Raw genomic sequence first — 230,686 nt, forward strand, 5'->3', positions numbered from 1 at the left:
ATATAAAAACTGCTGTGGTATCGTTCAGTAATATAGGACGGTAGCTTTGGCTGTTTTGCAAACTTTTATATCAAAAATGTATAATTAAGAAGGATTAAACTCTCTCCGTAATAAGTGGAGAGAGTTTCCCTTGTTTTCATACGAAAGTAACAGCAATTACATAGAGGTGAAGGAAATGGAATTAGTAGAAATTAGACAGGAATTAGAGAAAATGGCTAAGCGATTAGCGGCTTTTAGGGGGTCTCTTTGACCTCCCTACTAAGGAGAAACAAATTGCAGAATTAGAAGAAAAAATGATGGGCGCAGGATTTTGGGATGACCAACAAGGCGCACAAGCTGTAATTAATGAAGCGAATGCGTTAAAAGATATGGTTGGAAAGTTCCGTCAGTTAGATGAGACGTTTGAAAATTTAGAAATCACGCATGAGCTTTTAAAAGAAGAGTATGATGAAGATTTACATGAGGAATTAGAATCAGAAGTAAAAGGCTTAATTCAAGAAATGAATGAGTATGAGCTTCAGTTACTATTAAGTGATCCTTATGATAAAAATAATGCGATTTTAGAATTACATCCAGGTGCAGGTGGAACTGAGTCACAAGACTGGGGTTCTATGTTATTACGTATGTACACACGCTGGGCTGAAAAACGCGGATTCAAAGTAGAAACGGTTGATTATTTACCAGGTGATGAAGCTGGTATTAAGAGTGTAACTTTATTAATTAAAGGTCATAACGCTTACGGTTACTTAAAAGCAGAGAAAGGTGTACATCGTCTTGTACGTATTTCACCATTCGATTCTTCAGGGCGCCGTCATACATCGTTCGTATCTTGTGAAGTTGTACCAGAGTTCAATGATGAAGTTGAAATCGAAGTACGTACAGAAGATTTAAAAATTGATACGTACCGAGCAAGTGGAGCTGGTGGGCAGCACGTAAATACGACAGATTCAGCAGTTCGTATTACACATACACCGACAAATACGGTTGTAACATGTCAGTCGGAGCGTTCTCAAATTAAAAACCGTGAGCATGCGATGAAAATGTTAAAAGCGAAATTATATCAAAAGAAACTAGAAGAGCAACAAGCAGAATTAGATGAAATTCGCGGAGAGCAAAAAGAAATCGGATGGGGTAGCCAAATCCGTTCTTATGTATTCCACCCGTATTCTCTTGTAAAAGACCATCGTACAAATACGGAGGTTGGTAACGTACAAGCTGTTATGGATGGAGAGATTGATCCATTTATTGATGCTTACTTACGTTCTCGCATCTAATAAGCGAAAAAAAGCCAACGAAATTGTTGGCGCATGCTGAGGACAATAGAGGATATAAAGAATTTGATTTTATTTTTATAGATGAAGTAAAGAGGAAGAGAAGTTGGAAACGACAACTTCTCTTTTTGATGGGATTATATGTAGATTACAATGCTGTATATTGTTTTGTAAAAAGTAGAGAATAGTAAAATAGAGCGGTAATAGGGTAAAGATTTATATAGAACTTTTCTAATTTTCCTTTTAAAAAGGATACTTTATAGAAGTTTTATAAGTTGTTCACAGAATTGAAACAACTTATAAAAGCTTTATTTTATCAAGGTTCTCACTGTATTTTTGAGGAATATGAAATACACCTTAGTTTTTCTATATAAAGATAATGCTTATAATGAAAATGAGTGTGTTAGGAATAAAAAGAATATCAACAATAGGGAGCGATAGAAGTGAAAAAGAAATTGTTGGCTATTGCGCTAGGGACATCAGTTGTTTTTGCTTTAGGAGCATGCGGAAATAAAGAAGAGAGTAAGTCTTCGAAACAGTCTGCAAGCACAGACAGCGCAGAACAAATTTTCCAAAGAAGTTGTGCGGGATGTCACGCAACAGATTTATCAGGGGCAACTGGACCTGATTTAAGAAAAGTAGGCGGTAAGTACGACGCTGCAGATATCGAAGAGATTATTAAAAAAGGCCGCGGTTCAATGTCACCAGGACTTATTCAAGGTGAAGATGCGAAAAAAGTATCTGAATGGTTAGCTGAACATAAATAAAAAAGGTGAAATGGACGAGTTGATAATATAGTCAACTCGTTTTCCTTTTTTCTGGTATGTAACATAACTGTAACAAAAATGTATCCAAATTGGAAACCGTTTGATGTTACAATGGGGTTTGTAGAATTTTGCTGAAATATATTACATAGAGTGGTATTGCTTATGAGAAAGCATAAGTAAACTACCTTCAACAAGGATGAATAAATGAAAATGAAGGATGTCTTTTATTTTCAGATGTACAGAAAAGTATTTCGAAAAAAATCATTAAGTATTGGGTGATAAATAATGATAAAAATGACGAATGTTTATAAGGAGTACCCGAATGGTATGAAAGCCATTGCTGGTCTTACAGTTAACATTAAACAAGGTGAATTCGTATACGTAGTTGGACCGAGTGGAGCCGGGAAATCTACATTTATTAAAATGATGTATCGTGAAGAGAAACCATCTACAGGATCTATTAATGTAAATGGACTTACTATCGAAACATTGGCAGAAAGAGACGTTCCGTATTTTCGTCGTCAATTAGGCGTAATTTTCCAAGATTTTAAATTGCTACCTAAATTAACGGTATATGAGAATGTTTCGTTTGCTTTAGAAGTAATTGAAGAAGAACCGGATGCAATTCGTGAGCGTGTAACAGAAGTGCTAGGTCTTGTAGGCCTTGAAGATCGTGCAGACGCACTTCCAAGTGAGCTTTCAGGTGGGGAGCAACAACGTGTGGCTATTGCAAGAGCAATTGTAAATAGACCAAAGGTTGTAATTGCCGATGAGCCAACAGGTAACTTAGATATTGAAACAGCTCTTGATATTATGAATATTTTTACTCGCATTAATGAGCGCGGCACAACGATCGTTATGGCGACGCATAATGCAGATATCGTAAATACAATCCGTCATCGTGTAATCGCGATTGAAGGCGGAAAAATTGTTCGAGATGAGATTGAGGGAGGATACGGATATGAAGGCTAAGACCCTTAGTCGACATTTGCGAGAAGGTGTAAAGAATCTATCACGTAACGGATGGATGACATTTGCTTCTGTTAGTGCAGTAACAGTTACATTATTACTTGTAGGTGTCTTTTTAACAGCGATTATGAATATGAACCATTTTGCGACGAAAGTAGAGCAAGATGTAGAGATTCGTGTACACATTGATCCAGCTGCAAAAGAAGCGGATCAAAAGAAATTAGAAGAAGATATGAGTAAGATTGCAAAAGTAGATTCTATTAAATATTCTTCTAAAGAAGAAGAGTTAAAACGTTTAATTAAAAGCTTAGGTGATAGTGGAAAAACGTTTGAGTTATTTGAACAAGATAATCCACTTAAAAACGTATTCGTTGTAAAAGCAAAAGAGCCAACCGATACAGCGACAATCGCGAAGAAGGTTGAAAAAATGCAGTTTGTTAGTAATGTTCAGTACGGAAAAGGGCAAGTTGAACGATTATTTGATACTGTAAAAACTGGTCGTAACATTGGGATTGCGTTAATTGCTGGTCTTTTATTCACAGCGATGTTCTTAATCTCTAATACAATTAAAATTACAATTTATGCTCGTAGTACAGAAATTGAAATTATGAAACTTGTTGGTGCAACAAACTGGTTTATTCGTTGGCCATTCTTGCTAGAGGGATTATTCTTAGGAGTATTAGGATCAATTATTCCAATTGGCCTAATTCTAATTACGTATAATTCGTTGCAAGGTGTGTTTAATGAAAAACTTGGCGGAACAATTTTCGAGCTTCTACCATACAGTCCGTTCGTATTCCAATTAGCTGGTTTACTAGTGTTAATCGGTGCTTTAATCGGTATGTGGGGAAGTGTAATGTCAATTCGTCGCTTCTTAAAAGTATAAAAAGTTGCAAACATAATTCGTACAAGCTTATCATATAGTAGAAATAGGTAAAGGCATCACACACTGTGTGATGCCTTTTGCTACACCACCTGTGTGTTTTGGAAAGGGGAATTCCGCATTGAAACGTAGAGTTGCAATTATTGGAATGGTTGTTGCATTTTTAATTGGTGCTGGCGGAATGTTTGCAGGCATGTCTGTATTTGGGGTTAACCCATCAGAAGTAACGCAAACAATTTCGAGTGGGAATGCTAGCACTGCGCAAGGGAATTTGGCAAAAATTAATGAGGCGTATGCACTAATTGATTCACGTTATGTGGAAGACGTGAAAGATGAAAAGTTAGTTGAAGGTGCAATACAAGGTATGTTGTCTACGCTGAAGGACCCTTATTCCACGTATATGGATAAAGAAACAGCCAAACAGTTTAGTGAATCGCTTGATCCCGAATTAGAGGGGATTGGGGCTGAGGTGAACAAGACGGACGGTAAGCTTATTATCGTATCGCCAATTAAAGGTTCACCAGCAGAAAAGATAGGAATTAAACCGAATGACCAAATTTTATCTGTAGATGGAAACAGTGTGAAAGACTTATCACGTGAAGAAGCAGTATTAAAAATTCGTGGTAAAAAGGGAACGACTGTCGCAATTGAAATTAAACGTGCGGGAGTAACTGATCCGATCGTATTTAAAATTAAGCGTGAAAAGATTCCAATCTTTACAGTATTTAGTTCTGTGAAGCAAGAGAGTGGAAAAGATATCGGTTATATGCAAATCACTTCTTTTGCTGAAAATACAGCGAAAGAATTTAAGGATCAGTTAAAAGAGTTAGAGAAGAAAAATATAAAAGGCTTAGTTATTGACGTACGTGGTAATCCTGGTGGCTATTTAAATAGTGTAGAAGATATACTAGGGGAAATTATGACGAATAAAAAGCCGATGCTACAAGTAGAGCAGCGAAATGGTGAGAAGAAGAAATTCTCTACGGAACTGAAAGAGAGAAAACCATATCCAATTTCAGTATTAATTGATAATGGAAGTGCTTCTGCTTCAGAGATTTTAGCGGGTGCGCTAAAAGAAGGAGAAGGATACGATTTAATTGGTGAAAAGACATTTGGTAAAGGTACTGTCCAGCAAGCTGTTCCATTTAAAGACGGCAGCAACATTAAATTAACGATGTTTAAATGGTTAACACCGGATGGGAACTGGATTCATAAAAAAGGAATCGCGCCAACAGTAGAAGTGAAGCAACCAAATTATTATCATGCGACACCAATTCAAATTGAAAAAACACTTTCATACAATTCAAATGATGTACAAGTAAAACATGCTCAAGAAATGCTTAAGAGCTTAGGGTACGTACCAGGTCGTGAAGATGGATACTTTAGTAAAGAGACAGAATCGGCTCTGAAAGCATTCCAAAATGCAAATGAGATGGAAGCGACAGGACAGCTTGATAAAAAGACAGCTGAAGCGATTCAAACTAAAATTATCGAAAAAATTCGTTCTGGAGAAAATGATCTACAATTACAGTCAGCATTAAAATTAATGGCAAAATAAGAAGAAATACAGGCAGTTTGCTGCCTGTATTTTTTTGTGTTAAACAAACGTTTGTTTAGTTATGATAATATAAAAAGAAAGAATGATATAAATGGTGGTGAATGAGTTCATGGAGGCGTGGATTTTTGAAATAATGCGGGCAGTTGGACGTTTTTTCTTACACCCTGCTGTCTATATATTTGTAATAAGTAGTATCTTCGTTGGATACTTACGTATGTTAAGAGAACGAAAAGATTTTTCTTTTAAAGTTTATGATATTTGGTTTGAACTGCGAACCTCTCTATTTGCAGGGATTGGATACGGATTAGTAGTATCTATTGTTACGATTGGGCTTGGACTTGTTGTTTCTAAAGCGAGCTTATGGGCCATTTTAATTTGGACGTTACTATTTGGATTAACGGCTATGTATCGATATTTATCGGCGGCTTATACATTTAGCATTGCGATTGTATGTGTTCTATTATCTTCTAAGCTACCAGTTTCCTTTTTACAGCTTCGAGAAGGTGAAGAGAGTACCATTGTATCCCTTGTTATTTTACTAGGCGTTATGCTTATTGTAGAAGGTTTATTGATTTCTAAAAACGCAGTAGGATATTCGACGCCGAGGATTAGGAAGGGGAAGCGTGGATTAAAGATTGGTTTACACGAATCAAAGCGTTTATGGATCGTTCCTATTTTTATTCTTGTACCGGGTGATGCGGTAACGCAGTTTATTTCATGGTGGCCTGTCGTTTCAATCGGTTCAAATACATATTCTCTATTCCTCGTTCCATTTTTAATTGGATTTATGAGAAAGATTAAAAGTTATGAGCCGACGGAAGCTTTATTATTTACAGGAAGACGTGTTTATGGATTAGCAGGACTTGTGCTCGTTTTAGGAATCGCAAGTTATTGGTGGCACGTACTTGCAATTATCGCGATGGGAGTCGCAATGCTTGGGCGTTTCACAATCTCGATGCAAGAGAAAATTGCCGATGAAACAAGACCAGCATATTTTGCTGCACGCAATGATGGGCTCGTTGTACTAGATACAATTCCAAATACAATTGGAGCAGAGCTAAAATTACTGCCTGGAGAAATTATTACGAAAGTAAATGGAGTCATTCCAAAAAGCGCTGAGGAATTTTATGATGCCCTTCAAACGAAGACGACAGGAGCATTTTGTAAATTAGAAGTATTAGATACAAAGGGTGAGCTTCGTCTTGCACAAACTGCATTATATGCTGGTGGGCATCACGAATTAGGTATTGTATTCGTTGAGCAGGAGCACGAGTGGGATTCGGAAGCGATGTAATAGAAGGAAAGGTATCACCTTGTGGTGGTACCTTTTTTGTTTTTGGGGGAGGGGAGAGTAGTTAGTAAATGAAATTTATATCGGCGATTATCCGAATATATCAGCGCAACTTGAAATATATCGGCGATTTTGCAAATATATCAGCGCAACTCGAAATATATCGGCGATTATTCGAATATATCGACTTTCCAGCAAAAAACGACAACTATCGCAAAGCTTATTTTCAGTTTCATAGACGGATAACTTGAATAATTGTTTGATAATGGTTATCATTTAGGGAGTCTTTTTAATTTTGGAAAATGGAGGTAAGATATGCTGCGTAAATTTTTCTCGTACTATAAACCGTATAAAGGTTTATTTATACTCGACTTTTCTTGTGCGGTTGTCGCAGGATTATTAGAACTCGGCTTCCCGCTTATCGTAAATCAATTTATTGATAAGTTATTGCCAGGGCAAAACTGGGCGCTTATTTTATGGGCTTGTTTCGGTTTACTCGCAGTTTATATGTTAAATGCAGGCTTACAATATGTCGTTACATATTGGGGACATATGCTTGGTGTTAACATTGAAACAGATATGAGGCAGAAATTATTTGATCATATTCAAAAGCTATCATTCAGATTTTTTGATAATAATAAAACTGGTCATTTAATTTCACGCCTTACAAACGATTTAATGGAAATTGGGGAAATTGCTCACCATGGACCAGAAGATTTATTTATCGCCGTAATGACTTTAGTTGGGGCATTCTCATTTATGATGATGATCAACTGGAAGTTAGCGTTATTAACGTTCTTCGTCATTCCATTCCTATTATGGTTAGCACTTTACTTCAATAAAAAAATGACAGGTACATTTAGGCGTTTATTCTCAGACGTTGCTGATTTTAATGCATGCATTGAGAACAATGTTGGGGGAATTCGTGTTGTACAAGCATTCGGAAATGAAAAGTTTGAGAAAGAGCAATTTGCTGTTAACAACGCTCGTTTCCGTACAACAAAATTAATGGCGTATAAAATTATGGCGTTAAATTCGTCGATTAGTTATATGCTCATGCGTCTCGTAACGCTCTTCGTCTTAATATGCGGTACATGGTTTGTTCTGCAAGGAGAATTAACGTACGGTGGATTTATCGGATTCGTTCTATTAACGAATATTTTCTTCCGCCCAATTGAAAAAATTAACGCGGTAATCGAAAGCTATCCGAAAGGAATCGCCGGTTTTAAAAGATATGTAGAGCTTCTTGAAACAGAGCCTGACATTGTAGACTCTAAAGATGCAATGGAAGTTAAACATGTACATGGTGATATTCAATATAACAACATTACGTTCGGATATGAAAATAAAGAACCGATTTTAAATGAAATTAGTTTGAAAATACATGCAGGTGAAACAGTTGCGTTCGTTGGACCATCAGGAGCTGGGAAAACGACTTTATGTAGCCTATTACCACGTTTTTATGAGCAATCATCTGGATCAATTCAAATTGATGGAATTGATACGAAAGATATGACATTATCTTCACTTCGTAAGCAAATCGGAATCGTGCAGCAAGACGTGTTCTTATTTTCAGGAACAATTCGTGAAAATATCGCTTACGGAAATTTAAAGGCATCAGAGCCTGAAATTTGGCAGGCAGTAAAACGTGCGCAGTTAGAAGATTTAATTTACTCACAGCCGGACGGTTTAGATACTGTTATCGGTGAGCGCGGCGTGAAACTTTCAGGTGGACAAAAGCAGCGTCTAGCTATTGCTCGTATGTTCTTAAAAAACCCACCAATTTTAATATTGGATGAAGCAACTTCTGCACTAGATACAGAGACGGAACTTGCGATTCAACAATCGCTTGCTGAACTATCTGTTGGTCGTACAACATTAGTTATCGCTCACAGACTTGCAACGATTAAAAATGCAGATCGCATCGTCGTTGTAAATAAAGATGGCATTGCAGAACAAGGTTCGCATAATGAATTAATTGAGCAAGGCGGAGGATACAGTAGGTTATACGAAGCTCAGTTTAGTTCGTAAATATAATTTGTACTGAATTAGTGCACCATAAGTAGGTGAAAATCTCATATGGGAGGCTATAAAGTATGATTGTAACAACAACGTCTACAATTCAAGGAAAAGAAATTATTGAGTATATTGATATTGTCAATGGAGAAGCGATTATGGGCGCGAATATCGTTCGTGACCTTTTCGCTTCTGTTCGTGACGTTGTCGGCGGTCGTGCTGGCGCTTATGAAAGTAAATTAAAAGAAGCGCGCGACATCGCAATGGAAGAGATGAAAACTTTCGCAAGACAAAAAAATGCAAATGCAATTGTTGGTATCGACGTGGATTACGAAGTAGTTCGCGAAGGTATGTTAATGGTTGCGGTGAGCGGGACTGCTGTCCGCATATAAAGTAAAAAGCCGTGCTGATGCACGGCTTTTTACTTTGTATGTCGAAGTTTCAATATTTCTTGGGAAATGTGGAAGGCCCCGTCGATATATAGGGAAGACATTAGAGCGCTTCTTTATATTTTTGAATTTGAGTTAATAATTTTGCGTATTCTTGTTCGAGAGATGTGATGTCATCGTGATGATTTGGAATGGAAATCCGGCCGATGACTTCTGTTAATTTTGTTTGTAATCGTAACAATTCTTGCTCAGTAACGTTTACAGAAGCTCCGGTGGTTCTTTTTGTGTATTGCTCGTAATTACCGTGGAAGATTCTTGGTTCACTCTCATCTACTTGTAGAATATGGTCTGCAACAGAGCGAATAAAGGCACGGTCATGGCTAATAAAAAGTATTGTGCCAGGATATTCTTGTAACATGGTTTCTAATTCTTCTTGCGTTGCTAAGTCTAAATAGTTTGTCGGTTCATCTAGCAGAAGCATATTATAGTTTCCTAAAAATACTTTTGCGAGTGCAACCTTCATTCGTTCACCCCCGCTTAGAACGTGCACAGGTTTATGAACATCCTCACGGCGGAATAGAAGTCGTGCAAGTATTGTGCGAACGAATGCTTCTGTATAGTTTGTTTCTTCTAGAACATTTTCTAAAATGGTTTTATCTGTTTTTAAAATAGATAATGTTTGTTCGAAGTATCCAATTTTACAACTTTTCGATAGCTGCATGCCACGCTCGTTTGTGAGAAGCATGTTGAACAAAGTGGTTTTGCCGCTTCCATTTGCCCCTAAAACCGCAAGCTTTGCACCAGGGGCAATAGTTCCATTCATATTTTTAAATAGTGTGCGGTCGCCTATTTTCTTTGTTGCTTTATTGAATTGTACTGCCACCTTACTATGAATGGGAGTATGGTATTGCACGTCAAATTGAGCTTGAGAAAGATTCTTTGGCTTTTCCTTCTTTTCTAGTTTTTCGAGACGTGTCTCTAATGCCTTCGCTGCTTTGCTAACCTGTTCTTGGCCATGAGCCCCACTTAACCTATAAAGTCTAGATTCAGATGAACTGAACCGCGTTGGGATTTTTGTCATGTTAGAAGCACGTTGCTTTCTTTGTAGAATGGACTGTTCTAAACGATTTTTTTCTTGTACATATTGCTCATATTCTGCTTGTTTTTGTATTCGTTCACGTTCTTTTTGTTTTCGATAGTTTGAATAATTCCCTTTGTACTCTTGAATAGTACCGTCTTCAATTTCAATAATTTTGGTACATATATTATCTAGAAATTCACGATCATGCGATATTAAAACAAGTGCTCCTTTATAAGATGAAAGTGCCTTTTCTAATTGCTCTGTACCGACCATATCTAAGTGGCTTGTTGGTTCATCAGCGAATAAAATGCCTGCATTTTGTTCGAGAGCATGGGCGATCTTTAGCCGCATTCGTTCACCGCCGCTCATTGCGTCGGTAACGTTTGAAATACTCCATTTTCCTTTTGCAAGAGAAGAAGCAGTTTCCGGTAGTTCTTCGCTAAGCTGAGGAATGATGCTGATAGAACTATGATGAGTTACTATGCCTCTGTCAGCTTCTATTTCTTTACTTAATATTTGTAATAACGTAGATTTACCAGCTCCGTTGACTCCGACAATTCCTATGCGATCCTGTGCTTGAATTTCCAGTGATGGTAATGTAAATAGTGTGCGATCACCAAAGCTCTTTTCAATATTACTTGCGAATAAAATAGTCATAAAAAAACCTCCCTAGTTTCACTAGAGAGGATAAACGTCGCCCTTGTATGTAAAAAATCGTACATAAATAAACGATTTTTTACATGATCGTTTCGAAAGAAAGTATCGACAAATGGACAGACTAATCCCCTGCTAGTTTTCATCATTTTTGTTCACTATTTGTGATGGATGAAATAAATAAGAGAATTAGAACTTCATTGGTCAAAGTACCTTCCTTTCATAATATTACTTTTATTGTATGCGCATACAAAAGGGTTTGTCAAACTTATTTCTGTTCGCTATTTTTGAATGTATCATTATACAATTGTGCTTTTGCCAGCGCCTCAGCATCGTTTTTAATTTCATCCAGTCCATTCGCATTCCCAATAACATAACCTTCAAATGAAGAGCCAACAAAATCAAAGATATATTGGAATTGAGCAATAAGCGGTAATGCTTTTACCTTTGGGTTGTCCCCGCCAACGATGACAACATACATTTTTTTGCCTTTCATTTTTTCTTTGAAATGAAGGGATGTATCGCGCAAGCTTTGTGACCAGCGATCAACAAAATTTTTCATATGTCCACTCATTCCGTACCAATATAATGGTGTAGCAAAGATAATCGTGTCGTGTTCTAGCATGCGTTTCGTTAACTGCTCATAGTCATCATTTACGGATTGGAATCCTTCTGCATCATGACGTTGGTCTGTAATAGGATAGACGGTATGATCACGCAAATAAATTTGTTCTGTTTCAATGTCCTCTATCATCATATGTGTTAAAGCTTCTGTATTTCCGTTTTGTCTTGAACTGCCATGTATAACAAACATGTAATCATCCCTTTTCTTTTGCATGTTTTAGGAGTGAAACGTGTTTTTGCAAATTCGTTTGGATGTTGGAAAGCAATGAGATTTGCTTTGTTACTTCATTGAGTTTATCTTCGTAAAGCGTAAGGATACTGCTGCACGGATTGTCGTACAGGTGCGGTTCAATTTCAAGGCAGCGCAGCATCCTTGCCGTCTCTTCTAAATTTAAGCCAATTTGTAAGTACATTTGAATAAGCTCCACTTTTTCGATGGCACTTTCATCAAAATCACGGTAACCATTTGCAAGGCGCTTAGAAGGGAGTAAGCCCTTTTCTTCGTAATGTCTTAGTGATCTTTCACTAACGCCAGTTTCTTTTGATAATTCTCCAATTCGCAATGTATTTCACTCCTTTTACATGTATTGTAAACCTTCACACTAATGTGAAGGTCAACTCTGTTTTTTCGCAAAAGAATCTACATGATTTAAGAACACTTGAATGGCTTTAGATGGAATGAAATATTTACCGCGCACGATGGAGAACGGACGGATTAGTTGTTCATTTGGAACTTCGACGTGGAATAGTTCTTTTGCTAATAGCTCTTTCCGTACAGTCCAATCAGAAAGGATAGCGATGCCAAGCCCGGCACTAACAGCTTCCTTTACGCTTTGGATACTACTGAATGTAAAGAATCGTTTCATTTTTAAATGGTGTTGATGAATAAAGCGGTCACTATAAGCGCGTGTACCAGAACCACTTTCTCTTAATACCCATACTTGATCTTGGAGTGTACTTTCATTTATTTCATTTGTGCGGAGTAATGGATGATTTGGCGGGACGACGAGCTTCATTTCATCTTGCATAAATGTTTCAACATCTACGTCGGCGTATACGACTTGTCCTTCCACTAGGCCGATATCAATTTGATTAGAGCGAAGGCTTTGCAAAACGTCTTCTGTATTTGAGATGAAAGTATGAACTTCGACGTGTGGATTTTCATTCGCATAGTTAGCCAGTATTTTTGGAAGTAAGTATTCGCCAATTGTAAAACTAGCACCAATGCGAAGTGTTCCTGTTACAACGTTATGTAGTTCATTAATTTCTTGTTTAGCATCTTCGTAAAGAGAGAGCATTTGCTTTGCATGTATATATAATATGTTTCCAGCTTCAGTAACTTGGACGTGCTTCGGGGAGCGTTGAATAAGTGTAGTGCCAAATTCGTTTTCTAAGTTGCGTATATGCATACTTACTCCAGGCTGTGAAAGGTTTAATAATTCTGCTGCACGGGAGAAGTGTTTCTGTTCAACGACAGTAACAAAAATTTTTAAAATGTCTACGTTCATATAATGGGCTCCTTTCTTTTTCTATTATCTTATCATAAGTATTTCTAATGATAGAGATTTGGTATTGGTATTAAACTTATTATAGAAACTCTCTTATAATGTAAGTAGAAAGAACATGCATGTTCCAATACGATTATTGGAGTGGTTCAAAATGGAACAAACACTTGTTATACAAAAGAAGAAGCGTTTTGGATTTTCGCAAGGAATTGGGATTACATTATTAATCGCAATTGCCGCGAAATATTTAGCAGAGCTTCCATTTTTAAATATTATGGGACAATTAGTAATTGCTATTCTAATTGGGATGGTTTGGCGTGCGGCAATTGGAGTCCCTCAAGATGCGATTGCAGGGACGAACTTTGCGAGTAAGAAGTTGCTGCGCTTTGGAATCATCTTACTTGGAATGCGATTAAATCTTGTTGATATTGCGAAGGCAGGGCCGAAAGTATTGGTCATCGCAGCGGTTGTTATTACATTTACGATTTTCGTTGTATATGGACTAACGAAAGTATTTAAGGTAGAAAAGAAACTTGGGATTTTAACCGCATGTGGTACAGCAATTTGCGGGGCGGCAGCGGTCGTGGCAATTGCGCCGCAAGTGAAAGCAAAAGATGATGAAACGGCAGTTGGGGCTGCAATTATTGCTATTTTAGGTACGATATTTACGCTTATTTATACGTTATTATATCCAGTGCTTGGCCTATCTCCATATGGTTACGGTGTATTCTCAGGGCCACGCTGCATGAAATTGCTCATGTTATCGCAGCCGCGGCGCCAGGAGGAAGTACGGCTATAGACATCGCAGTTATCGTGAAGCTAACGCGCGTTGCAATGCTCGTACCAGTAGCAATTTTAATTGGATTATGGTTTGGAAAGAGTGAAGGAAGCAAGGAAAAAAGATCGTGGCGCGACCTTCCAATTCCATGGTTCATTTTCGGATTTTTAGCGATGAGTGCCGTGCATTCGCTTGGGATTATTCCAGAAGTTGTTGCGGGATACATTGTTGTCATTGCTTATATGCTAATCGCAATGGCGATGGCAGGACTTGGTTTAAATGTAGAGTTTAAAACGTTCCGTAAGTTAGGAAGCAAAGCGTTCGTGGCGGGGCTGATTGGCTCGGTTTGCTTATCGGTTCTTGGATACGTTCTTGTATATGCGCTAGGATTTATGTAGTAGAGGAGAAAGCTGTTCCCGAAGGTATTTGGGGACAGCTTTTTCTTATGATTATAGTAGCGCTACGGATGTCGATATTTGTCGGTAAGTCGATATATTTGAAAAATCGCCGATATAAATGGAGTTGCGCTGATATATTTGGGAAATCGCCGATATAATTTAAGTTGCGCTGATATAAATTGAATTACTCTTGTACTTTATTAGAGTAGGTGTTCAATGAAACGTTTTTCTAAAATTTGTAAAGATATCTTTACTTATAACTGGAAAATATTTATAATTTAAGTAAAGATATCTTTACTTTTGAAGGTGGAGCCTATGGGTGTAAAAAATAAAATAAAAGAGTTAAGAAAGCAAAATCATATAACGCAAGTTGAAATGGCAAAGGCGATGCAGGTGACGCGGCAGACGATAGTGGCGATTGAAAACCATCATTACAATCCGAGTCTAGAGTTATCTTTAAAAATCGCCAAGTATTTTGGAGTGAAGGTGGAGGAAATATTTACGCTGGAGTAAGGAGAAAGAAAATAAATGATAAGCTTGAGAGATTTCAATTAGAGTAAACGTTTAAATATATAAGGATTGGTTTTGATTTATTAATTAGTATCGCATCAACGAGCGTGTTAGCAACAAGGAATAATAGATAGAAAAAGGGGAACTGGGATGGGATTACCGGTGTTATGTGTCGCTACAGCTATATTTTCGCTTCTTTGGGGAATGCAAAACTTTTCTCGTAATCCAGTGCCGAGCATTTGTATTATGATTGGTACTGTAGGTTTATCGTATTATTTATTATTATTAGCCCATTATCATAAAACGGCAACGAGTGTTGTCGTTGGAGCACTTATTTTATTTTGTGGGCGCGCCATACAAAAGGGGTTATTTCCATAAAAGCTGTTTATACACTTTGTATAAACAGCTTTTTGTATTTTTTTTACAAAACGCTTGAAAGTTACGTAACGTCATCTTTTATAATGAGAGGGAAGAGGTGATGGTAGTGATTTCAATACAAGAATTGACGAAAGAAACAGGGGTTACAGTACGTACACTACGTTATTATGATCAAATAGATTTATTAAAGCCGAGCGGAAAAACAGAGGGTGGACATCGGTTATATAGTGAAAATGACGTTATTCGTTTGCAACAAATTTTATTTTTGAAAGAAATGGGATTTTCATTAAAAGAAGCTGCGAATATGTTAGTAAAAGGTGAGCTGGATTTAAAAAATTCGCTTGAAAAACAACTTCGGTTTGTACAGGAAGAACAAAAGAAATTTAATCGAATGGAGCGTGTTTTACAAGCAGTTGTTTATTCGGTAGATGTAGAGGGAGAACTTGATTGGAAAGTTATGTTTGAACTTATTCAGCTTTCAAAACAGTCTCCTCGTATACGTGAAATATTTCAAAATGAAGTATTTTCAAAGGAAGAACAAAAATTGCTTCAGAATTTGCCAAATATGAGTGAGGAAGATCCGAATGTTTTAGAATGGGTAGATTTATTAAAGCAATTACGTACTTTTATGAAAGACGGTAAAGAAGTCGCAAGTGATGAAGTACAAGAGGCAACGAAGAAATTAATGCAGAAATGTTTAGAAATGGCTAATGGTGACGAAGCGTTTTTAGATAAGTTATGGGAAGTTAGAAAATCGAAGGAAGATTCACAGAAAATGAGCATGTATCCAATTGAAGAAGAACTTTTAGCATATATGGATGAGGCTTTTCGTATTTATGATGAAAGGGAGAAGGATAAATGAGTATACTCGCAGAATATCGTTGGTATTTTTTAATTGGGGCAGAAATTGTATTTTGGTTATCAGCTATCGGTTTCTTTTTACTTCGCTACGGATTCCGTTTGAAAAGAGCGAGTTTTATTATGGGGATTGTACTCCTCGTAAATGAAGTATTTATTTTAACTTTAGGGGTAGTGGACTATTATCAAACAGGAAAGTTCTCTAACTTTCAGATTATTACTGTAATCATTTTATTATATGCAGTTTTCTACGGGAAAAAGGATTTAAAGAAGCTTGATATATTTGTACAAAAATCAGTTGCGAAATGGCGTAATGAATCGGCGCCTATTATTGAAGAACAGGTAGAATTAACAGGTATGGCCTATGCAAAGCAGGAAATAAAAAATTGGGTATTACATCTTGTTTTATTCGTTGGTGTGCACATATTCTTTTTCTTCGCGTATGGATTTATTCCATTTGAACAATGGGGTAATTGGTTAGAATCGGGAATCGTTTTAAATAAAGCTGCAAGTCGCGTGAGTCAAGTGTGGGCGATTATATTTTTAGTTGATACAGCGATTTCATTTTCATATGTGATTTTTCCGAAGAAGGAGAAAGGAAAAGAAAAGCTACTTTCATAATTGAAAGTAGCTTTTCTGGTATACAAATAATTTTTATAGGAGAGGATGACAATAGGAAAAAGAACCAGTTTTATAAGTCTATTTCTCTTTAGTTTAGTAGCATGTTCACCATCTAGCACTACAATTGATAAGAAGAATGATGTCATTGTAAAGGGAGCAGGAATTCTCAATCTAGATAAATTTGAAAAGTTCGTTTTGAATGTCGAGCAAAGGGAAGTTGATAAAATAAGAATTGTACAGTATACCCTTGAAGGGGACCCGATTTTTCAAACGTTAGAGTATAGTGGGAACGATATATTTTATGTGTCAGATAATAGAAAAGACAAATTTGCTGGGAAGGATAAAGGGTTACATAAAGATAGTTGTAAAGGTATTGTTAAAGAGCAGCGCGAATCAGAAAGTACTTATCGGTTAATAGATTGTATGAATGAAGCTGGGCGCAATGGATATGACTTAGTATATGTACCTAAAAAAAAGAATTAGTAGAGGAAGGAGGTATTTACTCCTTCCTTTTTCTATGTGTATATTGTCGAAAACTTTACCGAATATCTGTTCGTTTTTTTAGTTTTTTTATAGGTATTCGTGGTAAAATAATAATACAGATTTTTATGAGGAGGTCGGATTTTCTTGGAACGTCAATTTGAAATTGTCTCAGCGTATTCCCCGCAAGGTGATCAGCCGGTAGCTATAGAGAAGCTTGTAGAGGGAATTAATAGTGGAAAGAAAAAGCAAGTGTTGCTTGGAGCGACAGGAACGGGTAAGACATTTACGATTTCAAATGTCATTAAAGAAGTGCAAAAGCCAACACTTGTTATGGCTCATAATAAAACGTTAGCAGGGCAGTTATATAGTGAGTTGAAAGACTTTTTCCCGAATAATGCAGTTGAATATTTTGTTAGTTACTACGATTATTATCAGCCAGAAGCGTATGTACCACAAACAGATACGTTTATTGAAAAAGATGCGCAGATTAATGATGAAATTGATAAATTGCGTCACTCGGCAACGTCTGCATTATTTGAACGGGACGATGTAATTATCGTTGCGAGTGTTTCGTGTATATATGGCTTAGGTTCTCCAGAAGAATACCGCGAGCTAGTTGTTTCGCTTCGAGTTGGTATGGAAAAAGACCGCAATCAATTGCTTCGTGAACTTGTTGATGTACAGTATGGACGTAATGATATTGATTTCAAGCGTGGTACATTCCGTGTACGCGGAGATGTAGTTGAAATCTTCCCGGCATCACTTGATGAGCATTGTATTCGAATTGAATTTTTCGGTGATGAAATCGATCGTATTCGTGAAGTAAATGCGTTAACAGGTGAAGTATTAGCAGAACGTGATCATGTAGCAATCTTCCCAGCATCTCACTTCGTTACACGTGAAGAGAAAATGAAGGTCGCTATTGAAAATATCGAAAAAGAATTAGAAGAGCGTTTAAAGGAGTTAAATGATAACGGTAAGTTGTTAGAAGCGCAGCGTATAGAGCAACGTACACGTTATGATTTAGAAATGATGCGCGAGATGGGCTTTTGTTCAGGTATTGAAAACTACTCCCGTCATTTAACACTTCGTCCAGCGGGGGCAACGCCGTATACGTTATTAGACTATTTCCCGAAAGATTTCTTAATCGTTATGGATGAGTCGCACGTATCAGTACCGCAAGTAAGAGCGATGTATAACGGTGACCAAGCACGTAAACAAGTGCTTGTGGATCATGGATTCCGTCTGCCATCAGCTTTAGATAATAGACCGCTCATGTTTGATGAGTTTGAGGAGAAAACGAATCAAGTTATTTACGTTTCAGCAACGCCAGGACCGTACGAGTTAGAGCAGTCACCAGAAGTAATAGAACAAATTATTCGTCCAACAGGGCTTTTAGATCCACCAATTGATATACGACCAATTGAAGGGCAAATTGACGATTTATTAGGAGAGATTCAAGATCGTATTGCAAAAAATGAACGTGTATTAATTACGACTTTAACGAAGAAAATGTCAGAGGATTTAACGGATTACTTAAAAGATGTAGGAATTAAAGTTAACTATCTTCACTCTGAAATTAAAACGTTAGAACGTATTGAAATTATCCGTGATCTTCGCCTCGGTAAATTTGATGTACTTGTCGGCATTAACTTATTGCGAGAAGGATTAGATATTCCGGAAGTATCACTTGTCGCTATTTTAGATGCTGATAAGGAAGGATTTTTGCGTTCAGAACGTTCATTAATTCAAACAATTGGTCGTGCCGCGCGTAATGAAAACGGCCGCGTTATTATGTATGCAGATCGTATAACGAAATCTATGGGAATTGCGATTGAAGAAACGAAGCGTCGTCGTAGTATACAAGAAGCTTACAATGAAGAGCATGGTATTACGCCGAAAACGATTCAAAAAGGCGTTCGTGATGTTATCCGTGCAACGACAGCTGCTGAAGAGACAGAAACATACGAAGCAACTCCTTCTAAGAAAATGACGAAAAAAGAGCGCGAAAAGACAATTGCGAAGATGGAAGCAGAGATGAAAGAAGCAGCAAAAGCGTTAGACTTCGAGCGTGCAGCTGAACTAAGAGATTTACTATTAGAATTAAAAGCGGAAGGGTGAAAAAAGTGAGTAAGAGCAAGGATTTTATCGTTGTAAAAGGTGCTAGAGCACATAACTTAAAAAATATTGATGTAACCATTCCGAGAAATCAGCTTGTCGTTGTAACGGGATTGTCTGGTTCGGGGAAATCATCATTAGCATTTGATACGATTTATGCAGAAGGGCAGCGCAGATACGTAGAATCATTATCTGCGTATGCGCGCCAGTTTTTAGGACAAATGGATAAGCCGGATGTGGACACGATTGAAGGATTGTCACCAGCGATTTCAATCGATCAAAAAACGACGAGTCGTAATCCACGTTCAACTGTCGGAACGGTAACGGAGATTTATGATTATTTACGTTTATTATTTGCGCGAATTGGTACGCCAATTTGTCCAAATCATGGGATTGAAATTACATCACAAACAGTAGAGCAGATGGTAGACCGTGTTCTTGAATATCCTGAACGTACGAAATTACAAGTGTTAGCTCCTATCGTGTCTGGGCGTAAAGGTGCACATGTGAAAGTACTTGAAGATATTAAGAAGCAAGGATATGTTCGTGTACGTGTTGATGGTGAAATGCTTGATGTATCTGAAGATATTACGTTAGATAAAAATAAGAAGCATTCCATTGAAGTTGTAATTGACCGTATTGTTGTAAAAGAAGGAATCGCAAGCCGTCTTGCTGATTCACTTGAAAGTGCATTAAAGCTTGGCGGAGGCCGAGTGTTAATTGATGTAATGGGAGAAGAGGAACTTCTATTTAGTGAACATCATGCTTGTCCGCATTGTGGTTTTTCAATCGGAGAATTAGAGCCGCGTATGTTCTCATTCAACAGTCCGTTCGGAGCATGTCCTTCTTGTGATGGACTTGGTTCAAAGCTAGAGGTAGATTTAGAGCTTGTTATCCCGAACTGGGATTTATCATTAAATGAACATGCAATTGCACCTTGGGAACCGACAAGTTCACAATATTACCCGCAACTTTTACAATCTGTATGTAATCACTACGGCGTTGATATGGATGTGCCTGTGAAAAATATACCGAAAGATTTATTTGATAAAGTGTTGTACGGAAGCGGGGAAGAGAAGGTTTATTTCCGCTATGTAAATGAATTTGGTCAAGTAAAGGAAAATGAGATTTTATTTGAAGGTGTTATTCCAAACATTGAACGTCGTTATCGTGAAACGAGCTCCGATTACATTCGTGAGCAAATGGAAAAGTATATGGCAGAACAAGCTTGTCCGAAGTGTAAAGGTGGACGCTTAAAGCCTGAGAGCTTAGCTGTATTTGTTGGCAATAAAACGATTGCTGACGTAACGAAGTATTCAGTTCAAGAAGTACAAGAATTCTTCTCGAATGTAGAGCTAACGGAGAAGCAACAAAAAATAGCTCATTTAATTTTAAGAGAAATTCAGGAGCGCGTTGGGTTCTTAGTGAACGTTGGTTTAGATTATTTAACGTTAAGTCGTGCCGCAGGAACTTTATCAGGTGGTGAGGCGCAGCGTATTCGTTTAGCGACGCAAATTGGTTCTCGTCTAACTGGCGTACTTTATATTCTTGATGAACCTTCAATTGGTTTACACCAGCGTGATAACGATCGTCTTATTCGTACATTGCAAGAAATGCGCGATTTAGGTAATACGTTAATTGTTGTTGAACATGATGAAGATACGATGATGGCTGCTGACTATTTACTTGATATAGGGCCTGGTGCAGGTATTCACGGTGGACAGGTCGTTTCAGCAGGGACGCCGGCTGAAGTGATGCAAGATGATAATTCATTAACAGGGAAGTATTTAAGCGGTAAAGAGTTTATTCCAGTTCCACTTGAAAGACGTAAAGGTGATGGACGTAAAGTAGAGATTGTCGGCGCAAAAGAGAATAACTTAAAGAATGCGAAAATGTCATTCCCGCTTGGTACGTTTGTAGCGGTAACAGGGGTATCTGGTTCTGGTAAAAGTACGATGATTAATGAAGTACTATATAAATCGCTAGCTCAAAAGTTATATAAAGCGAAAGCGAAGCCAGGTACTCATAAAGAGATTAAAGGTCTTGAACATTTAGATAAGGTAATTGATATTGATCAATCACCAATCGGTCGTACACCACGTTCTAATCCAGCGACGTATACAGGTGTATTCGATGATATTCGTGATGTGTTTGCACAAACGAATGAAGCGAAAGTGCGCGGATATCAAAAAGGACGTTTCAGCTTTAATGTAAAAGGTGGACGTTGTGAAGCGTGCCGTGGTGATGGAATTATTAAAATCGAAATGCACTTCTTACCAGACGTATACGTTCCGTGTGAAGTTTGTCATGGTAAACGTTACAACCGTGAAACGTTAGAAGTGAAATATAAAGATAAGAATATTTCTGAAGTGTTAGGGATGACAATTGAAGATGGAGTAGAGTTCTTCGCTAATATCCCAAAAATTAAGCGTAAACTTCAAACGCTTGTAGACGTTGGGCTTGGTTATATGAAATTAGGTCAACCAGCAACAACATTATCTGGTGGGGAAGCACAGCGTGTGAAATTAGCTTCTGAATTACACCGTCGCTCTACAGGACGTACGTTATACATTTTAGATGAACCAACGACTGGTTTGCATGCGCATGATATTGCACGTCTTCTAGAAGTGTTGCAACGTCTTGTTGAGAGCGGTGAGACGGTACTTGTAATTGAACATAATTTAGATGTAATTAAAACGGCTGATTATATCGTTGACCTTGGACCAGAGGGTGGAGATAAAGGTGGACAAATCGTTGCTTCCGGAACGCCAGAGCAAGTAGTGAAAGAAGAGCGTTCATATACAGGTAAATATTTAAAAGAGATTTTAAATCGTGATAAAGCAAGAATGAAAGAGAAGATAAAAGAAGTAGAGTTATCTCAATAAGTGTATTACGAAAAACCGAGTGGAAATGGCACTCGGTTTTTCGTTTATAGGGGGAGAAAATGGAATTTGTAGATGTTTTAAGAAAGAAAAATATGAAGGTAAGAGAGTTTCAAAATTGGGGTGTATATTTTCGGAAGCGCTGGGAGGATAACTTTGCAAATCATTTAAGTGATGAAGAAAAAGAAGACATTTTTCTTTATGGAGATAAGTATGGATGTGGTTATCTATGGCACATATTTAGTTATGAGAAAAAGAAGTGTTTAGAGGGGAAAGAAGCAAAGAACGCGTTTCATAATGAAGTGAAAAAGGAGTGCTACATTTTCTATCAACACTGTGATGAGGTACTGTTAATAAAGGATGCGAGTTTGTTACATATGGATGATATATTGTGTGAGAGGGACGATGCGTATAAAGGTGATATCTATATTGTAGATAAAGAGTTCACTTGGACTTTTGTAAAAACTCATGAACATAGATGGTGCGGCCCTTATTTTACTAAGAAATGTTAGTAGGTATACAAGCATGAAAGATAGAATAAGTTGATATAAGTGTTCGTATCATACTTGCGTTTATTATCTATTAGCGTATGATGAAATATATATGTTTAAAAGGATGTGTAACGAAATGAGATGGATTGTATCACTTCTTGTAAATAGCGTTGTGTTAATCGCTGTATCGGGACTTTTAAAAGGGATTGCACCAGATGCATTTTACGTAGCAAATATACAAACTGCAATTATTGCGAGTATTATATTGGCGGTTTTAAATGTGTTCGTAAAGCCATTTTTAATTTTAATTACGCTACCAATTACTGTTGTAACTTTCGGCTTCTTCTTAATTGTTATTAATGCGATTACGTTAAAAATAGCAGATTCATTATTAGGAGATGCTTTTAATATATCAGGATTTGGTGTAGCGATTGTTGCGGCAATTTGTATTTCAATTTTTAATATGATAATTGAAAAGGCAATTGTTGAGCCTCTATATGAAAAAAAGAGAAAGTGACAAAAAGAAAAACATTTCATTATTCGTATGAAATGTTTTTTTCTATTTATTAGAAACCGTATTTCTTGTTTTCAGAAAAAAATGGTACAATATCCGATAGAATGGAATTTTACATCAAACGAGACTGAACCCGCAGCGGAGTGGAGGTTTATACATATGCCGAAAGTAAGAACAAAAGATTTAATTGAACAATTTCAATTGGAGTTAATCAGTGGTGAAGAAGGCATTCATCGTCCGATTGATACAAGTGATTTATCACGACCTGGAATTGAAATGGCAGGATTTTTTACATACTATCCAGCAGATCGTGTGCAGCTTCTTGGTAAAACGGAGCTTACTTTCTTTGACACGTTAACGTCAGAGCAAAAACAAGAGAGAATGAAAGCGCTTTGTACTGAGGAGACGCCATGTATTATTGTAACTCGTAATCAAGATGTACCAGATGAGTTATTACAAGCATCACGTGAATCAGGTATGCCTTTATTACGTTCTTCTCAAACGACAACGAGATTATCAAGTCGTTTAACAAACTATTTAGAAGGTAAGTTAGCACCAACAACAGCTGTGCATGGTGTGTTAGTAGATATTTACGGCGTTGGTGTTTTAATTACAGGTCAAAGTGGTGTTGGTAAAAGTGAGACAGCTCTTGAGCTTGTAAAGCGTGGTCACCGTCTTGTTGCGGATGATAGTGTGGAAATTCGTCAAGAAGATGAAGACATGTTAGTCGGAAGTTCACCAGATTTAATCGAGCATTTATTAGAAATTCGTGGTCTAGGTATTATTAACGTTATGACGTTATTCGGTGCAGGGGCAGTACGAAATTATAAGCGCATTACACTTGTTATTAATCTTGAAATTTGGGATCAAAAGAAAAATTACGATCGCTTAGGTCTTGATGAAGAGAAGATGAAAATTATTGATACAGAACTTACGAAGATTACACTTCCAGTTCGTCCTGGTCGAAACTTGGCTGTTATTATTGAAGTAGCAGCGATGAACTTCCGTTTGAAACGTATGGGAGTCAATGCAGCACAGCAGTTCTCTGAACGATTAATGAGTGCAATTGAGTTAGGAAATCAGGAGTAAACTTTGGAGAGGGAGGTCATATACATATGCTGTTAGCTTCTGTACCACAGCTTGACCGTGTAGCTATCCAACTTGGGCCGTTTCCTGTGTATTGGTACGGGATTATTATCGGTACAGGTGTACTATTAGGTCTTTGGCTGGCAACTCGCGAGGGAGAAAGGCTAGGTATTCCAAAAGATACATTTGTTGACCTTGTATTAATTGCAGTACCGATCGCTATTCTTTTTGCGAGAATGTACTATGTTATTTTTGAATGGGAATATTACGCACAAAATCCGAGTCAAATTATTAATATTCGTCAAGGTGGTTTGGCGATTCATGGTGGTTTAATCGGGGCTGTTATTACAGGTGTTCTTTTTGCGAAACGACGCGGGGTTTCCTTCTGGAAGTTGGCAGATATTGCTGCACCAAGTATTTTACTAGGACAAGCAATTGGCCGATGGGGAAACTTTATGAACCAAGAGGCGCATGGTGATGAAGTAACGAGACAGTTTTTAGAAGGTCTTCATTTACCAGATTTCATTATTAATCAAATGTATATTGAGGGTGTGTACTATCATCCGACGTTTTTATATGAATCATTATGGAATTTTGCAGGCGTAATTTTACTACTTGCATTAAGAAAAGTGAATTTACGTCGCGGGGAGTTATTCTTCACATATTTAATTTGGTATTCAGTAGGACGCTTCTTCGTAGAAGGCTTACGTACAGATAGTTTAATGCTAGGACCACTTCGTATTGCACAAGTAATGTCAATTGGACTTGTTGTTATTTCTATTATTTTCATTATTGTGAGACGAAAAATGGGGCAAGCTGATAAAAGATATTTAGAAAATTAGAGACAAGTAGCATCTTATTATAAGATGCTGCTTCTTTCATATTCAGGAAGGCGAAAGGACTAAGGCGATGAGAATAAATACCGTGTTATTTGATTTAGATGGAACTTTAATTAATACAAATGAACTTATTATTTCTTCGTTTTTACATACTTTAAATACATATTATCCAAATCAATATAAGCGTGAAGATGTGTTGCCATTTATCGGTCCATCTTTGCAGGATACTTTCAGCAAGATTGATGAAAGTAAGGTTGAAGAGATGATTACTAGCTATCGGAAATTTAACCATGATCATCATGATGAATTAGTAGAAGAATATGAAACTGTATATGAAACAGTTCGAGAGTTGAAGAAGCAAGGTTATAAAGTTGGTATTGTTACAACGAAAGCGAGACAAACCGTTGAGATGGGATTACAGTTGTCAAAGCTTGATGAATTTTTTGATGTTGTCGTGACAATTGATGATGTAGAGCATGTGAAACCACATCCGGAGCCACTTCAAAAAGCGCTTGAATTATTAGATGCAAAACCAGAAGAGGCATTGATGGTTGGGGATAATCATCATGATATTGTCGGTGGTCAAAATGCGGGGACGAAAACAGCTGCGGTTTCATGGACGTTGAAAGGTAGAGCGTATTTAGAGGCTTACAAGCCGGACTTTATGCTAGATAAAATGAGTGATTTGCTACCGATTTTGTCTAATATGAACCGTTCATAAAGGTCCAAGTAAGTTAGTAGAGGAGCGAGCTAAGTGCGACGGACAACGCGCTATCCTGTTTCAGGAGAAAATTCGTTATGGAATGTGTATAAAACAGTGTTTTTTTGGAAGGTAATGAAAAACTTTATTATTATCCAAATTGCGCGTTACACGCCATTTTTATCCGTGAAAAATTGGTTGTACCGCACTTTTTTACGGATGAAAGTAGGAAAGAAAACATCATTTGCGCTTATGGTAATGCCGGATATTATGTTCCCAGAAAAGATAACTGTGGGAGAGAATTCGATTATTGGCTATAACACAACGCTTTTAGCACATGAATATTTAATTCGTGAATATCGACTTGGCGAAATCGTCATTGGAAATGAAGTAATGATTGGAGCGAATGTAACAATATTACCAGGTGTGAACATTGGAGACGGTGCGACTGTCTCAGCTGGCACACTTGTTCATAGAGATGTACCGAGCGGTGCTTTCGTAGGTGGAAATCCAATGCGTATTATTTATACGAAAGAGCAAATGACCGCAAGAGAAGGTTCATGGTGAAAATGTAACATTTCTCCTCTTTTTTTATGAATAAAAAGGAAATAATTGAGTATAATATACTGTTTTGTTTTTTACGGAATCGTTTATACTTATAGATAGAAGAATGTGTGAACGAAGAAAACAAAAAACTGGAGGATATATGGGGAAAAATCAAAGGATATATAAGGAGAACGGACAAGTTATCTCTTTTAATCAATTAGCGGACTTCTTTTATAAAAAAGGGATGAGAGCTTACAAAGGACAAAAATTGCAAGATTCAATTAAATATTTTCGAAGAGCGGCACAAAGTGAGAAGGAGCCGTTTATTTTATGTCAATTAGCATCAGTATTATCTGAGGCTGGTGAATATCAAGAATCGAATCAAATCTTCTTAAAGTTAGTTAGATCTAATCCAGAACTTGAACAGTGCTATTATTTTATTGCAAATAATTATGCATATATGGGGTTATTTCAACAGGCGAAGAAATATGCAGATCGCTATTTAGAAGTTGCAAAAGAGAAGGAATTCGTAGAAGATACATTAGAACTTCTTGAGATTATGGAAGAAGAAGCAATGGGTGCGGAAGAGATTGAAGATGAAGATGATTTAATTGTTATGCAGGAAGAAGCGAATCGCTATATTCGTAATGGACAATTGGAAGAAGCAATTGCTACATTAGAAATTGTTACGAAAGATTATCCGGAATTTTGGTCAGGTCATAATAATTTAGCCATTGCACATTTTCAATCTGGTAATGTAGACAAAGCACTGAAGTTAACAGAAATGATTTTAGAGAAAAATCCTGGCAATATACATGCGCTTTGTAATACGCTTATTTTTCTATATTCAATTGGAGAGCATAAACAAGTAGAGGCATTAGCGGGACAGCTAGTTTCGGTATATCCGATTTCATTTGAACATCGTTTGAAACTGGGAACTACACTCGCAACAATTGGTTATTTCGAGCATGCATATAAGTGGTTCAAACTATTAAAGCGTCAAGGATATGAGGGAGACGTTAGTTTTTATTATTGGTTTGCATATTCTGCGTATATGGTGAAAGACCAGCAACTAGCTGAAAAAATGTGGCAATATGTCGTGGAATTACATCCTGATAAAAAGGGAAAAGAACCGTGGAATGCGCTGAATTTAGCAGATGAAGGGCAAAATGTGTTATTTGAAGAATTACGAAAATCATTTCAGCAAAGTGCGACGCTAGAAGAACAAATGCTAGCTTTATATTTAATGAATGAATTGTCAACGCCGGAGAAGGTTGGATTCTTCTTTGATATAACGCAAGCGAAGAACGGTGTTCCCATCGTATCGCAACTTGCAAAGTACTTCTTTTTACTTAATAGTCATAAGAGTATTCCAGCTGATTTACAGCAATTTGAGCAGTGCGCGAGAATTGCGGATGCATTATACAATTATACGAAAAAAGATGATGAATTAATCGAAGAGTGTTTACACTTTTGGTTTTGTACGTTCATACGTTTATATACATCTGGAGACATATTTACAAATGTGTACGGCTGGTCAGCTGCGATTGAATACATTGTACGCGGCGAACAAGGAAATAAAATGACACAGTCGGAGCTTGGAGATGTATATAATGTATCTGTAGCGACTGTCCGAAAGTATGTGCAAGCTGTTAAGCGTACGCACACATAAGATAAGCAAATCATTGGGAAAAAAATGATGCTAACAGTATAATGAGGGTAACTTAATTGTGTAGGAATGGATAGGAGTGAATAGTGTGTCAGAAGAAAAAATTTATGATGTCGTTATTATTGGTGCAGGACCAGCTGGTATGACAGCTGCAGTATATACATCTCGTGCAAATTTAAGCACATTAATGCTTGAGCGAGGTATTCCAGGTGGCCAAATGGCAAACACGGAAGATGTAGAAAACTACCCAGGTTATGAGTCTATTTTAGGACCAGATTTATCAAATAAAATGTTTGAGCATGCGAAGAAATTTGGTGCTGAATATGCATACGGTGATGTGAAAAAAGTCATCGATGGTAAAGAATACAAAACAATTATTGCTGGTAAAAAAGAATATAAAGCACGTGCAATTATCGTTGCAAGCGGTGCAGAGTATAAAAAAATTGGTGTACCGGGTGAAACAGAACTTGGCGGCCGCGGTGTATCATATTGTGCAGTATGTGACGGAGCATTCTTTAAAGGAAAAGAGCTTATCGTAATTGGTGGCGGAGATTCTGCTGTTGAAGAGGGTGTGTTCTTAACACGCTTCGCATCAAAAGTAACGATCGTTCACCGTCGTGACACGCTTCGTGCACAGAAAATTTTACAAGACCGTGCTTTCCAAAACGAAAAAGTAGATTTCATTTGGAATCACACTATAAAAGAAATCAACGAAGCAAGTGGTAAAGTAGGAAGTGTAACACTTGTGGACGTAAATAGTGGAGAAGAGAAAGAAGTCAAAACTGACGGCGTATTTGTATACATCGGTATGTTACCTTTATCAAAACCATTTGTTGAACTAGGTATTACAAATGAAAATGGTTACCTTGAAACGAACGAGCGTATGGAAACGAAAATCCCTGGTATTTTCGCAGCTGGTGATGTTCGTGAAAAAATGCTTCGTCAAATTGTAACTGCAACAGGTGACGGTAGTATTGCAGCGCAAAGTGCACAACATTACGTAGAAGAATTATTAGAGGAATTAAAAACTGTATCAGAAAAATAAGGGATAATATACCTTGTGAGAAGAAAGCTACCGACAGGAGCTTTCTTCTTTTTTTGTGTGAAAATGTCAAAGTTTTGTCAAAAAATATAAGGATTATAAGCTTTCTTATTGATATACTGGACTTTACGGAAAAAATCACTATAAGAAATGAGGAATTTATTCAGTATGGAATGGCGTAATATATATCGTGGATTTTGTATGGGCGTTAGTGATTTAATTCCTGGTGTGAGCGGCGGTACAATCGCTGTTGTGTTAGGGATTTATGAACAATTGCTTGCGGCAATTAGTGGATTCTTTAGTCGTGAATGGAAAAAACATTTAGGATTTTTAATTCCCCTTGCAGCTGGTGTGGCAGCGGCATTTTTAACGTTAAGTCACGTTATTAAATATTTACTTGCAAATCATTATGAACCGACTCAATTTTTCTTCCTCGGTTTAATTATTAGTATATTACCGATGTTAATGAGGGAAGCTGATGCAAAGTCGTCGTTTAAAGGTAAGCACATCGTTTTATTAATAGTTGCAGCAATTCTTGTTGCGATTACAGCTTTCTTTAAACCAGATAAGGCAGCAGATCCAATTACGACTTTAACAATTTTAAATGCAATTGGTTTATTTTTCGCAGGATGGATGGCTAGTATGGCAATGCTGCTTCCTGGGATTAGTGGATCGTTTATTTTATTAATTATTGGTGTGTATCCAACAGCAATTAACGCTTTAACTACACTTAACTTACCTTTAATCGTGGTTATCGGTGCTGGTGTTATGGTTGGATTTGTTGTAAGTAGTAAAGGCATTAGTTTTTTATTAGATCGTTATAAAAGTATGACATTTGCGGCAATTATTGGACTTGTAATCGGTTCGATTGTAATTGTATTCCCTGGGATTCCGACTGGTGGATTTTCAATTATAAGTTCAATCATTACCTTTATTTTAGGATTTGCGATTGTTACTTATTTCGGTAAGAAATAAGTACTTTAATCCCCTTGGCGATAAAAAGCGTTAAGGGGATTTTTCATGCTATTCATTAAAAGTCTAAGCATTTACATTGCTTGTTATAGAAAGCTTTTTTAAAATTGCTGAGTAGCATATGCTTAGCGAAAGAGGACTGGCTCCTTCGTTGTAGCAAACTGTTTTTGATAGTATAATGAAAGAAGTATGCAGTGAGGAATTTTACTGCAAGTAGCTGAGGTGAAGAAACATGCAAAGAGTGACAAACTGTGTGTTAATTAGAGATAATGAAGTACTCTTACTCCAAAAACCTCGCCGGAATTGGTGGGTTGCACCAGGCGGGAAAATGGAGCGTGGTGAGACTGTAAGAGATTCCGTTGTTCGCGAATATCGCGAAGAAACAGGTATTTATTTGAAAAACCCAGCGTTAAAGGGGGTCTTCACCTTTGTCATCCAAGAAGGTGATAAAGTTGTTTCTGAATGGATGATGTTCTCCTTTTTAGCGACAGATTTTGCAGGAGAAAACAAACTAGAGAGCGAAGAAGGCATCATTGGTTGGCATACATTTGATAAAATTGATGATTTAGCAATGGCGCCAGGAGATTATCACATTATTGATTATTTAATTAAAGGAAATGGCATAATCTACGGTACATTTGTATATACCCCAGATTTTGAGTTGCTTTCATATCGATTAGATCCGAGTTAAACCGTCAAGGAGAGGATACGATGACAGAGAATAATGATATAAAAATGGTAATTATTACAGGGATGTCTGGAGCTGGAAAAACAGTAGCTTTACAAAGTTTTGAAGATTTAGGATATTTTTGTGTAGATAATTTACCACCGATGTTATTGCCAAAGTTTATTGAGCTTATGGCGGATTCAAAAGGGAAAATGAATAAAGTGGCACTTGGTATTGATTTACGTGGCCGAGAGTTTTTTGAACATTTATGGGGAGCACTTGATGATTTATCAGAACGTACATGGATTATTCCTCATATTTTATTTTTAGATGCGAAAGATAGTACGCTTGTAACTCGTTATAAAGAAACGAGACGTTCGCATCCACTTGCACCAACTGGTTTGCCGTTAAAGGGAATCGAAGCAGAGCGCAATTTATTAACAGATATGAAGGCACGAGCGAATATTGTGCTTGATACATCGGATTTAAAACCGAAAGAATTACGTGAAAAAATTGTTCACTTGTTCTCAACAGAAACTGAGCAAGCATTTCGTGTAAATGTTATGTCATTTGGATTTAAGTACGGTATTCCAATTGATGCAGATTTAGTATTTGATGTTCGTTTTTTACCAAATCCATATTACATTCCACACATGAAGCCATTAACAGGACTAGATGAAGAAGTTTCTTCGTATGTACTGAAATTTAATGAGACACATAAGTTTTTAGAGAAGTTGACGGATCTGATTACTTTCATGCTGCCTCATTATAAAAGAGAAGGCAAAAGTCAACTTGTAATTGCAATTGGATGTACAGGTGGACAGCATCGTTCTGTTACGCTTACAGAATACCTTGGGAAACATTTGAAACCAGAGTATAGTGTTCATGTATCTCATCGTGATGTGGAGAAGAGAAAGGGCCATTAAGGGATGAAAAAAGAGAGAAAACCTAAAATTGTCATCATGGGAGGCGGAACTGGACTCTCAGTTTTATTAAGAGGATTAAAGCAATATCCTGTTGATATTACAGCAGTTGTTACAATCGCTGATGATGGTGGCAGTTCGGGTCGATTACGTGATGAGCTAGAAATTCCACCTCCAGGTGACATCCGTAACGTACTTGTTGCGTTATCGGATGTAGAGCCACTGGTGGAAGCTTTATTTCAGCACCGTTTCACAACAGGAGACGGACTGAAAGGTCATGCGTTAGGAAATCTATTATTGGCAGGTATGACCTCGATTACAGGAGACTTTTTCCATGCAATTACAGAAACAAGTAAAGTATTAAATGTCAGAGGACGTGTATTACCAGCAGCGAATCAAAGTGCGGTACTTCATGCGGAACTTGAAGATGGGGAAATTGTAACAGGTGAATCAAAGATTCCTTATTACGGAAAGAAGATTAATCGTGTCTTTTTAACTCCAGAAGATGTAGAGCCATTGCATGAAACGTTGGCTGAGATTAAACGAGCTGATTTACTTGTTTTCGGTCCTGGCAGTTTGTATACGAGTATATTGCCCAATTTAGTTGTTAACAAAATTGGAGACGCTGTTCTTGCTGCAAAGGCGAAGAAGGTATATGTATGTAACGTTATGACACAAGCGGGTGAAACGATGGGATATACTGCTTTTGATCATGTGCAGGCGTTACACGATCATTTAGGGCAACCATTTATCAATACTGCAATTGTAAATAACCGTGAGATTCCTTGTGAATTACGTAAGTTATATGATGAAGAAATGTCTACACCAGTTGTAGTGGATGAAGAACGTTTTGTTGAAAATAATATTGATGTTATTCAAGAGGGATTAGCGAAGTATGATGATCATGTTGTAAGGCATGATACGTTAAAGTTAGCTTCGATTTTATATTCATTGTTATAAATATGCGTTGCCTCGTTTGAGGTAGCGCTCCTCATTCATATAGGACAAGAATTTTGTTCCGCAATAATCGTATAAGGAGGTGTTGACTGTGTCATTTGCATCAGAAACAAAGAAAGAGTTGACGAATCTTGAGATGAAGGAATGCTGTGAGAAAGCAGAATTATCAGCGCTACTTCGAATGAACGGGTCGCTTTCTTTTTCAAACCGTCGTCTATCTATCGATATTCAAACGGAAAATGCGGCAATTGCAAGAAGGATTTATACGCTTTTGAAAAAAGGATATGACGTGACGGTAGAATTACTTGTTCGTAAAAAAATGCGATTGAAGAAAAATAATGTATATATTGTGCGGCTTGTTGAGAAGTCTCGCGAAATATTAGCTGATCTTCATATTGTTCGAGATGACTTTTCATTTATTCGAAATATATCACAAGAATTGATTGAGAAGAAGTGTTGTAAACGATCGTATTTACGCGGAGCATTTTTAGCAGGTGGTTCAGTAAATAACCCAGAAACATCATCTTATCATTTAGAAATCTTTTCGTTATATAAGGAACATAATGATGCTATATGTGAACTGATGAACGGATTTGATTTAAATAGTAAGACGCTGGAGAGAAGAAAAGGGTACATTACGTATTTGAAAGAAGCAGAAAAAATCACAGAGTTTTTAAATATTATAGGTGCTCATAATGCACTTTTAAGATTTGAAGATATTCGAATCGTACGTGATATGCGTAATTCTGTAAATCGTTTAGTGAACTGCGAAACAGCTAATTTAAATAAAACAATTGGTGCAGCACTAAGGCAGATTGAAAATATTCGTTACATTGATGAGACAGTTGGTCTTGATATATTGCCGGATAAACTACAAGAGATTGCACAATTACGAAGAGATTATCAAGATGTAACATTGAAAGAGTTAGGTGAGATGGTATCCGGGGGGAAGATTAGTAAGTCGGGTATTAATCATCGTTTGCGTAAAATCGATGAAATTGCAGAGAAATTACGCGCGGGGGAAACGGTAGCAAAAAAATAAGAGGTTAAAGGGGAAATGGAGCTGTGGTTCAAAAAAGAGTTCAGGTTTCATTAAAAAACGGTTTACAAGCACGTCCGGCTGCGTTGTTTGTACAAGAGGCAAATCGCTTTCATGCAGATATCTTCATCGAGAAAGATGGAAAGACAGTAAATGCAAAGAGCATAATGGGGATTATGAGCTTAGCAATTGGAACTGGAAGCATGATAACAATTACAACAGAAGGTTCAGATGCAGAAGAGGCTTTAGAAGCATTAGCTGCATATGTACAATAAAAAGCTATCGCGTATATGCGATAGCTTTTTTGTTGTCTGTGCGAATTAGCGAGGAGGGGTATTTAAGGGGTACGTGCTTGTCGAGAATTGTCGGTAAGTCGATAAGTTATGTCGAAACGTCGATATATTAAAATAATCGCCGATATAATCGGAGTTGCGGTCGATATATTTGAAAAATCGCTGATATATTTAGAGAGATACTGGATGGGGTATGTGAGCGGGGAACAATATATAAAAGAAGCGCCCAATTATAGGGCGCTTCCACTTTTAGTTGTATCCAGCTCCAGCGACCTGCGATTCTAAACGAGCCGCTTTCGCTTTTAGTTATTAACGATTTGTAAAGATTTTATCGATTAAACCGTATTCTAAAGCTTTTTCTGCTGTCATGAAGTTGTCGCGGTCTGTGTCGCGTTGTAGTACTTCAAGTGGTTGACCAGTGCGGTCAGCAAGAATTTGGTTTAGTTTTTCACGTAAGAATAGGATACGTTTTGCAGCGATTTCGATTTCAGTTGCTTGACCTTGTGCTCCGCCAAGTGGTTGGTGAATCATTACTTCACTGTTTGGAAGTGCATAACGTTTTCCTTTTTCACCTGCTGCAAGTAAGAATGCACCCATAGATGCTGCCATACCGATACAGATTGTTGATACTTGTGGTTTAATAAACTGCATTGTATCATAGATTGCCATACCTGCTGTGATAGAACCACCAGGGCTGTTGATGTAGATGTGAATATCTTTTTCTGGATCTTGAGATTCCAAGAATAAAAGCTGGGAAACGATTGAGTTAGCTACGTTGTCATCAATTGCACTACCAAGCATAATGATGCGGTCTTTTAATAGTCGAGAGTAAATATCGTAAGCGCGTTCTCCACGATTTGTTTGTTCAATTACTGTAGGAATTAAATTCATCTGTTATTTCCTCCTTATAAAGCTTTCTTAGTCTTATAATACAATTATGGTCAATAAAGGTCAAACGAAACCACTTTAAATCAAAAAAATATGTAGTTGTACCATGAAATATTCGCTATGTTTTCGAAATTCCCTGCTTATGTATCTTCAACATCATAACCGAATTACATAAATTTAAACGTTATGAAAACTGGAGAAAAAAGAAAAGAACGCCTTTTAACTGAAGCGTTCTTTCGATAATTAGTCTTTTAAAAGATAGGTTACTTTATTTAAAATCTTTTCGATTTGTTTCGCGTTTTTACTATACATTTCGCTTGCTGATTTCGACTTTGTTTCTAAGGAAAATAGTTCAAGATCAGCATGACATTTTTTTAAAGATGCTAATAATAAAGGTTTGTTTTGAGGAGAAGGCATTTGGAGTTTGTCATTGTAAATGTCGATAGTAAGTTGTCCGTATGAATCCACTTGACCGAGGAAGACATTTTCAATAACAACACCGAGTTTTTCTAATTCTGAATGTAGCCAAGCGCGGTTATGTCCGCTTGCTGAAAGAGGTTCATCTAGTACATTTCCATCCATAATAACAGTTTGTGGTTCTTTCTCGTTTGGTACTTTTAAACCGATGTCTTTTGCTGTAAGTGGCTGGGAATCTTTCTTTAATAATACATTTAATTCTCCGCTCGGTTCTAAGACAGCAAATTCGACTTCAGCTACGCTGAACGCACTTTTTCCACGGAGAAGTTCCAGTAATTCGTCACTGGTATATTTTTCTTTCTTTAAGTTATCTTCGAGTATCTTTCCGTCTTTTATTAATACGGTAGATTTCCCTTCAAAGAAGTCCCGAGCTGTTTTGTTCTTTAAAGAGAGGATTCCTGTTAAAAAAGGTACCACAGCGAAAATGAGTATCGCAAAGACGCCGTGAAAAAATTTTGAATCGAGCCCTGTAGATACTTGGGCAGCGATGTCACCAATCGTCATTCCGGCTATGTATTCAAAAAAGGAAAGCTGAGAGATTTGTCTTTTCCCTAACCATTTCGTAATAGCGAATAAAATAATTAATATGAATACAGAGCGAAGAATGACAAGTGTCCATTCCGGCAGGTGAGACATAGTCGTTTCCTCCAGTCTACTTAAAACCCTTTATATTGAGGTTCTTCACGTTCTAATACTGAAATTCTATCCTTTAAATCAGCGATGACGCTGTCTATTTCTAACATACATTCATGAAATACGCGTTTTGATTCTTCGTCTTGTGAATTTAATGAAAGGGAGCTTAAACTTGCTTGAGCGCCCCTTACACTAGCAAGGCAAGTTTTTACGCTAGCGATAACAGTCATATAAACACCTCTTATCCTTTCGGTTTGAATAACAATGCTCCAATGAAGCCGAAAATAATAGCCGCTGATACACCGGCGCTCGTTACTTTAAACATGCCGGTAATAACGCCAACGATGCCATGTTTTGCAGCTTCTTCCATTGCGCCATGAACGAGGGCATTACCAAAGCTTGTAATAGGTACAGTTGCCCCGGCTCCAGCGAAATCAATTAATGGCTCATACAAATTAAATCCATCTAATATAGCTCCAGCAACAACGAGTGTTGCCATTGTATGAGCAGGTGTTAGTTTGCCGACATCAAACATAAGTTGGCCGATTACACATATGAGTCCGCCAATGACGAAAGCCCAGAAAAAAATCATTGCGTTGCACCTCCAAATTCAATCGAAACGGCGTGAGCGATACACGGAATCGTTTCTTCTTGTTGGAATGTAAGTGGAGATAGTAAAGCGCCTGTCGCAACGACAAGTATTTTTTTGAACTCTCCTCTTTTCATTCGGTTTAATAAATGACCGTATACGACAGTTGCGGAACATCCAGGCCCACTAGCACCAGCTATGACAGGTTGCCCTTCTCTATAAATGATAATTCCGCAATCTTGAAATTGTTCGCTCGTTACTTTCGTTCCGTGTTTATGTAGTAAGTCATAAGCAATTTCGCGTCCTACATGTCCAAGATCGCCTGTTACGATTAAATCGTAGTAAGAGGCATCAATTTGGCGTTCACGTAAATGGGCTTCAATTGTATCAACTGCAGCTGGAGCCATTGCGCCTCCCATATTAAACGGATCCGTTAATCCCATATCAACCACTCGGCCGATTGTTGCAGAGGTTACTCTTGGACCGTGTCCAGTATCGCTTAAAATAGCGGCTCCTGCTCCGGTTACTGTCCACTGTGCAGTAGGCGGCTTTTGTCCACCGTATTCGGTAGGGTAGCGGAACTGTTTTTCTACAGCTGTATTATGGCTTGAAGCTCCAGTTAATAAATATTTTGCACCTTTTGCATTTACGATACTTGCCCCAAGTGCTAAACCTTCCATAGAAGTAGAGCAAGCCCCGAATAATCCGAGATAAGGAGTCCCAAGTGTGCGGCAAGCAAAGCTTGTTGGAGTAATTTGATTAATTAAATCTCCTGCGAGTACGAATTGAATATCATCTTTACGAAGCTCTGCTTTTTCAGTAGCGCGACTACAAGCTTCTTCGAATAAAATCTTATGTGCTTTTTCATAGGAATCTTGTCCGAGCCATAAATCTTCATGAAGGATATCGAAGTCTTCTGGGATGTTCCCCTTTGCTTCAAATGGTCCACCGACAACCCCTGTTGAAATAATGACTGGTTTGTTTTCAAATACCCACGTTCGGTGTCCTTGTAACATTTATAGCCCTCCCCATTGAACGAGAATAGTTTTAATAAGTGCGATGACGAAAGCGGAAAATACACCAAATAAAATAACAGAACCAGCTAGTTTAAACATATTGCCGCCGACACCGAGTACAAAACCTTCCGTTCGGTGTTCAATACACGCGGAGATAACAGAGTTACCAAATCCAGTGACAGGTACAGCTGTTCCAGCGCCTGCAAACTGACCGAGACGATCGTATACACCGAATCCGGTTAGCAACATTGAGATAAAAATGAGAGTTGCGACTGTTGGATTTCCTGCTGAACGTTCGGTAAAATCGAAATACGTAATATAAAAAGTTGATATCAGTTGCCCGATTAGGCAGATAAAACCACCAACGAAAAAGGCCTTTAAACAATTTTTTAGAACAGGGCGTTTCGGTTCGCGTTCTTGCTCAAATTTTTTGTATTCCTGTTGTACAGGGGTTAAGTTTTTATCTTTACTTGACATTGCAATCCTTCCTTTTCTATTCGAAAGCGTTAAGTGTTAGATTCCATTTCTGATCCGATTAGCTTTAACTGTTTTTTGATCTCATCTTTAGATACTTCTTTTTTCTTAATTTTGTTTGCAAGCTTTTCGAGTAACATAAAGATTTTTTTATCTGTACTAACACGAACATCGAAAGTAGGATATTCATCACTTAGTTGCTTTTGAAGTTTCTTGCGCAAAGGTTTTAATCCAAACCTTTCATGATGCTCAGGTATAACCGCTATGTAGAGATCTAAATTTGAATTCACTGCTGCGCTTTTTATAATTTCATCCATAGCGAGGGCCTTTTTCTTAGCTCCTTGCGATATAGATTGATTAAAGGATTCTGTACTCATCTTTGTTAATTTTGGACCCTTTTCTTTTTCTGTTCGTTTTGTTTCTTCTTTCTTTACCTTTTTATCTAATGGGCTATGATCACAACCGGTAAAAGAACTAAATAGAAGTATAAATAACGCGGTTATAAGTCCAATCTTTCGCATAATCATCATTCCATTTCTATTGCAATATGTAATGTGATAGAAAAAGGATGACTGCATATCATCCTTTTTCTATTTCACAGCAAGACTGATTCGTTATTGCTGTGAGTATTGTGGTTCTTCTTGTTGGACTTCTTCAACACGTGGGTTTAAAGAATCGATAATCGTTTGTGTTTGCTGCGCAGCTGTTTGGAAAAGTTGCTTAGCTTGTTGGTTATCCGTATCAAGAGCGAATCCCTCTAAGCTAGCTTGTGCACTTTTTAATCCAGAAACAGTCTGCTTTAATTTTGTAATTACAGTCATTGAATGAAGCCCCCTTTGGAATATCAATTCAAAGATTATAATTTGTGAGTTGGGGAGAATTTATGATTGGAAAATTTAGGGGTGGAATGGATTTTATATGCTTTTAGCTAAGATGCATAAGGTATTACGGGGATATTTTTATTGATTTAGATGGATTTTATTGCTATTATTATGAGAAGAAAATGAAGTGTTTTCTATAATCATGCGCCCATAGCTCAGTCGGATAGAGCGGTGGTTTCCGGTACCACGTCTGCCGGGGGTTCGAATCCCTCTGGGCGCGTCAAAAAGTCCTAACTTACGTTTTGTAGGTTAGGACTTTTTTTATTTACCTCTTGTTATATCTAGTAATAAGATTTACTATTAGTACTTGATAATAATTTTTAATTTTATTATTTTCTTTCAATATTATTCAAATTTCGGTTGTAAGTTGTAAATCTCATTAATACATATAAATTAATAATATTTTGGAATGGGTGTCTGCGTGAGGATTCTCCTTTTACCAAACTTATTGTACAATAGAAACAAGGGGGAGATTAGTTTGAAGGCAAGTCTTTTACAAGAACAAAGCTTACGTTTGGCAATGACACAAGAGTTAAGGCAAGCGATTACAATGCTCCAGTATAATGTACAAGAATTATCGGAGTTTTTGTATGAGCAATCGTTAGAGAATCCCCTTATTGAGTTAGGTGGTTTTGAGAGGGAGAAGAAAAAGAGCTCTAACAACAGTAAAAGTACCAGCAAACAAGTCGAGAATCAGATGGAGATCTACAGTGTGGATTCTACAACGATTCAGCAACATTTATTAAATCAAATACAGTATTATAAAATAGATGAAGAAGAGCGAAAAGTAGCTTCTTTCATTATTATGAACATGGATGGAAATGGATATTTACAAGAAACGAATGAAGAGTTAGCAGAGCTCCTTTCTGCACATATTCATGTAGTCGACCGTTCTGTAGAGCTTGTCCAATCACTGGAGCCAGCAGGGGTAGGGGCGCGTAATATTCAGGAATGTTTAACCTTACAATTGAAGCGCTTACAAAGACGTAATGGATTAGCAGAAGAGGTTGTAGAAGATCATTTCGCTTATTTTGTGAAGAAAGATTGGCGAAAGCTCGTTCAAGTGTTGAAATGTAGTAATGAGGAATTGCAGAGTGCGGTAAATTGTATAACGTCATTACAACCAAAACCAGGTCTTGCGTTTTCTTCAGATAAACCACTTTACATTGTACCTGATATGGCGGTGAAAAAAGATGGCGATCGCCTCGTTTTACAAATGAATGAGAGAAATATGCCGAGAATTGAAATTCATTCTGAATATAGTGCGCTTCTTAATAATAGTGAAAGTGAAGTAGCATCTTACGTATCAGAAAAGTATCAGCATGTGCAGTGGATTATGCGCAGTTTGAAGCAGAGAAAACAGACATTGCTGCAAGTAATGACTATTATTATGGAAAAACAACGTGATTTCTTCTGGAAAGGTCCAGAGTATTTAAGACCTCTCGCTTTAAAAGAGGTAGCGGAAGAGTTAAGTGTGCATGAATCGACAATTAGTCGTGCGACGCGAAATAAATATGTGCAAACACCACACGGTTTATTTGAGATGAAATCGTTCTTTAGCAATGCCGTTTCGACGACTGAAGATGAAGCAGTTTCTACAAAACGTGTAAAACAATTTATTCAAATGCTAATTGGGGCAGAGGATAAGAAAAAGCCACTTTCAGATCAAAAGATTTCAAAATTATTAGAAGAAGAGCATGAAATTGTTATTTCTCGAAGAACAGTGGCGAAGTATAGAGAACAAATGCATATCCCAGCTTCGTCATTACGAAAAACGATCGGATAGGTGAAGAAGATGAAAGTTGTACTGTATACTAAAAAAGATTGTGGCCTTTGCGTGAAGGCAAAACAAGTTTTACAGGAAGTACAATGTGAATATTCTTTTCAAATCGAGGAAATAGATATATATGAAGATAATGACCTTTTAGAAAAATATCACTTAATGATTCCGGTTGTAGAAATGGACGGAAAACAAGTAGAATATGGTAACATTCACAAAGGTGTCATAATAAACTATATAAAGAATGCAGTTAAGAGTTGAATAAGTTTCTATCTCCTGTTACAATAATACACGTAGCAGGGATTATTTTTTTAACCTATGTGGGACACAAAATGTCACTACGGGACGTAAAGTGACCACGAGGGAAAATGAACCGATGTAGTGAGGAGAAAAGATATGCGCTCATGGATTCAGAACACAAAAAAATTATTACCTGATCTGCTACCTGTTATGCAAACGAGAATGCAAATTCTTCAATACATTAGGCTCATGCAGCCGATTGGAAGAAGAAACTTATCAGCAAGTCTCGGTATGACAGAACGAGTATTGCGAAGTGAAGTTCAAGTTTTGAAAGAACAAAACTTAGTTCACGTCGCTTCTTCTGGAATGACTTTGACAGAAGAAGGAACAGCTTTAGTTCTTGCTTTGGAAGACTTTATGAAAGAAATTTCCGGGTTAAAGGTTTTAGAAAAGCAACTTAAGGAAACATTAGACTTGGATGAAGTTTTCGTTGTCCCTGGTGATAGTGATGAATCACCTTGGGTCAAACTGGAGATGGGCCGTGCTTGTGTGACTTGTATAAAAGACCGTCTGACAGCGAATAATATCGTTGCTGTGGCTGGAGGAACTACGCTAGCTGCTGCTGCGGACATGATGCAACTTGATTGCAAAGATTTACATATGCTGTTTGTCCCAGCACGTGGTGGAATTGGAGAAGGTGTTGAATTAGAAGCCAATACCATTTGTGCCAAGATGGCGCAAAATACGATGAGTAATTATCGCTTATTGTATGTTCCAGACCATGTTAGTAGCGAAGCATATGCGTCTATTGTGACAGAGCCTTCCGTGAAAGAAGTTCTTGAGTTGATTCGATCTTCCAATATCGTCATTCATGGAATAGGTGATGCGTTAACAATGGCACGTCGCAGAAGTACTTCAGAAGCAGATTGGTTAAAGATTCAGGCAAGCGAAGCAGTTGGCGAAGCTTTCGGTTACTACTTTAATGAAGAAGGAAATGTTGTTCATAAAGTAAGAACAGTTGGTATGCAACTAGAGGACTTACAAAATGTATCTCATGTTGTTGCAGTCGCTGGAGGTTCTTCAAAGGCAAAAGCAATACAGGCTGTAATTAAACAAGGGCACACTTCAATTCTAATTACAGATGAAGGTGCAGCAAAACAGTTAACAAAGGGTTTTACCCTTTAATATAATCCCCCAAGGAGGAAATTCAAATGACTAAAATTGGTATTAATGGATTTGGACGTATCGGACGTAACGTATTCCGCGCAGCTCTTAACAACTCTGAGGTAGAAGTAGTAGCAATCAACGACTTAACAGATGCTAAAACATTAGCTCACCTTTTAAAATATGACACAGTTCACGGAACTTTAAATGCAGAAGTATCTGCTAACGAAAACAGCATCGTTGTTAACGGTAAAGAAATTAAAGTTATCGCTGAGCGTGACCCAGCTCAATTACCATGGAGCGACTACGGAGTAGAAGTAGTAGTAGAATCTACTGGCCGTTTCACTAAAAAATCAGATGCTGAGAAACACTTAGGTGGATCAGTTAAGAAAGTTATCATCTCAGCTCCAGCTTCTGACGAAGATATCACTGTAGTTATGGGTGTTAACCACGAACAATACGATGCAGCTAACCACAACGTAGTATCTAACGCTTCTTGTACTACAAACTGTCTAGCTCCATTCGCTAAAGTATTAAACGAAAAATTCGGCGTAAAACGCGGAATGATGACAACAATTCACTCTTACACTAACGACCAACAAATCTTAGACTTACCACACAAAGATTTACGTCGTGCTCGTGCAGCAGCTGAAAACATGATCCCAACATCTACTGGTGCAGCTAAAGCTGTAGCATTAGTATTACCAGAACTTAAAGGTAAATTAAACGGTGGCGCTGTACGTGTTCCAACTGCTAACGTTTCTCTAGTTGACTTAGTTGTTGAACTTGACAAAGAAGTAACAGTTGAAGAAGTAAATGCAGCATTCAAAGCAGCAGCTGAAGGCGAATTAAAAGGTATCCTTGGATACAGCGAAGAGCCATTAGTATCTATCGACTATAACGGATGTACAGCTTCTTCTACAATCGATGCATTATCTACAATGGTAATGGAAGGTAACATGGTTAAAGTACTTTCTTGGTACGATAACGAAACTGGTTACTCTAACCGCGTAGTAGACCTAGCAGCTTACATGACTTCAAAAGGTCTTTAATTCTTAATTATATAAGTTATCAATGACAAAACGAGGGAGAGGGTTTGTTCCCTCTCTCTCTTCTTTCGTTTTAAAAGCAAATGTGTTAAGCTTTTGAGTGGGTTTTGTCAATCCTAACTAGTAGTCGGAGGGAAATCCAATGAACAAAAAATCAATTCGTGACGTAGATTTAAAAGGTAAGCGTGTATTTTGCCGCGTTGATTTCAACGTACCTATGAAAGAAGGCAAAATTACAGATGAAACTCGTATCCGTGCAGCTCTTCCTACAATTCAATATTTAGTAGAGCAAGGTGCGAAAGTTATTTTAGCAAGTCACTTAGGCCGTCCAAAAGGTCAAGTAGTAGAAGAAATGCGTTTAACTCCAGTAGCAGCACGTTTAGGCGAGCTTCTTGGTAAAGACGTTAAAAAAGCGGACGAAGCATTCGGACCAGTTGCACAAGAAATGGTTGCAGCAATGAACGAAGGCGACGTATTAGTTCTTGAAAACGTACGTTTCTATGCGGGCGAAGAAAAGAACGATGCAGAACTTGCGAAAGAATTTGCAGCACTTGCTGACATCTTCGTAAACGATGCATTCGGTGCAGCTCACCGTGCTCACGCTTCTACAGCAGGTATCGCAGACTACCTACCAGCAGTATCTGGTCTATTAATGGAAAAAGAGTTAGATGTACTTGGTAAAGCACTTTCTAACCCAGAACGTCCATTTACAGCTATCATCGGTGGTGCGAAAGTAAAAGATAAAATCGGTGTAATTCGTCATCTATTAGACAAAGTAGATAACTTAATCATCGGTGGTGGACTTGCTTACACATTCGTTAAAGCTTTAGGTCATGAAATTGGTCTATCTCTATGTGAAGACGACAAGATCGAACTAGCTAAAGAATTTATGCAACTTGCAAAAGAAAAAGGCGTAAACTTCTACATGCCAGTTGATGTTGTAATCACTGAGGAATTCTCTGAAACTGCAACAACTAAAATCGTTGGTATCGACTCTATCCCTTCTAACTGGGAAGGCGTGGACATCGGTCCTAAAACACGTGAAATTTATGCAGATGTAATTAAAAATTCTAAGCTTGTTGTATGGAATGGACCAATGGGTGTATTCGAAATGACTCCATTCGCAGAAGGTACAAAAGCAGTAGGACAAGCATTAGCAGATGCAGAAGATACATACTCTGTTATCGGCGGTGGTGACTCTGCAGCAGCTGTTGAAAAATTCGGTATGGCTGATAAAATGAGCCACATTTCTACTGGCGGCGGTGCGTCATTAGAATTCATGGAAGGTAAAGAGCTTCCAGGTGTAGTTTGTCTTAACGACAAATAAGTAGCAGCCAAAGAAAAAGGACGGTGCAAAGCATGCGTAAACCAATTATCGCAGGTAACTGGAAAATGAATAAAACTCTATCTGAAGCAGTTAGCTTCGTAGAGGAAGTTAAAGGTCAAATCCCAGCAGCTTCAGCTGTTGATGCAGTAGTTTGCTCTCCAGCTCTATTCTTAGAGCGCCTTGTAGCAGCAACTGAAGGAACTGACTTACAAGTAGGTGCACAAAACATGCACTTCGAAAAAAATGGTGCATTCACTGGCGAAATTAGCCCAGTAGCACTTAGCGACTTAAAAGTTGGCTATGTAGTACTTGGCCACTCTGAGCGTCGTGAAATGTTTGCTGAAACAGATGAGTCAGTAAACAAAAAGACTATCGCAGCATTTGAACATGGTTTAACACCAATCGTATGTTGTGGTGAGACTTTAGAAGAGCGCGAAAGCGGAAAAACATTTGATCTAGTAGCAGGTCAAGTGACAAAAGCACTTGCAGGTTTAACAGAAGAGCAAGTTAAAGCAACTGTTATCGCTTATGAGCCAATCTGGGCTATCGGTACAGGTAAATCTTCTTCTTCTGCAGATGCAAACGAAGTATGTGCGCACATCCGTAAAGTTGTTGCAGAAGCTGTTTCTCCAGAAGCTGCAGAAGCTGTTCGTATCCAATACGGCGGTAGCGTAAAACCAGAAAACATTAAAGAGTATATGGCACAATCTGACATCGACGGCGCTTTAGTTGGCGGTGCTAGCTTAGAGCCTGCTTCGTTCTTAGGTCTTCTGGGGGCGGTAAAATGAGAAAGCCAACAGCTTTAATCATTCTTGACGGTTTCGGACTTCGTGAAGAAACTTACGGGAATGCTGTAGCACAAGCTAAGAAACCTAATTTTGATGGTTACTGGAACAAATTCCCTCACACAACGCTTACAGCTTGTGGCGAGGCAGTAGGTCTTCCAGAAGGTCAAATGGGTAACTCTGAGGTTGGTCACTTAAATATCGGTGCTGGCCGCGTAGTATATCAAAGCTTAACACGCGTTAACGTTGCAATTCGTGAAGGTGAGTTCGATAAGAACGAAACTTTCCAAAATGCAATTAAAAGTGTAAAAGAAAAAGGTACTGCACTTCATTTATTCGGTTTACTTTCTGACGGTGGTGTGCACAGTCACATGAACCATATGTTTGCTCTTCTTCGCCTAGCAGCAAAAGAAGGCGTGGAGAAAGTTTATATCCATGCATTCTTAGACGGCCGCGATGTTGGACCACAAACAGCAAAAGGTTATATCGATGCAACGAATGAAGTAATTAAAGAAACAGGAGTAGGACAATTCGCGACTATCTCTGGTCGTTATTACTCTATGGACCGTGACAAGCGTTGGGATCGCGTAGAAAAATGTTACAGTGCTATGGTGAATGGTGAAGGCCCTACTTATAAATCAGCAGAAGAGTGTGTAGAAGACTCTTATGCGAACGGTATCTATGATGAATTCGTATTGCCGTCTGTAATTGTTAACGAAGATAACACGCCAGTTGCAACAATCAATGATGATGATGCAGTTATCTTCTATAACTTCCGTCCAGACCGTGCAATTCAAATTGCTCGTGTATTTACAAACGAAGACTTCCGTGAGTTCGATCGTGGTGAAAAAGTACCTCACATTCCAGAATTCGTATGTATGACACACTTCAGTGAAACTGTAGATGGTTACGTGGCATTCAAGCCAATGAACCTTGATAACACTTTAGGTGAAGTTGTTGCGCAAGCGGGATTAAAGCAACTTCGCATCGCGGAAACTGAAAAGTATCCGCACGTTACATTCTTCTTTAGCGGTGGTCGTGAGGCTGAATTCCCAGGAGAAGAGCGTATCTTAATTAACTCACCGAAGGTTGCAACGTATGACTTGAAACCTGAAATGAGCATTTACGAAGTAACGGACGCTTTAGTAAATGAAATCGAAAATGATAAACATGATGTTATCATTCTTAACTTTGCGAACTGTGATATGGTTGGCCATTCTGGGATGATGGAACCAACAATTAAAGCAGTAGAAGCAACTGACGAATGTTTAGGAAAAGTTGTAGAAGCGATTCTTGCAAAAGATGGTGTAGCACTTATTACTGCTGACCATGGTAATGCTGATCAGGAGTTAACTGCTGATGGCGGTCCTATGACAGCTCATACAACTAACCCGGTTCCTTTCATCGTTACAAAAAATGATGTAGAGCTTCGTGAAGGTGGTATTTTAGGAGATATCGCTCCAACAATGCTTACACTTTTAAATGTGGAACAACCGAAAGAAATGACAGGTAAAACAATTATTAAATAATTTGCTTATATAAAAAGGAGAGAATTTATTATGTCAACAATTATTGATGTTTATGCTCGCGAAGTCCTTGACTCTCGTGGTAACCCAACTGTAGAAGTAGAAGTTTACACAGAAAGCGGCGCTTTCGGACGCGCTATCGTACCAAGTGGTGCATCTACTGGTGAGCACGAAGCAGTAGAATTACGTGACGGTGACAAATCTCGTTACCTTGGTAAAGGTGTTGTTAACGCAGTAAACAACGTTAACGAAATTATCGCTCCAGAAATCGCTGGTTTCGATGTAACTGACCAAGCTGGTATCGACCGTGCTATGATCGAATTAGATGGCACTCCAAACAAAGGTAAACTAGGCGCTAACGCTATCCTTGGTGTATCTATGGCAGTAGCTCACGCAGCAGCTGACTTCGTAGGTCTTCCATTATACCGTTACCTTGGTGGATTCAATGCAAAACAATTACCAACTCCAATGATGAACATCATCAACGGTGGTTCTCACGCTGATAACAACGTTGACTTCCAAGAGTTCATGATCTTACCAGTTGGTGCTCCAACATTCAAAGAATCAATCCGTATGGGTGCTGAAGTATTCCATGCACTTAAAGCTGTATTACATGACAAAGGTCTTAACACTGCAGTAGGTGACGAAGGTGGATTCGCTCCAAACCTTGGTTCTAACCGTGAAGCTTTAGAAGTAATCATCGAAGCTATCGAAAAAGCTGGTTACAAAGCTGGCGAGAACGTATTCTTAGGAATGGACGTTGCTTCTTCTGAGTTCTACAACAAAGAAACTGGTAAATATGACCTTGCAGGCGAAGGCCGTACTGGCTTAACTTCTGCAGAAATGGTTGATTTCTATGAAGAGCTTTGCAAAGACTTCCCAATCATCTCTATCGAAGATGGTTTAGACGAAAACGACTGGGATGGTCACAAATTATTAACTGAGCGTATCGGTGATAAAGTACAATTAGTTGGTGACGATTTATTCGTAACTAACACTCAAAAACTTGCTGAAGGTATCGAAAAAGGTATCTCTAACTCAATCTTAATTAAAGTTAACCAAATCGGTACTTTAACTGAGACTTTCGAAGCTATCGAAATGGCTAAACGTGCTGGTTACACAGCAGTTGTATCTCACCGTTCTGGTGAAACTGAAGATGCTACAATCGCTGACATCGCAGTTGCAACTAACGCTGGCCAAATCAAAACTGGTTCTATGAGCCGTACTGACCGTATTGCTAAGTACAACCAATTATTACGCATCGAAGACGAACTAGGCGAAATCGCTGTTTACGATGGTATCAAATCTTTCTATAACATCAAACGATAATTGTAGAAAATAAACGACAGACCGTGAGAAATCACGGTCTGTTTTTTTATGCTAAAATTGTTCACCCGTCATAAGTGACATGAAATGTTTGAAGAAGCGGTTATAGTCAAAATCAATTGCGATTTGATGAACCGGCCAATCAATAAATGGCTTCTGGTTCACTAAAGAGCGAAATTCCCCTATGCTTGCTCCTTGTGCAGAGGATTCTGTCATGACAACAATAGGTGATTTATGATACGTGAACATAGAGTTATCAAATAAAGCGAGTATTGGCATTGTGTCATGGAAAGGGCTGCCTTTTAAATGTGGTAGGGCGTCTTTATAATATCCGTAGTAATAATGATCGAATAAAGGTTTGAGAAGTGGGGCTTTTCCTTTTGCTTCAATATACTCTGCCATTTCTGGTGTAATGACGGAATATTGGGTAACGTTTAATGGGTATATGTACATGTTAGCTGTAGATTGAAGGACTATATTAGCAGCAGTAGGATCGCCATAAAAGTTTGCTTCGGAAATAGGGGTAACATTACCAGGATGTAAAAAGGCACCGCCCATTACGTAGTAAGATTTAATTTGTTTCATTAACTGTTTGCACATGATAAACAAAATTGCTAGGGAGGTAAGTCTTCCTAAACTCACAATGATTAATTCATCTTTATACTGTTCAATAAGAGGAATGACTTCAAAAAAATTCTCCATTTCTCCGTTAGTCACATTCACCTTTGGAATAATTGGACCGAGCCCCTGTTTCCCATGTACATCCGTAAAAAACGCAGGTGGGGCACCAGTAAGGGGACGTTCTGAACCACCGAATATCTTGATATTTCTATTCTTTGTTTCGTTATTAAAAAAATGAGCATTTTCTACGGCCATTTTTTTTGGAACATTGCCGTAATCAGCAACGATACCGACGATTTCTATTTCATCGATAAAGAATGCTAAGAGGAGAGCCATCGTATCATCAATCCCAGGATCACAAAAAATGAGAACTTTTTTGGGCATATGTTCACCACCTATCTTGTTTATCCCGTACAAACCAGCTTGGTGAGGACTAATAATCAATAAGGATGAGGGGAATCTCATTGATTAAAGTTTCACTTTATATATATGTAAGTTTAAGAATAAAAAGATTATTTTATTGAAATAATAGTCTTTTAAATTCAGAAAATAAAAACTTTTTATATTAGGTCAAGGTTTTTGACGTAATTTCCGTTTAGAAATGCAGTCATATCAAGGTTGTAAGCGTATAACATAAGCTGTTTTTGCTATCAAGTTGATAAATTGCAGCTTTTTACAATTTATACTATGATAAAGATATTAACAGAAGATCGTATAAACATGAGGGATGATGAACATGAAATTTACAAAGATTCTTGTCCAAATTGCTGCTCTTTACGTGTTTTATATGGTTGGAACTTGGGTGCAAGAAATGTTAAATATTCCGATTCCAGGAAGTTTGATTGGAATGTTCCTCTTACTTGTTTTACTTAGCCTAAAAGTTCTTCCAGTGAAATGGTTCGATTTAGGAGCAGAAACACTCGTTGCTATTATGCCGTTTTTATTAATTCCGCCAACGCTTGGCCTAATGAATTACGGTGCTTTTTTTATGAGTAAAGGAATTTCTCTTTTCATTACAGTTGTAGCGAGTACATTTTTAATTATTATTGTCGCAGGACATACAGGACAATATCTTGCGAATAGGAAGGAAAGAGATTCGCGATGAGCCAAATATTAATCGGAGTCGGTTGGGTTCTTTTTACGGTGCTATTATATCAATTATCTAAAAAAATCTATAAATTATTTCCAACACCATTCACCATTCCAATGCTTGTAGCAACTGGATTAATGGCTTTCCTATTTATCGTGCTTGATATACCATATCAACATTATATGGAAAGTGGTGGTGGCTGGATTGCAAAGCTACTTGGACCCGGTGTTGTAGCATTTGCAATTCCTCTTTATAAACAACGTCATGTTCTGCAAAAATATGTTGTACCGATTGCTGGCGGGGTATTAGTAGGTACAACAGTTGCAATCGCTAGTGATTTTGCGATTGCTTCACTTATGGGAACGGATAAAAGCTTAATCTTATCGTCATTACCAAAATCGGTGACAATGCCAGTTGCGATGAGTGTTTCTGAGCAAGTCGGTGGTGTACCTTCCTTAACAGCAGCTTTCGTTGTTATCGCAGGTATTACTGGAACGATTACAGGACCTCTTTTATTAAAATGGAGCCGTGTTACAAACTCAGTTGGTAAAGGTATCGGATTTGGATGTGCTTCTCATATTATGGGTGTTATGAGAGCGATGAAAAATAACGAACATGAAGGTGTTATTGGATCGGTAACAATGACATTAACAGCAATTTTGACATGTTTACTTGGACCGTTATTTGCGATGATGTTTATGTAATAGAAGAAAAGCGAGAGCGCCTCTATAGCTCTCGCTTTTCTATAGAATTTATGCTACAGTTACAATAACTGAATCTTTGTAGGAGGTACGCCAAGTGCATACGTTATTATCAGTTTTACTTATTATTGTATCGATTTTAATGATTGTTATGGTACTTATGCAATCTAGTAATAGCTCAGGCCTTTCAGGTGCAATTTCAGGCGGTGCGGAGCAATTATTTGGTAAGCAAAAGGCACGTGGAATTGAAGCGGTATTAAACCGTATTACAATTGTTTTAGCTGTATTGTTCTTTGTATTAACAATTGGTGTTACGTACTTCAATTTATAGAATTGAAAGAAGAAGCGTTAGTGAATGGTACTAATGGTTCTTCTTTTTTTGTTTTGCTATTTGAAAGATGTTTCTAATTAGATTATAGAAATACAAATATGGTACACTAGATATAGAAAGAATACGACTAGATTACAGAAGAGAAAGAGGAGAAATACATGATGAAATTAGCATCTCCGAAACCATTTACATTTGAGGGTGGAGACCGCGCTGTTTTATTACTACATGGATTCACAGGGAACTCAGCTGATGTACGTATGTTAGGGCGTTTCTTAGAAAAGAAAGGCTATACTTGTCATGCGCCAATTTATAAAGGGCACGGTGTACCACCAGAAGAGCTTGTTCATACAGGGCCTGAAGATTGGTGGCAAGATGTAACGGAGGCATATCAGCTTTTAAAAGATAAAGGTTTTGAGAAAATTGCTGTTGTTGGATTGTCACTTGGCGGCGTATTTTCTTTAAAATTAGGTTATACAGTACCGGTTTTAGGTGTAGTACCAATGTGTGCACCGATGTATATTAAGAGCGAAGAAACGATGTACCAAGGTATATTGGCATATGCCCGCGAATATAAAAAACGTGAGCAAAAATCACCTGAACAAATTGAACAAGAAATGTTGGAATTCCAAAAGACACCGATGAATACATTAAAAGCATTACAACAATTAATTGCTGACGTACGTAACAATGTGGATATGATTTATGCGCCAACATTTGTTGTACAAGCACGTCATGACGAAATGATTAATACAGATAGTGCTAACATTATTTATAACGGTGTAGAATCTACGTTAAAAGACATTAAATGGTATGAAGACTCTACGCATGTCATTACACTTGATAAACAACGTGACGAGCTACATGAGGATGTATATAACTTCTTGGAGCAACTAGATTGGTAAGATCTAGTTGCCTCTTTTTTTCATAAGGAATTTTTTGTGAAAACTGTAAAAATCATAAGGGGAGTATTGAAGTTTCACTTTATACATCCCCTATCTTTCGGATACACTAAATAATATAAGGTTTTAAAGGAGGTATTTTTGCTTGGAAGAAATCATACAAGAACATATTGATAAGTTGTTATTATTTATGAGAGAAGAAGCGTATAAACCGCTAACGATACAAGAGTTAGAAGAGGCATTTGGGATTGAAGGTTCTGAGGGCTTTAAAGATTTCGTAAAGGCACTTGTAACGATGGAAGAAAAGGGACTTGTTATTCGTACTCGTAGCAACCGTTACGGTCTTCCTGAAAAGATGAATTTAGTAAGAGGTAAGTTAATTGGACATGCACGTGGTTTTGCATTCGTTGTACCAGACGAGAAGAAAACGGGAGACGATGATCTTTTCATCCCGCCTACAGAATTAAACGGTGCACTTCATGGCGATACAGTATTAGCACGCCTTAGTTCTCAATCGAGCGGTTCGCGTCAAGAAGGTTCAATTGTACGCATTTTAGAGCGTGGAACGAAAGAACTAGTTGGTACATATACAGAATCGAAAAACTTTGGATTCGTTATACCTGACAATAAGCGCTGGACGAGTGATATCTTTATCTTGAAAAGCGCATCGATGGGTGCTGTAGAAGGTCATAAAGTAGTTGTGAAAATTACGAGCTATCCAGAGAATCGTTTAAGTGCAGAAGGTGAAGTTATTCAAATTCTAGGTCATAAAAATGATCCAGGAGTAGATATTTTATCTGTCATTCATAAACATCATTTACCTTTAGCATTCCCTGAGGAAGTGATGGAGCATGCAAACAGTGTACCAGAAACGATTTCAGAAGAAGATTTAAAAGATCGCCGCGACCTACGTGACCAAATGATCGTAACGATTGATGGTGCAGATGCGAAAGACTTAGATGATGCTGTTACAGTAACGAAGCTTGAGAACGGTAACTACAAGCTAGGCGTTCACATTGCGGATGTAAGTCATTACGTTCAAGAAGGCTCTCCAATTGATGTTGAAGCAGCGGAAAGAGCGACGAGTGTATATCTTGTTGACCGTGTAATCCCGATGATTCCGCATCGTCTATCTAACGGTATTTGTTCATTAAATCCGAAAGTAGACCGTCTGACGTTATCTTGTGAAATGGAAATCAACAACTTAGGTGATGTTGTTAAACACGAGATTTTCCAAAGTGTGATTAAAACGACAGAGCGTATGACGTATGCTGACGTAAGAAGCATTTTAGAAGATGAGGACGAAGAGTTAATTAAGCGTTATGAGCCGCTCGTACCGATGTTTAAAGAGATGGGTCAATTGGCACAAATTTTACGTGAAAAACGTATGCGCCGTGGTGCAATTGACTTTGACTTTAAAGAAGCGAAAGTATTAGTAGATGAAGAAGGAAAACCGACAGACGTTGTCATGCGCGATCGTTCTGTATCAGAGAAGTTAATTGAAGAATTTATGCTTGTTGCGAATGAAACAGTAGCAGAGCACTTCCACTGGATGAACGTACCGTTTATGTACCGTGTCCATGAAGATCCGAAAGAAGATAAGCTTGAGCGTTTCTTCGAGTTTGTAACGAACTTCGGATATGCGGTAAAAGGACGTGCGAATGAAGTGCACCCTCGTGCGCTGCAACAAATTCTTGAAATGGTTCAAGGACAGCCAGAAGAAGTAGTTATTTCAACAGTTATGCTTCGTTCTATGAAGCAAGCTCGTTACGATGCGGATAGTTTAGGACATTTCGGTTTATCAACTGAGTTCTACACACATTTCACATCACCAATTCGTCGTTACCCAGATACAATCGTTCATAGATTAATTCGTGAATACATTATTAATGGTAAAGTCGACAACGAAACGCAAGCAAAATGGCGTGAAAAATTACCTGAGATTGCAGAGCACTCTTCTAATATGGAACGCCGTGCTGTTGAAGCAGAGCGTGAAACAGATGAGATGAAAAAAGCAGAGTATATGGTTGATAAGATCGGTGAAGAGTATGACGGTATGATTAGTTCTGTAACAAACTTCGGTTTATTCGTAGAGCTTCCAAATACAATTGAAGGTCTTGTACACGTTAGCTACTTAACGGATGATTACTACCGTTATGACGAGCAACATTTCGCTATGATCGGAGAACGTACAGGAAACGTATTCCGCATCGGTGATGAAATTACAATTCGCGTTATTAACGTAAACAAAGACGAGCGTGCAATCGACTTTGAAATCGTTGGCATGAAAGGCACACCTCGCCGTAAGTTCAAAGATCGTCCAGTCGTTATCGAGCAGCCAAGAACAGGCAGAAAGAAACGCGGTGGACGTAGCGAGCGCAGTAGCGAGCGCAGTAATGAGCGCGGCGGTGAACGTGGCACAGGTAGAAAATTTGACCGTGGTGGCAAAGGAAAAGGAAGAGGATCTGCATCTGCATCCGCTTCTGCTAGCCAGCCAGGAAAAAAAGATGGTAACGGTAAGAAGAAAAAAGCATTCTTCGAAAACGTACCAGGATTCAAGAAGAAAAAGAAAAAGCGTAAGTAAGAAAAGAGTGGCTTCGCTTTGATGAAAAGCGGGGCCGTTTTCTTTTTTCTTCGTGGCTTGAGAGCGAGCCACTTTCGCTTTTTGTTGGAATCCAGCTACAGTGGCTAGAATGTTCGGCGGCTTCACTTCTTCCCGAGAGGCAAAGAGCGCCTCAAGGTCAGAAGCTCCATCCACCTCACATTCTGAGCGAGCCACTTTCGCTTTTTGTTGGAATCCAGCTACAGTGGCTAGAATGTTCGGCGGCTTCACTTCTTCCCGAGAGGCAAAGAGCGCCTCAAGGTCAGAAGCTCCATCCACCTCACATTCTGAGCGAGCCACTTTCGCTTTTTATTAACATTTGTTACAATAGTAAAAATAGAGGAGGGACGTTATATGCCAAAGGGTACAGGTAAGGTTATTGCACAGAATAAAAAAGCATTTCATGATTATTTCATCGAAGAAACATACGAAGCAGGGCTTGTCCTTCAAGGAACGGAAATTAAGTCGATTCGCGCTGGACGCGTAAACTTGAAAGATGCGTTTGCACGTGTACATAATGGTGAAGTATGGGTTCATAATATGCACATTAATACGTACGAACAAGGGAATCGTTTCAACCATGATCCACTTCGTACGAGAAAATTACTTCTGCATAAAAAAGAAATTGATAAGCTAGCGGGCGCTGCGAAAGAAACAGGTTACGCATTAGTTCCACTTAGAATTTATTTAAAAAATGGATTTGCAAAGATGGCACTTGGTTTAGCAAAAGGTAAGAAGCAATACGATAAACGTCACGATTTAAAAGAGAAAGAAGCTAAACGTGAAATTGCACGCGCGTTCCGTGATCGCCAAAAGATGTAATACAGATATTTACATTTGTAAAATGGAGCGCGTATGTTATAATAACTTATGTAAGATTGTTGCACATTGAAAAACAGCTCTTAGTAGCTATCACGATATTTTCTTCGTATGCTCCATTTTTATCATGGGGACGTTACGGATTCGACAGGGATAGTTCGAGCTTAGGTTGCGAGTCGAGGGGATCGGCCTCGTTAAAACGTCAAAGCCTATAATTGGCAAACAAAACAATCTTTCTTTAGCTGCTTAATTGCACTAAAGGTTCCTCCCTCCATCGTCCATGTGGTAGGGTAAGGGACTCAAACTAAGTGGACTACGCCGGAGTTCGCCGTCTGAGGACAAAGGAAGAGAACAACCAGACTAGCAACTTGGAAGCCTGTCGATAGGCCGAAGAGTTCGCGAAATGCTAATATATCGACTACACTCGTAGAAGCTTAAGTGCCGATATTTTTGGACGTGGGTTCGACTCCCACCGTCTCCACCAATACATATTTGGTGGTTTTTTTATTTTTTATAACAGGAAGCATAAGATGGCCGTTTTGGTCAACTTATGCTTCTTTTAGTTTACGGCCAACTTATGCTTCCAGGATTTGAAGAATATTTTTAATGTCGCCTTTAAATAAAGTCGCGACTTTTAGGGATAGCATCACATCATCATCAATCTAAGAATAGCAAATACCCCAAAACGAAAAAAATGTACATTTTTTTCGTTTTGGGGCGTTATAAAATCCTTAAGTTGATGGGCATATGGCGACTCATTTCTAGAATTGTTTTCATGTGTCAATGATAGAAATATATTTTTAATTATGGCTACTTTTCAACTAGTACGATATCATCAAGATAGGCATCACCGATGTTAACATATCCATTAATTTGTAAGATGACCTTATATGGATTATTAGTATTTAGAGTAGTAAATTCAACCGATTTTTGTTCATACTGTGTGGAAGTAAACTTCATATAAAGTGTGTCTTTTCCCCCAGGAGACTGTGCTCCTACAAATAAGGTTTTTTCAGGACCCGATACTTTTCCAGATGCGGACAGTATGTATGTAGTATTAGGCTTCAAAGTTACGTCTCCCTTAAGATGACCGATTCCTGAACTAAAATGAAGTCCTTTAGAATTATTTACTCCTGCATGCTCTTCAATATTGTAATTTAAAGAACCATATGATGGTTTAAAAGGTTCTAAACTTGAATTGTGGTCAAAATCAATATTAAAAATATAAGATTTCTCCTTTTCCTTTAATTGTACATTATCAAACTTAGCCCTCCCATTTGCTGTAGAAGCAAGTTTGACAGCAAAGTTTGACACATCTTCCCCTGTTTTAAACTTCATCTCATGATGTTCTGGCTTAAATCCTGGATACTGCTTCTTTGTTAATGGAACGATTTCTTGATTGGCATTCAGATTGCCTACTGTTACTTCTGATGGGGAAACTATACTGCCCGCTATATCAAATGTTAATGTATATTCTGTATTCGGCTTTACAGTAACAAGCTGATAGGCTGTGTCGGCATGTATTAATTTCAGATAATGATTGCCTGGTTCAGAAGTGCTGATATTCTCGGTAGAAGAATTAGGATTAGATAAAATCCAGTTATTTAGCCCATCCTCAAAGTCTCCATTCCTAATTTGTTCATTTGCAGATGGACTATCTGCTGATACAATACCTGAAAAACCTATACTGGCACTTAATACAATTGCTGTAGAAAAGACTCCTATACCGACTTTTTTTAACAATTTCTTCATCTCCTTTGGTCAGATTAAAATTTACTTTTTCATATTTCTATATATGTTTGGATAAACCTGACAAAGAACAATTTTAACAATAAATAAATTATGTATCCGAGATTTAGGTTATTTTCATTTGAAGGGGTAGAGGGAGCAACCGTGCTGTGAAGTGCAAAGTAGCTCCATCTATCCCTAAATGGTCCTCTTCCACCCAAAAACAAGGAGAACTTTTTTATTGCTCAAGTATTAGGGGTCACCATATCAAAAAAAGAAAATTGTACGTTTAGACAAATTTTAGAAACAAATTAACCGGTACCTTGTACGTTAAGGAACTAGCTAATTACGTTACTCCTTTTTTATATAATTTTTCTCTCGTAATGATCTTAGATTATTAAAATTTGTTTTTTCATTTAAGTTCCAAACATAATCACCTTTCAACGTAATATGTTCCCATCCAAGTGGAGGGAAATGTTGTAAATATTCTTCTGGTATGTCCACGATTTTTACACGTAAAGATCTACTGCACGTGATATGTATACCGTATTCCATAATACAATTGCTGAAATAAGAAGTCGCAAACTACTCGTTCTATGTAAAAAAATAACAGAATATTACATTTATTATTTATAAATTTTCCATATATTTCATATTTCGTTGTTCGGATGTATATTTAAGGTGTACCAAATCATAATAAGGGGGATTTATTTATGAAAAAAAAGAAGATTAAGAGATTTCCGTTACCAAAAAAAGTTATAACAGGGTTATTTGCCGGAGCAATGGCTTTATCTATCTGGGCTCCGGAAAGTCAAGCGGCAACTCCAGAGAACAATAAATATTATAATATTAATTTGAAAGCTAATACATGGTTAAAGTGGAATGTAGAGGGAGCATCTACTAATAATGGTCCCACAATTCGTTTATGGGGTGGAAGCAATAATGAAAATGAAAAATTCACATTTTTTCCACTTGATGGAGGATTATATGCAATTGTAAATAAAAATAGTGGAAAACCTGTAACAGTTCAAAGTGGATCCAATATATTGACTCAATATAGTTGGACTGGTTCTTCTAATGAACAATGGTATTTACGAAACCAGGGAAATAATTATTATGAAATTGTGCACCAAGCAACTGGGAAAGTTGCATCTTATGCACGAAATGGGAATGCAGAGTATGTAGATTTGGATGATTCAAATCCTTATGATCCAGATAGGGTATTCCAAATTTCCGATGCTGGTGCTAGTGTTCAACTACCAACCTTACCAACTATAGGATCTAGACCAAATGCTCCAGAGTATAATCCAACTGGGCCTATTGATCAACAGTTACCTCAAACTTCAGGTTCTGTTGTTGTTGGTGCAACTTCAATACCATGTATTATGGTAAATGATAATCAAGCAAGTGACTATACCAAAATACACAATTCACCATATTATGTTTTGGTAAAAGAAGAATATTGGGAGAAAGTACGTTCAGAAATTATTCCTGCTGGTGGCTCTAGTAAGTATACTGTTACAACAGGTGTAAGTACTGAAGATCAACAAAGGATGACTGATACGCTTTCTATGAACTTTGGAGCAGATTTAGGATTTAAATTTAAGGCCGTATCTGCGTCGCTTCAATATGGTATTTCAAAAACATTGCAAACAGAAATTAGTACAACTTCTACGGAATCAACGGAATCAACAGAGGAAAAGACTATTACAAGTATATCTGGTAAAGATACAGGATATACAGCATATCAACTGGTGACAAAATATACGTTAAAGAGAACAGACGGTTCAGCTGTTTCAAGTTCTTGGACTGTAAGAGACCCGAATCAAACACTAGTAAGAACAATAACTAATTAGAAAACTTTATCATTAAATTATTTGTAAATAAGAGGAGCAAACATATATCGTTTAGCTCCTTTTATTGTTATAAACTCTTTTAGTAAAACTTATATTTTTTCATGAGTGTACATCACCTATATAGATATAAATAGAATTTATTAATCATCTTTCTAATAACCATTTCTTTTTAATGTGCGATAAATAGTGGTTCTATCAACATTTAAAAAATCAGCAGTGTCCAAATTGTGTCATAACGTACAATTTTCTTTTTTTTGATAAGGTGACCCCTATTAGTGGTCAAAATTTTAAAAAAACGAGGAGGCTGTCTAGACAGCCCCCTCGTTTTTTTCGATATTCTAATAAATTGCATATACACTTACATTGAATGGGTCTGCAGCGTTTCTAGGATTAGCGATATAAAGTGATCTCGCTGATTCTACAGTTGTTCTATTACCATTCAATACAGCGGAAAAAATGATAGGATCCGTACCACTAGATACATCCTTCATAACATTAAAACTAATAATATCTGGGTTTCCTCCATCAGTTATTACCCATTTTAAATATTGTGTTCCAACTGGAAGAGATTCCGTACTAAAATTTCCACTTGAACGATTGTTTTGTCCTTCTAAAGGAGACGTTTGTGATAAAACAGTTGCAATTAATTGTTCCGGCATATTAATTCCTCTTTTCTTAATAAATTTATATTAATTTTTTATAACAATGATTCAACTCAAATATATGAAGGATTAAATAAAATAAGTATTGAGAAATATTTTGTATTAGGGAATCGTTTTAAAAATGGGCTTAACGTTGTAAATCCGCATTTTCCTAACGCTCCCCCTAGGGGAAGCGTTAGGAACCGTGCCGTGAAGTGTAAAGTAATTTACAGAAAATATAATACGTGATGCATCGACAGTTGCAAAAATTAACATTTATGCAACACTCCACTTGGGCTTGATTTTTATGGCGCCATAACGTTGCATATATTGTGTTGCAAATTAATTTTCGATAATACGGTGATATTTGTAGCGAAATAGAAAATAGATATTTGCAGCACTATGAATACCTTAACGTGCTGCAAAATGATTACAAAAAACCTTTTTAAAAAGTGCACCGTACACTTTTTATCCTTTTACTGGAATCTACTTTGCACTTCCCAGCACAGGTGCCCCTTCTAGCCCTTGAAAGATCTTCAATATATACAAGGACACCTCGCTCAAATTGAACGGGTAAAGAAAGCATATCAAGAGAGCAAAGTGACCTATTAACTAACGAAAGCGTCACTTCCATTTGCTCGTTTATTAAGGTTATTAGTATCAATTTGGCCAAACATTATTCCAAAGCTACATTAATAAAACACACGGCAAGCTTATGGGTTAATAATTAACACACGGTCAATTTATGCTTCCGATTCGGTTGAATAATTAGATGATTATCTACAAAAATAAGTGTTTTCTGGCCAACTTATGCTTCCAACTGCGGCCAACTTATAGGTAAAATGACATTGTATGATATGAACCATAACTTTGCCAGGTTGGCGAGGTTATGGTTCTTTTTTGTTTCTGGAAAGGTTATAGTTCTAAAAATAGAATGTATCTAATTCTTTGGTTCTTTCACTTACATCCTCAATGTATCTTGTGTGTTATCCCTTAATGATCACAATTTTATCCCGTCAAAGCCCGATTGGTGAGGACTGATAATTAGTGGGGATGAACATCTCTGTTTGATTAATTAATACTTCATTTTATTTGAATCTCCATATGTTTTGTGTTTTTATCCATACATATTGTAAGATTATATAGAGTTCTCCTAATAAACTGTTTTAATGGATTATTTAGGGGTTTTAAATTTATAAATCTTAAATTATTTTTTCGGGATAATTTTTTTATCTAAATAATTTATATTGAAGTAGAGGTGAACCATCGGTGAAGCAGGTGTTGGTGATTAAAAATGAACGGTCTTCAGCAAAGAAAATCGTAAGCGGTTTAACGCAAGAGGGCCATTTCATTTTAAAACTTCACAATGAAAACCAAGGTTTAAATATAGCATATGAGCAAGATTGGGATATTATCATATTGGATTGGGATTCATTAAGTATATCGGGACCAGAAATTTGTAGACAAATACGACTTGTTAAAACGACACCAATCATTATTGTGACCAACAATATTTCTAGCGAGGATTGCATAGCAGGGTTACAAGCAGGAGCAGATGATTATATTAGAAAACCATTTGTGAAGGAAGAATTAGTAGCGAGAGTTCAAGCTATTTTAAGAAGAAGTGACTATAACCAGCAAAATGAGACAAACTTTTTTCAGTTTAAAGATCTCTTTGTTGATGCATCTAGCAATATTGTGAAAAAAGGTGGCAAAAATCTCTCGCTTACGAAGCGCGAGTATGATTTACTTGTATTTTTAATTAAGAATAAAAATACGATATTAAGCCGTGAAATGCTTTTGAATCAAGTTTGGGGATATGACGTAGTAGTAAATCCGAATGTAGTAGACTTATATATTGGGTATGTAAGAAAAAAGCTAAAGTGCGAGAAGAAAGATAGATATATTCAAACGATACATGGCAGAGGCTATTCAATGGTTGAATGATAAAAATAAGATAATAAAGTAGTTTCTGTGAAATATTAGCTATTACTGCGCGTATTTTGTAAGGGAAGGTCTCTGTCCCGTATTCGTTGAGAAAGTATTTAATGAAGGTTAATCAACAGTCCTGACCGCACATATTACTTTTTATGCTTGATTTTATGAATTCATACGATTCACAAGATTTTCACAGAATTAATGACTATACTAATTAACAGGATGTTCAAATGAAAATGATTATCAATAGCGATTCAATTGAATAAAAGTTACTTTCTAATTCAATCTATGGATGTCATCATTTTCGAAATAAATCACACTATAAGGAGTATACATATGAAAAAATCTATGCTTTTAAAATTAGTGAGTATTCTAGCAATTTTTACTTTAATGTTAGTGGCTTGCTCAGATTCAAGTAAAGAAACTTCGAAGGCTAATAATAAAGATAATGGTAGTGATAAGCCAAAAACGGTTGAAATCACTGATGCTCATGGAACTGTTAAAGTACCTGTAAACCCAAAGAATGTAGTTGCTTTGGATAACAGAACTTTTGAAACTTTATCTGATTGGGGAATTAAATTAGCGGCTGCTCCAAAGGATATCATGCCTGCTGATTCAGCATATAAAAAGGATGAAAAAGTTCAAAATATTGGGAATCACCGTGAACCAAATCTAGAAATTATTGCAGCGGCAAACCCTGATCTTGTAATCGTTGGTCAAAGATTTGCTGATCATTATGAAGAAATCAAAAAATTAGTGCCAAATGCAGCTGTTATTGATCTTAATTTTGATGTTTCTGAGAAGGCTACTAAGCCTGGAGAAAACTTAGTAAAAGGACTTAAAGATTCTACAACTACTTTAGGTAAAATCTTTGCTAAAGATAAAGAAGCTAAACAATTAGTAGCTGATTTCGATAAATCTATTGAAAAGGCAAAATCTGCTTATAACGGAAAAGATAAAGTTATGAGTGTTATCGTTACTGGTGGAAATATTGGCTTTGCTGCGCCGCACTCTGGTCGCGTTTGGGGACCTATGTATGAAATTTTCGGTTGGACTCCAGCATTAGAAGTTTCGAATTCTACTGCAGGTCATAAAGGTGATGATGTTTCTGTTGAAGCTATCGCACAAACAAATCCTGATTGGCTTTTCGTATTAGATCGTGATGCTGCAACATCTGATGCAGCTAAGTCAACACCTGCTAAGGATGTTATTTCTAAATCACCAGCTCTTCAAAACACAACTGCTGTTTCTAAACAACAAGTTGTTTATGCACCAGAAGATACTTACACAAATGAATCAATTCAAACTTATATAGAGTTATTTGGAAATCTTGCAAAAACTTTAGCTAAGTAGTGTAAAGGGGTACGAAACAGTGTCAAAAAATATGATTTCTAGGGTTGAGAATATTTCTCAACCCCAGTTTTATAATCACAATAAAATATGGACAAAACCTTTTATAATAGCGGTTATAGTTGTTATAATTTTAGGGATTATATCACTGTTTACTGGAGTTTATGATATACGTGGACAAGAGGACGGAATGGAGATGTTTTTTATCACTCGTGTTCCGAGAACAGTTGCATTAATGCTTACTGGAGCTGCAATGGCGATGGCAGGACTCGTAATGCAATTAATTACACAGAATCGTTTTGTTGAACCTACTACAACGGGGACGATTGAATGGTCAGGCTTAGGCCTGCTTTTTGTGTATTTATTATTTCCTGCCCCGACTTTAGTTCAAAGAATGACTGGTGCAATCATTTTTTCTTTTATAGGAACTATGATTTTCTTTCTATTTTTAAGAAGAGTTAAGCTTCGTTCGTCTTTAATTGTTCCGATTATCGGATTGATGCTTGGAGCAGTAATTTCTGCAGTGTCTACTTTTTTAGGACTCCTTTTTCAAAAGACGCAAAGTATTGAAACTTGGTTTGTAGGTTCATTTGCTAACATTCAGGTGGGAAGATATGAATATTTATGGCTGATTGTTATCATTACTTTTCTTATTTTTATGTATGCTAATAGATTGACTTTAGCTGGACTAGGAGAAGATGTCGCAACAAGTCTTGGAGTTAATTACAATAGAATTGTTCTTTTTGGGACTGCTCTTATCTCTGTTGCAGTTGGAATTGTTGCAGCTGTTATTGGACACTTACCTTTCTTAGGATTAATTGTGCCAAATATCGTTTCAATGTTTAGAGGTGATGATCTTAGGAGTAATTTACCTTGGGTTTGTGTGATCGGAATGGGATCAATAACTGCCTGTGACATCATTTCTCGAACAATTATACAGCCTTTTGAATTACCTGTTTCTTTAATACTTGCAACAGTGGGAGCAGTCGTGTTTATTACTATTTTATTGAGACAAAGAAAACCAAGGAGGCTACGATGATCACATTAGAATATAGAAAAAAAGAAAATGTCGAAATCGATTCTAGCCTTCATAATGAAAGTAGATCAGCTAGCGCTTTTCGGTCTAAGAAGGAAGCAAGACGTTATTGGATTTTACTGATAACATTGATTGCTTTAGGTCTTCTTTCTTCATATGGACTTTTAGTTTATAACAATCCAGTTCCGATAGATTCACCTTCTTTTATCCCAGTCGTTAAGAGAAGGATAGTAGCTATTGTTGCAATGATTATTGCTGCGGTTTGCCATAGCTTGTCGACAGTTGCTTTCCAATCTATTACGAATAATAAAATTATTACTCCTTCACTTTTAGGTTTCGAATCACTTTATTCAGCAATTCAAACGAGTACAGTATTCTTCTTTGGTGCTAGTGCGTTAATAAATTTTAATGGAATTGGATCATTTTTATTCCAAGTTGTTGTTATGGTCTTCATGAGTTTGATACTTTATGGATGGTTACTTTCCGGTAAATACGGGAATTTACAACTTATGCTTTTAGTTGGAATTATTATTGGTACCGGGCTAAATTCTGTGTCAACTTTCATGAGAAAACTACTTGCGCCTTCAGAATTTGATATTTTACAAGCAAGATTATTTGGTTCTGTTAATCATGCAGATCCTGCATATTTTCCTATTGTAATTCCTATGATCATAATTGTAGCGGTATTAATTTTTGCTCATTCTAAGAATTTGAATGTTTTGTCACTAGGAAAAGATGTTGCTACTTCTTTTGGAGTTAAATACCAACCTAGTGTAATTTATACGCTTGTATTAGTAGCTATTTTAATGTCCATTTCAACAGCTCTAATTGGGCCACTTACTTTCTACGGCTTTTTAGTAGCAACTTTGAGTTATCAGGCAGCGGCAACTTATGATCATAGATATATTTTTCCGATGGCTTTTGCTATAGGATTTTTAATAATGACGAGCGCATACTTTTTAATGTATCATGTATTCCATGCTCAAGGTGTAGTTTCAGTTATTATTGAATTATTTGGTGGAATTATATTCTTAACTATAGTTTTAAGGAAGAGGGCTTTATGATAAAAATTGATAATGTTAAAAAGTTCTATACTGATAAGGTAAAAATAGGACCTTTGGATATTGAAATACCAAAAGCAGGCTTTACTTCTTTAATTGGACCAAATGGCGCTGGAAAGTCCACGACACTTTTGATGATTGGCAGACTTTTAGATATGGATGAAGGCCAAATTCAGGTAGCAAATATGGATGTTTCTGAATCCAAATCAAAAGACTTAGCAAAAGTTTTGACTATATTGCGACAAGAAAATCATTTTGTAACTAGGCTTACAGTTAGACAATTAGTTGGATTTGGGCGCTTTCCTTATTCAAAGGGAAGATTGACTAAAGAAGATGAGGTTATCATTTCTAAATATATCGATTTCTTAGATTTAACTAGTTTAGAGAATAGATATTTAGATGAGCTTTCTGGTGGTCAAAGACAAAGGGCATATGTAGCGATGGTATTGTGCCAAGAGACGGAATATGTACTTTTGGACGAACCTCTGAACAACCTTGATGTTGCTCGTTCTGTTCAAATGATGGAGCATTTGAGACGTGCAGCTAATGAATTTGGACGAACAATTTTGACTGTCATGCATGACATAAATTTTGCAGCTAAATACTCGGATAAAATTTGTGCTATGAAAGATGGACAAATTGCTGCTTTTGGAACAGTAGAAGAAGTTATGGACCCAACACTTTTGACAGATATTTTTGAAACAAAAATAGAGATTATTAATGGTCCTTATGGGCCGATCGCAGTTTATTAGTTATAAAATGTCTTGCGTAGATTATGCAAGACACTCTAGTTGAAGTTGCTGTCTATATTTTATAGGCAGCAGCTTTTTTTATGTGATTACTTATAAAATGCAAAAGAATGCTTCACCTTTTCAAGTATGTACCAAACGAAAAAATATCTCTGTATAATTTTTCAAAAGAATTCAGCTTGTTTTTTGTATATGTAATATTGCATATCAGAGTGTATTGATAAAAGTGTAAGGGGTCACTATAATGAGGGCATAAAGATAAATCATATTTTCGTAGCAATAAAAAGGAGGAAATAATATGGAAATCGCAATGGCAGTTTTAAAATTTGTAGGTGGCGTAATCCCGTTAATTCAAGAACTTTTAAAAGCATTTATGTAAATTTATTAGTTAGCTATCATTTATCAATCATTATCATATTTTACTAAAAAAAGAACGGGGTGATTTTTCTGAATATTAAGAAAAACACTAAAAGAAGAAAGTTCCTTACATGTTTATTAGTTAGTCTATGCACTATTAATTATTCATCTATTTCCTTCGCAGAAACACAAGCAAGTAATGTAACTGATGTAACCAAAAATGCTAGTGGCATTGATACTGGTATAGCAAATCTTAAATATAATAATCAAGAGGTTTTAGCTGTAAATGGTGATAAAGTAGAGAGTTTTGTTCCGAAAGAAAGTATCAATTCAAATGGTAAATTTGTAGTAGTGGAACGCGAAAAAAAATCACTTACAACGTCACCAGTCGATATTTCAATTATTGATTCTGTAGTGAATCGCACGTATCCAGGAGCTGTACAACTTGCAAATAAAGCTTTTGCAGACAATCAACCAAGTTTATTAGTGGCTAAGAGAAAGCCTTTGAATATTAGTATAGACTTACCGGGCATGAGAAAAGAAAATACAATCACTGTCCAAAATCCGACATATGGTAATGTAGCTGGAGCAGTAGACGATTTAGTATCTACTTGGAATGAAAAGTATTCTACAACACATACGTTACCTGCAAGAATGCAGTATACGGAATCTATGGTTTATAGTAAATCACAAATAGCAAGTGCTCTTAATGTTAACGCTAAATATCTTGATAACAGTCTAAACATTGATTTTAATGCGGTTGCAAATGGAGAGAAAAAAGTGATGGTAGCGGCGTATAAGCAAATATTTTATACGGTAAGTGCTGAACTACCTAACAATCCATCCGACCTTTTTGATAATAGCGTTACTTTTGACGAGTTAACTCGAAAAGGCGTAAGTAATTCGGCTCCACCTGTTATGGTTTCAAATGTAGCTTATGGTAGAACGATTTATGTAAAATTAGAAACAACATCTAAGAGCAAAGATGTACAAGCTGCTTTTAAAGCCTTACTTAAGAATAACAGCGTTGAAACAAGTGGACAGTATAAAGATATTTTTGAAGAAAGTACCTTTACTGCTGTAGTATTAGGCGGAGATGCGAAAGAGCATAACAAGGTTGTTACTAAAGATTTCAATGAAATCCGAAATATCATTAAAGATAATGCTGAATTAAGTCTTAAAAATCCAGCATACCCAATTTCATATACAAGCACTTTCTTAAAAGATAATGCAACTGCTGCTGTTCATAACAATACAGATTATATTGAGACGACAACTACAGAATATTCAAGTGCTAAAATGACACTTGATCATTACGGTGCTTACGTTGCTCAATTTGATGTATCTTGGGATGAATTCACATTTGACCAAAAGGGTAACGAAGTACTAACACATAAAACGTGGGATGGTAGCGGAAAAGACAAAACGGCTCATTACTCTACAGTTATCCCACTCCCACCAAATTCAAAAAATATAAAAATTGTAGCAAGAGAATGTACAGGTCTTGCATGGGAATGGTGGAGAACAATTATTAATGAACAAAATGTTCCATTAACAAATGAAATAAAAGTTTCAATTGGAGGAACAACATTATACCCAACAGCTAGTATTAGTCATTAAGTATAAAACAAGCGCCCTATAAGTAGGGCGCTTTTTACTTGGTCACAAATTTTATTTTGTATCGGTATGTTTTTAAGTTTTGTAAATCATCAACTATAAGGTGGGAATATTGTGCAGACGAAAAGCTACATGTTTTTCGTCTTTTTGTTCTCTTGCTTAATAAGAAAGATCCTGTAACTCAGTACAGGATCTTTAATCAAACGTTTTTAAAAGCTAAATTGTGGTTTCATATCACCTTTATAAGGTTCATGTTCAACGAATATAGTTATATCCTTACCAGCTTGGTCTTTACCAGTTCTCTTATACGTAAATTTATTCTTATTTAGTTCAGTAAGTTCAAGAGCAGCACCGTATTTGTTATTTCCAATTGAAACATGGGCTCTTATTTTATTTTCGTGTACAACATCGAAGTAGCCATAATCACCGCGGCTTTGACCTGTTTCGCTATTGAAGAACTCATATTTATTAGATTTGTCATCAAATTTTGCTAGACTTATAAAATTCGAATTAAACTGTGTTACATCGTTACCAGTTTCGTCTAATACCTTTGTTCCGTGCCAAAGGGTACCGCCTAAAATTTTATCTCCATCAACGTTTTTAACAATATCTCCTGTAGTCGTGTTCAGCTGCTTGTCCGGATCAGTGAAAGAAAGTTCTTTTTCTTTATATGGAACATGTTCAACGAAAACTTCTACATCTTTACCGTTAGCGTCTTTCCCTATTCGTTTATAAGTAAATACATTTTTATTTAGTTTTGTCATGTCAACGACAGCTTGATACTTCATTGATTCTGAAATTAATATTCTCTTTTTCCCATCATTTGTGATAAAGAAAGTTCCTTTATCGCCACGACTTGCACCTGTTTTAGCATCAAAAAATTCATATCTGCCGGACTTCGCATCATATTTTGCAAGACCAATGAAGTTTGCATTCTCTTTTGTTAAGTCATTCTTATCTTTGTCATACACTTGTGTACCTTGCCAATTTGTCTCGCTAAGAATATTAGCCATTTTTTGCCCTTTAGTTAATTTATTTTCCTTTTTTGTTTCTTTAGCAACTTGTTCTTGCTTTTGTTTCCCATGATTTTCTTCAGCTTTAGTACCAGCACACCCTGTTAATGCTAATGTGAATCCGAGCAGTACGGATGATAGTGCTTTTGTTTTTTTGTTCATGTTTTATCGTCTCCTTATTTTATGATTTCAAGTAGTACGGTTAGCGATTATAGTAGCAGTGCGTCATATATAAACTTAATTGCTACGTTTCTTATGTTAATCCCCGACTATAAACTGCCTCTAAATAAAACATTAAAAAAAGATAAACTAATTCCTAAATTTTTTTCATACTTATAAAAAGGTCTTTTACATGGGGGGAATGTAAATTTCTTATTTTGAAAATGGCGTAATCACATTGGGGTATACACATTATGCTTACATTGCGATTTTAGATGTGATGTTATACTGTGTATAAGATTTTATGTGTGTATGTTGTGTCGGTTTTTGTCGGTAAGTTGATATATTTCGAAAATCGCTGATATATTTGGAGTTGCGCCGATATATTTCGAAAATCGCCGATATATTTGGAGTTGTGCTGATATATTTGAAAAATCGCTGATATATTTTGGAGGGGGATAAAAATGATTGTGAAAGAGCGGAAAATGCCCGTATATTTGCTGCAATTAGAAGCTTTACTTAGAAGATTGCCTGCTCATCATCCAAAAAGGAATGTGGTGGTTGAAAGTCTAGCGAAATTTATGGCCGGCTATAAAGGAGAGCAGGCGATTGAGTATCCGCTGAGTTTTCTATCCGAAGCAGAATACCATATTTTACATGATATTAGGTTATTTGATCAAAAACATTATTTCCAAATTGATACCCTCATAGTTTCATCTTATTTTCTTCTTTTTTTTGAAATAAAAAATATTATTGGTACATTAATTTTTGATACAAAGTTCAATCAACTTATTCGAATAGTAGATGGTAATACGGAAGAAGGATTCCCAGATCCGCTTTTACAACTGAAACGGCAAGAGATGCAACTGAGAAAATGGCTGAATCTACATGATTTACATAATATTCCGATTGAAGCCCTCGTTGTAATTAGTTCCCCTCGTACAATTATTAAAACTTCAGATGAAATACTGTCTAGTAAAATTATCCACAGTGCAAATTTACCTAATAGAATAAAACAGATTAAAAATCAATATAAAGAAAAAGTGATTGATAATATAAATGGACTTATAGGCCAGATTATGAATGAGCACATTCCGCAACGTCAAAATGTTCTTGCGCAATATAAAATTAAAAAAGAGGAATTGCTAAAGGGTGTACAGTGTGAGGAATGTTTTACAATGGCAATGTTAAAAGAAAGACAGGGATGGCGTTGTTCAAATTGCAATAGTATGTCTAAACATGCTCATTTACGTGCTGTACAAGATTACACACTTCTGTTTAGTGTGATAACTACTAATAGCGAATTGAGGGAATTTCTTAATATGGAATCTAGTTCTGCGGTTAAAAGACTCCTCCAAACAATGAACATCACCTTCACTGGCAATAACAAAGGACGAATATATGATTTAACTTCTTTCCAATCGTAATTTTGCTATAATAAATAAGTACTTATACGAAGGGGAGTCTAAAGAGAGTATGAAGTCATTTAATATCGATCATGTTATAGCTAGTGTTTTGCAATGGATATTAAATATAGCCTTAATTATATTATCCATTGTGTTATCAATTTTCTTAGTGAATGAGACAATTACGTTCGTGCAGTATATTTTTTCGGCAAAAGAGTATACGTCTTATAAATTGGTTGAAAGTATCATCGTCTATTTCTTATACTTCGAGTTCATTGCATTAATTATTAAGTATTTTAAATCGAACTATCATTTCCCGTTACGTTATTTTATTTATATCGGAATTACGGCCTTAATTCGATTAATTATTGTGTCTCATGAGGAACCGATGGAGACGTTATTATACGCAGGAGCAATTCTTGTTTTAGTTATTGCTTTATACATATCAAATATGAGAGATTTGAGAAAAGAGTAGTAGTGCAGACGTAAGTTTGCACTACTTTTTTACATCTTGACCTTCAAGTTGCTTGAAAGTTTACAATGAAATTAGGGCGTTTGAAATCGAAAAAAATTGAGAAATTAAGTGAAGAGGCTTCTTTTACTTGGAGGTTATAGGAATGAATCAGGAATTGAAGTTACGTCCATTAGAACGAGAAGATTTAAAGTTTGTACACGAACTGAATAATAATGCGCATATTATGTCGTATTGGTTTGAAGAGCCGTATGAGGCATTTGTGGAGCTGCAAGACTTATATGATAAACATATACATGATCAAAGCGAACGCCGATTTATTGTTGAGAAAGACAATGAAATGGTTGGATTAGTTGAGTTAGTAGAAATCGATTATATTCACCGTAGAACAGAATTCCAAATTATTATTGATCCGAATTATCAAGGATATGGTTATGCAGTGGATGCGACGCGTTTAGCAATGGATTACGCTTTTTCCGTACTAAATATGCATAAGATTTATTTAGTTGTGGATAAGGAAAATGAAAAGGCAGTACATGTTTATAAAAAAGTTGGGTTTATGGTAGAAGGTGAGCTTATCGATGAGTTTTTCGTTGATGGTAACTATCATAATGCAATAAGAATGTGTATGTTTCAGAAGCAATATTTTGAAAACAAGTAGTTGAAAGATTCGGAAGTAATGTTGACGCTTCGTAAAACCGTATGCTAAAATCCTTTTTAAGTATTAAGGAAGGTGCATAATATGCTTTATATAAAATTTGTAAAACTCATTAGAAAACTTTGCTCCGCACAAATGTATACGGTGAAGCGTTGTACGGAGCTTAATCAAGGGGTATAAATCCCCTATATTCATCGGCTGAATAACTTTTCTAAAAAAGTATAGTGTATCTATGCTTATTTCGTTATGGTTTTTCAGCTGGTGTATAAAATAGATTAAGGGGCCATAGACAATGCTTTGTCTATGGCCCTTTGTGTATATTATTCCGATGAGTCTTTACTATAAATTGGAGTAGTATAGGAAAAACCACGAAGCAGAGGGCTAGTGTCGAATGACGCTATCTCTCTGCTTTTTTTAATTTCAGGAAAAGAGGAATAAAAATGAGTTTACTTAAAGTGGAAAGTTTATCACATAGTTTTATAGATAAAGTATTATACGAAAATGCTTCTTTTGATTTGCATAAAGGGGAGCATATGGGAATTGTTGGACAGAATGGTGCAGGAAAAAGCACATTAATGAAAATATTGGTGGGGGAAATTATTCCTGATAAGGGAGACATAACGTGGCAACCTAATATTCAAATTGGACATCTTGATCAATACGCAGAAATTGATGAGGGTTATACCATTTCACAATATTTAAAGAGAGCCTTTTATGATTTGTATGAAATGGAAAAGAGAATGAACAAGTTATATGAAGAAAGTGCGATGACTGGAGATGAAAATCAACTATTGAAAGCGGCAGAAATTCAAGGACTGCTCGAGGCTCGTGATTTTTATTCAGTAGATAGTATTACGAATAAGGTGGCAGTCGGTTTAGGTATTGATGTGATTGGGATGAATCGTGTGATTGGTGAATTAAGCGGAGGGCAGCGTGCAAAGGTAATTTTAGCGAAGCTCTTATTAGAAGAGCCTAATATTTTATTGCTAGATGAACCGACGAATTTTCTCGATAAGGAGCATGTGGAGTGGCTTGCTAATTATTTAATGAATTTTGAAGGAGCGTTTATTGTCGTATCACATGATTTTGATTTTCTGGAAAAGGTAACTTCTTGCATATGTGATGTAGAGTTCGGAACAGTTAAGAAGTATTACGGCAAATACTCAGATTTTGTAAGACAAAAGGAGCATTTGCGAAAAGATTATATTCGCCAATATTATGCACAGCAAAAGAAAATTGAAAAAACGGAAGAGTATATTCGTAGAAATATTGCTGGGGTGAATTCAAAAATAGCGCAAGGTCGTAGAAAACAATTACAGCGTATGGAAAGAATTGCGCCACCAAGTTTTACTCATAAACCGTCTATTCATTTTCAGGAACTTCCCATTTCAGTTCAGACAGTTCTTGAAGTAAATAATCTTGAAGTTGGTTACGACTTCGCTCTCTTACCAAAGTTGAATTTTTCAGTAATGGGTGGGCAAAAACTTGTCATTACAGGTTTCAATGGAGTAGGGAAATCTACTTTATTAAAAACAATCGTTGGAAATATTGCTAGTATTTCTGGAGAGTTTCACTTTTCAGAGCAAATAAAGATTGGATATTATGAGCAAGATTTAAATTGGAGCAATGATTCTTTAACGCCGCTTCAAATTATTTCAGAACAGTTTCCTAAACTGAATATGAAGGAAATACGCCATCATTTAGCTGCGTGTGGAGTGAAGGATACGCACGTTTCGCAAGAAATTCGTACGTTAAGTGGTGGTGAACAATCGAAGGTGAAACTGTGTGGATTATTACTATCACCTTGTAACTTCTTAATTTTAGATGAGCCGACAAATCATTTGGATGCAGAAGCGAAGGAAGCTTTGCAAAAGGCGTTAATTAAGTTTAAGGGCAGCATTATACTCGTATCTCACGAAGCAAGTTTTTATCTTGATTGGGCAGATAGCATCTTTCATATAGAGACGGGATTAGTTAAGGGGGTGTGAAACATATGAGTGAAAACAATTGGAAAACGAAAATTATATTATTTTTGACCGCTCAAACTATTTCGTTGTTCGGTTCCTCTCTCGTGCAATACGCGATTATATGGTATATCACCCTTACAACATCATCAGGAGTGATGTTGACTATTTCAACTGTTTGCGGTTTTCTACCACAAATTGCGATATCTTTGTTTGCAGGTGTTTGGATTGATCGTTATGACCGTAAAAAGATGATTATGTTATCAGATGGAATTATAGCGATTGCGACGTTAGTCTTAGCAATTTTATTTTTAACAGGATATAAAAGTATTTGGTTACTTTTTATTGTGTTACTCATTCGTTCAGCTGGAACAGGAGTACAAACGCCAGCTGTGAATGCATTAATTCCGCAAATCGTTCCGAAAGAGTATCTTATGAAAGTAAATGGAATAAATAGCAGTATTACATCTTTAATTTTTTAATTGGTATAACAATGCCGTGCTTCAATACACCAGTTACTGTGTTATTGCAGGAGAAAGTAGAACCATCAATGCACGGACGGATGTTTAGCCTTGTACAAATTGCGAATTCATGCGCGCTTCCTTTAGGAATGATAATATTTGGTCCGTTGTCGGATATGTTTAGTGTAGAGATTTTGTTAATTTATGCTGGGATATTCGTGCTATTTTGCGCAATGTATATTGTATTAAGCAAGAGGTTTGAAGTGTAAATATTTATAATTTAGAAGGTTTGCGAAGTGATTTAAGATGCTTTGCAAACCTTTTTGTTGTTTGTTTAGTCAATAATTATTTATTGTTTAACAATAAATAATTATTGACTGTTAATTCTTTTTTAGATAATATGATGGTAAGAATCTAAGGGGAATTACATAAGTAGAGGAGAATGTGAAATGAAAAATAAATACGTAGTAGCTATTTCTTTCATGATTTTAGCGATTATTTCTTTAACGATACATGCTTCAAACAGTAAAGTAGGAGCGGATGGATTTCTTGAAGAACCTTTCTTTTTCCTAGTACCGATAAGTTATATATTGTTCCTTAGTGGTATTGGTATATTGCTATTTGGATTTATTACTTCAAAGCTGAAAAAGGGCAATAGATAGGGACAAAACACTCACTATGAAATAGAAACATACCATATGGAAGAAAAAGAATAAGTGAGATGAATCATGATGAATCATTATTTTTATAATGGTAGACAAGTAGGAGCTGCTATTACGCTGGCTGGGGCACAAGGGACAATTCATGCTGTGAATCAAGCTATTCAAATGCAGCAACAAGCATATTTTGCACAAATGATGCAAAGTCAGTATATGCCGTATTCACAACTTCCGATGCAAATTATACATTACGATGTACATCCAGCTGGTTTATTTTCCATTCCATATGGCGGGACATATTTCTTATGAAAAAAAGCGACTCAATAGAGTCGCTTTTTTATATTCCGCCTAACTTCATTCCAAGGAAGGCAAAGGCGATACCAATTATGTAAGTAGCACTTAAATATAAAAGGAAGATGTATAGTTTTTTACGATTGAGAAGCTGAACAGATTCTAATTTAAACGTAGAAAATGTAGTGAATGCGCCCATAAATCCAGTACCTAATAATAGTTGCCAGCCTGTAGTGACTCCGTTGCCAATTATATACCCAAGTAAAAATGCCCCTGTTATATTAATAAGGAATGTAGCAATTGGAAATTGTGTTTTATTTCTTTTCTTAAACCAATTGCTAATTGCAAATCGTGTAATCGCACCGAAAAATCCTCCTGTTGCGACTAATAAAGCTTCTATCATGAGTAATCACCTTCTGTAAGAGATTTCTTAATTAAGAAATCTCCAAGTGTATAGCCAAGGCCAGACATAATGAGGCCACCAAGTATGCTGCATGATACATATAAGAAGGCTATGCTCCACTCAGAATGATTGATCAATTGCACAGTTTCTACACTAAATGTTGAAAAAGTCGTAAAGGAACCGATGAATCCAGTTCCGATGCCTGTGATAACCTCTGAAGGTAAGATGTTTAGCCGAGCGATATAAGTAGTTAGCCACGCTAAGAAAAAGCAACCGATTAAGTTAATGAGTAATGTTGCCAATGGAAATGAATGATGCCAAAATGTGTTGATATTAAGACCTAAATAATAACGAGAAAGAGCTCCTAATATACCAGCAATGCCAACGATAATATAAATCAATTTTCTCACCTCTTTAAATAGCTTGCTCAAAAAAATAGACTCCTACCAGTATCCATACTGGTAGGAGTCATTAGCTAAGCAGCGTTTATGGCGAACTCCATCGCCTATGATTATTACATATAGTGTACTAAATATACCGTTTAATTTCCAGTGAGGAGGAGGGTGTAACTTTTCTTTTTTTGATGTCTGAAGGCTTTTTAAGTAATTAAAATGGGATCGATTACTTATCAACTAAATATAGTGATATACGGTTTTAATTATGATAAAATGTTTCTTATGTGTGTCGTTTTGTTTTATTTGACTGAAAATAAAGAAAAATAAATTTGCGTGAAAAGGAGTCATTTATTTGAAGAAATTTTTAAAAATCGTATTTACATGTGTTTTAGTAGTAGCGGGCATTGTAGGAGGATTTCTAGCTTATATGACACTTACTAAAGAACAGCCTGCTGATGTTATAAGCTTGAAGGTAGAGAATAATAAGGAGCGCGTATTAGCGACTGGAAATGAGTTTAAAGTTACAACATTTAATATTGGATATGCTGGGTTAGATAAGGATCAAGATTTCTTTATGGATGGTGGAAAGGGATCTGGTTCAAGTAGTAAAGAGCAAACGGAAACTAATTTAAAGAATATGCTTTCGTTTTTACAAAATGAGAATAGTGATTTTGCACTATTACAAGAAGTTGATATAAAGTCACTTCGTTCATTTGATGTAAATGAACATGAATTTTTGAAAAAAGGATTACCTGATTATGTTTCGTCATTTGGCAAGAACTACGATACGAAATGGGTTCCAGTGCCAATAACAAATCCAATGGGATATGCGGAGGCTGGATTAAGTACGTTTTCTAAATACACTGTTCAAGAAGCGAAGAGGTTCCAGCTGCCTGGAATGGAGCCTTGGCCAAAGCGTTTGTTTGATTTAGATCGAGCAATTGTGGAATATAAAATTCCTGTTAATAATGGAAAACATGTTAGACTCGTAAATTTACATTTGTCTGCTTATGATGAAGGCGGGAAAATTAGAAAACAGCAAGTAGAGTATTTAAAAGAATATATGAACAAGCATTATGAAAATGGTGATTACGTAATAATGGGTGGAGATTGGAATCAATTGGTTTCGAACGCTCAATTAAGTGATCCGAAGTTCGTGAAAGAGCGTCCTGAGTGGTTAGTAGAGTTACCGAAGGACTTTACAGACGGTGGCTTTAAATGGGCTGTAGATCCGTCTGTTATGACTGTAAGAGATGATGTAAAGAAATATGTAGAAGGTGAAAATTTCGTCACTATTATTGATGGCTTTATCGTTTCACCGAATGTAGAGATTGTAAATGTACAAGGGAAAGATTTAAAGTTTGAAAATAGCGATCATAACCCAGTAAGTGCGGTATTTAAACTGAAGTAATTGATATGTATAAGTAGAAGGTGGGGCTTCATATGGAGTGGTTAAAGAGGACTTGTTTTTCTAACCTTGAGAAAGAATCACAGAAAAATCATTTATTACTGTTTATAACGATTTGTAGTTTCTTCCTTGGGATAATCGCAATTGGGTATTATGGATATATTTTTACAGAGAGAGCCATAGCATTTTGGATTTGTGGTATTTCTGTCGTTGCATTTGGAACGCTTTTTACTTTTATAAAAAGTATGGAATCAGCGTATAAATATATCATGACATTTATGTTGCTTACAATGTCTTACATTATGGTACAAGCTTTTAATGAAAGCCCGGCTGTATTTCAAATGGTCTATTTTACATTAGCTGTTTCACTTATTTATTTAAGCGAGCGCCTCATTTTAATTATTGGCGGGGTAGCTGTTGTGATCACATTTATCCTTTGTAGCTATTGGCCGGAGCAATTTTTTGCTTATACAGCCTCATCTGAAGCTGCTAATTTCGCAAGTTTGTTAGCGATTGTAACAATCGCTATGTGGGGCGTCACGAAAATCGGTTCTAATCTGCTCCTTCGTTTAAGTGATGAGAAGCAAGAAGTAATGAGAAAAGCTCAGGAGTTAGAAGAGACGCAAAGACTTATTGAAGAAACAGTTGTGAAACTAGATAGTAATTTCAATCATTTAAGACAAAATATGAACACGTCGATGGAATCGATGAGTGAAATTAATTTTGCCTTTGAAGAGGTGGCAGTTGGTACGCAATCACAATCAGAGATGATGTATCGTTCGGTAGAAGTATTGAATGATATGGAGGGAAATATTGAGCAAATCATCTCTCAAGTAAGAACTGCATCGGCTCATGTGGATGAAAGCTTAGAAATTTCAAAAGGTAGTGTACATACTCTAAGAAATTTTGAAACTAACATGAGAAGTTTAAATGATGTTGTTTCACAGTCTGGAATTATATTTAGAGATTTAATGATGCAATCGAAACAAATTAATGAAATTGTAGATGTAATAACGAATATTTCAAGTCAGACGAGTTTGCTAGCTTTAAATGCAAATATTGAAGCTGCGAGGGCAGGCGAGCATGGAAAAGGTTTTGCTATTGTAGCGAGTGAAGTGTTAAAGCTTGCTGAAGAATCAAATCGTTCTGCGGGAAGAATTCAAGGGATTTTGAAGGAGTTTAGTAATCAAGCAAGTAAGGTAGAAGTGCAAGTAGAGAAGTCAGAAAGAGTACAAGAAGAATGTAACGAGATGTTAGCAAGTGTTTTAACAAATGTAACTGATTTAGGGAAGTTTATTGATGCGATTAATAAAGTAATGCGAGAGGTTGTTGTTCATCAAGAAAGTTTCCAAGTTAAAACGACGAATATTGTAAAGGATGTTACGCATGCTTCTAACGTAATTCAGCAAACTTCTACAGCTACAGAAGAAGTGCTAGCGAGTGTGGAAGAAGAAAAACATCGAAATGATACGTCAGTGAAGACGTTACAAACTGTTAGCGAGCAAGTGAAGTTGTTAGAAGATATTTTAGAAAAGTAATATTGCTTAGAAAGAGCACGAGTGATGTGCTCTTTTTTCATTGAAACGAATACTTGATAGGAATTTAATTGCTTTTCTGCGCGTTTTCTGCCAAGCTTAAGGAGATAAAGTGAGACTAGTACATACTGATTATTAGCCCTCACCAATCAAGCTATCCGCAAATAGCGGAATAAAATACTTCAAAGAAAGAATTATATAGGTGACGCATATGATCGAAGTTAAGACTTCTGAACTTAGTGATGGAGAATTTAATAGAGGTGTATTTGCAACTCGTGATATTAAAAAGGGTGAGTTGATACACGCAGCACCAGTTATCTCTTATCCGAATGAACAGCATGAACATATTGAGAAAACGTTACTTGCTGATTACGCATTTGAGTATGGAATCAATCATACGGCAATCCTTTTAGGATATGGTATGTTATTTAATCATTCATATACACCGAATGCAACGTATGACATCGTTTTTGAGAATCATACATTTAACTTCTATGCTTATAAAGATATAAAAGCAGGAGAAGAAATTTTAATCAATTATAATGGTGAAGTTGATAACGATGAGCTGTTATGGTTTGATAAAGAAAAAGAAGAGAACGAAAAGTAATATAAAGAGTATAGAAAGAGCACATTCTGTGGGATGTGCTCTTTTTTATTGATGTAAATAAAGTAAAAAGTACAAAAAAATACCACTTTCTTTTTGTGTGGTATAGTAAGATACTGAGGGATAGTGTTTTGAAAAAGTCATATATTTTACAAATTGTTGTCTTTCTGATGACATGTCAAGTTTAGTAGTCCATTTGGGTTGCTTTATTATGCAATATATATTTTAATATGAGTGGCACCTCTTATAAATTAAGAGGTTTATAGGTGTCTCGAATTGATTTTGGGTACACTGTATCCACCACTTTAGGTTTTTTCATGTACGTGGGGATATTATGGGCCCGTATAACGGGATAAAATGAATATAGAAATAGAGGAATCGTAAAATGAATATGCAAGAGGTTTATAAATATTTAAGTACGGTATTGCCTGAAGGACATGTTAAACAAGATGAAATGTTAAAGAATCATACGCATATTAAAGTTGGCGGAAAAGCAGATGTTTTTGTTGCGCCTACAAATTATGATGAAATTCAAGAAGTTATTAAATATGCGAACGAATATAATATTCCAGTTACGTTTTTAGGAAATGGATCGAATGTCATTATTAAAGATGGTGGAATTCGCGGGATTACAGTAAGTTTAATTCATATTACAGGTGTTACTGTAACAGGAACGACGATTGTAGCACAGTGTGGTGCAGCAATTATTGACGTATCACGTATTGCCTTAGACCATAACTTAACGGGTCTTGAGTTTGCTTGTGGTATTCCAGGTTCAGTTGGCGGAGCATTATATATGAATGCTGGTGCATACGGCGGTGAAATTTCGTTTGTATTAACAGAAGCTGTCGTAATGACAGGTGATGGAGAGCTACGTACTTTGACGAAAGAAGCATTTGAATTTGGATATCGTAAGAGTGTATTTGCGAACAACCATTACATTATTCTTGAAGCGAGATTTGAACTTGAAGAAGGTGTACATGAAGAAATTAAAGCCAAAATGGATGATTTAACGTTTAAACGTGAGTCAAAACAGCCTCTAGAATATCCTTCATGTGGTAGCGTATTTAAGCGCCCACCAAATAACTTTGCTGGTAAGTTAATTCAAGACTCAGGACTACAAGGTAAGCGAATTGGTGGAGTAGAAGTTTCTTTAAAACACGCTGGATTTATGGTGAATGTTGATAACGGAACAGCACAAGATTACATCGATTTAATTCACTTCGTACAAAAGACAGTTGAAGAGAAATTTGGCGTGAAGTTGGAGCGAGAAGTAAGGATTATTGGAGAAGATAAAGAATAACGAAATACGTATGAAGATATGAATTATTTTAAAATAACATTTGGGTATTGTTGACAATTTGTTTTCAATTCAATATAATGGCTAATAATTTAACAAGTAACATACGTTGAAAGAGCCCAGTAGCAGTTTGTCACTGTTAACGAGAGAGCTAGGGGTTGCTGGAACCTAGCACAAACAAACTTGCGAATTACACTCTGGAGTATCTTAGGTAATGCTAAGCGGACTAGCAATCGATATTATTGCTAAGAGTGGTATGAGTAGCTATGCTATTTATGCAAACTGGGTGGTAACACGGTGAATAATCGTCCCTATGTCTATCGTAGACATAGGGGCTTTTTTGTTTTTAAAAAATAAAGGGGATGACAAAAGATGAATATTATTGATGAATTAGAATGGCGCGGCGCCGTTAATCAGCAGACTGACGAAGAAGGCTTACGTAAGCTAGTAGAAGAGAAAAAGATTTCACTATACTGCGGAGTTGATCCAACTGGTGATAGTATGCATATCGGACATTTGATTCCGTTTATGATGATGAAGAGATTCCAATTAGCTGGCCATCATCCTGTTATTTTAATTGGCGGGGCAACAGGAACAATTGGTGATCCGAGTGGACGACAATCAGAGCGTCAGCTTCAAACGTTAGAAGTGGTTCAGCATAATGTAGATGCGTTAACAGCACAAATGAAAAAGCTATTTGATTTTGGTGGAAATAGCGAAGTGAAGATGGTAAATAACTATGATTGGACACATGAAATAAATATTATTGAGTTTTTACGTGATTACGGGAAAAACTTTAGCATCAATAGCATGTTAGCGAAGGATATTGTAGCAAGCCGTTTAGATACAGGTATTTCTTTCACAGAATTCACGTACCAAATTTTGCAAGCGATGGACTTCCACCATTTATACACGAAAGAGGATGTTCAACTTCAAATTGGTGGCAGTGACCAATGGGGAAATATTACGAGTGGTTTAGATTTAATTCGTAAGTTAGAAGGTCATGAGGCGAAAGTATTCGGATTAACGATTCCGTTATTATTAAAATCGGACGGTACGAAGTTTGGTAAATCAGCGGGTGGTGCGGTTTGGCTTGATCCTGAAAAAACGACACCGTTTGAATTTTACCAGTTCTGGGTAAATACAGATGACCGTGACGTAATTAAATACTTGAAATACTTTACGTTCTTAACGAAAGAGCGTATTGATGAATTAGCAACGAAGGTAGAAACAGAGCCTCATAAACGTGAAGCGCAAAAAGTGTTAGCGGAAGAAATGACGAAATTTGTTCATGGAGAAGAGGCGTTCCTGCAAGCTGAGAAAATTACAGCAGCGTTATTTAGCGGAGATATTAAATCGTTAACAGCTGATGAAATTGAACAAGGCTTTAAAGAAATGCCAACATTCCAGTCTTCAAAAGAGACGAAAAACATCGTAGAGTGGCTAGTCGATTTAGGGATTGAACCATCTAGACGACAAGCACGCGAGGACATTAATAATGGTGCGATTTCTATGAATGGTGAGAAAGTAACAGATGTGGGTACAGATGTTACTGTAGAAAATTCATTTGATGGAAGATTTATTATTATTCGTAAAGGGAAGAAGAACTACAGTCTTGTGAAATTAGGATAATAAGTAAGGCTGGAAAATATATCGGCGATTTTTCGAATATATCGACCGTAACTCAAATTATATCGGCGATTTTCGAAATATATCAGCGCAAATCCGAATATATCAGCGATTTTCCCAATATATCGATTTACCGACAAAAAGCGACAATAAGAACTGTTCCGAACGGGACAGCTTTCATTATAAAAAGTCAGTATATTTAGATAAATTTAAAGGGTATATAATTTTTTTGACGAATAAATAAGTTAGAGAAAATTACGGATAAAAAATAGCCCGAACCATGCAGGGCATGATTCGGGCTTATATTCAGATTAGTAAGCTAAGCTGAATAGACCTTTAATGTGTGATAAGTAACGAACGTTACTTGCTTCTTTCATTAATGATGCTGGTAAGCCTTTAAGTGGAGTATTACTTGCTCCAATTGTAGCAACCGCATCTTTACGTCCTAGACTAGCAAGTGTTCCAGAGTTTACAGGTGCGAACTCTTCCAATGCTTTGCCTTCTAGTGCTGCGTATAAGTTGTATCCAATTAACTCACCCATTTGCCAAGCGATTTGTGCAGTTGGTGGGTATGGACGTCCGTCTGGAGCGAAGACAACAGCGCTGTCTCCAGCAACGAATACGTCTTTGTGAGAAGTAGATTGTAGGTATGCATCAACTGTTGCACGTCCACGGTTAACTTCAAGACCTGATTCACCGATTAATGGGTTACCTTGTACGCCGCCTGTCCAAACGAATGTGTTAGCAACAAGTTTTTGACCGTCTTTTAAGTCGATTTCATTGCCAGCAACGTTTGTTACAGGAAGACCAGTTAAGAATGTAACACCGCGTGCTTCTAGGCTAGTAGTTGCACGTTCGATTAAGTGGTCTGGTAATACTGGAAGGATTTTTGGACCTGCTTCAACAAGAAGAAGTTTCACTTCTTTTGGATTTACGCCGTGGCTTTTTGCAAGTTTAGGCATAATGTCAGCAAGCTCACCAACTAGCTCAACGCCAGTTAATCCGCCACCACCGATTACGATTGTAGCATCAGCTTCGTTTTTCGTTTTCGCGTATTCACGAATACGGTCTTCAACGTGTTTGTAGATTTTGTTTGCATCAGCAGCCGATTTTAATACCATGCTGTTTTCTTCTAGTCCTGGAATACCGAAGTAAGCAGTTTTACTTCCTAAAGCAACTACAAGTGCATCGTAAGATAAAGTAGTGCCACCAGCTAGTTTGATTTCTTTGCTATCAACTGAGAATGACTCAACTGTTGCGATTTTAAGATCGATGTCTTTCCCTTTGAAAAGCTTTGTAAGTGGCATTGCAACTGCTTGCTCAGACACGTTACCAGCTGCAAGGCGGTGTAGTTCAGTGATGATTTGGTGTGTTGGGTATTGGTTAATCACTGTAACTTGTGCTTCTGATTTGCTGTAATATTTACGTACGTTTAAAGCGGCAAGAAGACCGCCATAACCAGCGCCTAAGATGACAATTTGTTTTGACATAGTATGATATCCCCCGTCTTTACTAATTGTTGTTATAAGTTAAATTATTTATTGTTACGTTCTGCACTAATTTGAAGATATGCGTTCACAAAGCGGAACATTTTTTGTGCTTGTGGATCTTTTAGTAATTTTAACAGGCCGAATAGGCCGATAACTTCGTTGCTTTCTTCAGCACGATCTTTCGCTTCGATTGCAGTTGCAGCCATGCTTTTCACTGTATCTTTTACAGGTTCTACAAGCTCTGTAATTGCACCAACAGTGTCGCTTTTTAATACTTCATCAGTAGCAACAGTTTGAGCGAAGTCATAAGACTTAGTTAAAATGTTAACAAGCTCAGTTAATTTTGGAAGCTGTTCTACTAGTGTTGTTAATGATTCTTGTACCTCAGGTTTTAACAACTGATCAAGTACATCAAGTTGTCCTTGGCTAGCAGAAATTTGTACAGTTTCTTGTTCTGGCTTTGTTTGAGTCATAGTTTCTGGCATCTCCAATTCTCCTTTACGATAGCAATACTCTTATTTTTTATAAGTAAGATAGTAAACGTTTACGAAACTTTATACAAAGTTTCACAAAACACAATAAAATGCCTTTAAATTTATGACAGCAAGTAAGCTGCAAACATAAATCTAAAACCATAACGTCTTACTTATTATTTATGAACTGTCCGATACATGGCTTGTCCGCATAATGGAAAAGCTCCGTTACCGGAAAGTGTATATAATATATATCCTATATTATATACTATATACACCTATGTTAACATAAAAATGATTCCTAATTATTTGATATTGAGTGTATAACGTAGTGCTGACAAGGTATGAAAGCGTATAAAATATTTTGTTCCAGTTAGAAATGTATATACATATAAAGAAAAAAAGGAAAAAATGAACAAATTCATGTTCGTTTTTTCCTTTTTCCTATTATTCACCTTCTACAATTAGCATCGATGTGTTACCGCTTTTTTCAAGATGGCATTCGCCCCAAGTACAAAGAGAATCAAGAATGGACTCTAAAGACCAACCGTATTCTGTAAGTGAATATTCTACTTTTGGTGGTACTTGATTGTATACCTTTCTTTGAATAACCCCATCGTCTTCTAATTCACGTAATTGCTGAGTTAACATTTTTTGTGTAATCCCAGGCATTAAACGTTTTAGTTCACTCGTTCTTTTTGTGCCTTTCGTTAGATGACAAAGGATAACAACCTTCCATTTTCCACCGATAACCTCTAAAGTCGCTTCAACGGGAATATTATATTTCTTCATATAAAAATCTCCTTTGATGAATGTAGATTTAAGTTCTCCAACAAAAGAAGCTAAATAATTAAATGTTACTAAAAAGTGCCTATAGCACTTTAAAGTACGTACTTTTTATCATGTTGAATATGTTCCATAATAGCATACGTAAGAGGGAAATGAGTAGTACGGTACTAAAAAGTGCCTATGTTACTTTTAGGTACCTATCGTACTTTTAAGTGCGTTCTTCAAAAAAAGAGTAAAGCCATTCATAATAGCGTATATCAACAGTAAAGTTATTTTTGTAGAAGATAAAAAGGCCTTTTTATCATACTATTATGATTGGATTTCTCGCATTAAGGAGGAGTTCAATTGAATTCATATACAGTATCTTCTTCGGTTATGCAGACGAATCGGAGAAGTATGTTTGCTTTATTAGCACTAGCAATTAGTGCGTTTGGAATTGGTACAACTGAATTTATTAGTGTCGGCTTATTACCATCTATCTCAGAGGATTTACATGTTTCTGTTACAACAGCGGGGTTAACTGTTTCTTTATATGCATTAGGAGTAGCGTTTGGTGCTCCAGTATTAACGTCATTAACAGCTAGTATGTCGCGAAAGACGTTATTAATGTGGATTATGATTATTTTCATTATTGGTAATGGAATTGCGGCGGTAGCAACAAGTTTTACTGTGTTACTTATTGCGAGGGTTGTATCTGCATTTGCGCATGGTATTTTTATGTCAATTGGATCTACAATTGCGGCTGCGCTTGTACCTGAGAATAAACGTGCAAGTGCAATAGCATTTATGTTTACTGGTTTAACTGTTGCGACTATTACAGGTGTACCAATTGGAACATTTATCGGTCAACAATTTGGCTGGAGGGCCTCGTTTATTGTTATTGTGGCCATTGGAATCGTTGCTTTAATCGCCAATAGTATGCTAATTCCTTCTAATTTAAAAAAAGGTACGTCTGTATCATTTCGCGATCAATTTAAGCTGATTACGAATGGAAGACTGTTACTTGTATTTATTATTACTGCATTAGGATACGGGGGAACGTTCGTAACATTTACGTATTTATCTCCGTTATTACAAGAAGTAACAGGATTTAAAGCAAGTACCGTTACAATTATTTTGTTAGTATACGGAATTGCAATTGCGATTGGGAATATGGTCGGGGGAAAATTATCAAATCATAATCCGATTCGAGCGTTATTTTACATGTTCTTTATTCAAGCGATTATATTATTTGTTTTAACATTTACAGCGCCATTTAAAGTCGCTGGATTCATCACAATTATTTTCATGGGACTATTCGCATTTATGAATGTTCCAGGGCTACAAGTGTATGTTGTTATATTAGCTGAGAGGTTTGTACCTAGCGCTGTTGATGTAGCATCGGCGATTAACATTGCAGCATTTAACGCAGGAATTGCTCTTGGTGCTTACTTGGGCGGTATTGTAACGAACTCGTTAGGATTAATTCATACGGCTTGGGTAGGTGGAATTATGGTAGTAGGTGCTGTTGTTTTAACTGCGTGGAGTATGACATTAGAAAAAAGAGATCAAGTAAAATAAAAGGAGAGAAAATAAAATGAAAAACTTACAAAGTAAAACAGTATTAAATAATGGTGTAGAAATGCCTTGGTTCGGTTTAGGTGTATTTAAAGTAGAGGATGGACCAGAACTTGTAGAAGCAGTGAAATCGGCGATTAAAGCAGGATACCGCAGCATTGATACAGCTGCAATTTACGGAAATGAAAAAGCTGTAGGTGAAGGAATTCGCGCGGGTATAAAAGAAGCAGGCATTTCTCGTGAAGATTTATTCATTACTTCAAAAGTGTGGAATTCGGATCAAGGATATGAAACGACACTTGCTGCATATGAAGAAAGCTTAAAAAAATTAGAGCTGGATTATTTAGATTTATACCTTGTTCATTGGCCTGTAGAAGGGAAATATAAAGATACGTGGAGAGCGTTAGAAACACTTTATAACGAAAAACGCGTACGTGCAATTGGGGTAAGTAATTTCCAAATTCATCACTTACAAGATGTAATGAAAGATGCAGAAATTAAACCAATGATTAACCAAGTAGAATACCACCCTCGTTTAACACAAAAAGAATTACAAGCTTTCTGTAAAGAACAAGGTATTCAAATGGAAGCATGGTCACCACTTATGCAAGGTCAATTATTAGATAACGAAAAATTACAAGAAATTGCTGAGAAACACGGTAAAACAACAGCGCAAGTTATTTTACGTTGGGATCTTCAAAATGGAGTAATCACTATTCCAAAATCAACGAAAGAACACCGCATTATTGCAAATGCCGATATATTTAATTTCGAATTAACGAAAGAAGATATGGAAAAAATCGATGCGTTAAATCAAAATCACCGCGTTGGTCCAGATCCTGATAACTTCGATTTCTAAGATTAAAGTAAGAAAGAAGAGTGCGTAAAAGCACTCTTTTTTTGTGCATAAAAATAGTTTCTAAATAAATACTACTTAGTATTAAGTTTGTGATAAGGGGCTGTAAACATGAATATAAAGCAATCGTTCAAGATTTTAGCTATGTTTTTAAGTGTTTTATTTGTGTTATTCCCGCTTCAAAAAGCATTTGCAGAAGTTATGGACCATACAAAGTATGAAATGAATTGGAGTTATAGTAAGTCAAAGAAGAAACCAATTCGAACAGAGCTTATTAAAACCGCAGATGGCAAAATTGCTTTTTGCTTAAATGTAGATTTGAAATCTCCAAGCGGTCAAGATTTACCGGAAATGGGGAAAGTGGATATTAACGTATACCGTGTACTATTGAATGGATATCCACAAAAGAGTCCACAAGAATTAGGCGTTTCTGATTGGAGAGAAGCACATTACGCAACGCAGCTTGCAGTGTGGAATGCGTTAAAACAAATCGATATTAATGATTTAGATTTCCGCAATAAAAATGTAGAGAAAGTAACGAAAGACATCGTTGCAAAAGCAAGCGCTAGTGAAGAGTTACAAGAAATTACGATGAGTGTAACTCCTACAGAAGAACAAGAAGCAGTATTAAAAAATGATTTCTTTGAAACAGGTTTATATACAGTAGAAACAAATGCAAAAAGCGGAACGTATAAAGTACAAGCAACAGGTGCACCAGCGGGCGTGAAATTTGCAAATGAAAAAGGCGAAACAAAAACAGAATTTAATGTAGGAGAAAAGTTCCGCATTTTAATTCCAAAACAAACACCAGCTGGTGGATTTAGCTTTAAAGTATCAGGAAATTTAACGAAATTACAAGGGATTGCGCATAAAGGTACATCGACTATTCAAAATGCAGTAGTATTACTTGAGCGTAGTGAAGAAAAAACAAGTCCAGAGTTAGCGGTAAGTTGGAAAAAGGCTGAGGCTCCAAATAAACCAAATAAGCCATATACTCCAAATGAACCGCATAAACCGAATCAAAAGAGATAATGAAAAAGCATTGGCGTATGCCAATGCTTTTTTATATGAATTCTTTAAAGGTATATCAAGATAATAATTGATCGAGTGAAACACTATTTTAACGTTTTAAAAAGTATTTAAAAATAATAAAATGTGACAAAATCTAAACGTTGCAATAAATAGATTTTATTCACGAAATTGTAACATTATTCTAATTAGAGAGGCTATCAAACAAAGTGTAAAGCGTGTAAAATTCATTTGGAAAAACTACCTATAGATGGTCATATATGAAGAAAATGTAAGTTTTTATTGTTATTTTTATTTTTAGATGTATAGATGACAATACTGAAAAATATCTTTTACTATTCTCTTTTTTATGTAGCAAGAGAACTCATCACAAATAGAGAGAAGTGAGGAGGGCATATTACATATAAATTTTACAATGTAAGAAAGCGAATGCATGGAGAGAAATGCGGTAGTAATATATACAGGTGCGCGAGGTGTTAGTCCATTCATCAAATGTTTTTATAGGAATAATAGGATTACTTATTAGATGAATATATAGGGTAGTTTATCTAAATAAAGGAACAGGGGACACAGATTATGTCGAAGAAAAAGACGAGTAGGGTATTAGTAGCTGGAATATGTATATCTACATTATTATCGCCAGTAGCTTTCGAAGCATCGAAAGGATATGCAGCACCTTTGGAAGAAAATAAAGGTGGGAAATTAGAAGAGGTAAAAGAGAATAAGTTTGAGCAGAGAGTATTTCAGTTGCCGGGGAAAGGTAGCGTAGAAGAAAATAATCGTTTAAGAGTTACTTGGAAACTTTCCGCTAATGAACCGACTGGAATTTATGCAGAGCCAAATGAAGAGATTACAATTGACATAAAAGGAACGCAGTCTATCCAAGCTTTTATTGGAACGAGATCTTATGATGAAAAGGACCCAGAGGAGTTTAATTTAAAACCAGGGAAAAATGTTATTTCATCTTCAAGAGGCGGTATTTTATATTTTTATAATATGAATAACGAAGGAGAAGTAACAGCTTCCGTTACAAATGGTGGTAGTCACTTTCCTTTATTTATTTTAGGTAAGCATACAAAAAAAGATTGGGATGAAATGTTAAAAAAATATAAGGATCCTTATGCAGTTGAATTAAAAGGTGAGAGAAGCTTAATTACTACTACTTACGATTCTGTGCAGAAATATATGAAGAATACGGATCCAACAGATTTAATGAAATTGCATGATAAGATTATCCGTTTAGAAAACGCAGTGGCAGGATTATCTGAGGACAGTGTTGGGTTTGCAAAATCTCCAACTCATTATGTTCAGTTTGTTGAAAAACGGAAGCCTGCTAAAGGGGACTTTATGTTTGCAAAACATTATCATACAGGATATATTCCAACTGCAATGAATAGAGTTTTAGATATAGAGGTACTTGAGAAGGATGGATGGGGACCGTGGCATGAAGTTGGTCATTTACATCAGCAAGAACCGTGGAAGTGGTCTAAAGTAAGGGAAGTAACAGTAAATATTTACTCATTAGCTGTTCAAAAGGCGTTAGGGAATCAATTAGAAATGGATGAGCACTATAAAAACTCATTTGAGTATTTAGAGAAGCCTAAAGCAGAAAGATTCATTGATGACATTAATCCTCTTACAATGTTTTGGCAATTAAATGTAGTGTATGGAGAACATTTTTATCCTAGGTTACATCAAGCTTATCGTTTGTTACCTCAGAGTGAAATGCCTCATTCTGATGAAGAGAAAAAGCAGCTATTTATTTATATGACATCGCAAGTGGCAGGGCAAAATTTAATTCCTTTCTTTGAGGAATGGGGATTAACACCAAATGATGATATTAGAGAGAAAATAGAAAAATCAAAGTTACCTAAATTAGAAAAGGAAATCTGGAAAGCTACAGATAGTAATGATATTCGTGAGAAGCAAGTTGAACCGTATAAGGTTCCATATGGTGAACCTGCTAATGAAGTACAAAATCTTTTAGTTGGTACAGATTCTGACGAGAATGAAGCAAGTAAACTTGTTCGAAATTTAGGTGAGAATGTAAAAGTAACAGGAAAGATTGTATGGCCTAAACTAGAGAATGGTAAACAGGAAGTGTTAGTAGAAATTGGGGATGAGAAAGGAAATAAAAATTCAATTCCTGTCCAAGTTAACGGATTTTATGATGACAGTATAGTTTTTCAAGGACTTTCAGATGATGTAATGTCGACAGTGACACTTCACCACAATAAGAAGAAATTAAATGTAAACTTTACTAATAATGAAATACATTACCGTTTTGAAAAAGAAGAATATATGGGCTTAACGCTATATGATCGAAATGGGATTGAAAAGAAACGTGTATCTGCAGAAGGACAAGAAACGGGAAAAAGATTTGCGATGGAACTAAATGAATTGGATTTTGAATATGGTGATGTAGTAAAAGTATTCCATGCAGAACCGGATCGTCTGAAGTTGTACCAAAATAATACACTTGTAGATCAAGGGAAGGCTAAAAATAAAAAAGAGAAATTATTCCAAATCACTGAGCAAGGGTTCGAATTAAAAGATAGTTTACAAGAAGTGACGGCGAAACCGCAAAAAGTAGTAGTCGGAATGGATGTAGACAAACTAGATCCGAAAGAATTTGTACAAGTAAAAGATGGAGAAGTGGTTGGTTTTGCAGAAAAACCAAATACATCAAAAATCGGAGAACAAAAAGTAAAAGTAGAAACGAAAGATCGATTTGGAAATAAGAAAGTGACAGAAGTTCCTCTAACAGTAACATATGGAGATAGCCTACTTGTATATGGGCTAAGCTATAGAGATGGTGACTTAAAATCAATTGTAACTTTGCATCATGATACGAAAAAACTGAGTGCGACAGATACAAAGAACCTAATTCATGATTACTTTAAAGATGAAAAGTATTTTGAATTCACATTGTACGATAAAGAAGGAAGAGTGAAGAAAAATATAGCAGTAAAAGGTTTAGAGAATACGCAAGAATTTGCTAAGGAAGTAAATGGAATTGCATTTGAGTATGGAGATGTAGTGAAAGTATATCATGCGGAATCTTCTCGTTTACATTGGTATCAAAAAGATGTATATGTGGGCGAAGGAAAAAGTAAAGAGATAAAGGAATTAGTCTTCAAAATAACTGAAAATGGATTTGAAAGATTAGACGGTGAGCAAACAGTAAAAGCAAATCCGCAGCAAGTAGTAATCGGAACAAATAGCGAAACGCTAGACGCGAAGAACTTTGTTGAAGTACAGGGTGGAGAAGTAGTAGGTTTTGTAGGGGAAATAGATACGACAAAAATTGGTCAGCAAAAAGTGAAAGTAGAAACGAAAGATCGATTTGGAAATAAGAAAGTGACGGAAGTTCCTGTAGAAGTGACATATGGGGATAGTCTAGTCTATCAAGGTGTGTCCGATGTTACACGTTCAATTATTACGTTAAACCACGCTGAAAAGAAATTACATGCAACATTTACAAATGATGAGATTCATTATCGCTTTGTAAATGAACAGTATATAGGCCTTACGATTTATGATCAAAATGGAACTGAGAAAAAGCATGTAACCGCAGAAGGACAAGAAACTTCGCGGAATTTTGCAGAACAAGTAAATGGTATGGCGTTCGAGTATGGTGACGTATTGAAAGTGTATCATGCCGAGTCAGATCGTTTAAGTTGGTATAAAAAGAGTGAGTTAGTTGGAAAAGGAGATAAGAAAAAGTTTAAAGAAATTTCCTTTAAGATTACTCCAAATGGTTTAGAGCAAGTGCAATAATAAGAAAAAGCTCGTAAAACATTATGTTTTACGAGCTTTTTTTATTATTCAGCTTCAGAAACTACTGTGAAGCGTTCGTTTACATGTTTTGGGTTTTCAATCTCATCAAGTGCTGCAACTGCGAAGTCTTCGTAACTTACGTAGCTATCACCTTTTGAGTTAACAAGAAGATTGTCTTTGCCAGCTTTGTAAGAACCAGTGCGTTTTCCTAATGCGAATAGTGCAGAAGGGCTGATGAATGTCCAAGTGATATCATTTGTTTGTTGTAAAATTTCTAAGTTTTTACCTTGGTTTTGAGCTGTTGCAAGATATTCTTTCGGGAAACCTGGTGTCTCAAATACACGTGTTGTTTTCTCTTCGTCTACAAATAAGCTTCCAGCGCCTCCAACTACAAGTAATTTTGTATTTGGTGCACCTTTCATAGCTTCAATAAGTACGTTTCCTGCATCTACGTGAAGGTGTTCTTCGCCTGCTGGAGCACCGAATGCATTTACAACTACGTCAAATGCCTGCAGGTCGTTAGATGTAAGAGAGAATACATCTTTCTCTAAAACTTTTACGTTTTCTTCTGTAATTTTTGCAGCGTTTCTTACGATTGCAGTTACTTCATGTCCGCGATCCAATGCTTCTTTTAAAATACGACTTCCTGCTTTACCAGTTGCTCCAATAATTCCGATTTTCATAATAAATCCCTCCAAAGTGTTTTGTTAAAGTGTATATCTGAAAGTAAATGAATTTGTTGTAATTAGGTTTGTTACAACCTGTTGTAATCATTATAGTTACAGGTTGGTATTTTTGTCAATAGGGTTGTTTGTGAATTTATTTTTTGTTTTAGTATGCACAGTTAGAGGGAGGGTAGTCAGTCATAAAGATATTGTTACTGTGAACCTGGCTAATATTTGGAAATTGCAAATTGTCGAAAAATGTTGATTTTTGAATGTTTTTTAAATATAATTCGTTTTATGGAGAAAAGGAGGGGTTAATTGTATGAATATTTTAGAGCAATTTATTTCATCAACAAATACAATTCTTTGGTCATATATTCTTATTGCAATGTTAATTGGTTTAGGTCTTTATTTTTCTATTAAATTGAAATTCGTACAAATTACTCATTTAGGGGAAATGGTTCGTTTAATGAGTGATGGACTAACTGGAAAGACACGTAAAAAGGGCAGCGTATCATCGTTCCAAGCATTTTGTATGAGTTCTGCAGCTCGTATTGGTATCGGGAACTTAGCTGGTGTAGCGTTAGCTATTTCTATGGGAGGACCTGGAGCTGTATTTTGGATGTGGGTTATTGCGATTATCGGGGCTTCTTCAAGTTTCGTAGAAAGTACGCTTGCACAAATTTATAAAATAAAAGATGGCAGTGGCTTCCGTGGTGGTCCTGCTTATTATATGGAAAAAGGTTTAAATAAACGTTGGATGGGGATTTGGTTCTCTATTCTGATTACAATTAGTTACGGTTTAATTTTCAACTCAGTACAAGCAAACACAGTTACATTAGCGTTTAAAAATGCATTTGGTATTGAGCGTTACGTTGTTGGGATTGTATTAGCAGTATTAGTTGCGGTTATTATTTTTGGTGGTGTAAAAAGTATTGCACGTATGTCGGAAATGATTGTTCCGCCAATGGCAATTCTTTATATTGCGGTAGCGATTTTCGTTGTTATTAAAAACTTCTATTTACTACCAGATGTGTTTACAGAAATCTTTAAAGGTGCATTTGGTTTAGATTCAGCTGTAGGCGGTGGTATTGGTGCTGCGATGAAATATGGTATTCAGCGCGGATTATTTGCGAACGAAGCAGGTATGGGTAGTGCGCCGAACGCGGCAGCAACAGCTGATGTAACGCATCCAGCCAAACAAGGTTTTATTCAAACAATCGGGGTTTTAGTAGATACATTCTTAGTATGTACATCAACAGCATTTATCGTACTATGTTCTGGTGCATATAAAGCAACGAATTTAGAAGGTATTGAACTAACACAAAATGCATTAAGTTCACAAATTGGCCCGTGGGCGAGCAGTTTCTTAGCGATTATTATTTTCTTATTCGCTTTCAGTTCACTTCTAGGAAACTACTACTATGGTGAAACAAATATTGAATTTATTAAGCAAAGTAAAACGTGGTTAACAATTTACCGTATTGCGGTAGTTGGAATGGTATTATTCGGTTCTGTTGCGACGCTTCAAGTTGTATGGAATATGGCAGACTTATTTATGGGTCTAATGGTAATAACGAACTTAATTGCGATTACACTTCTTGGCCGATTTGCGTACGCGGCATTAACAGACTATGTAAGGCAAAAGAAACAAGGGAAAGATCCAGTCTTCAGTGCAGATTCTATTCCTGGTTTAACGAATACAGAGTGCTGGGATAAGCCAGTGGTAACAGATAAAGAAAAAGCAGTGTAATTGAAAAGGCGAGCATCGAGGTAAATTTGATGCTCGCCTTTTTTGTTGTAGTAAATGATGAAAAGGGTGAGGGGTAATTATTAATATAACTTTTTTGTTTGTTCCTCTCGTTATTTGTGGGGAACGTACTGTTTTAAAAGTATGGCTGGGCGAAGAGGATAAGAGATTGAGTATTGGATAAATGCATGTAATAGCTATATTTTTATGAAAAAAACAAGTATGTTAATATAGTTAACGTATTCATGTCATGAAACCTAACATAAAGTTCTTGATTACTAAAAGTTTTTAGAATATAATTTTCTTATTGTTAGGAAGAGGGGGCAATGCAAATATGGATTTTTTAGCTAGGGTAATTGGGGATGTAAATAATATCCTTTGGTCATATGTCATTATTGCGATGTTAATTGGGTTAGGGCTCTATTTTTCATTTCGTGTGAAATTTGTCCAAGTTCGTTACTTCGGTGAAATGATTCGATTACTTGGGGATGGAGCAAGCTCGAAAACGAGAAAAGCGCAAAAAGAGAAGAGTGGCGTATCATCATTCCAAGCATTTTGTATGAGTACAGCTTCTCGTGTAGGTACTGGTAACTTAGCTGGTGTAGCTATCGCAATTTCAGCGGGTGGTCCAGGAGCAGTATTTTGGATGTGGTTAATCGCGGTAATTGGGGGTGCTTCTGCATTTGTAGAGAGCACATTAGCGCAAATTTATAAAGTGAAAGATGGGAATGCATTCCGTGGGGGCCCAGCGTATTATATGGAAAAGGGTTTAAATAAACGCTGGTTAGGTGTTGTGTTCTCTGTTCTAATAACAGTAAGTTTCGGATTGATTTTTAATGCTGTACAGTCTAATACTGTAGCGGCAGCTTTTGATGGGGCATTCAAAACAGATAGTAGATTAGTCGGTCTTGTTATGGCTGGTTTACTTGCAGTTATTATTTTCGGTGGAGTAAAACGAATTGCACGCGCGGTTGAAATGATTGTTCCAGTAATGGCAATTATTTATGTAGCAGTGGCATTATTCGTTGTCGTAACAAACATTACGGCAATTCCGTATGTATTTAAAGAGATTTTCTTACATGCTTTCGGAATTAAAGAAGTAGTAGGTGGGGGACTAGGAGCCGCGATTTTACTAGGGGTAAAACGCGGATTATTCTCAAATGAAGCAGGTATGGGGAGTGCGCCGAACGCAGCAGCGACTGCGAACGTAACGCACCCAGTTAAACAAGGTTTTATTCAAACTTTAGGGGTATTTACAGATACATTATTAATTTGTAGTTGTACAGCATTTATTATTCTTTTATCAGATGTGCATAATGCAGCTGATTTAAATGGAATTCAATTAACGCAGCAGGCGTTAAGTCAACATATCGGTCCATGGGCTTCTATATTTGTAGCAGTTGCAATCTTCTTGTTTGCATTCAGTTCATTAGTAGGTAACTACTACTATGGTGAAACAAATATTGAATTCTTAAATGGAAGTAAAGTGCTATTAACAGCGTACCGCATTGCTGTACTTGGTATGGTTATGTTAGGATCTGTAGCGACAATTCAAATCGTTTGGGATGTAGCAGATTTATTCATGGGTATTATGGCTGTTATTAACTTAGTGGCGATTGTATTCCTCTCTAAGTATGCTTTTGCGGCATTATCAGATTACGTAAAGCAAAAGAAACAAGGGAAAGATCCGGTATTCTATGCGGATTCTATTCCAGGTTTGAAAAATACAGAGTGCTGGGATAAGTCAGCAGTAGCTGATAAAGAAAAAGCAGTATAATGAGGTGAGCATCAAGTGAAACTTGATGCTCATTTTTTGTTTTATCCAGTTGTTTATAGATGGTAAAAGACGAACATTTATGAGCATTTCATAATTAAATGTAATTTTTTAAAGAAAAGTGCGGATATGAGTTGTGATTTATGTTAGAATGGAAAATGCCTTTGAAACAAGAGTTTTTATGACATTTCCTATCCAATCGAAGGTTACGGAGGAGAAATGGAAAGTTCGGATTATTTCTTGTTTTGAATGGTCAGACGTTCAACGTTAATGAAGAGTTAAATGGAGGATTTTATTAATGAAGTTTGTTATGTTCCTTGTAGGATTACTCGTTGTATTTGTACTCGGTTTTCTTATAAGTGCCGATCGAAAGAAGATTAAGTATAAACCAATCGCAATTATGCTTATTATTCAGCTAGCATTATCTTATTTCTTATTAAATACGCAAGTTGGTTATATTTTAGTAAAAGGAATTTCAGATGGATTTGGCGCACTTCTTGGATATGCGGAAGCTGGAATCGTTTTCGTATTTGGTGGTCTTGTTAATAAAGGAGAGGTTTCATTCTTCTTAACAGCGCTATTACCAATCGTATTCTTTGCGGTTTTAATCGGAATTCTGCAACACTTTAAAATTTTACCGATATTTATTCGTGCTATTGGTACGTTGTTAAGTAAAGTAAATGGTCTAGGAAAACTAGAATCATATAATGCAGTAGCAGCTGCCATTGTTGGACAAGCAGAAGTATTTATTACAGTAAAAGATCAATTAAGTAAAATCCCAAAACATCGTTTATATACATTATGTGCATCTTCTATGTCGACAGTGTCGATGTCAATCGTTGGTTCTTATATGAAAATGATCGAACCGAAATATGTAGTAACAGCACTTGTATTAAATTTATTTAGTGGTTTCATTATCATTCATATTATTAACCCGTACGATATTACAGAAGAAGAAGATACACTGAAATTAGAAAATAAGAAAAAACAATCATTCTTTGAAATGCTAAGCGAGTACATTATGCTTGGTTTCACGATTGCGATTACAGTAGCAGCTATGTTACTTGGTTTCGTAGCATTAATTACAGCAATTAATAGCTTGTTTGATTCAATGTTCGGTATTACATTCCAAGCTATTTTAGGATATATTTTCTCACCATTAGCATTCGTAATGGGTATCCCGCAAGCTGAGATGTTAACAGCGGGACAAATTATGGCAACAAAATTAGTATCAAACGAGTTTGTTGCAATGCTTGATCTTGGAAAAGTAGCTGGTGATTTATCGGCTCGTACAGTTGGTATCCTTTCTGTATTCCTTGTATCATTTGCGAACTTCTCATCTATCGGAATTATCGCAGGTGCAACGAAAGGTATCGATGAAAATCAATCAAATGTTGTATCATCATTTGGTCTACGCCTTGTGTACGGTGCGACATTAGTAAGTATTCTATCAGCGATTATCGTTGGTGTTATGTTATAAAAAAAGATGGTCCTAGCTCATAGCTAGGGCTATTTTTATGGTAAATTTGCATGAAAAAACCAATTAATTAGGAATATATTAACATATAAAAATCTTTTAAAATTTATATTGCATTTCGTCTAGATAACGCTTACAATTTGATTTGTAGGTGGTATCAATTTCAGACTTTCAATTATGGTAGGAGAGAAGAAGCTACCTTTTATAAATTGCAATTTATGTAAACGCTTACTGATTTTAGATGACAGTTGAATAGTTTTAGGGGTTTTAAATTTTTTTAACAACAATGGTCAGACGTCATTCGTTATACGTTATACGACCAATAACTCGTGGGAGAAGTGGAGGATTCACATATGAAGTTCGTAATGTTTCTAGTCGGTTTACTTGTAGTGTTTGTACTAGGTTTCCTTATCAGTTCAGATCGTAAGAAAATTAAATATAAACCAATTGCACTTATGCTTGTCATTCAATTGGTACTTGCGTATTTCTTACTAAATACAAAGGTCGGATTCGTATTAGTAAAAGGAATCGCAGATGGATTTGGCGCTATTTTAAAATTTGCGGAAGCTGGGGTTAATTTCGTATTTGGTGGTCTAGCAAATGATGGACAAGCACCATTCTTCTTAACAGTATTATTACCGATTATTTTCTTAGCAGTATTAATCGGGATTCTGCAACATATTAAAGTTTTACCGATTATCATTCGTGCAGTCGGTTTCCTATTAAGTAAAGTTAATGGTTTAGGAAAACTAGAATCATATAATGCGGTAGCAGCTGCAATCGTTGGTCAAGGGGAAGTATTCATTACAGTAAAAGATCAACTAAGCAAATTACCGAAAAATCGTTTATACACACTTTGTGCATCTTCAATGTCTACAGTATCGATGTCAATCGTCGGTTCTTATATGAAAATGATTGATCCAAAATATGTAGTAACAGCACTAGTATTAAACTTATTCAGTGGATTCATTATCGTTCATATCATTAATCCATATGAAGTAAAAGAAGAAGACGATATTTTAGAATTACAAGAAGACAAGAAACAAACATTCTTTGAAATGTTAGGCGAATATATTATGCTTGGTTTCTCAATCGCTGTAACAGTAGCGGCGATGTTAATCGGTTTCGTAGCATTAATTACAGCAATTAACGGTGTATTCGATTCAATTTTCGGAATCACATTCCAAAGCATTTTAGGATACATCTTCTCACCATTAGCATTCGTAATGGGTATTCCAACATCAGAGATGCTACAAGCAGGACAAATTATGGCAACAAAATTAGTAACGAACGAATTCGTTGCAATGCTTGACCTTGGAAAAGTAGCTGGTGATTTATCAGCTCGTACAGTAGGTATTTTATCTATCTTCCTTGTATCATTTGCGAACTTCTCATCTATCGGAATTATCGCAGGTGCAACGAAGAGTATCGATGGCAAACAAGCAAACGTTGTATCATCATTCGGTTTAAAACTTGTATACGGTGCAACATTAGTAAGTATATTATCAGCGATTATCGTTGGGGTTATGCTTTAATAAATTAAGAAAAGCAATGAGCGTAGGCTCATTGCTTTTTTTGTTTAACTTGCTTTATCCAAGTCTCTTTTAAAACGTGGTTTCTCTAAATAAGTTCCCAGTCTCCACACATATTCCACTGGCCCCATTCGGTATTTCTGGAGCCAATAGGTGCTAACGAATAATTGAATCGTATAAATTCCGATGGTTAAAAGAATACCGAAGAAATAGCCGATTTTCCCGTATAAGCCAAATCCATATGCGTAAAAAATAGTTGTTGCGATAATAGATTGCGCTAAGTAATTACTAACGGACATTTTCCCCATGTTCGCCATGTATGTTAGTAGACGGGTTGCTTTTTTGTAATGGAATAATAAAATGATTGTGCTTCCGTAAAAGAAGGTCATAGTTACTGGTGTAAGGCCATCTTGTAACATAATTAAAAGCGGATGCTTTACGAACATAGCTAAGATTTTAATTGTAAAAGAAAAGAGACCGGTGGCAAACCATATTTTTTTGACAGCAGGTATATGTTTATTGACCTCAAATAGCCAGCCTTTTTTCCCTACATACATTCCGAGTAGAAACAGTGGAGACATAAAAATTATTGCGAAAACTGATATGAAAAATAATCCGAATGCACCGTCAATTCCCATGTAATCAAAAGGATTTTCAGTCAATCTAAAGTTGACATGATCCATATAGCTTCCAGTTTGATGGACTTTATGTTCTTTTTCAGTATAAGGTGCAAAATCATTTATATTTGTAGATGGATCAGTTTGATAAGACATAAGTGTAATAAGTGCGAGTAGAATAATCGCCCAAATGAGCAAAGTTTTCGGTTTTCGATTGATGAACATCATTAAGAAAATCCCAATTATTCCGTATGCAAATAAAATATCTCCCTCCCAAACAAAAGTGCCGTGAATGTAGCCGAGTAGTAAAAGAATGATAATACGTCTTATGTATGTGGGGAAGAATTTTTTTCCTTTTGCGATAATACTTTTTTGTAACAAAATAATGCTAAGTCCAAATAGAAAAGAAAATAGGGATATAAAGTTATGTGTGCCGAAGAATTGAATAAACCAATTAGCGCCTTTATCAAGATCGCCGAATAGATAAGTTGGTTTTTCACTGGTGAAGAAACCGAATTGAATTAATGTCATATTGACTAGTAAAATGCCAAACAAAGCGAAACCACGAATTGCATCAACAGCTTCTACACGTTGATTCATTTTTCCTCTCCTCGTATATTCGTTTTTATATTGAAAATAATACCATTTTATAGCTGGCACTATGTCAAATATGAGGAAATTTAAGGTGATTTTAAGATAGAGAGCAAACAAAAAAATCACCTTAATTCATGTATTAAGGTGATTGAAATATTATTCAGCTGGAGGCGTAAATGTACGTTTCTCTAATTCAGCATCTAGCATAAACAGTGCGTTTGAATCGCTTGTAATACGTTTTAATTTTTGAATGATGCTATCGAATGAAGCTTCTTCTTCAACTTGTTCGTCAACGAACCATTTTAAGAATGTAATTGTTGCATGTTCACGCTCGTCCCAAGCGATATCAGATAAGTTGTAAATACGTTTCGTTACTTCACGCTCGTGCTCAAGTGCGACTTCAAAAGCGTTTAATACAGATTCGTATTCGTTATTCGGATTATCAAATCCAGTAATAATAGCGCGCTCTCCGCGGTCATTAATATAGTTGTAAAGCTTCATTGCGTGGAAACGTTCTTCTTCAGCTTGTACAAGGAAAAAGTTAGCGAATCCATCATAGCTCTCAGCTGTACAGTAAGCAGCCATTGCCATATAAGCATGGGCAGAGTAAAATTCAAAGTTCATTTGTTCATTTAATGCGTCGTGCAATTTTTTTGATAACATAAAATCCCCCTTAGTATTGTGACAAGAATATTATAACATAATTGATAATACTCTCATTTAGATGCTTCGAACCTTTTCGAAAGCTTTGTGACGTGTGCATCCATAATGTCTTGTAAGTCTAAATCATATTTTTGCGAAAGAATAATAAGGTTAGATAGTACATCGCCAAGTTCTTCTTTTAGTTCTTGTTTTAGCTCTTCTTCTGTTTTCGCATCTTCATCAGGGCGATCGCGGCCAATTTCAATAGCACGAACGACTCGTGAAACTTCCCCAACTTCCTCGGTTAAGAAATTTAAGCGAATAAAGGCATTATACTGTGACCAGCTTCGTTTTTCGTAAAATTCCTCAACCCATCTTTGAAATGCAACGATATCCATTTCTTCCTCATCTCCTCAATATGTTGTACAATGTTCATTGTATCATAACAATATATAGTTTCGGGGTGTAGGGATGAGAAAGATTTGTGTGTTTGCAGGTTCTAATTTAGGGGAGAGACCAGAATTTAAAGAGCAGGCAATTCAGTTAGGTAAAATGTTTGTTGAGAACGACTATGAGCTCGTATACGGTGGTTCATGTGTCGGATTAATGGGAGAAGTAGCAAACGAAGTTCTTCGTTTAGGTGGACGTGTAACAGGTGTTATGCCGCGCGGTCTATTCCGAGGAGAAATTGTGCATACAGGATTAACAGAATTAATTGAAGTAGAGACGATGCACGAACGTAAAGCTAAAATGGCAGAGCTTGCAGATGCTTTTATTGCGCTTCCAGGTGGATACGGAACGTTTGAAGAACTATTTGAAGTTGTATGTTGGTCACAAATTGGTATACATAATAAGCCGGTTGGTTTATTAAACATAAAAGGTTTTTATGGACCAATTTTGCAAATGGTTGAACGTGCAGCAGAAGAAGGATTTATGAATCCATCAAATAAAGAATTGATCGTTTCAGCAGAGACAGCAGATAAACTAATTCATGCAATCCAAAATTATGAGCGTCCTGTTTTGGGAACGAAGTGGAAGCAACTATCATAGCAAATACGGAAACACATGTCGTTTTAATTTAAGATGGCATGTGTTTTTAATTTGGTTAAATATGTTAATGTTTAGATGTAATGTTTTTGGGAAAGGAGAAATAGATGGAGGAGTTCGTATATTTACGTCCGGTTTTTAAAAGTATTTTAGCAGCGTCTATTCTTGTTATGCTAATTGTTTTGAGACAGAAGAAAGAGTTGATTAATGAATTTTCGCTTTGGTTTATTTCGGTATTATGTATCGGTGTTTCCGCGATAACGTTGTTTATGTCTGGGTTTATTGTTGATGAGTATAATCTAGGTGGAGATCCACAATCGTTTTGTATGTTTATTGCGATTGGTTGTATTAGTGGTCTGAATTTCATTATTTATTACAGAAGGCAATAAAAAGAGGCATTCCGTATTACTTTGGAATGCCTTTATTATTTTGATTGCTTTGTTTTTTATACAGGTACCAGCCACCCCAGCCGCCACCAATTGCTACGACAACGAGGAAAGCATAGTCCTTAACCTCGACACGTATATTGAAAATATTAGCTATAAGTAAGAGAATCCCAACTGTTATTAACGCAAAAAATGCTCTAATTAAGTAGTCTTTCAACTGAACCACTCCCGTCATTTAAGTAGTAAATGATGAATTTGGAAAAGCTTTTTGGGTCTATGATACTAAAGGGTGTTTCCTATATTTTAACATAGATGAGATTGTAATATATTGATAAAAGTAGGGGAGAGGGGCGTGTTAATATTGTCGTGATTTGTCGATAAGTCGATATAATTAAAAAATCGCTGATATATTGGAGGGAATCGCCGATATAATTGGAAAATCGCTGATATGTTGGGGGGAATCGCCGATATATTGGAAAAATCGCTGATATAAATTTCATGTACCAGCATGCGCGACCAATCTATAGAAAAAAGCGACTCTGAGCAAGCCGCTTCCGCTTTAAAGTAATATCCAGCTCCGGTAGCTAGAATGTTCGGTGGCTTCGCTTTTTCCTGCGAGGCAAAGAGCGCCTCTACGTCAAAAGCTCCATCCCCCTCACATTCTGAGCAAGCTACCTCCGCTTTTAAATCTATTATTGATTCAAGAACGCACGTAGCATCCAAGCGTGTTTTTCTAGTTCTGTGTAGATGCCTAGTAGTAGGTCAGATGTCATTTCATCGTCAGAGTCTTGAGCGATTTCCATGCCTTTTTTCAGTTCGACTAGCATCATTTCGTAGTCTTTCATGATTGCTTCGACCATCCCTTCTGCAGTTTCTCCGTATGCTGCTTCTTGAATAGAAGATAGTTCTAAGTATTCTTTCATTGTTGCTACTGGTTTGCCGCCAATTGCTAAAATACGTTCTGCAATTTCATCGATGTGAGTAGCTGATTCTGTGTAAAGTTCTTCGAATTTCTCGTGTAATGTGAAGAATTGAGGTCCTTTTACGTACCAATGGAAGTTGTGAAGTTTTGTGAATAAAACGCTCCAGTCTGCTACTTGTTTGTTTAATACTTCGATTACTTGTTTGTTCATTATGATCAATCTCCTTTTGAGTTGTTATGTGATATCAATTACTAATTTATAATAATTATAATCTAGTAATCTCTATAAATCAACCCTTTTGCTGGAATTAATTTGAACAAATTATGAACTGTTGTAAATAAAAGGCCCTATTACGGTGAAGTAATAGGGCCTTTGTTTGAGATATGGCTCTTGTTCTGAACGAGCCGCTTGTGCTTTTAATGATATCCAGCTCCGGTGACTAGACCAGTCGGTCATTTCGCGCCTTCCTGTGAGGCAAAGAACGCCTCTTCGTCAGGAGCTCCAATGCCCTCCTGTTCTGAGCAAGTCACCTCCGCTTTTAATTGATATCCAGCTCCGGTGACTAGACCAGTCGGTCATTTCGCGCCTTCCTGTGAGGCAAAGAACGCCTCTTCGTCAGGAGCTCCAATGCCCTCCTGTTCTGAGCAAGTCACCTCCGCTTTTAATTGATATCCAGCTCCGGTGACTAGACCAGTCGGTCATTTCGCGCCTTCCTGTGAGGCAAAGAACGCCTCTTCGTCAGGAGCTCCAATGCCCTCCTGTTCTGAGCAAGTCACCTCCGCTTTTAATTGATATCCAGCTCCGGTGACTAGACCAGTCGGTCATTTCGCGCCTTCCTGTGAGGCAAAGAACGCCTCTTCGTCAGGAGCTCCAATGCCCTCCTGTTCTGAGCAAGTCACCTCCGCTTTTAATTGATATCCAGCTCCGGTGACTAGACCAGTCGGTCATTTCGCGCCTTCCTGTGAGGCAAAGAACGCCTCTTCGTCAGGAGCTCCAATGCCCTCCTGTTCTGAGCAAGTCACCTCCGCTTTTAATTGATATCCAGCTCCGGTGACTAGACCAGTCGGTCATTTCGCGCCTTCCTGTGAGGCAAAGAACGCCTCTTCGTCAGGAGCTCCAATGCCCTCCTGTTCTGAGCAAGTCACCTCCGCTTTTAATTGATATCCAGCTCCGGTGACTAGACCAGTCGGTCATTTCGCGCCTTCCTGTGAGGCAAAGAACGCCTCTTCGTCAGGAGCTCCAATGCCCTCCTGTTCTGAGCAAGTCACCTCCGCTTTTAATTGATATCCAGCTCCGGTGACTAGACCAGTCGGTCATTTCGCGCCTTCCTGTGAGGCAAAGAACGCCTCTTCGTCAGGAGCTCCAATGCCCTCCTGTTCTGAGCAAGTCACCTCCGCTTTTAATTGATATCCAGCTCCGGTGACTAGACCAGTCGGTCATTTCGCGCCTTCCTGTGAGGCAAAGAACGCCTCTTCGTCAGGAGCTCCAATGCCCTCCTGTTCTGAGCAAGTCACCTCCGCTTTTAATTGATATCCAGCTCCGGTGACTAGACCAGTCGGTCATTTCGCGCCTTCCTGTGAGGCAAAGAACGCCTCTTCGTCAGGAGCTCCAATGCCCTCCTGTTCTGAGCAAGTCACCTCCGCTTTTAATTGATATCCAGCTCCGGTGACTAGACCAGTCGGTCATTTCGCGCCTTCCTGTGAGGCAAAGAACGCCTCTTCGTCAGGAGCTCCAATGCCCTCCTGTTCTGAGCAAGTCACCTCCGCTTTTAATTGATATCCAGCTCCGGTGACTAGACCAGTCGGTCATTTCGCGCCTTCCTGTGAGGCAAAGAACGCCTCTTCGTCAGGAGCTCCAATGCCCTCCTGTTCTGAGCAAGTCACCTCCGCTTTTAATTGATATCCAGCTCCGGTGACTAGACCAGTCGGTCATTTCGCGCCTTCCTGTGAGGCAAAGAACGCCTCTTCGTCAGGAGCTCCAATGCCCTCCTGTTCTGAGCAAGTCACCTCCGCTTTTAATTGATATCCAGCTCCGGTGACTAGACCAGTCGGTCATTTCGCGCCTTCCTGTGAGGCAAAGAACGCCTCTTCGTCAGGAGCTCCAATGCCCTCCTGTTCTGAGCAAGTCACCTCCGCTTTTAATTGATATCCAGCTCCAGCGGCTAGAATCTCCGGTCATTTCGCTCTCTCGCTCGAAGCAAAAAGCGCTTCAAGGTCGAGAGCTTGAAGTGTCCTGCGATTCTGAACGAGCCGCTTCCGCTTTTATTTGTTAAACAGCCTTTTGTTTTTCTTCTACATCTTGCCCATCCCAGCACTCTGTATTCTTTAAGCCAGGGATAGAGTTTGCAACGAAGACAGGATCTTTTCCTTGTTTCTTTTGCTTCAAATAGTCTACTAATGCAGCGTAAGCAAATTTGCTAAGGAATGAGATGGCAATTAAGTTTGTGAATACCATTAGTCCCATGAATAAATCAGCTAAACTCCAAACTGTTTTAAGAGCAGCGATTGATCCGAAGAATACCATTCCGACAACTGCAACACGATAAATCATTAACCATGTTTTACTTTCTTTAATGAATGCGATATTTGTTTCACCATAATAGTAGTTTCCTAGAAGTGAACTGAAAGCGAATAGGAAAATAATAATCGCTAAGAAAGTGCTTGCCCACGGTCCAATTTGTGAACTTAATGCGTTTTGTGTTAATTCGATACCTTCTAAATTTGATCCTTTGTAAAGTCCAGAACATAATACGATAAATGCTGTTGATGTACATACTAAGAATGTATCTACGAAAACGCCTAACGCTTGAACAAGCCCTTGTTTTACAGGGTGAGATACATCAGATGTTGCGGCTGCATTAGGAGAACTACCCATTCCTGCTTCTGTAGCGAATAAACCGCGCTGAATTCCGAACTTGATTGCTGCTCCAATACCACCAGCGATGGCTTGGTCTAAACCGAATGCACCGTTAAAGATTTCCATGAAAATGCTTGGTAACATACTGAAGTTGTTAATAACGACAAAAATAGCCACGCCGATATAAACGATTGCCATTGGCGGAACAATCATTTCTGTAATACGTGAAATGCTCTTAATGCCACCAAAAATAATAACTGCAACTAATAAGGCTAATAGAGCTCCTACGATTGTTCGCTCTAGTCCAAAAGCATTTTCAAACGCTATTGTTACTGTATTTGCTTGCACTGAATTGAAAATTAATCCGTACGCAACTGTAATAAGAAGTGAAAACCAGACGCCCATCCAGCGTTTGTTTAACCCTTTTTCCATGTAATATGCTGGTCCACCACGGAACCTACTTCCATCTTTTACTTTATAAATTTGCGCAAGTGTACATTCTACAAAACTAGTAGCTGCTCCGATAATTGCGATAAACCACATCCAAAATATTGCGCCAGGTCCACCCATTGAAATTGCTAATGCTACACCAGCTAAGTTTCCAATACCGATACGTGCGGCTGCACTTAAGCAAAATGCTTGGAATGGTGAGATGCTATCTTTCTTTTTTTCTTTTCGATTAAACCCTTTACTAATTAAGCTGACCATCTCACTGAAATGAGTAATTTGGACAAATTTTAATTTAAAAGAGAAGTAAAGACCGAAGCCGATTAGCATTGCAATAAGAATATATGACCATAAAATATTATTCGTTACCTCAAGGAATCTGCTAAAGATATCAACCATATAATACACTTCCTTTTTTTCGTAATAAGAAAATTATATGCAAAAAATATACGAGAATCAATTTTTCTAAAAAATTATGTTACTTAAAACATTTTTGTGTTATGATTATGTTACATCGTAATATTTTTAGAATTATTTACATTTTAAAAAACTAAATTTAAAGCGAGAAAGTGGGGATAATTTGAAAGAAGATTCTTTATGGAAAGTAAGCCTTGAGAGTTTGAAAATGAGAAGTAATATATTTTTTATCATTACATCTTTAAGTATCTTTTTAGGGTCCACTTATTATTACAATAAAAGATTTCCAAATCACAAATATCCTGAGTGGTTAGAATTTCTAAAGTTGATTGGATGAATAAAAGACAGAAAAACAGAAAATTAAAATAAACAAGTTATGGAGGAGCTAAAAATGAATATTAGAGAAAGTGAACTTCCGGGTATTGGTTATAAGTTTCAAATCGTTACGAAAGGTAATGAAAAGATGGTAATTGTCATTCATGATGATGGTCGTAGAGAAATGTATCATTTTGATTCAGACCATGAAGAAAGCATCTCAAGTATTTCACTACGTGACTCAGAGGCAAGACAAATCGCTGCAATATTAGGTGGAATGGTATATAAGCCTAGGGCGTTAGAAAATGTTGAGATGGTTTTTGAAGGTTTAGCGATTGAGTGGTTCAAAGTGGAGAATACAGCTCCAGCAATCGGAAAAACAATTGGCGATCTTGAAATAAGAAAAACATATAGCGTAACAATAATCGCGGTTATGAAGAAGAACATGAAGAAGCTATTTAATCCAGGACCAGAAACAGTAATTGAAGAAGGAGATATGCTTGTAGTTTCAGGTGAGAGAGAAGAAATTAAAAAAATCATTAATGAATTACTTTCAAATAGGGGGGACTGATTAGATGGATACGTTAATTTTTGAAGTTGGTACAGCTTTAGTTTTAGTGGCAATTGCAGCAGTAATTGCTGGAAAATTTAAATTCTCAGTAATTCCTTTTCTAATCGTTCTTGGAATGTTAGTAGGACCGCATGCACCGACAATAGGTGTTATCGATCTCAAATTTATTGAAAGTGCAAGTGTAATTTCCTTCCTTGGACGAATTGGGGTTCTATTCCTTCTATTCTATCTAGGATTAGAATTTTCAATGAAAAAACTAATTAAATCTGGACGCTCTATTGCGATTGGCGGAACGATTTATATTTTAATTAACTTTTCACTTGGTTTGTTATACGGATTTATAATGGGATTCCCATTACTAGAAATCTTAATTATTGCGGGTATTATTACGATTTCTTCTAGCGCTATCGTTGCTAAAGTGTTAGTGGACTTAAGAAGAACTGGTAATAATGAAACCGAATTAATTTTAGGAATTATTATGTTTGAAGATATATTCCTTGCTGTATATTTATCAGTTGTTTCTGGTTTAGTACTTGGAGATCACGCTTCCTTCTTAGGTGCCCTTACTTCAATTGGAATTGCTTTAGGATATATGCTTCTATTCTTTATAGTAGCTAGAAAGGCTACGCCGTTATTAAATAAATTGCTCAATATTAGCTCAGATGAAATCTTTATTATTGTAGTATTTGCTTCGTTATTCTTCATTGCTGGTTTTTCAGAAACAATTCACGTTGCAGAAGCAATTGGAGCACTTCTTCTAGGATTAGTTTTCTCTGAGACAGAGCATAGTGACCGAATTGAACATCTTGTTGTTCCATTTAGAGACTTTTTCGGAGCTATTTTCTTCTTCAGCTTCGGGTTAAGTATTGATCCGTTCTCATTAGGCGGAGCGATATGGTTAACGTTAGGTGCTGTCCTTCTTACGATAATCGGTAACTTTGTAGCAGGAATGATTGCAGGAAGACAAGCTGGATTATCTCATAAAGCATCAACAAATATCGGATTAACAATCGTTTCCAGAGGAGAGTTCTCCATCATTATGGCTAATATCGGTATCGCCGGTGGTTTAATGTCAGTACTGAAACCATTCTCAGCACTATACGTGCTTATACTATCCATTTTAGGCCCACTTCTGACAAAAGAGTCGAAGAATGTATATAAATTCTTAAATAAAATCTTTAAGTGGGATACGAAGACTAACTAAATTAAAAAAATAAAAGTACAAGATATTTCCTGCTTGTACTTTTATTTTGGTGATGAAAACAGTAAAGAGAGGTACATGATGTTAGGAGAGTTGATTCATTCGGTTTTAGTTTTTTTAGAAGGACTTGGTTATTGGGGAATTATGCTTGGATTAATGCTAGAGGTTATTCCAAGTGAAATCGTATTGTCTTATGCAGGCTATTTAGTATCAACAGGAAGCATTACATTTTGGGGCGCTGTCGCGTTCGGTACAATTGGTGGTGTAATTGCACAACTATTCATTTATTGGATTGGTCGATATGGAGGAAGACCTGTTCTTGAGCGATATGGAAAATATATTTTAATTCAGAAGAAACATATTGATTATGCTGAAGATTGGTTTAATCGTTATGGAACTGGCGTTATCTTTACCGCACGTTTTATTCCGGTTGTGCGTCATGCTATTTCGATACCAGCGGGTATTGCGAAAATGTCACATGCTAAGTTTATTACGCTAACTACATTAGCTGTTATTCCGTGGTCAATTGTGTTTGTATATTTAGGTTTTAAATTAGGAACAGAGTGGGAAAGTATTAATAAAGTTGCGGGGCCATATGTGAAATACTTTGCACTTGTTGCTATTGTTAGTGCAATTGGTTATTTTGTATTAAAAAAAATGATGAAAAAAAAGTGATTACAGAAAAGGAATCTATGTCGACGTAGATTCCTTTTTTATTGGCATTTTTTCAAGGATGAAAGAATACGTTTAATATTTACTATATTGTGGCATACATATAGAAAAAGGGTGCTTGGAAAGGGGAATAAAGAGAAATGGAACTCCAGTTTCAAAATGTATATCAACAGGTAGAGAATTGGTATGTGTTGGATTCGGAGCTTCCTTGGGATGTCAAAAAGCTGAGAGAGGATTTGTGTTCTCTTATTGAAGTATGTAAAACGCCCGTTATTTTTTGTGATACGTGTGATGCAAATGATGTACTTCTATCATTAGGGGAAGAGGAAGAAGAGTTCCTATTCCCAGTAGGTGGTTTTTATCATAAAGAAAAGAAATTAATTTTCGTTTGTATGTGGGAAGAGTATGAGCAAGTTCTCAAAACGCTACTGCATGAATTCCGCCATGCGATGCAACATAAGAGAGATATATTGTATGTGGGAAGTGAACGGTACGAAGAGCGGTGGATTGAAAAAGATGCGAGGAAGTTCGCGGAGAGGAAATTGGATGAATATAAGAGTAGAAAGTTAAAGTAAAGCATAGTGGAGAAATAGCGCTGTGCTTTTTCACTTATTAAAAATAAGTATTTGACTTTTATAAAGTTTAGTTCTAAACTAATGATATGAAACGAGCGAGGTGATGAAATGAAAACAGAAGATAGACTAGGGCTACTATTATGGTTTCGTTTATCACGCTTTTATAATAAGAGTATTCGTGAGACGAATCAGCATTTGAAAAAATGGAATGTATCTGCCGCCCAGTTTGATGTGTTAGCTCAAGTTGGAGGACATGATCGTTTAACACAGCAAGAACTTGGAAATAAGCTATTTGTTACGAAAGGAAATGTAACGCAGCTTTTAAATAAAATGGAGCAGCTTGAGTGGATTTTGCGTGAACAAGAGGGTACTACGAAACATATTTCTTTAACAGAAAAGGGAAGAGCTTTATATGAGGAAATCGTCCCACCTCAAGAAACGTTCCAAGCAGAGAAGTTTCATAATTTAAATATAGAGGAACAAAAGCAATTATTAACACTACTAAAAAAGTTACAGTAAGAAAAAATTTCAAAATAAATCTCGAATTCGAGATAGTATGAGGTGAAGGATATGTTTAGAAAAGTTGATCATAAAAATATGGGCAGAGCAAATCATGGTTGGTTAAATACACATTTTCATTTTTCTTTTGCCAATTACTATAATCCAAATAACATGAACTTCGGAGCGTTACGTGTTATTAATGATGATCTAGTAGCGGCGCAAACTGGTTTTGATATGCATCCACATCGTGATATGGAGATTATTTCTTACGTTGTAGATGGTGCTTTAACACATGAAGACAGCATGGGAAATCGCGGAACGATTGAGCGTGGACATGTTCAATATATGAGTGCTGGCACGGGTGTATTTCATAGCGAGCATAATTTAGGCGATGAAACGCTGCGTTTATTACAAATTTGGATTTTACCAGACCGCGCAGATCATAAACCAAACTATGGTGAGTTTAAATTTGATTGGAGCAAGCGTGAAGATGAATGGTTCCATATGGTATCTTCAGTAGAAGGAAATGCACCAATTCAAATTCACCAAGATGCGAATTTATATTCTTTATCATTAGAGGCTGGAAAAGAAATTCATTTTCCAGTGAAAGAAGGCCGTCAATTGTACCTTGTACAAATTGAAGGAAGCAGTGTAATAAATGGTGAAACGTTTGTTATGCGTGATGCAGCAGAAGCGGTAGAAGAAGATATTCATATTGAAGCAAAAGAGCAATCTCATTATTTAGCAATTGAATTGAAAAAACAATAAAAGGTTTATAGAAAAGAGGACATCCGATAGATGTCCTCTTTTTTTGATTAGAATTGTCTGAAAAATGTTTCTCAAATTTTCGGTAGAGGTATCGGCTGGGAAAATAAGAATTGTATAAAAGTGTCAAAAATCTTTATGGGAATGGGGAATGTTATAGTGAAAAAGCAAGTTATTTCATCAGCATTAGCGTTAACTGTTATCGTCGGGGGATTTGGAGCGTTTGGGGCAACGACAACGAAAGCGGAAGAACAAAAAATTCAATATCATCAAGAATTTAAAACACCTGCATACATAGGTGAAGAATGGAAAGCACCGGAAGGACTAGATAAAAAAGAGACAGTCTTTCAATACTTAGAGAGTAAGAAAGATATGTTTAAATTAGCAGGAAATATTGAAAAGCATTTTAATATCGTTGGAGAAGAAAAAGACGCTGAATCTGATACGACACATGTGAAGCTAGTTGAGAAACATAATAACATTCCTGTGTACGGTTCTGATCAAACTGTTACACTTGATAAAGAGAATAATGTAAAAGCATTCTTCGGACAAGTTATTCCGAATTTAGATGATAAAAATATTCCTGCAGCTGCAAGCATTACTGCGGAACAAGCAGAAACGATTGCAAAGGCAGATATTGAGAAAGAAATTGGTAAAGTAAAGAGTTATGACGGTGTGAAAAAAGATTTGTTTGTATATGAAAAGGACGGTAATTATTACCTTGCATACTTAGTTAAGGCATCGATTTCAAAACCAGCTCCAGGATATTGGCATTATTTTGTTGATGCAACGAATGGAAATGTTATTGAGAAATATAACGCTGTAGATAACATTACTGGATTTGGTTACGGAGTATTAGGTGCTAGACAATCATTTGAAATTGCTCAAGATACGAAAACAGGACAATTCAACTTGTTTGATGGTAAACGAGGACAAGGCATTCATACATTTGATGCAGAAAATATGGACGAGAACTGGTTTAATTTATTCTCACAATGGCTTGGATATACAGGAGAAGAAGTTGAAAGTAAATCTAAGTTCTTCGAAGATAAAGCTGCAGTTGATGCGCATGTAAATGCAGGGAAAGTATATGATTACTACAAAAAGACATTTAATCGTAACTCTTTCGATGATAAAGGTGCGAAGCTTATTTCAACTGTTCACGTAGGTACAGCTTGGAATAACGCAGCTTGGAATGGTGTGCAAATGATGTATGGTGATGGAGATGGAAAAACTTTCATTCCATTATCTGCTGGACTTGATGTTATCGGTCACGAATTAACGCATGCTGTAACTGAACATACAGCAAACCTTGTTTACAAAAATGAGTCAGGGGCGTTAAATGAATCGTTATCTGATATTATGGGTGTTATGGTTGAGAAGAAGAGCTGGGATTTAGGTGCTGATATTTATACACCTGATAAACCTGGTGATGCGCTTCGCTCTCTTAAAGACCCAGCGTCTATTCCAAACCCATTAAAACCAAGTGAAGGTTACCCAGATCACTATAGTAAACGTTACACTGGAACAGCTGATAATGGCGGCGTTCATATTAACAGCAGTATTAACAATAAAGCTGCATACTTAGTATCTGAAGGCGGGGATCATTACGGCGTGAAAGTAACTGGAGTGGGCCGTGAAGCGACAGAAAAAATTTACTACCGTGCTCTTACGAAATATTTAACTGCAAACTCTGACTTCAAAATGATGCGTCAAGCGGCACTTCAGTCAGCTGAAGATTTATACGGTAAAAACTCTAAAGCTGTACAAGCTGTAACGAAAGCTTATGATGCAGTAGGTGTAAAATAATAAGAGAAAAGACCTGACATCCTAGTCAGGTCTTTTCTTTATCCCGCTATCCGCAAATGATGAAATTTCCACTTTATTTAGTCGCGAATACCTAATGCGATTTTGGCCATACGTGACATACGTTCTTTCGACCACGGTGGATTCCAAACGACATTTACTTCTATTTCATTAACTTCAGGTACGTTTGTTGATAATACTTTTTTAACGTCTGATACGATTTGCCCAGCCATTGGACAACCGATAGAAGTCATAGTCATCGTAATGACAGCATTATTATTTTCATCTGCTGTAACATCATAAACTAATCCAAGATTAACGATATCAACACCTAGTTCAGGGTCAATAACAGCTTCTAAATTGGCAAGTAATTTATTTTCAAATGCTTCTTGTGACATAAGCAGCCCCTCCTACACTTTAATGATATCGATTCTCATTATAACGGAAATGAGCATAATGTGCAGGAAATGAGCTCAAAAAAATATCCCTCTTCGCAAGAGGGATATTTTTTTGAACATCTATTCTGTTTTAAAATGAGATACGAGCTGATCTAACTCTTCAACTGTTTGTTTCATTTTTCTAGCAGTTACTGTCATTTCATTCATAACAATAACTTTCTGTTCAGCAGATTGTGCCGTTGCGGCAGTTTCGCTGGATACTTCAGTAGAGATAGAAGCGATGTTATTAAGTGAAGCATTCATTTCTTCAGCACTTGCAGCCATTTCTTCAGCAGTTGCTGATATATCTTGCATTTGAGTAGATACTTTATTTACTTGTTCCACAATTGTTGTGAAAGAAGTACCAGCTTCACGAATAACATTGATACCTTCAAATGCTTCAGAACGGCCTTGAGACATCATAGAGCTAGCAGTTTCTGTATCATTTTGAATTTGATGTAGTAATTGATTAATGTCTGTTGCAGCTGTTTTAGATTGTTCAGCAAGTTTTCGAACTTCGTCAGCTACGACAGCAAATCCTTTTCCTTGCTCGCCAGCACGAGCAGCCTCAATAGAAGCATTTAAAGCAAGTAAGTTTGTTTGCTCAGCAATATTAGAAATAGATTGTACAGCAGTATCAATATATTTCGTATGAGTGATTAGACGTTCAACCACTTCTGACGTAGCATTTACAGCTTCGTGTATTGTTGTCATTTGTGAAACAGATTTTTGGATAACGGTACTTCCATCGCTAGCATGTTCAGATGTGGCAACAGCAAGTTCCGCTACAGATGAAGCAGATTCAGCAATACGCTGAACACTTACTGCCATATCGTCCATTGCAGTTGAACTTTCTTCCATACTAGAAGTTTGTGATTGAATACTTGCATTTAAGTTGGACATCGAGCTTTGGACTCTTAATGTCGCCTCACGTGATGTATTCGTTTTTTCTAGCATATTTTCAGAAGCGGTTTGTACTTCCACTGATGTTTTTTGAACGCGATTAATGATATGTTGTAGGTTTTCTAACATTTTATTAAATGATGTTGCGATAGCACCTATTTCATCATTGCTATTTACTTGTAGACGTGCCGTTAAGTCACCTTCTTGAGAGGCTAATTCTTTTAGTTTTGTATCAATTTGTTGAATTGGTTTCACAAGTTTACCAGAGAACCACCATGCAAGAATAATTGCAACGACAATACAAATAACAAGTGATAGAAAGACTGCATATTCAATTCCTAGTGAAGATTGATCAATTTGTTCAATAGATTGTTCACGTAATTTAGCTTGTTCATTACTGTAATTTGTGAAGTCACCAATTACTTTATAGACCGTTCCGTTTTCTGAAGAAGCTACTTGTAAAGCTTCTTCCCATTTTTGTTCTTTTGCAAGAGTGAATACTTTTTCTTCAACGAACTTTCTCCAAGTAGACCCTAATTCCATTGTACTTTTTACGGACGAAGAAAGATTTGGATTAGAAAGAAGTTTATCTTTTGAATCCTCAAGACGTTTACTCATCTCATTAAACTTGTCTAATTCGACTTGATCATGTTGTAGTAAATAACCTCTTAAAGCAGATAGCTGTACTTGATAAGCGTCTCCACGCTCTTTCAATTCTGTTGCCAGTGGAGAAATTTCTTTTTGTAATGTTTCAGCTTTACGAGATTGGTCAATAGCAAAAAATAAAATAAAAGCTAAGGCGATGCCAAATAAAGCGCAAATCGTTCCCATCATGAACATAAGTTTTTTTCTGATACTTACAAAATTCATATGATTAAAAGCCTCCTTTGTGAAATCTTAGTATTAGAATTAATAAATGTAAAAAATTGAAAGAAAGCTTTACTCCAGTTGGAATAAAGCTTTCTTATTTCCTTTAGGAATTATAGCAGACGGAATGAGAGATAGAAAGAGATATTTTAAATTGAAAAAAGAGAGACTGTAAAATTTTCTTTCCTATACCTTTGGGCTTGTGTCATTACAAGCGAAAGGTTCACTTTAAGCGTTTGTTTTGAAATGAGAGACGAGAACTTCAAGTTCTTGTACGATTGTTTTCATTTCAGATGATTTGTTAGCCACGATACTCATTTTGTTTACTTGATCACCAGCTGAATGTGCTGTTTGTAATGTTTCTGCAGCAACTTCATTTGAAATAGAGGCGATATTATTTAAAGCTGCGTTCATTTCTTCAGAGCTTGCAGCCATCTCTTCAGCAGTTGCAGACATTTCTTGCATTTGCGTAGAGACTTTGTTAATGTGGTTAACAATTTCTGAGAATGAAGATCCGGCAGTACGAATAACAGTAATTCCTTCAGAAGCTTCTGCTTGACCTTGTGTCATCATGTCATTTGCTATTTTAGTATCGGCTTGAATTTGATGCAGTAAATGGTTAATGTCAGTTGCGGCTAGTTGAGATTGTTCAGCAAGTTTTCGAACTTCATCAGCAACAACAGCGAATCCTTTGCCATGTTCACCAGCACGAGCTGCTTCAATAGAAGCATTTAAAGCGAGTAAATTTGTTTGCTCGGCGATATTCGAAATAGATTGAAGTGCAGTATCGATATGATTTGTATGTGTAATGAGTCGCTCAACTACTTGTGATGTAGCGTTAACAGCTTCGTTAATTGTGTGCATTTGTGTAATAGATTTCTCAATGACTTTATTCCCATCATCTGCTTTTTCTGAAGTTGTAACAGCTAAACTAGTAACAGAAGAGGCGGACTCAGCGATACGCTGAACACTCGTTGCCATGTCATCCATTGCAGTTGAACTTTCTTCAATGCTAGAAACTTGTGAACGAATATTGTGTTCAAGAGCATTCATAGTTTCTTGGGTCCTTGCGGTATTTTCCATAGAAGCAGTCGTTTCGATAAATACATTTTCGGAAGCTTCTTTTACACTTGTTGATGTTTGTTGAACTTGTTTTATTATAAGCTGTAAGTTAGTGAGCATTTGATTAAAGGAATTTGCAATGTCACCTATTTCATCTTTACTTGTTACGTGTAATCTAGCCGTTAAATCTCCATCTTGAGAAGCTAATTCTTTTAACTTCTCATCAATTTGTCGAATTGGTTTAACGAGTTTACCAGAGAACCACCATGCTAATAAAATAGACGTTAATGTACATGTAATGAGTGAGAAGAAAATAATATATTGAATAAGTGATGAAGAAGACTCGACGTCAGCAATTAATGCGTCACGTTTCTCATTCTCTTCATTTGTATATTTATTAAAACGACCTAAAAGATCATTTACATAATCTGTTTGTGCTAAAGCAATTTTGGATGCTTCGTCCCATTTTCCTTCACGAGCAAGAGGTAGTACCTCATTATCTATGACGCTACGCCATTTTCCCCCCATTAAAATAGCTTCTTTCATTCCTTCTGGGAGCTTCTTGTCACTTGTTACTTTCTCTCTAGTATCAGCTAATTTTTTCCCTTCTCGGTTGAACTTATCTAATCCTTTTTGATCATGTGATAGTAAATATTCTTGTAAACCAGCAACTTGTGCTTGGAACCAATCGCCACGTTCTTTTAAAATCGTCGCTCTTTTTGATACATCATTTTTTAACGTTTCGATTTCACTTGCTTGATTCATGGCGAATGAAAGAATAACAATAAGAGCAATGCTAAATAAAGAAGAAATGCTTAAGAGTGTGAACAGTAGTTTTTTTCGAATACTAACATATTTCATCGTTACCCCTACCCTCGTTTAAACTGTTTATTATGATTTATAGATATTTAAAACGAAATTAATAAAAACATTATTATGAAGTTATTAATCTGTTCAATGAAAATTATAGCAGATAATGGAAGGAGTCAGATTGATATTAGAAAAAGTTCTTAAAATGTATACATTTGCATATCATAAAATTCATAAATAAATATTAGAAATGCTATTGAAATTTGAAATGACATCATGTATACTTCTAATTAGTTGATAACGATTATCAGTATCAACTAAAACATTACTCTTCGTTATGTTGGTCATACCCCTTTTTGACGACGTAAGTCAGAGACGAAATGTTGAAATATCTTGTGTCCTATTCTACAGAATTATGGTAATCTCCAACCTCAACTTATATGCGTGAGCATGCAAAAAGGATCCTATCCGTGAAGGGATCCTTTTTTGCATGCTGTCGCAATTATTGTATATAGACCAGGGATACGTTCTTCGATTCTTTCCGGTGCAGTAGAAGGGAAGAGCCATCTTTGATGAGGTCCGTGTTCTTCAACTAGTTTTTCAATTTTAAAATGTTCTTCCGCGAGTGTTGTAATGATTTCTCCTAACGTCCAGCGACGGATGGTTGTTTTAGGTAGCGATTCTTTCTGTGCTTCTGTAAGAAGGATGCTATAAGCAACATCATCTTCAATTAATTCTTCATCGAAATAATTTCCACTTGCTCGAAATGATGGATGGTCTACTCCTAATAGCTTTGTGTATATTGGATGGTAATCGCGAAGGATAAGTATTCCACCGGGCTTTAGTAGTTGAGAGATTGTTGTGAAAAGTGGTTTTAAATCTAGAAAGTAATGAAGTACACCAAGTTCCAGTAATACGATATCAAATGATTTGGAGAGATTTACATCTAGTACATCAGAAACGATGTAATGAATAGAGACGCCTGCGGCATCAGCAAGTTCATTTGCATATTTTGCATTACTTGCTGAAATATCAACAACTGTTACGTCAGAGCCTAAAAGGGCGAGTGCGACAGCTTTATTTCCTTTTGAGCCGAGTAAATTAATAATACATTTTCCTTTTGGGGATTTTATGTAAGGTAAATAATGTGCTACTTCGCGCGTGGGATCTTTCATGATTTTTTTCGCATAATCAGCTGGTGCCCCGTGGCGATTCGTCCAAGCTTCATAAGCAGCTGCATTCCAGCTTTTTTCATTTATAGTGCTTAGTTGTTTTTGATTCAATGTTATCACTCCTTTTGTGAACGTATAGTTATTCGGCAGGGGGATGGGATTTCCTTTTCTTTCTGGATAAAAGTTTGATTTTTCCGTGATTAAGTCGTACAATACTTTTTATACGTAAAAGCGTTGAAAAGGAAAAGTAGGATGAACACATTCTTTCCAGAGAGCTTCGGTAGCTGAGAAGAAGCAAGAATATTCATTTGAACAATGGCCTTTGAGCTTCGTCCTGAACTTATCAAATGATAATAGTAGGCGGCGACGAGAGTTGGTACTCGTTATCAAAACCACAGTATAAGAGCATATTGCTCCGTACTTGTTAAGGCTAATTATGTGAGTAATTAGCGAAATAAGGTGGTACCGCGACTGTTTATACAGCCCCGCCCTTATCTTTTTTAAGATAAGGGCGGGGCTTTTTATATTTAAAAGGAGGAATGTAAGATGAGTATTTTTATTGGAGGCGCTTGGCCGTATGCAAATGGTTCGTTACACCTTGGCCATATTGCGAGTTTGTTACCTGGAGATATTTTAGCGCGTTATTACAGGGCAAAAGGTGAGAATGTGCTGTATGTTTCAGGGAGTGATTGTAATGGAACACCGATTGCAATTAGAGCAAAACAAGAAGGTGTGACAGCGAAAGAAATTGCTGATAAGTATCATGAAGAGTTCCAGCGATGTTTTCGTAGCCTTGGTTTTACTTATGATTGTTATACACGTACAGATAGTGAGCACCATCATGAAACGGTTCAAAATGTTTTTTTACGTTTATTAGAAGAAGGACATATTTATAAAAAAACAGTGGAACAAGCGTATTGTGAAACGTGTACACAGTTTTTACCGGATCGTTATGTAGAAGGAATATGTCCACATTGCCATGAAGCAGCAAGAGGAGATCAATGCGATGCTTGTTCTGCTATTTTAGATCCTCTCGATTTGTTAGAAAAGAAATGTAAGTTATGTGGTAGTACGCCATCTGTAGAGGAAACAGAGCATTTCTATTTTGCATTGCATACATTTCAGCAGCAAATTAAAAGAGCTGTAGAAATTGCCAAACAAACAGGGACATGGCGCGACAATGCGATTCAACTAACAGAGAGATATGTAAAGGAAGGATTAATAGATAGGGCCGTATCACGTGATTTACCAATTGGGGTACCAATTCCAGTAGAAGGGTATGAAGATAAGAAAATTTACGTATGGATTGAAGCAGTGACAGGCTATTATTCAGCGAGTAAACATTGGGCTGAAGAAACAGGGAAAGATGATCAAGAGTTTTGGGATAGCGAAGCGAAAACATATTATGTGCACGGAAAGGATAATATTCCGTTTCATTCCGTCATTTGGCCAGCGGTATTACTTGGAATAGGGGAGGAAGCAATCCCGCGTCATATCGTTTCGAATGAATATTTAACAGTTGAAAAAAGAAAATTATCTACAAGTAAAAACTGGGCAGTATGGGTGCCTGACATATTAGAATGCTATGATCCAGATTCTATTCGTTACTTTTTAACCGTCAACGCACCAGAAAATCGCGATACTGATTTTTCATGGCGGGAATTTATTTACAGTCATAATAGTGAATTATTAGGTGCATACGGGAACTTTGTGAACCGGACATTAAAGTTTATCGAAAAATATTATGGTGGTATCGTGACGAAGGGAAGTATTGAGGTAGAGCTGAAAGATAAAGTAGAAGGATTATATAAGCGTGTAGGAGAGGCGATTGAGCAAACTAAATTTAAGGTGGCGCTAGAAACAATATTTGATACAGTACGTTTTGCAAATAAATATTTTGATGAAAAGCAGCCTTGGAAACAAAGAGAAGATGATCCAGTTTCATGTGAAGAAACGATTTATAACTGTGTGTATCTTATCGCTAATTTTGCCCATCTCCTTGAACCATTTTTACCATTTTCAAGTGAAAGAGTTCGAAACACATTGTCGATTGTGAACCGAAATTGGGAACCGCAAAATACGTTGCCAAGTAGAATTGATAGCGTACAGCCATTATTTGAGCGAATCGATGTAAAACAAATTGAGCATGAGATAGAGAAGCTGTATGGAGCGGTAAAATGAGATAGAGAAAAAGACCTTTCAAGTAAATGAAAGGTCTTTTGTTATGCAGTATGATTCTCTTTCTTATCTTTCAAAAAGAAAAGTACAGCAAGGATTACAAGAATAATAGCTGCAATATCATACGTTATTTTAAATGTAGTATTAAAGTTTAAGTACTCTACGAAAGGAGTTTTCACTGCTCCTGCATATATACAAACGGGAACGAGAAGTAAATCGTAAAATTTCTTTTCTTTCATATATCTTATTAGGAAGAAGATACACATAATAGCAAAAAATACGATGCTTAAAATAGTCATTTATACCTCCAGATAAATTTACTTATTTTAATTGCAGTTATATCTTTTATATAAATTCTGTATTTTTTCAAGCGCTGTGCACGCGATTGTGTTTCCTTTCTTTCCTAGCCGTAAGCAGCTGAGGAGTGAAGATCCCAACCAATATGAAAATAATTCCAATCCACTGCATGAACGTTACGACTTCATGTACAAGTGTAATTGAAGCAATAATAGCAGTTGGTAATTCAGCTGCACCTAATATCGTACTAAGCCCTGTTCCAACCTTTGGTACACCGATTGAAAAACAAATGACAGGTACGACAACACCGAACAAGCCGAGGAAGAAAGCATATTTCCATAGGCCCGCTTGCAAAGCACCGTCTGTTAAAAAGGTTGGCGGAAAGAATAGGCATACGATAAGAGTAGCACTTGTTGTCATAAGAAAGCTTTTCGTATAAGGCGGAACATCCGTAGCGACGCGCCCGCTTGCAAAAACATAGAATGAAAAAGAGACCGCAGCTAATAGCCCAAAGATAATCCCTTTCGTAGAAAAACTTTGTCCGAGGCCTTCAAATACACCACCTGCAAACAATGTACCAGCAAATAAAATAAGGATAGATATGATCTTATCGTGGCTTGGAAATGTTCGATTTGCAATGGCTTCGATAATGACACCAATCCAAGTGAACTGAAAGAGTAGGACGACAGCGATAGATGCGGGTAGTTCTTCTACAGAAATAGCGTAAAAAATCCCAGTCATACTCATTGTTGTTCCGACGGTTAGTAATGAAAAAAATTGTTTTTTTGTTACTTTATGATGTGAAAAGAAAAGAACGAGTAGAAATAGTCCAATCCATCCGAAGACATATTGTCCCCCTAGGAGTTGATGTGCTGAAAATCCATTTATGAATCCGAGTTTGAAAATAGTTGAAAGTATGCCGTAGCTGCAAGCACCGAATAAAACGAGCAATGAATATTTAAACTTTTCCATAAAAAATCCTCCTTTTAAGTAATAAAAAACGCCCGCTATCCAAATAAGGATAACGGGCGAACGAAACAGAGTAAGACACTCTACAAAATTCCGCCACCCACACATGAAGTATGAGTTTGGGGTATGTAATTATAGTGAATGTTACATTGCTTTTGGGAATACAATGGAGCATTTTACACCTTGAGCTGTGTTTTGTATCCCGTAAGGAAACTGATGTTTATCTAATATTTGTTTCACGATATATAATCCAAGACCACTACCTTGTACTAACCCGTGTTTATCAGGATTTGCGCGATAGAAAGGCTCAAATAAATGAGCAAGTTTATCTTCATCAATTTGTGAACCTGTATTTAATACTTCTAATGCGTAACCATTTGGTTTTTCATAAAGCTTTATATATACGTGCTGATGGTCAATTGTATAATGAATTGCATTTGAAATAATGTTAAAAATAGCAGTTTGAATAAATTTAGGATCAGCTAAAATTTGTACGTCGTGTTTAATATTAGATTGTACATTTAATTGTTTTACAGATACAAAGTAATCTACTTTCTTCATAACATCCTCAATAATATTAGATAAAGAAATGACTTCTAAATTCGGTTTAAATTGAGGGTTTTGTATTTTGGATAATTCCGACATTTTTTCCGTTAATATGTTAATGTCTTGCATCATCTCGTAGGAACGTTTCAAATACTTATCTCTATCTTTATAAGCTCCAATTCCGTGAATCATGCCATCTAGTTGTCCCATGACGGCTGCGATTGGTGTTTTTAATTCATGGGACACCATAGACATAAATTCTTTACGAGATTGTTCTAATTGTTGTTCCTTCTTGAGCTCGTTTCTTAAATCTTGATTGCTTGCATGTAAATTCTTTACAATATTTGGTACTTGCGAAGCGGCTACTTGCAAATTAAAATCTGTTTGATCTGCATTTTTGTTAAGTAGCTTTTTATCGGAGAAATCAAGATTCATAATATCTTTTAAAGCATCACTCATATATTGAAAAGGTTTGGCAATTAGTTTTGTATAAATTAATGATCCGAGTAGTGATAATGCAAGCATTGTCGCGCCAATATGTGGAGCTAATTGCTGCAACGCATCTGCTAACTTTGGATTATCATTTGTATCATTTGTTTTACTTGCTGCATTTTGTGTATGTAAGGCATCATTATTAGCGGCTTTCTTTTCTGCTTCTGTAGGCGGATTAGAAGTGCTATTTTTCCCCGAAAGATTTTGTGTATGTTCTTTTGCCTTTGCAGTTTGGCTAGGCTGCAAAAGGTGATTGATAGCTGTAGAAAGAGATTTATAATCTATAATAGAAGATTGGAAATTAGAAATACTCCCCTTTGACACAGCTTTATTTTGCTTCGTTTTACTTCCGTCGTTTTGCTTATCTGAATCGGCCTGTTCTGTAGTCGGCGTTCCATTTTCTTTCGCAAAACGTTCTTTATCGTAGTTTGAAGCTAGAAAGTAAATAATTTGATAAAGACAAAGTGATAAAAGAATACAAAATAATAAGGTTTTGATGAAAATATTTTTGGTGATGTTGTCTTTGCTACGATTCGATTTTGTAGCCAATGCCTTTCACCGTTTTAATATAAGGAATTCCTAATTTTTTTCTTAAGTTTTTAATATGTGTATCTATAACTCTTACATCACCATAATGTTCATAGCCCCATACCTTATTCAACAAATCACTTCTTGATAATACTTTTCCTCGATTTTGCAGTAAAGTATAAATAATTTCAAATTCTTTTGTTGTCAATTCAATTTGATTACCATGAACATAAGCTGCATATGCTGTAGAGTTTAACATCAATTCATGGAATTGTAGTATAGTTGCAGCTTCTGCTTCTTTCGTTGCTGCCCTTCTTAATACAGCCTCTACACGCTTAATAAATACAGTGTAATGGAACGGTTTCGTAATATAGTCATCAATACCTAACTCAAATCCTTTAATTTCACTTTCTTCATTATGTAAGCCTGTTAACATAATGATTGGTACATCAGATTGTCCTCGCATAATTTTACAAATACTATAGCCATCTATATCTGGTAACATTACATCGAGGAGGACAAGATCGTATGAATTTTTTTGGAAAAGAAGAATACCTTCTGTTCCGGCACCAACTACATCAACGGTAAAGTTTTGTGCCATTAGAAATTCACGAATCAGTTCTTGTATATCTGGGTTGTCTTCAATCACCAGTATATGCGTCATAGTAACACCTCCTAAATAACGCTTTTTACTGCAATATTCGAATTCATCATTTTTCGAGTGACTCAGATTGTTTATACATATAATAAGCCCCCGCTATAAAATAATCATGAAGGTAGCAAGGGGAATAGTTTAGTGTTACTGAATAGTTCAGAATTACAGTAGTTCTATTATAGTATGTATTATAAAATTTATAAAACATTATAACTGTATAATTTTAATATCTACGTTTATCAATGTTTAGATATTAGCTAATCAAATCTATTCCTATTATATATGTAAATACAGTTGTTTTGCTACTGTAAATGAATAAATAAAATAAGCCAAGACATAAAATTCTTGGCTACACATAAATCTTGTTTTTAGGCTATTTTACAGTGACAGTAGCTTGCTGCTGAACGCGCTCAAATAACCAGTGTATATCATTGTTATACATACGAATACAACCAAGTGTTGTCCATTTGCCGATTGCTTGATTATTGTTAGTTCCGTGAATCGCATAAGTTGTTCCGTAAGTTCCTGCCATATTTAATCCGAGCCAACGGTCACCAAGTGGATTACGTGGATCGCCGCCTTTAATTTTTCCTGTATAATAAGGGCGGTTTTTAATTTTATTTACGATTTGAAAAGTGCCTTTAGGTGTAGGTGTTGCAGCTTTTCCAGTAGCGACAGTAAAACTTTTTATAAATTTTCCATCCTGATAATAATCCATTTTATTTAACTGAGTGTCTACGATTAATTGATCTTTCGTTGTAGCTGCCTCTGCACTAGCGAATGGAAGAGTTAAAAATCCTAATGATAATAGTGCGCTTAATAATAATTTTTTCATTGTTATTCTCCTTTTACTATCGTAATAGTCTTACATACAATGAAGTTGTAATCCTCGTAATGCTTTATTTACATTTTCATCTAATGTTTCAAAGAATGTAGTGATTTTGCTGTTGTGTTTGTTGTTATCAATAAGTAATCTTTCATTTAATAAAAGCTCACCACGTAGTCCAAAACTTTGAACTTGAATATTTAGCTCATCTTCATTTTCAGAAATGATTGGTAAGAAATAGTGAAAAGCTTTTGTTGGAATGATGTAGCTTTTGCCAATCATGCTTTCTTGATTTGAATTAATCCATTTTTTCGTGACAATTTTAATATTCTTTTTTGAAACGATAAAAGATAGTGTTGTAGATTTTGTTAAACTTACGTCAAATTCACTTGTTTCACATATTTGTAAATTAAAAACGGTTTCATTTTGATGAGATTCAACATTTGTATTAATAAAATCTTGCATTTTATATGCTTCCATTTCGTATTCACCCTTTTTTCAATTTCGAAAAACGACTTATATTTATTCAAATTAATGCTTAGTCATATATTGGTTAAATTTTTCAACAAATTCCGATATAATCTTACAATACGTATATGAAGCTAATATGAAGTTAGCATGAGTTTGTGATGGTTTTTTATTGAGAACAAAATAAGAGAGGTTTTTTAGTGCTAAAAAATGGATAAAATCTGCATGTTATTAATGCGCCTTTTCGCTATTTCGACTTGGAAAATGATTTTTACTATTTAATAAAGAACGAAAATCATTAGTGTGACCCTTACAAAAATGTAATAAAAATGTAAGCTATTGTGATAGTTATTTCGACAATTTTTTTATACAATAATAGTAAGAAGTTGTACGTGATTGAAAGGAGAGATGACATGGAATGGATTCATGAATTATTTCAGCAATACGGGTATTATGTTGTACTTGTCGGTTTGCTGTTAGAATATATTGCACTTCCGTTTCCGGGAGAGCCAACATTAGCATATGCGGGATTTTTAGCACATAAGGGTGATTTAAGTTTACCGATTTTAATTATTCTATCCTTTATTGGGACAAGTGTAGGAATGACGATTCAATACTTTTTAGGAAATAAATTAGGTATGCCTTTCATTCAAAAGTATGGGAAATACGTATTTTTAACACAAAGAAAAATTGACTTAACGAGAATGTGGTTTGATAAGTATGGGTACTTCCTAATTTTTATTGGTTTCTTTATTCCTGGTGTACGTCATTTCACAGGATACTTTGCAGGAATTATTAATTTACCATTCCGTCGTTTTGCCATTACAATTTATTCAGGCGCTCTATTTTGGGTATCATTCTTCTTAATCGGTGGTTACTGGTTAGGTGGAAACTTACATGATATCTTTGGAGTGCTAGAAGGTCATATCGGTAAAATTATTTTTGGAGTTATTGTGATTGTAGCGGTTACGTTAGGTATTCGTTTCCGTAAGCAGTTAAAACGAGTATTACTACAAAACGCAAGTTAATATGAAATCCATTCTATGTCAGAATTTAGGGAGGCAGTGCAAAAGCACTGCCTTTTTTATTTTATTTTTAAGACTATGTTTAATGCACATTTTACATTCTTTATAGGAATTTGATACAGGATAAGAAATAAGTATTTTGTCAATTATTATAGTCGTAATGACAATTATAATTGACAAATATAAGGATATTATTTACAATTTCAATTAAATAAATGAAAAAGAGGGAAGACATGAAGCTTCAAAATCGAGTGAGGGAATTGCGAGCAAAGCATCGTTTATCACAAGGGGATTTAGGGAAAGCGATTGGATCATCACGGCAAACGATTAGTTTAATTGAGCGTGGGGATTATGCACCATCTATCGTATTGTCGTTAAAAATTGCACAAATTTTCAATGTACCGGTGGAGGAAATATTTACGTTAGTAGAGGGGGAAGAGGACGATGAAGAGTAAGCGAAAAAAACAATTTGATTCTGTGGGGAAAATAGCATTAAGTATGATAGGAGGATTTTTAACGTCTTATATAGCTTTAAATTTACTCTCGGATGAACCGAGAAAATTATCATCCAATACATTTATAGGTATATGTACTATTTTTGGAATTTTAATGATGTACTATACTTGGAAGAATACACGTATGTTAGCAGAGGCACGCGATGAAGAAGAGAGCGTACAAGGCAGAAAATTAGGCATTATAAGTATATATTTACGTGTAGGTGATATAGTGACGCAGGCATGGTTTGTATATGCAGTTATTACATGTAGACGTGCACTGTTGCAGGATACAAATGTTTCATTTGCGGTGTGGAATTTAGTAGCTTCTATTGTTTGTTTAACTACTGTAGTAATTATCGGACTCATAACAAAAAATCGTTATAATAAGCTATATCCTGAACAAGGTGTAACGTATATGGAATCTATGAAAATGTGGACGAAAAACGCAGATGAAGGATTAAAGCACATTGTGCATGAGGCTGGATATAAAGCGTATGAATTTACGAATACAATATTGGCATATGTATGGTGGGCTGCCGTTATATATACAGCTGCTAGTAATATCGATTTTGTATTAATTGGCTTAATCTCATTTATTTGGATATTGCATCTTGGGAAGTTCATGTACGAAATGCAAAGGAAAATGATTTATTAAGGGGAGAAAAAGGTGGATATTTTAAGAAGGCCAGCTGGCTCAATGACAGTGGCGTTAATTCTGTCCATTTTATACGGAGTAATCCGAACTGGGAAATTAGAAGTAATTTTGAACCTATGGGCAATAGTTGGAATTTCATTATTAGTGTTAGCCATTCATGAGCTAGGACATGTAGTATTTGGTGTAATAGGTGGTTTAACATTTAAATTTATGACAGTAGGACCCATTACTATTCAAAAAGAAAAGGGAAAATTACGCATTCGAGAAAATAAATTATGGGCTTACTTTGGAGGCGTTGCAACACTAGTACCACCTTCTATAGAGACACCGAATCTTTCGAAAAAATGGGCGTGGCTCACTTTAGGTGGACCAATTACGAGTTTACTGTTTGGTATTACTTCCGGTTACATATACATGGTGAGTTATTATCAATATCTTTTATATTTTTCCTTTTTCCATTTTGCAATCTTTGCGGTTACAATTGTGCCGATAAAAGGAACGCTTATGAGTGATGGGATGCAATTTCTTATTTTAATTAAAGATGATGAAAGAGCTAGAAATCATTTATATGAGATTCAAATATCGAGTGAGTTATTTAGTTATAAAAGACCGAAAGATTGGGATGAAAGATTAGTAGAATTGAGTGAGGAGAAAATAAAAGAGAATAAAGGGATAAGAGAGATAATGAGTAGACTTATGCTTGTCTTTTTTGCTCGTGCAGATCAAGAGGGAATGGAAAGAGCGATACCGTATATAGAAAGAATTGTTCAACTACCTGTAACGAAAGAAAATAAGTTTTTCGTTAGTAGTTTTCATAGTTGGTATCTTTTATATAAAGCCCTTTATGAGATGGATAGTCTTTCTTTGCAAGAAGCAAAGGAACATGCAAAGGCTATTACAAAAATGGACTTAAACGGATATTATCGTACACAAGGAATTATCAAATATTTAGAGAATGATCTAGAAGCTTCCCATACTTATATGAAGAAAGCTGATAAAGAATTAAAGAGCGCCGAGAAGAGTGAGATGGGATATTTACAATTAGAAAGAGAATGGTTTGAGCAGTTGAAGGTGAGGGTATCTTACGATGGGTGAGGTATCCTCTTTTTTCTATGTCATCTTATGCCGTTCCATAAATAGCCCGGGGCGAGTAAAATGAGATAAGAAGAGCAAAGCTTGGAGGAAGTAAATATGGAAATTTTATCAATTATTTTGATAGTCTTGCTCATTTATGTTGTTTTTAAAGTGGCATATGTAGCATTAAAGATACTCGCGATCCTATTAATTATCTTTTTAATCGTAGAGTTCGGCAGTAAGTTGCTTGGGGGATAGGGTATATTGTGCGTTTCGAGTGTCGAAGGTTGTCGTTAAATCGATATCTTGTGTTGAACCGTTGATATAATGAAAAAATCGTTGATATAAGTGGAGAAATGATCGATATATTTGAAAAATCGTTGATATATTTTAGTGAATACGAAGTGGGGTATGTGGAAAAGAAGTTGCCGTTGGGTAACTTCTTTTTATTGTAGTGGCAGGGTATAGAGCATAAATAGGTTGCCGAAAATTGCCGGTAAGTCGATATCCTGTGTCGAACGGTCGATATAATGAAAAAATCGCTGATATAAGTGGAGAAATCGCCGATATATATGGAGAATCGCTGATATAATCCGGTTGGTACTGGATGGGGTATGTGAGAAAGAAGTTGCCGTGAGGGCAACTTCTTTTTATCGTGATGCGGGGTATGCAAACCAACATGAAAAAGCTGGAAGAGTATCTTCCAGCTTAAGAGTTACTTTCAATTTGACGACCGCTATCTTCTTCAGTGTCTTGTAATAGGTTGAATACGTCTGCTAGGCAGAATGCAATGAACCAAGTCCATAGACCGTGGAAGAAAGCTGAGCTTAATTGAAGTGGTAATGTATAGTTTGTCATTGAGTAGGAAATACATCCACCAACGATTCCGATCATTGTTAATAACATTGTTTTTTGAGCATTTTCTTCTGGATTGAAGAGGAAGTAAATGTATCCGCCTAAAATTGAAGCGCTTACAAGCGTTTCGATTCCATTAAAGATGATATTCTCTCCAAGCTGAGTGTTTGTCCAGAAGCAGATTGTTCCGCCGATAATAGCAAACAGGACAGCTATTGTATATCGTATATATTGATTCATATGTTCATCTCCCTATGTAATAAGATGATTTGGAAGTCAAAAAGGTAGGTATAGTATATTGAAGTGAGTTTTAATTGTACGTATCTTTTTATAAAAAGATCATTGAAGAGTAACTAAGATGATCGGTTGTTTAAACCGTTACGTGTATGGTGTCTGAAATATACCCGACTGCTCGTTTCTTTTTGCTTGTAAAATAAGAGAAACTTCCAAGTCTATATACTCTTTTTTTTGTGAGTCTGCTTTCATTATAACACATTTAGGGACATAATAATAGAATTATCTGATTTTGTAATAAGTGTAAAAAATAAAAAGCGTAAGGAAATACCATTAACGGTGCAGTTTAGTGGAAGAAGGATTTTAATTTATTATGATGAAATATGTAATCAAGGTGAGATCTAAGAATGAGGCTTAAATACTATAAAAATGTTTTATAGCATGAATGTAAGGGAGGAGAGCTAACTTGGAGTTCACAACAGAAAGATTAATAATTAGACCTTTTAAGAGTACTGATTTACAGGATGTATTTGCTATTTATAATAGTGATGATACATGTAAGTTCCTATTACATAATAAGTGGACTCATGAAGACATGCAGAAAAGATTTAATAAGAAGCTAGCAAATAATGTACTTACTAAAGAAACAATATTAAGTTTGGCAGTTATATACAAAACTAAAGTAGTTGGTGATTTATCAGTATGGTACACAAATATGAAAGACACTGTTGAGATTGGTTATAGTTTTTCAAATGAAGTAGCTGGGAGAGGTTTGGCAACAGAAGCAGTAAGTAGTTTGGTATTGAAATTATTTAATGAATGTAATGTACATCGTATACAGGCTAATCTTGATGCACGTAATACAGCTTCACAAAAATTGTGTGAACGAATAGGCATGAGAAAGGAAGCCCATTTCATACAAGATTTTTGGAATAAAGATGAATGGACAGATAGTATTGTATATGGAATGCTATCCTCCGATTTGTAGTAATAAACTTAGTGATTTTATTATGCTAAAAGGTACGTTAGTTGAATAACAAAGGGCATAACATATTATATATGACTAATATGTTATGCCCTTTAATTTATTAACCTATTTTATATGCGTTTGAAACGGCCGACAATTTCAACTGTTTCAGTAATGTTCATAAATGCTTTGTTATCCACTTGACGGATAATACGTTTCATTTCGCCTAACTCATAGCGAGTCACGACAGTGTAAATCATTTTTTTCTTATGGTTTGTATAGCCGCCGACAGCGTCTACCATTGTCACCCCGCGTATGCCGTGATGTAGTAGTGCGCTTTTTATTTCCTCGCCTTTTTCTGTAATAGTCATTATCGTTAATTTAATATGTTTCGTATGCACAGCGTCGATAACTTTGCTGACTACAAATCGACTAATTAACGTATAAAGTGTAATATCCCATCCGAAAATAAAACCTGCTGCTACAAGTAAGATTAAGTTGAATACAAATATGATTGCTCCAATTGAAACATCTCGATATTTCGCTACAATCAATCCGACAACATCAAAACCACCTGTTGAAGAAGCAAATCGGAATATAATTCCTGAAGCTGCTCCGCAGATAACACCACCGAATACAGAAGAAAGTAAAATATCGTCTGAAACTTGGTGTACCGGGATAATGTTCATCGCTAACGATGATACAGCTACAAAGTACGCTGTTAAAAAGGTTGTCTTCTTTCCTAAGTAAAAGTGACTTAAAATAAGAAGAGGAATGTTTAGTAAAAAGATAAGTGCACCGATATTGTAGTGCATTAAATAACCGATAATCATCCCTACACCAGCGAATCCACCGCTAATCATATTATGCGGGATAAAAAACATATTCATAGAAATTGCATACAAAATAGAAGCTATAAAAATAACAACCAACTGTATCATAAATTCTAAGTGAAATGTTTTAGCTGCTGGGAAGGATAAAAAGGCGGTGTCGGGAACGTAATCGGCGTCTCCTAGTTGACCCATAGTATGTTTCATCTCCATATTCATTTTTGATTACAAGAAGAGAATAAAGGTTTTTTCAAAAACTGGCAATAGTTTTATTATAATGCAAAAATTTTATAAATTTCTAATAAATCAAGCCTATTCATTGATGTGTGTGAATATGCTAAAGAAAGCGAATACAACGTTTCTTAATTATTGTTTTCTTGAGAAAATATGCAAAATACTTTTTTTGAAAATAAAAGGAAATAGAGAATATTTGCCCGATGTGCTAAAATGACCTTATTAAGGATGTGAAGCGATGGAATTTTTATTGCAGGATGCAATTCTATATATATCGTTTGTAACGACAGCACTTTGCTTATTAGAAGTTTTCTTCCTTGCTAATGTTTCTCGCTTTGTGCGTCAACAAGCATCAAGCGGTAGACAAAGAGCTTTTGCGTTAGTTGATACATGTGAAGATAGTGCGGGAAATGTACCGCTATTTTCAATTTTTTATAAATATGGAATGATTCGTTCCGTACGCAGACAAGAATCAAGTGAAGAGAATGATGAGGTTGGTCCGTATACACCAATGTTTCGCTAAATAATTACGAAACATTGGAGGAATGAACATGTTAAAATCATACCGAGCTGCGCTCATTAGTTTATCAGTAGTACTTGTTTTTGTTTTATCCGGCTGCAGTAATGCAGGCACAATTGATTCACATAGTACGGGAATATGGAACCATTATTTCGTATATCCAATCTCGTATATGATTCAATTTGTTGCTCATCATATACCGGGAGCTAGCTTCGGGGTTGCTATCATTATTATGACGCTCGTTATTCGTTCAGCCATGATTCCATTAGCTGTTTCGCAATATCGCAGCCAAGCGAAAATGAAGAAAATGCAACCTGAATTGCAGAAGCTAAAGAAAAAATACGGTGATGTAAGCAAAGACCTTGAAAAACAAAAGCAGTATCAAAAAGAAATGTCAGAACTAATGAAATCAGGCGGTTGGAATCCACTTGCTGGTTGCTGGCCAATTTTTATACAAATGCCGATTTTCTCTGCTTTGTATTATGCGATTAGCAGAACGGAAGAGATTCGCACATCTTCGTTTTTATGGGTGAACCTAGGACATGCAGATCCATATCATATATTACCGATTATTGCAGCGTTAACGACATTTATTCAGATGAAAGTTTTCCAATCGAATATTACACCTGGAGAACAAGTACAGATGCTAAAGATGCAGCAAATTATGATGCCAGCAATGATTCTATTTATGGGGTTTGCGGCGCCATCAGGACTTGTGTTGTACTGGATAACAGGTAACTTATTTACAATGACACAAACAATTGTATTAAGAAAAATAATGGAACGTGAAGAGTTACAATTACAAAAAGCATAGAGAAACACCGCTCATTACGAGCGGTGTTTTTTATTTGAATCGTTAAGGAAATTTTAAGAAACCAATATTACTATTGGCGTTGTATACGAAAGTGTACATGCTTTAGAAATATGAAGGAGGAAATTTCCTATGAAGAAGAAAACAGTTGGTTATTTAGCGATTGCAGGTGCTTTATCATTCGGAATCATTGGAGGAGTCGGTGTTCCGGCATTCGCGGCAACAAATACTCCAACAGCTGAGCAAGCGACAAAAACAGTGAAAAAAGATTTAGATGACGCTACAAAACAAAAAGTAAAAACGATTATGGACGATACAAAGAAACAGTTACAGGAACTAGGTGTAAAGCTTCCGGAGAAAGAGAAGCGTAAAGACATGTTTGCAGGATTAGATGAACAGGCGAAAGAAAAAGCGAAGTCAATTTTAGAGCAAGAGAAATCCGGAAAACTAACACGTGAACAAGCAAAAGAGGAATTAACAAAGTTAGGCGTAAAAATGCCGGAGAAAGGTAAGCGTGGAGACATGTTTGCTAACTTAGATGAGCAGGCGAAAGAGAAAGCGAAGTCGATTTTAGAGCAAAAGAAATCTGGAAAATTAACGCATGAGCAAGCAAAAGAGGAATTAACAAAGCTAGGCGTGAAAATGCCGGAGAAAGGTAAACATGGAGACATGTTTGCTAACTTAGATGAACAGGCAAAAGAAAAAGCAAAGTCAATTTTAGAGCAAAAGAAATCTGGAAAATTAACGCATGAGCAAGCAAAAGAAGAATTAACAAAATTAGGTGTGAAACTTCCAGAGAAAGAGAAGCATGAAGACATCTTTGCAGGATTAGATGAAGCAACAAAAACAAAAGCAAAAGCGATTTTAGACAATGAAAAGAAACAATTAGAGGCATTGAATGTTGATTTACCGCACCATAAGTTTTTTATGAAAAAAGATGAGAAATAATTGAATGAAGTCGTATCTTTCGTGTGGGCAACCGAAAGGTACAGGCGTGAGGGGGGCTTTCTTTTGAAAGACCTCCTTTTACTGTTGGCGTTTTTTGTTGGTAAATCGATATATTTTGAAAATCGCCGATATAATTTGAGTTGTGGTCAATATATTTGAAAAATCGCTGATATAATTTTTACAGCTACACTGCTCCAAAGATAAGGGGGAATTAGAGAAATATTACAGCTTCTGTTATAATATAAGAAGATAAATATTTCCTATGTTATATAAAAAATATATTGATTTTTTCTAACAATTCAATATAATGAACAATAACTACAAAATTCGACATCAAGAAGTGATGATGAGGACACGATCAATTTTTTACGATTCTCAGAGAGGGAAGCCTTTGGCTGTGAGCTTCCTAATACGGAAAAATAGATTACCACCTCTGAACTGCAGCAGTGAACGAGCATCTAGTAATTGCTTGCCGGCAAAAACCGTTATTTAGACTTGAGAAATTGGTGAAGTGTATTACTTTACGAATTGAAACAAGGGTGGAACCACGAATACAACACTCGTCCCTTTTTTAGGGAGGAGTGTTTTTTTATTTCATTTTTGCATCACACTAGGATTGGAAGGAGGATACGCAGCATGCATCATGATGAGAAGAACAAAATTGGTTTAACAGTAGCACTTTCTATCGTAGTAGGAACGATTATTGGATCTGGTGTGTTTATGAAACCAGGGAGCGTATTAGATTACTCGGGGAGTTCTAATATGGCCATTCTTGCTTGGGTAATTGGTGGTCTGTTGACGCTAGCAAGTGGTTTAACAGTAGCTGAAATTGGAGCGCAAATCCCGAAAAATGGTGGGTTGTATACGTATTTAGAGGAGATTTACGGAAGTTTTTGGGGATATTTATCAGGTTGGATGCAAACAATTGTTTATGGACCTGCTATTATCGGAACATTAGGTTTATACTTTAGTTCTTTAATGATTAATTTTTTCTATTTAGATAAAGTGTGGAATTTACCAATCGCAATTGGAACGGTTGTGTTCCTTGGCGTTGTAAATAGCATGGGAACAAAATACGGAGGTATCGTTCAAACAATCACGACAATTGGGAAGATGATTCCGATTGTGTTAATTGTTGTGCTAGGTTTCTGGAAAGGGAATAGCGATATTTTTAACGTAGTTGTGCCGATATCGGAAAATCAAAGTATCGGTATGGCAATTTTAGCAACGTTATTTGCTTATGACGGCTGGATTTTACTTGCTTCGATTGGTGGAGAAATGAAGAATCCAACAAAGTTATTACCGAAAGCAATGACAGTAGGGATTTTAATCGTAACGGCTGCTTACGTATTAATTAACTTGGCGTTATTAAATGTATTACCAGCAGCGAAAATTGTAGACCTTGGAGAAAATGCAACAGCGACAGCTGCAGGCATGTTACTTGGAGAATATGGCGGAAAAATTATTAGTATTGGTATTATCGTTTCTATTTTCGGCTGTTTAAATGGAAAGATTTTAACGTTTCCACGTATCCCAATGTCTATGGCAGAGCGTGGACAACTTCCATTTTCTAAGTTTATTGCAAAGGAAAGTTCGAGATTTAAAACACCAGCAAATGCGATTACTGTTGAAATCATTTTAGGAATTATTTTAATGATTATTAGTGATCCAAATAAGCTATCTGAGATTTCCGTATTCATTATTTATATTTTCTATGTAATGACGTTTATTGGTGTCTTCATTTTAAGAAAACGTAATAAGAATAAAGAGCGTGCATACAGTGTACCGTTATTCCCAATTGTACCAATTGTTGCGATTTTAGGTTCGTTCTTTGTAATTGGTAGTGCAATTATCAATGATCCGATAAGTTGTTTCTTATCAATTGGAATTGTCTTTACTGGACTTCCGGTGTATTGGTATTTAAATAAGAAGAATAAAACTAGTGTTTAATAATTAGAAGGCAGGCGTATCATACGCCTGTTTTTTTATTGTAAAAAAATTGTACTTGCGTCCATTTTTCGTTTAGGTTACTATAGCGGTAGTAACCTAAAAAGAAAGTGTGGGGAAAGTCTTGGATTTTCGTGTGTATATTTTAGCTATCGCGGCTTTCGTAGTCGGAACGGTTGAGCTAATTATAGGAGGAACGCTTGATTTAGTTGCCAATGATTTAGGAGTATCGATTAGCGCAGCTGGTCAGCTTATAACCGTATATTCGGTAGTATTTGCTTTGTCAGGTCCAGTTTTATTAGCTTTAACAGGGAAGTTTGAAAGAAAAAAATTATATATTGGGGCATTATCGATTTTTTTAATCGGAAATATCATTTCAGCATGTAGTGTGAATTACGGAATGTTAATGCTCTCAAGGGTCATTTGTGCAGCGGGTGGTTCATTAATTATTGCGTTATCTGTAACACTTGCTTCTAGCGTTGTAGAACCGCATTTTCGTGCGCGTGCAATTGGAATCATTTTCATGGGGATTAGTGGATCACTTGTACTTGGAGTACCGCTTGGCCTTGTACTCGGAAATGCATATGGATGGCGTGCACCATTTGTACTCATTTCAATCTTAACAGTTATGGCAATCGCTTGTATTTCATTATTCTTAACGAAAGTACCACCGACATCGGTATTATCAATAAGAGAACAACTTGCTACGTTAAAAGATAAAAAAATCGTAAGTGCACAGTTAACATCATTCTTATTTTTAACGGGTCATTTAACACTATATGCATATTTAACACCATTTTTAAAAGATGTTATGCATGTGGAAGCGAATTGGATTAGTGTATTTTATTTCATCTTCGGAATCGCAGCAGTAATTGGGGGCGGATTCGGAGGCTGGCTTGCGGATAAATGGGGATCGAAGAAAAGTATTATCTCAATTATTATCGTATTTGCGTGTGCGATCTTCCTATTGCCGATGATGACATTCTCATTCCCACTGTTCATTATTATGATGGGAATTTGGAGTATGCTGAGCTGGGCGATTTCACCAGCGCAACAAAACTATTTAATTGAAATTGCACCAGAATCAGCTGGTATTCAGCAAAGTTTAAATAACTCTGCCCTTCACTTAGGAATTGCACTTGGTTCAACAGTAGGCGGAGTTGTTATTGAAAAATCATCTGTTATATATAACGCTTGGGTAGGCGGTGGCTTTATTATATTAGCTCTGCTTTGTGCGATTTTCTCGATTACAAGAGGACGTTCTACTCAGTTCGTGAAAGAAGAATCTATCGTTTGATAGGTTCTTTTTTTATTTGTAAAAAATTACAGGTTTTAGTAGATGTATGGAGAACGTTGTATATAGCGAGGTGATGGATATGTATACGAATTTTTCAATTATTGGTCTTCTAATTTCAATGCTCCCTTTGTTTCTTATTATTTTTGCACTTAGATGGGTTCGTTTCATCTATCAAAATTCAGAGAAACAAGTGGAGCAAAATGAGAAAATCATTGAGCTGTTGATGGAGATAAAGGAACAAAACGAAAAGGAGTCTAAGTGAAAAACTAGACTCCTTTTTATTATTTAATTAGTATCTTAATTTCATTAACAAACTCTTAATTTCCTCATCTTCCATAAAGAGGTCATGGTGTTTCTGGGTAATCTTTGCAAGTGCAACGTCATGATAGAAAAATTCTGTAAAGAACTTTACGAATGGTTGTGACATTGTTTTCATTGCTTGCCATGACTCTTGTTCTACGCCAGCAAATAAAATTTCACGATCGTCAACGATGAGTAGCAAGTAGCGCTCTAATGCATTAGGTTCTTCAGCCGGGATTAGAAAATGCATGTTTTCTAAGTCTGTTTCTACTTCTCCAACAATAAGGGATTCAATTTGAACACCTTGTTTTGCTTTTTGTTCTAGTAAAGGAAGATATTCTAAAAGAGTATCATTCCAAGCTGAAATACGGATTGATTCTTTTGCACTTTCGATGAGTTCCTTACTTTGAACTCGAATAGAAGATTGCATTTTTAAGCTCCACACACGGTCATCTGTAAATGATTTTTTGGATATATTTGTTTCCAGTTCTTTAATATTTGATTGGAATTCTGTCGTTAATTTTTCAATTGCTAGCTTTAGTGGTAATGCTGTATACAGTTTTTTCTTTTCTGAAACAGAATCCATTACCATTCCTTTATCGATTAGGCGTGCTAGCACTTCATATATTTTTGCTTTTGGAACACCTGAATGCTTCACAATCGTTGTAGCATCTAATGGTTCATTGCTTGATACGACAACTTCATAAGCTTGGCTTTCATATTGTGAGAAACCGAATTTTTGTAACATAGTTCCCTCCGAACGAATGAGATTATATTTTAAGGATAATGAACTATTTGTTTTTGCACAAGTGGTAGTCCGTTTTCTAATTGTATTAAGGTGAGAATTAATTTCAATTTTTTAATTTTATCTATTATACTTAATATAATGATTAATAAGATTTTAATTTAATGCGAAGGGGATGCTGGGGGGAAGATGTTAAGAAGTTTACGTTTAAAAATTGCGGTAGTGTTTTCAGTTCTTATTTCTATGATGTTCGTAATATTGGGTACAGCTGTGTATCAATTACAGAAAGAAAAGGAAGTGCGTTCCTTAGACGAGTATTCTCAAAATGCGATGGATCTTGTAACAGAGCAACTTACGACATTTGTTCAAAGAACGGATGAAGATATGGGGTATTACGCGAACAGTGAGATGATTCGTAATATACTTCAAGGTGGGGTTACTCCAGAAGAGGAAGCGTTTTTAACGAAAGAGTTTGCGGAGTATAAAAAGAATCATCCTGGTATTTTAGATTTATATATTGGTACGAAAGATAAAAAAACATTAAGTGCCAATCTTGCTGAAGGTGGGCAAGTGCCAGAAGGATACGATCCAACGACAAGACCATGGTATAAAGATTCAGAGGCTGATGTAAAAAAGGTCCATTGGGGACAACCTTCTTATGAAATTGCAACAGGAAAGTTAAGTGTAGGTGTTTCTAAAGCAATTACAGCTCAAGATGGATCTGTATTAGGCGTTGTTGCGATGGATGTATCGCTTGGGACGATTCAGAAGTTGCTTCACAATATTCAATACAATAATGACGGAGAAATGTTTATTATAAATGATAAAAATATGGCTCTTGTTTATCCAGAAAAGATAGGAAAAGATGTTTCTAAAGAGCCACTTATAAAGAGCTTAAATAAAGAGGTAACAAAATATGCGGTCAGTACAATAAAAGGTGAAGATGTAGTTGTTTACAGTCAATCATTTGATACGATGAAATGGACGATAGGAATCTTTTATCCGAAAGAAACGATCGATGGGCTATTAAATAGTACGAGAAATACAGTTATTATAATGGCATGTATTAGTTTATTAGTTGGAATCGTAGCTTCCTACTTGTTCTCAAGAAGATTAGCAAGACCACTGCAACTATTAAAGAATCACGTGCAAAAAGTAGCAGAAGGCGATTTAACGTTGCGAATGAAAGTGACAAGTAAAGATGAAGTTGGAGAGTTGACTAAGCACTTTAATGATATGGTTGAACAAATGAATGAAATGGTAAGTAAAATTAAAAACAGCGTATCAACGGTGCAACAATCAACGAATAGTTTACATTACTTAACGAATGAAACAGTAGCGGCTAGTAGAGAAGTTTCAGGAGCAATGGATGATGTGAGTGGAGGAGCCTCTACTCTTGCGAATGGTGTGGATGAAGTTTCAGCTCAGCTCGAGAATATGGCGGAGTCAGTGGAACAAATGAATAGCTCCGTTGGTGAAATAAAAGGAGTGGCTGGCAAAGCGGAAGAGGCATCTAAGCAAGGATTAAATACAATGAGGAATTTAATCCGTACGAGGGGACAATCATCTTCGATTGTTGTTCATACAGAAGAAGCATCGGATAAGTTAGAACAAAGAGTTGGATCGATTCAAAATGTTGTTGAGCTTATAAAAGGCATTTCGGATCAAACAAATTTACTTGCTTTAAATGCATCGATTGAAGCTGCCCGTGCAGGTGAGCAAGGTAAGGGATTTGCGGTTGTTGCTGAAGAGGTTCGGAAATTAGCGGAACAATCAAAAGAGGCAACCGGAGAAATCACAACGATGATTGGTGATGTACAATTAGAAGTAAAAAGGGTTGTAGAAGTTGTAAGTAAATTGAAAGACATTGCAGATGTACAAAATAAAGTGACGACAGAGGCGGAAATGGAGTTCCGCACAATTATGTCAGTTGTAAATACGATTAGTACTTCAGTTGAAAAAATTGTAGAAGAGGTACATAACATAGGTTACGAGCAAGGGGAAATTACAGCGGTAATGCATACAATTGCTGGTACGAGTCAAGAAAGTGCAGCTGTTTCTGAAGAGGTACATGCTGCAACTGAATCACAGGTGAATCATTTAGAAAAGGTAGCTCACACGATGGAAAGTTTGACAGAACATATGAGAGATTTAGAAAGATTAGTCGAGCAGTTTAAAGTGGAAGAGTAACATATTAGTAAAATGATGAGGATTTCGGTAAAATAGACAATGGATATATAAGAAACGATTATAGGAGGAAGACTACTATGGCAATTGTTGATGTATCGATTATTCCAGTAGGAACAGGTAATCCAAGTGTTAGTGAATATGTAGCAGAAGTACAAAAGGTGCTAGAGAAAAATGCGGATCGCGTGAAGTATCAATTAACACCGATGAATACAATTATTGAAGGAGATCTTCCTGTCATTCTAGAAGTAATTCAACAAATGCATGAAGTTCCATATACGAAAGGTGCACAGCGTGTTGCAACAACTATTCGTATTGATGATCGTCGTGATAAAGTAAGCACAATGGAGAAAAAATTAAACTCTGTTCGATCAAAATTATAAGAAAAAGCAGCGACCTTCGCTGCTTTTTTCATATAGGAGGTAAATAAAATGAGTGAAAAGTTTAACGAGCAGTTTGATGGTTTACTGGAGAAATACACTGAGCTGTTACTTGGAGAGAGCAATGAAGAGAGAAAAGAACAGGTACAGAAGTGGGCACTGTATTCTTACATAGCGAAGACGATGCCAGCTTTAGTAAAGCATTGGAATGAAACTTATCCAGATGCGAAAGAAGAGATGGTACAGTTAATTACAGATATTAAAAGGCTGAATGAAGAGAAGCGAAATGAGCAATAAAAAAACTTGAGGGAAATATAATCGTAAGTTTCCTGTATTAATATCCTTATATAATTTACATGGAATATTAAGGGTTTTATAGGCATGTCGAATATTTTCGACATGCCTATTTTATGCCTATTAAACTCCATTTTTCTAAATGTCGAAAAATATTTCAGGTATATTTATAAGCAGAAATATAGGTTTTTAAATGTTTTTATAGTATTTTATAAATTATCTAAATAATTATTTGTATCCAATAATTTTAAACAATGATATAATTTTGAAGAGGGGTAAAAAACAGATAAATTACAGTCATAGGGGTGAATTACATGGAACAATTAATGCGAAATTCGTTTCTTTTCTTGTCAAAAAATAAAGCGCTAACAAAACTGGCTAAAAAGTACGGTTTACGCTTTGGTGCAGGTCGCTTTGTCGCAGGGGAGACAATTGAATTAGCGACAGCAGCTATTAAACAATTGAACAAGCAAGGACTTTGTGTAACAATCGATTATTTAGGGGAATTCGTTGATAATGAAGCGGAAGCAAATGAAATGGCTAACCAATCGATTGAAGCAATCCGTGCAATTGGAAGAGAAGGTCTTGATTCGCAGCTTTCTTTAAAGATGACTTCTATGGGATTAGATATCTCTGATGAAATCGTAATGAACAATATGCGCCGTATTTTAGAAGCGGCGAAAGAAAATGGTGTGTTCGTTACCATTGATATGGAAGACTATACACGCTGTGGTAAAACAATTGATATCTTTAAACAATTAAAATCTGAATACGATAATATTGGTACTGTTATTCAAGCTTACCTATATCGTACAGAAAAAGATATTGAAGATTTAAATGCTTATAATCCTAATTTACGTCTTGTAAAAGGTGCTTATAAAGAACCTGAAGAAGTGGCATTCCCAGACAAGAAAGATGTAGATGACAATTATAAAAAAATTATTAAAATGCACTTATTAAATGGAAATTATACTGCAATTGCTTCACATGACGAAGCGATTATTGAATATACAAAAAAACTTGCTGAAGAACACAACATTCCAAGGGATCAATTTGAATTCCAAATGTTATATGGTATTCGTAATGAGCGTCAACTTGAGCTAGTAAAAGAAGGCTACAAAATGCGTGTTTACGTACCTTATGGAAACGACTGGTATGGATATTTCATGCGTCGTCTAGCAGAGCGTCCAGCAAACGTTGCGTTCGTATTAAAAGGTATGGTTAAAAAATAACCAAGGAGAAAATACTCCTTGGTTATTTTAATTGCTGAAATGCATAATGTGCCATTTTCTTCGTATCAGGATACAGTTGCTTGCGGGTAGAAGATAATACAACATTAATGACACGTTTACCGTCTTTTTCATCCACTGTTACGACTGTATATTTGCCAAGTGCTGATAGACCGCTTTTACTTCCAATCGCATATGGATCGTCATATAGTTCTTCTCGTCCGTAGTTTGCGATGTTTGGAGAGCGTTCTGAAGTATGTAGAGTTGTACGGGTTGAATTCATATATTCTAAAACAACTGGATACTTTAATGCTTCTTTCGTAATAATAGCAATGTCATATGGTGATACTTTATTCCCAATTGCATCAGCACCACTTGCGTTTTTGAAAGTCGCATGCTTTGTACCAAGTTCCTTCGCTCTAGCATTCATCATTTTCACAAATTCATTTTTTGATCCTGCAATATGTTCTGCAATTGATTCAGCTATTGGATCTGCACTAATGATAAGCATAAGTTTTAATGCCTCATCACGCTTTAATTTTTCTCCAGCACGAAGTTTAATTTTCTTACTTTGACTTTCTGTTTTAATTGCGTTTTCTGTAACCGTAATTTCTTCATCTTCTTTTACATTCTCTAGTAAAAGAAGGGTTGTCATCATTTTGGCTATACTAGCCGGATAAGAGCGTTCGTCTTCGCGTTTCCCATACAAAATTTCACCTGTGTTTGCATCGATTGTAACCCCATATTGCCCAGTAATGTTGGGTTGATCAGCTCTTACAGCTTGTTGTCTTTGTGCATAAGAGAAGAAAATCATCCCTGTAAATAGTGTGGCAATCATTACAATCATAACTATTGTTCGTTTCATTATAATTCCCTCATTTGTTACAAATAAATTGGGCAGAAAAAGCAGCCATTAATCATTATGCCACGTTCTCTGCCCAAAAATATAGCGTTATTTTTCGCCCATATTATGCTTTTTATATTGTTGGTTATTACCTTGACGTCCTTTTTCCACGCCGTGGTTATGCGGACCTGCGTTTCCAGTTACACTAGCTGCACTAATTCCAGCCTTTGAAGGGTTCTTCTTAAGTTTTGCCATATATATTCCTCCAGTTTCGTCAGATTATAAAAAGGGAAAGTGTATTTTAGTGAAGAAAATACATATATAGCATGGCCAAATGAAAGAAAAATATTTATTTCAGAAAATTTTATCAATAAATATATTGCGAAAATTTAAACAGTATCATATATTTATTAGTAGAGGCTCACTCATTGATTGCGACTTATGTCGAAAAATTGAATGAGCATTCATTCAAGAATAGGGGGAGAATTGGATGTTCCAAATTAAAAAGGCTGCTGTTCTAGGTTCAGGCGTAATGGGTTCGGGAATTGCGGCACACTTAGCTAATATTGGTATTCCGACATTATTGCTTGATATTGTACCACCTGCGCTTACGAAAGAAGAAGAAGCGAAGGGACTTACATTAGAACATAAAAGTGTGAGAAATCGTTTTAGTAATACGGCTGTGCAAAAACTATTAAAGCAAAAACCAGCTCCTCTGACAGTGAAAGGAAATCTAGCACTGATTGAAGCAGGTAACTTAGAAGATGATCTTGAGCGTCTAGCTGATGTAGATTGGATTATTGAAGTAGTAGTTGAAAACTTAGATATTAAAAAGAAATTATTTGAAAAAGTAGACGCTGTTCGTAAACCGGGCTCAATTGTAAGCTCGAATACGTCAGGCATTTCAGTTGAAAAAATGGCAGAAGGTCGTTCAGACGACTTCCAGAAACACTTCTTAGGCACACACTTTTTTAACCCACCACGATATTTAAAACTTCTAGAGGTAATACCGACGAAAGAAACAGATCCACAAGTATTAAGCTTCATGAAACTATTTGGCGAAGACGTTCTTGGAAAAGGCGTTGTTATCGCAAAAGATACACCAAACTTTATTGGAAACCGCATCGGTACGTACGGTTTACTTGTTACTCTTCAAGAGATGGTAAAACGCGGCTATAGCATTGGGGAAGTTGATTCTGTAACAGGCCCACTTATTGGTCGTCCGAAGAGCGCAACGTTCCGCACATTAGATGTTGTCGGTTTAGATACATTCGTACACGTTGCAAATAACGTATATGAAAATGTGCAAGAAGAAGAGCGTGATGTATTTAAAGTACCAGCTTTCATGCATGACATGCTTGAGAAAAAATGGCTTGGAAGCAAAACAGGTCAAGGCTTCTTCTTAAAACAAGGAAAAGAAATTTTAGAACTAAATCCTGAAACGATGGAATATGAAGCGCGTAAAAAATTAAAAGCTGCATCCGTAGAGTTAAGTAAACAAGAAAAAGGATTAGCGAATAAATTGAAAGCGCTTGTATACGCAAAAGACCGCGCAGGAGAGTTATTATGGAACATCATTACACCAACTCTTTTATACTCTGCAAAACTGCATAAAGAAATTGCTGACGATATCGTTGCAATTGACCAAGCGATGAAGTGGGGCTTCGGCTGGGAGCAAGGACCGTTTGAAGTTTGGGATGCAATCGGCGTTGAAAAATCCGTTCAAAAGATGGAAGAAAACGGCGTAGTCGTTCCTACTTGGGTGAAAGAAATGTTAGAGAAAGGTTTCACTACTTTCTATAAACATGATAACGGCGATAGCTACTATTACGATAATGGCGAATATAAGCTAATCGAACGTAATAAAAAAGCAATTTCTCTTAAGCAATTAAAAGCGAAAAATGGTGTATTAAAGAAAAATAGCGGAGCGAGCTTAATTGATTTAGGCGACGGCATCCTTTGCTTAGAGTTCCATTCGAAGAGTAATGCAATCGGTATGGATATTACGCAAATGATTAACTACGCTGTTGATGAAGTAGAAAAGAATTATAAAGGTCTTGTTATCGGTAACCAATCGAAGAACTTCTGCGTTGGTGCGAACCTAGCAATGATCTTAATGGAAGCACAAGACGACAACTACTTTGAAATTGAGTGGGTTGTGAAAAACTTCCAAGATGCAATGACGAAAATTAAGTACTCTTCTAAGCCAGTTGTAGCAGCACCATATGGTATGACGCTTGGCGGAGGTACAGAAGTTTGCTTACCAGCAGCGAGCATTCAAGCTTCTAGTGAAACGTATATGGGCTTAGTAGAAGTTGGTGTTGGCTTAATCCCTGGCGGAGGCGGTAATAAAGAGCTATACATTAAACACTTAAACAAAATGGCAAACGGTGTAGAGTTTGATCTGCAAAAAGTTGCAAATAAAGTGTTCGAAACAGTCGCAATGGCGAAAGTTTCAACTTCAGGACAAGAAGCAGTTTCTCATAACTTCTTAGGTGATAAAGATGGTATTAGTGTGAATGGTGATCACTTACTATACGATGCGAAACAGAAAGCACTTGCTTTATATGAAGCTGGTTATAAAGCGCCGATCCGTAAAAAGATACCAGTTGTTGGGGAAACAGGATATGCAACTCTTGCACTTGGTGCGGAAGCAATGCATTTATCTGGTTACATTTCAGAGTACGATCTTCACATTGCTAAGAAACTTGCATATGTCATTGCGGGCGGAAAAGTGCCGTACGGAACAGAGGTTGATGAGCAATATTTATTAGATGTAGAACGTGAAGCATTTATTAGCTTAGTAAGTGAGATGAAATCACAAGCAAGAATGCAGCACATGCTTGTAAAAGGAAAGCCATTACGTAACTAATAACGAGGGGAGATATCGTTCATGAGAGAAGCTGTCATTGTTGCGGGAGCAAGAACACCAATTGGAAAAGCAAAGAGGGGTTCATTAAAAACAGTTCGTCCTGACGATCTAGGGGCGTTAGTAGTAAAGGAAACGTTAAAGCGTGCGAATTATGAAGGACCAATCGATGATTTAATTTTCGGTTGTGCGATGCCAGAAGCAGAGCAAGGTTTAAATATGGCTCGTAATATCGGCGGATTAGCAGGACTTTCTTACGATGTTCCAGCTATTACGATTAACCGTTACTGTTCTTCAGGTTTACAAAGTATCGCTTACGGAGCTGAGCGTATTATGCTTGGTCACTCTGAAGCTGTATTATCAGGCGGAGCAGAATCAATGAGTTTAGTTCCAATGATGGGACACGTTGTTCGTCCGAATAGTCGCCTTGTAGAAGCGGCTCCAGAATATTATATGGGTATGGGACATACAGCAGAGCAAGTTGCTGTGAAATATGGAATTTCTCGTGAAGAGCAAGATGCATTTGCAGTAAGAAGTCATCAACGTGCTGCGAAAGCATTAGCTGCAGGAAACTTTGCTGATGAAACAGTACCTGTAGATGTGACGTTACGCTCGGTTGGATCAAACAATAAACTTCAAGAAGAAACAATCACTTTCGCACAAGACGAAGGTGTAAGAGCAGAGACGACACTAGACATTTTAGGAAAATTACGTCCAGCATTTAACGTTCGCGGTTCTGTAACGGCTGGTAACTCTTCACAAATGAGTGATGGTGCAGCATCTGTATTATTAATGGATCGCGAAAAAGCAGTGAGCGATGGCATGAAGCCACTTGCGAAATTCCGTTCATTTGCAGTAGCTGGCGTACCACCAGAAGTAATGGGAATCGGCCCAATCGCTGCAATTCCAAAAGCGTTAAAACTAGCTGGCTTAGAGTTATCTGATATTGGCTTATTCGAACTAAATGAAGCATTTGCTTCTCAATCCATTCAAGTTATTCGTGAACTTGGTTTAGATGAAGAAAAAGTAAATGTAAACGGTGGTGCAATCGCACTTGGACATCCACTTGGCTGTACAGGAGCAAAACTAACACTATCTCTTATTCACGAAATGAAACGCCGCAACGAACAATTTGGTATCGTAACAATGTGTATCGGCGGCGGAATGGGAGCAGCGGGAGTATTTGAATTACTTTAAAAAGTGCAGGTGGCTCGTTTAGAACAGGAGGGCGTTGGAAGCCTTGACGAAGAGGCGCTCTTTGCCTCGTAGGAAGAAGCGAAGCCACCGAACATTCTAGCCGCTGGAACTGGATTATGAAAAAAATGGAAGCAAAAAAGGTTTATAAAAACAAAAGGGAGAGCCAGCTTCTTTCAAAAAGAGAGAAGCGGCTCATGAAAATATGAAGGAGGAAATTTTCATGGAAAAAACAGTAGGAAATGCGGTTAAAGGCGGTAGCTTTTTAGTAGATGAGATTACGATTGATCAAGTGTTTACGCCAGAAGATTTTTCATCTGAGCATAAAATGATTGCTAAAACGACAGAGGACTTTATCGTAAATGAAGTTCTTCCAGAGCTTGAATATTTAGAGCAACATGAGTTTGATCGTTCAGTTCGTCTTTTAAAAGAAGCTGGAGAACTTGGTTTATTAGGCGCTGACGTACCAGAAGAGTACGGCGGAATTGGTCTTGATAAAGTAAGCTCAGCGTTAATCGCAGAGAAATTCTCTCGCGCTGGTGGTTTTGCAATTACTCACGGTGCTCACGTAGGTATCGGATCTTTACCAATCGTATTATTCGGTAACGAAGAGCAAAAGAAAAAGTATTTACCATTACTTGCAACTGGTGAAAAATTAGCTGCATACGCATTAACAGAGCCAGGTTCAGGATCTGACGCATTAGGCGCAAAAACAACTGCACGTTTAAATGCAGAAGGTACACATTATGTATTAAACGGTGAAAAACAGTGGATTACAAACTCTGCATTCGCTGACGTATTCGTTGTATATGCAAAAATAGATGGCGAGCACTTCTCAGCATTTATCGTAGAGAAAGACTACGCTGGCGTATCTACAAGCCCAGAAGAAAAGAAAATGGGTATTAAATGTTCTTCAACTCGTACGTTAATTTTAGAAGATGCGTTAGTACCGAAAGAAAACTTACTTGGCGAAATCGGTAAAGGTCATATTATCGCATTCAACATTTTAAATATCGGTCGTTATAAATTAGGTGTTGGTACAGTTGGATCTGCGAAACGTGCAGTAGAAATTTCAGCACAATATGCAAACCAACGTCAACAGTTCAAACAACCAATCGCTCGCTTCCCATTAATTCAAGAGAAACTTGCGAATATGGCAGCAAAAACATATGCAGCTGAAAGCTCTGTATATCGTACAGTAGGTTTATTTGAAAGCCGCATGAGCACATTATCTGAAGAAGAAGTAAAAGATGGTAAAGCAGTAGCAGCTTCTATCGCTGAATATGCAATCGAGTGCTCTTTAAACAAAGTATTTGGTTCTGAAGTATTAGACTATACAGTAGATGAAGGTGTTCAAATTCACGGTGGTTACGGATTTATGGCAGAATACGAGATTGAAAGAATGTACCGTGATTCTCGTATTAACCGTATTTTCGAAGGAACGAACGAAATTAACCGCCTAATTGTACCAGGTACGTTCTTACGTAAAGCGATGAAAGGTGAATTACCACTTCTTCAAAAAGCACAAAAATTACAAGAAGAGTTAATGATGATGATGCCAGAAGAAGTAGGCGATGAGCCATTAGCACTTCAAAAGTATTTAGTAACTAATGCGAAGAAAATCGGCTTAATGGTAGCTGGATTAGCGGCTCAAAAATACGGTAAAGCATTAGATAAAGAGCAAGAAATTCTTGTGAATATCGCTGACATCGTAAGCAACCTATACGCAATGGAGTCAGCTGTTCTTCGTACAGAAAAAGCAATTAAAACAACTGGTCTTGAAAAGAATAAACAAAAAGTGTTATACACTGAAGTATTCTGCCAAGAAGCATTCAACGAAATCGAAGCAGATGCGAAAGAAACACTTATCGCAGTTGAAAATGGCGACATGCTGCGCATGATGTTATCATCATTACGTAAATTAACTCGCCACACACCACTTAACGTAATTCCGAAGAAACGTGAAATCGCTGCGAAAATTTTAGAAGATGAGCGTTATACAGTTTAATATCTTTAAAGAACAGTAGTCGTTTATACGGCTACTGTTCTTTTTTTTTGAAAAAAAGAAATTTTTTAGTGGCATAAAACTAATGCCATTAGTATAATGAAACTAATGGCATTAGTTTTCGTAAAAAGGGAGATGGGACTATGAGGATGATACATGAAAAAACGTTATATCAATTGTCATTTTTGCCAAGAGCGTTTCCTGTAAATTGTTACTTTGTAGAGGAAGAAGATGGTTTAACTTTAATTGATGCGGCTTTGCCATATAGCGCAAAAGGTATTTTACAGGCGGCTGAGAAAATAGGAAAACCAATTACTAAAATTGTATTAACACATGCGCATGATGATCACATCGGTGCATTAGACGCATTAAAGGAAGTACTTCCTCATGTTCCAGTATATATTTCTAAGCGGGACGCAAAGCTGTTAGAAGGAGATACGACGTTACAAAAGGATGAACCGAATATACCGATAAAAGGCGGTGTACCTAAAAAAGTAAAAACGGTACCTGATGTTTTATTAGAAGATGGGGACCGAGTTGGATCGCTTCTTGCAATTATGACACCGGGACATACACCAGGATCCATGTCGTTTCTTGATGTACGGAATAAAGCTCTTATTGTTGGGGATGCATTCCAAACAAGAGGAGGTATGGCTGTTTCGGGACAAATGAAATTTTGGTTTCCGTTTCCTGCGATGGCAACGTGGAGCAAAGAAATATCATTACAAAGTGCAGAGAAGTTAAGCGAATATGAGCCTTCCTTACTTGCGGCAGGGCATGGGGAAATGATAAAGAATCCAGGGACTGTCATAGAGCTTGCTATTAAGGAAGCGAAACGGAATATAGAAAGTAAGAAAGAGGGTTAATTTATGTCACCGAGAATCGGACTTACATTACAGAAAATTTTAGAAACAGCTGCAGAAATTGCAGATACAAATGGAATACAAGAAGTAACGTTAGCTTCATTAGCGCAAAGGTTAGGGATACGTTCGCCCTCACTATATAATCATGTAAAAGGGTTACAAGATGTACGGAAAAATCTTGGTATTTACGGAATCAAACAGCTGCATAACAGACTAGAAGAAGCTACTGAGGGTAAATATACGGACGAAGCAATTCATGCATTAGGAGAAGCGTATGTAGCATTTGTCCGAAAACATCCTGGACTATATGAAGCAACTTTTTTACGAGATGAAGAAGTAAGAAAAGCAGGTGACGGAATTGTAAAGCTTTGTCTTCAAGTATTACAACAGTATGGCTTAGAAGGAGAGAATGCACTTCATGCGACACGCGGATTCAGAAGTATTTGTCATGGATTTGCGTCGATTGAACAGCAAGGGGGATTTGGTTTGCCGCTAGATTTAGATACGAGTTTACATGTATTGTTGGAAACGTTTATTAAAGGATTACGTGAATAAGAAGCAAAGCAAACAAAAACCTTAGAAGTGATTCTAAGGTTTTTTTGTGCATATGATTCGAAAAGAATGGTAGGCTTTTTCTTATGAAATGATATTATTTTGCAGGTTTGAAAAATGTATATATCGCTAAGAAAAAGCAAACGAAACTGAATACGATGGGGTCTTGATAGGGACTAGGCTCAGAGCCCTTCTGGATTTCTGTAAGGAATTCATGTGTTTTCATGTTCATTGCTCCTTTAACTAATAAGTTTTATATGATGCGAGGATTATGGTGGATAGGAAGTGTTTTTTGAAATTTCATATAATAATTATTGCATAGCCATCCTATCCCTAAAACTATAAAATATAAAGTTTTCATAATATGTAAAATTGCATATTATTCTTTTTGTAAATTTTGTTATATTATCCCTATATTCAAATTCAAGGATTTTAATAAGGTAAATGAGAATAACTGGAGGGATACTGTGAGTAAAACAGTGTTAGAAGCGTATAGTGTGGAAAGAAAAATCGAGAATATAACATATAAAAATCTATTTGTAATGATAGCAATGATTATAGGGATTTCACTCCTAGGAGGATTATTTCTTGGTTTAGCCTTTGAGATTTATGGAGAAGAAGCATTAAGTACTAAATTAGAAGGATATTATTTACTCTTATTCGATGCAATTGTTGTTGCTATCGTTTTATTAGCCTATAAACCGGTTTTTCATTTTATTAAATCTATTTGGGATGTATCCGTTTTGAAGAGTGGGAAGACATATTTATATCTATTAATTGGTTTTATTATCATTGCAGTATCACAATATTTAATGTTACATGTGTTTAGTTTTGAAAGTGCAGCGGAACAAAAGGAACAATTAGGGAGTTTAAGGCTTCAAAATAGCATACAAAGTATTATATATGTGTTAAGTGTTGCTATCATTACACCGGTTAAAGAAGAAATTCTATTTCGAGGTATTTTATATCGATTTTTAGAAAAGAGATATAATTTTTTAGTTAGTATCATTATTTCTTCCTTCATTTTTGGAATTCTTCATGGAGGTCTTCTAATTACAGCAACGATTATGGGAATGGTATTTGCAATGTTATACAAAAAGACGCAATCTATTATACCTAGTATTATTTTACACATTGTATGGAACTTACTTGTGAGTATAAGTATGATTGTATCTCTATAAAAATAAATACATAACCAGTATAAAAGATGAATGGCTTAGCTATTCATCTTTTATTTTGTATGCACGTGAAAAAGTTAATTTATGTATACAATCAAAAAATAGCTAAATACTAACAGTGAACGAATAAAGAAAGGTAGGAGTATTCCATGCAAAATTTAACAGAGCTTGAAGTAGAAAACTTACGTCATTTAATTGGTGGACACGCAACAATTATTAATAAGTTGGAGCAGTATGCAGAAACGTGTACAGATCCACAATTGAAACAAATGTTACAAAAGGATGCGCAAGATGCACGAAATACGAAACAGCAATTAATGACTTTCCTAGGATAGGAGGAAGCGGAACATGAATGAAAAAGATATGGTAAATGATTATTTAGCAGGATTAAATGCAAGTTTAACAAGTTATGCAAATTATATTGCTCAGTCTGATAATGAACAGTTACACCAAACGTTAATTCAAATTCGTAATCAAGATGAAATGCGCCAACGTAATATGTATGAGTACGCAAAGCAAAAAAGTTATTACAAACCGGCAGCACCTGCGAATCCGATGATTGTGCAGCAATTAAAAAGTCAATTAAGTGCGGAATAACAGGAAAAAGAAGACGAGCGAATTTATTCGCTCGTCTTCTTTTTTTATATGTCAATAAATACATAATAAATATTTTTCCAGCTGTAACAAATATGACGAAAATGGAATATAACAATTCACAAAAAGGACAAACGATTTGCTCAATATTTCACAAAGTATCCATGGTTTCTATCGTGAGAACCTTTATAATTAGGAGTGTAAAGAGCAAAAGAAATAGATTATATGATCAATTAGGAGAGATTGCTATGAAAAGACATACAAGAAAAATTGCAATTATCGGTACTGGATTAGTTGGATCAAGTTGTGCGTATTCCATTGTAAATCAAGGGATTTGTGAAGAGCTATTATTAATTGATATAAATCATGAACGTGCAGTTGGGGAAGCAATGGATTTATCACATTGCATTAACTTTACAAATACAAGAACAAAAGTATATGCAGGAAGCTATGAAGACTGCAAAGATATGGACATTGTTATTATTACAGCAGGGCCAGCACCAAAACCAGGGCAAAGTCGCTTAGATACTTTAGGAGCGAGTGCGAAGATTATGGAAAGTGTTGTTGGCGGCGTAATGGAAAGTGGATTTGATGGTATTTTCTTACTTGCATCGAACCCAGTTGATATTATTACATATGAAGTGTGGAAATTATCTGGATTACCTAGAAATCGCGTAATCGGTACTGGTACATCACTAGATTCTTCTCGCTTAAGAACAATTTTATCTGAAATGCTACATGTAGACCCTCGTAGTATTCATGGGTATTCATTAGGAGAACATGGTGATTCTCAAATGGTTGCTTGGTCTCATGTAACTGTTGGTGGAAAGCCAATTCTGCAAATTTTAGAAGAACAAAAAGAACGATTTGGTGAAATAGATTTAGATGAAATTGTTGAGAAGACTGCAAAAGCTGGTTGGGAAATTTATAAACGTAAAGGAACTACTTATTACGGAATTGGAAATTCTCTAGCATATATTGCGAGTTCAATCTTTAATGATGATCACCGTGTCATTGCTGTATCAGCCATTTTAGATGGTGAGTATGGTGAATATGATATTTGTACAGGAGTACCAGCTATTATTACTAGAGACGGTATAAGAGAAGTTGTAGAACTCAATTTAACAGAGGATGAAGAATCTCGATTTGCAAAATCAAACGATATTTTACGTGATTATATGAAAACAATTGGTTACTAACTTATAGAAGAAGGTGAAACAAATGAAGGAATATATAATGTCTCGTGTATTTAAAGCATCTGCTGGAATCGCACAAGGTATTTTCGTATCCCTCGGAATTGGTTTACTGATCGAAAATATAGGAAGAATTGTTGATATACCATTACTTATTACAATCGGAGTTGTTGCAAAATCACTAATGGCACCGGCAATTGGTGCCGGAATTGCTTTTATGCTCGGTGCAAACGGTCTTGTAATCTTCTCAGCGATGGTAGCCGGAGCAATTGGTGCCGGATCCATTTCAATTACTGAAGCTGGTCTAATTATTAAAACAGGTGAGCCAATCGGTGCATTATTAACAGCAACTTTAGCTGTATATATTGGTAAACGTTTAAGTGGAAAAACTGCGTTAGATATGATGCTCGTTCCATTTGCGGCCATATTAGGTTCTGGTTTAGTTGGTATTTGGTTATCTCATAATATTACTCCTGTTTTAAATACAGTTGGAGCGTTTATTAAAGATAGCTCAGCTGGTAGCCCATTCATCGCTTCTATCGTCATTGCAGTCGTTTGGGGACTATTACTTATCTCTCCAGCTTCATCAGCTGCGTTAGCAATTGCACTTAGCTTAGACGGTGTTGCAGGTGGTGCTGCTCTTGCCGGATGCGTCGCTCAGTTTATCGGATTCTCTGTCATCTCAGCGAAAGAAAATAATTTAGGTGGCATATTAGCTCAAGCACTTTGTACTCCGAAAGTACAGTTACCAAATATCACTAAAAATCCAATGATTCTCGTCCCAACTGTCGTTGCCAGTGCTATAGTCGGTCCAGTATCCGCATTAATTTTCCAACTGGAAGCAGGAAAGGAAATTGCAGGTCTTGGATTAAGTTCTCTTATCGCACCAATTAATTTAATTTCCAGCCAAGGATGGGAAGTTCTCCCGGCGATGGTAATTACTTATATCGTCATTCCAGTAGCTGTTTCTTATATACTTTACATTGCTCTTAAAAAAGCAGGTCGTATTCACTCTGGTGATATGACTGTACCGCAATCTTAAGTTGAAAATCTCCTTAATAATATATAAAAGCAGACTGAGAAGCCACAGTCTGCTTTTTTGTCATGCTACATTCTATGATTTTGTTTTACTGGAACTCTTATCGGTTCTTTGGCCAATAAGAGCTGAACGCCGAAGTAAAGTATGCTTGCAAGCGTCATTCCAGAAACGGCATCTACAAAGGCATGCTGCTTCGTAAATAGCGTTGATAAAATAATAAGTGTACCGAAGAAAGTAAGGATGTAATATTCAAAAGCATGCTGTTCTCTACGCTTAAAGGCAGCTAACATAATTACAAATGTAGTAAGAACGTGAATGCTAGGGAAACAGTTTACAGGTTGATCGATACTATAAATATAGCGAACTAGTTCAGAAAATACATCTGTTCCAACGACAGTCGGACGCGGTACAGTTGTTTGCCAAAAATAATAAATAGAAAAACAAGCAAGCTTTCCAAAAATAACACTACTTAAAGTGACATAATATTGCTTTCGGTCAGCAAAGCAGTAATAAATAAGTGCGCCGTATAAGTATGGAAACCAAAGTAAATAAGGAATAATAAATGCTTTTACAAATGGAATCCAATCATCTACTACAGTTGTAACGTCTACTGCGTGAACAGTCGATTTATTTAATACGTCGTAAAGGGGACTTACGAGCACGAGTAGAAGTATATAACTTAACGGAAGAAAAGATGAAAGTTTAAATTTCTTCATGTTGATCTCCTATGTTTAGTAATGTAAGTAAATTCAATTGATTATAATATAGAAACGTGAATTGGGCTATCGATTTTACTTACATTTTCTTGAATTAACCTTACGTTTTTGTCACTTGACTAAAAAGAAGGAGAGGGTGCTAAATGAAGCGTTTATCGTATTTCTTATTTTTTATATTGATATGCCTAGTAGGTGCTGGGTGTGCAAAGGATAAAGCAGGAGAGAAATTAGAATATAACGGAAGAGCACTCGTAATTGGAGTTGTTGGAGAAAAGCCGAAAGATACGTTTAGGAATGTAAAGTTTGAAGAAATGAAGTTAGAGGAACTGGAAAAGAAATCTAAGGAAGTGGATGGTTTTCTAATAATGAAAGATCACTTTCAAGAAGCCTCAACAGAGCAGTATAAAAATGTATTTTCATCGCTAAAGAAACCAGTGTTTTTTATCGGTTTACAAGATAAATCATATTCAATTTTTATTACAAAAGGAATAGAGTATAACAGTGCACGAAAAGATGTAAATGCTATGTATACGCAAGGCTTTGCAAATATCGGAAGTGGTGAAGGGCAACAATGGGCAATTGGTTTATCTAATGGTGGAAATACAGAAGAAAGTATTCATAATATGTATATCGTCGTATTTCAAACCATCGCAGATTATTTGAATAGATGATGAGGGAGCCTGTAAACGAGGCTTCTTATTTTTTTAATCAAACGTTTGTTTAAGCTGTATGTTCGGTAGGAAGAAACTGATGTAACTCAATGGTTAACAAAGAGAAATGGAGAATTAATCAAACGTTTGTTTAAGCTGTATGTTCGGTAGGAAGAAACTCCTGTAGTTCAAAGGTTAAGAAAGAAAAATGGAGAATTAATCAAACGCTTGTTTAAGATATATGTTTGGTGCAGAATCTAAAAAATTTATATATTTATTTTTTTCTTAACAAATGGCGGAAAAATAAGAAAAATTCGCAGGATTATTAAAAATTATCACGAAATAAGTAAAAGTTTAGCGAATAATGGTTTGAAATAATAAAACGTTTTCTATATGATAAAGGTAAAGGTTAGTAAAAAAGTAGGTGAATTTATGACAGTAACATTTTATTCATATCCAAAGTGTGGCACATGTCAAAAGGCAAAGAAATGGTTTGAGGCAAACGATGTAGCATATGAGATGATTCATATTGTTGAAAATCCACCATCAAAAGAAGATTTACGTAATTTACATGAAAAAAGTGAATTACCATTAAAAAAATTCTTTAATACAAGTGGAATGCGTTACCGTGAACTTGGTCTAAAAGATAAGTTGAAAGATGCAAGCGAAGACGAAATGTATGAGCTTTTAGCATCTGATGGCATGTTGATTAAACGTCCAATTGTAACAGATGGAACGAATGTAACACTTGGTTTTAACGAAGAGCAGTTTGAAAGTGTGTGGAAAAAGTACCAATAAGGTATTTTTACATAATTAATACATTCACTGGAGGTACAGTCATGAGCATTCCAAATAATTTACGTTACTCTGAAGAACACGAATGGGTAAAAACTGAAGGTAATGAAGTTGTTATCGGTATCACTCACTTTGCACAAGGTGAGCTAGGCGATATCGTATTCGTTGAACTTCCTGAAGTAGGTGCAACAATCGAAGCTGACGAGCCATTCGGAAGCGTAGAATCTGTTAAAACAGTTTCTGAGTTATACGCACCTGTAAGCGGTAAAGTTGTAGCAGTAAACGAAGAATTAAGTGACAAACCAGAACTTGTTAACGAATCTCCATACGAGGGTGCATGGATGGTTAAAGTTGAACTTTCTGATGCAAGCCAAGTTGAGAAGTTATTAACTGCAGAAAAATATGCAGAAATGACAAACCAAGACTAATTATAGTCGACTAAAGGACAGCCTTTGTGCTGTCCTTTTTTATTTTGTGTGAAATAATGAAATTCAAGTTATATGTAAATAAATAAGCTATTATGAGAAAAACTGTTTTGTGGTAAGGTTTCATAAGTCTTCACAATCTAAACGAGCCGCTTGCGCTTTTCATTGTCCAGCTCTAGCGGCTAGATTGTTCGGTGGCTTCGCTTCTTCCTGCAAGGCCAAAAGCGCCTTTACGTCAGAAGCTCCATCCCCCTCACAATCTGAAAGAGCCGCTTGCGCTTTTCATTGTCCAGCTCCACCTCCTAGCCCTTCATGTCTAAGAACCTTCCGTACGAGAAGACAAAAAGCGTCTTCTGTACGAAAGAACCTTAGCCAACAGGGCTAAACAGTCGGTTCCGCTTTTCTTTTGCAAAAATAAACAGGAAACAACATGAAAATAACGAATATACTATATACTAAGTTCAAGGTTATATAGTATATGGTGATCGGGTGATGACATATGATTTATGTAGAAAAAGTCATTATTGTAGAAGGTACATCAGATAGAAGAAAGATTGAATCTATTATTCGTGAACCGGTGGAAATTGTTTGTACAAATGGTACAATTGGTTTGTCGAAAATGGATGAGCTCGTTGATCAGTTTTTTGATAAGGAAGTGTATGTGCTAGTGGATGCTGATGATGCTGGAGAAAAGTTAAGGAAACAATTTCGAAAAGAATTTCCGCAAGCCGAGCATATCTATATTGATCGCTCGTACCGAGAAGTGGCAACTGCGCCATCTACACACTTAGCAAATGTATTATGGGGAGCCGACATTGACGTTTATACAGAATATTTACGGTAAGGAATGATAGAAGTGATTGATTGGACAGGAGCCGAAGCTACAGCCCTAATAGAGAACGAAGAAAAAACAGTATTATATGTATATACTCCAATGTGTGGAACATGCCAATTAGCAAAAAAGATGTTAACAGTTGTTGAGATGACAATTGAAGGCCTCAAAATTGGGATGTTAGATTTAAATTATGCTCCGTATTTAGCGAAAGAGTATGGGATTGAAAGTGTACCTTGTTTACTTGTTTTTGAAAATGGGACACTGATGAAGAAGATATACGCATTTCATTCGGTTGAATATTTATATACGGAATTAAAGTAGGCGGCAAAAATTTTTGCCGCCTCGACATATTTCTTGGGAAATATGTCGAGATGCAGGGTGGATACAGTATTTGTCGAGCGAAAATAACAGGATTGCTCTTTAGTGAGAGGGAATGGTATGTAATAGAAAGTGATATGAAGGATGTGATTTAGGGTGAGATTATATTCTTTGCTTCAATCATTTGTAAATTACGCTAATGGTCAATATCATTTAGAACCGCTTTTAAGACAAGAAGAAAAAACTGTTAATTTTCGCTTTGGAGATGAAAGTTGTTCGTTACAAATTTCAAGAGATTATATAGAGCTGGTACATGAGGAAAGAGGAACGGAACAAATCATTTGCTTAGATGAAAAGGATATAGAACAATTGGTGAATGGAAATGTACGATTGCAAATGTTAATGAACGATGGACGTGTACAATATTCAGGAACGTACCGAACGATGTTATTAGTGGAATCGATGTTTCATATATGTAAACCGATGTCAGTAGGGTGCTTAAAATTCTGAAGTTTCATTTTTTGCGAAAATTTCTGTTGACATGGTGAGTGTATATTGATACAATTCAAGTCATAAAATATAGACAATTTCATAAATTTCAAATCAGACGAAAATTGAATCTGATTTCTCTTATCAAGAGAGGTGGAGGGACTGTGCCCTGTGAAGCCCGGCAACCGTCAACTTATGTTGAAATGGTGCCAATTCCTGCAAAGCGAATGCTTTGAGAGATGAGAGAGAGGGATAATGTTGTTATATACGCATATAAACCTTTCTGCTTCTCTAAAGCAGAAAGGTTTTTTTATTGTTTGAATGTGGAGGACATTCAAATAATAAAAGTAATGATAACAGTGGACTACACGCATTAAAAATAAAAAATTGCGGAGTCGATCCAAACAAAAAAGGGGTGAACATCATGATTCTATTAGAGAACGTAAAGAAAATATATAAGGCGAAAAGCGGTGATGTCACTGCTGTAGATAACGCCAATTTAAAAATAGAAAAAGGCGAAATATTTGGTGTTATTGGATATAGCGGCGCTGGAAAAAGTTCGTTAATCAGATTGTTTAATCAGTTAGAGAAACCGACTTCTGGCCAAATTACAATTGCGAATCGTGTTATATCAGCAATTACAGGAAGTGAACTTCGTAAGGCAAGACAAGAAATCGGAATGATTTTTCAACACTTCAACTTACTTTGGTCACGAACTGTACGTGAAAATATTGAGTTTCCACTTGAAATTGCAGGTGTTGATAAAGCGAAGAGAAGAAAACGTGTTGATGAATTAATTCATCTTGTTGGATTAGAAGGAAGAGGAGACGCGTACCCATCTCAGCTGAGTGGAGGACAAAAGCAACGCGTCGGGATTGCAAGAGCATTAGCTAACAATCCACAAGTGCTTTTATGTGATGAAGCAACGTCAGCTCTTGATCCGGAAACGACAGATCAAATTTTAGATTTACTATTAGACATTAATAAGCGTCTTGGTTTAACAATTGTACTCATTACACATGAAATGCACGTGATTCGAAAGATTTGTAACCGAGTGGCGGTAATGGAGAGAGGAAAGATTGTAGAAACAGGTCCAGTACTTGATGTATTCCGTAATCCGAAGCAAGATATTACGAAACGATTTGTACAGCAGTTAACAGATTCTGAAGATACAAATGAAACAATTGAAAATTTAATTGAAAAATATCCAGATGGAAAAGTAATTCGTTTGCAGTTTATCGGTGAGGCTGTAGAAAGACCAGTGCTTCAACGATTAATGCAACGCAGTGATATAGAAGTTAGCATTTTGCAAGGAAATATTGCACAAACGAATAACGGTTCTTACGGTAGTTTAGTTGTTCATTTAAATGGTGAGGAAACAGCGATTCAGCAAGCAATAGAAGGAATTCATCAAGATCAAGTAGAGCTGGAGGTGATTGCACATGGATAAGTTACTCGCAAATGTTGATTGGAATCAAATGTTAGAAGCAACTGGTGAAACGTTATATATGACGGCAATCGCAGCCCTTGCGACATTTGTTTTAGGACTAATTTTAGGATTGTTACTCTTCATGACAGCAAAAGATAATTTATGGGAAAACAAATCAATTAATACGGTGATTGGAGCATTCGTAAATATATTCCGCTCTATACCGTTCATCATTTTAATTATTTTATTAATCCCATTTACAAAGATTCTTCTTGGAACAATTCTTGGAGCAAGTGCAGCTCTGCCGGCTTTAATTATTGGAGCCGCACCATTCTACGCGAGAATGGTTGAAATTGCACTTCGCGAAATTGATAAAGGTGTAATTGAAGCTTCAAAAGCAATGGGAGCAAAAACAAGCACAATTATTTTGAAAGTGTTAATTCCAGAATCATTACCAGCATTAGTATCTGGTATTACGGTTACGACAATTGCTTTAGTAGGCTATACAGCAATGGCGGGAGTTGTTGGTGCTGGTGGCCTTGGAACACTTGCTTACTTAGAAGGATTCCAGAGAGGGAATAACGATGTAACAATCGTTGCGACAATTTGTGTATTACTAGTTGTATTTTTAATCCAGTGGATTGGTGATAGTTTAACGACTCGAATAGATAAACGATAATAAAAACGGGAGGATACTTTAAATGAAAAGATTATTACTTACGGCACTTATTTCAACTTCAATTTTTGGGTTAGCTGCTTGTGGCGGGAAAGATAAAGATGAAAAGAAACTTGTTGTTGGTGCTTCTAACGTACCGCATGCTGAAATTTTAGAAAAAGCAAAACCGTTACTTGAGAAAAAAGGAATTGAATTAGAAGTGAAAAAATTCCAAGATTACGTGTTGCCAAATAAATCGTTAGCGGATAAGGAATTAGATGCAAACTATTTCCAGCACATTCCTTATTTAGAAAAAGAAATTAAAGATAAAAAATATGATTTTGAAATAGCAGGGAAAATTCATATTGAACCAATTGGTGTATATTCTCAAAAATATAAGAGTTTAAAAGAACTTCCAGACGGGGCGACAATTATTATGAGTAATTCCGTTACTGACCATGGACGTGGTTTAGCAATTTTACAAAAAGAAGGCATTTTAAAAATTAAAGACGGAGTAGATCCAGTTAGTGCAACTCCAAAAGATATTGCAGATAATCCGAAACACTTAAAATTCAAAACGGATATTGAGCCTGGTTTGTTGCCACAAGTGTATAACAATAAAGAAGGCGACGCTGTTTTAATTAACTCGAACTATGCAATTGATGCGAAATTAAACCCAGAAAAAGATGCAATTGCAATTGAAGGCGATGATTCTCCATACGCAAACGTACTAGTGGTTCGTAAAGGTGATAAAGATAAAAAAGCGATTAAAGAGCTTGTAGAAGTATTACATTCTAAAGAAATTGAAGACTTTATTACTAAAGAATATAAAGGTGCAGTTGTTCCTGTAAAAGAATAATTGCTGAAAAAGGGCTGGTGTATGCCGGTCCTTTTTTACTACATAACTATAGGGAGAAGGGGACGTCATATGAAAAAGATTCTATTGTCAGTTGTTACAGCATTATCTGTATTTACATTAGCTGCTTGCGGAGGGAAGGAAGAGAATAAGCTTGTTGTGGGAGCTTCTAACGTGCCGCACGCTGTTATTTTAGAAAAGGCACAGCCGATATTAGAGAAAAAAGGCATTAAGTTAGAGATTAAAAAGTTCCAGGATTATGTACTGCCAAATAAAGCGTTAGCGGATAAAGAAATTGATGCGAACTACTTCCAGCATATTCCGTACTTAGATAAAGAAATTCAAGAAAAGGGATATAAAATTGTAAACGCAGGAAAAATCCATTTAGAGCCGATGGGTATTTATTCTAAGAAGTATAAAAGCTTAAAAGACTTACCAGATGGCGGGACAGTGATTATGAGTAATAACGTAGCGGAGCGTGGCCGTATGCTAGCACTGTTACAAAAAGGCGGCGTTATTAAATTAAAAGACGGAGTAGATGTTGTTAAGGCAACAGTAAAAGATGTAGTCGAAAATCCGAAAAACTTAAAGTTTAAAACAGATGTAGAGCCTGGATTGTCACCAAAGCTGTATGAAAATAATGAAGGTGATGCTTTATTTATTAATTCAAACTATGCAATTGATGCAAAATTAAATCCAACAAAGGATGCAATTGCGATTGAAGGATCAGACTCTCTGTATGCAAATATTATTGCAGTTCGTAAAGGTGACGAGAAGAAAAAAGAAATGAAAGAGCTAGTAGAAGTACTGCATTCAAAAGAAATTCAAGATTTTATTAATAAAGAATATAAAGGTGCTGTACTGCCAGTAAGTGAATAAATATGAAGGAAAGGACTGGTAATTTACCAGTCCTTTTTTCTTTATATAAATAAGAAGAAAGGTGTATCATAGAAAGGTGAAAAGGAATACTTGTATACATTTGTGAAAAAATTGTTACTTTTTTTCGTCGTTTGCGATATCATTTTATTTGATATAAAATTAGAATGAGAATAAAATGAGAATATGAACGTTTTAGGAATTTTTAAAATGTATATATAGGATTAATGGAGGTATTGAGATGGCTGGTTCTACATTAACGGTTAAAGACTTACACGTATCAATTGATGGCAAAGAAATTTTAAAAGGTGTAAACCTTGAAGTAAAAGGTGGAGAAATCCACGCAATTATGGGACCTAACGGAACAGGTAAATCAACTTTATCTTCTGCAATTATGGGTCACCCAAAATATGAAGTAACAGAAGGTAGCATCATCATCGACGGTGAAGATGTATTAGAAATGGAAGTAGACGAGCGCGCACAAGCAGGTCTATTCCTAGCAATGCAATATCCAAGTGAAATTAGCGGAGTAACAAACGCTGACTTCTTGCGTTCTGCAATTAACGCACGTCGTGAAGAAGGCGATGAAATTTCTCTTATGAAATTTATCCGTACATTAGATAAAAACATGGAATTCCTAGAAATGGATCCAGAAATGGCACAACGTTACTTAAACGAAGGTTTCTCTGGTGGAGAGAAAAAACGTAACGAAATTCTTCAATTAATGATGATTGAGCCAAAAATCGCAATCTTAGATGAAATCGACTCAGGTCTTGATATCGATGCATTAAAAGTTGTATCTAAAGGTATTAACGAAATGCGCGGCGAAGAGTTCGGTTGCCTAATGATTACGCATTACCAACGTTTATTAAACTACATCACTCCAGACTTCGTTCACGTTATGATGAACGGTCGTATCGTTAAATCTGGTGGCCCTGAGCTTGCACAACGTCTAGAAGCTGAAGGTTACGACTGGATTAAAAAAGAATTAGGTATTGAAGACGAAACAACAGAGCAAGAAGCGTAAGAGAGGAGCATAAACATGACAATCGGTACATTACCTTTCGATCAAGAAACAATCCGTCAACGCGCAAGCGAAGTAAACGAAGCTGCTTGGTTGACTGAGTTCCGCTTACAAGCTCTTGCACAAGCAACTGAACTTCCAATGCCAACGCCTGATAAAACGAAAATTGACAAATGGGACTTTATCGGAAAAGGCGACGCTGCTAAGCAAGAGCCTGTAAGTTCTTTAACAGAGCTTCCAGAAGCAGTGAAAAACTTAATCGATGAAAATAACAGCGTATTAGTGCAACGTACTGGTACAACTGCATTCGTTTCTTTAGCAGACGAAGCAAAAGAAAAAGGTGTTATTTTTACAGATATCGTAACAGCTGCAACTGAGCATGCTGAGCTAGTACAAAAGTACTTAATGAAAGACGGCGTGAAGGTAGACGAGCATCGTTTAACTGCACTTCATGCTGCATTAATCAACGGCGGTGCATTCGTATATGTTCCGAAAAACGTTGTTCTTGAAACTCCACTTCAAGCTGTATTCTTAGTAGACGGCGAAGAAGCTAACGTATATAACCACGTATTATTCGTAGCTGATGCGAACAGTACTGCAACTTATGTAGAAAACTACGTTGCAAATGAAAATGCTAAAGGTATTGCAAATATCGTAGCAGAAGTAATCGTGGAACAAGGCGCACAAGTGAAATTCGGTGCGGTTGATCTGTTAGCAAAAGACGTAACAACTTACGTTAACCGCCGCGGTACAGTAGGACGCGACGGCCGTATTGATTGGGCTCTAGGCCTTATGAATGACGGAAACACAATTTCAGAGAACGTTACAAACTTAATGGGCGACGGTTCATATGCTGATACGAAAACAGTAACAATTGGCCGTGGTAACCAAACACAAAACTTTACAACTAAAGTTGTTCACTTCGGTAAACACTCTGAAGGTTGGATTTTAAAACACGGTGTACAAAAAGATAGCGCAACATCTATCTTTAACGGAATTGGTAAGATTGAACACGGTGCATCTAAATCAAATGCACAACAATCTTCTCGCGTTCTTATGTTAGATGAAAAAGCTCGTGGGGATGCAAACCCAATTCTTTTAATCGACGAAGATGATGTAATGGCAGGTCACGCAGCTTCAGTAGGTCGCGTAGACCCAGTCCAACTATACTACTTGATGAGCCGTGGTATTCCAAAACGCGAAGCAGAACGTTTAGTCATCCATGGATTCTTAGCACCTGTAGTTAATGAGCTTCCAATTGAAGGAGTAAAAGCACAGCTTGTTGAGGTAATTGAAAGGAAAGTTCGCTAATGAATATTCATGAAATACGCAAACAGTTTCCAATTCTTGATCAAAAAGTGAACGGCAAACAACTTGTTTATTTCGATAGTGCAGCAACTTCTCAAAAACCAATTCAAGTCATTGAAACGTTAGAACGTTACTATAAAGAATATAACTCTAACGTGCATCGCGGTGTTCATACGCTCGGTACGAAAGCTACCGACGCGTATGAAGGTGCACGCGAGAAAGTTCGCAAGTTTATTAACGCGAAATCAATGGAAGAGATTATTTTCACGCGCGGAACGACAACTGCATTAAATACAGTAGCGGCTAGCTATGGTCTTGAAAATGTAAAAGAAGGCGATGAAATCGTTATTTCTTACATGGAGCACCATAGTAACATCATTCCGTGGCAGCAAGTTGCGAAGAAAACTGGCGCAACTTTAAAATATCTTCCGCTTCAACCAGATGGGACAATTTCAATAGAAGATGCTCGTCAAACAATTACACCGAATACAAAAATCGTTTCTATCATGTATGTTTCTAACGTACTTGGAACGATTAACCCTGTAAAAGAAATCGGAGCAATTGCACACGAAAATGGCGCAATTATGGTCGTTGACGGTGCACAAAGTACACCTCACATGAAAGTAGATGTACAAGATTTAAACTGTGATTTCTACGCATTATCTGCTCATAAGATGTGTGGCCCTACAGGTATCGGCATATTATATGGTAAAAAAGAATTGCTAAACAATATGGAGCCAATTGAATTTGGTGGTGAAATGATTGATTTCGTAGATTTACAAGAATCTACTTGGAAAGAGCTTCCGTGGAAGTTTGAAGCAGGTACACCGATTATCGGTAATGCAATCGGACTTGGTGCGGCAATTGATTTCCTAGAAGAAATCGGTCTTGATAATATTGAAAAGCATGAGCATGAATTAGCGCAATACGCTTTAGAAAGACTATCAGAAGTAGATGGCGTTACAATTTATGGTCCAAAGCATCGCGCTGGTCTTGTTACATTTAATATTGAAGACGTACATCCTCACGATGTAGCGACTGTATTAGATGTAGAAGGCATTGCAGTTCGCGCAGGACATCACTGTGCACAACCGCTTATGAAGTGGCTAAAAGCTTCTTCAACAGCACGTGCGAGCTTCTATTTATATAATACAAAAGAAGAAATTGATACATTTGTTGACTCGCTAATCAAGACAAAGGAGTATTTCACAAATGTCATTTAATAATTTAGATACGTTATATCGTCAAGTTATTATGGATCATTATAAAAATCCTCGTAACCATGGCGTATTAGAAGATAGTGTTACCGTTAACTTGAACAATCCAACTTGCGGCGATCGTATTCAACTTACGATGAAAGTAGAAGAAGGTATTGTGCAAGAGGCGAAGTTTGAAGGCGAAGGATGTTCAATCTCAATGTCTTCAGCTTCAATGATGACACAAGCAGTAAAAGGTAAGAAAATTGAAGAAGCACTTCAGCTTTCGAAAATTTTCTCTGACATGATGCTAGGAAAAGAGTACGATGACAGCATCGATTTAGGAGATATTGAAGCATTACAAGGCGTATGCAAGTTCCCTGCACGTATTAAATGTGCAACATTAGCGTGGAAAGCGTTAGAAAAGGGCTTAAACGAAGATAAGTAATGTTAAAGGTTCCTAAAAACGAGGTTATCTAAGGAGGGACACACCAACATGGCGAAGCAACTGCCAGATATCGGCGATTATAAATATGGTTTCAAAGACAAAGACGTTTCGATTTTCCGTGCTGGACGCGGTTTAACAAAAGAAATCGTTGAAGAAATTTCACGTATGAAAGAAGAACCACAGTGGATGTTAGACTTCCGTTTAAAATCACTGGATAAGTTCTACGAAATGCCAATGCCACAATGGGGCGGCGACTTAAACGACTTAGATTTCGATGAAATTACGTACTACGTAAAACCATCTGAGAAATCTGAGAAGTCTTGGGATGAAGTACCTGATGAAATTAAAGCAACATTTGATAAATTAGGTATTCCAGAAGCTGAGCAAAAATATTTAGCTGGTGTATCTGCACAGTACGAATCTGAAGTTGTATACCACAACATGAAAGAAGACCTAGAAGCTCTAGGAATCGTCTTCAAAGATACAGATAGCGCATTAAAAGAGAACGAAGATATTTTCCGTGAACATTTCGGAAAAGTAATCCCACCAACAGACAACAAATTCTCTGCATTAAACTCTGCAGTTTGGTCTGGTGGATCATTCATCTACGTTCCAAAAGGTGTTAAAGTTGATACACCACTTCAAGCGTATTTCCGTATTAACTCTGAAAATATGGGACAATTCGAACGTACGCTTATCATTGTAGACGAAGGCGCACACGTACACTACGTAGAAGGTTGTACAGCACCTGTTTACACTACTAACTCACTTCACAGTGCGGTAGTAGAAATCATCATTAAAAAAGATGCTTATTGCCGTTATACAACAATCCAAAACTGGGCGAACAACGTATACAACCTAGTTACAAAACGTGCGGTTTGTGAAGAAAACGCAACGATGGAATGGATTGACGGTAACATCGGATCTAAATTAACGATGAAATACCCAGCAGTTATCTTAAAAGGCGAAGGCGCTCGTGGTTTAACATTATCTATCGCGATTGCTGGTAAAGGCCAACACCAAGATGCTGGTGCGAAAATGATTCACTTAGCACCAAACACGTCTTCAACAATCGTTTCTAAATCGATTGCGAAGCATGGTGGTAAAGTAACTTACCGTGGTATCGTACACTTCGGACCAAAAGCGAAAAACTCTCGCTCTAACATCGAGTGTGACACGTTAATCATGGATAACCAATCTACATCTGATACAATTCCTTACAACGAAATCAAAAACGATTACGTTTCACTTGAGCACGAAGCGAAAGTATCTAAAGTATCAGAAGAACAATTATTCTACCTAATGAGCCGTGGTATTTCTGAGCAAGAAGCTACAGAAATGATCGTAATGGGCTTCATTGAACCATTCACTCGCGAACTTCCAATGGAATACGCAGTTGAAATGAACCGCCTAATCAAGTTTGAGATGGAAGGTTCTATTGGTTAAATAGAAATGCGGAGCCGACTGTTCAGACCCGTTGGCTAAGGTTCTTTCGCACAGAAGATGCTTTTTATCTTCTCGTGCGGAAGGTTCTTAGACATGAGGGTCTAGGAGGCAAAGCTGGATAATATATGTATGAAGAAAGCGCCCTGCTGTGCAGGGCGCTTTTTTGTTTTGCGGATTTGTCTTGGCTTGGGAGAGGATACCCGGGTGGGTGTTCAGCTAAATATATCAACGATTTTTCAAATATATCGTCCATAACTCGAAATATATCAGCGATTATTTCAATATATCGACGATTCGACAAGGGATATCGACTTATCAACAAATTACGACATAGCAAGAGGAACGAATACCCCGTACCCTTCAAAAAGGAAAGGAGCATTTATACATAAAGAGGGCAACTGAAAGTAATTTAGATTAAAATACTGACAAATGCAGCAAAGAACTTATGGGAAAATCCCCACGGCTAACTTTCTGACAAATCCCCGCTCTACCAACAAATCCCCACACTGGCAAAAATAAAGTTTCTCATATAAAAAGGACAATCTTTTGCTTTTTCTCACAATGCGAGTACAATGTAAAATAGCAAGAAAAGACGAAAAGTATTTACAGGATTATTGTGTGCGCATAGCGTAAATGGCAGTAAGGAACTGAGAGGAGGTTTTTTCTCTGAATACAAATAAAGAAACAATCATCCACCTTTATCATACAAACGATATACATAGTCATTTTGAAAATTGGCCGCAAATTTCTCGGTTTGTTCTAGGGGAGAAAAAGCGAAGACAGGAAGCGGGAGAGACTGTTTTGACGGTTGATATCGGCGATCATGTGGATCGTTTTCATAGTATTTCGGAAGCGACGAATGGACTTGGGAATACGAAGCTTTTGAATGAGGCGTTATATGATTATGTAACGATCGGAAATAATGAAGGAATTACGTTAGCGAAGGAGCATTTGAATCGGCTCTATGATGATGCTGGATTTGAAATACTTGTCGCAAATTTATTTGAAAAAGAAGGGGTACGTCCGTCATGGGCAAGGCCTTATAAATTGCATACAACGACGGATGGGATTACCATTGCTTTTATCGGATTAACGGTAGCTTATCCAGAGTTTTATCAGATGCTCGATTGGCATATTGAAGATCCCATTATTCATTTAGAGTCTATTTTAGAAGAAGTGAAAGATGAGGCTCATATTACGGTTGTCCTTTCTCACCTTGGAAAAAGTATGGATGAGTATATGGCAGAGCATTATGATATAGATGTTATTTTAGGAGCACATACGCATCATTTATTTGAGCGTGGTATTCTACTGAATAATACTTTACTTTGTTGTTGTGAAAAGTGGGGGCGTTACGTTGGTCACGTGCAGCTTACTGTGGATATAGAGATGAAGAAATTGCTGAAAAAAGACGGTAGAGCGATTAAGACGGAACGTTTAGGTGCTTATAACGAGCCGTTATCCACAATTGAAATACTGCAGGAAGAAAGTGAGCATATAATGGCAGAGTCTGTCGTTCATTTAAAAGAGTCATTACCGGTTGATTGGTTTCATGAGACGCCGTTTTCTCACATGTTAGCAAGTGCGCTGAAAACATGGTGCAATGCAGAGATTGGCATGGTGAACGCTGGTGTACTTCTTGAAGGGTTAGAAGAGGGTGTTATAACGCGCGGAGATATTCACAGAATTTGTCCACATCCAATTAATCCGTGTGCTTTGAAAGTTCCAGGAAAGATATTAAGAGAAGTTATTTTGAAAGCACGTAAGCCGAATATGGAGAATCTTGAGGTGAAAGGATTCGGATTTCGGGGAAAAGTGATGGGGAAAATGATTTACGCTGGTGTAGAAGTCATTCCAGATACGATTCCCGGGAATAAAATTTTACTCGAAGATGTATTAATTAACGGGGAATCGCTGGAATTAGATCGTATATATACAGTAGGAACGATTGATATGTTTACATTTGGCTACTTATACCCAGAGCTATCCACACTTTCTGACAAACAATATTATATGCCAGAACTACTTAGAGATGTGTTAACAGATATGTTAATAACTTATACATCTTCCGTTAAACTATAGGCTAGTTAACTTGTAACACTCATTTTTCTCTTGTCATACAGATAAGAAAGAGAGGAGTGTGAACTATGGTTAATGTGGAGCCAATTATAATTGATAATTATACGTTTATTGCAGTTAGCGTGAAACTTCCAAAGACGAATTTGCTAGCTGTAATGAGCGATAAAGGATATATTATGTGTGGTGCATTAGATGTAGGTCTTTTAAATGAGAAATTAGGTGATCGAGGAATTATTGCTGGCCGTGCGGTTGGTGTAAGAACGATTGAACAACTTCTTGAAGCACCGCTAGAATCAGTAACGATTGAAGCCGAAGCTTTAGGTATTACGACTGGCACAATCGGAAAAGAAGCATTATTAAAAATGAGATAAGCATATATCGTCCCTCCTTCTTGCATAGAAATGATATAAGAAGGAGGTTTTTTTATGAGTATATTTCGCTCGAAAAACTCGCGGTTTCGAAGGGGACCTATTGCCTTTCGGTATATACTGCTTATGTCGTTTATTCTTTTTGTTATATTACTTACGCAAGGGTTGTGGATTGTGAATAATAATATTCAGCCGACCTTAATTAAATATGGGGAAGTAGAGACACATAAAATGGCGACGGCAATTATGACGAAGGCAGTAAAGGATCGAATTAAAGAAGGATTCGATGTAGATTCATTAATGAAAGTACAGAATGATAAAAACGGAAAAGTATCCACAATTAATTTAAATACAAAGCAAGTAAATGAAATCGTAACATCAACGACCACGTACATAGAAAAATATTTACAGCAAGTAGAACAAGGGAAGTTGAAGGAGCTAGGTATTTCTGAAAAAAACGGCGCGACTATGGCAGTTCCTTTTGGGCGTGTAACTGATAATGCACTTCTTGGTAATATAGGACCAGATATTCCGATTCATTTCACGCCAGTTGGACATGTGAATACAGATATTAAACAAAAAATTGAGCCGCATGGGATTAATACTACAGCGATTCAAATTGTTATGGAAATGGAAGTAACATTGCAAGTGATTATTCCATTTCATACGAAAGAGATAAAGGTGAAACAAAATGTTCCGATTGCGACGCGTATCGTTCAAGGGGAAGTGCCTACGTATTATGGAAGCGGAAGTGTTGCTGTACCTGATAAAAAGAAAACAGATAGTTAGTTGTAAATAAAGTGAAACCCGGCTCAGTCAGACTTTTACTGGATAAAAAATAACCGTAGCAATGCAGCTACGGTTATCGTTTTGTATTTGCTCGTTCTTTGCGCTCCCAAAGGCTTAAATGCATGTATGGATCGAAGGCCCATTCTGTATAGCCATTGTCTTTATACATGCCAAAATGTAAGTGGGGCGGAAATTTTCCGGCTGTACCAGGAGGTCCATAACCAGTGCTACCAACAAATCCGATTACTTTCCCTGGCTCAACAATTTGTCCAAGCTGTATTTCTTTTGAAAACCCGCCTAAATGAGCGTAATAATGGTAATTGTTATGAAGGTCGCGAATACCAATGCGCCATCCACCAAGGCGGTTCCAACCTTTCGTTTCAATAATGCCATAGCAAGTCGATCTTACTGGCACGCCATATCCGGCAAAAATATCGGTTCCTTCATGAATCCTTCTGCCGCCAAAACTTCTTCCAGCGCCGAAAGTACTACGGTAGCTATGGTCACTACGGATCGGAAGAGGAAAAGCATTTCCTTCTAAATTAATACGTCCATAATGTTTATAAATTTGGGCGTATTCGCTAATTAAATCAACTGTTTTGGCACGTCTATAATATTCCCAGAGCATAATTTTAATACGGTCTTCTGATGTTCCTTGTTTCCTTAAAATAGTCGCTGCGGTATGCAGAAGATCACGGTCGCTATTTGCATTTGCAAATCCATCTTTGTCACCATCTAAACCTATTCCGCCAAATAGAGAAATTGTATGGGGAAGAGTATCGTTATTATTAATAGGTCCAGCCCATATTTCTGGTTTGAAATAAAGGGAAATGATGGCATCTGGTTTTTTCGGAATATCTTTTCTTACGCTCCGTATATTTCTTTCATATTGATCCATTGCAGCTAAGTAATACCATGGAATGCCTGAAGACTGCTCGGTTTCTTTATATAGTGCCATGCGCTTTTCGTATATGCTTTGCTGATTATCTTCACCGTAAGCGATGTTTTGGTGGAGAAGAAAACAAATAGAAAGCAAAAGAGAAATTTTTCGAAGCATGAAATAGACTCCTTTCACAACATCACTCTTTTTAGTGTGGGATATACGGAGTATTTCATTATAGGGAACGATTGGAAAAAATCTTAGAATCTTCATTTGAGCAAATCGCTTTCATACGTTAGAATAGATATGTTACATTGAAAGAAGCGAACACGGTAAACTATTTCATATTGTGCGGAGTTGATAACCATGACAAAACAAACAGAATATAAGCGCAAGCCCGAATGGTTGAAAATTAAGTTAAACACGAATGAAAACTATACAGGCTTAAAGAAAATGATGCGTTCTAAAAATCTTCATACAGTTTGTGAGGAAGCAAAATGTCCGAATATTCATGAATGCTGGGCTGTAAGAAAAACAGCAACATTTATGATTTTAGGTGCGGTTTGTACACGTGCTTGTCGTTTTTGTGCGGTTAAAACAGGCTTACCAACTGAGCTTGATTTACAAGAACCAGAACGCGTGGCAGATTCAGTAGTACAAATGGGCTTAAAGCACGTTGTTATAACAGCGGTTGCACGTGATGATTTAAAGGACGGGGGAGCAGCTGTTTTTGCTGAAACAGTACGAGCAGTACGTCGTAAAAACCCATTCACGTCTATCGAAGTATTACCATCTGATATGGGTGGAGTAGAAGAAAACTTAAAAATGTTAATGGATGCAAAACCAGATATTTTAAACCATAACATTGAAACAGTACGTCGATTATCTGACCGAGTTCGCGCTAGAGCAAAATATGAACGTTCATTAGAGTTTTTACGTCGAGCGAAAGAAATGCAGCCTGATATTCCAACTAAATCGAGCATTATGGTGGGCTTAGGTGAAACGAGAGAAGATTTAATTGAAGCAATGGATGACTTACGTGCAAACAATGTGGATATTTTAACTCTTGGGCAATACCTACAACCATCTAAGAAGCACTTACCAGTTCTTAAATATTACCCACCAGCAGAATTTGCAGAGCTTAAAGAAATTGCACTTAGCAAAGGATTTAGCCACTGTGAAGCTGGCCCACTTGTGCGTTCTTCTTACCATGCGGACGAGCAAGTACGTTCTGCAAAAGAAAAAACAGCAGAAGCTAAATAATGAAAAAAGAGAGCTAACGATTAGCTCTCTTTTTGTTTATACTCTAAAACGGTATTTGGACATGTTAATAAAATCTTTTTTAATTCTTCTGTGGATAATTCAATTGTAAATTCAGGTACACCAGGTGTAATTAAAATTTTATCGTACGTATAAATAGCGTTATCCACAATAATTGTTACATCGTGTGAATATCCGAAAGGAGCCACACATCCCGGCGTACAACCAGTTTTGTCTCGCAGTTCATCAGGAGAACAGAGAGATAAGCGTTCTCCTGTTAGTTCTTTCATCTCTCCCCGGTTGAGCCTTGTGCCCTCTAACGTAAAAAATACGTAATAATCTCCAGACTTTGATTTTAAAAATAAGCTTTTACTTGGAGTGCCTTGTAAGCCGAGTCTCTCACGTACAATCCGATCTGTCTCATAATCGAGTACTGGTTCGTGTTCAAATTTTTCATAAGAAACATTTGTTTTATGTAGTAGAGCAAGTACATCTTCGTACATATGGAGTGATACCCCTTTCTATTATTAGTACAGTTTCTTCTCGTGGCGTCAACTGAATGTTTTGGAAAGGGATATTACTTAGACGATGCTTCCCATAAGCGTTTTATGATACATTGTTCGTCGATTGTAATTTCGTAAATATCAGGATTCGTTAAAGTTCTCCATTCATTAAAGCCAATCGTATGATTAAAATGCTTTAAAATGAGCGTAAGTAAATTGCCATGTGTAACAAGTAGTGTTGTTGTATGGTTTAATTGTAAAACGTCTTGAATAAGCGATATGGCACGGTCTGTTGCTTGTTTTGTTGACTCTCCGCCTGAAAAGGCAATATCTATATTTGTAAAAGTAGATTCTAGTTTTTGCATCCAATCATCCATTGGAACGTTGCTCAATATGCGTTCAGTTAATCGTTCATCTTCTTGGATAGATAAGTTAGCTTGGAGCGCATAGGGCCGAATGGAATCGATAGCTCGGACAAATGGGCTTGAAATAATATGATCGATTTGTAGATGATTTTCTAAGAGAAATGTAGCAAGGGTATTTGCTTGGTCTTTTCCATCGGTCGTTAATTCAGCATCACGTTTTTGCCCAGTTGCTGAACAATGTCGTATTACAATAATTTTCTTCATAATTCATCCCCATCTTTCAAGTTGACGCTATATACTTCGACAAATGTGGAAATAATTCCTTTTTCTTGTAAAACGGCATATGGATTTAAATATGTGGAAAAGTAATGTGGATAATGAACATTTGAGGTGCAATCATGAATAAAATGATATGTATTGTAGTTAGTCTTTGTTTTTTTATACACTTGTCCACAACTTATGCAGAGTCGAATCAAAAAGTAAATTATCCAAGCAATCGAAATAAGTCATTTGTGAGTGAGGATATTTTTTATAAACAGTTAGATAAGAAAATCTATAAAGAATACAATAATGCAGCATATAGTGTTCGAAAAAAAATCTTATTTAAAGAAGTGCCCGATGAAGAATTTTCTTTCCTACAAAAAACAGCCGTGGGTTGTCGGAGTAGTGTGATGCTTCAAGATTTTTTTGTTCATCCTGATCGCCAAGTTTATTTTTTTGCTTCCTTTTCTCAAAATGAAGTAGAAGAGTTTCATAAATATATCGTTATAGATGCAGAAACAAAGAGGGAGCTGCAAGAAGGAAAAAGCTATCATCATTGCGACAATCTATAAAAAATAAACCACCAATGGGTGGTTTATTTTTTACTCCGGTACACTCATTAATTTCGCTTTCATTTTGCGAATAAGAACGACAGCGCCAATTGTACAAAGAAGTGTAATTCCTTCTGCAACGAAGATATTGATTGTTTTTGTTTGGTAAAGTGCCGCGAAAAAGTCTACAAATGCGTGGAATAGTATAGCGTATACTAGGAAGATATATTTCTTCTGTTTTACTGCGTATAAAACAAGCATTGTAAAGGCAATTTGAAGCACGAGTGCCATAATTCTTTCTAAGCTACCAAGGAAGTATAAGTAGGCAGGTTGCTGAATTAACATGTCCTGTAAAATGCTCAGCTCGGGTTTTTGTTCAATCAGTCGAGCGAAGCTACCATCGTTAATAGAATTAGCAAAGATTAATGCTTGTAATGCAGAAAAACCGCCAATTAAAATAGATTCAATTCCGCCGTGACCAATTCCATAAGCGAAGCCATCTTTATATTCTAGATATTTTTTTAGTAAGAAGAAGAAGGCAACGAAGCGTCCTAATTCTTCAAAAATACCAGCAGTCAATCCGCCATAAATTGCGAAGACAAACGGATTTTCTAAAAATGGAGCGATTGTTGGATTACCGCGCATAAATAGGTGGAATGGTGTTTCAAGAATTTGGGTAAATCCGATAAAGATAAGAACACCAATGCCGACCACTTTCCAATTCATATTATATTTTTTACGGAAATAAACGAGTACAATAATTGGGACCAGAATCGAGACAATGAGTTGAAAGATGATGCTGGCAATTACAGTATTTGAAACCATACTTTCACCGCTTTCTAATATATGTACATAACTATTATGCATCAAATATAGGAGAGATGAAACTTTTTAAGATAAAATGAATTTACTTATTGACTCTAACGTTGCGTCATACTTTATCGTATGTACTAAGGGGGAGATACAAATGACAATGAGAGTAAAAGAAGTAGCTGATTTAGTTGGAATTAGTGTGCGCACACTGCATCATTACGATGAAATTGGGTTGTTAACCCCAGACGAGACGACAGAGTCTGGATATCGTCTGTATTCCAATGAAAATTTAGAGACATTGCAGCAAATTTTGTTTTTTAAAGAGCTTGGCTTCCCTTTGAAAAAAATTAAAGAGATTATCATGAGTCCATCATTTGATCGCGAAGAGGCACTAGAGCTTCATAAGAAAATGCTTCTTGAAAAGCGTGCTAGATTAGATAAGGTGATTGCGACGATTGATAAAACAATTCAGCATACAAAAGGAGAGATTGAAATGACGAATAAAGAGAAATTTGAAGGATTCGATTTCAGCCATAACCCATATGAAGAAGAAGCACGTGAAAAATGGGGAGACGCAGCTGTAGATAAAGCAAATGAATATGCAAAAGGTATGTCAAAAGAGAACCAAGAGGAGTTTAATGCTATTTATAGAAATTTAGCAGCGCTTAGACACGGAGCACCAGATTCTAAAGAGGCGCAAGAAGCAATTGGAGTGTGGTACGATTACTTGCAAAACTTCGGTGCATATTCATTAGATGCTTTTAAAGGACTCGGTCAAATGTACGTCGCTGATGAGCGCTTCACGAAAAATATCGATAAGTTTGGTGAGGGGTTAGCGCAATTTATGTGTGATGCGATGGAGGTTTATGCGAATCGTAATAAAAAATAAAAAATAAAAAGTAAAACAGGTGGAGATTTTCTCCACCTGTTTTACTTTTTAATCATATCATTCAAAGTCTGATCTCCCGTATTGTTCAAATGAGGATTTTTACTCATTTCACGTTTTAGCATATCGAGGCTTTGCGTATATTCTGTATCATTTAATGCGCCAGATTGAAGACCTTGAATTTGGGAAATCAACTTTTGGTCTGTTGATACATATGCTTTATAATAGCGAGGGACGATGGACAAAGCAGCTCTATATACTTGATCTGCTACGAGTTTTGGATCCGTTGTGTTTGCACGGTATACAACAAATACTTCATCATCGGTAACGAGCGTAGCGGCGTTTGTAACGTCAGGAAGTTTGACTGTCATACTTGTAATCATTTCAGCAACTTTCTCACGGTTAATGGCTCCTACTTGTTTGTTAGATACTTCATGCTTTTGTTTAGATGAATAGCCGACCCTTGTGAGCCGTGTATTTGTATTTTCCGTATGATACATGTCATTTTTATTGGAAACAAGAACACGGCTTCCTTCTTCACGTTCCATTTCAGCTTTGTTCGCTGATTGGCAGCCTGCAAATAAGGAAATAGTGAGAAGGGAAAGTAAAATTTGTTTTTTCACGATGTATCACCTCCTTCTCCATAGCATGTACTAATTTGCAATTTTTTGTATTTGAAATTGTTGGTTGTTATGCTTTGTGATACGATAAAAAGAAGAATGCTTAGAGAGGAAGTTAATGATGGAGCAAAAGCAAGAGATTCATGCTACGGTGAGCATTAATAATGTGCAGTACGAAGTAATTAAAAACTTTCGTGACGGTTTTAGTGAAGAAGCATTTAAAGAGCGCTATGCAGAAATTTTAAATAAATATGATTATATCGTTGGAGACTGGGGATATGAGCAACTTAGACTGCGCGGATTCTTTGATGATAGTAACCAGCGTGCGACATATGATACGAAAATTAGTACGTTAACGGAGTATTTATACGAGTACTGTAACTTCGGTTGCGCACATTTCGTATTGCGAAAAGTGAAGAAGTAAAAAAACTCTTACGATTGTAAGAGTTTTTTTTCGTAGCAGTTATACCAATTGTGAGGAGGCTGTTTACTTGAAAAATAAACAGCACCTCGACAAATATAATGATTCTTTTCATACAAGCGCAATGAAACGGGATTGCCAGTGAAAGCATCTAATCGTATGCCCGTATAGTCTTTTCGTTTTGCTTCATTTTCCCAAAAGGATAAAAGTACTTTGCTATATCCTTTTCCTTGGGCGAAAGGATGGATGACGAAAGAATGGACGATAAGAAAGCGACCGTGTGTTTCTGACCAATCAATTAGCTCATATTCTGGAGATTGCCACTCATTCAACACAACAGCACCAACGAGCGAATCATGCTCAAATAGGCAGTAGAGTTCACCTTGTTCTAAGTGATAGGCAATATGTTCTCGAGTCGGATATGAATCATCCCATTGATAAATTTTCTTTTGTAAGAGCGCTTTTTTACATTCTGTATACATTGCATCTAATTCGTCTAATAAATTCATCGTACCTTTTCTCACATTTAGCATGAGACTCCCCCTTATAAACAAATTGAAATAGAATCTCCTTCAGATAGTATTGTATTTGGCTTCATTTGTTGTCCGTTCAATTGAATATCCCCATTTTTAATTTTATCCACAATGAGTGTACGGCTCCAGTCGGAAATATATGTGGATAAGGCTTTATCGATGCGGTGGGAACCGAAAAGGATATCTAATACAATTGTAATTTCAGCTACGCCACTTTCTTTATGCTGTGTAATGGAAATGGTAGTAGTTGTTTCCGTTTGATCTTGCTGAGGCATATCGACTGTTTCCACATGATCAGTAAATGATTTATAAATACGAAGTTTTTGATTCCACGTATGATCTTTCGGACATTTATAAATGGCAAAGCGATATATGTTTTTTCCGTTGGCGTTATGCCTACGAATATTTGTGTCGGTAAATAGGGTAGTGCGTCTGCAATTTTTACAATACTTTTCGATTGTGCTTTGTTCATTTTCATATAAACTCCAAGAAAGTTGTACTTTCTGCATTTTTCTTCACCTCTTATAGTAGTGGCAAAGAAACGTAATACAGCTATTTGGATGTCTTGTAGTATGAAGACATGAGAAAAAGACAAAAATAAAAGGAGGTTCCCTTAGGAACCTCCGTAAACATCATACTACAGATGCGTTACGTTCCTTTGTAATGGGAATGGGCAGACTACTCCCTTGAAAAAGCGTGGTGCTTTTTTGAGAGTAATGCTATCCAATTGCTGGTCCATTACAAAGTAAATGTTGGCATACGTAGATAACGTCCTTTCTATCCAAATAGATTTATTCTTAATTATAACATATTAGTTTGAAAATTAAAAATACTTACAATAAAAAAACACCAGCTAAAATAGCTGGTGCATACGATAAATTATATAAGTTCAAATAAAAATGAGCGTAATTCTTCTGCAATTTCTTCAGTCATAGAAAATGCGTGCTCTAAGTAGCCTGGTTCGTTTAAATCGTCAGCACCGATGATTGCAAATTTATTGCGTTGCATATCAAGGACAATTGTTTTACCGTAATGACGATCGGAGTATAATAGCGCTAAATCGTGACGCTCATTTTCTCCCATAAAGCTAACGAAACGAGTTTTTGTAGCGACAGTATCGTCGTACAGAAAGAAACGTTCTTCCATACACATGGCTCCTTTATTAAATATCTAAGTTTAAGTGTGGTTTATGATCTAAATGGTGATGCGTTTTAATGAATCGTACTGTTCTTGTTTTGTAACGCATTACGATAGAGTATGTTTCAGCTAAATCTCCACCAAGGAATTTAACACCGTCTAATAACTCACCAGCAGATACACCAGTTGCTGAGAAGATTGCATCATCCCCAGATACTAAGTCATCTAACATAAGAAGTTGACGAGGATCTTCTAATCCCATTTCACGACAACGAGCTTCTTCTTCTTCGTTCATTGGAACTAAACGAGCTTGCATTTCACCTTCAAGGCATTTTAATGCTGCTGCAGAAATAACACCTTCTGGAGCTCCGCCAATACCTACGAATAAGTCGATACCCGTTCCAGGTAGTGCTGTTGCGATTGACGCACCAACATCACCGTCACCAAATAATTTTACGCGTGCACCTTTTGCACGAACACGGTCAATAATATCTTGATGACGTTCACGTTCTTGAACGATAACTGTTAGATCGCGAATCTTTTTATTGTTAGCTTCTGCTACAATTTCAATTGTTTTTTCAATTGGATCATCTAAGCTAATTTTACCAGCTGCTTTTGGACCAACCGCGATTTTTTCCATGTACATATCAGGAGCATGAAGAAGGTTCCCTTTGTCTGCGATTGCAATAACTGCCATTGCATTTGCAAGACCTTTTGCAACGATGTTTGTACCTTCTAATGGATCAACGGCGATGTCTACTTCTGGACCGTTACCTGTTCCTAGTTCTTCACCAATATACAACATCGGTGCTTCATCAAGTTCTCCTTCACCAATTACAACTGTACCTGCCATGTTTACTGAATCGAACATATCACGCATTGCTGTAGTTGCTGCATCATCTGCTTCATTTTTCTTTCCGCGGCCCATCCACTGTGCGGATGCTAAGGCTGCTGCTTCTGTTACACGGACAATTTCTAGTGCGAGTTCACGTTCCAAGATTCCATTCCTCCAATTTCAAAAATCATACAAATATAACTATAACAAATAACGGAGAAAAGGTGAATTCGAAAAATTGTCGATTTTTTCAGAAGAAAGCGTTACAATTAAAATGTAAATGCTTTAATTTCCAGGTAGGTGACATTCATGTATTTTGTAGACAGAAAGAAAATAGAACAAATGCTAGTATGTTTAGAACGAGCAACAAGTACATTTCAAGAGAAAAAGATATATGAAACCGAGTTTGAATTTTACGCATTAGAGCGCATAGCCCATCTTATTATTGATACTGTATTAGATGCCGGGAATGCGATGATTGATGGATTTATTATGCGCGATCCAGGAAGCTATGAAGATATTATTGATATTTTAATGGACGAGCGAGTGATAAGTGAAGAAGATGGACAAGGGATGAAAGAAATTATCCTTCTTCGAAAAATGCTTACGCAAGACTATATTCAAATGAATCATGATGAATTATATAAGACGATTCAAAAACATATTGCAGTGGTAGAGAAATACCCAGCAAATATTCGCAGTTATTTAGAAAAGGAATTAGGACCTGTATCTGCATTTGTACCAGAATAATTATGCTTATAAGATCCCCAGAGAATGCCTTTTGGGGATCTTATATTGTATGTGAGAAAGAAAAGGGAGAAGGGTGAAGTATGGGGGAAGCACGTACGACGAAAGACGAAATTGTACAATTGTTGAAAGTAAAGGGAGAGCACACGGTAGCTGAACTAGCTGACGTTTTAGAGATTACAGAAATGGCGATTCGAAGACATTTAAGTAATCTTGAGAAAGACGGACTCATTTATTCTAAGATGGTAAGGCAACATGTCGGAAGACCAACTTATTTGTATGGATTAAGTGAAAAGGGAGAAGATACATTCCCGAAAGAGTATAAGCAATTTGCGATTGATATGCTAGAAGATTTAGCTCGAATGGGTGATGAAAAAATACTTCGTTACGTTTTAAAAGAGAGAACGAAGCGAATGGAAGAACAGTTACAAAAGAGAGTGAGTAATCAAAAGAATTTAGCATATAAAGTGCAAGAGATAGCAGCTATGCAAGAGAAAAACGGTTATATGGTTCAAATAAAGAGAGATGGAGAGAATTCTTTCGTAATTGAAAAACAAAACTGTCCGTTAAAGGAAATTGCAGAGAGATTCCCGCAAGTATGTGAAGATGAAAAAGAGATGTATAAGCGTTTATTTGCAGGAGCAGATGTAAAGACGTTAGCAAATATGTGTGAGGGCGATTGTAGTTGTTCTTACCAAGTAAAAGAGAAAAAATGAACGTTATGGGGCGCTTTTAGGTAAAGCGTTTTTTTCTTTGGAAAAAGCGGGTAATATAAGAGTGGTATGATAAGGTGAGAACGTTAGCATAGAAGGAGAGACATAATCGATGTATAAAGGTTACTTAATTGACTTAGACGGTACGATGTATCGCGGGGAAGAACAAATTGAAGAGGCAAGCGACTTCGTAAAAGCATTAGGAGAGCGCGGCATTCCTTATTTATTCGTTACGAATAACTCAACGCGTAAACCAGAACAAGTGGCAGAAAAACTTGTTCGTTTCGATATTCCAGCGAAAGCAGAGCAAGTATTCACAACGAGTATGGCGACTGCGAACTTCATTTATGAACGTAAACAAGACGCAACTGTATATATGATTGGTGAAGAAGGCTTACACGATGCACTTGTGGAAAAAGGATTTGAACTTGTGGATGAAAATCCTGATTTCGTTGTTGTTGGTTTAGATCGTGACATCACATATGAAAAGTTAGCAAAAGCGTGTCTTGCTGTGCGTAATGGCGCGACGTTTATTTCTACAAATGGGGATATTGCCATCCCAACTGAGCGAGGATTATTACCAGGTAATGGTTCATTAACATCAGTTGTAGCAGTATCAACAGGTGTGGATCCAATCTTTATCGGAAAACCAGAATCAATCATTATGGAACAAGCTTTAAAAGTACTTGGCATAGAAAAAAATGAAGCATTAATGGTTGGGGATAACTACGATACAGACATTTTAGCAGGAATAAATGCTGGCATGCATACCCTTCTTGTCCACACTGGAGTCACAACTGTGGAGAAGTTAACAGAATACGAAGTACAACCAACGCAAGTTGTGCATAACTTGACGGAGTGGATTGAGAAGATGTAATGAAGAAAGCTGTTCCAAAATTTGGAACAGCTTTTTTTCTAATATTTGCGGGCAGCCCGATTGGTGTGGGCTAACATTCAGTTGTGACTAGTGTCGATTTTTGTCGGTAAGTCGATATATTTGAAAAATCGCCGATATAATATGAGTTGCGCCGATATATTTAGAAAATCGCTGATATAATATGAGTTGCGCTGATATATTTAGAAAATCGCTGATATAATATGAGTTGCGCTGATATATTTAGAAAATCACTGATATAATTTTATTAGAACGCACGATTCACAACGTCTTTAACCTCTTCAAGATATTGCTTACGCACACTGTTATCCACAGAAGGAACACTTGTATAGAATGTATGCTCAATTGTTTCAATGCCTGTAAATTCAAAAATACCAACATCCGCTGTTTTCTTCATTGCATCAAACATGCCGCCTGCTGTGTATGCCTCTTTCGTATTACCCATTGTAGATAATAACAATCCTTTTTTACCGCTTAATAACTTTTCAATACCGTTTTCACCGTAAGCATAAGCAAATCCATGGCTAAACACACGGTCAACGTATCCTTTTAAAATAGCAGGAAGTCCCGCCCACCAAACTGGATAAATAAATGTAATGCTATCAGCCCAAGAGATATGCTCTTGTTCTTCTTTAATATCTTCTGGTGTATTTCCTTTAGAAAATGAGATGAAATCGGAAGCGCCTAATACTGGATTAAAGTTTAATTCGTATAGATCGCGAACGCGTACTTCGTGACCTTTTCCTTCTAATTCACTTTTTACCGTTTCTAAAATCGCATGGTTGAAGCTTTCTGTATTCGGGTGTGCATAAACGATTACATGTTTCATTTTTCTTCCTCCTATTTGTGGATATGTGAATAGTTATTTGTATATCTGTAACTATTATGGTTACTGTTTTTGTAGAAGTCAAGTAATACATATGTATGTATAAAAAGACGCCCGAAAATCGCCTTTTTATACCCCGCTCATACAAAGTACAAAGAAGACAAATAAAATAATGACAAGCCCGATGCCGAAATTAAATACGAGAGTGCTATCCATATATGTAGCCTCCTTGTTTGAAAGTAAAAAGCACTCTAGTTAAGAGTGCTTTTTTATTTTGAATCTACTTTATAACTTTTAGAAAGTGATTCATGCGTGTAATGATTTACATTATTTTATGTATTTATACTTTGAAATGAGTAAGTCCTTGTTGGATATAGAAAAAAAGACACTCGTTGGAGTGTCTTTTAAGATGACAAAATGTGCCAATTGCTTGAGGTTGATAAGACGCTAATTTCCGTGTTAACGCCTTTTCTTTAATCAAGAAGTGTAGCAACAGCGATTCAAATAAATTGTACCACTTGTTTAATTGTGGTGCGTATGCAATTGTGCATATTATGATCATGGGGTAGGTAATGAACTGTGAATAATTTGAAGTGATTTATTTACGATTTCTTCTGCAGCATATATGCCAATTGCGTCTGTTTTTAAAATATGGGGTTGTAAGTTATCATGCATTGCCCCTAACTCACCATGAAGTGGTGCGAAGGCATGGTTCGCCTTTTCAAGCATGCATAAATCAAGTAAAGAATCCCCAGCTGTAATAATCGTATCTATTTGCAAAATTTCTTTTATATATTGCACAGCGTCCCATTTGTTAATTGGTTTTGGTACAAAGTATAGCTTTCTACCTTGAAGTGAATGATTCCAGCCTTGTTTGTCTAACCAGGAAGTGAAAGATGATAATTCATCATAAGGAATGTTCTCCCGTTTAATAATGCAATAATGGAATAGATCATCGGCTGTTTTTTGTGATATAACCCAATCTTTATGAGCTATTTGTCCAAATTCCTTTAGTATGTCGTTTCTCTCTATACATTCAACCGATAGTCTTTCTTTTACTGTCCTGTTCCAAGTACCATCTTGTTTCCCGTTATGAAGGATATTACCGCCATTACTTGTAATGGCGTATTCGGGAATGATTTCGTCTTGGAATAAAGCAATCCGCTGAAACTGCTCAATAGTTCTTGTTGTAACTGGGATGAAATGTGAGTGCAGTTGTAATTTTTTTAGTAGTGAAATGGTTTTATGTGATATAAAAGAAATTTCTTTCCCATCTAAAGTTTCAATGAGTTGAATTGATTCATCTTCTATAGGGGCACGAAACGATTTCCGGGAATAAATAAGCGTCTGATCAAGATCACTGGCGAAAATCATATCGTTTTCCTCCTAAGGGGCTTAATGAGCCCGCAACATGAATAAGCCATATTTTCATAGATTTCAATAGGGACATTCTTTTCTTTAGCGAGAAGTAAAATATGCTTTAAATCGGGATTGCTTTGCTTCCTTATTAAAATTTTCCATGGTATTCTCCGGAGTAATACGCGAGTTGTTTCACCGACTCCTGGTTTGATTAAGTTAATATCGTCAATTTCAAAGTGACTTTGGATAGACTGTATATCTTTTAATCCTTGCCAAGAGGGAGCAGTGTAAGTTGAAGTAATATAAAGTAATTGATTATCTATATGAGAATGAACAGAAGGGAATAAATCTGTTACCTCATCAATGAATAAATTTGATAAGTCTTCTTGTTCTAGCTCTTTATAATATTTAACACCATGAAAATCATTTGGACCGATATAGGTGTCATTTAGTACAGTGCGGCTAATGAGTCCAGAGACTGTTGCATTTAAGCAAGCGCTAGGAATAAGAAAATCTTCACGTGTACCGTAAATTGAAGTACAGTAACCGGGATCAGCAAGCACAGCCATACAATGAGAAATGTGTGTATTATTTCGTTCGTTAAATGTGTGTACTGCATATTCTAATTCTTTTTTTATTGCACCTTTTCCAGTCCACCCATCAATGAATTGAATTGTTTCTTTAGGGTGATGTTCCAAAATATAATGGAGTGCATTTTCATCAATACCGCGTCCGCGAACAATAGAAATACAATAGTGAGGTACATCAAGGTTGTATTGATAGCGTATGTAGCGTTTGATAAGAATGCCAATAGGTGTACCAGCACGAGCTAATGAAACGAGGACAAGGTTAGTTCCTTTAGTTTGTATAATCTGTTCGGCGACAACTCCAACAGCGATGGCTAGTTTGTGTTTGTATTGTTGCAGGGAAGAAAAGAATAAATCCATATACGCTTTAGAGGGTTTATATTCCATTGGTAACATTTCGGAATAATGTGTGCCAGCTTGAATTGCTTGTTCTCTAGTTTCCGTGGAACTTTCTTTCATTAAATCACTAATATCTTTTAATAGAAAAATAGCATCATTTGGATTGTAACTACTAATATGAGAATTTACTTTTACCATAATTATCAACCTTCCTTTTCTATGCTATTTGAAAATGAGACGATATGAATAAAAGGAATAACTGTTTGTAACTGCTGTAGAAGAGGAGATAGGGCTTCTTCCCCTAAATCACGCTCAATGAAAACAAATACTTCATCGTAATCATGAGGTGAAATATTATAAAAGTAATTTGTTATAGTAGGATCTTCAGGACTTGGATATGAGAAATGATTATGAATGGCGTAGTTCACATCATTTGAAACAGGATGGATAGGGCTTCTTGTTGTAGATTGATATAAAATATTTTCACCCATTTCAGCAGCAATTTTCATTGGTATATACATAAATTCACCCGTTCCGAGACAGAGTGTTCGTTTTCCCATTCTTTCTCTTTTTAAAGTTTTTCCTGCTTCTTGGGCGAAAGAATGAATGTGCTTTTGTTCATATGCTGAAATGCCAAATCGCCCAGTATATTTTATATAATTTGATGTATAGGGTGATTTTGGGCAGGTAAGGGTATGTTTTTTGAAATCAGGTTTTGTTTCTTCAATTTGAATCTCTGTTTTTGTAATATTTAATGGTTGGCCAGTTGTATGAATACTGCCTTCTAATAAAGAAATAACATGAACCTTAATTTGAAGTTCTTCTTCTAATTGTTTAAATTGTTTTCTATTAGTATGAGAACGCCAGTCTAACAAAGAAGCAATTATATATTCTTCTCGTGGGAATTTATTTTGAATAGATCTAATAATATTTAATGCTGTTTTTCCTGTTGTCATCTCATCATCTACGAGAACAATTGGATTGTTGTTTTGAAAAAAGCTTTCATCTACATAACAACGGTGTGATGTTGCATGAGAATGTTCTTCCTCAAATGTAATGACAGATTCTAGGTGGGGTATCGATTCCCTAGTTGTATGTACATACTTTGCATTTTGAAAGCATTGAAACATAGAATGACCAAGTGATGTCGCTGTTTCAGCGAATCCGATGAACAAAACTTCTTCTTGCAGAGGATATTGATAACGAAATACTTCCTCTGGGATTTCATCAATTTCTAATGAAATGAGATTTAAAATTTCTTTTTGAAATGGATGAGAAATATTATGTAGTATTTCCATATATCTTGCAGCGAGAGCAACTCCACTTGATAGAGAGACTGTAGGTTTAATAGGAAGATGCTTTCCAAGGATTGTACTCACAAATAAAAAACTACGTTTCTTATTTATTCTCGCAGCCATTTGAAAAAGATTGTCTAGCGCTAAATTATATGGATTATCACGTACTTCTACATGAACTTGTATATTATTTAAAACGTTATACGTGTTGCTTTGCTTTTGCAATAAGGAGATCGGTGAATTGTTTGTTTTCATGTAGCACCCCGTAAATATTAGATTTTAAAATGGTTTTGCGAGCCCAGCCATAATGAGGTTTTACTTCATTCATTTTGTTAGAAAAACTGCTTTTTAGCACTCCATTATACGTATCTGCATTTTGTAAAATTAATCTCGCATCTAAATAATCTTCCATTGTGACGATATGCATTGCCTGTACAACTTTAATATGAGATGGGTGAATAACTGTCTTTCCGATTAAGCCATTTGCATGGTCAAGTGATACCTCTTGAATAAGTCCTTCTTCATGATCATTAGAAAAATATTCCCATACACATCCTGAAATAATATATTCATTTGTTGCCCTTGAGAAAACGTTAATAATGTCTGAAATACAATCACGGACAACAGTAATATGATAGATAGGTGTGTATTTATTGCGCCGAATACTAAATATACTTGAAAAATCAGTAGCACCAATACGTACATTTAAGATGTAATCGTGATAAGAATCTAGTAAATCCTTTATTTGTAATAATGATTCTGCCCGTGTTTCCTTATACATAATTTCGGGTGATTCTAAAATCGGCATGCCATATAGCGATAATGAGTATAACTCGTTTATATATGCAAGCTGATCGATATAAGTCTTTCCGTTAATCGGTGTGAATTTTGGAAAGACAAAACCACATAAACAATGAACGGCACTACCTAATTCAGTAACAATTTTCTTCATTTGACTTGGCTGTCGAACTCTAATAAAAAGGAGTGGGATGTCTGCTTGATTTAGTATGTTGGCACTGACTAAGTTAGCGATTTGCTGTATTTGAACGACGATGTTTTGCTCTGCAAGTTTTACTTCCTCATCGCTGATAGCGTCCTCTAGACAAAGAATAATTGAGATAGCATCCACATGTTTCCTTCTAATTATATCTTCCGCAATCGTTTCTTTCGTGCCAGGAGTATATAGTGTAGCGCCTAGTGCGTAAGCTAGTTGTTCTTTTCCTATATTTTTTGAAAAACTAAGAGGTTCTTTATAGAAAAAATTTTGCCGTTCTTCTGAGGAGAGATAAGAAAAGTAATTCAAATTGTCACCACCTTATTTATAATGATTCTGTTTAATCGTAACATAATAAGAAAAATCTTCCATAAAAATGAAGCAAGAAATTAAAAAAATATATTGAGAAAGATGAATTATAAGATGAATATCGAATATTGTTAATAGAAATATAATAGGGGGAAAGAGAAAGTGGATATACATAAATTAACAGAGGTAGAAGCAAATGAGATAAATACTTGGACGTACGAGGAACCATATAATTTATATAGTTTTTCAGGCGAGAAAGAAGTAATGGAAGAGCTATTAGATGGAACGTATTATGGCTGTTGTGATGATCAAGGAGACCTCATCGGTTATTTTTGTTTTGGAGCAAATGCACAAGTACCAGGTGGAAGAGATGCTCATTTATATGGTGGAGAAGATGTGATTGATATTGGACTTGGCATGAAGCCGGCGTTAACTGGGAAAGGAATGGGGAAAGAATTCTTCCAAGCTGGAATAGCGTTTGCCACGAAAGAGTTTAATGCAAAAATGTTTCGATTAAGCGTAGCGACATTTAATACAAGAGCGATTACGTTATATAAAAATATCGGATTTAAGCAAGGGCCTATTTTTTTGAGTCGCGGAAGAGAATTTATGCTGATGGAATATGAAAGACCGTCAGCATGAACCTGACGGCCTAGAAAACACTATTATTCTGAGTGCTCAGCTCGGTGTGCTAAACGGCTTGAAGCAGCGGCAGCGATTCCGCCAACGATATCATCAAGGAACGTGTGCACCTTTCCAGTTGATTTATCATTTAAGTATTCTAAAATACCAGGTTTTAATTTATCAATATATCCAAAGTTCGTGAAACCGATAGAGCCGTACACATTCACGATAGAAAGTGCGATAACTTCATCAATTCCGTATAAGCCTTCGTCACGTTTTACAATATCTTGTAACGGTTCACTTAGCATTCCCTTTTCAGCAAGGACATCAAGCTCGATACCAGTAATCAGTGCGTTTTGTACTTCACGTTTTGATAGTACACGTTCTACATTGTAACGGCATTCTGACATCTCTAAATTTGGATGATATTTTTTTTGAAGAAAATGAACAAGTTCAGCAATATCGTCAATTGTTACACCGCGTTCTTGTAATAGTTTTAATGCTCTTTCTTGTAGTTGATTTGATTCTTTCATGTTTATCACCTTTTTTTCTTTTTAGTATTTGTATACGTTTCGTTGCTTTATCATGTGCATAGGAATGAAAGGCGAGCACAAGCTCATATATATAAAGAAAAACCATAGGTGGCGACTGCGATGATTCAGCATATTTATGAGCATTATCACATGCATGTTAAAGAATTAATCCCCCTTGGCCCCTATAAAAGCTTTTGGATTCGCAACAAAATTTATGTACTTGTTCCAATTGGAGAAATGGAGGAAGAAGTACTTGTAGAGATGAAAAAGCTCAGTGATTATATGAACCAGCAAGGGGATATAACTGTAGCGACTTTCGTTCCGACTATACACGGCTACTATGTAAGTGAGATAGAAGAACAAAATTATTGCTTATTAAAAGGTATGCGCACGTTAGAACGACATGCTATGTCATTAGGAAGTGAGCTTTCTATATTCCATAAACGAGGTGCATTCTTTCCAGAAGAAATTGAGCAATTAAGCCGAATTGGTGAATGGAAAGCGTTATGGGAAAAAAGGCTCGATCAATTAGAAAAGTTTTGGCAATCACAAGTGATGAACCACCCTTCAGATGTATTCGATCAATTGTTTATTGAATCCTTCCCGTATTACTTAGGAGTTGCAGAAAATGCCATTCAATATGTTGTCGATACAGAAATGGATGATACGCCGCAACTAACGGATGCAGCAACAATTTGCCAAGAACGATTCACACCTTTATTATGGCATCAAACGAAGCGTCTCAAACTTCCTTTTGATTGGGTGTATGATCACCCGAGTCGAGATATTGCAGAATGGATCCGCCATATGACGATAGAAAAAAAGAAAGACTGGGAGCAAACAATCGTTCAATTTGTTACAGATTATGAACGGAATTATTCGCTATCCTCATTTGGCTGGCGCTTATTATTTGCAAGGCTCCTGTTCCCGCTTCACTATTTTGAAACGGTCGAACGATATTACCAAACTGGAAACGAAGAACAAAAAAGCATATATAGAGATCGCTTAGAAGCCATTTTACACGATGTGAACCGCTCAGAGCAATTTATGAAGCATTTTTATGGTTCGCTTCGTTTACCAGTAGATAAGCTTGGGATTAGAAAATTAGATTGGTTATCTTAAAAATATAAAAAAGAGACCGAGTGAGGTCTCTTTTTTATATACCACAATTTTATGTAATACATTATGCCCCTACCTGCTGATCTGTACATATATTTAAAACGAATTGATGCTTTTCGAGCTTTTCATTTACTTTACCCAATAATTCTTGCTGGATTTCTTTAAATAAAAATTGATAGCTTGTATTCCACGTTGGTATAGCGGATGAAAGGCCTAATAAATACTCTTTTTTCTTTTCTAGTTCTTGAATTGTTAAAAAAGTGTTCCCCATTTTTGGCATGTGTCGTCCCCCTATGTTTTTTACTTTATATGTGTGAACGATTCACTATATAGTATTAATTATCGCATTTTTTGAGAGGGATTTCCAATTTTGTTTTATGATGTTAACGGATAAATGTGATTTGAATAAAAAAAGGAGACCAAATTTGGTCTCCTTTTAGCAAGTGACTTTGAACGAGCCGCTTCCGCTTTTAATTAAAATACTTGTTCTACTTCGATAACGCCTGGTACTTCTTCAAGTAACGCGCGCTCGATACCAGCTTTTAGTGTGATTGTAGAACTTGGGCAGCTTCCGCATGCACCCATAAGGCGTAGTTTTACGATACCTTCTTCAATGTCTACTAATTCAACGTCTCCGCCATCGCGAAGTAAGAATGGACGTAATTTATCTAATACTTCTAATACTTGTTCTTGCATATGTGGGTTTTCCATTTTTATCGACTCCTTTCATCAGTTTTATTATAATCAAGATAGAGGGGAAAATCTATTTTTTCTCTTCTTGTTTTATTGTCGAAATTTTGTATCGTGTTTTTTCAGTATAGGGGTATGGAATAAGTTTGTAAAATGATGTGCTTATGTAATAAGACATCTGAATATACTGTTGGGACAAGAAGTGGGGGAGAAGAAATGGTTAATGTTCAAGTGTATGGGACGAAAGTAATTTGTGCGAGCTGCGTTGGAATGCCATCTTCAACAGAAACGTTTGAGTGGTTACAAGCGGCAATTGGTCGTAAATATGAAGGACAAGAAAATAAATTTAATTTCGAGTATATTGATTTCCAAGAAGAACAAGAAGATGCGGATAAAAAAGCATTCGCAGAGCGCGTAGTGGAAGAAGATTTATTTTATCCGGTCGTTCTTGTAAATGGAGAAATTGTTGGAGAAGGAAATCCTCGTTTGAAGGATGTTTACGAAGAAATCGAGAAATATTTATAAAACAAGAAGTCTTTGCGAATTTGCAAAGGCTTTTTTTATTGGAGGGATAGATATGAAAAATGGAGTGAAGCATGCGTTACCAACGGAAGTAGAGCAGTTAATGGAGTGGTACACAGTAGAATTAAAAGAAATTTTTTTGGATGAAAAAATAGTCGGGGTATATATTTACGGATCCATCGCACTAGGTGCATTTCATAAGGAAACGAGCGATGTTGATTTTGTTACAGTGATAAATGATTCCGTGAATGAAGCTGAAAAACAGCAGCTTGTGGAACTACATAAGAAACTTAGTGATAATATGCTAGGTAAAAAAATGGACGGTATGTATATTCCGCTTGCTGACTTAGGGAAATACAATGATGAAATGAACGAGTATGTGTATTGTGCAGATGGTAAAGCTAATGTTGGTCATTGGGACATTAATGCGGTCACATGGTGGACGTTGAAAAATCAAGGCATTACAGTTACCGGAAAAGAAGCAGAAGATCTTCCGCTACAAATACAATGGAATGATGTAGTAAATACGATGAAATATAACGTAGAACAGTACTGGAGTGAAAAGGCGAAGAAGCCATATTTATTTTTTATAGAAGAGTGGGTAGAATCAGCTGTCGTTACGATGGGACGTATTTTATATACACTAGATCATAAAACAATCGTTTCAAAAGATAGAGGCTTGCAATACTTGTCAGAACGTTCAGCGGAAGAATGGGAGCTTTTATTAAAAGAAGTAGCTAGAATACGGCAGAACCCAAAAGAAAAGCGAATGATCTCAAGGTGGAGAAGGGCAGATATGACGAAGAGGTACTTACTGCATTTAATTGAGATGTGTAGAGAGAAATGGTAGGGAAGAAAATGGACAATAAAGTGGGGGGTATTGTCTTTTTTATTTTGTAGTAGATAGAAAAGTATTTACAAGTATTGTGTAGAGGAAAAATAATAGAAAAAAATATGTGCATGGGGGAAGATGATGAGTAAATATAAATTACATATAGATAGAGAACAATTATGGAAAGGATGCGTTTTAAATTCGATTGCCCATGCAATTAATGTAGCGCATTGTCCAGATTTCTCACATGAAAGTTCATGGGATGGATTTAACTATAGTATGCAAGATAGCCAAGGCGGACAAGGGGCAATTACGTTTCATCCGAATTACACGATTGTATGTCTTCAAGATGTGAATAGTGAGAGAATGGATGAGTGGATTGATGCGAAAAGTTATTTTGAAGGGGCACCTTCGGAAGTAATAGATATTGCGAAAGAAGAAGCACTTCAATACGTATTAGAAGAAGTAGAAGGCGAAACAGTTCCTTTTATTACAACTGCATTTTGGATTGAGGATAGTGGTGTGTATTCAATTGATTCATTTGAAGAGATGGAAGAGCACGGTGGATTCTTATTAGAAATTCCATTACTTGATACAGAATCAGCAATGGAAAGACTGGAAGAAGAGTATGAACTGACAGAGGAACAAATAGAGCTTTTACAACTCGTGTATGAGAAAAAAATCCAAAGGCCAAATGAGGAAATTAAGTTGTCTAAAGAAGAAGTAGCAATGATTGGAACGGAAGATAGCGAAGGATTGGAAGCTAGTAAGGAGTCATTTGCAGAAATGAATATTACTTGGGAGTTGTAGGATAGGATATAAAATTGTGATAAAGGACTATTAGAAAGAACAATGTGAAATTACATTGCGCTTTCTAATAGTTTTTTCATATACATATCAACTTCGTGAAAGAATATGGGCTCTTTTTCCTTAGTATTCAGATGCACGGTGCAATGTAAATATTGCTGTAAGTAGCGATTAGCTTGTTCGTACTGTTTTAATTTGTAGAAAGAAAAACAAGTAAGAAGTAGAAACGCTTTTTTTTCTAATATTGGAACGACAGCTAGTACCGGAGTAATGGAATGTATATTTATTTCCACTAAATTTTCATAAGATGTCCACGTTTGAAACCAGTCGAAAATAGTAGAAAGGTAACCCGGAATGTTGATAGTTTCATGTGAAACATTATGCAGAGGAAGTTAATAATGAACTATTCATGAGTTGTGTAAGTGGAAATATGTTTGAAATAGTAGAAGGCTAATTTGTGAGCTCTTTTAAGTCGAGATGTTTGTTTTAAAATAGTAGTATATATTCACTAAAAAAGATGTATAAAAATGATTTTGATGCATCCTTTTTAGTGAATATATAAAATAATTAACTTAGTGTATTAAATATATGATACATGATTATTTTAATATATTTAAAAGTAAAATGAAATAAGAAACGGATAATTGTCGGAATATATTCGATTTCCGTTCATTTTTATGAAATATGTGTACTTTTTGTTAGATTCCTTCATTTTGTGCATATACAATAAATGTATATAGAAATAAGAAAAGGATGATGTACGTGAAGGACACTGTTTTAAAAGAAACGATTTCTCCACAAGAATTACATAAAGTTGTTCAAAAGAATACAGCTTATTATGACTTTAAGTGGGGGAAAGTAGAAAATCCAGCGCAAGGGAATACATGGAATTGGGTAGCCTTTTTCTTCCCAACTTTTTGGTTAGCTTATCGAAAAATGTATAAGTTATTTATTATATTTGCGTTATTGGCTATACCTAGTATAGTTATACCCCCTTTTATAGATATTCCAGATGGTATTTATGTAACATTTAGTTTAGCTCTTCAATTAGGAATGATGATATTTACTGGATGGCAAGGAAACCGTTTATATTATAAGCATGCTGTTCGTGTTTTTCGTAAGGGAGAAGATGCGTCTGATCATGAGAAGGCGTATTTCTTACAATCAAAGGGTGGCGTGAGTATTGCTGGTATGATTGGTTTACAGATTATAGTCGGGATTGTGTTTGGGTTAGCTGCGTTCGGGCTGTCCTTTTTACCAACTGAACCGAATATTAAAAACGTTGTTCGTTCAAGTGGTGAAGGGGTTACGTTAGAGATTATGACTGATAATCCAACTTGGAAGTTTGTGAAGAAAGAAAAAGATTATGACGTAGTAGAGTTTACTGGTTATGATTATACAGAGAAGAAAAACGTGAAAATTAAATTTGCTGTTTATTTCGATGAAGATTATTTCGAGTGGCAAGAGGTATATGAAAATAATAAGAAGTTAAGTGAAGAAGAAGTGGAAGAATATCAAATTTACATTGAAGAAAATAATTTGGGTTTCTAGAGAGAACTCGTTCATTTTGAAAAGAAGAATCTTGTGAAGGTTCTTCTTTTGTTTATTAGGGGGAGAGAAATGATTTCAGCATGAATAGAAGCTCTAATAGGATCTATTAGTTTAAGTACGGGTTTACACACGAAAAAGATTGATGTTAACATACGTTACTTGCAGCAGTATGAATGGTTTCGAATGATATATGAAGACGAGAAGTATCGAAAGTTATTTATTACGAACTACAAAGTTCGCTCATATTTACAAAGTAAGCTAAGAGTTCGATTGCTCGTAAAAAATAAAAATGCACAACGAAGATTTTTAAAATTAGTAGAAGAGCAAATAGAAAAACGGCATACAAATTGAAATTTTGTAAAATACAATAAAAAATGAGAATTTGAGGTAGGGTTGTCAATAACGTGAGACTATGGCACTATAAAGAAATGCTATACAAATTTTATTTATCGAGATGTAAACATCAATTTTGATTTTTACGTATAAATAATGAACGGAGGAAATGAATTTATGGCTACTTTACCAAATTGTCCAAAATGTAATTCAGAATATACGTATGAGGATGGCGTTCTTTTCGTATGTCCAGAATGTGCTCATGAGTGGGGCCAAGAAGCAGAAGCTGAAAATAATGATGGTGCAAAAGTTGTAAAAGATGCGAACGGAAACGTTCTTCAAGATGGCGATGCTGTTACTGTTATTAAAGATTTAAAAGTAAAAGGAACTTCTTCAGTTGTGAAGATCGGTACGAAAGTAAAGAGTATCCGTCTAGTTGATGGCGATCACGATATCGATTGCAAAATCGACGGTTTCGGAGCTATGAAGTTAAAATCACAGTTCGTTAAGAAGGCGTAAGTAAATAGAAGAGGAGGCGAATAGCCTCCTCTTTTTATTATGTCACTTTTTGTCGGTAAATCGATATTTCGTACAAAATCGTTGATATATTCTGAGTTAGGATAGATATATTTGAAAAATCGTTGATATATTGCAAGTTATGATAGATATATTGAAAAAATCGTTAATATAATTTCACTCACCGAGAACGATGCATCATTTACCTCGCATCATAGTCAACCTCTTTCAATTGACATCGCTTATTAAAGAACGTTTTATATCCAAGCTGTAAAAAGATAATGACAGCAAAGGCAGTACTTCCAGAAATACCGAGTATGATGGCGATTTGATATTGAATGGCTGTGAATGGTGATACACCGGATAATATTTGACCAGTCATCATGCCTGGTAAGCTTATAATTCCCATTCCGACCATAGAATTAATTGTTGGTAAAATAGCAGAGTCAAAAGCGTCTCGAATGAGCGGAGCAGCAGCTTCTTTCGGTGTTGCGCCGAGCATAAGTGCACCTTCAATTTGACCTCTTTGCGATTTCATATTATTTAAGAACGTATTTGCACCAAGAGAAACACCAGTCATGGCATTCCCAACTAACATTCCTGTAATAGGGACGATATATTGCGGAGCATACCAAGGGTCATGACCGATAATAACAAAGATAAATAGTAGAAGTGGCCCAATTGATCCGGCGACCATGGAAAGGGCGGCTACTCGTTTTAATTCTTTAGACATTGGGATGTTAACTCGTTTATAAATATTAAAAATTGCAAAGGTAGTAATAGAAGTGATGAGAGCGATTGTATAAAATGGATTACTGTTTTCAAATACGTATGTAAGGACATATGCAACAAGTACGAGCTGAATGGTCATACGGAATGTTGCGAGCGCGATTTGTTTTTCGCGAGGTATTCCTTTTAATTTTACAAGTCCAATTAAAATAAGAATGAAAATATAGGCAGCTGCAAGTTGCCAAATTTGGAGTTCAATAACGCCCTTCAACTGAGAGCACTTCCTTTCTAGTTGCACCCTTTGTTTTGCTAATTTCAATAATATCATCTGCAATTTCTTCTGGAAGTTGTTGCGAGTGTGTGATGAAGATAACTGTTTTTTTCTTTTTTCGTGCTAGTTCAGTAAATTGTTTCATAACGCGGCGTTCTGTATCACTATCTAATGCTGAAGTGGGTTCATCTAATAAATAGACAGGCGGATCCATAAGTACGATACGTGCAAAGGCAAGTCTTTGTTTTTCACCGCCGGATAATGAGGAGGTGCTATCTTCTAATTGCTTGTCTAAGCTAACGGTTTGTAATGCACTCCGCAGGGCATCATCATTTGGAAATGGTTTTTCAGAAAGACGAAGTCCCATTAATAGGTTGTCTTTAACGGTTCCATCAAAAATAGGTGGAGTTTGCCCAAGCATAACTACGTCACGACGTAATTGAATAGGGGAATAATCAGAAATTAACTTTCCGTTATATTCAATTGTACCGGATGTTGGGGATTGTAAATCGTTTAACATGCGAAGTAATGTGCTTTTTCCGCTTCCGCTTTCACCGATAATACAAGTAATCTTTTCTTTTTGAATCTGTAAATAAGGAATGTGTAGTATATCTTTATATATAACGTCTTTTAATATAAACATAAATCGCTCCTTTCTGATTCTAGTTATATCGTATCAAAAAAAGAGGGGAAAATGGTTATAACGAACAACGTTTTTTCTTCGTCTTGAGTTTTATTAATAAGTTAAGTAAACGATCTAATTCTTGGCTGAAAGAAATCACTTTATCATGAGTGAATCCGTATCGTTCAACGAGATAGATTAACTCTTTCTTTTTCGCTTCTATTCGATTGTTTAGTCTCGATAAGTTCATAAGTGGAATGTAATGCCTCCTACAAAAGTATTTATCACATAAAAAATAAGACCGAATGAATTCGGTCTTAAAGGAAAGAATAAAACAACTTACAAATAGCATACAATGTTTATCAATATTTTTTAATATAAAAATGAAAAATAAATCATTATAAATATTGAGAAAGATGTGTCTGATAATTTTTAAAAACTGATGCAAAGAGGCTGCCTACATAGTAGACAGCCTGTAAAGTATTAACCTTTATGATATTTGTACATCCAAAGAAGACCAGATTTTAATAATCTCGGTACACGTCCCATTAATGGTTGGTTTGCTAGTAAACCAAAGCCGTGCTTCTTACCAAGAGATCCTAGAACACCTTTTAATTTAATAACAGGTAGTTCATCCGGGAGTGGTTCATTATTCCAACGTTTTAATAATATTTGGACAATTTGTTCTCCTTGACCTTCAGCCAGTTGGGCAGATGGTGCATGTGGAAGTGCTGCGCAATCTCCTACAACGTAAACATGATCGTTATTTGGAATATTATGATATTTAGTTAAGACAACCCGTCCGCTACCATCTTGTTCAACTGGAAGGTTTCGAACAACTTCATTTGCTTGAATACCAGCTGTCCAGACGATTGCATCACATTCAAGTGGTTCATCGTGGTTGTACACAATATTTGGTTCTACTTTTGTAATGTTAGAGTTTCGTATAATGTTAACTTTATGCTTTACAAACCATTCTTCTACGTATCTACTTAATTTCTCTGGATATGGGAATAAAATTCTATCTTTTCGATCAAATAAATAGATTTTTAAATCAGAACGGCTTTCACGAAGTTCACTTGCTACTTCAACGCCACTTAAGCCAGCACCAACGACAGCTACTGTTGCATTTGGTTCTAGACTATTTAATTGTTCATATGTCTTACGTGTTTGTTCAATTGATTGTAGACTATGTGTATATTCTCTAGCTCCAGGAACGTTATGATATTTATCTTCACAGCCAAGTCCGATAATTAAATCATCATATTGGATCGCTTCGCCGCCATCAAGATGAACAGCTTTTTCTTCGAGGTCAATATTTGTTACTGTGCCGTATTGAATATTGAGGCGTGGGTGTTCAGGAAACGGTATACGAATATGCGTTTCTGAAATAGTACCCGCAACTAATGCATAATATTCAGTTTTGAAGCAATGATATGGTACTTTGTCGATTAATGTCACTTGTACATCATCTGGAAGTTGGTTGCTTGGAAGTAGCCTTTGCAGAATTCTCATTCCACCGTAGCCCCCACCTAGTATTACGAGGTGTTTCATGATGGATTACCCCTTTTCTGTTGAAATATCCCCTAATCATAAAATTTTATATTAATAAAATATTTTGACTTTACTCAATCAAATTATATCGAATTTGTGAACAAATAACAATGCATGAATGAATACTCTGTTGTACAATAAGAAGAAAAGTAAACTGTTTTTCTTTTTAAGTTACTCTTTCATTGTAAGTAGCATGTTATATAGAAGAAATCATCTACTTTGAAGTGAAGTAATGAAGTAACTAAATAGTTTAGACTGTGTAACGAAAACAACAAGAAACAGCTTAGTTTTCTTCTTATAGATAAAGTGAAAAGGTAATTTGTTTTGTAGTACAGGGGGAGAATTTTGATTAAACCATTAATTGAATTTTGTGTAGGTAACCTTGCAAGTGGTTCACAAGCAGCTCTAGAAAAATTAGAAAAAGATCCGAATTTAGATGTAATGGAGTATGGTTGTTTAGGATATTGTGGCATTTGTTTTGAAGGACCATTTGCACTTGTAAATGGTGAAGTTGTACAAGGTGCAACAGTAGAAGAGCTTGTTAATAATGTATATGAGTATTTGGATGAAAATCCAATGTTTTAAGGTGTTGCGAATTAGCAGCACCTTTTTCATTAGATAAAACTTTATTTCGTGGGGAAGACTAATACTGAGTATTAGTCTTCCCCAATCGAAAATAGTAGGATAAATAAAAAAAGGCCCTTTTTAGAAGGGCTTTTTTCTTACACAAATTGTGTAAGAGTGGCTCATCGCCAAACGTTGTCAAATATGAGAAACGGGGGACATTCATATTGTGTTCTAAAAGCATGCATTTTATACTTAACATAACAAATTATTTTTGGAGTGAATATAAATGAGCCAATTTTCTTTTACAAAAATGCATGGTCTTGGCAATAGTTATATATATGTAAATATGTTTGAAGAGCAAATTCCTGAAGAAGATTTAGCCCTTGTGGCCGAAAAGGTTTCAAATATTAATACTGGTATTGGAGCAGACGGGATGATTTTAATTTGCCCTTCAGACGTAGCTCCGGTGAAGATGCGTATGTTTAATAATGATGGTTCTGAAGGAAAGAGCTGTGGTAACGGTTTACGCTGCGTAGCGAAATATGCGTATGAGCATAAACTAGTAGAAGAAACAGTTTTCACAATTGAAACGTTAGCTGGTATTGTAACGGCTGAAGTAACAGTAGAAGATGGTGTCGTGAAATTAGCAAAAATCGATATGGGAGCACCTCGTCTAACACGTGCAGAAATACCAATGCTTGGTGAAGGTGAAACACCATTTATTCGTGAAAACTTCTTATACAATAATCATCGTTATGCATTTACAGCTGTTTCAATGGGAAATCCGCATGCGGTTATTTTTGTTGATGATGTAGAAAAAGCACCTCTTACAACACTTGGACCAGTTCTCGAGACACATGAAATGTTCCCAGAGCGAGTAAATGTTGAGTTTATCGAAATTTTGAATAATGACGAGATGAACTTCCGCGTTTGGGAACGTGGATCTGGTGTAACGCAAGCTTGCGGAACAGGAGCGTGCGCTGCAGTTGTAGCTGCTATTTTAAATGGAAAGATGGAACGTGGTAAGGAAATTACAGTCCATTTAGCTGGCGGCGATTTAATGATTGCGTGGACTGAAGAAGGAAACGTGTTGATGAAAGGACCTGCGGAAGTAATTTGCCGCGGAGTGTATGAGTACAAGATAGAAGCGTAAAGATGTATAATGGACTAAGAACAGAAAGGAAGGTGTATTTCATGATTGAAGTAACAGAACAAGCAGCTTTTCAAATTAAAGATATGTTAAAAGATGCTGAAGATGGAGAGAAGTATGTGCGCCTTGCTGTACACGGCGGCGGATGTAGCGGTCTTTCTTACGGCTTAGGATTTGAAGTAGAACCAAAAGAAGACGACACAGTTCTTGAGTTTTTCGGTGTTGAATTTGTTATCGATACAGAAAGTGCTCCAATTGTTAAAGGAGTAAAAATTGACTATAAACAATCTATGCTTGGCGGCGGATTCACAATCGACAATCCAAACGCGATCGCATCATGCGGATGTGGATCATCTTTCCGTACAGCATCGAATGCTGGTAAGCCAGAAGAGTGCTAAGTTTTTAGCCAAAATAGAAAAGGCCTTTTTAGCGATGGAATAAAATCGTTAGAAAGGCCTTTTCTTTTTGCGTTAAAACAGAAAATGCATGTAAATTTACTTTAGATTTTAATTTAAATGTTATTATATATGGTATATATGATTAACGCTGTGAATTCGAGATTCATATTGTTCATTTTAAGATAAGATTATGTAGAAAAAATGTAAATGATTAGCAAAAATATACTATTTATTAGTTATATTTAATGTTAATATTTGTAACGAGGATGATTGGCGAGGGCTGATTAAAGTTTCACTTTATACAAAAAAGGGGCATGAGGGAGAAGGTTATAGCCAATTGTATAGAACTGAATACTTCCGTATTAATTAAAATACATTGATTACTAGATATTAAAAACCACCGGGGGAGATTAGAGTGAAGTCATTTAAGAGAGTACTTATAGTAGGGATGGCGTTGACTACAGTATCGATTTTGGGAGCTTGTTCTAGCGATACAGACGTATTAACAAAAGCAGGAGCAAAGCAACCAGCGAAGGCGGAAGGTGAAGTACTAAAAGATCAGAAGAAAACACCTATGACTACGAGCAAACGTGAAAGTATTAAAAATGAGGATGCACCATCATCACAAAAGCGTTATATTTCTCATGATGAATCTCAAAAGATTGAGGAAGGTATGACGTATACGGATATTCTTAATACGATTGACTATGGTGGTGAGAACATAAAACATTATAATAACCATGAAAAACGCGTATTTTATACTGAAAAAGATACGGATGGTACATATGAAATTATGGTTGAATTAAATACATATGGTTACGTTGTAAATATTGAACGTACTGCTATAAAGGATAAAGATAAAGATAAAGATAAAGATAAAGATACAGATAAAGAGAATCAGGTATTTACGAAACGTAGTGAAGAGCCTGTAAAGGAATATGAAGAAAAAAACGATCGTGTACCGTGGTATAAAGATGTAAATAACAATTCGGCAGCAGTAAGTTACAATCATTATTTGAAAATCAAAAAAGGTATGCCCGCGAATCAGGTAAAAGCTGCAATTGGACAGCCACATGTGATTGAGAAATATAAATCTTATTCAGTATATGACTATACTGGTTATGGTGGAGAAGGATCATTACGTGTAATCTTTGAACCGAATGGAACTGTTACGGATATAGTGGAAGACAGTTTACCACGATAATAAATTAGTTACGGGAAGAATTGTAGTAAAGTTGTCTTTGATTTTATAAAGTTTTTGGGAGCATCTCCGAATATAGGTGAAAAAATAATTCTCTTAGCCATGTTAACTACAGTATTAGTATTTACCGAAGTTTCTTCCAAATTCAATAGCGTTATCGTGGATGTTGTTGTCGTATTATCTTTGTTGATATATACCGCAGTAGGGCAGAAATTGTAACTGGACGCGGAGGAGTAGCAGCTTCCTTTTAAAAGAAGGAGGAAAATATGATGGAGGATATTCTTGAATTTATAGGGAGATACGTAATTAAACCTATTATTAGTTTAGTGAGATATCTTGTAATGGAGATTATAATTGAGGGCATAATAGAAGGCGTAATAAACGGTATAAGGAAATTACGTGATAAGTGGCGAAATTGGCGTGAAAGACGTTATTGGCGGTAGTGTAGCTGATGAGCGTGAGAAACAAAAACGTTATACAGAAGCTTAATGGAATGACAATTTCTAAAGTGAAGAAATAATTATTATCTTACAAAAGTGTAATGTTCATGTCATGTTTTTGAATTTCTTCTTTAAGCTCCGGGCTTTAAGATAAGAATATAAGAAAAAACATATGAGGTGAAGGAAATGAAAAGATACATTGCACTATTTAGTATTTTAGTTGTATTTGCAAGTTTGTTAGTTGGTTGTGATTTAAACCGTATGGGTAAAGATGAGTATTATGTTCAAATTACAGTAGATGGAAAAGAATTTGATAGTAAAGCTAGTAATGGGCAGAAATTTAAAGATTATGAATATAAGCTGACTGGCTTTGATAAAGACGGTAAAGAGAAAGAATTAGAATTCATAGCTCAAAAAAATCTTCGTAAAGAAGCATTCCTACGCGTATACCACTCAGATAAAAAAGGTGTAACAGCTTGGGAAGAAGTGAAAAAAGACGAGCTTCCAGCGAAAGTGAAAGAAAAACTAAGTGTGAAATAAGACAGATAAAAAGGAATTGACGAACAGGGTCAATTCCTTTTTTTGTTTTCAAATTCTTCTTCTGAAATGACTTTAAATCCGTGTCTTTTAAATAAAGCAGTTGTCACTCCGAAACCAGTTTGCTTATTACCGTTAAATTCTCCAGTGTAAATCGTAGAACTACCACAAGATGGGCTGCGTTCTTTTAAAATAATATATTCTGGGTGTAAATCTTTAATTTGTTCTAATGCTTTATAAGCACCATTTACGAAAGCTGCTGTGACATCTTCACCATTTTTTGTTATCACTTTCGCTTTTCCGTCTAAAACGTCGTCGCCATTCCCGCCAATAATTTCAGCGGAAGGACGAGGTGTTGGTAGTCCTCCTAATACTTCAGGGCAAATGAGGACTGTATCTTCTTTTTGCAGAAGCTCCTCTATTTTTGAAACGAGATTGTCATTCCCGTCATAACGGCAAGCAATCCCACCTAAACAAGCGCTAATTACGATCATATTTTCATCTCCATTAAAAAATATTAACTATCACGCCGATTTCGCTTCCTGCCTCTTACTTATAAATGAGGTGATATAAATGGGAAGCTTATATAATTTAATGAAACCATATAGTGAATTTCGAAGTAAAGAAGAGTTTAATACATATCAAAAACAAGTTTTGAAGTGCTACCGATTTCAATTGAATAAAACTGATTCTATCATTATTCATTTTTTAGGAAAATATGCGGTGAATGAGAAACAAAAAACAGTAGGAGTCGCTTGTCCATTAATGGGGACGATTGCGACGAATGTTGGAAAGAGTATTCGTACAGTACGCCGTTCAATTGCAAAGTTAGAGAAACTAGGAATTATAAAGCGTGTTGCAACAAAAGAAAGGCATAAACGCGGCGGGTATAGTGCGAACTTATATGTATTTCTTACATCTGAGATTGACCGCATGGATGACCGTATGAAAATGTCCGCTTGTAAAACTGAGGATAATGCAACTGGCTGTAGTAAAAATGAGCAAAAAATTGCTGGGGAAACAATTCTTTCTAAAAACATTTCACAAATAAAAGAGAAAAGAAAAGGAACGTATGAGCTTGATGAGACGTATTGCCGTCATGATATACCGAAGCCTTTTATATACGCACTGGTGCCGATGACGAGTAATCCGAAGAAAATTAATATATTTTGGAGTAAGGTCGAGCTTGCGTATAAAAAGAGTGGGTTACTAGAACAAGGTGTTTTACTAGAGCAAATATTAGCTGACGAAGAAGTGTATGGAAATTTAATTTGGCGCGTGAAAAGTGTTGTAAGAGCATATAAATATAGGGAAATTCGTAAAGACATTGGGGCACTTTTATACAGTACAGTGCGAGATTTATTTTTAGAGGTTGGATTAGAATGGGGAGCAGCATTAAGGAGAAGTAAGGGAATATCACTATTTGATCCATTCAAAAAAGAGCCATGCGTATAATACATGACTCTAAGTGGCTAATCGAACTTCCTTACAACTGGAACACGAATCGCTACAAATAGTACGAAGACGATAACAGCTATTGCACCACTTTTCATAACGGTTACGATTGGAATTCCCATTGCAAGTGCAAGTGATGTGAATGCATAAGAGAGCGGGATAAAGCCCATTGATGATAGCATAAGTAAACTCATTACGCGTCCCATCATTTCTTCTTTTACTGTCGATTGAATCATTGCCATAAGCGGTACAATCGCCATTGCGATTGTAATACCATAAAACATGCCGGCTAATAGTGCTTGCCAAAGTACGGTGCTAAAGTTGATGGCTAAGAAGAATACACCAGACAATAGCATCATGATAATACAAAATAGACCGCGTCTACGATTAATATTTTTTAAACCTACAATGATAGCACCGATTGCCATTCCGCCGCCTACAGATGCTTCTAAGTAACTAAACTGGAGCGAATCACCATGCAGAACGTTTTTAACAAAAAGAGGGAAACCAACTTGCATCGGGCCGATTAAAAATAAGTTTAAAAAAGCGCTACAAATAAGGAAAGTTGAAAGGAATGGCGATTCCTTTACATATAAGATTCCTTCTTTAATGGAAGTGAACATACCTTTATCTGTATCTTTTTGTTCTGGCATCGTAAATTGTATTTTTTGAACGAGTATGGCAGCGACAATCAGTAATAAAATTGTAATGGAAAAGATTGTCTCATAGTTCGTAAATTTAATGAGAATACCACCAAGTACAGGGCCTAAGATGACCGATGCTTGGTTCGTCATTTGTGTAAGTGAATTTGCTTGTGTTAACCGGCTTTTTTCTACCAATTCCGGTAAGATAGATCCATCCGCTGACCAGAAGAAAGCATCAGCAAGTCCAAAGAATAAAGCGAATAAAGCAAATGTATATAGTGTTACATCACCGACAATGAACCATGTGAGAATGGTTGCGACAAGAATCGCTCGAATGATATTGGAGTAAAACATAATGTTTTTTTTCGGGAATTTATCAGCTACAGCGCCGCCGACAATCATAAAAATAAGCCTTGGAACACTAAGGGCTACGAAAACAACACCGAGTGAAGCTTCAAGGTTTAATGTTTTTGCTATGTACCACGTTTGTGAAAAAGTAAAAAAGGCTAAAGCAAAGCTTGAAAAAAGAGTAGCTGCCCAAAGAAAAAGGAAATTCGTATTTTTTAATAACGGTTTTCCGCTTCCTTCTAAAGCAGTTTTATTTTGTTGTAGTTCCTCCATATTGCTTCCTTTCTATGTGACGAATTTAAACTAAAAAACCTATTAACAATCGTTTTATACAGTTTCTAATATTTCTATACTGCACTTTCTCATTGTAGACAATAATAATGAATTTGCCCAGTAGCTATTTAACGACAAAAAAAGATGCCGAATGGGCATCTTTTTTTAGGCTAACGCAATATAAATATCCAATTGAACGTTGTTTGGATCTAACGCTCTTTCATCGTAAAGCTCAAAGTCTGTTGTGAAGGCACGTTTATTTTCTTTCGACCATTTCCAAATATATTCCCAAGCTTCACAAACGACTTCAGCAACTGGTCCCTTTCTTGTTGTAAATACCGCATATGTAGCGGCAGGTATTGTTAAAGTTGTCATATTTTCAGGAACGTCTTCTAATGAAGAAACAGGCATACCGATTGTAAATTGATATGTACCGGTTTCATCTGATTCGTAGTTTGAGTAGAAAGCGAATGTTTCTTTCGTTTGTTGATTTGGGATGTGATGCATCATTTGTTCTTGAAAGTATCGGTTCCAAAGTTGTGGAATGTTTCCTTCAGTAGATGCCTCTTTTTCATTAGTCGTCGTAACCGAAACGCCGATTGCGTGGAAAGCTTCTTTTTTTACGATAATAGGTTCGTGTAGCATAAAAAATTCCTCCTTTTTTTAAAAAAAGAACGTTTGTTCTTGTTTAATATAACATATTTTTACATGTAACGGTTGTTATTTTTAGAAAATTTTAATCATAAAAAACAAACTGAAAATAACTAAAAAATGGTAAATTTTCTATTGTATGTATAAATAGGATGAGGAGTATGTTAAAATTTTTAAGTATCCTTTAACTGTTATATAAACCTATACAGCACGATGTTTTTACTATATTAAAAGTATGGTAAAGGTTTGTATAAGTGTCCGGTATATATGCTATTTTTGATAAATTAAAATAGTAATATTCTATGAGATTTATATTGTTGACATTGGGATTTCAACGATACATTTTCGTAGGTCGGATTGTTGCGAGTGGATATATATTGCTATGTATTCGGCTACTAAATGAAAGGGTTACTGAAATGAAGTAGGCGGATAGCAAGTATATAGAAAGGAGAAAGGTAGAAAATATGAAGCAAGTATTGAAGTGTTTTAATGTCGTAACAATGATCACACTTCTTCTATCCATCATATTGCCTTCGCCCAGTGCTTTTGCTACAGAGATAAATAAAAAAAGCTGGGATGAGTTACAAGGAAATGATGTGAAAATTAAGGCAGATCAAGTGAATGCTGAAATGTATAAGGGAGAAGTAGCGGAGAGGGAGCACGTATTTCAATATAAGATTGAAAATACGGGAGATACACCAATCCGAGAATTAGTAATTAAACAAAATAATGACAATGGAATTGAGTTTCTTTCGCAATCTGTGAAAGTAAACGGAGAGAAGTTACTTGAAAATAAGGTAGCGGATTTCTATGTAGAGGAAAAAGATAATGGAGGAAAGGTTCTTTCTTCTAATCTTAAAATTCAAGATTTAAAATCACATGAAAAAATGACTGTATTAATAAAAGCTCGTCGTGCGCAACATTTTAATAAAGAGTATAAGCAAAAAATTAGTGTGCAAAAGGATCAACTACAAATAGGAAACATGTCTGTAGATGTTGAAGGGCTTCCTTCTGAAGAGAAGTTAGAAGCTAATACCGATGATGAGGCTGACAGTAGTAAGAAAGCTATCGGATCAACAACTGATTCAAAAACTAAAGAAGTGGATGGAAAATTAAAAGTATCTGTAGAAGATAAAAATACATCTGCACAAAAAACAGAAATAGAGAAGATAAAACAACCTGAGGCTGAGAAGCAACTAGAAAAAGAGAAAAAGCAATCACCTTTAGCAGTAAAGCAGAGTGATGCAGAAGTACAAGCTGCATCAGAAAATGCTTCGAAGGTTCAAATCCAAACAGGAGATAAACAAGGATTTGGAGACCCGTTGTATTCTACAATTGCTCCTGGTAATTTAGTACAGACTGGTAATGTGACGCTTGGTTTGACATCTGATCATTATGGCAGACAAAGTATGGGTTATAAAACGAATAAAATGACGGTTGATGTTGATAACGATGATAGTACTTTTAATTCGTCAACAGGTGCATTTCCTAACATTCCTGCTGGAAGTAAAGTGAAAAAGGCTTACTTATTCTGGACAGCAGCAATGGGGTTACCAGGAAATATCGCTGATAGAAAGGTTACCGAGGATCAAGTAAGGCAACCAGTCAAAATGAGAATGGGAAATAAAGAATATGCAGAGGTAACTGCTGATAGCATAAGAAAAGCTGATTATCTACCTTATATTTCTAATTACTCAGGTAGTGGCGCAGGATATGTAGCGTATGCAGATGTAACAAATATAATTGCACAGCAAGGTATTTCTCAAACGTTGACAGTTGCAAATGTGCCACAAATTAAAGATGTAACAGGTGGCGGCTATTACTGGGGTAACTGGAATCTTATATTAGTTTATGAAAACTATAAAGAAACAGTAAAAGACATGAAGATTTGGGAAGGGCTAGTCTCTCAAAAAAGTACAGCCTGGACAGATATTAGTGTTAATAAAATAAACACACCAAAAGAAGGCGCTTTTAAGGCGAAATTTAGTTATTTTTCATCGCAAGGTGATCCAGCTGATAATGATGGATATGCCTATGATTATGGAGAGTATGATTTTGGGTTAGGGTATCAAAAGTTTAAAAATATTAAAGGTAAAGATAATGATGTTAATGACTCATCTATGACAGAAGTACAAGTAGATGGCACTAACGAATTTGTTACGAAAAAATACCCAGGATATAATCCAGATTGGACAAATTCTTTCAGTACAGATATTCATACGTATCACCTTGAAGGACCCACTCAAGTAAAGAATGATTTGAAAGAAGGAAAAATACGTTTTAGAGCATATGGTGGTGGCGGTGATATTTACGTATTAAATAACGCCACATTCGTTACAGAACATAATGCTCCAAACTTACAAGTTGATAAAAAGGCATTAGATAGTACCGGTAAAGAAGTTAAGGAAATTAAAGCTGGTGAAGAGTTTACGTATCAAATTGAAGTGAAAAATGATACGAAAAATAATCAAGCGCCGGTATCGAATGTAAAAGGTTTTGATAAATTAGATGACCGTTTAGAGTATGTTCCAGGGTCTATTCAATATGTTTCTGGAAGTAATAAAGGAAATAAAACAGATGATGCAAGCGATGATGAAGCGGAGTTTGTAAATAATCAAATTGATTTCCGTGTTGGTGAAGGTGCTAATGCTAAAGACGGCGGTGTTTTAAAGCCGGGTGAAAGTACCGTTATTACATTCAAAGTAAAAGTGAAAGATTCTGTACAATCAGATACAACAGTAAAAAATGTCGTTGTTGTAAAGGGACAAGATAGTGCCGAGATAAAGTATGAAACTGAGGACGATGCAAATGTTACGGTTACTACCCCAAAAGAAGTTCCAGGGGAAATAGAGGCGAGAAAAATAGCTTCTAATAAAACACCGAAGTTAGGTGAAGAGGTAGAGTATCGTATTACATTTAAAAATAAGACAAAAGATGGACGTCTAGATGTATTGACCATTGAAGATGAATTACCAAGTAGTCTTGAATACGTGAAAGATAGTTTGAAAGCCGAAGGTGCAAAACCAGAGCCAGTAGAGCTGAAGTTTGAAAATGGAAAAGTAATTGCAAAGTATCCAGAAATTATGGATATGGAAGAAAGAAGTATCGTCTTTAAAACAAAAGTAAAAGAAACTGCAAAAATTGGTGAAGAAATTGTTAATAAAGCAACCGTTAGAGATAAAACAAATCCACCAAAGAATCTAGAAGAGAAGATTACACCACAGCATAAGGCCGGTAAAATTGCTGCAAAGAAAAAAGCAACAAATAAGAAGCCGAGGCTAGGAGAAGAAGTTGAATATCAAATTAGCTTCAAAAATACGGTGGAAAACGGAAAACTAGATGCAGTTACAATAGAAGATGAAATTCCAGCTAACTTAGAATTTGTTCAAGGCAGTGTGAGAGCTGAAGGTGCTGCACCAAATCCAGTAGAGTTAAAAGTAGAAAATGGTAAGATAATCGCAAAATATCCAGAGATTACGGATACAAAAGAGCGAAGCATTGCCTTTAAAGTGAAAGTAAAAGAAGAGGCAAAAGCGGGAGAAACGATTGTTAATAAAGCGGTTGTGAGTGAGCCAAATGGACAAACTGAGCATCCAGAGGAAAAGATTACGCCGGATTATAAATACGGTAAAGTGGATGTAGAAAAAAGCGTAACGAATCAAACACCAAAACTAGGAGAAGAAGTGGAATACCGAATTACATTTTATAATACGGTAGAAAACGGAAAACTAGAAAAGGTGCTAGTAGAAGATACACTACCTAAAGGTGTTGAATACGTGAAAGATAGTTTGAAAGCTGAAGGTATAAAACCAGAGCCAGTAGAACTAAAAGTGGAAGATGGCAAAGTAATGGCCAAGTATCCAGAAATTACGGATACAGAAAAAGAAGTATTGTTTTTAAAGTGAAAGTAAAAGATTCGGCAAAAGTAGGGGAGGCAATCGTAAATAAAGCAATTGCAAAAGATCCGAAAAATGAGCCTGTTGAATCAAAGGTTGTTATTACACCGCAAAGTAAAAAAGGTGAAATTGCTGCTACAAAGGTAGTTAATAATAAGAAACCAAAGTTAGGCGAAGAAATCGAGTACCGCATTAGTTTTCATAATACGGTTGAGAACGGAAAACTAGAAAAGGTGCGAGTGGAAGATACAATTCCAAAAGGTCTTGAATATGTAGAAAATAGCATCAAGGCCGAAGGAGAAGCACCTGAACCAGTAGAATTAGCTGTTGAAAATGGGATAGTCAAAGCTAAGTATATCGATATTATGGATATGAAAGAAAGAAGTATCGTCTTTAAAGTAAAGGTGAAGGAAGAAGTAAAAGTAGATAAAGAGATTGTCAATAAAGCAATTGTTGATGATACGAAAAATCCACCGATTGAACCGGAGGAAAGAATTACTCCGCAACATAAGGATGGAATAATTGATTCGAAGAAGACAGTAGATAATCCATCACCAAAACTAGGAGAAGAAGTAGAATACCGAATTAGCTTTAAGAACACGGTAGAAAACGGAAAACTAGAAAAGGTAATAATAGAGGATACAATTCCTAACGGTTTAGAGTATGTAAAAGGCAGTGAAAAGGCTGAAGGTGATAAACCAGCTCCATTAAAGTTAAGTGTAAAAGATGGAAAAGTTATTGCTGAATACGACAATATTACGGATATGAAAGAAAGAAGTATTGTCTTTAAGGTAAAGGTGAAGGAAGAAGCGGAAGTGGGGAAGGAAATCATCAATAAGGCAATTGTTGATGATATGAAAGATCCGAAAGAACCAGAAGCGAAAATTACACCATTACACAAAGATGGAAAAATTAAAGCGAAGAAAATCGTAAATAATGAAACACCGAAGTTAGGAGAAGAAGTAGAATACCGAATTAGTATGAAAAATACGGTAAAGAACGGAAAGCTAACAGACGTGACAGTAGAGGATACTTTACCAGAAGGTTTAGAGTATGTAGAAAATAGTTTGAAAGCAAAAGGTGCCGGAATAGATTCAGTAGAGCTGAAATTTGAAAACGGTAAAGTAATGGCAAAATATCCAGAAATTACGGATACAGAAGAAAGAAGTATCGTTTTTAAAGTGAAAGTAAAAGAAGAAGTAAAAGTCGGTAAAAAAATCATTAATAAAGCAACTATTGATGATTCGCAAAATAAGCCAGTTAATCCGACAGCGGAAATTACTCCTCAGTATAAAGATGGAAAACTTGAAGCAAAAAAGATAGTAAATAATGAAACGCCGAAGTTAAGAGAAGAAGTGGAATACCGAATTAGCTTTAAAAATACGGTAGAACATGGAAAGCTAACAGAGGTGAAAATAGAAGATGATTTACCAAATGGATTAGAGTATGTGAAAGATAGTTTAAAAGTAGAAGGTTCTAAGCCAGATCCAGTGGAATTAAAATTTGAAAACGGTAAGGTAATGGCAAAGTATCCTGAGATTACAGATACAAAAGAGAGAAGTATTACCTTTAAAGTGAAAGTAAAAGGTAAAGTGAGCGATTCAATTGTTAATGAAGCGATTGTGAGCGATACGAAACATCCGCCAGAAACACCGACAGCAGAAATTATTCCGCAACATAAAGACGGAAAAGTGAAAGCGAAGAAGACGGTAAATAATGAAACGCCGAAGTTAGGAGAAGAAGTAGAATACCGAATTAGTTTTAAAAACACGGTAGAAGACGGAAAACTAGCAGAGGTAAAAATAGAAGATACTTTACCAGAAGGTTTAGAGTATGTAGAAAACAGTGTGAAAGCAGAAGATACTAAGCCGGATCCAGTAGAATTGAAAATGGAAAATGGTAAGGTAATGGCGAAGTATCCAGAGATTACGGACACAGAAGAAAGAAGTATCACTTTTAAAGTGAAAGTAAAGGAAGAAGTGAAAGTCGGTAAAAAAATCGTTAACAAAGCAATTGTTGATGATACGAAAAATGAACCAGAAACACCGACGGCAGAAATTACTCCGCAGCATAAAGACGGAAAAGTGGAAGCGAAGAAGACGGTAAATAATGAAACGCCGAAGTTAGGAGAAGAAGTAGAATACCGAATTAGTTTTAAAAACACGGTAGAAAACGGAAAGCTAGCAGAGGTAAAAATAGAAGACAATTTACCAAATGGATTAGAGTATGTGAAAGATAGTTTACGAGCGGAAGGTACTAAGCCGGATCCAGTAGAACTGAAAGTGAAAGATGGAAAAGTAATCGCCAAATATCCAGAGATTACGGATACAGAAGAAAGAAGTATCGTCTTTAAAGCGAAAGTAAAAGAAGAATTTAAAGTTGGTGAAGGCCTTGTCAATAAAGTAGTTGTTGATGATACAAAAGATCCAACAACTTCAGAAGTAACAATTACGCCAGAATATAAAGACGGTAAGCTTAAAGCAGAGAAATTTGTAAACAATAAAAAACCGAAATTAGGAGAAGAAGTAGAATACCGAATTAGTTTTAAAAACACGGTAGAAAACGGAAAACTAGTAGAGGTTACAGTAGAAGATGAAATTCCAGCTGGATTAGAGTACGTGGAGAACAGTTTACAAGCAGAAGGTTCTAAACCAAGTCCGGTAGAATTGAAATTTGAAAACGGCAAGGTAATGGCAAAGTATCTAGAAATTACGGATACAAAAGAAAGAAGTATTATCTTTAAAGTGAGAGTAAAAGAAGAGGCAGAAGTAGGCAAGGAGATTGTTAATAAAGCAATCGTAGTAGATACAAAAAATGAGCCCGAAGAGCCTCATGTGGAAATTACTCCGCAATATAAAGATGGTAAAATTGCTGCGCAGAAAGTGGCGAATAATCATAAACCGAAACTAGGAGAAGAAGTAGAATACCGAATTAGTTTTAAAAACACGGTAGAAAACGGAAAACTAGCAGAGGTAAATATAAAGGATGCATTACCAAATGGTTTAGAGTATGTGGAGGGCAGTATCACGGCAGAAGGTTCTAAACCGAAACCAGTAGAGCTACATGTGAAAAATAATAAGGTAATGGCAAAGTATCCAGAAATTACAGATACAGAGGAAAGAAGCATTGTCTTTAAAGCGAAGGTAAAAGAAAGCGTAAAAGTGGGAGAAGAAATCGTAAATGAGGCAATTGTAGATGATATAAAGAATCTGCCAGAAGAGCCTTATGTACCGATTACACCACAATATAAAGATGGGAAAATTGAGGCAAGAAAAGAAGTAAGTAACCATGAACCGAAGTTAGGTGAGGAAATCGAATATCGAATTATTTTTAATAATACGGTGAAAGATGGAAAACTAGCAGAGGTAAAAATAGAAGATAAAATTCCAGCTGGATTAGAGTTTGTAGAAGGAAGCGAAAAAGCTGAAGGTGAAGAGCCAAAACCAGTGGAGTTGAAAGTAGAAAATGGTAAGGTAATGGCAAAGTATTCAGAGATTATGGATACGCAAGAAAGAAGTATTGTCTTTAAAGTGAAGGTAAAAGATTCGGTTACAATAGGGAAGGACATTACAAATAAAGCGATTATCCATGTTGATGATCCGAACCATCCAGTAATTGATCCGACAGCAAAAATTACACCACAATATAAAGATGGTAAAATTGCTGCTCATAAAAAGGTGAATAATCATAAACCGAAGCTAGGTGAAGAAATCGAATATCGAATTTCATTTAATAATACGGTGAAAGATGGAAAACTGGCAGAGGTTAAAATTGAGGATGAAATTCCGTTTGGTTTAGAGTATGTGAAAGATAGTCTAAAAGCAGAAGGTGATAAGCCGGCCCCAGTAGAGTTGAAAGAAGAAGCTGGTAAGGTTAGTGCGAAGTATGAAAATATCACTGACATGAAAGAAAGAAGCATTATCTTTAAAGTGAAGGTGAAAGATTCCGTTGAAGTGGACAAGGCAATTGTAAATAAAGCAATTGTTGATGATACAAAAAATCCACCAGAGCGACCAGAAGTAGATATTACACCGCAGCATAAAGATGGTAAATTTAAAGCTAATAAAAAGGTAAGTAAAAAAGATCCAAAGCTAGGAGAAGAAGTAGAGTACCGAATTAGTTTTAAAAATACGGTAGAAAACGGAAAACTAGCAGAAGTGAAAATTGAGGATCAACTACCAAATGGATTAGAGTATGTGAAGGATAGTTTAAAAGCAGAAGGTAATGAACCAAATCCGGTAGAGTTAAAAGAAGAAGCTGGAAAAATTACAGCGAAGTATGAAAATATTACTGATACAGCTGAGCGTAGCATTATCTTTAAGGTAAAAGTAACAGAAGCAGTAAAAGTCGGGAAGAAAATCGTGAATACGGCAATTGTGGATGATGATAATCCGAAGAATCCTCCGCAAAAACCAGAAGCGATTATTACACCGGAGTATAAGAATGGAAAAATAAAAGCTGAGAAAACAGTAAATAACCCAGCTCCAAAATTAGGAGAAGAAGTAGAGTATCGAATTACGTTCCGTAACGTAGTTGAGCACGGAAAATTAGCGAAGGTGAAAATTAAGGATGAATTACCAAACAGTTTAGAGTTTGTAGAAGGTAGCGGAAGAGCTGAGGGGGATAATCCAAAACCGTTGCATGTAAAAGTGAAAAACGGCATAGTACTCGCAGAATATCCAGAAATTACGGATACGAAAGAAAGAAGTATCGTCTTTAAAGCAAAAGTGAAAGAAAAAGCTAAAATTGGCGAAGCGATTGTGAATACGGCGGTTGTGGAAGATACTATAAATCCACCAGAGAAACCGAATGTCGCGATACAACCTCAACATAAAGAGGGTGTATTACAAGCTGAAAAGACAGTGAGTAACCATGAACCGAAGTTAGGAGAAGAAGTAGAATATCGAATTAGTTTTGAAAATACAGTAGAAAACGGCAAACTAACTGAGGTAAAAGTAGAGGACGAAATTCCAGCTGGTTTAGAATACGTACAGGATAGTATAAAGTCTGATGGGCCGGAACCAAATCCAGTAGAACTTAAAGTTGAGAATGGAAAAGTAACAGCAAAGTATCCAGAAATTACGGATACGAAAAAAAGAAGTATCATCTTTAAAGTGAAAGTACAAGAAACGGTACAAGTAGGAAAAGAAATTATAAACAAGGCGGTTGTGGATGATAATAATCCGACAAATCCACCAGTTGAGTCACTTATACCAATTACACCTCAATATAAAGATGGGAAACTAGAGGCAAGGAAAGAAGTAAGTAACCATGAACCAAAGCTAGGGGAAGAAATCGAATATCGAATTACTTTTAACGGCACAGTAGATGGCGGGAAGTTAGTTGATGTAAAGATTGAAGATGAAATTCCGTCTGGTTTAGAGTATGTGAAAGAAAGTCTGGAGGCCGTAGGTGATAAGCCTGTGCCAACAGAACTTAAAGTCGAGAATGGAAAAGTAACAGTGAAGTATCCAGAAATTACGGATACGAAAGAAAGAAGTATCATCTTTAAAGTAAAGGTAAAAGAATCAGTAAAAGTTGGAGAGGAAATAACAAATAAAGCGATCATTCATGTAGATGATTCAGATCATCCAGTTATGGAACCGACAGCGACAATAAAGCCAGAATATAAAGATGGTAAGTTAAAAGCGACGAAGACAGTAAATAATAAAGAACCGAAGCTAGGAGAAGAAGTAGAATACCGAATTAGTTTCAAAAATACGGTAGAAAACGGCAAACTAGCAGAGGTAAAGGTAGAAGATGAAATTCCAGCCGGTTTAGAGTACGTGCAAGATAGCATTAGATTTGAAGGGGCTGAACCAAATCCAATAGAGTTAAAAATGGAGTTTGGAAAAGTAATAGCAAAGTATCTAGAAATTACAGATACGAAAGAACGTAGTATTATTTTTAAAGTGAAGGTAAAAGCAGCACCAAGTAAAGGGATAACAAATAGAGCGGTAGTGGACGATAAAATAAATCCACCACTTGAGCCTACAGTTACAATTTTACCGAAAACAAAAGAAGATCTTAAGATACCAGAAGAGCCGAAGGAACCAGAAGTGAAGCCGGAAGAGCCGAAGGAACCAGAAGTGAAGCCGGAAGAGCCGAAGGAACCAGAAGTGAAGCCGGAAGAGCCGAAGGAACCAGAAGTGAAGCCGGAAGAGCCGAAGGAACCAGAAGTGAAGCCGGAAGAGCCGAAGGAACCAGAAGTGAAGCCGGAAGAGCCGAAGGAACCAGAAGTGAAACCGGAAGAGCCGAAGGAACCAGAAGTGAAACCGGAAGAGCCGAAGGAACCAGAAGTGAAACCGGAGGAACCGAAAGAACCAAAAGAACCAGAAGTGAAACCAGAGGATCCGAAAGAGCCGAAGGAACCAGAAGTGAAACCGGAAGAGCCGAAAGAACCAGAAGTGAAACCGGAGGAACCGAAAGAGCCGAAGGAACCAGAAGTGAAACCGGAGGAACCGAAAGATCTGAAGAAACCAGAAGTGAAACCGGAGAAACCGGAAGTAAGACTGGAAAAGTTAATTAAAGAACCGCAAGTAAAAGTAGAAAAAGAATTACCGAAAACAGGGGGAGCACATTCATGGATGATGTCAGTTGGTGCGGGAATTTCATTCTTAGTTGGCGGAGTATTATTCGTATTAGGTAGAAGAAGAAAACAATAATTTTTTAGACGAAAAGCACACTGAGTTCGATAGTTTATTGGACTCAGTGTGCTTTTATGTTATATAAAAGGAAAGCTCCTTCCACGTATGGAAGGAGCTTTATTTTTGCATATTAAAACATACTTGAGCTATGCATCGGTTGAAGTTTTGCATTTGGATCGAAGTAAGCTTTTGCATTGTTTACTGCTGTCGGTGCTTCGCCAAATCCACAAGCGATAAGTTTTACTTTTCCTTCATATGTACAAATGTCACCAGCAGCGTAAATGCCAGGAATATTTGTTTCCATTTTTGAATTTACAAGGATGCTGTTTTTTTGTATATCTAAGCCCCAGTTTTTAATTGGGCCAAGAGAAGAAACGAAGCCGTAGTTTACGATTACGTCATCAACATCGATGATAATTTTTTCCTCCGTTTTTACATGTTGAAGAACGACTTGTTCAATCTTGTCATCACCAATGAGTTCTACTGGAACGTATGGTGTACTTACTTCTGCACGAGAATTCATTAAGCTTTCTACGCTATGTTCATGCGCACGGAATTTATCACGACGATGAACGATTGTAACTTTTTCAGCAATCGGTTCTAACATCATTGTCCAGTCTACTGCTGAGTCGCCACCGCCAAATACTACGACGCGCTTACCAGCAAATTTATTCATATCATCAACGAAATAATGTAAGTTTTTCTTTTCGTATTTCGCTGTACCTTCTAATTCTAAGCGGCGTGGTTGGAAAGCACCATTGCCAGCAGTAATAATAACTGATTTAGAATAGTGAGTTTGCTTATTCGTAACAAGTTTAAATATACCGTCAGCTTGTTTCTCAAGCGTATCGACAGCTTCTTCTAAACAAACAGTTGGGTCAAATTTCTTCATTTGCTCTTTTAAGTTATCAACTAATTCTTGTGCGCGCACTTTTGGAAATCCAGCCACATCATAAATGTATTTTTCAGGGTAGAGTGCGGATAATTGTCCGCCAAGTTGAGGTAAGCTTTCAATGATTTTTACACTTGCTTGTCTCATACCGCCATAAAATGCTGTGAACAGTCCCGTTGGACCACCACCAATAATTGTTATGTCGTAAACTTTTTGATTTTCTGCCACTTTCATTCCCCCTATAGATGGAATTTTGATATTGATTTCATATATTGTTCATATGTACACGAAAATCCTGCAAATGATGACACTTTCAAATAAATGATAGCATATTTGAGTTCATAATACTTCTGAAAACGACTGAATTGTGTGTAAGTTTTCGCATAGGTTCTTTTTTATTGTATAAAATATACAGAAAGGAAAATACATGAAAAAAAGGCTAAAAAACCCTTGAAAACGCTATGTTATTTTAAAATATTGATAATTCTCCAGACGCTTGAATTCTGGAATAAAACCGACTAATATAGGGAAGTATTATGTTAAATTTCTATGACAAAATTCGTACGATTTTTTGACTGCGTTTTGTTATGATATAGAATGTGATAAATTCCACATTCTTGACAAATAGAGTTTTTAGTACTTGGTATTATTTTTTATTACTATTATATAAAGAAAAGGGTTGTGATTTGGTGAAGACTCCAAAAATCGTAGTTTTAGGTGCAGGTTATGGCGGGATGATTACGACTGTTCGTCTGCAAAAAGCATTATCTGTAAATGAAGCTGAAATTACGCTAGTAAACAACAACAGCTATCACTACCAAGCGACTTGGTTACATGAGAGCGCAGCTGGTACATTACAAGATGAAAAAATCTGTCTAGATATTCAAGACGTTATTGATACAAATAAAGTGAACTTTGTACAAGACACAGTAGTAGAAATTAAAGCTGCTGAAAAACGCATTATCTTAAAAGATGGTGAGTTAGAGTATGATTACTTAGTAATTGGTCTTGGTTTCGAATCAGAAACATTCGGAATTACAGGATTAAAAGAGCATGCATTCTCAATCGCTAACATTAATGCAACTCGTGAAATTCGTGAGCATATGGAAGCTAGTTTCTCTAAATATGCAACTGAACAACGCGATGAGTTAGTAACAATCGTTGTTGGTGGTGCTGGATTTACTGGTATCGAGTACGTAGGTGAGCTTGCAAACCGTGTTCCTGAACTTTGCAAAGAGTATAATGTACCACGTGAAAAAGCACGTATCATCTGTGTAGAAGCTGCTCCAACAGCACTTCCAGGTTTCGATCCAGCGTTAGTAGAATACGCTGTAAAACAGCTTGAGAAAAAAGGTGTAGAATTCCGCATCGGTACAGCAATTAAAGAAGCAACTGAAGAAGGTATTATCGTTGCGAATGGCGATGACACTGAATTAATTAAGTCTGAAACAGTAGTTTGGGCTGCAGGTGTTCGTGGTAATGGTATTGTGGAAGAGTCTGGCTTTGAAGCAATGCGCGGACGTGTAAAAGTTGATGAGTACATGCACGCTCCAGGATACGAAGATGTATTCATGGTTGGTGACGCAGCGTTAATCATTAATGAAGAAATTAACCGTCCTTACCCACCAACAGCACAAATTGCAATTCAACAAGGTTACAATATTGCACACAACTTAACTGTATTAGTTCGTGGCAAGGGCGAAATGAAGAAATTCGCATTCGATAATAAAGGATCTGTATGTTCTTTAGGTCATGACGATGCAATGGGCGTTGTTATGGGTAAAAAGTTAACAGGTTGGAAAGCTTCCTTCATGAAGAAAGTAATCGATAACCGTTACCTATTCTTATTAGGTGGACCTTTATTAGTTCTTAAAAAAGGTAAATTAAAGTTCTTTTAATATATAGTAGAAAAAGCAGAAACGGCTAAGAGCTGTTTCTGCTTTTTTCATATTAAAAATATAGTATAATATATAAAAAAGAAAGAATATTCTGTCCGTTCTGATGGAGGAGGTTATTACATCATGGAGAAACGAGGGAAGGTATGGCTAGCTGTTAGTGGTTTAGTAGCTACAAAAGATGGTAGGTGGCTATTTGTTAAGAAGAAATACAGTGGATTAAAAGGGAAATGGTCTTTACCGGCTGGTTTTGTAAATGAAGGTGAGACGGTTGATGAAGCTGTGAAACGCGAAGTGTTAGAAGAGACAGGCATTGTCGCTCATGTGAAGGGGATTATTGGTGTTCGATCGGGTGTTATTCGTAATGAGATTAGTGATAATATGATTATTTTCCTTTTGGAACCTGAAGGAGAAAATATTATTGTACAGGAGAAAGAATTGTCTGAAGTGGCGTTCTTACATCCGGATAAGATTGTAGACGATCCGAATACGTCTGTGCTTATTAAATATTTGTTAGAAGGAAGATCAGAACTACATCTTGAAGTGGACAAAACATTAAATCCAGGTGAACCATTTGGTTATACAGCTTATCACGTATTTACGGCACGTGCGAAGGAGAGGGGAAAAGAGTGAGTATACCGGTACTACTTATTTCAATGATGTTATTCTTTATTTTGTTCTTTGGAATTGGATTTTTACTCAACATGATTTTGCGAGCTACTTGGGTAATGGTTATTGTGTATCCGATTGTTTGTATGCTTATTATTAATAAAGCGAGTATGTGGGATTATTTTTCAAAACCGAAAGAAACATTTTCTTCATTTGGGACAAGTGTATCGCACTTAGGACAAGCAGACGTATTTATTCTATCTACTGGATTAGTAGGGGCTGCTTTAGCAGGAGTCGTAATCAAGAAACTTCGGAAAAGCGGATATCAAATGTTTTAATCTCCAATTAAGTTGGAGATTATTTTTTTGCATATTCCTTCATCGTATAGGGAATGATTAACGATGAAGGAGTGTGGAATATAAAAATGTTAAAACGATATTGTATTCGCATTATGATGACTTGTTTACTTGCAATTGCATTATGCGTAACATGGAATGCTTTCACAGGAGTTTCTTTATTAGAGATTGTAAAGATATATGAAGGAATGAGTGCAAAAGAAGTACATGCAGCAGAAGTTAAGAGAAATGTTGCTCCGAGTAAAGAAGTGATAAATGCTTTAGAGCAGGCAAACGACTGGTCTAAATATCGTTCAATTGAAATGACTGCAACAGGTTATACATCGGGGATTGAGTCAACTGGTAAGAGGCCAGGGCATCCAGAGTATGGTATTACATATTCAGGTGTCAAAGTGAAAAGGGATTTATATTCCACAATTGCTGCGGACTTACGCGTATTCCCGATTGGAACGATTCTCTTCGTGCCAGGTTACGGGTATGGTGTAGTAGCTGATAAGGGCGGTGCAATAAAAGGAAACCGTCTTGATCTATATTATGATACGGTGAAAGATGTTTATAGCCAATGGGGTAAGAAAAAAGTAAATGTGTACGTAGTAAAAGTAGGAAATGGTAAATTTACAGAAGAAGAGTTAACGATGTTAAATCAAGACGAAACGATGCAAGTGTTTCGTGGTCAATATTTAAAACAAAGATAGTCTAGTCGTAATTACGCTAGACTTTTTTTCTTGGCTTATTTCATGATAGAGGAGATTTTGGATCTGCGATTTTACACGCCATATAACTGTAGTTAGAATTATCGCATTTTATCGAAAATAAAGTTATAATGGTGGTAGAGAAATTTAGGGGGTCTGAACATGTTTCAAGTACAAAAAGAATTAGCAGGTCATGAAGCGGTAATTGTTGCTTTATTTGAAGAAGAGAAAATGAGTAGTTTTGTACAAGAACTGGACAAAGCGTTTGAAGGGCAATTACAAGTTTTACTAGAAGAGAAAGAATTATCTACGAAGAAAAAGGCCATTTCGAAAGTACATAGCTTAGGGAAAATAAATGTGAAACGTTATTACTTTGTTGGTTTAGGAAAGAAAGAATCTTACACGACAGAAACGTTACGTGCGGCTCTTGGTAAGGCGTTTAAAACACTGCAAGCAGCAAAAGTACGAGATGCAGCAATCTTACTTGATTCTTTCGTAACAGAGAAATTAGACGCGATTGATGTCGCTCATATTGCGGCAGAGGTACAAGGCCTTGGTACATATGAGTTACAAACGTATAAATCAGATAAAAAGGATCGTGTAGAGTTAGAGAAGTTCACGGCTATTACAGCGGAAGATGCACAAGAAATTGAAGCAGCATTAACAGTTGGCTACGTACATGGACGTGCAACAAATTCAGCTCGTACACTTGTAAATATGCCGCCAAACGTATTAACAGCGACAAAGCTTGCTGAGTATGCTGTTGAATTAGCGGAGAAATATGATATGGACTATAAAGTTCTTGAGAAAGAAGAGATGGAAGACCTTGGTATGGGTGCGTTACTTGCAGTAAACCAAGGTAGTGTAGAGCCACCAAAAATGATTGCTCTTATTTATAAAGGAAAAGAAGAGTGGACAGATGTCATTGGGTTCGTTGGAAAAGGTATTACATACGATACTGGTGGTTATTCTTTAAAACCACGTGAAGGCATGGTTGGTATGAAAGGTGATATGGGCGGTGCAGCTGCTGTATTAGGTGCGATGGAAATTATCGGTGAACTTCGCCCAGAACAAAATGTGATCGCTGTTATTCCTTCAACTGATAACGTTGTAAGTGGTACGGCATTTAAGCCAGACGATGTAATCACATCTATGAGCGGAAAAACAATTGAAGTATTAAATACGGATGCAGAAGGTCGTCTAGCTTTAGCTGACGGTATTACGTATGCGAAAAAACTTGGTGCAAACTACCTTGTTGATGTTGCAACATTAACAGGCGGTGTAATTGTTGCACTTGGAAACTATACGACAGGCGCAATGACAAATAATGAAGAGTTATTTGAGCAAGTGCTAGAGGCTTCTATGGAAACAGATGAGCCAATTTGGCAACTACCGATTTTTGATCGTGATAAAGAACGTGTGAGAAACAGTAAGTTTGCTGATTTAAATAACTCACCAGGCCGTGAAGGACATGCGGTTATGGCAGGTACATTCTTAGGCGAATTCGCTGAAGATACACCATGGGTACACTTAGATATCGCTGGAACATCAGAAACAAAAGGTGCGCACGACTTAGGTCCAGCTGGAGCAACTGGCGCAATGGTACGTACACTTGCAACACTTGTGGAGCGTTTTGGAGAAGAATAAGAGTATAAGTGAAGACTGTTCCGATATTTTGGAACAGTCTTCTTTTTTATAGGTTTGTTTATCCCACTATTTGCCGGGTAGTAAGACCCATAACTCAAAATTCAGCGAAAGGAAAGCAGTTAGGTCGGATTGCCGGTAAACGCTCGATTGGTGAGGGCTGATTAAAGTTTCACTTTATAAAGAAATCGTATACAAAACCCCATTTAAAGCAAAAGAAGTACGGCCCGTTTCTTCAGAGACAACTAATATAAGTGCATCACTCTTTTCAGATAAGCCAATTGCAGCTCTGTGACGTGTTCCTAGCTCAGGATCAACTTCTGTACTTTTCGTTAAAGGAAGAATATTAGCAGCTGAGACAATATGATTATTTTTTACGAGAACGGCACCGTCATGAAGAGGGTTACCTGGATAAAATATTGATTCGAGTAATGGCGCAGTTAAATGAGCGTTTAATGTCGTTCCAGTTTGAATGAGAGCTTCAAGCGTCTCGTTTCGTTCCACGACGATAAGAGCACCATGTTTTCTGGCGCTTAAATGTTGGATAGCTGTCGTAATAAAAGATGAACTTTCCGTATAAGGTGATAAATATGCCTGAATATAGTATGTAGCTGCCAATGTTTGTACATTTGCTAACATATGATGAATATCTTCCATTTTGCATAAAATACATTCGTCTTCTTTATCGATTGCGTTCCTCATAATCGATAGTTCTTTTTCAGCAATTTCAATCATTTGCTTTGTTTGTATTTTGAGCTCTTCTGACAAGCCCCATTCGTGCATAATCCTCATTCCCTTTAGTGGAGTATTTAATAATAGTGTATACAAATATTCCTAGTAAAATCCTGTTAGATTTTATAAAATATTGAGATACAGCATGTTTTTTTCATATAATAAAGGTATGACGAGCGAGAGGAGAGAGAAGAATGAATTGGAAACAAGAATTTAGTCGCTGGCTTTCTTACGCACAATTAGATGCAGAATTAAAAGAACAGCTAGAAAATATGAAGCAAGATGAGAAGAAAATCGAGGATAGCTTTTATAAAAATCTAGAGTTTGGCACAGGTGGTATGCGTGGTGAACTTGGTGCTGGTACGAACCGTTTAAATGTATATACAGTTCGTAAAGCAACAAAAGGATTAGCAAGCTTTATCGAAAAGTTAGGTGAGGAAGCGAAAAAACGCGGTGTTGTTGTAGCCTATGATTCTCGTCATAAATCACCTGAGTTTGCAATGGAAGTTGCTGCTACACTTGGTGCACGCGGTATCACAACATATGTGTTTGAAAGCTTACGTCCAACGCCAGTACTTTCTTTCGCAGTTCGTCATTTACATACAGTAAGTGGAATCGTTCTTACGGCAAGCCATAATCCACCTGAATATAACGGATACAAAGTATACGGTGAAGATGGTGGACAGTTACCTCCAAAAGAAGCAGATGAGTTAATTAGCTACGTAAATGCAGTAGAAGATGAATTAACAGTTGAAGTCGCTGATGTAGAGCAATTAAAAGCTGACGGTTTATTACATATTATTGGACAAGAAGTAGATGATGCATATGCTGCAGAATTGAACAATGTCATCATTAATAAAGAAATGGTGGAAAAGGTCGGTAAAGACTTAAAAATCGTCTTTACACCATTACACGGAACATCAAATATTTCTGTACGCCGTGGTTTAAAAGAAGTTGGATTTACAGATGTAACAGTTGTAAAAGAGCAAGAGTTACCAGATCCAAACTTCTCTACAGTAAAATCACCGAACCCAGAGGAGCACGCAGCGTTTGAGTATGCAATTCGTGACGGTGAAAAGGTAGGCGCAGATATATTAATCGCAACTGATCCTGACGCAGACCGCCTTGGTGTAGCAGTGCGCAATCATAATGGTGAGTTCCAAGTATTAACAGGAAACCAAACAGGTGCATTAATGCTTGATTACTTACTATCTCAAAAGAAAGAAAACGGAACGCTTCCAGAGAACGGTGTCGTATTAAAAACAATCGTAACGTCTGAAATTGGTCGTACAATTGCAAAAGCATACGGTTTAGATACAATTGATACGTTAACTGGATTTAAATTTATCGGTGAGAAAATTAGACAGTATGAAGAAAGTGGACAATATGAATTCCAATTCGGTTATGAGGAAAGCTATGGTTATTTAATCCGCCCATTCTGCCGTGATAAAGATGCAGTACAATCTGTTCTATTTGCATGTGAAGTAGCTGCATACTACAAATCACAAGGGAAAACGTTATATGACGGTCTATTAGAAGTATTTGAGAAGTACGGCTTCTTCCGTGAAGACCTTGTATCGTTAACGTTAAAAGGAAAAGATGGAGCGGAAAAAATCCAAGAGATGATGGCAACGTTCCGTGAGAATCCTCCGAAAGAAGTGGCGGGCTTAACAGTCGTAGCAGTTGAAGACTATAAAGCGAGCGTTGTTACATCTTTACAAGATGGACATAAAGAAGAGATTCACTTACCGAAATCAAATGTGTTAAAATATCAATTAGAGGATGGTTCATGGTTCTGCCTACGCCCATCTGGAACTGAGCCGAAGATTAAGTTTTACTTTGGTGTAAAAGATAGTTCTTTACAAAATAGTGAACAAAAGTTACTTACTATTAAAGAAGACATTATGAATCGTTTATAATACAAAGTAATTTTAAGTAGTAAGGAACAAAAGGGAGCGAAATCTCCCTTTTGTTTTATGTAGGAAATGCTTGCTATTGATTCCGACAGGAGAGAGGGTATTTTGTGATGAAAAAAGTAAGAAAAGCGATAATCCCAGCAGCTGGATTAGGAACACGTTTTTTACCAGCAACGAAAGCAATGCCGAAAGAAATGTTACCGATAGTAGATAAACCAACGATTCAATACATTGTAGAAGAAGCAGTGAAATCGGGAATCGAAGATATTATTATTGTTACTGGTAAAACAAAGCGCTCTATCGAAGATCATTTTGATAACGCATTTGAACTAGAACAAAACTTATTAGAGAAGAAAAAATATGAGTTGCTTGAAAAAGTACAAGCTTCTTCAAAAATGGTAGATATTCATTACATCCGTCAAAAAGAGCCGAAGGGACTAGGACATGCTGTTTGGTGTGCACGTAAATTCATTGGTGATGAGCCATTTGCAGTGTTACTAGGTGATGATATTGTCCAAGCTGAGAAACCGTGTTTACGTCAATTAATGGATGAGTATGAAAAAACACTTTCTTCTGTTATTGGTGTACAAACTGTTCCAGAGTCGGAAACACATCGCTATGGAATTATCGATCCATTAGAACAAGAAGGTCGTCGTTACCAAGTTCGCAATTTCGTTGAGAAACCAGCACAAGGTACAGCTCCTTCAAACTTAGCGATTATGGGGCGCTACATTTTAACGCCTGAAATCTTTATGTTCTTAGAACAGCAACATGTCGGTGCTGGTGGTGAAATTCAGTTAACAGATGCAATCCAAAGCTTAAATGAAATCCAACGTGTATTTGCCTACGATTTCGAAGGAAAGCGCTACGACGTAGGTGAAAAGCTAGGATTCGTTCAAACGACAATCGAAATGGCTCTGCAACACCCAGAATTACGTGATGACATGGTTGCGATGATGAAGAAAATTTTAGAAGAACAAGCGAATCAAGAGTCATAATAAAAAATGAGTTATTTCAGTATACTGAAATAACTCATTTTTTTATTATGAAATCGTCGAATGAGAATGCTGATAAGCAGAACGACGCACAGCATAATATATGCGAGGTGCGATAATAGCACCGATAATTGTAAATGCAATATCTTTTACTGCAAACCACATCATAATCATCCAAGCAGCTTTATAGCTCATATTACCGCCCATAAAGAGATTGACTGCCCCGTACATGTAAGTAGTACCGATTATATAAGTTAAAATAATTCCTGTGAAAGAGGCAACTGCAAATGTAATGAATGTTGGTCTTTCTTTTTGTTCTACTAGTTTTCCGGATACGTAAGCAACGATAATAAATGCGATAATAAAACCACCAGTAGGATCTAAAAGTGCTCCAAATCCAGCTTTGAAGTTAGCGAAGATTGGTGCGCCGGCTACGCCAACGAGCATATATACAGTCATGGATAAGGCACCAAGTCTACTTCCAAGAAGAAGACCTGCTAAAATTGCGAAAAATGGTTGCATAGATAATGGGATGCCTGCTACTTGAAGGAATGGTGCCCAAGATACAATATTTGCACCGATTGCCATAAGAGCAACGAACATGGCAGCTAATGCTAAATCTAAAACATGAAATCTTCTCATAATGTTAACCTCTTGTTGTTTTTAGGTTAACATTATCGTAGCGAAAATATTTACTTGTTGTCAATCAAAATATTTTGATAAGAAGGCTTTAAATAGTCTCTTAGCAACGTATATGGAATACGAAATTGCGGAATTCCACTTGAATAGGGAGCAATCTCATATAAAGGGAAATAAATGACGAGATTGTCTGGCTCTAAAAAGAAGTGGAATTTTTTCATACTCATTACTTTTTCAGTTGCATCAGGAAAATAAATGCTTTCATTTTGTTTAATTTGTCGTACAATCTCCGCACGGATTACATCTTTATATTTATCCTTTTGTTCAAATAAATCGTCTAAGTGCAGTACCTTTTTTTCGTTTAAATCGAATGTATTTGCCTTCCACGTATAAAGACCGTGTGCTCCACCAGTATATTGATAGTAATTCACATATAGGCTAAGAAAAGGTGGTTTGTTTAAAGAGACTTTATAATCAACATTTGCTACGTACGGATGAAATGGTGTACTAGATCCTTCTGTCTCTTTATAATATTTTTTTGCTTCTTTTTCTAATTTGGTTTTAAATTTGTCAGTGGATTTTTTGTAGTATAAATTGAGTTTATTTTGAAATTTAGAGTCAGAAAATTCGTGAAAAGAAGGCCTGTTTATTTGATATTCTATATAAGGTTTCTTACCTTTTTGCGTTACAGTCTTAACATCGATTGTCAGGTTAGATGCTTTGGCTGTTATTGCACAATTTGGTACAATAGTCAGCAAGGAGAACATAAGCAGTAATATACAAAATTTCTGTTTCATTTAGGTGAAGCCTCCTTATATAAGTGTTATAAGTAGTTTGAAAATAAATAGGTAAAATTATACATTTAATTAAAGTAAGAGAAGGGGGAAGCGATATGGCAAAAACTTTAATGGATTCACTTGGAATTGAGTTGTTAGAGATGACAGAAGATAAGGTGGTTGCTACGATGCCTGTTGATGAGCGTACGCATCAGCCATTTGGATTTTTACATGGTGGTGCATCGGTTGCATTAGCAGAAACAGTGGCAAGTGTTGGTTCATATAATTTAATTGATCAAGAAAAATGTATTTGTTTCGGATTAGAAATTAATGCGAACCACATTCGCTCAAAGAAAGATGGAATTGTAACAGCGATTGGAACACCAATACATAGAGGACAATCGACAATGGTTTGGGATGTTCGCATTATTGATGAAAATGATGATTTACTATGTATATCAAGATGTACAGTAGCAATTAAAGAAAAACGTGAAAAATAAAAAAGAGGCGCTCTTATGAGCAGCCTCTTTTTCTTATAATTAGAACTGGATTTTCTTCTCTAAGAAACCTTTTAGTTCGCTAATTGGCATACGAACTTGTTCCATTGTGTCACGGTCACGTACTGTAACAGCTTTGTCTTCAACTGAGTCGAAGTCGTATGTGATACAGAATGGTGTACCGATTTCGTCTTGACGACGGTAACGTTTACCGATAGAACCAGTTTCATCAAAGTCTACCATGAAGTCTTTAGCTAATTCTGCGAATACTTCAGTAGCACCTTCAGATAGCTTTTTAGATAATGGTAAGATAGCTGCTTTGTATGGTGCTAAAGCAGGGTGGAAACGAAGAACTGTACGAGAATCGTTTTCTAATTGCTCTTCTTCATATGCATCACATAAGAATGCTAATGTTACGCGGTCTGCGCCTAAAGATGGCTCGATGCAGTATGGTACGTAACGCTCATTCGTTTGTGGATCGATATAGTTAAAGTCTTCGTTTGAGTGTTCCATGTGACGTTTTAAGTCGAAGTCTGTACGAGATGCAACGCCCCAAAGTTCGCCCCAACCGAATGGGAATTTGAATTCAATGTCAGTTGTTGCATTACTGTAGTGAGATAACTCTTCTTCACCGTGGTCACGAAGACGCATGCTCTCTTCAGACATACCAAGTGAAAGTAACCAGTTTTTACAAGTTTCACGCCAGAATGCGAACCACTCTAAATCTTCACCAGGCTTACAGAAGAATTCAAGTTCCATTTGTTCAAATTCACGTGTACGGAATGTGAAGTTACCAGGTGTGATTTCGTTACGGAAACTCTTACCGATTTGGCCGATACCAAATGGAAGCTTTTTACGCATAGAGCGTTGAACGTTTTTGAAGTTTACGAAAATACCTTGTGCTGTTTCAGGACGAAGGAAGATTTCGTTTGTGCTAGACTCTGTAACACCTTGGAATGTTTTGAACATTAAGTTGAACTGACGGATTTCAGTAAATTCTTCACTACCGCAATCAGGACATTTTACTTCATGTTCTTTCATTAAGTCAGCCATTTGGTCGAAAGTAAGACCGTCAACAACCATTTCGATGCCTTTTGCATCTAAAGCATCCTCAATTAATTTGTCAGCACGGTGACGAGCTTTACATTTTTTACAGTCGATCATTGGATCGTTGAAGTTACCAACGTGACCAGAAGCGATCCAAGTTTTAGGGTTCATTAAAATAGCTGCGTCTAAACCAACGTTGTGTGGAGATTCTTGAATGAATTTTTTCCACCAAGCTTTTTTAACGTTATTTTTTAATTCGATTCCAAGTGGGCCGTAATCCCAAGTGTTTGCAAGACCACCGTAAATTTCAGAACCAGGGAAAACAAAACCGCGATGTTTCGCTAAGTTTACAACTTGTTCCATTGAATACATAAGAAAATCCTCCTTTTGAAAGTTAACGTATTGGCGATGACATACTCTGATACTTTGGAAACGGGCAGTATATGTTAAAAAGAACATAAAAAAACGCTCATCCCAAGGCTTATTTGCCTAGGGACG

226 protein-coding genes, 1 tRNA gene, 1 other RNA gene, 6 pseudogenes, 2 riboswitches and 3 other annotated features (1 of these 239 running past the window's edge) are annotated in these 230,686 nt (G+C 36.5%); of the genes and pseudogenes, 159 read left to right on the forward strand and 75 right to left on the reverse strand.

Features of this window, described 5'->3' with window-relative positions; genetic code table 11:
* The 9 genes from secA to B9A45_RS03430 all read left to right on the forward strand — a co-directional run.
* On the forward strand, positions 1-31 hold the end of the coding sequence (gene secA, locus B9A45_RS03370) for a preprotein translocase subunit SecA (RefSeq protein WP_000579387.1). 2,477 nt of this gene lie to the left of the window's left edge; 31 of the gene's 2,508 nt are visible here — the last part of the coding sequence; the start codon falls outside the window, past its left edge; the stop codon is at positions 29-31.
* A 144-nt stretch (positions 32-175) separates the two neighbouring features.
* A protein-coding gene (gene prfB, locus B9A45_RS03380; RefSeq protein WP_096001716.1) for a peptide chain release factor 2 occupies positions 176-1,274 on the forward strand; the annotation gives its coding sequence in 2 pieces (ribosomal slippage) (positions 176-247 and positions 249-1,274; 1,098 coding nt in all).
* Between the two features lie 440 nt (positions 1,275-1,714).
* The gene (gene cccB / locus B9A45_RS03390; protein ID WP_000727971.1) at positions 1,715-2,038 is read left to right on the forward strand and encodes a cytochrome c551; all 324 of its coding nucleotides are present in this window, start codon (positions 1,715-1,717) and stop codon (positions 2,036-2,038) included.
* A gap of 285 nt (positions 2,039-2,323) precedes the next feature.
* Positions 2,324-3,010 (forward strand): cell division ATP-binding protein FtsE, encoded by a 687-nt coding sequence (gene ftsE, locus B9A45_RS03400; RefSeq protein ID WP_000594321.1) that lies wholly within the window; start codon positions 2,324-2,326, stop codon positions 3,008-3,010.
* The gene (gene ftsX / locus B9A45_RS03405; protein WP_000645027.1) at positions 3,000-3,893 is read left to right on the forward strand and encodes a permease-like cell division protein FtsX; all 894 of its coding nucleotides are present in this window, start codon (positions 3,000-3,002) and stop codon (positions 3,891-3,893) included. The genes ftsE and ftsX overlap by 11 nt, the downstream gene beginning before the upstream one ends.
* Before the next feature lie 70 nt (positions 3,894-3,963).
* Positions 3,964-5,448 carry a S41 family peptidase gene (locus B9A45_RS03410; RefSeq protein WP_002005957.1) on the forward strand — a complete coding sequence of 495 codons (1,485 nt, stop codon included), beginning with the start codon at positions 3,964-3,966 and terminating at the stop codon, positions 5,446-5,448.
* 109 nt (positions 5,449-5,557) lie between these two features.
* Entirely contained in the window at positions 5,558-6,742 is a 1,185-nt protein-coding gene (locus tag B9A45_RS03415) for a PDZ domain-containing protein (RefSeq protein WP_058839384.1), read from the forward strand.
* Positions 6,743-7,054: 312 nt separating this feature from the next.
* Complete coding sequence (locus B9A45_RS03425) at positions 7,055-8,770, forward strand: ABC transporter ATP-binding protein (RefSeq protein ID WP_084063862.1); 1,716 nt, start codon at positions 7,055-7,057, stop codon at positions 8,768-8,770.
* Positions 8,771-8,835: 65 nt separating this feature from the next.
* On the forward strand, positions 8,836-9,147 hold the full coding sequence (locus B9A45_RS03430; RefSeq protein ID WP_000637523.1) for a heavy metal-binding domain-containing protein: 312 nt from the start codon (positions 8,836-8,838) through the stop codon (positions 9,145-9,147).
* A 100-nt stretch (positions 9,148-9,247) separates the two neighbouring features.
* Here the strand turns inward: B9A45_RS03430 and abc-f are convergent, their stop codons facing one another.
* From abc-f to B9A45_RS03450, 4 genes are all read right to left on the reverse strand, one after another.
* Positions 9,248-10,882 (reverse strand): ribosomal protection-like ABC-F family protein, encoded by a 1,635-nt coding sequence (gene abc-f, locus B9A45_RS03435; RefSeq protein ID WP_084063863.1) that lies wholly within the window; start codon positions 10,880-10,882, stop codon positions 9,248-9,250.
* Between the two features lie 265 nt (positions 10,883-11,147).
* A complete protein-coding gene (locus B9A45_RS03440; RefSeq protein ID WP_000497612.1) occupies positions 11,148-11,693 on the reverse strand; it encodes a flavodoxin family protein in 546 nt (181 codons plus the stop codon).
* 4 nt (positions 11,694-11,697) lie between these two features.
* Positions 11,698-12,066, reverse strand: a complete 369-nt coding sequence (locus B9A45_RS03445; protein ID WP_001219199.1) for a MerR family transcriptional regulator — start codon at positions 12,064-12,066, stop codon at positions 11,698-11,700.
* A 51-nt stretch (positions 12,067-12,117) separates the two neighbouring features.
* Positions 12,118-13,011 carry a LysR family transcriptional regulator gene (locus B9A45_RS03450; protein WP_001099987.1) on the reverse strand — a complete coding sequence of 298 codons (894 nt, stop codon included), beginning with the start codon at positions 13,009-13,011 and terminating at the stop codon, positions 12,118-12,120.
* Between the two features lie 151 nt (positions 13,012-13,162).
* Here B9A45_RS03450 and B9A45_RS03455 point away from each other — a divergent pair.
* The 22 genes and pseudogenes from B9A45_RS03455 to B9A45_RS03560 all read left to right on the forward strand — a co-directional run bounded on the left by B9A45_RS03455 (position 13,163) and on the right by B9A45_RS03560 (position 33,754).
* A pseudogene (locus B9A45_RS03455) lies at positions 13,163-14,184 on the forward strand (YeiH family protein).
* A 315-nt stretch (positions 14,185-14,499) separates the two neighbouring features.
* On the forward strand, positions 14,500-14,697 hold the full coding sequence (locus B9A45_RS03460) for a helix-turn-helix transcriptional regulator (protein ID WP_000538364.1): 198 nt from the start codon (positions 14,500-14,502) through the stop codon (positions 14,695-14,697).
* Between the two features lie 147 nt (positions 14,698-14,844).
* Positions 14,845-15,072 carry a hypothetical protein gene (locus B9A45_RS03465; protein WP_000524139.1) on the forward strand — a complete coding sequence of 76 codons (228 nt, stop codon included), beginning with the start codon at positions 14,845-14,847 and terminating at the stop codon, positions 15,070-15,072.
* 100 nt (positions 15,073-15,172) lie between these two features.
* Positions 15,173-15,934: a MerR family transcriptional regulator gene (locus B9A45_RS03470; RefSeq protein ID WP_000260337.1), complete on the forward strand. Its 762-nt coding sequence runs from the start codon at positions 15,173-15,175 to the stop codon at positions 15,932-15,934.
* Positions 15,931-16,551, forward strand: a complete 621-nt coding sequence (locus B9A45_RS03475; protein ID WP_084063864.1) for a hypothetical protein — start codon at positions 15,931-15,933, stop codon at positions 16,549-16,551. The genes B9A45_RS03470 and B9A45_RS03475 overlap by 4 nt, the downstream gene beginning before the upstream one ends.
* A 45-nt stretch (positions 16,552-16,596) precedes the next feature.
* Positions 16,597-17,034 (forward strand): DUF4362 domain-containing protein, encoded by a 438-nt coding sequence (locus B9A45_RS03480; protein WP_016110955.1) that lies wholly within the window; start codon positions 16,597-16,599, stop codon positions 17,032-17,034.
* 144 nt (positions 17,035-17,178) lie between these two features.
* Complete coding sequence (gene uvrB, locus B9A45_RS03485; protein WP_000441055.1) at positions 17,179-19,155, forward strand: excinuclease ABC subunit B; 1,977 nt, start codon at positions 17,179-17,181, stop codon at positions 19,153-19,155.
* Positions 19,156-19,160: 5 nt separating this feature from the next.
* Entirely contained in the window at positions 19,161-22,037 is a 2,877-nt protein-coding gene (uvrA, locus tag B9A45_RS03490; RefSeq protein ID WP_000045583.1) for an excinuclease ABC subunit UvrA, read from the forward strand.
* A gap of 59 nt (positions 22,038-22,096) precedes the next feature.
* Positions 22,097-22,546: a DUF4275 family protein gene (locus tag B9A45_RS03495; RefSeq protein WP_058839388.1), complete on the forward strand. Its 450-nt coding sequence runs from the start codon at positions 22,097-22,099 to the stop codon at positions 22,544-22,546.
* Between the two features lie 115 nt (positions 22,547-22,661).
* Positions 22,662-23,042, forward strand: coding sequence for a phage holin family protein (locus B9A45_RS03500; RefSeq protein WP_001267308.1), 381 nt, complete (start codon positions 22,662-22,664; stop codon positions 23,040-23,042).
* A gap of 156 nt (positions 23,043-23,198) precedes the next feature.
* Positions 23,199-24,128: an HPr(Ser) kinase/phosphatase gene (gene hprK / locus B9A45_RS03505; RefSeq protein WP_001127250.1), complete on the forward strand. Its 930-nt coding sequence runs from the start codon at positions 23,199-23,201 to the stop codon at positions 24,126-24,128.
* 26 nt (positions 24,129-24,154) lie between these two features.
* A complete protein-coding gene (gene lgt, locus B9A45_RS03510; protein ID WP_000922850.1) occupies positions 24,155-24,967 on the forward strand; it encodes a prolipoprotein diacylglyceryl transferase in 813 nt (270 codons plus the stop codon).
* Between the two features lie 67 nt (positions 24,968-25,034).
* On the forward strand, positions 25,035-25,685 hold the full coding sequence (gene ppaX / locus B9A45_RS03515) for a pyrophosphatase PpaX (protein ID WP_084063865.1): 651 nt from the start codon (positions 25,035-25,037) through the stop codon (positions 25,683-25,685).
* Positions 25,686-25,718: 33 nt separating this feature from the next.
* Positions 25,719-26,231 carry an acyltransferase gene (locus B9A45_RS03520; RefSeq protein WP_084063866.1) on the forward strand — a complete coding sequence of 171 codons (513 nt, stop codon included), beginning with the start codon at positions 25,719-25,721 and terminating at the stop codon, positions 26,229-26,231.
* Positions 26,232-26,370: 139 nt separating this feature from the next.
* Complete coding sequence (locus B9A45_RS03525) at positions 26,371-27,882, forward strand: tetratricopeptide repeat protein (RefSeq protein WP_084063867.1); 1,512 nt, start codon at positions 26,371-26,373, stop codon at positions 27,880-27,882.
* 85 nt (positions 27,883-27,967) lie between these two features.
* Positions 27,968-28,924: a thioredoxin-disulfide reductase gene (trxB, locus tag B9A45_RS03530; RefSeq protein ID WP_001288079.1), complete on the forward strand. Its 957-nt coding sequence runs from the start codon at positions 27,968-27,970 to the stop codon at positions 28,922-28,924.
* A gap of 165 nt (positions 28,925-29,089) precedes the next feature.
* Positions 29,090-29,896, forward strand: a complete 807-nt coding sequence (locus B9A45_RS03535) for a DUF368 domain-containing protein (protein ID WP_000455196.1) — start codon at positions 29,090-29,092, stop codon at positions 29,894-29,896.
* Between the two features lie 229 nt (positions 29,897-30,125).
* On the forward strand, positions 30,126-30,584 hold the full coding sequence (locus B9A45_RS03540; protein ID WP_001190080.1) for an NUDIX hydrolase: 459 nt from the start codon (positions 30,126-30,128) through the stop codon (positions 30,582-30,584).
* Positions 30,585-30,604: 20 nt separating this feature from the next.
* Positions 30,605-31,486 (forward strand): RNase adapter RapZ, encoded by an 882-nt coding sequence (gene rapZ, locus B9A45_RS03545; protein WP_000138459.1) that lies wholly within the window; start codon positions 30,605-30,607, stop codon positions 31,484-31,486.
* A 3-nt stretch (positions 31,487-31,489) separates the two neighbouring features.
* Entirely contained in the window at positions 31,490-32,443 is a 954-nt protein-coding gene (locus B9A45_RS03550; RefSeq protein WP_000712186.1) for a gluconeogenesis factor YvcK family protein, read from the forward strand.
* A gap of 88 nt (positions 32,444-32,531) precedes the next feature.
* The gene (gene whiA, locus B9A45_RS03555) at positions 32,532-33,482 is read left to right on the forward strand and encodes a DNA-binding protein WhiA (RefSeq protein ID WP_000006560.1); all 951 of its coding nucleotides are present in this window, start codon (positions 32,532-32,534) and stop codon (positions 33,480-33,482) included.
* 23 nt (positions 33,483-33,505) lie between these two features.
* Positions 33,506-33,754 (forward strand): HPr family phosphocarrier protein, encoded by a 249-nt coding sequence (locus B9A45_RS03560; protein ID WP_000250307.1) that lies wholly within the window; start codon positions 33,506-33,508, stop codon positions 33,752-33,754.
* A 327-nt stretch (positions 33,755-34,081) separates the two neighbouring features.
* Here B9A45_RS03560 and clpP read toward each other — a convergent pair whose 3' ends face one another.
* The 8 genes from clpP to B9A45_RS03605 form a co-directional block, all read right to left on the reverse strand.
* Complete coding sequence (clpP, locus tag B9A45_RS03570) at positions 34,082-34,663, reverse strand: ATP-dependent Clp endopeptidase proteolytic subunit ClpP (protein ID WP_001049162.1); 582 nt, start codon at positions 34,661-34,663, stop codon at positions 34,082-34,084.
* A 240-nt stretch (positions 34,664-34,903) separates the two neighbouring features.
* Entirely contained in the window at positions 34,904-35,773 is an 870-nt protein-coding gene (locus B9A45_RS03575) for a DUF421 domain-containing protein (RefSeq protein WP_000018924.1), read from the reverse strand.
* A 20-nt stretch (positions 35,774-35,793) separates the two neighbouring features.
* The gene (locus tag B9A45_RS03580) at positions 35,794-36,000 is read right to left on the reverse strand and encodes a DUF1657 domain-containing protein (RefSeq protein ID WP_084063868.1); all 207 of its coding nucleotides are present in this window, start codon (positions 35,998-36,000) and stop codon (positions 35,794-35,796) included.
* An 11-nt stretch (positions 36,001-36,011) separates the two neighbouring features.
* A complete protein-coding gene (spoVAE, locus tag B9A45_RS03585) occupies positions 36,012-36,362 on the reverse strand; it encodes a stage V sporulation protein AE (protein ID WP_000575919.1) in 351 nt (116 codons plus the stop codon).
* Positions 36,359-37,375: a stage V sporulation protein AD gene (gene spoVAD / locus B9A45_RS03590; protein WP_000938972.1), complete on the reverse strand. Its 1,017-nt coding sequence runs from the start codon at positions 37,373-37,375 to the stop codon at positions 36,359-36,361. The genes spoVAE and spoVAD overlap by 4 nt, the downstream gene beginning before the upstream one ends.
* Positions 37,376-37,852 (reverse strand): stage V sporulation protein AC, encoded by a 477-nt coding sequence (gene spoVAC / locus B9A45_RS03595; protein ID WP_000095408.1) that lies wholly within the window; start codon positions 37,850-37,852, stop codon positions 37,376-37,378. It abuts the gene before it with no gap.
* Between the two features lie 29 nt (positions 37,853-37,881).
* Complete coding sequence (locus B9A45_RS03600; RefSeq protein ID WP_001226064.1) at positions 37,882-38,370, reverse strand: YhcN/YlaJ family sporulation lipoprotein; 489 nt, start codon at positions 38,368-38,370, stop codon at positions 37,882-37,884.
* 93 nt (positions 38,371-38,463) lie between these two features.
* Positions 38,464-38,670 (reverse strand): DUF1657 domain-containing protein, encoded by a 207-nt coding sequence (locus B9A45_RS03605; RefSeq protein ID WP_000216166.1) that lies wholly within the window; start codon positions 38,668-38,670, stop codon positions 38,464-38,466.
* 204 nt (positions 38,671-38,874) lie between these two features.
* Between B9A45_RS03605 and B9A45_RS03610 the strand changes: the two genes are divergently transcribed.
* From B9A45_RS03610 to eno, 9 genes are all read left to right on the forward strand, one after another.
* Positions 38,875-38,950 (forward strand) — tRNA-Arg (locus B9A45_RS03610).
* A 258-nt stretch (positions 38,951-39,208) separates the two neighbouring features.
* Positions 39,209-40,516, forward strand: coding sequence for an RNA polymerase factor sigma-54 (gene rpoN, locus B9A45_RS03615; protein WP_084063869.1), 1,308 nt, complete (start codon positions 39,209-39,211; stop codon positions 40,514-40,516).
* Positions 40,517-40,525: 9 nt separating this feature from the next.
* Positions 40,526-40,771 (forward strand): glutaredoxin family protein, encoded by a 246-nt coding sequence (locus tag B9A45_RS03620; RefSeq protein WP_000869730.1) that lies wholly within the window; start codon positions 40,526-40,528, stop codon positions 40,769-40,771.
* A 135-nt stretch (positions 40,772-40,906) separates the two neighbouring features.
* Entirely contained in the window at positions 40,907-41,935 is a 1,029-nt protein-coding gene (gene cggR, locus B9A45_RS03625; RefSeq protein ID WP_001258185.1) for a gapA transcriptional regulator CggR, read from the forward strand.
* A 26-nt stretch (positions 41,936-41,961) separates the two neighbouring features.
* A complete protein-coding gene (gap, locus tag B9A45_RS03630; protein ID WP_000161236.1) occupies positions 41,962-42,966 on the forward strand; it encodes a type I glyceraldehyde-3-phosphate dehydrogenase in 1,005 nt (334 codons plus the stop codon).
* 139 nt (positions 42,967-43,105) lie between these two features.
* Positions 43,106-44,290 carry a phosphoglycerate kinase gene (locus B9A45_RS03635; RefSeq protein ID WP_001036350.1) on the forward strand — a complete coding sequence of 395 codons (1,185 nt, stop codon included), beginning with the start codon at positions 43,106-43,108 and terminating at the stop codon, positions 44,288-44,290.
* Positions 44,291-44,322: 32 nt separating this feature from the next.
* Positions 44,323-45,078 carry a triose-phosphate isomerase gene (tpiA, locus tag B9A45_RS03640; protein WP_001231038.1) on the forward strand — a complete coding sequence of 252 codons (756 nt, stop codon included), beginning with the start codon at positions 44,323-44,325 and terminating at the stop codon, positions 45,076-45,078.
* Positions 45,075-46,604 (forward strand): 2,3-bisphosphoglycerate-independent phosphoglycerate mutase, encoded by a 1,530-nt coding sequence (gene gpmI, locus B9A45_RS03645; RefSeq protein ID WP_001231158.1) that lies wholly within the window; start codon positions 45,075-45,077, stop codon positions 46,602-46,604. The genes tpiA and gpmI overlap by 4 nt, the downstream gene beginning before the upstream one ends.
* A 30-nt stretch (positions 46,605-46,634) precedes the next feature.
* Positions 46,635-47,930: a phosphopyruvate hydratase gene (gene eno / locus B9A45_RS03650; RefSeq protein WP_000103951.1), complete on the forward strand. Its 1,296-nt coding sequence runs from the start codon at positions 46,635-46,637 to the stop codon at positions 47,928-47,930.
* A gap of 51 nt (positions 47,931-47,981) precedes the next feature.
* Here the strand turns inward: eno and B9A45_RS03655 are convergent, their stop codons facing one another.
* The gene (locus B9A45_RS03655) at positions 47,982-48,932 is read right to left on the reverse strand and encodes a nucleoside hydrolase (RefSeq protein ID WP_084063870.1); all 951 of its coding nucleotides are present in this window, start codon (positions 48,930-48,932) and stop codon (positions 47,982-47,984) included.
* A gap of 352 nt (positions 48,933-49,284) precedes the next feature.
* Here B9A45_RS03655 and B9A45_RS03660 point away from each other — a divergent pair, with 352 nt between their 5' ends.
* The 7 genes from B9A45_RS03660 (at position 49,285) to ssrA (ending at position 55,474) form a co-directional block, all read left to right on the forward strand.
* Complete coding sequence (locus B9A45_RS03660; protein ID WP_084063871.1) at positions 49,285-49,653, forward strand: CidA/LrgA family holin-like protein; 369 nt, start codon at positions 49,285-49,287, stop codon at positions 49,651-49,653.
* On the forward strand, positions 49,650-50,342 hold the full coding sequence (locus B9A45_RS03665; protein ID WP_000078309.1) for an LrgB family protein: 693 nt from the start codon (positions 49,650-49,652) through the stop codon (positions 50,340-50,342). Before B9A45_RS03660 ends, B9A45_RS03665 begins: the two co-directional genes overlap by 4 nt.
* Before the next feature lie 94 nt (positions 50,343-50,436).
* Positions 50,437-50,670, forward strand: coding sequence for a preprotein translocase subunit SecG (secG, locus tag B9A45_RS03670; protein ID WP_000557264.1), 234 nt, complete (start codon positions 50,437-50,439; stop codon positions 50,668-50,670).
* 161 nt (positions 50,671-50,831) lie between these two features.
* Positions 50,832-51,572 (forward strand): carboxylesterase, encoded by a 741-nt coding sequence (gene estA, locus B9A45_RS03675; protein ID WP_000761976.1) that lies wholly within the window; start codon positions 50,832-50,834, stop codon positions 51,570-51,572.
* 142 nt (positions 51,573-51,714) lie between these two features.
* Positions 51,715-54,153, forward strand: a complete 2,439-nt coding sequence (gene rnr / locus B9A45_RS03680) for a ribonuclease R (RefSeq protein WP_000391097.1) — start codon at positions 51,715-51,717, stop codon at positions 54,151-54,153.
* A 372-nt stretch (positions 54,154-54,525) separates the two neighbouring features.
* The gene (smpB, locus tag B9A45_RS03695; RefSeq protein ID WP_001123919.1) at positions 54,526-54,993 is read left to right on the forward strand and encodes an SsrA-binding protein; all 468 of its coding nucleotides are present in this window, start codon (positions 54,526-54,528) and stop codon (positions 54,991-54,993) included.
* A gap of 126 nt (positions 54,994-55,119) precedes the next feature.
* Positions 55,120-55,474, forward strand: a transfer-messenger RNA (tmRNA) gene (ssrA, locus tag B9A45_RS03700).
* A 326-nt stretch (positions 55,475-55,800) separates the two neighbouring features.
* Here the strand turns inward: ssrA and B9A45_RS03705 are convergent.
* Both B9A45_RS03705 and B9A45_RS03710 read right to left on the reverse strand, forming a co-directional pair.
* Complete coding sequence (locus B9A45_RS03705; RefSeq protein ID WP_084063872.1) at positions 55,801-56,733, reverse strand: carbohydrate binding domain-containing protein; 933 nt, start codon at positions 56,731-56,733, stop codon at positions 55,801-55,803.
* Between the two features lie 336 nt (positions 56,734-57,069).
* Positions 57,070-57,317: pseudogene (locus B9A45_RS03710) on the reverse strand (Tn3 family transposase); the annotation flags it as partial.
* A 114-nt stretch (positions 57,318-57,431) separates the two neighbouring features.
* On the opposite strand from B9A45_RS03710, the gene B9A45_RS03715 reads away from it, so the two are divergent.
* Positions 57,432-58,574 (forward strand): RICIN domain-containing protein, encoded by a 1,143-nt coding sequence (locus tag B9A45_RS03715; RefSeq protein ID WP_016110923.1) that lies wholly within the window; start codon positions 57,432-57,434, stop codon positions 58,572-58,574.
* 338 nt (positions 58,575-58,912) lie between these two features.
* On the opposite strand, the gene B9A45_RS03720 is transcribed toward B9A45_RS03715, so the two are convergent.
* Positions 58,913-59,233, reverse strand: a complete 321-nt coding sequence (locus B9A45_RS03720; RefSeq protein ID WP_016110922.1) for a hypothetical protein — start codon at positions 59,231-59,233, stop codon at positions 58,913-58,915.
* 1,251 nt (positions 59,234-60,484) lie between these two features.
* On the opposite strand from B9A45_RS03720, the gene B9A45_RS03725 reads away from it, so the two are divergent.
* From B9A45_RS03725 to alo, 6 genes are all read left to right on the forward strand, one after another.
* A complete protein-coding gene (locus tag B9A45_RS03725; protein ID WP_000815809.1) occupies positions 60,485-61,162 on the forward strand; it encodes a response regulator transcription factor in 678 nt (225 codons plus the stop codon).
* A gap of 327 nt (positions 61,163-61,489) precedes the next feature.
* Positions 61,490-62,506 carry a siderophore ABC transporter substrate-binding protein gene (locus B9A45_RS03730; protein WP_000749436.1) on the forward strand — a complete coding sequence of 339 codons (1,017 nt, stop codon included), beginning with the start codon at positions 61,490-61,492 and terminating at the stop codon, positions 62,504-62,506.
* 19 nt (positions 62,507-62,525) lie between these two features.
* Positions 62,526-63,542, forward strand: coding sequence for an ABC transporter permease (locus B9A45_RS03735; RefSeq protein WP_000042063.1), 1,017 nt, complete (start codon positions 62,526-62,528; stop codon positions 63,540-63,542).
* Positions 63,539-64,603 carry an iron chelate uptake ABC transporter family permease subunit gene (locus B9A45_RS03740; protein WP_000631244.1) on the forward strand — a complete coding sequence of 355 codons (1,065 nt, stop codon included), beginning with the start codon at positions 63,539-63,541 and terminating at the stop codon, positions 64,601-64,603. The genes B9A45_RS03735 and B9A45_RS03740 overlap by 4 nt, the downstream gene beginning before the upstream one ends.
* A complete protein-coding gene (locus tag B9A45_RS03745; RefSeq protein WP_000590070.1) occupies positions 64,600-65,352 on the forward strand; it encodes an iron ABC transporter ATP-binding protein in 753 nt (250 codons plus the stop codon). Before B9A45_RS03740 ends, B9A45_RS03745 begins: the two co-directional genes overlap by 4 nt.
* A 435-nt stretch (positions 65,353-65,787) precedes the next feature.
* The gene (gene alo / locus B9A45_RS03755; protein ID WP_084063873.1) at positions 65,788-67,326 is read left to right on the forward strand and encodes an anthrolysin O/cereolysin O family cholesterol-dependent cytolysin Alo; all 1,539 of its coding nucleotides are present in this window, start codon (positions 65,788-65,790) and stop codon (positions 67,324-67,326) included.
* Between the two features lie 206 nt (positions 67,327-67,532).
* Here alo and B9A45_RS03760 read toward each other — a convergent pair whose 3' ends face one another.
* Positions 67,533-68,498, reverse strand: coding sequence for a DUF4822 domain-containing protein (locus B9A45_RS03760; RefSeq protein ID WP_084063874.1), 966 nt, complete (start codon positions 68,496-68,498; stop codon positions 67,533-67,535).
* Between the two features lie 461 nt (positions 68,499-68,959).
* Here B9A45_RS03760 and B9A45_RS03770 point away from each other — a divergent pair, with 461 nt between their 5' ends.
* The 7 genes and pseudogenes from B9A45_RS03770 to B9A45_RS03800 all read left to right on the forward strand — a co-directional run bounded on the left by B9A45_RS03770 (position 68,960) and on the right by B9A45_RS03800 (position 74,424).
* Positions 68,960-69,922, forward strand: a complete 963-nt coding sequence (locus B9A45_RS03770) for a nuclease-related domain-containing protein (RefSeq protein WP_000635745.1) — start codon at positions 68,960-68,962, stop codon at positions 69,920-69,922.
* 49 nt (positions 69,923-69,971) lie between these two features.
* Positions 69,972-70,376 (forward strand): phosphate-starvation-inducible protein PsiE, encoded by a 405-nt coding sequence (psiE, locus tag B9A45_RS03775; RefSeq protein WP_000834708.1) that lies wholly within the window; start codon positions 69,972-69,974, stop codon positions 70,374-70,376.
* A gap of 142 nt (positions 70,377-70,518) precedes the next feature.
* Positions 70,519-71,034, forward strand: coding sequence for a spermidine N1-acetyltransferase (speG, locus tag B9A45_RS03780; RefSeq protein WP_001071092.1), 516 nt, complete (start codon positions 70,519-70,521; stop codon positions 71,032-71,034).
* A 437-nt stretch (positions 71,035-71,471) separates the two neighbouring features.
* A complete protein-coding gene (locus B9A45_RS03785) occupies positions 71,472-73,019 on the forward strand; it encodes an ABC-F family ATP-binding cassette domain-containing protein (RefSeq protein ID WP_084063875.1) in 1,548 nt (515 codons plus the stop codon).
* 5 nt (positions 73,020-73,024) lie between these two features.
* Positions 73,025-73,725 (forward strand): annotated as a pseudogene (locus tag B9A45_RS03790) (MFS transporter).
* Positions 73,726-73,905: 180 nt separating this feature from the next.
* Positions 73,906-74,118: a DUF3955 domain-containing protein gene (locus tag B9A45_RS03795; RefSeq protein WP_000792610.1), complete on the forward strand. Its 213-nt coding sequence runs from the start codon at positions 73,906-73,908 to the stop codon at positions 74,116-74,118.
* 66 nt (positions 74,119-74,184) lie between these two features.
* On the forward strand, positions 74,185-74,424 hold the full coding sequence (locus B9A45_RS03800) for a DUF3947 family protein (protein WP_000980955.1): 240 nt from the start codon (positions 74,185-74,187) through the stop codon (positions 74,422-74,424).
* Between the two features lie 28 nt (positions 74,425-74,452).
* Here B9A45_RS03800 and crcB (B9A45_RS03805) read toward each other — a convergent pair whose 3' ends face one another.
* Together crcB (B9A45_RS03805) and crcB (B9A45_RS03810) are read right to left on the reverse strand one after the other, a co-directional pair.
* The gene (gene crcB / locus B9A45_RS03805; protein ID WP_000568580.1) at positions 74,453-74,809 is read right to left on the reverse strand and encodes a fluoride efflux transporter CrcB; all 357 of its coding nucleotides are present in this window, start codon (positions 74,807-74,809) and stop codon (positions 74,453-74,455) included.
* Complete coding sequence (gene crcB, locus B9A45_RS03810) at positions 74,806-75,210, reverse strand: fluoride efflux transporter CrcB (RefSeq protein WP_000639312.1); 405 nt, start codon at positions 75,208-75,210, stop codon at positions 74,806-74,808. Before crcB (B9A45_RS03810) ends, crcB (B9A45_RS03805) begins: the two co-directional genes overlap by 4 nt.
* A gap of 54 nt (positions 75,211-75,264) precedes the next feature.
* Positions 75,265-75,324, reverse strand: a riboswitch (Fluoride riboswitch).
* A 232-nt stretch (positions 75,325-75,556) separates the two neighbouring features.
* Here crcB (B9A45_RS03810) and B9A45_RS03815 point away from each other — a divergent pair.
* The 5 genes from B9A45_RS03815 (at position 75,557) to tyrS (ending at position 81,683) form a co-directional block, all read left to right on the forward strand.
* Entirely contained in the window at positions 75,557-76,615 is a 1,059-nt protein-coding gene (locus B9A45_RS03815) for an endonuclease/exonuclease/phosphatase family protein (RefSeq protein WP_000714051.1), read from the forward strand.
* A gap of 32 nt (positions 76,616-76,647) precedes the next feature.
* The gene (locus B9A45_RS03820) at positions 76,648-78,150 is read left to right on the forward strand and encodes a DUF4077 domain-containing protein (protein ID WP_000455078.1); all 1,503 of its coding nucleotides are present in this window, start codon (positions 76,648-76,650) and stop codon (positions 78,148-78,150) included.
* 208 nt (positions 78,151-78,358) lie between these two features.
* Complete coding sequence (locus tag B9A45_RS03825) at positions 78,359-78,754, forward strand: SET domain-containing protein (RefSeq protein WP_000573649.1); 396 nt, start codon at positions 78,359-78,361, stop codon at positions 78,752-78,754.
* A gap of 382 nt (positions 78,755-79,136) precedes the next feature.
* Complete coding sequence (gene murB, locus B9A45_RS03830) at positions 79,137-80,054, forward strand: UDP-N-acetylmuramate dehydrogenase (RefSeq protein WP_001057102.1); 918 nt, start codon at positions 79,137-79,139, stop codon at positions 80,052-80,054.
* 97 nt (positions 80,055-80,151) lie between these two features.
* Positions 80,152-80,367, forward strand: a binding site (T-box leader).
* A 56-nt stretch (positions 80,368-80,423) separates the two neighbouring features.
* Complete coding sequence (tyrS, locus tag B9A45_RS03835) at positions 80,424-81,683, forward strand: tyrosine--tRNA ligase (protein WP_001021098.1); 1,260 nt, start codon at positions 80,424-80,426, stop codon at positions 81,681-81,683.
* Between the two features lie 308 nt (positions 81,684-81,991).
* Here tyrS and B9A45_RS03840 read toward each other — a convergent pair whose 3' ends face one another.
* From B9A45_RS03840 to B9A45_RS03850, 3 genes are all read right to left on the reverse strand, one after another.
* Complete coding sequence (locus tag B9A45_RS03840) at positions 81,992-83,170, reverse strand: NAD(P)/FAD-dependent oxidoreductase (protein WP_000043203.1); 1,179 nt, start codon at positions 83,168-83,170, stop codon at positions 81,992-81,994.
* A gap of 44 nt (positions 83,171-83,214) precedes the next feature.
* On the reverse strand, positions 83,215-83,655 hold the full coding sequence (locus tag B9A45_RS03845; RefSeq protein ID WP_001115311.1) for a DUF1641 domain-containing protein: 441 nt from the start codon (positions 83,653-83,655) through the stop codon (positions 83,215-83,217).
* A gap of 435 nt (positions 83,656-84,090) precedes the next feature.
* The gene (locus B9A45_RS03850; protein WP_000760475.1) at positions 84,091-84,435 is read right to left on the reverse strand and encodes a winged helix-turn-helix transcriptional regulator; all 345 of its coding nucleotides are present in this window, start codon (positions 84,433-84,435) and stop codon (positions 84,091-84,093) included.
* Between the two features lie 372 nt (positions 84,436-84,807).
* On the opposite strand from B9A45_RS03850, the gene B9A45_RS03855 reads away from it, so the two are divergent.
* From B9A45_RS03855 to B9A45_RS03875, 4 genes are all read left to right on the forward strand, one after another.
* Entirely contained in the window at positions 84,808-85,992 is a 1,185-nt protein-coding gene (locus B9A45_RS03855; RefSeq protein WP_165495913.1) for an MFS transporter, read from the forward strand.
* 16 nt (positions 85,993-86,008) lie between these two features.
* The gene (locus tag B9A45_RS03860) at positions 86,009-86,848 is read left to right on the forward strand and encodes an aldo/keto reductase (RefSeq protein WP_000793551.1); all 840 of its coding nucleotides are present in this window, start codon (positions 86,009-86,011) and stop codon (positions 86,846-86,848) included.
* A gap of 108 nt (positions 86,849-86,956) precedes the next feature.
* Complete coding sequence (locus B9A45_RS03865; RefSeq protein WP_001022515.1) at positions 86,957-87,877, forward strand: thioester domain-containing protein; 921 nt, start codon at positions 86,957-86,959, stop codon at positions 87,875-87,877.
* Positions 87,878-88,450: 573 nt separating this feature from the next.
* The gene (locus B9A45_RS03875; RefSeq protein ID WP_142263040.1) at positions 88,451-91,654 is read left to right on the forward strand and encodes a putative mucin/carbohydrate-binding domain-containing protein; all 3,204 of its coding nucleotides are present in this window, start codon (positions 88,451-88,453) and stop codon (positions 91,652-91,654) included.
* Between the two features lie 44 nt (positions 91,655-91,698).
* On the opposite strand, the gene B9A45_RS03880 is transcribed toward B9A45_RS03875, so the two are convergent.
* Positions 91,699-92,337: an NAD(P)-dependent oxidoreductase gene (locus tag B9A45_RS03880; protein ID WP_000689896.1), complete on the reverse strand. Its 639-nt coding sequence runs from the start codon at positions 92,335-92,337 to the stop codon at positions 91,699-91,701.
* A 304-nt stretch (positions 92,338-92,641) separates the two neighbouring features.
* Here B9A45_RS03880 and B9A45_RS03885 point away from each other — a divergent pair, with 304 nt between their 5' ends.
* From B9A45_RS03885 to B9A45_RS03900, 4 genes are all read left to right on the forward strand, one after another.
* Positions 92,642-94,072: an alanine/glycine:cation symporter family protein gene (locus tag B9A45_RS03885; protein ID WP_001022922.1), complete on the forward strand. Its 1,431-nt coding sequence runs from the start codon at positions 92,642-92,644 to the stop codon at positions 94,070-94,072.
* 331 nt (positions 94,073-94,403) lie between these two features.
* Positions 94,404-95,846 (forward strand): alanine/glycine:cation symporter family protein, encoded by a 1,443-nt coding sequence (locus tag B9A45_RS03890; RefSeq protein WP_000346415.1) that lies wholly within the window; start codon positions 94,404-94,406, stop codon positions 95,844-95,846.
* Positions 95,847-96,141: 295 nt separating this feature from the next.
* The gene (locus B9A45_RS03895; RefSeq protein ID WP_016110913.1) at positions 96,142-97,323 is read left to right on the forward strand and encodes a NupC/NupG family nucleoside CNT transporter; all 1,182 of its coding nucleotides are present in this window, start codon (positions 96,142-96,144) and stop codon (positions 97,321-97,323) included.
* 350 nt (positions 97,324-97,673) lie between these two features.
* On the forward strand, positions 97,674-98,855 hold the full coding sequence (locus tag B9A45_RS03900; RefSeq protein ID WP_000673874.1) for a NupC/NupG family nucleoside CNT transporter: 1,182 nt from the start codon (positions 97,674-97,676) through the stop codon (positions 98,853-98,855).
* Between the two features lie 44 nt (positions 98,856-98,899).
* On the opposite strand, the gene B9A45_RS03905 is transcribed toward B9A45_RS03900, so the two are convergent.
* From B9A45_RS03905 to B9A45_RS03915, 3 genes are all read right to left on the reverse strand, one after another.
* Positions 98,900-100,069 (reverse strand): DUF418 domain-containing protein, encoded by a 1,170-nt coding sequence (locus B9A45_RS03905; RefSeq protein ID WP_016110912.1) that lies wholly within the window; start codon positions 100,067-100,069, stop codon positions 98,900-98,902.
* 150 nt (positions 100,070-100,219) lie between these two features.
* Positions 100,220-100,726, reverse strand: coding sequence for a ferritin (locus tag B9A45_RS03910; RefSeq protein ID WP_000949403.1), 507 nt, complete (start codon positions 100,724-100,726; stop codon positions 100,220-100,222).
* 53 nt (positions 100,727-100,779) lie between these two features.
* On the reverse strand, positions 100,780-101,103 hold the full coding sequence (locus tag B9A45_RS03915) for a MazG nucleotide pyrophosphohydrolase domain-containing protein (RefSeq protein WP_000355746.1): 324 nt from the start codon (positions 101,101-101,103) through the stop codon (positions 100,780-100,782).
* An 88-nt stretch (positions 101,104-101,191) separates the two neighbouring features.
* Here B9A45_RS03915 and B9A45_RS03920 point away from each other — a divergent pair, with 88 nt between their 5' ends.
* Together B9A45_RS03920 and B9A45_RS03925 are read left to right on the forward strand one after the other, a co-directional pair.
* Complete coding sequence (locus tag B9A45_RS03920; RefSeq protein ID WP_002062664.1) at positions 101,192-101,755, forward strand: LOG family protein; 564 nt, start codon at positions 101,192-101,194, stop codon at positions 101,753-101,755.
* A gap of 104 nt (positions 101,756-101,859) precedes the next feature.
* Positions 101,860-102,141 carry a hypothetical protein gene (locus tag B9A45_RS03925; RefSeq protein ID WP_000390910.1) on the forward strand — a complete coding sequence of 94 codons (282 nt, stop codon included), beginning with the start codon at positions 101,860-101,862 and terminating at the stop codon, positions 102,139-102,141.
* Positions 102,142-102,157: 16 nt separating this feature from the next.
* On the opposite strand, the gene B9A45_RS03930 is transcribed toward B9A45_RS03925, so the two are convergent.
* From B9A45_RS03930 to B9A45_RS03950, 3 genes are all read right to left on the reverse strand, one after another.
* The gene (locus B9A45_RS03930) at positions 102,158-102,355 is read right to left on the reverse strand and encodes a hypothetical protein (RefSeq protein ID WP_000656313.1); all 198 of its coding nucleotides are present in this window, start codon (positions 102,353-102,355) and stop codon (positions 102,158-102,160) included.
* Positions 102,356-102,830: 475 nt separating this feature from the next.
* A complete protein-coding gene (locus B9A45_RS03940; RefSeq protein WP_001041895.1) occupies positions 102,831-103,271 on the reverse strand; it encodes a Dps family protein in 441 nt (146 codons plus the stop codon).
* A 2,058-nt stretch (positions 103,272-105,329) separates the two neighbouring features.
* Positions 105,330-106,763 carry an alanine/glycine:cation symporter family protein gene (locus tag B9A45_RS03950; RefSeq protein WP_000227591.1) on the reverse strand — a complete coding sequence of 478 codons (1,434 nt, stop codon included), beginning with the start codon at positions 106,761-106,763 and terminating at the stop codon, positions 105,330-105,332.
* A 409-nt stretch (positions 106,764-107,172) separates the two neighbouring features.
* On the opposite strand from B9A45_RS03950, the gene B9A45_RS03960 reads away from it, so the two are divergent.
* The 7 genes from B9A45_RS03960 (at position 107,173) to B9A45_RS03990 (ending at position 113,190) form a co-directional block, all read left to right on the forward strand.
* Positions 107,173-107,667, forward strand: a complete 495-nt coding sequence (locus B9A45_RS03960) for a cation:proton antiporter regulatory subunit (RefSeq protein WP_001026075.1) — start codon at positions 107,173-107,175, stop codon at positions 107,665-107,667.
* A 4-nt stretch (positions 107,668-107,671) separates the two neighbouring features.
* Positions 107,672-108,871: a cation:proton antiporter gene (locus B9A45_RS03965; protein ID WP_000380223.1), complete on the forward strand. Its 1,200-nt coding sequence runs from the start codon at positions 107,672-107,674 to the stop codon at positions 108,869-108,871.
* Positions 108,872-108,949: 78 nt separating this feature from the next.
* Positions 108,950-109,543: an undecaprenyl phosphate transporter UptA gene (locus tag B9A45_RS03970; RefSeq protein ID WP_000900222.1), complete on the forward strand. Its 594-nt coding sequence runs from the start codon at positions 108,950-108,952 to the stop codon at positions 109,541-109,543.
* 137 nt (positions 109,544-109,680) lie between these two features.
* A complete protein-coding gene (locus tag B9A45_RS03975; protein ID WP_000422794.1) occupies positions 109,681-110,115 on the forward strand; it encodes a DUF3920 family protein in 435 nt (144 codons plus the stop codon).
* Between the two features lie 108 nt (positions 110,116-110,223).
* Positions 110,224-110,634, forward strand: coding sequence for a MarR family winged helix-turn-helix transcriptional regulator (locus B9A45_RS03980; RefSeq protein ID WP_000845478.1), 411 nt, complete (start codon positions 110,224-110,226; stop codon positions 110,632-110,634).
* Positions 110,635-110,685: 51 nt separating this feature from the next.
* Positions 110,686-111,384, forward strand: coding sequence for a pirin family protein (locus B9A45_RS03985; RefSeq protein ID WP_084063877.1), 699 nt, complete (start codon positions 110,686-110,688; stop codon positions 111,382-111,384).
* Between the two features lie 156 nt (positions 111,385-111,540).
* A complete protein-coding gene (locus B9A45_RS03990) occupies positions 111,541-113,190 on the forward strand; it encodes a M4 family metallopeptidase (RefSeq protein ID WP_021727967.1) in 1,650 nt (549 codons plus the stop codon).
* A gap of 77 nt (positions 113,191-113,267) precedes the next feature.
* On the opposite strand, the gene B9A45_RS03995 is transcribed toward B9A45_RS03990, so the two are convergent.
* The 4 genes from B9A45_RS03995 to B9A45_RS04010 all read right to left on the reverse strand — a co-directional run bounded on the left by B9A45_RS03995 (position 113,268) and on the right by B9A45_RS04010 (position 118,549).
* Positions 113,268-113,585, reverse strand: coding sequence for a metal-sulfur cluster assembly factor (locus B9A45_RS03995; RefSeq protein WP_000076422.1), 318 nt, complete (start codon positions 113,583-113,585; stop codon positions 113,268-113,270).
* A gap of 120 nt (positions 113,586-113,705) precedes the next feature.
* Positions 113,706-115,397 (reverse strand): methyl-accepting chemotaxis protein, encoded by a 1,692-nt coding sequence (locus B9A45_RS04000; RefSeq protein ID WP_016110910.1) that lies wholly within the window; start codon positions 115,395-115,397, stop codon positions 113,706-113,708.
* A gap of 225 nt (positions 115,398-115,622) precedes the next feature.
* Entirely contained in the window at positions 115,623-117,317 is a 1,695-nt protein-coding gene (locus tag B9A45_RS04005) for a methyl-accepting chemotaxis protein (protein ID WP_000878441.1), read from the reverse strand.
* Positions 117,318-117,730: 413 nt separating this feature from the next.
* Entirely contained in the window at positions 117,731-118,549 is an 819-nt protein-coding gene (locus tag B9A45_RS04010; protein WP_001072233.1) for a class I SAM-dependent methyltransferase, read from the reverse strand.
* A 114-nt stretch (positions 118,550-118,663) separates the two neighbouring features.
* Positions 118,664-118,934: a binding site (T-box leader), on the forward strand.
* A 50-nt stretch (positions 118,935-118,984) separates the two neighbouring features.
* On the opposite strand from B9A45_RS04010, the gene metG reads away from it, so the two are divergent.
* Complete coding sequence (gene metG, locus B9A45_RS04015; protein WP_084063878.1) at positions 118,985-120,619, forward strand: methionine--tRNA ligase; 1,635 nt, start codon at positions 118,985-118,987, stop codon at positions 120,617-120,619.
* Positions 120,620-120,660: 41 nt separating this feature from the next.
* On the opposite strand, the gene B9A45_RS04020 is transcribed toward metG, so the two are convergent.
* The 6 genes from B9A45_RS04020 to B9A45_RS04045 all read right to left on the reverse strand — a co-directional run bounded on the left by B9A45_RS04020 (position 120,661) and on the right by B9A45_RS04045 (position 125,409).
* Complete coding sequence (locus tag B9A45_RS04020) at positions 120,661-120,915, reverse strand: hypothetical protein (protein ID WP_000154132.1); 255 nt, start codon at positions 120,913-120,915, stop codon at positions 120,661-120,663.
* A 67-nt stretch (positions 120,916-120,982) separates the two neighbouring features.
* Positions 120,983-121,885 carry an EamA family transporter gene (locus tag B9A45_RS04025; RefSeq protein ID WP_000410475.1) on the reverse strand — a complete coding sequence of 301 codons (903 nt, stop codon included), beginning with the start codon at positions 121,883-121,885 and terminating at the stop codon, positions 120,983-120,985.
* A gap of 141 nt (positions 121,886-122,026) precedes the next feature.
* Positions 122,027-123,469 (reverse strand): sensor histidine kinase, encoded by a 1,443-nt coding sequence (locus B9A45_RS04030; protein WP_000201959.1) that lies wholly within the window; start codon positions 123,467-123,469, stop codon positions 122,027-122,029.
* Positions 123,447-124,112 (reverse strand): response regulator transcription factor, encoded by a 666-nt coding sequence (locus B9A45_RS04035; protein ID WP_000148833.1) that lies wholly within the window; start codon positions 124,110-124,112, stop codon positions 123,447-123,449. The genes B9A45_RS04030 and B9A45_RS04035 overlap by 23 nt, the downstream gene beginning before the upstream one ends.
* 364 nt (positions 124,113-124,476) lie before the next feature.
* Positions 124,477-124,938, reverse strand: coding sequence for a L,D-transpeptidase (locus B9A45_RS04040; protein WP_000735058.1), 462 nt, complete (start codon positions 124,936-124,938; stop codon positions 124,477-124,479).
* A gap of 30 nt (positions 124,939-124,968) precedes the next feature.
* A complete protein-coding gene (locus B9A45_RS04045) occupies positions 124,969-125,409 on the reverse strand; it encodes a DUF3978 family protein (protein WP_084063879.1) in 441 nt (146 codons plus the stop codon).
* 401 nt (positions 125,410-125,810) lie between these two features.
* On the opposite strand from B9A45_RS04045, the gene B9A45_RS04050 reads away from it, so the two are divergent.
* From B9A45_RS04050 to B9A45_RS04070, 5 genes are all read left to right on the forward strand, one after another.
* Complete coding sequence (locus tag B9A45_RS04050; RefSeq protein WP_000454754.1) at positions 125,811-126,425, forward strand: DedA family protein; 615 nt, start codon at positions 125,811-125,813, stop codon at positions 126,423-126,425.
* Between the two features lie 230 nt (positions 126,426-126,655).
* Positions 126,656-126,877 carry a helix-turn-helix transcriptional regulator gene (locus B9A45_RS04055; protein ID WP_000776168.1) on the forward strand — a complete coding sequence of 74 codons (222 nt, stop codon included), beginning with the start codon at positions 126,656-126,658 and terminating at the stop codon, positions 126,875-126,877.
* Positions 126,867-127,574: a DUF3169 family protein gene (locus tag B9A45_RS04060; RefSeq protein ID WP_016110907.1), complete on the forward strand. Its 708-nt coding sequence runs from the start codon at positions 126,867-126,869 to the stop codon at positions 127,572-127,574. The genes B9A45_RS04055 and B9A45_RS04060 overlap by 11 nt, the downstream gene beginning before the upstream one ends.
* A gap of 42 nt (positions 127,575-127,616) precedes the next feature.
* Complete coding sequence (locus B9A45_RS04065) at positions 127,617-128,669, forward strand: zinc metalloprotease (RefSeq protein ID WP_002103793.1); 1,053 nt, start codon at positions 127,617-127,619, stop codon at positions 128,667-128,669.
* Positions 128,670-128,765: 96 nt separating this feature from the next.
* Complete coding sequence (locus B9A45_RS04070; RefSeq protein WP_000404758.1) at positions 128,766-128,906, forward strand: DUF3985 family protein; 141 nt, start codon at positions 128,766-128,768, stop codon at positions 128,904-128,906.
* A gap of 450 nt (positions 128,907-129,356) precedes the next feature.
* Here B9A45_RS04070 and B9A45_RS04080 read toward each other — a convergent pair whose 3' ends face one another.
* Positions 129,357-129,743, reverse strand: a complete 387-nt coding sequence (locus B9A45_RS04080; RefSeq protein WP_001077776.1) for a DUF3938 domain-containing protein — start codon at positions 129,741-129,743, stop codon at positions 129,357-129,359.
* Positions 129,744-130,203: 460 nt separating this feature from the next.
* On the opposite strand from B9A45_RS04080, the gene B9A45_RS04085 reads away from it, so the two are divergent.
* The gene (locus tag B9A45_RS04085) at positions 130,204-130,725 is read left to right on the forward strand and encodes a GNAT family N-acetyltransferase (RefSeq protein ID WP_000397307.1); all 522 of its coding nucleotides are present in this window, start codon (positions 130,204-130,206) and stop codon (positions 130,723-130,725) included.
* A 110-nt stretch (positions 130,726-130,835) separates the two neighbouring features.
* Here B9A45_RS04085 and B9A45_RS04090 read toward each other — a convergent pair whose 3' ends face one another.
* Entirely contained in the window at positions 130,836-131,729 is an 894-nt protein-coding gene (locus B9A45_RS04090) for a YitT family protein (protein WP_000530044.1), read from the reverse strand.
* Positions 131,730-132,006: 277 nt separating this feature from the next.
* Here B9A45_RS04090 and B9A45_RS04095 point away from each other — a divergent pair, with 277 nt between their 5' ends.
* The 6 genes from B9A45_RS04095 (at position 132,007) to B9A45_RS04120 (ending at position 137,553) form a co-directional block, all read left to right on the forward strand.
* Positions 132,007-132,291 carry a hypothetical protein gene (locus tag B9A45_RS04095; RefSeq protein ID WP_000394930.1) on the forward strand — a complete coding sequence of 95 codons (285 nt, stop codon included), beginning with the start codon at positions 132,007-132,009 and terminating at the stop codon, positions 132,289-132,291.
* Between the two features lie 28 nt (positions 132,292-132,319).
* Complete coding sequence (locus B9A45_RS04100) at positions 132,320-133,102, forward strand: membrane protein insertase YidC (RefSeq protein WP_000920519.1); 783 nt, start codon at positions 132,320-132,322, stop codon at positions 133,100-133,102.
* A gap of 129 nt (positions 133,103-133,231) precedes the next feature.
* The gene (locus tag B9A45_RS04105; RefSeq protein ID WP_084063880.1) at positions 133,232-134,047 is read left to right on the forward strand and encodes a hypothetical protein; all 816 of its coding nucleotides are present in this window, start codon (positions 133,232-133,234) and stop codon (positions 134,045-134,047) included.
* A 334-nt stretch (positions 134,048-134,381) separates the two neighbouring features.
* Positions 134,382-134,618: a binding site (T-box leader), on the forward strand.
* A gap of 65 nt (positions 134,619-134,683) precedes the next feature.
* Positions 134,684-135,997 carry an APC family permease gene (locus tag B9A45_RS04110; protein ID WP_065702899.1) on the forward strand — a complete coding sequence of 438 codons (1,314 nt, stop codon included), beginning with the start codon at positions 134,684-134,686 and terminating at the stop codon, positions 135,995-135,997.
* A 109-nt stretch (positions 135,998-136,106) separates the two neighbouring features.
* Positions 136,107-137,291 (forward strand): MFS transporter, encoded by a 1,185-nt coding sequence (locus B9A45_RS04115; RefSeq protein ID WP_140159947.1) that lies wholly within the window; start codon positions 136,107-136,109, stop codon positions 137,289-137,291.
* Between the two features lie 79 nt (positions 137,292-137,370).
* The gene (locus B9A45_RS04120) at positions 137,371-137,553 is read left to right on the forward strand and encodes a hypothetical protein (RefSeq protein ID WP_000288471.1); all 183 of its coding nucleotides are present in this window, start codon (positions 137,371-137,373) and stop codon (positions 137,551-137,553) included.
* 27 nt (positions 137,554-137,580) lie between these two features.
* Here B9A45_RS04120 and B9A45_RS04125 read toward each other — a convergent pair whose 3' ends face one another.
* Positions 137,581-138,339 (reverse strand): TrmB family transcriptional regulator, encoded by a 759-nt coding sequence (locus B9A45_RS04125; RefSeq protein ID WP_000939479.1) that lies wholly within the window; start codon positions 138,337-138,339, stop codon positions 137,581-137,583.
* 186 nt (positions 138,340-138,525) lie between these two features.
* On the opposite strand from B9A45_RS04125, the gene B9A45_RS04130 reads away from it, so the two are divergent.
* From B9A45_RS04130 to B9A45_RS04145, 4 genes are all read left to right on the forward strand, one after another.
* Positions 138,526-140,526 (forward strand): methyl-accepting chemotaxis protein, encoded by a 2,001-nt coding sequence (locus tag B9A45_RS04130; RefSeq protein WP_000946354.1) that lies wholly within the window; start codon positions 138,526-138,528, stop codon positions 140,524-140,526.
* Between the two features lie 77 nt (positions 140,527-140,603).
* Positions 140,604-140,906 carry an MTH1187 family thiamine-binding protein gene (locus B9A45_RS04135; RefSeq protein WP_001018860.1) on the forward strand — a complete coding sequence of 101 codons (303 nt, stop codon included), beginning with the start codon at positions 140,604-140,606 and terminating at the stop codon, positions 140,904-140,906.
* A gap of 48 nt (positions 140,907-140,954) precedes the next feature.
* Complete coding sequence (locus B9A45_RS04140) at positions 140,955-141,200, forward strand: YusU family protein (RefSeq protein WP_001290594.1); 246 nt, start codon at positions 140,955-140,957, stop codon at positions 141,198-141,200.
* A gap of 311 nt (positions 141,201-141,511) precedes the next feature.
* Positions 141,512-142,429 (forward strand): proline dehydrogenase family protein, encoded by a 918-nt coding sequence (locus tag B9A45_RS04145; RefSeq protein ID WP_000436772.1) that lies wholly within the window; start codon positions 141,512-141,514, stop codon positions 142,427-142,429.
* 22 nt (positions 142,430-142,451) lie between these two features.
* Here the strand turns inward: B9A45_RS04145 and B9A45_RS04150 are convergent, their stop codons facing one another.
* Positions 142,452-143,291, reverse strand: a complete 840-nt coding sequence (locus B9A45_RS04150) for a D-alanyl-D-alanine carboxypeptidase family protein (RefSeq protein WP_000831466.1) — start codon at positions 143,289-143,291, stop codon at positions 142,452-142,454.
* 87 nt (positions 143,292-143,378) lie between these two features.
* Positions 143,379-143,525 (reverse strand): YuzL family protein, encoded by a 147-nt coding sequence (locus tag B9A45_RS04155; protein WP_001096344.1) that lies wholly within the window; start codon positions 143,523-143,525, stop codon positions 143,379-143,381.
* Positions 143,526-143,760: 235 nt separating this feature from the next.
* Between B9A45_RS04155 and B9A45_RS04165 the strand changes: the two genes are divergently transcribed.
* From B9A45_RS04165 to B9A45_RS04210, 10 genes are all read left to right on the forward strand, one after another.
* Complete coding sequence (locus tag B9A45_RS04165; protein WP_000486378.1) at positions 143,761-146,142, forward strand: 3-hydroxyacyl-CoA dehydrogenase/enoyl-CoA hydratase family protein; 2,382 nt, start codon at positions 143,761-143,763, stop codon at positions 146,140-146,142.
* A 21-nt stretch (positions 146,143-146,163) separates the two neighbouring features.
* Entirely contained in the window at positions 146,164-147,336 is a 1,173-nt protein-coding gene (locus B9A45_RS04170) for an acetyl-CoA C-acetyltransferase (protein WP_001206324.1), read from the forward strand.
* A gap of 220 nt (positions 147,337-147,556) precedes the next feature.
* The gene (locus B9A45_RS04175; protein WP_000416291.1) at positions 147,557-149,341 is read left to right on the forward strand and encodes an acyl-CoA dehydrogenase family protein; all 1,785 of its coding nucleotides are present in this window, start codon (positions 147,557-147,559) and stop codon (positions 149,339-149,341) included.
* Positions 149,342-149,481: 140 nt separating this feature from the next.
* Positions 149,482-150,204: an MBL fold metallo-hydrolase gene (locus B9A45_RS04180; RefSeq protein WP_001242324.1), complete on the forward strand. Its 723-nt coding sequence runs from the start codon at positions 149,482-149,484 to the stop codon at positions 150,202-150,204.
* Between the two features lie 3 nt (positions 150,205-150,207).
* Complete coding sequence (locus tag B9A45_RS04185) at positions 150,208-150,756, forward strand: TetR/AcrR family transcriptional regulator (protein ID WP_084063881.1); 549 nt, start codon at positions 150,208-150,210, stop codon at positions 150,754-150,756.
* A 464-nt stretch (positions 150,757-151,220) separates the two neighbouring features.
* Positions 151,221-151,934, forward strand: coding sequence for a CPBP family intramembrane glutamic endopeptidase (locus B9A45_RS04190; RefSeq protein ID WP_065702912.1), 714 nt, complete (start codon positions 151,221-151,223; stop codon positions 151,932-151,934).
* Positions 151,935-152,080: 146 nt separating this feature from the next.
* A complete protein-coding gene (locus B9A45_RS04195) occupies positions 152,081-152,266 on the forward strand; it encodes a hypothetical protein (protein ID WP_001180551.1) in 186 nt (61 codons plus the stop codon).
* 13 nt (positions 152,267-152,279) lie between these two features.
* Positions 152,280-152,528, forward strand: coding sequence for a spore coat protein (locus tag B9A45_RS04200; protein WP_001002987.1), 249 nt, complete (start codon positions 152,280-152,282; stop codon positions 152,526-152,528).
* Positions 152,529-152,620: 92 nt separating this feature from the next.
* Positions 152,621-153,724, forward strand: a complete 1,104-nt coding sequence (locus B9A45_RS04205) for an L-lactate dehydrogenase (protein WP_140159948.1) — start codon at positions 152,621-152,623, stop codon at positions 153,722-153,724.
* 22 nt (positions 153,725-153,746) lie between these two features.
* The gene (locus tag B9A45_RS04210; protein WP_000666178.1) at positions 153,747-154,760 is read left to right on the forward strand and encodes a PTS transporter subunit IIC; all 1,014 of its coding nucleotides are present in this window, start codon (positions 153,747-153,749) and stop codon (positions 154,758-154,760) included.
* 65 nt (positions 154,761-154,825) lie between these two features.
* Here the strand turns inward: B9A45_RS04210 and B9A45_RS04215 are convergent, their stop codons facing one another.
* Positions 154,826-155,473 carry a phosphatase PAP2 family protein gene (locus B9A45_RS04215; protein ID WP_000713772.1) on the reverse strand — a complete coding sequence of 216 codons (648 nt, stop codon included), beginning with the start codon at positions 155,471-155,473 and terminating at the stop codon, positions 154,826-154,828.
* Positions 155,474-155,616: 143 nt separating this feature from the next.
* On the opposite strand from B9A45_RS04215, the gene B9A45_RS04220 reads away from it, so the two are divergent.
* The 18 genes from B9A45_RS04220 (at position 155,617) to yunB (ending at position 171,459) form a co-directional block, all read left to right on the forward strand.
* Complete coding sequence (locus tag B9A45_RS04220; RefSeq protein WP_000826869.1) at positions 155,617-156,144, forward strand: hypothetical protein; 528 nt, start codon at positions 155,617-155,619, stop codon at positions 156,142-156,144.
* Positions 156,145-156,555: 411 nt separating this feature from the next.
* Positions 156,556-156,921 carry an arsenate reductase family protein gene (locus tag B9A45_RS04225; protein ID WP_000218968.1) on the forward strand — a complete coding sequence of 122 codons (366 nt, stop codon included), beginning with the start codon at positions 156,556-156,558 and terminating at the stop codon, positions 156,919-156,921.
* 41 nt (positions 156,922-156,962) lie between these two features.
* Positions 156,963-157,346, forward strand: coding sequence for a glycine cleavage system protein GcvH (gcvH, locus tag B9A45_RS04230; RefSeq protein WP_084063882.1), 384 nt, complete (start codon positions 156,963-156,965; stop codon positions 157,344-157,346).
* A gap of 496 nt (positions 157,347-157,842) precedes the next feature.
* Positions 157,843-158,187, forward strand: coding sequence for a toprim domain-containing protein (locus B9A45_RS04235; RefSeq protein WP_000640870.1), 345 nt, complete (start codon positions 157,843-157,845; stop codon positions 158,185-158,187).
* A gap of 3 nt (positions 158,188-158,190) precedes the next feature.
* Entirely contained in the window at positions 158,191-158,499 is a 309-nt protein-coding gene (locus B9A45_RS04240; protein ID WP_002062684.1) for a thioredoxin family protein, read from the forward strand.
* A 153-nt stretch (positions 158,500-158,652) separates the two neighbouring features.
* Complete coding sequence (locus B9A45_RS04245; RefSeq protein ID WP_084063883.1) at positions 158,653-159,006, forward strand: hypothetical protein; 354 nt, start codon at positions 158,653-158,655, stop codon at positions 159,004-159,006.
* 117 nt (positions 159,007-159,123) lie between these two features.
* Positions 159,124-159,231: riboswitch (SAM riboswitch) on the forward strand.
* A gap of 178 nt (positions 159,232-159,409) precedes the next feature.
* Positions 159,410-160,435, forward strand: coding sequence for a methionine ABC transporter ATP-binding protein (locus B9A45_RS04250; RefSeq protein ID WP_000601778.1), 1,026 nt, complete (start codon positions 159,410-159,412; stop codon positions 160,433-160,435).
* On the forward strand, positions 160,428-161,093 hold the full coding sequence (locus tag B9A45_RS04255) for a methionine ABC transporter permease (RefSeq protein WP_000359401.1): 666 nt from the start codon (positions 160,428-160,430) through the stop codon (positions 161,091-161,093). The genes B9A45_RS04250 and B9A45_RS04255 overlap by 8 nt, the downstream gene beginning before the upstream one ends.
* A gap of 22 nt (positions 161,094-161,115) precedes the next feature.
* A complete protein-coding gene (gene metQ / locus B9A45_RS04260; RefSeq protein ID WP_016110898.1) occupies positions 161,116-161,928 on the forward strand; it encodes a methionine ABC transporter substrate-binding lipoprotein MetQ in 813 nt (270 codons plus the stop codon).
* Positions 161,929-161,997: 69 nt separating this feature from the next.
* Positions 161,998-162,804 (forward strand): methionine ABC transporter substrate-binding lipoprotein MetQ, encoded by an 807-nt coding sequence (metQ, locus tag B9A45_RS04265; RefSeq protein ID WP_084063884.1) that lies wholly within the window; start codon positions 161,998-162,000, stop codon positions 162,802-162,804.
* Between the two features lie 238 nt (positions 162,805-163,042).
* Entirely contained in the window at positions 163,043-163,828 is a 786-nt protein-coding gene (sufC, locus tag B9A45_RS04270) for a Fe-S cluster assembly ATPase SufC (RefSeq protein WP_000929160.1), read from the forward strand.
* A 15-nt stretch (positions 163,829-163,843) separates the two neighbouring features.
* A complete protein-coding gene (sufD, locus tag B9A45_RS04275) occupies positions 163,844-165,136 on the forward strand; it encodes a Fe-S cluster assembly protein SufD (protein WP_017674513.1) in 1,293 nt (430 codons plus the stop codon).
* A complete protein-coding gene (sufS, locus tag B9A45_RS04280) occupies positions 165,136-166,356 on the forward strand; it encodes a cysteine desulfurase SufS (RefSeq protein ID WP_084063885.1) in 1,221 nt (406 codons plus the stop codon). The genes sufD and sufS overlap by 1 nt, the downstream gene beginning before the upstream one ends.
* On the forward strand, positions 166,346-166,777 hold the full coding sequence (gene sufU, locus B9A45_RS04285; RefSeq protein ID WP_000009523.1) for a Fe-S cluster assembly sulfur transfer protein SufU: 432 nt from the start codon (positions 166,346-166,348) through the stop codon (positions 166,775-166,777). Before sufS ends, sufU begins: the two co-directional genes overlap by 11 nt.
* A gap of 48 nt (positions 166,778-166,825) precedes the next feature.
* Positions 166,826-168,223: a Fe-S cluster assembly protein SufB gene (gene sufB, locus B9A45_RS04290; protein WP_001118827.1), complete on the forward strand. Its 1,398-nt coding sequence runs from the start codon at positions 166,826-166,828 to the stop codon at positions 168,221-168,223.
* A gap of 690 nt (positions 168,224-168,913) precedes the next feature.
* A complete protein-coding gene (locus tag B9A45_RS04295; RefSeq protein WP_084063886.1) occupies positions 168,914-170,305 on the forward strand; it encodes a bifunctional metallophosphatase/5'-nucleotidase in 1,392 nt (463 codons plus the stop codon).
* Positions 170,306-170,370: 65 nt separating this feature from the next.
* Positions 170,371-170,673 (forward strand): YunC family protein, encoded by a 303-nt coding sequence (locus B9A45_RS04300; RefSeq protein ID WP_016118834.1) that lies wholly within the window; start codon positions 170,371-170,373, stop codon positions 170,671-170,673.
* Positions 170,674-170,727: 54 nt separating this feature from the next.
* Positions 170,728-171,459 carry a sporulation protein YunB gene (gene yunB, locus B9A45_RS04305; RefSeq protein ID WP_084063887.1) on the forward strand — a complete coding sequence of 244 codons (732 nt, stop codon included), beginning with the start codon at positions 170,728-170,730 and terminating at the stop codon, positions 171,457-171,459.
* Between the two features lie 73 nt (positions 171,460-171,532).
* Here the strand turns inward: yunB and B9A45_RS04310 are convergent, their stop codons facing one another.
* A complete protein-coding gene (locus B9A45_RS04310) occupies positions 171,533-172,516 on the reverse strand; it encodes a M23 family metallopeptidase (RefSeq protein ID WP_084063888.1) in 984 nt (327 codons plus the stop codon).
* A 189-nt stretch (positions 172,517-172,705) separates the two neighbouring features.
* Between B9A45_RS04310 and lipA the strand changes: the two genes are divergently transcribed.
* Entirely contained in the window at positions 172,706-173,602 is an 897-nt protein-coding gene (lipA, locus tag B9A45_RS04315; RefSeq protein ID WP_000166372.1) for a lipoyl synthase, read from the forward strand.
* A 20-nt stretch (positions 173,603-173,622) separates the two neighbouring features.
* Here the strand turns inward: lipA and B9A45_RS04320 are convergent, their stop codons facing one another.
* Complete coding sequence (locus B9A45_RS04320; protein WP_000272747.1) at positions 173,623-174,102, reverse strand: YbaK/EbsC family protein; 480 nt, start codon at positions 174,100-174,102, stop codon at positions 173,623-173,625.
* Positions 174,103-174,176: 74 nt separating this feature from the next.
* On the reverse strand, positions 174,177-174,731 hold the full coding sequence (locus B9A45_RS04325; RefSeq protein WP_000721050.1) for a histidine phosphatase family protein: 555 nt from the start codon (positions 174,729-174,731) through the stop codon (positions 174,177-174,179).
* A gap of 134 nt (positions 174,732-174,865) precedes the next feature.
* Between B9A45_RS04325 and B9A45_RS04330 the strand changes: the two genes are divergently transcribed.
* Positions 174,866-175,300 carry a hypothetical protein gene (locus tag B9A45_RS04330; protein ID WP_084063889.1) on the forward strand — a complete coding sequence of 145 codons (435 nt, stop codon included), beginning with the start codon at positions 174,866-174,868 and terminating at the stop codon, positions 175,298-175,300.
* A gap of 30 nt (positions 175,301-175,330) precedes the next feature.
* On the opposite strand, the gene B9A45_RS04335 is transcribed toward B9A45_RS04330, so the two are convergent.
* The gene (locus tag B9A45_RS04335; RefSeq protein ID WP_002101508.1) at positions 175,331-176,146 is read right to left on the reverse strand and encodes a YhfC family intramembrane metalloprotease; all 816 of its coding nucleotides are present in this window, start codon (positions 176,144-176,146) and stop codon (positions 175,331-175,333) included.
* 100 nt (positions 176,147-176,246) lie between these two features.
* Here B9A45_RS04335 and B9A45_RS04340 point away from each other — a divergent pair, with 100 nt between their 5' ends.
* Entirely contained in the window at positions 176,247-176,981 is a 735-nt protein-coding gene (locus B9A45_RS04340; RefSeq protein ID WP_000178768.1) for a MerR family transcriptional regulator, read from the forward strand.
* Positions 176,982-177,022: 41 nt separating this feature from the next.
* Here the strand turns inward: B9A45_RS04340 and B9A45_RS04345 are convergent, their stop codons facing one another.
* Positions 177,023-177,601, reverse strand: coding sequence for a YhcN/YlaJ family sporulation lipoprotein (locus B9A45_RS04345; RefSeq protein ID WP_000744128.1), 579 nt, complete (start codon positions 177,599-177,601; stop codon positions 177,023-177,025).
* A 118-nt stretch (positions 177,602-177,719) separates the two neighbouring features.
* Between B9A45_RS04345 and B9A45_RS04350 the strand changes: the two genes are divergently transcribed.
* Positions 177,720-178,022: a YutD family protein gene (locus B9A45_RS04350; protein WP_000435943.1), complete on the forward strand. Its 303-nt coding sequence runs from the start codon at positions 177,720-177,722 to the stop codon at positions 178,020-178,022.
* A gap of 8 nt (positions 178,023-178,030) precedes the next feature.
* On the opposite strand, the gene B9A45_RS04355 is transcribed toward B9A45_RS04350, so the two are convergent.
* The 4 genes from B9A45_RS04355 to glpX form a co-directional block, all read right to left on the reverse strand.
* The gene (locus B9A45_RS04355; protein ID WP_000935793.1) at positions 178,031-178,552 is read right to left on the reverse strand and encodes a GNAT family N-acetyltransferase; all 522 of its coding nucleotides are present in this window, start codon (positions 178,550-178,552) and stop codon (positions 178,031-178,033) included.
* A gap of 11 nt (positions 178,553-178,563) precedes the next feature.
* Entirely contained in the window at positions 178,564-179,061 is a 498-nt protein-coding gene (locus tag B9A45_RS04360) for a hypothetical protein (protein WP_016110893.1), read from the reverse strand.
* Between the two features lie 370 nt (positions 179,062-179,431).
* Positions 179,432-179,698, reverse strand: a complete 267-nt coding sequence (locus tag B9A45_RS04370) for a DUF3055 domain-containing protein (protein ID WP_000392606.1) — start codon at positions 179,696-179,698, stop codon at positions 179,432-179,434.
* 16 nt (positions 179,699-179,714) lie between these two features.
* A complete protein-coding gene (gene glpX / locus B9A45_RS04375) occupies positions 179,715-180,686 on the reverse strand; it encodes a class II fructose-bisphosphatase (protein WP_000439090.1) in 972 nt (323 codons plus the stop codon).
* A 147-nt stretch (positions 180,687-180,833) separates the two neighbouring features.
* Here glpX and B9A45_RS04380 point away from each other — a divergent pair, with 147 nt between their 5' ends.
* The 3 genes from B9A45_RS04380 (at position 180,834) to B9A45_RS04390 (ending at position 182,861) form a co-directional block, all read left to right on the forward strand.
* Positions 180,834-181,274: a DUF86 domain-containing protein gene (locus B9A45_RS04380; protein ID WP_016110892.1), complete on the forward strand. Its 441-nt coding sequence runs from the start codon at positions 180,834-180,836 to the stop codon at positions 181,272-181,274.
* Positions 181,275-181,354: 80 nt separating this feature from the next.
* Positions 181,355-181,987: a helix-turn-helix transcriptional regulator gene (locus B9A45_RS04385; RefSeq protein ID WP_000503346.1), complete on the forward strand. Its 633-nt coding sequence runs from the start codon at positions 181,355-181,357 to the stop codon at positions 181,985-181,987.
* Positions 181,988-182,096: 109 nt separating this feature from the next.
* A complete protein-coding gene (locus tag B9A45_RS04390; protein WP_000276467.1) occupies positions 182,097-182,861 on the forward strand; it encodes a TIGR01457 family HAD-type hydrolase in 765 nt (254 codons plus the stop codon).
* A gap of 265 nt (positions 182,862-183,126) precedes the next feature.
* Here the strand turns inward: B9A45_RS04390 and B9A45_RS04395 are convergent, their stop codons facing one another.
* The 5 genes from B9A45_RS04395 to B9A45_RS04420 all read right to left on the reverse strand — a co-directional run bounded on the left by B9A45_RS04395 (position 183,127) and on the right by B9A45_RS04420 (position 188,588).
* Positions 183,127-183,708 carry an NAD(P)H-dependent oxidoreductase gene (locus tag B9A45_RS04395; protein WP_000683437.1) on the reverse strand — a complete coding sequence of 194 codons (582 nt, stop codon included), beginning with the start codon at positions 183,706-183,708 and terminating at the stop codon, positions 183,127-183,129.
* Positions 183,709-184,263: 555 nt separating this feature from the next.
* Positions 184,264-185,079: an HAD family hydrolase gene (locus B9A45_RS04405; RefSeq protein WP_000575377.1), complete on the reverse strand. Its 816-nt coding sequence runs from the start codon at positions 185,077-185,079 to the stop codon at positions 184,264-184,266.
* Positions 185,076-186,188 (reverse strand): cysteine protease StiP family protein, encoded by a 1,113-nt coding sequence (locus tag B9A45_RS04410; RefSeq protein WP_016110890.1) that lies wholly within the window; start codon positions 186,186-186,188, stop codon positions 185,076-185,078. Before B9A45_RS04410 ends, B9A45_RS04405 begins: the two co-directional genes overlap by 4 nt.
* A gap of 5 nt (positions 186,189-186,193) precedes the next feature.
* A complete protein-coding gene (locus tag B9A45_RS04415) occupies positions 186,194-187,540 on the reverse strand; it encodes a phosphoribosyltransferase family protein (protein WP_053514373.1) in 1,347 nt (448 codons plus the stop codon).
* Positions 187,485-188,588, reverse strand: coding sequence for an HpcH/HpaI aldolase/citrate lyase family protein (locus tag B9A45_RS04420; RefSeq protein ID WP_001106090.1), 1,104 nt, complete (start codon positions 188,586-188,588; stop codon positions 187,485-187,487). Before B9A45_RS04420 ends, B9A45_RS04415 begins: the two co-directional genes overlap by 56 nt.
* A 162-nt stretch (positions 188,589-188,750) precedes the next feature.
* Here B9A45_RS04420 and B9A45_RS04425 point away from each other — a divergent pair, with 162 nt between their 5' ends.
* On the forward strand, positions 188,751-189,230 hold the full coding sequence (locus B9A45_RS04425; protein WP_000351155.1) for a GNAT family N-acetyltransferase: 480 nt from the start codon (positions 188,751-188,753) through the stop codon (positions 189,228-189,230).
* 23 nt (positions 189,231-189,253) lie between these two features.
* Here B9A45_RS04425 and B9A45_RS04430 read toward each other — a convergent pair whose 3' ends face one another.
* A complete protein-coding gene (locus B9A45_RS04430) occupies positions 189,254-189,745 on the reverse strand; it encodes a phosphatidylglycerophosphatase A family protein (protein ID WP_000665094.1) in 492 nt (163 codons plus the stop codon).
* Positions 189,746-189,865: 120 nt separating this feature from the next.
* On the opposite strand from B9A45_RS04430, the gene yutH reads away from it, so the two are divergent.
* A complete protein-coding gene (gene yutH / locus B9A45_RS04435) occupies positions 189,866-190,867 on the forward strand; it encodes a spore coat putative kinase YutH (RefSeq protein ID WP_000614218.1) in 1,002 nt (333 codons plus the stop codon).
* A gap of 61 nt (positions 190,868-190,928) precedes the next feature.
* On the opposite strand, the gene B9A45_RS04440 is transcribed toward yutH, so the two are convergent.
* Both B9A45_RS04440 and B9A45_RS04445 read right to left on the reverse strand, forming a co-directional pair.
* The gene (locus B9A45_RS04440; RefSeq protein ID WP_001125494.1) at positions 190,929-191,144 is read right to left on the reverse strand and encodes a hypothetical protein; all 216 of its coding nucleotides are present in this window, start codon (positions 191,142-191,144) and stop codon (positions 190,929-190,931) included.
* Positions 191,145-191,338: 194 nt separating this feature from the next.
* The gene (locus B9A45_RS04445; RefSeq protein WP_000431159.1) at positions 191,339-191,575 is read right to left on the reverse strand and encodes a NifU family protein; all 237 of its coding nucleotides are present in this window, start codon (positions 191,573-191,575) and stop codon (positions 191,339-191,341) included.
* Between the two features lie 195 nt (positions 191,576-191,770).
* Here B9A45_RS04445 and B9A45_RS04450 point away from each other — a divergent pair, with 195 nt between their 5' ends.
* The 3 genes from B9A45_RS04450 to B9A45_RS04460 all read left to right on the forward strand — a co-directional run bounded on the left by B9A45_RS04450 (position 191,771) and on the right by B9A45_RS04460 (position 193,718).
* Entirely contained in the window at positions 191,771-192,079 is a 309-nt protein-coding gene (locus tag B9A45_RS04450; RefSeq protein ID WP_000248588.1) for a YuzD family protein, read from the forward strand.
* Positions 192,080-192,131: 52 nt separating this feature from the next.
* Positions 192,132-192,926: a nucleotidyltransferase domain-containing protein gene (locus B9A45_RS04455; protein ID WP_142263041.1), complete on the forward strand. Its 795-nt coding sequence runs from the start codon at positions 192,132-192,134 to the stop codon at positions 192,924-192,926.
* Between the two features lie 123 nt (positions 192,927-193,049).
* Positions 193,050-193,718 (forward strand): hypothetical protein, encoded by a 669-nt coding sequence (locus tag B9A45_RS04460; RefSeq protein WP_016110884.1) that lies wholly within the window; start codon positions 193,050-193,052, stop codon positions 193,716-193,718.
* Between the two features lie 50 nt (positions 193,719-193,768).
* Here B9A45_RS04460 and B9A45_RS33180 read toward each other — a convergent pair.
* Positions 193,769-194,101: pseudogene (locus B9A45_RS33180) on the reverse strand (hypothetical protein); the annotation flags it as partial.
* Between the two features lie 367 nt (positions 194,102-194,468).
* Between B9A45_RS33180 and B9A45_RS04470 the strand changes: the two are divergent.
* The 3 genes from B9A45_RS04470 (at position 194,469) to phnA (ending at position 196,118) form a co-directional block, all read left to right on the forward strand.
* Positions 194,469-195,266, forward strand: coding sequence for a DUF2628 domain-containing protein (locus B9A45_RS04470; RefSeq protein WP_141531410.1), 798 nt, complete (start codon positions 194,469-194,471; stop codon positions 195,264-195,266).
* Positions 195,267-195,350: 84 nt separating this feature from the next.
* A complete protein-coding gene (locus B9A45_RS32550) occupies positions 195,351-195,617 on the forward strand; it encodes a hypothetical protein (protein ID WP_224765022.1) in 267 nt (88 codons plus the stop codon).
* 159 nt (positions 195,618-195,776) lie between these two features.
* Positions 195,777-196,118 carry an alkylphosphonate utilization operon protein PhnA gene (gene phnA, locus B9A45_RS04480; protein WP_000212737.1) on the forward strand — a complete coding sequence of 114 codons (342 nt, stop codon included), beginning with the start codon at positions 195,777-195,779 and terminating at the stop codon, positions 196,116-196,118.
* Positions 196,119-196,317: 199 nt separating this feature from the next.
* On the opposite strand, the gene fetB is transcribed toward phnA, so the two are convergent.
* The 4 genes from fetB to B9A45_RS04505 form a co-directional block, all read right to left on the reverse strand.
* A complete protein-coding gene (fetB, locus tag B9A45_RS04490) occupies positions 196,318-197,115 on the reverse strand; it encodes an ABC transporter permease (RefSeq protein ID WP_000679260.1) in 798 nt (265 codons plus the stop codon).
* The gene (locus tag B9A45_RS04495; protein ID WP_084063892.1) at positions 197,099-197,758 is read right to left on the reverse strand and encodes an ABC transporter ATP-binding protein; all 660 of its coding nucleotides are present in this window, start codon (positions 197,756-197,758) and stop codon (positions 197,099-197,101) included. Before B9A45_RS04495 ends, fetB begins: the two co-directional genes overlap by 17 nt.
* Before the next feature lie 55 nt (positions 197,759-197,813).
* The gene (locus B9A45_RS31550; protein WP_142263042.1) at positions 197,814-197,987 is read right to left on the reverse strand and encodes an aspartyl-phosphate phosphatase Spo0E family protein; all 174 of its coding nucleotides are present in this window, start codon (positions 197,985-197,987) and stop codon (positions 197,814-197,816) included.
* A gap of 233 nt (positions 197,988-198,220) precedes the next feature.
* Complete coding sequence (locus B9A45_RS04505; RefSeq protein ID WP_000682077.1) at positions 198,221-199,291, reverse strand: NAD(P)/FAD-dependent oxidoreductase; 1,071 nt, start codon at positions 199,289-199,291, stop codon at positions 198,221-198,223.
* 345 nt (positions 199,292-199,636) lie between these two features.
* On the opposite strand from B9A45_RS04505, the gene B9A45_RS04510 reads away from it, so the two are divergent.
* From B9A45_RS04510 to B9A45_RS04530, 6 genes and pseudogenes are all read left to right on the forward strand, one after another.
* The gene (locus B9A45_RS04510; RefSeq protein WP_000595026.1) at positions 199,637-199,876 is read left to right on the forward strand and encodes a YuzB family protein; all 240 of its coding nucleotides are present in this window, start codon (positions 199,637-199,639) and stop codon (positions 199,874-199,876) included.
* A 268-nt stretch (positions 199,877-200,144) separates the two neighbouring features.
* The gene (gene dapF / locus B9A45_RS04515; RefSeq protein ID WP_084063893.1) at positions 200,145-201,011 is read left to right on the forward strand and encodes a diaminopimelate epimerase; all 867 of its coding nucleotides are present in this window, start codon (positions 200,145-200,147) and stop codon (positions 201,009-201,011) included.
* 41 nt (positions 201,012-201,052) lie between these two features.
* A complete protein-coding gene (locus B9A45_RS04520) occupies positions 201,053-201,406 on the forward strand; it encodes a HesB/IscA family protein (RefSeq protein ID WP_000573825.1) in 354 nt (117 codons plus the stop codon).
* Positions 201,407-201,821: 415 nt separating this feature from the next.
* Complete coding sequence (locus B9A45_RS04525; RefSeq protein ID WP_084063894.1) at positions 201,822-202,610, forward strand: hypothetical protein; 789 nt, start codon at positions 201,822-201,824, stop codon at positions 202,608-202,610.
* 411 nt (positions 202,611-203,021) lie between these two features.
* A pseudogene (locus tag B9A45_RS32555) lies at positions 203,022-203,090 on the forward strand (methyltransferase); the annotation flags it as partial.
* Between the two features lie 143 nt (positions 203,091-203,233).
* Complete coding sequence (locus B9A45_RS04530) at positions 203,234-203,587, forward strand: YxeA family protein (protein ID WP_000833145.1); 354 nt, start codon at positions 203,234-203,236, stop codon at positions 203,585-203,587.
* Between the two features lie 29 nt (positions 203,588-203,616).
* Here the strand turns inward: B9A45_RS04530 and B9A45_RS04535 are convergent, their stop codons facing one another.
* The gene (locus tag B9A45_RS04535) at positions 203,617-204,078 is read right to left on the reverse strand and encodes a 2-thiouracil desulfurase family protein (protein ID WP_000635484.1); all 462 of its coding nucleotides are present in this window, start codon (positions 204,076-204,078) and stop codon (positions 203,617-203,619) included.
* A gap of 79 nt (positions 204,079-204,157) precedes the next feature.
* Between B9A45_RS04535 and B9A45_RS04540 the strand changes: the two genes are divergently transcribed.
* Entirely contained in the window at positions 204,158-205,039 is an 882-nt protein-coding gene (locus B9A45_RS04540; RefSeq protein WP_084063895.1) for a helix-turn-helix domain-containing protein, read from the forward strand.
* A 17-nt stretch (positions 205,040-205,056) separates the two neighbouring features.
* Here B9A45_RS04540 and B9A45_RS04545 read toward each other — a convergent pair whose 3' ends face one another.
* Together B9A45_RS04545 and B9A45_RS04550 are read right to left on the reverse strand one after the other, a co-directional pair.
* The gene (locus B9A45_RS04545; RefSeq protein ID WP_000391942.1) at positions 205,057-206,304 is read right to left on the reverse strand and encodes an MFS transporter; all 1,248 of its coding nucleotides are present in this window, start codon (positions 206,302-206,304) and stop codon (positions 205,057-205,059) included.
* A 165-nt stretch (positions 206,305-206,469) separates the two neighbouring features.
* Complete coding sequence (locus B9A45_RS04550; RefSeq protein ID WP_000902159.1) at positions 206,470-206,949, reverse strand: GyrI-like domain-containing protein; 480 nt, start codon at positions 206,947-206,949, stop codon at positions 206,470-206,472.
* 470 nt (positions 206,950-207,419) lie between these two features.
* Here B9A45_RS04550 and B9A45_RS04555 point away from each other — a divergent pair.
* Positions 207,420-217,516: pseudogene (locus B9A45_RS04555) on the forward strand (isopeptide-forming domain-containing fimbrial protein).
* A 112-nt stretch (positions 217,517-217,628) separates the two neighbouring features.
* Here the strand turns inward: B9A45_RS04555 and B9A45_RS04560 are convergent.
* Positions 217,629-218,618 carry an NAD(P)/FAD-dependent oxidoreductase gene (locus tag B9A45_RS04560; protein WP_000829788.1) on the reverse strand — a complete coding sequence of 330 codons (990 nt, stop codon included), beginning with the start codon at positions 218,616-218,618 and terminating at the stop codon, positions 217,629-217,631.
* A gap of 461 nt (positions 218,619-219,079) precedes the next feature.
* Between B9A45_RS04560 and B9A45_RS04565 the strand changes: the two genes are divergently transcribed.
* The 5 genes from B9A45_RS04565 (at position 219,080) to pepA (ending at position 223,589) form a co-directional block, all read left to right on the forward strand.
* A complete protein-coding gene (locus B9A45_RS04565; RefSeq protein WP_000856612.1) occupies positions 219,080-220,288 on the forward strand; it encodes an NAD(P)/FAD-dependent oxidoreductase in 1,209 nt (402 codons plus the stop codon).
* Positions 220,289-220,411: 123 nt separating this feature from the next.
* Entirely contained in the window at positions 220,412-220,918 is a 507-nt protein-coding gene (locus B9A45_RS04570) for an NUDIX hydrolase (RefSeq protein ID WP_000415321.1), read from the forward strand.
* A complete protein-coding gene (locus B9A45_RS04575) occupies positions 220,915-221,232 on the forward strand; it encodes a YuiB family protein (protein WP_000027016.1) in 318 nt (105 codons plus the stop codon). Before B9A45_RS04570 ends, B9A45_RS04575 begins: the two co-directional genes overlap by 4 nt.
* Before the next feature lie 86 nt (positions 221,233-221,318).
* Entirely contained in the window at positions 221,319-221,945 is a 627-nt protein-coding gene (locus B9A45_RS04580; protein ID WP_000920098.1) for a 3D domain-containing protein, read from the forward strand.
* A gap of 159 nt (positions 221,946-222,104) precedes the next feature.
* A complete protein-coding gene (gene pepA, locus B9A45_RS04585; RefSeq protein ID WP_000487942.1) occupies positions 222,105-223,589 on the forward strand; it encodes a cytosol aminopeptidase in 1,485 nt (494 codons plus the stop codon).
* Positions 223,590-223,763: 174 nt separating this feature from the next.
* Here the strand turns inward: pepA and cdaS are convergent, their stop codons facing one another.
* Positions 223,764-224,369, reverse strand: a complete 606-nt coding sequence (gene cdaS / locus B9A45_RS04590; protein WP_000545253.1) for a sporulation-specific diadenylate cyclase CdaS — start codon at positions 224,367-224,369, stop codon at positions 223,764-223,766.
* A 143-nt stretch (positions 224,370-224,512) separates the two neighbouring features.
* On the opposite strand from cdaS, the gene B9A45_RS04595 reads away from it, so the two are divergent.
* Positions 224,513-226,237, forward strand: coding sequence for a phospho-sugar mutase (locus B9A45_RS04595; RefSeq protein ID WP_084063896.1), 1,725 nt, complete (start codon positions 224,513-224,515; stop codon positions 226,235-226,237).
* Between the two features lie 107 nt (positions 226,238-226,344).
* Positions 226,345-227,232, forward strand: a complete 888-nt coding sequence (gene galU / locus B9A45_RS04600; RefSeq protein WP_002097988.1) for a UTP--glucose-1-phosphate uridylyltransferase GalU — start codon at positions 226,345-226,347, stop codon at positions 227,230-227,232.
* Between the two features lie 45 nt (positions 227,233-227,277).
* On the opposite strand, the gene B9A45_RS04605 is transcribed toward galU, so the two are convergent.
* Both B9A45_RS04605 and B9A45_RS04610 read right to left on the reverse strand, forming a co-directional pair.
* A complete protein-coding gene (locus tag B9A45_RS04605) occupies positions 227,278-227,871 on the reverse strand; it encodes a biotin transporter BioY (RefSeq protein WP_016118807.1) in 594 nt (197 codons plus the stop codon).
* Positions 227,872-227,921: 50 nt separating this feature from the next.
* Positions 227,922-228,665: a DUF3298 and DUF4163 domain-containing protein gene (locus B9A45_RS04610; RefSeq protein ID WP_000810318.1), complete on the reverse strand. Its 744-nt coding sequence runs from the start codon at positions 228,663-228,665 to the stop codon at positions 227,922-227,924.
* Between the two features lie 95 nt (positions 228,666-228,760).
* On the opposite strand from B9A45_RS04610, the gene B9A45_RS04615 reads away from it, so the two are divergent.
* Positions 228,761-229,144 carry a hotdog fold thioesterase gene (locus B9A45_RS04615; protein WP_001140612.1) on the forward strand — a complete coding sequence of 128 codons (384 nt, stop codon included), beginning with the start codon at positions 228,761-228,763 and terminating at the stop codon, positions 229,142-229,144.
* 39 nt (positions 229,145-229,183) lie between these two features.
* Here the strand turns inward: B9A45_RS04615 and B9A45_RS04620 are convergent, their stop codons facing one another.
* Entirely contained in the window at positions 229,184-230,560 is a 1,377-nt protein-coding gene (locus B9A45_RS04620) for a glycine--tRNA ligase (RefSeq protein WP_000287147.1), read from the reverse strand.
* Between the last annotated feature and the right edge of the window lie 126 nt (positions 230,561-230,686).

Source organism: Bacillus sp. JKS001846, from assembly GCF_900176455.1.
Lineage (GTDB): Bacteria > Bacillota > Bacilli > Bacillales > Bacillaceae_G > Bacillus_A > Bacillus_A cereus.

Excerpts from the sequence above, each read along its gene's own strand:
- ftsE (WP_000594321.1), top strand. The coding sequence starts at position 2,324 with ATGATAAAAATGACGAATGTTTATAAGGAGTACCCGAATGGTATGAAA.
- ftsX (WP_000645027.1), top strand. The coding sequence starts at position 3,000 with ATGAAGGCTAAGACCCTTAGTCGACATTTGCGAGAAGGTGTAAAGAAT.
- B9A45_RS03410 (WP_002005957.1), top strand. The coding sequence starts at position 3,964 with ATGCCTTTTGCTACACCACCTGTGTGTTTTGGAAAGGGGAATTCCGCA.
- B9A45_RS03415 (WP_058839384.1), top strand. The coding sequence starts at position 5,558 with ATGGAGGCGTGGATTTTTGAAATAATGCGGGCAGTTGGACGTTTTTTC.
- B9A45_RS03425 (WP_084063862.1), top strand. The coding sequence starts at position 7,055 with ATGCTGCGTAAATTTTTCTCGTACTATAAACCGTATAAAGGTTTATTT.
- B9A45_RS03430 (WP_000637523.1), top strand. The coding sequence starts at position 8,836 with ATGATTGTAACAACAACGTCTACAATTCAAGGAAAAGAAATTATTGAG.
- abc-f (WP_084063863.1), bottom strand. The coding sequence starts at position 10,882 with ATGACTATTTTATTCGCAAGTAATATTGAAAAGAGCTTTGGTGATCGC.
- B9A45_RS03440 (WP_000497612.1), bottom strand. The coding sequence starts at position 11,693 with ATGTTTGTTATACATGGCAGTTCAAGACAAAACGGAAATACAGAAGCT.
- B9A45_RS03450 (WP_001099987.1), bottom strand. The coding sequence starts at position 13,011 with ATGAACGTAGACATTTTAAAAATTTTTGTTACTGTCGTTGAACAGAAA.
- B9A45_RS03460 (WP_000538364.1), top strand. The coding sequence starts at position 14,500 with ATGGGTGTAAAAAATAAAATAAAAGAGTTAAGAAAGCAAAATCATATA.
- B9A45_RS03465 (WP_000524139.1), top strand. The coding sequence starts at position 14,845 with ATGGGATTACCGGTGTTATGTGTCGCTACAGCTATATTTTCGCTTCTT.
- B9A45_RS03470 (WP_000260337.1), top strand. The coding sequence starts at position 15,173 with ATGGTAGTGATTTCAATACAAGAATTGACGAAAGAAACAGGGGTTACA.
- B9A45_RS03475 (WP_084063864.1), top strand. The coding sequence starts at position 15,931 with ATGAGTATACTCGCAGAATATCGTTGGTATTTTTTAATTGGGGCAGAA.
- B9A45_RS03480 (WP_016110955.1), top strand. The coding sequence starts at position 16,597 with ATGACAATAGGAAAAAGAACCAGTTTTATAAGTCTATTTCTCTTTAGT.
- B9A45_RS03495 (WP_058839388.1), top strand. The coding sequence starts at position 22,097 with ATGGAATTTGTAGATGTTTTAAGAAAGAAAAATATGAAGGTAAGAGAG.
- B9A45_RS03500 (WP_001267308.1), top strand. The coding sequence starts at position 22,662 with ATGAGATGGATTGTATCACTTCTTGTAAATAGCGTTGTGTTAATCGCT.
- hprK (WP_001127250.1), top strand. The coding sequence starts at position 23,199 with ATGCCGAAAGTAAGAACAAAAGATTTAATTGAACAATTTCAATTGGAG.
- lgt (WP_000922850.1), top strand. The coding sequence starts at position 24,155 with ATGCTGTTAGCTTCTGTACCACAGCTTGACCGTGTAGCTATCCAACTT.
- ppaX (WP_084063865.1), top strand. The coding sequence starts at position 25,035 with ATGAGAATAAATACCGTGTTATTTGATTTAGATGGAACTTTAATTAAT.
- B9A45_RS03525 (WP_084063867.1), top strand. The coding sequence starts at position 26,371 with ATGGGGAAAAATCAAAGGATATATAAGGAGAACGGACAAGTTATCTCT.
- B9A45_RS03535 (WP_000455196.1), top strand. The coding sequence starts at position 29,090 with ATGGAATGGCGTAATATATATCGTGGATTTTGTATGGGCGTTAGTGAT.
- B9A45_RS03540 (WP_001190080.1), top strand. The coding sequence starts at position 30,126 with ATGCAAAGAGTGACAAACTGTGTGTTAATTAGAGATAATGAAGTACTC.
- rapZ (WP_000138459.1), top strand. The coding sequence starts at position 30,605 with ATGACAGAGAATAATGATATAAAAATGGTAATTATTACAGGGATGTCT.
- B9A45_RS03550 (WP_000712186.1), top strand. The coding sequence starts at position 31,490 with ATGAAAAAAGAGAGAAAACCTAAAATTGTCATCATGGGAGGCGGAACT.
- clpP (WP_001049162.1), bottom strand. The coding sequence starts at position 34,663 with ATGAATTTAATTCCTACAGTAATTGAACAAACAAATCGTGGAGAACGC.
- B9A45_RS03575 (WP_000018924.1), bottom strand. The coding sequence starts at position 35,773 with ATGTCTCACCTGCCGGAATGGACACTTGTCATTCTTCGCTCTGTATTC.
- B9A45_RS03580 (WP_084063868.1), bottom strand. The coding sequence starts at position 36,000 with ATGACTGTTATCGCTAGCGTAAAAACTTGCCTTGCTAGTGTAAGGGGC.
- spoVAE (WP_000575919.1), bottom strand. The coding sequence starts at position 36,362 with ATGATTTTTTTCTGGGCTTTCGTCATTGGCGGACTCATATGTGTAATC.
- spoVAD (WP_000938972.1), bottom strand. The coding sequence starts at position 37,375 with ATGTTACAAGGACACCGAACGTGGGTATTTGAAAACAAACCAGTCATT.
- spoVAC (WP_000095408.1), bottom strand. The coding sequence starts at position 37,852 with ATGTCAAGTAAAGATAAAAACTTAACCCCTGTACAACAGGAATACAAA.
- B9A45_RS03600 (WP_001226064.1), bottom strand. The coding sequence starts at position 38,370 with ATGCGAAAGATTGGACTTATAACCGCGTTATTTATACTTCTATTTAGT.
- B9A45_RS03605 (WP_000216166.1), bottom strand. The coding sequence starts at position 38,670 with ATGACTGTAATTACAAAATTAAAGCAGACTGTTTCTGGATTAAAAAGT.
- B9A45_RS03620 (WP_000869730.1), top strand. The coding sequence starts at position 40,526 with ATGAAAGTTGTACTGTATACTAAAAAAGATTGTGGCCTTTGCGTGAAG.
- cggR (WP_001258185.1), top strand. The coding sequence starts at position 40,907 with ATGCGCTCATGGATTCAGAACACAAAAAAATTATTACCTGATCTGCTA.
- gap (WP_000161236.1), top strand. The coding sequence starts at position 41,962 with ATGACTAAAATTGGTATTAATGGATTTGGACGTATCGGACGTAACGTA.
- B9A45_RS03635 (WP_001036350.1), top strand. The coding sequence starts at position 43,106 with ATGAACAAAAAATCAATTCGTGACGTAGATTTAAAAGGTAAGCGTGTA.
- tpiA (WP_001231038.1), top strand. The coding sequence starts at position 44,323 with ATGCGTAAACCAATTATCGCAGGTAACTGGAAAATGAATAAAACTCTA.
- gpmI (WP_001231158.1), top strand. The coding sequence starts at position 45,075 with ATGAGAAAGCCAACAGCTTTAATCATTCTTGACGGTTTCGGACTTCGT.
- eno (WP_000103951.1), top strand. The coding sequence starts at position 46,635 with ATGTCAACAATTATTGATGTTTATGCTCGCGAAGTCCTTGACTCTCGT.
- B9A45_RS03655 (WP_084063870.1), bottom strand. The coding sequence starts at position 48,932 with ATGCCCAAAAAAGTTCTCATTTTTTGTGATCCTGGGATTGATGATACG.
- B9A45_RS03660 (WP_084063871.1), top strand. The coding sequence starts at position 49,285 with ATGAAATTTACAAAGATTCTTGTCCAAATTGCTGCTCTTTACGTGTTT.
- B9A45_RS03665 (WP_000078309.1), top strand. The coding sequence starts at position 49,650 with ATGAGCCAAATATTAATCGGAGTCGGTTGGGTTCTTTTTACGGTGCTA.
- estA (WP_000761976.1), top strand. The coding sequence starts at position 50,832 with ATGAAATTAGCATCTCCGAAACCATTTACATTTGAGGGTGGAGACCGC.
- smpB (WP_001123919.1), top strand. The coding sequence starts at position 54,526 with ATGCCAAAGGGTACAGGTAAGGTTATTGCACAGAATAAAAAAGCATTT.
- B9A45_RS03715 (WP_016110923.1), top strand. The coding sequence starts at position 57,432 with ATGAAAAAAAAGAAGATTAAGAGATTTCCGTTACCAAAAAAAGTTATA.
- B9A45_RS03720 (WP_016110922.1), bottom strand. The coding sequence starts at position 59,233 with ATGCCGGAACAATTAATTGCAACTGTTTTATCACAAACGTCTCCTTTA.
- B9A45_RS03730 (WP_000749436.1), top strand. The coding sequence starts at position 61,490 with ATGAAAAAATCTATGCTTTTAAAATTAGTGAGTATTCTAGCAATTTTT.
- B9A45_RS03740 (WP_000631244.1), top strand. The coding sequence starts at position 63,539 with ATGATCACATTAGAATATAGAAAAAAAGAAAATGTCGAAATCGATTCT.
- B9A45_RS03745 (WP_000590070.1), top strand. The coding sequence starts at position 64,600 with ATGATAAAAATTGATAATGTTAAAAAGTTCTATACTGATAAGGTAAAA.
- B9A45_RS03760 (WP_084063874.1), bottom strand. The coding sequence starts at position 68,498 with ATGAACAAAAAAACAAAAGCACTATCATCCGTACTGCTCGGATTCACA.
- B9A45_RS03770 (WP_000635745.1), top strand. The coding sequence starts at position 68,960 with ATGATTGTGAAAGAGCGGAAAATGCCCGTATATTTGCTGCAATTAGAA.
- psiE (WP_000834708.1), top strand. The coding sequence starts at position 69,972 with ATGAAGTCATTTAATATCGATCATGTTATAGCTAGTGTTTTGCAATGG.
- speG (WP_001071092.1), top strand. The coding sequence starts at position 70,519 with ATGAATCAGGAATTGAAGTTACGTCCATTAGAACGAGAAGATTTAAAG.
- B9A45_RS03785 (WP_084063875.1), top strand. The coding sequence starts at position 71,472 with ATGAGTTTACTTAAAGTGGAAAGTTTATCACATAGTTTTATAGATAAA.
- B9A45_RS03795 (WP_000792610.1), top strand. The coding sequence starts at position 73,906 with ATGAAAAATAAATACGTAGTAGCTATTTCTTTCATGATTTTAGCGATT.
- B9A45_RS03800 (WP_000980955.1), top strand. The coding sequence starts at position 74,185 with ATGATGAATCATTATTTTTATAATGGTAGACAAGTAGGAGCTGCTATT.
- crcB (WP_000568580.1), bottom strand. The coding sequence starts at position 74,809 with ATGATAGAAGCTTTATTAGTCGCAACAGGAGGATTTTTCGGTGCGATT.
- B9A45_RS03820 (WP_000455078.1), top strand. The coding sequence starts at position 76,648 with ATGGAGTGGTTAAAGAGGACTTGTTTTTCTAACCTTGAGAAAGAATCA.
- B9A45_RS03825 (WP_000573649.1), top strand. The coding sequence starts at position 78,359 with ATGATCGAAGTTAAGACTTCTGAACTTAGTGATGGAGAATTTAATAGA.
- murB (WP_001057102.1), top strand. The coding sequence starts at position 79,137 with ATGAATATGCAAGAGGTTTATAAATATTTAAGTACGGTATTGCCTGAA.
- tyrS (WP_001021098.1), top strand. The coding sequence starts at position 80,424 with ATGAATATTATTGATGAATTAGAATGGCGCGGCGCCGTTAATCAGCAG.
- B9A45_RS03840 (WP_000043203.1), bottom strand. The coding sequence starts at position 83,170 with ATGTCAAAACAAATTGTCATCTTAGGCGCTGGTTATGGCGGTCTTCTT.
- B9A45_RS03845 (WP_001115311.1), bottom strand. The coding sequence starts at position 83,655 with ATGCCAGAAACTATGACTCAAACAAAGCCAGAACAAGAAACTGTACAA.
- B9A45_RS03850 (WP_000760475.1), bottom strand. The coding sequence starts at position 84,435 with ATGAAGAAATATAATATTCCCGTTGAAGCGACTTTAGAGGTTATCGGT.
- B9A45_RS03855 (WP_165495913.1), top strand. The coding sequence starts at position 84,808 with ATGCAGACGAATCGGAGAAGTATGTTTGCTTTATTAGCACTAGCAATT.
- B9A45_RS03860 (WP_000793551.1), top strand. The coding sequence starts at position 86,009 with ATGAAAAACTTACAAAGTAAAACAGTATTAAATAATGGTGTAGAAATG.
- B9A45_RS03865 (WP_001022515.1), top strand. The coding sequence starts at position 86,957 with ATGAATATAAAGCAATCGTTCAAGATTTTAGCTATGTTTTTAAGTGTT.
- B9A45_RS03875 (WP_142263040.1), top strand. The coding sequence starts at position 88,451 with ATGTCGAAGAAAAAGACGAGTAGGGTATTAGTAGCTGGAATATGTATA.
- B9A45_RS03880 (WP_000689896.1), bottom strand. The coding sequence starts at position 92,337 with ATGAAAATCGGAATTATTGGAGCAACTGGTAAAGCAGGAAGTCGTATT.
- B9A45_RS03885 (WP_001022922.1), top strand. The coding sequence starts at position 92,642 with ATGAATATTTTAGAGCAATTTATTTCATCAACAAATACAATTCTTTGG.
- B9A45_RS03890 (WP_000346415.1), top strand. The coding sequence starts at position 94,404 with ATGGATTTTTTAGCTAGGGTAATTGGGGATGTAAATAATATCCTTTGG.
- B9A45_RS03895 (WP_016110913.1), top strand. The coding sequence starts at position 96,142 with ATGAAGTTTGTTATGTTCCTTGTAGGATTACTCGTTGTATTTGTACTC.
- B9A45_RS03900 (WP_000673874.1), top strand. The coding sequence starts at position 97,674 with ATGAAGTTCGTAATGTTTCTAGTCGGTTTACTTGTAGTGTTTGTACTA.
- B9A45_RS03905 (WP_016110912.1), bottom strand. The coding sequence starts at position 100,069 with ATGAATCAACGTGTAGAAGCTGTTGATGCAATTCGTGGTTTCGCTTTG.
- B9A45_RS03910 (WP_000949403.1), bottom strand. The coding sequence starts at position 100,726 with ATGTTATCAAAAAAATTGCACGACGCATTAAATGAACAAATGAACTTT.
- B9A45_RS03915 (WP_000355746.1), bottom strand. The coding sequence starts at position 101,103 with ATGGATATCGTTGCATTTCAAAGATGGGTTGAGGAATTTTACGAAAAA.
- B9A45_RS03925 (WP_000390910.1), top strand. The coding sequence starts at position 101,860 with ATGGAGGAGTTCGTATATTTACGTCCGGTTTTTAAAAGTATTTTAGCA.
- B9A45_RS03940 (WP_001041895.1), bottom strand. The coding sequence starts at position 103,271 with ATGAACAAACAAGTAATCGAAGTATTAAACAAACAAGTAGCAGACTGG.
- B9A45_RS03950 (WP_000227591.1), bottom strand. The coding sequence starts at position 106,763 with ATGGTTGATATCTTTAGCAGATTCCTTGAGGTAACGAATAATATTTTA.
- B9A45_RS03960 (WP_001026075.1), top strand. The coding sequence starts at position 107,173 with ATGAATATTAGAGAAAGTGAACTTCCGGGTATTGGTTATAAGTTTCAA.
- B9A45_RS03965 (WP_000380223.1), top strand. The coding sequence starts at position 107,672 with ATGGATACGTTAATTTTTGAAGTTGGTACAGCTTTAGTTTTAGTGGCA.
- B9A45_RS03970 (WP_000900222.1), top strand. The coding sequence starts at position 108,950 with ATGTTAGGAGAGTTGATTCATTCGGTTTTAGTTTTTTTAGAAGGACTT.
- B9A45_RS03975 (WP_000422794.1), top strand. The coding sequence starts at position 109,681 with ATGGAACTCCAGTTTCAAAATGTATATCAACAGGTAGAGAATTGGTAT.
- B9A45_RS03980 (WP_000845478.1), top strand. The coding sequence starts at position 110,224 with ATGAAAACAGAAGATAGACTAGGGCTACTATTATGGTTTCGTTTATCA.
- B9A45_RS03985 (WP_084063877.1), top strand. The coding sequence starts at position 110,686 with ATGTTTAGAAAAGTTGATCATAAAAATATGGGCAGAGCAAATCATGGT.
- B9A45_RS03995 (WP_000076422.1), bottom strand. The coding sequence starts at position 113,585 with ATGTCACAAGAAGCATTTGAAAATAAATTACTTGCCAATTTAGAAGCT.
- B9A45_RS04000 (WP_016110910.1), bottom strand. The coding sequence starts at position 115,397 with ATGAATTTTGTAAGTATCAGAAAAAAACTTATGTTCATGATGGGAACG.
- B9A45_RS04005 (WP_000878441.1), bottom strand. The coding sequence starts at position 117,317 with ATGAAATATGTTAGTATTCGAAAAAAACTACTGTTCACACTCTTAAGC.
- metG (WP_084063878.1), top strand. The coding sequence starts at position 118,985 with ATGAGTATTTTTATTGGAGGCGCTTGGCCGTATGCAAATGGTTCGTTA.
- B9A45_RS04020 (WP_000154132.1), bottom strand. The coding sequence starts at position 120,915 with ATGACTATTTTAAGCATCGTATTTTTTGCTATTATGTGTATCTTCTTC.
- B9A45_RS04025 (WP_000410475.1), bottom strand. The coding sequence starts at position 121,885 with ATGGAAAAGTTTAAATATTCATTGCTCGTTTTATTCGGTGCTTGCAGC.
- B9A45_RS04035 (WP_000148833.1), bottom strand. The coding sequence starts at position 124,112 with ATGACGCATATACTGGTGATTGAAGACAACCCAGATATACAAGAACTG.
- B9A45_RS04040 (WP_000735058.1), bottom strand. The coding sequence starts at position 124,938 with ATGAAAAAATTATTATTAAGCGCACTATTATCATTAGGATTTTTAACT.
- B9A45_RS04045 (WP_084063879.1), bottom strand. The coding sequence starts at position 125,409 with ATGGAAGCATATAAAATGCAAGATTTTATTAATACAAATGTTGAATCT.
- B9A45_RS04050 (WP_000454754.1), top strand. The coding sequence starts at position 125,811 with ATGGAATGGATTCATGAATTATTTCAGCAATACGGGTATTATGTTGTA.
- B9A45_RS04055 (WP_000776168.1), top strand. The coding sequence starts at position 126,656 with ATGAAGCTTCAAAATCGAGTGAGGGAATTGCGAGCAAAGCATCGTTTA.
- B9A45_RS04060 (WP_016110907.1), top strand. The coding sequence starts at position 126,867 with ATGAAGAGTAAGCGAAAAAAACAATTTGATTCTGTGGGGAAAATAGCA.
- B9A45_RS04065 (WP_002103793.1), top strand. The coding sequence starts at position 127,617 with ATGACAGTGGCGTTAATTCTGTCCATTTTATACGGAGTAATCCGAACT.
- B9A45_RS04070 (WP_000404758.1), top strand. The coding sequence starts at position 128,766 with ATGGAAATTTTATCAATTATTTTGATAGTCTTGCTCATTTATGTTGTT.
- B9A45_RS04080 (WP_001077776.1), bottom strand. The coding sequence starts at position 129,743 with ATGAATCAATATATACGATATACAATAGCTGTCCTGTTTGCTATTATC.
- B9A45_RS04090 (WP_000530044.1), bottom strand. The coding sequence starts at position 131,729 with ATGGGTCAACTAGGAGACGCCGATTACGTTCCCGACACCGCCTTTTTA.
- B9A45_RS04095 (WP_000394930.1), top strand. The coding sequence starts at position 132,007 with ATGGAATTTTTATTGCAGGATGCAATTCTATATATATCGTTTGTAACG.
- B9A45_RS04100 (WP_000920519.1), top strand. The coding sequence starts at position 132,320 with ATGTTAAAATCATACCGAGCTGCGCTCATTAGTTTATCAGTAGTACTT.
- B9A45_RS04105 (WP_084063880.1), top strand. The coding sequence starts at position 133,232 with ATGAAGAAGAAAACAGTTGGTTATTTAGCGATTGCAGGTGCTTTATCA.
- B9A45_RS04110 (WP_065702899.1), top strand. The coding sequence starts at position 134,684 with ATGCATCATGATGAGAAGAACAAAATTGGTTTAACAGTAGCACTTTCT.
- B9A45_RS04120 (WP_000288471.1), top strand. The coding sequence starts at position 137,371 with ATGTATACGAATTTTTCAATTATTGGTCTTCTAATTTCAATGCTCCCT.
- B9A45_RS04125 (WP_000939479.1), bottom strand. The coding sequence starts at position 138,339 with ATGTTACAAAAATTCGGTTTCTCACAATATGAAAGCCAAGCTTATGAA.
- B9A45_RS04130 (WP_000946354.1), top strand. The coding sequence starts at position 138,526 with ATGTTAAGAAGTTTACGTTTAAAAATTGCGGTAGTGTTTTCAGTTCTT.
- B9A45_RS04135 (WP_001018860.1), top strand. The coding sequence starts at position 140,604 with ATGGCAATTGTTGATGTATCGATTATTCCAGTAGGAACAGGTAATCCA.
- B9A45_RS04140 (WP_001290594.1), top strand. The coding sequence starts at position 140,955 with ATGAGTGAAAAGTTTAACGAGCAGTTTGATGGTTTACTGGAGAAATAC.
- B9A45_RS04145 (WP_000436772.1), top strand. The coding sequence starts at position 141,512 with ATGGAACAATTAATGCGAAATTCGTTTCTTTTCTTGTCAAAAAATAAA.
- B9A45_RS04150 (WP_000831466.1), bottom strand. The coding sequence starts at position 143,291 with ATGAAACGAACAATAGTTATGATTGTAATGATTGCCACACTATTTACA.
- B9A45_RS04155 (WP_001096344.1), bottom strand. The coding sequence starts at position 143,525 with ATGGCAAAACTTAAGAAGAACCCTTCAAAGGCTGGAATTAGTGCAGCT.
- B9A45_RS04165 (WP_000486378.1), top strand. The coding sequence starts at position 143,761 with ATGTTCCAAATTAAAAAGGCTGCTGTTCTAGGTTCAGGCGTAATGGGT.
- B9A45_RS04170 (WP_001206324.1), top strand. The coding sequence starts at position 146,164 with ATGAGAGAAGCTGTCATTGTTGCGGGAGCAAGAACACCAATTGGAAAA.
- B9A45_RS04175 (WP_000416291.1), top strand. The coding sequence starts at position 147,557 with ATGGAAAAAACAGTAGGAAATGCGGTTAAAGGCGGTAGCTTTTTAGTA.
- B9A45_RS04180 (WP_001242324.1), top strand. The coding sequence starts at position 149,482 with ATGAGGATGATACATGAAAAAACGTTATATCAATTGTCATTTTTGCCA.
- B9A45_RS04185 (WP_084063881.1), top strand. The coding sequence starts at position 150,208 with ATGTCACCGAGAATCGGACTTACATTACAGAAAATTTTAGAAACAGCT.
- B9A45_RS04195 (WP_001180551.1), top strand. The coding sequence starts at position 152,081 with ATGCAAAATTTAACAGAGCTTGAAGTAGAAAACTTACGTCATTTAATT.
- B9A45_RS04200 (WP_001002987.1), top strand. The coding sequence starts at position 152,280 with ATGAATGAAAAAGATATGGTAAATGATTATTTAGCAGGATTAAATGCA.
- B9A45_RS04205 (WP_140159948.1), top strand. The coding sequence starts at position 152,621 with ATGACGAAAATGGAATATAACAATTCACAAAAAGGACAAACGATTTGC.
- B9A45_RS04210 (WP_000666178.1), top strand. The coding sequence starts at position 153,747 with ATGAAGGAATATATAATGTCTCGTGTATTTAAAGCATCTGCTGGAATC.
- B9A45_RS04215 (WP_000713772.1), bottom strand. The coding sequence starts at position 155,473 with ATGAAGAAATTTAAACTTTCATCTTTTCTTCCGTTAAGTTATATACTT.
- B9A45_RS04220 (WP_000826869.1), top strand. The coding sequence starts at position 155,617 with ATGAAGCGTTTATCGTATTTCTTATTTTTTATATTGATATGCCTAGTA.
- B9A45_RS04225 (WP_000218968.1), top strand. The coding sequence starts at position 156,556 with ATGACAGTAACATTTTATTCATATCCAAAGTGTGGCACATGTCAAAAG.
- gcvH (WP_084063882.1), top strand. The coding sequence starts at position 156,963 with ATGAGCATTCCAAATAATTTACGTTACTCTGAAGAACACGAATGGGTA.
- B9A45_RS04235 (WP_000640870.1), top strand. The coding sequence starts at position 157,843 with ATGATTTATGTAGAAAAAGTCATTATTGTAGAAGGTACATCAGATAGA.
- B9A45_RS04240 (WP_002062684.1), top strand. The coding sequence starts at position 158,191 with ATGATAGAAGTGATTGATTGGACAGGAGCCGAAGCTACAGCCCTAATA.
- B9A45_RS04250 (WP_000601778.1), top strand. The coding sequence starts at position 159,410 with ATGATTCTATTAGAGAACGTAAAGAAAATATATAAGGCGAAAAGCGGT.
- B9A45_RS04255 (WP_000359401.1), top strand. The coding sequence starts at position 160,428 with ATGGATAAGTTACTCGCAAATGTTGATTGGAATCAAATGTTAGAAGCA.
- metQ (WP_016110898.1), top strand. The coding sequence starts at position 161,116 with ATGAAAAGATTATTACTTACGGCACTTATTTCAACTTCAATTTTTGGG.
- metQ (WP_084063884.1), top strand. The coding sequence starts at position 161,998 with ATGAAAAAGATTCTATTGTCAGTTGTTACAGCATTATCTGTATTTACA.
- sufC (WP_000929160.1), top strand. The coding sequence starts at position 163,043 with ATGGCTGGTTCTACATTAACGGTTAAAGACTTACACGTATCAATTGAT.
- sufD (WP_017674513.1), top strand. The coding sequence starts at position 163,844 with ATGACAATCGGTACATTACCTTTCGATCAAGAAACAATCCGTCAACGC.
- sufS (WP_084063885.1), top strand. The coding sequence starts at position 165,136 with ATGAATATTCATGAAATACGCAAACAGTTTCCAATTCTTGATCAAAAA.
- sufU (WP_000009523.1), top strand. The coding sequence starts at position 166,346 with ATGTCATTTAATAATTTAGATACGTTATATCGTCAAGTTATTATGGAT.
- sufB (WP_001118827.1), top strand. The coding sequence starts at position 166,826 with ATGGCGAAGCAACTGCCAGATATCGGCGATTATAAATATGGTTTCAAA.
- B9A45_RS04300 (WP_016118834.1), top strand. The coding sequence starts at position 170,371 with ATGGTTAATGTGGAGCCAATTATAATTGATAATTATACGTTTATTGCA.
- yunB (WP_084063887.1), top strand. The coding sequence starts at position 170,728 with ATGAGTATATTTCGCTCGAAAAACTCGCGGTTTCGAAGGGGACCTATT.
- B9A45_RS04310 (WP_084063888.1), bottom strand. The coding sequence starts at position 172,516 with ATGCTTCGAAAAATTTCTCTTTTGCTTTCTATTTGTTTTCTTCTCCAC.
- lipA (WP_000166372.1), top strand. The coding sequence starts at position 172,706 with ATGACAAAACAAACAGAATATAAGCGCAAGCCCGAATGGTTGAAAATT.
- B9A45_RS04320 (WP_000272747.1), bottom strand. The coding sequence starts at position 174,102 with ATGTACGAAGATGTACTTGCTCTACTACATAAAACAAATGTTTCTTAT.
- B9A45_RS04325 (WP_000721050.1), bottom strand. The coding sequence starts at position 174,731 with ATGAAGAAAATTATTGTAATACGACATTGTTCAGCAACTGGGCAAAAA.
- B9A45_RS04330 (WP_084063889.1), top strand. The coding sequence starts at position 174,866 with ATGAATAAAATGATATGTATTGTAGTTAGTCTTTGTTTTTTTATACAC.
- B9A45_RS04335 (WP_002101508.1), bottom strand. The coding sequence starts at position 176,146 with ATGCATAATAGTTATGTACATATATTAGAAAGCGGTGAAAGTATGGTT.
- B9A45_RS04340 (WP_000178768.1), top strand. The coding sequence starts at position 176,247 with ATGACAATGAGAGTAAAAGAAGTAGCTGATTTAGTTGGAATTAGTGTG.
- B9A45_RS04350 (WP_000435943.1), top strand. The coding sequence starts at position 177,720 with ATGGAGCAAAAGCAAGAGATTCATGCTACGGTGAGCATTAATAATGTG.
- B9A45_RS04355 (WP_000935793.1), bottom strand. The coding sequence starts at position 178,552 with ATGCTAAATGTGAGAAAAGGTACGATGAATTTATTAGACGAATTAGAT.
- B9A45_RS04360 (WP_016110893.1), bottom strand. The coding sequence starts at position 179,061 with ATGCAGAAAGTACAACTTTCTTGGAGTTTATATGAAAATGAACAAAGC.
- B9A45_RS04370 (WP_000392606.1), bottom strand. The coding sequence starts at position 179,698 with ATGGAAGAACGTTTCTTTCTGTACGACGATACTGTCGCTACAAAAACT.
- B9A45_RS04380 (WP_016110892.1), top strand. The coding sequence starts at position 180,834 with ATGTATTTTGTAGACAGAAAGAAAATAGAACAAATGCTAGTATGTTTA.
- B9A45_RS04385 (WP_000503346.1), top strand. The coding sequence starts at position 181,355 with ATGGGGGAAGCACGTACGACGAAAGACGAAATTGTACAATTGTTGAAA.
- B9A45_RS04390 (WP_000276467.1), top strand. The coding sequence starts at position 182,097 with ATGTATAAAGGTTACTTAATTGACTTAGACGGTACGATGTATCGCGGG.
- B9A45_RS04395 (WP_000683437.1), bottom strand. The coding sequence starts at position 183,708 with ATGAAACATGTAATCGTTTATGCACACCCGAATACAGAAAGCTTCAAC.
- B9A45_RS04405 (WP_000575377.1), bottom strand. The coding sequence starts at position 185,079 with ATGATTTTCGCCAGTGATCTTGATCAGACGCTTATTTATTCCCGGAAA.
- B9A45_RS04410 (WP_016110890.1), bottom strand. The coding sequence starts at position 186,188 with ATGGTAAAAGTAAATTCTCATATTAGTAGTTACAATCCAAATGATGCT.
- B9A45_RS04415 (WP_053514373.1), bottom strand. The coding sequence starts at position 187,540 with ATGAAAACAAACAATTCACCGATCTCCTTATTGCAAAAGCAAAGCAAC.
- B9A45_RS04430 (WP_000665094.1), bottom strand. The coding sequence starts at position 189,745 with ATGAAAGAATCAAATCAACTACAAGAAAGAGCATTAAAACTATTACAA.
- yutH (WP_000614218.1), top strand. The coding sequence starts at position 189,866 with ATGATTCAGCATATTTATGAGCATTATCACATGCATGTTAAAGAATTA.
- B9A45_RS04440 (WP_001125494.1), bottom strand. The coding sequence starts at position 191,144 with ATGCCAAAAATGGGGAACACTTTTTTAACAATTCAAGAACTAGAAAAG.
- B9A45_RS04445 (WP_000431159.1), bottom strand. The coding sequence starts at position 191,575 with ATGGAAAACCCACATATGCAAGAACAAGTATTAGAAGTATTAGATAAA.
- B9A45_RS04450 (WP_000248588.1), top strand. The coding sequence starts at position 191,771 with ATGGTTAATGTTCAAGTGTATGGGACGAAAGTAATTTGTGCGAGCTGC.
- B9A45_RS04455 (WP_142263041.1), top strand. The coding sequence starts at position 192,132 with ATGAAAAATGGAGTGAAGCATGCGTTACCAACGGAAGTAGAGCAGTTA.
- B9A45_RS04460 (WP_016110884.1), top strand. The coding sequence starts at position 193,050 with ATGAGTAAATATAAATTACATATAGATAGAGAACAATTATGGAAAGGA.
- B9A45_RS04470 (WP_141531410.1), top strand. The coding sequence starts at position 194,469 with ATGATGTACGTGAAGGACACTGTTTTAAAAGAAACGATTTCTCCACAA.
- phnA (WP_000212737.1), top strand. The coding sequence starts at position 195,777 with ATGGCTACTTTACCAAATTGTCCAAAATGTAATTCAGAATATACGTAT.
- B9A45_RS04495 (WP_084063892.1), bottom strand. The coding sequence starts at position 197,758 with ATGTTTATATTAAAAGACGTTATATATAAAGATATACTACACATTCCT.
- B9A45_RS31550 (WP_142263042.1), bottom strand. The coding sequence starts at position 197,987 with ATGAACTTATCGAGACTAAACAATCGAATAGAAGCGAAAAAGAAAGAG.
- B9A45_RS04505 (WP_000682077.1), bottom strand. The coding sequence starts at position 199,291 with ATGAAACACCTCGTAATACTAGGTGGGGGCTACGGTGGAATGAGAATT.
- dapF (WP_084063893.1), top strand. The coding sequence starts at position 200,145 with ATGAGCCAATTTTCTTTTACAAAAATGCATGGTCTTGGCAATAGTTAT.
- B9A45_RS04520 (WP_000573825.1), top strand. The coding sequence starts at position 201,053 with ATGATTGAAGTAACAGAACAAGCAGCTTTTCAAATTAAAGATATGTTA.
- B9A45_RS04530 (WP_000833145.1), top strand. The coding sequence starts at position 203,234 with ATGAAAAGATACATTGCACTATTTAGTATTTTAGTTGTATTTGCAAGT.
- B9A45_RS04535 (WP_000635484.1), bottom strand. The coding sequence starts at position 204,078 with ATGATCGTAATTAGCGCTTGTTTAGGTGGGATTGCTTGCCGTTATGAC.
- B9A45_RS04540 (WP_084063895.1), top strand. The coding sequence starts at position 204,158 with ATGGGAAGCTTATATAATTTAATGAAACCATATAGTGAATTTCGAAGT.
- B9A45_RS04545 (WP_000391942.1), bottom strand. The coding sequence starts at position 206,304 with ATGGAGGAACTACAACAAAATAAAACTGCTTTAGAAGGAAGCGGAAAA.
- B9A45_RS04550 (WP_000902159.1), bottom strand. The coding sequence starts at position 206,949 with ATGCTACACGAACCTATTATCGTAAAAAAAGAAGCTTTCCACGCAATC.
- B9A45_RS04570 (WP_000415321.1), top strand. The coding sequence starts at position 220,412 with ATGGAGAAACGAGGGAAGGTATGGCTAGCTGTTAGTGGTTTAGTAGCT.
- B9A45_RS04580 (WP_000920098.1), top strand. The coding sequence starts at position 221,319 with ATGTTAAAACGATATTGTATTCGCATTATGATGACTTGTTTACTTGCA.
- pepA (WP_000487942.1), top strand. The coding sequence starts at position 222,105 with ATGTTTCAAGTACAAAAAGAATTAGCAGGTCATGAAGCGGTAATTGTT.
- cdaS (WP_000545253.1), bottom strand. The coding sequence starts at position 224,369 with ATGCACGAATGGGGCTTGTCAGAAGAGCTCAAAATACAAACAAAGCAA.
- B9A45_RS04595 (WP_084063896.1), top strand. The coding sequence starts at position 224,513 with ATGAATTGGAAACAAGAATTTAGTCGCTGGCTTTCTTACGCACAATTA.
- galU (WP_002097988.1), top strand. The coding sequence starts at position 226,345 with ATGAAAAAAGTAAGAAAAGCGATAATCCCAGCAGCTGGATTAGGAACA.
- B9A45_RS04605 (WP_016118807.1), bottom strand. The coding sequence starts at position 227,871 with ATGAGAAGATTTCATGTTTTAGATTTAGCATTAGCTGCCATGTTCGTT.
- B9A45_RS04610 (WP_000810318.1), bottom strand. The coding sequence starts at position 228,665 with ATGAAACAGAAATTTTGTATATTACTGCTTATGTTCTCCTTGCTGACT.
- B9A45_RS04615 (WP_001140612.1), top strand. The coding sequence starts at position 228,761 with ATGGCAAAAACTTTAATGGATTCACTTGGAATTGAGTTGTTAGAGATG.
- B9A45_RS04620 (WP_000287147.1), bottom strand. The coding sequence starts at position 230,560 with ATGTATTCAATGGAACAAGTTGTAAACTTAGCGAAACATCGCGGTTTT.